This is a genomic window from Leptolyngbya boryana PCC 6306, assembly GCF_000353285.1.
GTDB classification, from domain to species: Bacteria; Cyanobacteriota; Cyanobacteriia; order Leptolyngbyales; family Leptolyngbyaceae; genus Leptolyngbya; species Leptolyngbya boryana.
On the sequence record NZ_KB731324.1, the window covers coordinates 1,841,256 to 2,062,670 of the forward strand.

At 47.1% G+C, this 221,415-nt stretch carries 251 protein-coding genes, 2 tRNA genes, 1 other RNA gene and 3 pseudogenes (2 of these 257 running past the window's edge); 156 read left to right on the plus strand and 101 right to left on the minus strand.

The window, feature by feature from the left end:
• Positions 1-717, minus strand: partial view of a mechanosensitive ion channel domain-containing protein gene (locus tag LEPBO_RS0109095; RefSeq protein WP_017287247.1) — the 5' portion only. It extends 741 nt beyond the left edge of the window; the window shows 717 of its 1,458 coding nt (coding positions 1-717); the start codon lies at positions 715-717; its stop codon lies off the left edge, out of view.
• Between the two features lie 377 nt (positions 718-1,094).
• Here LEPBO_RS0109095 and LEPBO_RS0109105 point away from each other — a divergent pair, with 377 nt between their 5' ends.
• From LEPBO_RS0109105 to LEPBO_RS0109115, 3 genes are all read left to right on the plus strand, one after another.
• The gene (locus LEPBO_RS0109105; protein ID WP_197693283.1) at positions 1,095-2,165 is read left to right on the plus strand and encodes an alpha/beta fold hydrolase; all 1,071 of its coding nucleotides are present in this window, start codon (positions 1,095-1,097) and stop codon (positions 2,163-2,165) included.
• Between the two features lie 39 nt (positions 2,166-2,204).
• Positions 2,205-2,636, plus strand: a complete 432-nt coding sequence (locus LEPBO_RS0109110) for an EamA family transporter (RefSeq protein ID WP_017287249.1) — start codon at positions 2,205-2,207, stop codon at positions 2,634-2,636.
• A 117-nt stretch (positions 2,637-2,753) separates the two neighbouring features.
• Entirely contained in the window at positions 2,754-3,209 is a 456-nt protein-coding gene (locus LEPBO_RS0109115) for a hypothetical protein (RefSeq protein ID WP_017287250.1), read from the plus strand.
• A 72-nt stretch (positions 3,210-3,281) separates the two neighbouring features.
• On the opposite strand, the gene LEPBO_RS45590 is transcribed toward LEPBO_RS0109115, so the two are convergent.
• Positions 3,282-4,027, minus strand: a protein-coding gene (locus LEPBO_RS45590) for an IS1 family transposase (RefSeq protein WP_455565126.1) whose coding sequence is annotated in 2 segments (ribosomal slippage) — positions 3,282-3,772 and positions 3,772-4,027 — 747 coding nt in all. Because the reading frame shifts where the segments join, the coding sequence is not laid out codon by codon here.
• A gap of 233 nt (positions 4,028-4,260) precedes the next feature.
• Between LEPBO_RS45590 and LEPBO_RS36590 the strand changes: the two genes are divergently transcribed.
• Positions 4,261-4,950, plus strand: a complete 690-nt coding sequence (locus LEPBO_RS36590; RefSeq protein WP_017287251.1) for a hypothetical protein — start codon at positions 4,261-4,263, stop codon at positions 4,948-4,950.
• A 349-nt stretch (positions 4,951-5,299) separates the two neighbouring features.
• On the opposite strand, the gene LEPBO_RS36595 is transcribed toward LEPBO_RS36590, so the two are convergent.
• From LEPBO_RS36595 to LEPBO_RS0109150, 4 genes are all read right to left on the minus strand, one after another.
• Positions 5,300-5,692: a hypothetical protein gene (locus LEPBO_RS36595; RefSeq protein ID WP_017287252.1), complete on the minus strand. Its 393-nt coding sequence runs from the start codon at positions 5,690-5,692 to the stop codon at positions 5,300-5,302.
• A gap of 78 nt (positions 5,693-5,770) precedes the next feature.
• On the minus strand, positions 5,771-6,142 hold the full coding sequence (locus tag LEPBO_RS0109140) for a hypothetical protein (RefSeq protein ID WP_017287253.1): 372 nt from the start codon (positions 6,140-6,142) through the stop codon (positions 5,771-5,773).
• 8 nt (positions 6,143-6,150) lie between these two features.
• Complete coding sequence (locus tag LEPBO_RS0109145; RefSeq protein WP_017287254.1) at positions 6,151-6,654, minus strand: hypothetical protein; 504 nt, start codon at positions 6,652-6,654, stop codon at positions 6,151-6,153.
• Between the two features lie 103 nt (positions 6,655-6,757).
• Positions 6,758-7,195: a hypothetical protein gene (locus LEPBO_RS0109150; RefSeq protein WP_017287255.1), complete on the minus strand. Its 438-nt coding sequence runs from the start codon at positions 7,193-7,195 to the stop codon at positions 6,758-6,760.
• Positions 7,196-7,336: 141 nt separating this feature from the next.
• Here LEPBO_RS0109150 and LEPBO_RS39925 point away from each other — a divergent pair, with 141 nt between their 5' ends.
• Positions 7,337-7,861 carry a hypothetical protein gene (locus tag LEPBO_RS39925; RefSeq protein ID WP_051077785.1) on the plus strand — a complete coding sequence of 175 codons (525 nt, stop codon included), beginning with the start codon at positions 7,337-7,339 and terminating at the stop codon, positions 7,859-7,861.
• 1,283 nt (positions 7,862-9,144) lie between these two features.
• Here the strand turns inward: LEPBO_RS39925 and LEPBO_RS0109170 are convergent.
• Complete coding sequence (locus LEPBO_RS0109170) at positions 9,145-10,422, minus strand: IS5 family transposase (protein ID WP_017285711.1); 1,278 nt, start codon at positions 10,420-10,422, stop codon at positions 9,145-9,147.
• 193 nt (positions 10,423-10,615) lie between these two features.
• Between LEPBO_RS0109170 and LEPBO_RS0109175 the strand changes: the two genes are divergently transcribed.
• Genes LEPBO_RS0109175 through LEPBO_RS36605 form a run of 3 tightly spaced genes read left to right on the plus strand, consistent with a single transcriptional unit; the run spans position 10,616 to position 13,035 of the window.
• Positions 10,616-11,260 (plus strand): hypothetical protein, encoded by a 645-nt coding sequence (locus LEPBO_RS0109175; protein ID WP_144056176.1) that lies wholly within the window; start codon positions 10,616-10,618, stop codon positions 11,258-11,260.
• A gap of 2 nt (positions 11,261-11,262) precedes the next feature.
• Positions 11,263-12,468 carry a lysozyme inhibitor LprI family protein gene (locus LEPBO_RS0109180; RefSeq protein ID WP_017287260.1) on the plus strand — a complete coding sequence of 402 codons (1,206 nt, stop codon included), beginning with the start codon at positions 11,263-11,265 and terminating at the stop codon, positions 12,466-12,468.
• Between the two features lie 12 nt (positions 12,469-12,480).
• Entirely contained in the window at positions 12,481-13,035 is a 555-nt protein-coding gene (locus LEPBO_RS36605) for a hypothetical protein (RefSeq protein ID WP_017287261.1), read from the plus strand.
• Here the strand turns inward: LEPBO_RS36605 and LEPBO_RS0109190 are convergent.
• Positions 13,013-13,426, minus strand: a complete 414-nt coding sequence (locus LEPBO_RS0109190) for a ribosomal maturation YjgA family protein (RefSeq protein WP_017287262.1) — start codon at positions 13,424-13,426, stop codon at positions 13,013-13,015. The genes LEPBO_RS36605 and LEPBO_RS0109190 overlap by 23 nt on opposite strands.
• A 136-nt stretch (positions 13,427-13,562) precedes the next feature.
• Here LEPBO_RS0109190 and LEPBO_RS0109195 point away from each other — a divergent pair, with 136 nt between their 5' ends.
• From LEPBO_RS0109195 to LEPBO_RS0109210, 4 genes are all read left to right on the plus strand, one after another.
• Positions 13,563-13,997, plus strand: coding sequence for a hypothetical protein (locus LEPBO_RS0109195; RefSeq protein WP_197693281.1), 435 nt, complete (start codon positions 13,563-13,565; stop codon positions 13,995-13,997).
• Between the two features lie 15 nt (positions 13,998-14,012).
• The gene (locus tag LEPBO_RS0109200; protein WP_017287264.1) at positions 14,013-15,431 is read left to right on the plus strand and encodes a hypothetical protein; all 1,419 of its coding nucleotides are present in this window, start codon (positions 14,013-14,015) and stop codon (positions 15,429-15,431) included.
• A 210-nt stretch (positions 15,432-15,641) separates the two neighbouring features.
• The gene (locus LEPBO_RS0109205) at positions 15,642-16,340 is read left to right on the plus strand and encodes a hypothetical protein (protein ID WP_017287265.1); all 699 of its coding nucleotides are present in this window, start codon (positions 15,642-15,644) and stop codon (positions 16,338-16,340) included.
• Between the two features lie 107 nt (positions 16,341-16,447).
• Positions 16,448-16,873 (plus strand): translocation/assembly module TamB domain-containing protein, encoded by a 426-nt coding sequence (locus tag LEPBO_RS0109210; RefSeq protein WP_017287266.1) that lies wholly within the window; start codon positions 16,448-16,450, stop codon positions 16,871-16,873.
• Between the two features lie 60 nt (positions 16,874-16,933).
• Here the strand turns inward: LEPBO_RS0109210 and LEPBO_RS0109215 are convergent, their stop codons facing one another.
• From LEPBO_RS0109215 to LEPBO_RS0109250, 8 genes are all read right to left on the minus strand, one after another.
• Positions 16,934-17,941, minus strand: coding sequence for a hypothetical protein (locus tag LEPBO_RS0109215; protein ID WP_017287267.1), 1,008 nt, complete (start codon positions 17,939-17,941; stop codon positions 16,934-16,936).
• A 389-nt stretch (positions 17,942-18,330) separates the two neighbouring features.
• Positions 18,331-18,624, minus strand: a complete 294-nt coding sequence (locus LEPBO_RS0109220; RefSeq protein ID WP_017287268.1) for a hypothetical protein — start codon at positions 18,622-18,624, stop codon at positions 18,331-18,333.
• A 387-nt stretch (positions 18,625-19,011) separates the two neighbouring features.
• Complete coding sequence (locus tag LEPBO_RS0109225) at positions 19,012-20,028, minus strand: hypothetical protein (RefSeq protein ID WP_017287269.1); 1,017 nt, start codon at positions 20,026-20,028, stop codon at positions 19,012-19,014.
• A gap of 394 nt (positions 20,029-20,422) precedes the next feature.
• Positions 20,423-21,925 (minus strand): mannitol dehydrogenase family protein, encoded by a 1,503-nt coding sequence (locus LEPBO_RS0109230; protein WP_017287270.1) that lies wholly within the window; start codon positions 21,923-21,925, stop codon positions 20,423-20,425.
• Positions 21,882-23,039 carry an ABC transporter ATP-binding protein gene (locus LEPBO_RS0109235; protein WP_017287271.1) on the minus strand — a complete coding sequence of 386 codons (1,158 nt, stop codon included), beginning with the start codon at positions 23,037-23,039 and terminating at the stop codon, positions 21,882-21,884. Before LEPBO_RS0109235 ends, LEPBO_RS0109230 begins: the two co-directional genes overlap by 44 nt.
• Positions 23,040-23,075: 36 nt before the next feature.
• Entirely contained in the window at positions 23,076-23,897 is an 822-nt protein-coding gene (locus LEPBO_RS0109240; RefSeq protein WP_017287272.1) for a carbohydrate ABC transporter permease, read from the minus strand.
• Between the two features lie 14 nt (positions 23,898-23,911).
• Positions 23,912-24,829 (minus strand): carbohydrate ABC transporter permease, encoded by a 918-nt coding sequence (locus tag LEPBO_RS0109245; RefSeq protein ID WP_017287273.1) that lies wholly within the window; start codon positions 24,827-24,829, stop codon positions 23,912-23,914.
• 106 nt (positions 24,830-24,935) lie between these two features.
• Positions 24,936-26,282 carry an ABC transporter substrate-binding protein gene (locus tag LEPBO_RS0109250; RefSeq protein WP_017287274.1) on the minus strand — a complete coding sequence of 449 codons (1,347 nt, stop codon included), beginning with the start codon at positions 26,280-26,282 and terminating at the stop codon, positions 24,936-24,938.
• Positions 26,283-26,439: 157 nt separating this feature from the next.
• Between LEPBO_RS0109250 and LEPBO_RS0109255 the strand changes: the two genes are divergently transcribed.
• Both LEPBO_RS0109255 and LEPBO_RS0109260 read left to right on the plus strand, forming a co-directional pair.
• Positions 26,440-27,243, plus strand: a complete 804-nt coding sequence (locus tag LEPBO_RS0109255; RefSeq protein ID WP_017287275.1) for an SDR family NAD(P)-dependent oxidoreductase — start codon at positions 26,440-26,442, stop codon at positions 27,241-27,243.
• A 134-nt stretch (positions 27,244-27,377) separates the two neighbouring features.
• Positions 27,378-28,340 carry a sugar-binding transcriptional regulator gene (locus LEPBO_RS0109260; protein ID WP_017287276.1) on the plus strand — a complete coding sequence of 321 codons (963 nt, stop codon included), beginning with the start codon at positions 27,378-27,380 and terminating at the stop codon, positions 28,338-28,340.
• Positions 28,341-28,439: 99 nt separating this feature from the next.
• Here LEPBO_RS0109260 and LEPBO_RS0109265 read toward each other — a convergent pair whose 3' ends face one another.
• Positions 28,440-28,745 (minus strand): hypothetical protein, encoded by a 306-nt coding sequence (locus tag LEPBO_RS0109265; RefSeq protein ID WP_017287277.1) that lies wholly within the window; start codon positions 28,743-28,745, stop codon positions 28,440-28,442.
• A gap of 105 nt (positions 28,746-28,850) precedes the next feature.
• Between LEPBO_RS0109265 and LEPBO_RS0109270 the strand changes: the two genes are divergently transcribed.
• Complete coding sequence (locus LEPBO_RS0109270; RefSeq protein ID WP_017287278.1) at positions 28,851-30,080, plus strand: ROK family transcriptional regulator; 1,230 nt, start codon at positions 28,851-28,853, stop codon at positions 30,078-30,080.
• A gap of 26 nt (positions 30,081-30,106) precedes the next feature.
• On the opposite strand, the gene xylB is transcribed toward LEPBO_RS0109270, so the two are convergent.
• The 8 genes from xylB to LEPBO_RS44360 form a co-directional block, all read right to left on the minus strand.
• A complete protein-coding gene (gene xylB, locus LEPBO_RS0109275; protein ID WP_017287279.1) occupies positions 30,107-31,573 on the minus strand; it encodes a xylulokinase in 1,467 nt (488 codons plus the stop codon).
• On the minus strand, positions 31,566-32,918 hold the full coding sequence (locus LEPBO_RS0109280) for an NAD(P)/FAD-dependent oxidoreductase (RefSeq protein WP_225885706.1): 1,353 nt from the start codon (positions 32,916-32,918) through the stop codon (positions 31,566-31,568). Before LEPBO_RS0109280 ends, xylB begins: the two co-directional genes overlap by 8 nt.
• Before the next feature lie 328 nt (positions 32,919-33,246).
• The gene (locus LEPBO_RS0109285; protein ID WP_017287281.1) at positions 33,247-33,591 is read right to left on the minus strand and encodes a hypothetical protein; all 345 of its coding nucleotides are present in this window, start codon (positions 33,589-33,591) and stop codon (positions 33,247-33,249) included.
• A gap of 323 nt (positions 33,592-33,914) precedes the next feature.
• A complete protein-coding gene (locus tag LEPBO_RS0109290) occupies positions 33,915-34,319 on the minus strand; it encodes a hypothetical protein (protein ID WP_017287282.1) in 405 nt (134 codons plus the stop codon).
• Positions 34,320-34,531: 212 nt separating this feature from the next.
• Positions 34,532-35,524, minus strand: coding sequence for an ABC transporter permease subunit (locus LEPBO_RS0109295; RefSeq protein ID WP_017287283.1), 993 nt, complete (start codon positions 35,522-35,524; stop codon positions 34,532-34,534).
• Positions 35,521-37,074, minus strand: a complete 1,554-nt coding sequence (locus LEPBO_RS0109300) for a sugar ABC transporter ATP-binding protein (RefSeq protein WP_017287284.1) — start codon at positions 37,072-37,074, stop codon at positions 35,521-35,523. The genes LEPBO_RS0109295 and LEPBO_RS0109300 overlap by 4 nt, the downstream gene beginning before the upstream one ends.
• Positions 37,074-38,153 (minus strand): ABC transporter substrate-binding protein, encoded by a 1,080-nt coding sequence (locus tag LEPBO_RS0109305; protein ID WP_017287285.1) that lies wholly within the window; start codon positions 38,151-38,153, stop codon positions 37,074-37,076. Before LEPBO_RS0109305 ends, LEPBO_RS0109300 begins: the two co-directional genes overlap by 1 nt.
• Positions 38,154-38,577: 424 nt before the next feature.
• Entirely contained in the window at positions 38,578-38,703 is a 126-nt protein-coding gene (locus LEPBO_RS44360; RefSeq protein WP_263970824.1) for a hypothetical protein, read from the minus strand.
• Between the two features lie 212 nt (positions 38,704-38,915).
• Here LEPBO_RS44360 and LEPBO_RS36610 point away from each other — a divergent pair, with 212 nt between their 5' ends.
• A complete protein-coding gene (locus LEPBO_RS36610; protein ID WP_036045594.1) occupies positions 38,916-39,332 on the plus strand; it encodes a DoxX family protein in 417 nt (138 codons plus the stop codon).
• A gap of 96 nt (positions 39,333-39,428) precedes the next feature.
• On the opposite strand, the gene LEPBO_RS0109320 is transcribed toward LEPBO_RS36610, so the two are convergent.
• The 3 genes from LEPBO_RS0109320 to LEPBO_RS0109330 all read right to left on the minus strand — a co-directional run bounded on the left by LEPBO_RS0109320 (position 39,429) and on the right by LEPBO_RS0109330 (position 41,999).
• Positions 39,429-40,484 (minus strand): NAD(P)-dependent alcohol dehydrogenase, encoded by a 1,056-nt coding sequence (locus tag LEPBO_RS0109320; RefSeq protein ID WP_017287288.1) that lies wholly within the window; start codon positions 40,482-40,484, stop codon positions 39,429-39,431.
• 243 nt (positions 40,485-40,727) lie between these two features.
• Positions 40,728-41,210 (minus strand): hypothetical protein, encoded by a 483-nt coding sequence (locus LEPBO_RS0109325; protein ID WP_017287289.1) that lies wholly within the window; start codon positions 41,208-41,210, stop codon positions 40,728-40,730.
• A 51-nt stretch (positions 41,211-41,261) separates the two neighbouring features.
• Positions 41,262-41,999, minus strand: coding sequence for a phycocyanobilin:ferredoxin oxidoreductase (locus LEPBO_RS0109330; RefSeq protein WP_017287290.1), 738 nt, complete (start codon positions 41,997-41,999; stop codon positions 41,262-41,264).
• 127 nt (positions 42,000-42,126) lie between these two features.
• On the opposite strand from LEPBO_RS0109330, the gene LEPBO_RS36615 reads away from it, so the two are divergent.
• Entirely contained in the window at positions 42,127-42,945 is an 819-nt protein-coding gene (locus tag LEPBO_RS36615; RefSeq protein ID WP_017287291.1) for a serine/threonine protein kinase, read from the plus strand.
• Between the two features lie 211 nt (positions 42,946-43,156).
• Here LEPBO_RS36615 and obgE read toward each other — a convergent pair whose 3' ends face one another.
• Positions 43,157-44,224, minus strand: a complete 1,068-nt coding sequence (gene obgE / locus LEPBO_RS0109340; protein WP_017287292.1) for a GTPase ObgE — start codon at positions 44,222-44,224, stop codon at positions 43,157-43,159.
• 123 nt (positions 44,225-44,347) lie between these two features.
• On the opposite strand from obgE, the gene LEPBO_RS0109345 reads away from it, so the two are divergent.
• Complete coding sequence (locus tag LEPBO_RS0109345) at positions 44,348-45,334, plus strand: cysteine synthase A (protein WP_017287293.1); 987 nt, start codon at positions 44,348-44,350, stop codon at positions 45,332-45,334.
• Positions 45,328-45,609, plus strand: a complete 282-nt coding sequence (locus LEPBO_RS0109350; RefSeq protein ID WP_017287294.1) for a (2Fe-2S) ferredoxin domain-containing protein — start codon at positions 45,328-45,330, stop codon at positions 45,607-45,609. Before LEPBO_RS0109345 ends, LEPBO_RS0109350 begins: the two co-directional genes overlap by 7 nt.
• Before the next feature lie 122 nt (positions 45,610-45,731).
• On the opposite strand, the gene LEPBO_RS0109355 is transcribed toward LEPBO_RS0109350, so the two are convergent.
• From LEPBO_RS0109355 to LEPBO_RS0109370, 4 genes are all read right to left on the minus strand, one after another.
• Complete coding sequence (locus tag LEPBO_RS0109355) at positions 45,732-45,980, minus strand: hypothetical protein (RefSeq protein ID WP_017287295.1); 249 nt, start codon at positions 45,978-45,980, stop codon at positions 45,732-45,734.
• A complete protein-coding gene (locus tag LEPBO_RS0109360) occupies positions 45,962-46,984 on the minus strand; it encodes a ParM/StbA family protein (RefSeq protein WP_017287296.1) in 1,023 nt (340 codons plus the stop codon). The genes LEPBO_RS0109355 and LEPBO_RS0109360 overlap by 19 nt, the downstream gene beginning before the upstream one ends.
• Before the next feature lie 209 nt (positions 46,985-47,193).
• Entirely contained in the window at positions 47,194-48,489 is a 1,296-nt protein-coding gene (locus LEPBO_RS0109365; RefSeq protein ID WP_197693279.1) for a D-alanyl-D-alanine carboxypeptidase, read from the minus strand.
• Positions 48,490-48,651: 162 nt separating this feature from the next.
• The gene (locus LEPBO_RS0109370; RefSeq protein WP_017287299.1) at positions 48,652-48,885 is read right to left on the minus strand and encodes a Nif11-like leader peptide family natural product precursor; all 234 of its coding nucleotides are present in this window, start codon (positions 48,883-48,885) and stop codon (positions 48,652-48,654) included.
• A gap of 171 nt (positions 48,886-49,056) precedes the next feature.
• Between LEPBO_RS0109370 and LEPBO_RS0109375 the strand changes: the two genes are divergently transcribed.
• The 6 genes from LEPBO_RS0109375 (at position 49,057) to LEPBO_RS36620 (ending at position 57,224) form a co-directional block, all read left to right on the plus strand.
• Positions 49,057-49,689 carry an HAD-IA family hydrolase gene (locus LEPBO_RS0109375; RefSeq protein WP_036044517.1) on the plus strand — a complete coding sequence of 211 codons (633 nt, stop codon included), beginning with the start codon at positions 49,057-49,059 and terminating at the stop codon, positions 49,687-49,689.
• Positions 49,690-49,872: 183 nt separating this feature from the next.
• The gene (fbp, locus tag LEPBO_RS0109380; protein ID WP_017287301.1) at positions 49,873-50,934 is read left to right on the plus strand and encodes a class 1 fructose-bisphosphatase; all 1,062 of its coding nucleotides are present in this window, start codon (positions 49,873-49,875) and stop codon (positions 50,932-50,934) included.
• A gap of 11 nt (positions 50,935-50,945) precedes the next feature.
• Positions 50,946-52,094 (plus strand): transaldolase, encoded by a 1,149-nt coding sequence (tal, locus tag LEPBO_RS0109385; RefSeq protein ID WP_017287302.1) that lies wholly within the window; start codon positions 50,946-50,948, stop codon positions 52,092-52,094.
• A 192-nt stretch (positions 52,095-52,286) separates the two neighbouring features.
• Entirely contained in the window at positions 52,287-53,816 is a 1,530-nt protein-coding gene (zwf, locus tag LEPBO_RS0109390) for a glucose-6-phosphate dehydrogenase (RefSeq protein ID WP_017287303.1), read from the plus strand.
• Positions 53,817-53,971: 155 nt separating this feature from the next.
• A complete protein-coding gene (gene opcA / locus LEPBO_RS0109395; protein WP_017287304.1) occupies positions 53,972-55,333 on the plus strand; it encodes a glucose-6-phosphate dehydrogenase assembly protein OpcA in 1,362 nt (453 codons plus the stop codon).
• A gap of 256 nt (positions 55,334-55,589) precedes the next feature.
• Complete coding sequence (locus tag LEPBO_RS36620; protein ID WP_051077786.1) at positions 55,590-57,224, plus strand: mechanosensitive ion channel family protein; 1,635 nt, start codon at positions 55,590-55,592, stop codon at positions 57,222-57,224.
• Positions 57,225-57,248: 24 nt separating this feature from the next.
• Here LEPBO_RS36620 and LEPBO_RS0109410 read toward each other — a convergent pair whose 3' ends face one another.
• From LEPBO_RS0109410 to LEPBO_RS0109430, 5 genes are all read right to left on the minus strand, one after another.
• On the minus strand, positions 57,249-58,157 hold the full coding sequence (locus tag LEPBO_RS0109410; RefSeq protein WP_017287306.1) for a succinate--CoA ligase subunit alpha: 909 nt from the start codon (positions 58,155-58,157) through the stop codon (positions 57,249-57,251).
• A 373-nt stretch (positions 58,158-58,530) separates the two neighbouring features.
• The gene (locus LEPBO_RS0109415) at positions 58,531-59,814 is read right to left on the minus strand and encodes a succinate--CoA ligase subunit beta (RefSeq protein WP_225885705.1); all 1,284 of its coding nucleotides are present in this window, start codon (positions 59,812-59,814) and stop codon (positions 58,531-58,533) included.
• On the minus strand, positions 59,724-60,632 hold the full coding sequence (locus LEPBO_RS0109420) for an SDR family NAD(P)-dependent oxidoreductase (RefSeq protein WP_017287308.1): 909 nt from the start codon (positions 60,630-60,632) through the stop codon (positions 59,724-59,726). Before LEPBO_RS0109420 ends, LEPBO_RS0109415 begins: the two co-directional genes overlap by 91 nt.
• A 75-nt stretch (positions 60,633-60,707) precedes the next feature.
• Positions 60,708-62,042, minus strand: coding sequence for a sensor histidine kinase (locus tag LEPBO_RS0109425; protein ID WP_017287309.1), 1,335 nt, complete (start codon positions 62,040-62,042; stop codon positions 60,708-60,710).
• A gap of 6 nt (positions 62,043-62,048) precedes the next feature.
• Positions 62,049-62,600, minus strand: a complete 552-nt coding sequence (locus LEPBO_RS0109430; protein WP_017287310.1) for a heme NO-binding domain-containing protein — start codon at positions 62,598-62,600, stop codon at positions 62,049-62,051.
• Between the two features lie 173 nt (positions 62,601-62,773).
• On the opposite strand from LEPBO_RS0109430, the gene LEPBO_RS0109435 reads away from it, so the two are divergent.
• The 3 genes from LEPBO_RS0109435 to LEPBO_RS36630 are packed head-to-tail and all read left to right on the plus strand — an operon-like array spanning position 62,774 to position 64,224.
• The gene (locus tag LEPBO_RS0109435; protein ID WP_225903959.1) at positions 62,774-63,388 is read left to right on the plus strand and encodes a sigma-70 family RNA polymerase sigma factor; all 615 of its coding nucleotides are present in this window, start codon (positions 62,774-62,776) and stop codon (positions 63,386-63,388) included.
• Positions 63,385-63,723, plus strand: coding sequence for a hypothetical protein (locus LEPBO_RS36625; RefSeq protein ID WP_017287312.1), 339 nt, complete (start codon positions 63,385-63,387; stop codon positions 63,721-63,723). Before LEPBO_RS0109435 ends, LEPBO_RS36625 begins: the two co-directional genes overlap by 4 nt.
• Before the next feature lie 12 nt (positions 63,724-63,735).
• Positions 63,736-64,224 (plus strand): Spy/CpxP family protein refolding chaperone, encoded by a 489-nt coding sequence (locus LEPBO_RS36630; RefSeq protein ID WP_017287313.1) that lies wholly within the window; start codon positions 63,736-63,738, stop codon positions 64,222-64,224.
• A gap of 49 nt (positions 64,225-64,273) precedes the next feature.
• Here the strand turns inward: LEPBO_RS36630 and LEPBO_RS0109450 are convergent, their stop codons facing one another.
• Complete coding sequence (locus tag LEPBO_RS0109450; RefSeq protein ID WP_017287314.1) at positions 64,274-64,642, minus strand: single-stranded DNA-binding protein; 369 nt, start codon at positions 64,640-64,642, stop codon at positions 64,274-64,276.
• Between the two features lie 186 nt (positions 64,643-64,828).
• On the opposite strand from LEPBO_RS0109450, the gene LEPBO_RS0109455 reads away from it, so the two are divergent.
• The 4 genes from LEPBO_RS0109455 (at position 64,829) to LEPBO_RS0109470 (ending at position 68,806) form a co-directional block, all read left to right on the plus strand.
• On the plus strand, positions 64,829-65,866 hold the full coding sequence (locus LEPBO_RS0109455; protein WP_071596150.1) for a rod shape-determining protein: 1,038 nt from the start codon (positions 64,829-64,831) through the stop codon (positions 65,864-65,866).
• Positions 65,867-65,964: 98 nt separating this feature from the next.
• Positions 65,965-66,846 carry a rod shape-determining protein MreC gene (mreC, locus tag LEPBO_RS0109460; protein WP_017287316.1) on the plus strand — a complete coding sequence of 294 codons (882 nt, stop codon included), beginning with the start codon at positions 65,965-65,967 and terminating at the stop codon, positions 66,844-66,846.
• Positions 66,843-67,403 (plus strand): rod shape-determining protein MreD, encoded by a 561-nt coding sequence (mreD, locus tag LEPBO_RS0109465; RefSeq protein WP_017287317.1) that lies wholly within the window; start codon positions 66,843-66,845, stop codon positions 67,401-67,403. Before mreC ends, mreD begins: the two co-directional genes overlap by 4 nt.
• A 311-nt stretch (positions 67,404-67,714) precedes the next feature.
• Complete coding sequence (locus tag LEPBO_RS0109470; RefSeq protein WP_017287318.1) at positions 67,715-68,806, plus strand: beta-galactosidase; 1,092 nt, start codon at positions 67,715-67,717, stop codon at positions 68,804-68,806.
• A gap of 117 nt (positions 68,807-68,923) precedes the next feature.
• Here LEPBO_RS0109470 and LEPBO_RS0109475 read toward each other — a convergent pair whose 3' ends face one another.
• From LEPBO_RS0109475 to era, 3 genes are all read right to left on the minus strand, one after another.
• On the minus strand, positions 68,924-69,259 hold the full coding sequence (locus LEPBO_RS0109475; RefSeq protein ID WP_017287319.1) for a XisI protein: 336 nt from the start codon (positions 69,257-69,259) through the stop codon (positions 68,924-68,926).
• Positions 69,247-69,663 (minus strand): XisH family protein, encoded by a 417-nt coding sequence (locus LEPBO_RS0109480; RefSeq protein ID WP_017287320.1) that lies wholly within the window; start codon positions 69,661-69,663, stop codon positions 69,247-69,249. The genes LEPBO_RS0109475 and LEPBO_RS0109480 overlap by 13 nt, the downstream gene beginning before the upstream one ends.
• Positions 69,664-69,817: 154 nt before the next feature.
• On the minus strand, positions 69,818-70,750 hold the full coding sequence (gene era / locus LEPBO_RS0109485) for a GTPase Era (protein ID WP_017287321.1): 933 nt from the start codon (positions 70,748-70,750) through the stop codon (positions 69,818-69,820).
• A gap of 80 nt (positions 70,751-70,830) precedes the next feature.
• Between era and LEPBO_RS0109490 the strand changes: the two genes are divergently transcribed.
• Genes LEPBO_RS0109490 through LEPBO_RS0109500 form a run of 3 tightly spaced genes read left to right on the plus strand, consistent with a single transcriptional unit; the run spans position 70,831 to position 72,984 of the window.
• Positions 70,831-71,910, plus strand: a complete 1,080-nt coding sequence (locus LEPBO_RS0109490; RefSeq protein ID WP_017287322.1) for an ATP-dependent 6-phosphofructokinase — start codon at positions 70,831-70,833, stop codon at positions 71,908-71,910.
• Complete coding sequence (surE, locus tag LEPBO_RS0109495) at positions 71,911-72,588, plus strand: 5'/3'-nucleotidase SurE (RefSeq protein ID WP_017287323.1); 678 nt, start codon at positions 71,911-71,913, stop codon at positions 72,586-72,588.
• A gap of 30 nt (positions 72,589-72,618) precedes the next feature.
• Positions 72,619-72,984 carry a VOC family protein gene (locus tag LEPBO_RS0109500; RefSeq protein ID WP_017287324.1) on the plus strand — a complete coding sequence of 122 codons (366 nt, stop codon included), beginning with the start codon at positions 72,619-72,621 and terminating at the stop codon, positions 72,982-72,984.
• 121 nt (positions 72,985-73,105) lie between these two features.
• On the opposite strand, the gene LEPBO_RS0109505 is transcribed toward LEPBO_RS0109500, so the two are convergent.
• Together LEPBO_RS0109505 and mfd are read right to left on the minus strand one after the other, a co-directional pair.
• Positions 73,106-73,798, minus strand: a complete 693-nt coding sequence (locus tag LEPBO_RS0109505; protein WP_017287325.1) for a hypothetical protein — start codon at positions 73,796-73,798, stop codon at positions 73,106-73,108.
• A 201-nt stretch (positions 73,799-73,999) separates the two neighbouring features.
• Positions 74,000-77,458, minus strand: a complete 3,459-nt coding sequence (mfd, locus tag LEPBO_RS0109510; protein WP_017287326.1) for a transcription-repair coupling factor — start codon at positions 77,456-77,458, stop codon at positions 74,000-74,002.
• A 142-nt stretch (positions 77,459-77,600) separates the two neighbouring features.
• Here mfd and LEPBO_RS0109520 point away from each other — a divergent pair, with 142 nt between their 5' ends.
• Complete coding sequence (locus tag LEPBO_RS0109520; protein WP_017287328.1) at positions 77,601-78,923, plus strand: hemolysin family protein; 1,323 nt, start codon at positions 77,601-77,603, stop codon at positions 78,921-78,923.
• Between the two features lie 50 nt (positions 78,924-78,973).
• Positions 78,974-79,192 (plus strand): addiction module protein, encoded by a 219-nt coding sequence (locus LEPBO_RS0109525; RefSeq protein WP_017287329.1) that lies wholly within the window; start codon positions 78,974-78,976, stop codon positions 79,190-79,192.
• An 87-nt stretch (positions 79,193-79,279) separates the two neighbouring features.
• Here LEPBO_RS0109525 and LEPBO_RS0109535 read toward each other — a convergent pair whose 3' ends face one another.
• Together LEPBO_RS0109535 and LEPBO_RS0109540 are read right to left on the minus strand one after the other, a co-directional pair.
• A complete protein-coding gene (locus tag LEPBO_RS0109535; RefSeq protein ID WP_017287331.1) occupies positions 79,280-80,536 on the minus strand; it encodes a glutamate-5-semialdehyde dehydrogenase in 1,257 nt (418 codons plus the stop codon).
• A gap of 5 nt (positions 80,537-80,541) precedes the next feature.
• Positions 80,542-80,976, minus strand: coding sequence for a hypothetical protein (locus LEPBO_RS0109540; protein WP_199323888.1), 435 nt, complete (start codon positions 80,974-80,976; stop codon positions 80,542-80,544).
• Positions 80,977-81,150: 174 nt separating this feature from the next.
• Here LEPBO_RS0109540 and LEPBO_RS0109545 point away from each other — a divergent pair, with 174 nt between their 5' ends.
• On the plus strand, positions 81,151-81,513 hold the full coding sequence (locus tag LEPBO_RS0109545; protein WP_017287333.1) for a translation initiation factor: 363 nt from the start codon (positions 81,151-81,153) through the stop codon (positions 81,511-81,513).
• A 1-nt stretch (position 81,514) separates the two neighbouring features.
• On the opposite strand, the gene LEPBO_RS0109550 is transcribed toward LEPBO_RS0109545, so the two are convergent.
• A complete protein-coding gene (locus LEPBO_RS0109550) occupies positions 81,515-81,874 on the minus strand; it encodes a tetratricopeptide repeat protein (RefSeq protein ID WP_144056177.1) in 360 nt (119 codons plus the stop codon).
• 26 nt (positions 81,875-81,900) lie between these two features.
• Between LEPBO_RS0109550 and LEPBO_RS36635 the strand changes: the two genes are divergently transcribed.
• Positions 81,901-82,626, plus strand: a complete 726-nt coding sequence (locus LEPBO_RS36635; protein ID WP_197693278.1) for a DUF4126 domain-containing protein — start codon at positions 81,901-81,903, stop codon at positions 82,624-82,626.
• Positions 82,627-82,844: 218 nt separating this feature from the next.
• On the plus strand, positions 82,845-83,897 hold the full coding sequence (locus LEPBO_RS0109560) for a hypothetical protein (protein WP_017287336.1): 1,053 nt from the start codon (positions 82,845-82,847) through the stop codon (positions 83,895-83,897).
• 92 nt (positions 83,898-83,989) lie between these two features.
• Here the strand turns inward: LEPBO_RS0109560 and LEPBO_RS0109565 are convergent, their stop codons facing one another.
• The gene (locus LEPBO_RS0109565) at positions 83,990-84,748 is read right to left on the minus strand and encodes a lipase family protein (RefSeq protein WP_197693277.1); all 759 of its coding nucleotides are present in this window, start codon (positions 84,746-84,748) and stop codon (positions 83,990-83,992) included.
• Between the two features lie 145 nt (positions 84,749-84,893).
• The gene (locus LEPBO_RS0109570; RefSeq protein WP_017287338.1) at positions 84,894-86,219 is read right to left on the minus strand and encodes an aromatic ring-hydroxylating dioxygenase subunit alpha; all 1,326 of its coding nucleotides are present in this window, start codon (positions 86,217-86,219) and stop codon (positions 84,894-84,896) included.
• A gap of 277 nt (positions 86,220-86,496) precedes the next feature.
• Between LEPBO_RS0109570 and LEPBO_RS36640 the strand changes: the two genes are divergently transcribed.
• The 5 genes from LEPBO_RS36640 to LEPBO_RS0109595 all read left to right on the plus strand — a co-directional run bounded on the left by LEPBO_RS36640 (position 86,497) and on the right by LEPBO_RS0109595 (position 90,969).
• Entirely contained in the window at positions 86,497-87,645 is a 1,149-nt protein-coding gene (locus LEPBO_RS36640) for a hypothetical protein (protein ID WP_017287339.1), read from the plus strand.
• Positions 87,646-87,859: 214 nt separating this feature from the next.
• Positions 87,860-88,234: a cupin domain-containing protein gene (locus tag LEPBO_RS0109580; protein WP_017287340.1), complete on the plus strand. Its 375-nt coding sequence runs from the start codon at positions 87,860-87,862 to the stop codon at positions 88,232-88,234.
• 22 nt (positions 88,235-88,256) lie between these two features.
• A complete protein-coding gene (gene chrA / locus LEPBO_RS0109585) occupies positions 88,257-89,453 on the plus strand; it encodes a chromate efflux transporter (RefSeq protein WP_017287341.1) in 1,197 nt (398 codons plus the stop codon).
• Between the two features lie 38 nt (positions 89,454-89,491).
• Positions 89,492-89,965 carry a peptide-methionine (S)-S-oxide reductase MsrA gene (msrA, locus tag LEPBO_RS0109590; protein ID WP_017287342.1) on the plus strand — a complete coding sequence of 158 codons (474 nt, stop codon included), beginning with the start codon at positions 89,492-89,494 and terminating at the stop codon, positions 89,963-89,965.
• Complete coding sequence (locus tag LEPBO_RS0109595; protein WP_017287343.1) at positions 89,962-90,969, plus strand: VOC family protein; 1,008 nt, start codon at positions 89,962-89,964, stop codon at positions 90,967-90,969. Before msrA ends, LEPBO_RS0109595 begins: the two co-directional genes overlap by 4 nt.
• 128 nt (positions 90,970-91,097) lie before the next feature.
• Here LEPBO_RS0109595 and LEPBO_RS0109600 read toward each other — a convergent pair whose 3' ends face one another.
• On the minus strand, positions 91,098-91,901 hold the full coding sequence (locus LEPBO_RS0109600) for a DUF1838 domain-containing protein (RefSeq protein ID WP_017287344.1): 804 nt from the start codon (positions 91,899-91,901) through the stop codon (positions 91,098-91,100).
• Here LEPBO_RS0109600 and LEPBO_RS42835 point away from each other — a divergent pair.
• The 7 genes from LEPBO_RS42835 to LEPBO_RS0109635 all read left to right on the plus strand — a co-directional run bounded on the left by LEPBO_RS42835 (position 91,900) and on the right by LEPBO_RS0109635 (position 97,845).
• Complete coding sequence (locus LEPBO_RS42835; RefSeq protein ID WP_017287345.1) at positions 91,900-92,037, plus strand: hypothetical protein; 138 nt, start codon at positions 91,900-91,902, stop codon at positions 92,035-92,037. The two genes, LEPBO_RS0109600 and LEPBO_RS42835, sit on opposite strands and share 2 nt — an antisense overlap.
• Positions 92,027-93,064, plus strand: a complete 1,038-nt coding sequence (locus LEPBO_RS0109610) for a nitrilase-related carbon-nitrogen hydrolase (protein WP_017287346.1) — start codon at positions 92,027-92,029, stop codon at positions 93,062-93,064. Before LEPBO_RS42835 ends, LEPBO_RS0109610 begins: the two co-directional genes overlap by 11 nt.
• Before the next feature lie 3 nt (positions 93,065-93,067).
• Complete coding sequence (locus LEPBO_RS0109615) at positions 93,068-94,465, plus strand: aldehyde dehydrogenase family protein (RefSeq protein WP_017287347.1); 1,398 nt, start codon at positions 93,068-93,070, stop codon at positions 94,463-94,465.
• A gap of 9 nt (positions 94,466-94,474) precedes the next feature.
• Positions 94,475-94,930 (plus strand): DUF3598 family protein, encoded by a 456-nt coding sequence (locus LEPBO_RS0109620; protein ID WP_017287348.1) that lies wholly within the window; start codon positions 94,475-94,477, stop codon positions 94,928-94,930.
• Positions 94,931-94,957: 27 nt separating this feature from the next.
• Positions 94,958-95,776 (plus strand): alpha/beta fold hydrolase, encoded by an 819-nt coding sequence (locus LEPBO_RS0109625; protein WP_017287349.1) that lies wholly within the window; start codon positions 94,958-94,960, stop codon positions 95,774-95,776.
• A 46-nt stretch (positions 95,777-95,822) separates the two neighbouring features.
• Positions 95,823-96,773, plus strand: coding sequence for a beta-keto acid cleavage family enzyme (locus LEPBO_RS0109630; RefSeq protein ID WP_017287350.1), 951 nt, complete (start codon positions 95,823-95,825; stop codon positions 96,771-96,773).
• Between the two features lie 64 nt (positions 96,774-96,837).
• Positions 96,838-97,845, plus strand: coding sequence for a zinc-binding dehydrogenase (locus tag LEPBO_RS0109635; protein ID WP_026148527.1), 1,008 nt, complete (start codon positions 96,838-96,840; stop codon positions 97,843-97,845).
• Here LEPBO_RS0109635 and LEPBO_RS0109640 read toward each other — a convergent pair.
• Positions 97,842-98,276 (minus strand): RidA family protein, encoded by a 435-nt coding sequence (locus tag LEPBO_RS0109640; RefSeq protein WP_017287352.1) that lies wholly within the window; start codon positions 98,274-98,276, stop codon positions 97,842-97,844. The two genes, LEPBO_RS0109635 and LEPBO_RS0109640, sit on opposite strands and share 4 nt — an antisense overlap.
• Before the next feature lie 36 nt (positions 98,277-98,312).
• Between LEPBO_RS0109640 and LEPBO_RS0109645 the strand changes: the two genes are divergently transcribed.
• The gene (locus tag LEPBO_RS0109645; RefSeq protein ID WP_017287353.1) at positions 98,313-98,708 is read left to right on the plus strand and encodes a nuclear transport factor 2 family protein; all 396 of its coding nucleotides are present in this window, start codon (positions 98,313-98,315) and stop codon (positions 98,706-98,708) included.
• Here the strand turns inward: LEPBO_RS0109645 and LEPBO_RS0109650 are convergent.
• The gene (locus LEPBO_RS0109650) at positions 98,705-99,505 is read right to left on the minus strand and encodes an aspartyl/asparaginyl beta-hydroxylase domain-containing protein (RefSeq protein ID WP_017287354.1); all 801 of its coding nucleotides are present in this window, start codon (positions 99,503-99,505) and stop codon (positions 98,705-98,707) included. The genes LEPBO_RS0109645 and LEPBO_RS0109650 overlap by 4 nt on opposite strands.
• Positions 99,506-99,559: 54 nt before the next feature.
• Between LEPBO_RS0109650 and LEPBO_RS0109655 the strand changes: the two genes are divergently transcribed.
• Both LEPBO_RS0109655 and LEPBO_RS0109660 read left to right on the plus strand, forming a co-directional pair.
• On the plus strand, positions 99,560-101,023 hold the full coding sequence (locus tag LEPBO_RS0109655; protein WP_017287355.1) for a dihydroorotase: 1,464 nt from the start codon (positions 99,560-99,562) through the stop codon (positions 101,021-101,023).
• 154 nt (positions 101,024-101,177) lie between these two features.
• Positions 101,178-101,960 carry a class II glutamine amidotransferase gene (locus tag LEPBO_RS0109660; protein ID WP_017287356.1) on the plus strand — a complete coding sequence of 261 codons (783 nt, stop codon included), beginning with the start codon at positions 101,178-101,180 and terminating at the stop codon, positions 101,958-101,960.
• Here the strand turns inward: LEPBO_RS0109660 and LEPBO_RS0109665 are convergent.
• The 4 genes from LEPBO_RS0109665 to LEPBO_RS45595 all read right to left on the minus strand — a co-directional run bounded on the left by LEPBO_RS0109665 (position 101,943) and on the right by LEPBO_RS45595 (position 105,889).
• Entirely contained in the window at positions 101,943-102,572 is a 630-nt protein-coding gene (locus LEPBO_RS0109665) for a nitroreductase family protein (RefSeq protein WP_017287357.1), read from the minus strand. The genes LEPBO_RS0109660 and LEPBO_RS0109665 overlap by 18 nt on opposite strands.
• Positions 102,573-102,650: 78 nt before the next feature.
• Positions 102,651-104,207, minus strand: a complete 1,557-nt coding sequence (locus LEPBO_RS0109670; RefSeq protein ID WP_017287358.1) for a bifunctional metallophosphatase/5'-nucleotidase — start codon at positions 104,205-104,207, stop codon at positions 102,651-102,653.
• 322 nt (positions 104,208-104,529) lie between these two features.
• Positions 104,530-104,952 (minus strand): hypothetical protein, encoded by a 423-nt coding sequence (locus LEPBO_RS0109675; RefSeq protein ID WP_017287359.1) that lies wholly within the window; start codon positions 104,950-104,952, stop codon positions 104,530-104,532.
• A gap of 191 nt (positions 104,953-105,143) precedes the next feature.
• Positions 105,144-105,889, minus strand: a protein-coding gene (locus LEPBO_RS45595) for an IS1 family transposase (RefSeq protein ID WP_455565126.1) whose coding sequence is annotated in 2 segments (ribosomal slippage) — positions 105,144-105,634 and positions 105,634-105,889 — 747 coding nt in all. Because the reading frame shifts where the segments join, the coding sequence is not laid out codon by codon here.
• A 93-nt stretch (positions 105,890-105,982) separates the two neighbouring features.
• Here LEPBO_RS45595 and LEPBO_RS0109690 point away from each other — a divergent pair.
• The 10 genes from LEPBO_RS0109690 (at position 105,983) to LEPBO_RS36645 (ending at position 116,454) form a co-directional block, all read left to right on the plus strand.
• Positions 105,983-107,041: a hypothetical protein gene (locus LEPBO_RS0109690; RefSeq protein ID WP_017287360.1), complete on the plus strand. Its 1,059-nt coding sequence runs from the start codon at positions 105,983-105,985 to the stop codon at positions 107,039-107,041.
• A 177-nt stretch (positions 107,042-107,218) separates the two neighbouring features.
• Positions 107,219-110,545, plus strand: coding sequence for a type I restriction-modification system endonuclease (gene hsdR / locus LEPBO_RS0109695; RefSeq protein WP_017287361.1), 3,327 nt, complete (start codon positions 107,219-107,221; stop codon positions 110,543-110,545).
• Positions 110,546-110,585: 40 nt separating this feature from the next.
• Complete coding sequence (locus LEPBO_RS0109700) at positions 110,586-111,722, plus strand: PDDEXK family nuclease (protein WP_017287362.1); 1,137 nt, start codon at positions 110,586-110,588, stop codon at positions 111,720-111,722.
• Positions 111,723-111,817: 95 nt separating this feature from the next.
• Positions 111,818-113,284 (plus strand): class I SAM-dependent DNA methyltransferase, encoded by a 1,467-nt coding sequence (locus LEPBO_RS0109705; protein WP_017287363.1) that lies wholly within the window; start codon positions 111,818-111,820, stop codon positions 113,282-113,284.
• Between the two features lie 27 nt (positions 113,285-113,311).
• Entirely contained in the window at positions 113,312-113,665 is a 354-nt protein-coding gene (locus LEPBO_RS0109710) for a nucleotidyltransferase family protein (RefSeq protein ID WP_017287364.1), read from the plus strand.
• Positions 113,652-114,002, plus strand: coding sequence for a HepT-like ribonuclease domain-containing protein (locus LEPBO_RS0109715; protein WP_017287365.1), 351 nt, complete (start codon positions 113,652-113,654; stop codon positions 114,000-114,002). The genes LEPBO_RS0109710 and LEPBO_RS0109715 overlap by 14 nt, the downstream gene beginning before the upstream one ends.
• 20 nt (positions 114,003-114,022) lie before the next feature.
• Complete coding sequence (locus tag LEPBO_RS0109720) at positions 114,023-114,316, plus strand: nucleotidyltransferase family protein (RefSeq protein WP_017287366.1); 294 nt, start codon at positions 114,023-114,025, stop codon at positions 114,314-114,316.
• Positions 114,313-114,657, plus strand: a complete 345-nt coding sequence (locus LEPBO_RS0109725) for a HepT-like ribonuclease domain-containing protein (protein WP_017287367.1) — start codon at positions 114,313-114,315, stop codon at positions 114,655-114,657. Before LEPBO_RS0109720 ends, LEPBO_RS0109725 begins: the two co-directional genes overlap by 4 nt.
• Positions 114,650-116,134, plus strand: a complete 1,485-nt coding sequence (locus tag LEPBO_RS0109730; RefSeq protein ID WP_017287368.1) for a restriction endonuclease subunit S — start codon at positions 114,650-114,652, stop codon at positions 116,132-116,134. The genes LEPBO_RS0109725 and LEPBO_RS0109730 overlap by 8 nt, the downstream gene beginning before the upstream one ends.
• Before the next feature lie 53 nt (positions 116,135-116,187).
• Entirely contained in the window at positions 116,188-116,454 is a 267-nt protein-coding gene (locus LEPBO_RS36645; protein WP_017287369.1) for a hypothetical protein, read from the plus strand.
• Positions 116,455-116,581: 127 nt separating this feature from the next.
• Here the strand turns inward: LEPBO_RS36645 and LEPBO_RS0109745 are convergent, their stop codons facing one another.
• The 3 genes from LEPBO_RS0109745 to LEPBO_RS0109755 form a co-directional block, all read right to left on the minus strand.
• Positions 116,582-116,860 (minus strand): hypothetical protein, encoded by a 279-nt coding sequence (locus tag LEPBO_RS0109745; protein ID WP_026148530.1) that lies wholly within the window; start codon positions 116,858-116,860, stop codon positions 116,582-116,584.
• A gap of 347 nt (positions 116,861-117,207) precedes the next feature.
• Positions 117,208-118,317: a tyrosine-type recombinase/integrase gene (locus LEPBO_RS0109750; protein ID WP_036045614.1), complete on the minus strand. Its 1,110-nt coding sequence runs from the start codon at positions 118,315-118,317 to the stop codon at positions 117,208-117,210.
• Positions 118,318-118,629: 312 nt separating this feature from the next.
• Positions 118,630-118,905 (minus strand): hypothetical protein, encoded by a 276-nt coding sequence (locus tag LEPBO_RS0109755; RefSeq protein ID WP_017287372.1) that lies wholly within the window; start codon positions 118,903-118,905, stop codon positions 118,630-118,632.
• A gap of 171 nt (positions 118,906-119,076) precedes the next feature.
• Here LEPBO_RS0109755 and LEPBO_RS39930 point away from each other — a divergent pair, with 171 nt between their 5' ends.
• The 4 genes from LEPBO_RS39930 (at position 119,077) to LEPBO_RS0109775 (ending at position 121,333) form a co-directional block, all read left to right on the plus strand.
• Positions 119,077-119,817: a sigma-70 family RNA polymerase sigma factor gene (locus LEPBO_RS39930; protein WP_017287373.1), complete on the plus strand. Its 741-nt coding sequence runs from the start codon at positions 119,077-119,079 to the stop codon at positions 119,815-119,817.
• Positions 119,792-120,574, plus strand: coding sequence for a DUF3102 domain-containing protein (locus LEPBO_RS39935; RefSeq protein ID WP_017287374.1), 783 nt, complete (start codon positions 119,792-119,794; stop codon positions 120,572-120,574). Before LEPBO_RS39930 ends, LEPBO_RS39935 begins: the two co-directional genes overlap by 26 nt.
• A 100-nt stretch (positions 120,575-120,674) precedes the next feature.
• Positions 120,675-121,013, plus strand: coding sequence for a hypothetical protein (locus LEPBO_RS0109770; RefSeq protein WP_017287375.1), 339 nt, complete (start codon positions 120,675-120,677; stop codon positions 121,011-121,013).
• Complete coding sequence (locus LEPBO_RS0109775; protein WP_017287376.1) at positions 121,010-121,333, plus strand: hypothetical protein; 324 nt, start codon at positions 121,010-121,012, stop codon at positions 121,331-121,333. The genes LEPBO_RS0109770 and LEPBO_RS0109775 overlap by 4 nt, the downstream gene beginning before the upstream one ends.
• A gap of 259 nt (positions 121,334-121,592) precedes the next feature.
• Here LEPBO_RS0109775 and LEPBO_RS0109780 read toward each other — a convergent pair whose 3' ends face one another.
• Complete coding sequence (locus tag LEPBO_RS0109780; RefSeq protein ID WP_017287377.1) at positions 121,593-122,396, minus strand: tyrosine-type recombinase/integrase; 804 nt, start codon at positions 122,394-122,396, stop codon at positions 121,593-121,595.
• A 224-nt stretch (positions 122,397-122,620) separates the two neighbouring features.
• On the opposite strand from LEPBO_RS0109780, the gene LEPBO_RS0109785 reads away from it, so the two are divergent.
• From LEPBO_RS0109785 to LEPBO_RS42840, 4 genes are read left to right on the plus strand one after another with little or no spacing between them, the layout of a single operon-like run.
• Complete coding sequence (locus LEPBO_RS0109785) at positions 122,621-123,094, plus strand: hypothetical protein (protein ID WP_017287378.1); 474 nt, start codon at positions 122,621-122,623, stop codon at positions 123,092-123,094.
• Positions 123,073-124,674, plus strand: coding sequence for a hypothetical protein (locus LEPBO_RS0109790; RefSeq protein WP_017287379.1), 1,602 nt, complete (start codon positions 123,073-123,075; stop codon positions 124,672-124,674). Before LEPBO_RS0109785 ends, LEPBO_RS0109790 begins: the two co-directional genes overlap by 22 nt.
• Positions 124,674-125,090, plus strand: coding sequence for a hypothetical protein (locus LEPBO_RS0109795; protein ID WP_017287380.1), 417 nt, complete (start codon positions 124,674-124,676; stop codon positions 125,088-125,090). Before LEPBO_RS0109790 ends, LEPBO_RS0109795 begins: the two co-directional genes overlap by 1 nt.
• On the plus strand, positions 125,091-125,255 hold the full coding sequence (locus LEPBO_RS42840) for a hypothetical protein (RefSeq protein ID WP_017287381.1): 165 nt from the start codon (positions 125,091-125,093) through the stop codon (positions 125,253-125,255).
• Between the two features lie 90 nt (positions 125,256-125,345).
• On the opposite strand, the gene LEPBO_RS0109805 is transcribed toward LEPBO_RS42840, so the two are convergent.
• Positions 125,346-125,825, minus strand: coding sequence for a hypothetical protein (locus LEPBO_RS0109805; protein ID WP_144056178.1), 480 nt, complete (start codon positions 125,823-125,825; stop codon positions 125,346-125,348).
• A gap of 271 nt (positions 125,826-126,096) precedes the next feature.
• Here LEPBO_RS0109805 and LEPBO_RS0109810 point away from each other — a divergent pair, with 271 nt between their 5' ends.
• Entirely contained in the window at positions 126,097-128,043 is a 1,947-nt protein-coding gene (locus LEPBO_RS0109810) for an anti-CBASS protein Acb1 family protein (RefSeq protein ID WP_017287383.1), read from the plus strand.
• A gap of 9 nt (positions 128,044-128,052) precedes the next feature.
• On the opposite strand, the gene LEPBO_RS42245 is transcribed toward LEPBO_RS0109810, so the two are convergent.
• A complete protein-coding gene (locus LEPBO_RS42245) occupies positions 128,053-128,379 on the minus strand; it encodes a hypothetical protein (protein WP_086371034.1) in 327 nt (108 codons plus the stop codon).
• A gap of 205 nt (positions 128,380-128,584) precedes the next feature.
• A complete protein-coding gene (locus tag LEPBO_RS40905; protein WP_071596152.1) occupies positions 128,585-128,941 on the minus strand; it encodes a PadR family transcriptional regulator in 357 nt (118 codons plus the stop codon).
• 308 nt (positions 128,942-129,249) lie between these two features.
• Between LEPBO_RS40905 and LEPBO_RS0109820 the strand changes: the two genes are divergently transcribed.
• The 4 genes from LEPBO_RS0109820 (at position 129,250) to LEPBO_RS44365 (ending at position 130,274) form a co-directional block, all read left to right on the plus strand.
• A complete protein-coding gene (locus tag LEPBO_RS0109820; RefSeq protein ID WP_017287385.1) occupies positions 129,250-129,495 on the plus strand; it encodes a hypothetical protein in 246 nt (81 codons plus the stop codon).
• On the plus strand, positions 129,476-129,748 hold the full coding sequence (locus LEPBO_RS0109825) for a hypothetical protein (protein ID WP_017287386.1): 273 nt from the start codon (positions 129,476-129,478) through the stop codon (positions 129,746-129,748). Before LEPBO_RS0109820 ends, LEPBO_RS0109825 begins: the two co-directional genes overlap by 20 nt.
• Before the next feature lie 71 nt (positions 129,749-129,819).
• On the plus strand, positions 129,820-130,137 hold the full coding sequence (locus LEPBO_RS0109830; protein ID WP_017287387.1) for a hypothetical protein: 318 nt from the start codon (positions 129,820-129,822) through the stop codon (positions 130,135-130,137).
• 5 nt (positions 130,138-130,142) lie between these two features.
• Complete coding sequence (locus tag LEPBO_RS44365) at positions 130,143-130,274, plus strand: hypothetical protein (RefSeq protein WP_017287388.1); 132 nt, start codon at positions 130,143-130,145, stop codon at positions 130,272-130,274.
• 21 nt (positions 130,275-130,295) lie between these two features.
• Here the strand turns inward: LEPBO_RS44365 and LEPBO_RS43965 are convergent, their stop codons facing one another.
• Together LEPBO_RS43965 and LEPBO_RS0109845 are read right to left on the minus strand one after the other, a co-directional pair.
• The gene (locus LEPBO_RS43965) at positions 130,296-130,442 is read right to left on the minus strand and encodes a hypothetical protein (protein WP_017287389.1); all 147 of its coding nucleotides are present in this window, start codon (positions 130,440-130,442) and stop codon (positions 130,296-130,298) included.
• Entirely contained in the window at positions 130,439-130,714 is a 276-nt protein-coding gene (locus LEPBO_RS0109845) for a hypothetical protein (RefSeq protein ID WP_071596153.1), read from the minus strand. The genes LEPBO_RS43965 and LEPBO_RS0109845 overlap by 4 nt, the downstream gene beginning before the upstream one ends.
• A gap of 45 nt (positions 130,715-130,759) precedes the next feature.
• Between LEPBO_RS0109845 and LEPBO_RS0109850 the strand changes: the two genes are divergently transcribed.
• The 8 genes from LEPBO_RS0109850 to LEPBO_RS0109890 all read left to right on the plus strand — a co-directional run bounded on the left by LEPBO_RS0109850 (position 130,760) and on the right by LEPBO_RS0109890 (position 136,055).
• The gene (locus LEPBO_RS0109850) at positions 130,760-131,980 is read left to right on the plus strand and encodes a DUF2213 domain-containing protein (RefSeq protein ID WP_071596154.1); all 1,221 of its coding nucleotides are present in this window, start codon (positions 130,760-130,762) and stop codon (positions 131,978-131,980) included.
• Positions 131,981-132,493: a structural cement protein Gp24 gene (locus LEPBO_RS0109855; protein WP_017287392.1), complete on the plus strand. Its 513-nt coding sequence runs from the start codon at positions 131,981-131,983 to the stop codon at positions 132,491-132,493.
• A gap of 7 nt (positions 132,494-132,500) precedes the next feature.
• Positions 132,501-133,424 (plus strand): major capsid family protein, encoded by a 924-nt coding sequence (locus LEPBO_RS0109860; RefSeq protein ID WP_017287393.1) that lies wholly within the window; start codon positions 132,501-132,503, stop codon positions 133,422-133,424.
• A 6-nt stretch (positions 133,425-133,430) separates the two neighbouring features.
• Positions 133,431-133,814, plus strand: a complete 384-nt coding sequence (locus LEPBO_RS0109865; protein ID WP_017287394.1) for a hypothetical protein — start codon at positions 133,431-133,433, stop codon at positions 133,812-133,814.
• Positions 133,815-133,911: 97 nt separating this feature from the next.
• Positions 133,912-134,679, plus strand: coding sequence for a hypothetical protein (locus LEPBO_RS0109875; protein WP_017287396.1), 768 nt, complete (start codon positions 133,912-133,914; stop codon positions 134,677-134,679).
• The gene (locus LEPBO_RS0109880) at positions 134,669-135,055 is read left to right on the plus strand and encodes a hypothetical protein (protein ID WP_017287397.1); all 387 of its coding nucleotides are present in this window, start codon (positions 134,669-134,671) and stop codon (positions 135,053-135,055) included. Before LEPBO_RS0109875 ends, LEPBO_RS0109880 begins: the two co-directional genes overlap by 11 nt.
• Complete coding sequence (locus LEPBO_RS0109885; protein ID WP_017287398.1) at positions 135,052-135,657, plus strand: hypothetical protein; 606 nt, start codon at positions 135,052-135,054, stop codon at positions 135,655-135,657. The genes LEPBO_RS0109880 and LEPBO_RS0109885 overlap by 4 nt, the downstream gene beginning before the upstream one ends.
• Positions 135,654-136,055, plus strand: a complete 402-nt coding sequence (locus LEPBO_RS0109890) for a hypothetical protein (protein ID WP_017287399.1) — start codon at positions 135,654-135,656, stop codon at positions 136,053-136,055. Before LEPBO_RS0109885 ends, LEPBO_RS0109890 begins: the two co-directional genes overlap by 4 nt.
• Here LEPBO_RS0109890 and LEPBO_RS0109895 read toward each other — a convergent pair.
• Both LEPBO_RS0109895 and LEPBO_RS0109900 read right to left on the minus strand, forming a co-directional pair.
• Positions 136,032-136,412 (minus strand): hypothetical protein, encoded by a 381-nt coding sequence (locus LEPBO_RS0109895; RefSeq protein ID WP_036044524.1) that lies wholly within the window; start codon positions 136,410-136,412, stop codon positions 136,032-136,034. The genes LEPBO_RS0109890 and LEPBO_RS0109895 overlap by 24 nt on opposite strands.
• A gap of 15 nt (positions 136,413-136,427) precedes the next feature.
• The gene (locus LEPBO_RS0109900) at positions 136,428-136,721 is read right to left on the minus strand and encodes a hypothetical protein (RefSeq protein WP_017287401.1); all 294 of its coding nucleotides are present in this window, start codon (positions 136,719-136,721) and stop codon (positions 136,428-136,430) included.
• A 92-nt stretch (positions 136,722-136,813) separates the two neighbouring features.
• Between LEPBO_RS0109900 and LEPBO_RS0109905 the strand changes: the two genes are divergently transcribed.
• The 29 genes and pseudogenes from LEPBO_RS0109905 to LEPBO_RS44375 all read left to right on the plus strand — a co-directional run bounded on the left by LEPBO_RS0109905 (position 136,814) and on the right by LEPBO_RS44375 (position 167,800).
• Positions 136,814-137,524, plus strand: coding sequence for a phage tail tube protein (locus LEPBO_RS0109905; protein WP_017287402.1), 711 nt, complete (start codon positions 136,814-136,816; stop codon positions 137,522-137,524).
• 300 nt (positions 137,525-137,824) lie between these two features.
• On the plus strand, positions 137,825-138,526 hold the full coding sequence (locus LEPBO_RS0109915) for a hypothetical protein (RefSeq protein WP_017287404.1): 702 nt from the start codon (positions 137,825-137,827) through the stop codon (positions 138,524-138,526).
• A gap of 35 nt (positions 138,527-138,561) precedes the next feature.
• A complete protein-coding gene (locus LEPBO_RS0109920; RefSeq protein ID WP_017287405.1) occupies positions 138,562-139,164 on the plus strand; it encodes a hypothetical protein in 603 nt (200 codons plus the stop codon).
• Positions 139,165-139,198: 34 nt separating this feature from the next.
• On the plus strand, positions 139,199-139,363 hold the full coding sequence (locus tag LEPBO_RS42845; protein WP_017287406.1) for a hypothetical protein: 165 nt from the start codon (positions 139,199-139,201) through the stop codon (positions 139,361-139,363).
• 50 nt (positions 139,364-139,413) lie between these two features.
• Positions 139,414-140,928: a glycosyltransferase gene (locus tag LEPBO_RS39940; protein WP_017287407.1), complete on the plus strand. Its 1,515-nt coding sequence runs from the start codon at positions 139,414-139,416 to the stop codon at positions 140,926-140,928.
• Positions 140,929-141,039: 111 nt separating this feature from the next.
• The gene (locus LEPBO_RS36665) at positions 141,040-141,258 is read left to right on the plus strand and encodes a hypothetical protein (RefSeq protein ID WP_017287408.1); all 219 of its coding nucleotides are present in this window, start codon (positions 141,040-141,042) and stop codon (positions 141,256-141,258) included.
• Positions 141,259-141,400: 142 nt separating this feature from the next.
• The gene (locus LEPBO_RS0109940) at positions 141,401-141,628 is read left to right on the plus strand and encodes a hypothetical protein (RefSeq protein WP_017287409.1); all 228 of its coding nucleotides are present in this window, start codon (positions 141,401-141,403) and stop codon (positions 141,626-141,628) included.
• Positions 141,629-141,901: 273 nt separating this feature from the next.
• Positions 141,902-151,897 carry a tape measure protein gene (locus LEPBO_RS0109945; RefSeq protein ID WP_017287410.1) on the plus strand — a complete coding sequence of 3,332 codons (9,996 nt, stop codon included), beginning with the start codon at positions 141,902-141,904 and terminating at the stop codon, positions 151,895-151,897.
• A gap of 169 nt (positions 151,898-152,066) precedes the next feature.
• Positions 152,067-152,546, plus strand: coding sequence for a hypothetical protein (locus LEPBO_RS39945; RefSeq protein WP_017287411.1), 480 nt, complete (start codon positions 152,067-152,069; stop codon positions 152,544-152,546).
• 4 nt (positions 152,547-152,550) lie between these two features.
• On the plus strand, positions 152,551-153,333 hold the full coding sequence (locus tag LEPBO_RS0109955; protein WP_017287412.1) for a DUF1828 domain-containing protein: 783 nt from the start codon (positions 152,551-152,553) through the stop codon (positions 153,331-153,333).
• 81 nt (positions 153,334-153,414) lie between these two features.
• Positions 153,415-153,894: a hypothetical protein gene (locus tag LEPBO_RS0109960; RefSeq protein WP_017287413.1), complete on the plus strand. Its 480-nt coding sequence runs from the start codon at positions 153,415-153,417 to the stop codon at positions 153,892-153,894.
• Positions 153,891-156,266: a hypothetical protein gene (locus tag LEPBO_RS0109965; RefSeq protein ID WP_017287414.1), complete on the plus strand. Its 2,376-nt coding sequence runs from the start codon at positions 153,891-153,893 to the stop codon at positions 156,264-156,266. Before LEPBO_RS0109960 ends, LEPBO_RS0109965 begins: the two co-directional genes overlap by 4 nt.
• 30 nt (positions 156,267-156,296) lie before the next feature.
• Positions 156,297-156,998, plus strand: a complete 702-nt coding sequence (locus LEPBO_RS0109970) for a hypothetical protein (RefSeq protein ID WP_017287415.1) — start codon at positions 156,297-156,299, stop codon at positions 156,996-156,998.
• Positions 156,995-157,693 (plus strand): hypothetical protein, encoded by a 699-nt coding sequence (locus LEPBO_RS0109975; protein ID WP_017287416.1) that lies wholly within the window; start codon positions 156,995-156,997, stop codon positions 157,691-157,693. The genes LEPBO_RS0109970 and LEPBO_RS0109975 overlap by 4 nt, the downstream gene beginning before the upstream one ends.
• Positions 157,693-158,355 carry a hypothetical protein gene (locus LEPBO_RS0109980; RefSeq protein WP_017287417.1) on the plus strand — a complete coding sequence of 221 codons (663 nt, stop codon included), beginning with the start codon at positions 157,693-157,695 and terminating at the stop codon, positions 158,353-158,355. The genes LEPBO_RS0109975 and LEPBO_RS0109980 overlap by 1 nt, the downstream gene beginning before the upstream one ends.
• A complete protein-coding gene (locus tag LEPBO_RS45600) occupies positions 158,352-159,614 on the plus strand; it encodes a hypothetical protein (protein WP_017287418.1) in 1,263 nt (420 codons plus the stop codon). The genes LEPBO_RS0109980 and LEPBO_RS45600 overlap by 4 nt, the downstream gene beginning before the upstream one ends.
• On the plus strand, positions 159,607-159,876 hold the full coding sequence (locus LEPBO_RS0109990) for a hypothetical protein (RefSeq protein WP_017287419.1): 270 nt from the start codon (positions 159,607-159,609) through the stop codon (positions 159,874-159,876). The genes LEPBO_RS45600 and LEPBO_RS0109990 overlap by 8 nt, the downstream gene beginning before the upstream one ends.
• 40 nt (positions 159,877-159,916) lie before the next feature.
• Entirely contained in the window at positions 159,917-160,429 is a 513-nt protein-coding gene (locus LEPBO_RS0109995) for a hypothetical protein (RefSeq protein WP_017287420.1), read from the plus strand.
• On the plus strand, positions 160,429-161,475 hold the full coding sequence (locus LEPBO_RS0110000) for a hypothetical protein (RefSeq protein ID WP_017287421.1): 1,047 nt from the start codon (positions 160,429-160,431) through the stop codon (positions 161,473-161,475). The genes LEPBO_RS0109995 and LEPBO_RS0110000 overlap by 1 nt, the downstream gene beginning before the upstream one ends.
• Before the next feature lie 17 nt (positions 161,476-161,492).
• Entirely contained in the window at positions 161,493-161,894 is a 402-nt protein-coding gene (locus tag LEPBO_RS0110005; RefSeq protein ID WP_017287422.1) for a hypothetical protein, read from the plus strand.
• A gap of 421 nt (positions 161,895-162,315) precedes the next feature.
• A complete protein-coding gene (locus LEPBO_RS42255) occupies positions 162,316-162,777 on the plus strand; it encodes a hypothetical protein (protein ID WP_144056180.1) in 462 nt (153 codons plus the stop codon).
• A complete protein-coding gene (locus LEPBO_RS39950) occupies positions 162,692-163,318 on the plus strand; it encodes a hypothetical protein (protein WP_144056181.1) in 627 nt (208 codons plus the stop codon). Before LEPBO_RS42255 ends, LEPBO_RS39950 begins: the two co-directional genes overlap by 86 nt.
• Before the next feature lie 541 nt (positions 163,319-163,859).
• The gene (locus tag LEPBO_RS0110025) at positions 163,860-164,420 is read left to right on the plus strand and encodes a YdeI/OmpD-associated family protein (RefSeq protein ID WP_017287427.1); all 561 of its coding nucleotides are present in this window, start codon (positions 163,860-163,862) and stop codon (positions 164,418-164,420) included.
• A gap of 165 nt (positions 164,421-164,585) precedes the next feature.
• Entirely contained in the window at positions 164,586-165,023 is a 438-nt protein-coding gene (locus tag LEPBO_RS0110030; protein WP_017287428.1) for a hypothetical protein, read from the plus strand.
• Positions 165,024-165,117: 94 nt separating this feature from the next.
• Positions 165,118-165,747, plus strand: a complete 630-nt coding sequence (locus tag LEPBO_RS0110035; RefSeq protein WP_017287429.1) for a DUF7003 family protein — start codon at positions 165,118-165,120, stop codon at positions 165,745-165,747.
• Between the two features lie 169 nt (positions 165,748-165,916).
• Positions 165,917-166,468, plus strand: coding sequence for a hypothetical protein (locus LEPBO_RS0110040; RefSeq protein ID WP_017287430.1), 552 nt, complete (start codon positions 165,917-165,919; stop codon positions 166,466-166,468).
• Between the two features lie 310 nt (positions 166,469-166,778).
• Positions 166,779-167,285 (plus strand): DinB family protein, encoded by a 507-nt coding sequence (locus tag LEPBO_RS0110045; protein ID WP_017287431.1) that lies wholly within the window; start codon positions 166,779-166,781, stop codon positions 167,283-167,285.
• A gap of 122 nt (positions 167,286-167,407) precedes the next feature.
• Positions 167,408-167,623 (plus strand): annotated as a pseudogene (locus LEPBO_RS45605) (GFA family protein); the annotation flags it as partial.
• Complete coding sequence (locus LEPBO_RS44375; protein ID WP_197693276.1) at positions 167,624-167,800, plus strand: hypothetical protein; 177 nt, start codon at positions 167,624-167,626, stop codon at positions 167,798-167,800.
• A 508-nt stretch (positions 167,801-168,308) separates the two neighbouring features.
• Here LEPBO_RS44375 and LEPBO_RS0110055 read toward each other — a convergent pair.
• On the minus strand, positions 168,309-169,019 hold the full coding sequence (locus LEPBO_RS0110055) for a hypothetical protein (protein ID WP_017287434.1): 711 nt from the start codon (positions 169,017-169,019) through the stop codon (positions 168,309-168,311).
• Between the two features lie 134 nt (positions 169,020-169,153).
• On the opposite strand from LEPBO_RS0110055, the gene LEPBO_RS0110060 reads away from it, so the two are divergent.
• Positions 169,154-169,459: a hypothetical protein gene (locus tag LEPBO_RS0110060; protein WP_017287435.1), complete on the plus strand. Its 306-nt coding sequence runs from the start codon at positions 169,154-169,156 to the stop codon at positions 169,457-169,459.
• A 31-nt stretch (positions 169,460-169,490) separates the two neighbouring features.
• Here the strand turns inward: LEPBO_RS0110060 and LEPBO_RS42260 are convergent, their stop codons facing one another.
• Positions 169,491-169,793 carry a hypothetical protein gene (locus LEPBO_RS42260; protein ID WP_144056182.1) on the minus strand — a complete coding sequence of 101 codons (303 nt, stop codon included), beginning with the start codon at positions 169,791-169,793 and terminating at the stop codon, positions 169,491-169,493.
• Positions 169,794-169,930: 137 nt separating this feature from the next.
• Here LEPBO_RS42260 and LEPBO_RS42850 point away from each other — a divergent pair, with 137 nt between their 5' ends.
• On the plus strand, positions 169,931-170,086 hold the full coding sequence (locus LEPBO_RS42850) for a hypothetical protein (protein ID WP_154660825.1): 156 nt from the start codon (positions 169,931-169,933) through the stop codon (positions 170,084-170,086).
• Between the two features lie 226 nt (positions 170,087-170,312).
• Here the strand turns inward: LEPBO_RS42850 and LEPBO_RS0110070 are convergent, their stop codons facing one another.
• From LEPBO_RS0110070 to LEPBO_RS0110095, 6 genes are all read right to left on the minus strand, one after another.
• Positions 170,313-172,805 carry a beta strand repeat-containing protein gene (locus LEPBO_RS0110070; RefSeq protein WP_017287438.1) on the minus strand — a complete coding sequence of 831 codons (2,493 nt, stop codon included), beginning with the start codon at positions 172,803-172,805 and terminating at the stop codon, positions 170,313-170,315.
• Between the two features lie 363 nt (positions 172,806-173,168).
• A complete protein-coding gene (locus LEPBO_RS0110075; protein WP_017287439.1) occupies positions 173,169-173,672 on the minus strand; it encodes a hypothetical protein in 504 nt (167 codons plus the stop codon).
• An 11-nt stretch (positions 173,673-173,683) separates the two neighbouring features.
• The gene (locus tag LEPBO_RS39955) at positions 173,684-174,121 is read right to left on the minus strand and encodes a hypothetical protein (protein WP_017287440.1); all 438 of its coding nucleotides are present in this window, start codon (positions 174,119-174,121) and stop codon (positions 173,684-173,686) included.
• Positions 174,122-174,244, minus strand: coding sequence for a hypothetical protein (locus LEPBO_RS44380; protein WP_017287441.1), 123 nt, complete (start codon positions 174,242-174,244; stop codon positions 174,122-174,124).
• Entirely contained in the window at positions 174,241-174,795 is a 555-nt protein-coding gene (locus LEPBO_RS0110090) for a hypothetical protein (protein WP_017287442.1), read from the minus strand. The genes LEPBO_RS44380 and LEPBO_RS0110090 overlap by 4 nt, the downstream gene beginning before the upstream one ends.
• A gap of 69 nt (positions 174,796-174,864) precedes the next feature.
• A complete protein-coding gene (locus tag LEPBO_RS0110095; protein ID WP_017287443.1) occupies positions 174,865-175,482 on the minus strand; it encodes a hypothetical protein in 618 nt (205 codons plus the stop codon).
• Between the two features lie 268 nt (positions 175,483-175,750).
• On the opposite strand from LEPBO_RS0110095, the gene LEPBO_RS0110105 reads away from it, so the two are divergent.
• From LEPBO_RS0110105 to LEPBO_RS0110140, 8 genes are all read left to right on the plus strand, one after another.
• Positions 175,751-176,035, plus strand: coding sequence for a hypothetical protein (locus LEPBO_RS0110105; protein WP_017287445.1), 285 nt, complete (start codon positions 175,751-175,753; stop codon positions 176,033-176,035).
• 279 nt (positions 176,036-176,314) lie between these two features.
• Positions 176,315-176,611 carry a DUF4160 domain-containing protein gene (locus tag LEPBO_RS0110110; RefSeq protein ID WP_017287446.1) on the plus strand — a complete coding sequence of 99 codons (297 nt, stop codon included), beginning with the start codon at positions 176,315-176,317 and terminating at the stop codon, positions 176,609-176,611.
• Positions 176,577-177,026, plus strand: a complete 450-nt coding sequence (locus tag LEPBO_RS0110115) for a DUF2442 domain-containing protein (RefSeq protein ID WP_017287447.1) — start codon at positions 176,577-176,579, stop codon at positions 177,024-177,026. Before LEPBO_RS0110110 ends, LEPBO_RS0110115 begins: the two co-directional genes overlap by 35 nt.
• Before the next feature lie 89 nt (positions 177,027-177,115).
• On the plus strand, positions 177,116-177,352 hold the full coding sequence (locus LEPBO_RS0110120; RefSeq protein ID WP_017287448.1) for a hypothetical protein: 237 nt from the start codon (positions 177,116-177,118) through the stop codon (positions 177,350-177,352).
• Between the two features lie 165 nt (positions 177,353-177,517).
• Positions 177,518-177,727, plus strand: a complete 210-nt coding sequence (locus tag LEPBO_RS0110125; RefSeq protein ID WP_017287449.1) for a ribbon-helix-helix protein, CopG family — start codon at positions 177,518-177,520, stop codon at positions 177,725-177,727.
• A 26-nt stretch (positions 177,728-177,753) separates the two neighbouring features.
• Positions 177,754-178,299, plus strand: coding sequence for a GNAT family N-acetyltransferase (locus LEPBO_RS0110130; protein WP_017287450.1), 546 nt, complete (start codon positions 177,754-177,756; stop codon positions 178,297-178,299).
• Positions 178,300-178,341: 42 nt separating this feature from the next.
• Positions 178,342-178,626, plus strand: coding sequence for a hypothetical protein (locus LEPBO_RS0110135; RefSeq protein WP_017287451.1), 285 nt, complete (start codon positions 178,342-178,344; stop codon positions 178,624-178,626).
• Positions 178,627-178,636: 10 nt separating this feature from the next.
• Complete coding sequence (locus tag LEPBO_RS0110140) at positions 178,637-179,152, plus strand: hypothetical protein (protein WP_017287452.1); 516 nt, start codon at positions 178,637-178,639, stop codon at positions 179,150-179,152.
• 211 nt (positions 179,153-179,363) lie between these two features.
• On the opposite strand, the gene LEPBO_RS0110145 is transcribed toward LEPBO_RS0110140, so the two are convergent.
• Positions 179,364-179,840 carry a MerR family transcriptional regulator gene (locus LEPBO_RS0110145; protein ID WP_017287453.1) on the minus strand — a complete coding sequence of 159 codons (477 nt, stop codon included), beginning with the start codon at positions 179,838-179,840 and terminating at the stop codon, positions 179,364-179,366.
• A gap of 159 nt (positions 179,841-179,999) precedes the next feature.
• On the opposite strand from LEPBO_RS0110145, the gene LEPBO_RS0110150 reads away from it, so the two are divergent.
• Complete coding sequence (locus tag LEPBO_RS0110150; protein ID WP_017287454.1) at positions 180,000-180,221, plus strand: hypothetical protein; 222 nt, start codon at positions 180,000-180,002, stop codon at positions 180,219-180,221.
• A gap of 344 nt (positions 180,222-180,565) precedes the next feature.
• Here LEPBO_RS0110150 and LEPBO_RS42265 read toward each other — a convergent pair whose 3' ends face one another.
• Together LEPBO_RS42265 and LEPBO_RS0110170 are read right to left on the minus strand one after the other, a co-directional pair.
• Positions 180,566-180,847 (minus strand): hypothetical protein, encoded by a 282-nt coding sequence (locus LEPBO_RS42265; protein WP_144056183.1) that lies wholly within the window; start codon positions 180,845-180,847, stop codon positions 180,566-180,568.
• Between the two features lie 84 nt (positions 180,848-180,931).
• Positions 180,932-181,387: a hypothetical protein gene (locus LEPBO_RS0110170; protein WP_017287458.1), complete on the minus strand. Its 456-nt coding sequence runs from the start codon at positions 181,385-181,387 to the stop codon at positions 180,932-180,934.
• A gap of 211 nt (positions 181,388-181,598) precedes the next feature.
• On the opposite strand from LEPBO_RS0110170, the gene LEPBO_RS45310 reads away from it, so the two are divergent.
• Positions 181,599-181,823, plus strand: a complete 225-nt coding sequence (locus LEPBO_RS45310; RefSeq protein WP_017287459.1) for a helix-turn-helix domain-containing protein — start codon at positions 181,599-181,601, stop codon at positions 181,821-181,823.
• A gap of 218 nt (positions 181,824-182,041) precedes the next feature.
• Here the strand turns inward: LEPBO_RS45310 and LEPBO_RS0110180 are convergent, their stop codons facing one another.
• Positions 182,042-182,569: a hypothetical protein gene (locus LEPBO_RS0110180; protein WP_017287460.1), complete on the minus strand. Its 528-nt coding sequence runs from the start codon at positions 182,567-182,569 to the stop codon at positions 182,042-182,044.
• A gap of 390 nt (positions 182,570-182,959) precedes the next feature.
• Here LEPBO_RS0110180 and LEPBO_RS0110185 point away from each other — a divergent pair, with 390 nt between their 5' ends.
• Positions 182,960-183,259, plus strand: a complete 300-nt coding sequence (locus LEPBO_RS0110185; protein WP_017287461.1) for a hypothetical protein — start codon at positions 182,960-182,962, stop codon at positions 183,257-183,259.
• A gap of 139 nt (positions 183,260-183,398) precedes the next feature.
• Here LEPBO_RS0110185 and LEPBO_RS0110190 read toward each other — a convergent pair whose 3' ends face one another.
• Together LEPBO_RS0110190 and LEPBO_RS0110195 are read right to left on the minus strand one after the other, a co-directional pair.
• Positions 183,399-183,617: a type II toxin-antitoxin system HicB family antitoxin gene (locus LEPBO_RS0110190; protein WP_017287462.1), complete on the minus strand. Its 219-nt coding sequence runs from the start codon at positions 183,615-183,617 to the stop codon at positions 183,399-183,401.
• 31 nt (positions 183,618-183,648) lie between these two features.
• Positions 183,649-183,885 carry a hypothetical protein gene (locus LEPBO_RS0110195; protein WP_086371032.1) on the minus strand — a complete coding sequence of 79 codons (237 nt, stop codon included), beginning with the start codon at positions 183,883-183,885 and terminating at the stop codon, positions 183,649-183,651.
• Between the two features lie 165 nt (positions 183,886-184,050).
• On the opposite strand from LEPBO_RS0110195, the gene LEPBO_RS0110200 reads away from it, so the two are divergent.
• Positions 184,051-184,317: a hypothetical protein gene (locus tag LEPBO_RS0110200; RefSeq protein WP_017287464.1), complete on the plus strand. Its 267-nt coding sequence runs from the start codon at positions 184,051-184,053 to the stop codon at positions 184,315-184,317.
• On the opposite strand, the gene LEPBO_RS0110205 is transcribed toward LEPBO_RS0110200, so the two are convergent.
• Positions 184,310-184,870, minus strand: a complete 561-nt coding sequence (locus LEPBO_RS0110205) for a hypothetical protein (protein WP_017287465.1) — start codon at positions 184,868-184,870, stop codon at positions 184,310-184,312. The genes LEPBO_RS0110200 and LEPBO_RS0110205 overlap by 8 nt on opposite strands.
• A 167-nt stretch (positions 184,871-185,037) precedes the next feature.
• On the opposite strand from LEPBO_RS0110205, the gene LEPBO_RS0110215 reads away from it, so the two are divergent.
• The 16 genes from LEPBO_RS0110215 (at position 185,038) to LEPBO_RS0110290 (ending at position 193,642) form a co-directional block, all read left to right on the plus strand.
• The gene (locus LEPBO_RS0110215; protein WP_017287466.1) at positions 185,038-185,292 is read left to right on the plus strand and encodes a helix-turn-helix domain-containing protein; all 255 of its coding nucleotides are present in this window, start codon (positions 185,038-185,040) and stop codon (positions 185,290-185,292) included.
• A 303-nt stretch (positions 185,293-185,595) separates the two neighbouring features.
• Positions 185,596-186,096, plus strand: a complete 501-nt coding sequence (locus LEPBO_RS0110220; protein WP_017287467.1) for a hypothetical protein — start codon at positions 185,596-185,598, stop codon at positions 186,094-186,096.
• A gap of 36 nt (positions 186,097-186,132) precedes the next feature.
• A complete protein-coding gene (locus LEPBO_RS0110225; protein WP_017287468.1) occupies positions 186,133-186,444 on the plus strand; it encodes a hypothetical protein in 312 nt (103 codons plus the stop codon).
• A 117-nt stretch (positions 186,445-186,561) separates the two neighbouring features.
• Positions 186,562-186,798: a hypothetical protein gene (locus LEPBO_RS0110230; protein ID WP_017287469.1), complete on the plus strand. Its 237-nt coding sequence runs from the start codon at positions 186,562-186,564 to the stop codon at positions 186,796-186,798.
• A gap of 176 nt (positions 186,799-186,974) precedes the next feature.
• A complete protein-coding gene (locus LEPBO_RS36685) occupies positions 186,975-189,122 on the plus strand; it encodes a DUF3987 domain-containing protein (RefSeq protein WP_081614730.1) in 2,148 nt (715 codons plus the stop codon).
• Positions 189,109-189,513 (plus strand): hypothetical protein, encoded by a 405-nt coding sequence (locus LEPBO_RS0110240; protein ID WP_017287471.1) that lies wholly within the window; start codon positions 189,109-189,111, stop codon positions 189,511-189,513. The genes LEPBO_RS36685 and LEPBO_RS0110240 overlap by 14 nt, the downstream gene beginning before the upstream one ends.
• Positions 189,510-189,899 (plus strand): hypothetical protein, encoded by a 390-nt coding sequence (locus LEPBO_RS0110245; protein WP_017287472.1) that lies wholly within the window; start codon positions 189,510-189,512, stop codon positions 189,897-189,899. The genes LEPBO_RS0110240 and LEPBO_RS0110245 overlap by 4 nt, the downstream gene beginning before the upstream one ends.
• Entirely contained in the window at positions 189,886-190,230 is a 345-nt protein-coding gene (locus LEPBO_RS0110250; RefSeq protein ID WP_026148537.1) for a hypothetical protein, read from the plus strand. The genes LEPBO_RS0110245 and LEPBO_RS0110250 overlap by 14 nt, the downstream gene beginning before the upstream one ends.
• Positions 190,227-190,688, plus strand: coding sequence for a hypothetical protein (locus LEPBO_RS39960; protein ID WP_017287474.1), 462 nt, complete (start codon positions 190,227-190,229; stop codon positions 190,686-190,688). The genes LEPBO_RS0110250 and LEPBO_RS39960 overlap by 4 nt, the downstream gene beginning before the upstream one ends.
• Positions 190,679-191,098 carry a hypothetical protein gene (locus LEPBO_RS0110260; RefSeq protein ID WP_017287475.1) on the plus strand — a complete coding sequence of 140 codons (420 nt, stop codon included), beginning with the start codon at positions 190,679-190,681 and terminating at the stop codon, positions 191,096-191,098. Before LEPBO_RS39960 ends, LEPBO_RS0110260 begins: the two co-directional genes overlap by 10 nt.
• A gap of 63 nt (positions 191,099-191,161) precedes the next feature.
• The gene (locus tag LEPBO_RS0110265; protein ID WP_017287476.1) at positions 191,162-192,475 is read left to right on the plus strand and encodes a hypothetical protein; all 1,314 of its coding nucleotides are present in this window, start codon (positions 191,162-191,164) and stop codon (positions 192,473-192,475) included.
• The gene (locus LEPBO_RS44385; RefSeq protein WP_017287477.1) at positions 192,460-192,591 is read left to right on the plus strand and encodes a hypothetical protein; all 132 of its coding nucleotides are present in this window, start codon (positions 192,460-192,462) and stop codon (positions 192,589-192,591) included. Before LEPBO_RS0110265 ends, LEPBO_RS44385 begins: the two co-directional genes overlap by 16 nt.
• Positions 192,588-192,731 (plus strand): hypothetical protein, encoded by a 144-nt coding sequence (locus LEPBO_RS42855; protein ID WP_017287478.1) that lies wholly within the window; start codon positions 192,588-192,590, stop codon positions 192,729-192,731. The genes LEPBO_RS44385 and LEPBO_RS42855 overlap by 4 nt, the downstream gene beginning before the upstream one ends.
• On the plus strand, positions 192,718-193,107 hold the full coding sequence (locus LEPBO_RS0110280) for a hypothetical protein (protein WP_017287479.1): 390 nt from the start codon (positions 192,718-192,720) through the stop codon (positions 193,105-193,107). Before LEPBO_RS42855 ends, LEPBO_RS0110280 begins: the two co-directional genes overlap by 14 nt.
• 5 nt (positions 193,108-193,112) lie before the next feature.
• Complete coding sequence (locus LEPBO_RS0110285; protein WP_017287480.1) at positions 193,113-193,376, plus strand: hypothetical protein; 264 nt, start codon at positions 193,113-193,115, stop codon at positions 193,374-193,376.
• Positions 193,373-193,642, plus strand: a complete 270-nt coding sequence (locus tag LEPBO_RS0110290; protein ID WP_017287481.1) for a hypothetical protein — start codon at positions 193,373-193,375, stop codon at positions 193,640-193,642. The genes LEPBO_RS0110285 and LEPBO_RS0110290 overlap by 4 nt, the downstream gene beginning before the upstream one ends.
• Here the strand turns inward: LEPBO_RS0110290 and LEPBO_RS36695 are convergent.
• Together LEPBO_RS36695 and LEPBO_RS0110300 are read right to left on the minus strand one after the other, a co-directional pair.
• Positions 193,639-194,766 carry a tyrosine-type recombinase/integrase gene (locus tag LEPBO_RS36695; protein ID WP_017287482.1) on the minus strand — a complete coding sequence of 376 codons (1,128 nt, stop codon included), beginning with the start codon at positions 194,764-194,766 and terminating at the stop codon, positions 193,639-193,641. The two genes, LEPBO_RS0110290 and LEPBO_RS36695, sit on opposite strands and share 4 nt — an antisense overlap.
• Positions 194,767-194,921: 155 nt before the next feature.
• Positions 194,922-194,995: transfer RNA gene (locus tag LEPBO_RS0110300), tRNA-Pro, on the minus strand.
• A gap of 1,071 nt (positions 194,996-196,066) precedes the next feature.
• On the opposite strand from LEPBO_RS0110300, the gene LEPBO_RS0110305 reads away from it, so the two are divergent.
• Complete coding sequence (locus LEPBO_RS0110305; protein WP_017287483.1) at positions 196,067-196,807, plus strand: hypothetical protein; 741 nt, start codon at positions 196,067-196,069, stop codon at positions 196,805-196,807.
• Positions 196,808-196,816: 9 nt separating this feature from the next.
• Positions 196,817-198,337, plus strand: coding sequence for a PAS domain-containing sensor histidine kinase (locus LEPBO_RS0110310; protein WP_017287484.1), 1,521 nt, complete (start codon positions 196,817-196,819; stop codon positions 198,335-198,337).
• Between the two features lie 143 nt (positions 198,338-198,480).
• On the opposite strand, the gene LEPBO_RS0110315 is transcribed toward LEPBO_RS0110310, so the two are convergent.
• The 3 genes from LEPBO_RS0110315 to LEPBO_RS0110325 form a co-directional block, all read right to left on the minus strand.
• A complete protein-coding gene (locus tag LEPBO_RS0110315) occupies positions 198,481-199,191 on the minus strand; it encodes a MarC family protein (RefSeq protein WP_017287485.1) in 711 nt (236 codons plus the stop codon).
• Positions 199,192-199,301: 110 nt separating this feature from the next.
• Positions 199,302-201,431 carry an MHYT domain-containing protein gene (locus tag LEPBO_RS39965; protein ID WP_017287486.1) on the minus strand — a complete coding sequence of 710 codons (2,130 nt, stop codon included), beginning with the start codon at positions 201,429-201,431 and terminating at the stop codon, positions 199,302-199,304.
• Between the two features lie 252 nt (positions 201,432-201,683).
• Complete coding sequence (locus tag LEPBO_RS0110325; protein WP_017287487.1) at positions 201,684-204,848, minus strand: GAF domain-containing sensor histidine kinase; 3,165 nt, start codon at positions 204,846-204,848, stop codon at positions 201,684-201,686.
• A 332-nt stretch (positions 204,849-205,180) separates the two neighbouring features.
• Here LEPBO_RS0110325 and LEPBO_RS0110330 point away from each other — a divergent pair, with 332 nt between their 5' ends.
• A complete protein-coding gene (locus tag LEPBO_RS0110330) occupies positions 205,181-205,705 on the plus strand; it encodes a hypothetical protein (RefSeq protein WP_017287488.1) in 525 nt (174 codons plus the stop codon).
• A gap of 254 nt (positions 205,706-205,959) precedes the next feature.
• Here LEPBO_RS0110330 and LEPBO_RS0110335 read toward each other — a convergent pair whose 3' ends face one another.
• A complete protein-coding gene (locus LEPBO_RS0110335; protein WP_017287489.1) occupies positions 205,960-206,316 on the minus strand; it encodes a hypothetical protein in 357 nt (118 codons plus the stop codon).
• Between the two features lie 773 nt (positions 206,317-207,089).
• Positions 207,090-207,584 (minus strand): GlcG/HbpS family heme-binding protein, encoded by a 495-nt coding sequence (locus tag LEPBO_RS0110340; RefSeq protein WP_017287490.1) that lies wholly within the window; start codon positions 207,582-207,584, stop codon positions 207,090-207,092.
• Between the two features lie 203 nt (positions 207,585-207,787).
• On the opposite strand from LEPBO_RS0110340, the gene LEPBO_RS0110345 reads away from it, so the two are divergent.
• From LEPBO_RS0110345 to LEPBO_RS0110360, 4 genes are all read left to right on the plus strand, one after another.
• On the plus strand, positions 207,788-208,276 hold the full coding sequence (locus LEPBO_RS0110345) for a nucleoside deaminase (RefSeq protein WP_017287491.1): 489 nt from the start codon (positions 207,788-207,790) through the stop codon (positions 208,274-208,276).
• Positions 208,277-208,479: 203 nt separating this feature from the next.
• Positions 208,480-209,712, plus strand: a complete 1,233-nt coding sequence (locus LEPBO_RS0110350) for an amidohydrolase family protein (protein ID WP_017287492.1) — start codon at positions 208,480-208,482, stop codon at positions 209,710-209,712.
• A 145-nt stretch (positions 209,713-209,857) separates the two neighbouring features.
• Entirely contained in the window at positions 209,858-211,021 is a 1,164-nt protein-coding gene (locus LEPBO_RS0110355; protein WP_225885703.1) for a BMP family ABC transporter substrate-binding protein, read from the plus strand.
• A 56-nt stretch (positions 211,022-211,077) separates the two neighbouring features.
• Positions 211,078-211,509 carry a GlcG/HbpS family heme-binding protein gene (locus LEPBO_RS0110360; protein WP_036045643.1) on the plus strand — a complete coding sequence of 144 codons (432 nt, stop codon included), beginning with the start codon at positions 211,078-211,080 and terminating at the stop codon, positions 211,507-211,509.
• A gap of 218 nt (positions 211,510-211,727) precedes the next feature.
• Here LEPBO_RS0110360 and LEPBO_RS45040 read toward each other — a convergent pair whose 3' ends face one another.
• From LEPBO_RS45040 to LEPBO_RS36715, 5 genes and pseudogenes are all read right to left on the minus strand, one after another.
• Positions 211,728-212,165 carry a squalene/phytoene synthase family protein gene (locus LEPBO_RS45040; protein ID WP_026148539.1) on the minus strand — a complete coding sequence of 146 codons (438 nt, stop codon included), beginning with the start codon at positions 212,163-212,165 and terminating at the stop codon, positions 211,728-211,730.
• Positions 212,166-212,233: 68 nt separating this feature from the next.
• Positions 212,234-212,392: a hypothetical protein gene (locus tag LEPBO_RS45045; protein WP_017287495.1), complete on the minus strand. Its 159-nt coding sequence runs from the start codon at positions 212,390-212,392 to the stop codon at positions 212,234-212,236.
• A 6-nt stretch (positions 212,393-212,398) separates the two neighbouring features.
• Positions 212,399-212,695: pseudogene (locus LEPBO_RS40915) on the minus strand (fasciclin domain-containing protein); the annotation flags it as partial.
• Between the two features lie 194 nt (positions 212,696-212,889).
• The gene (locus LEPBO_RS0110380) at positions 212,890-213,339 is read right to left on the minus strand and encodes a DUF2141 domain-containing protein (protein WP_017287497.1); all 450 of its coding nucleotides are present in this window, start codon (positions 213,337-213,339) and stop codon (positions 212,890-212,892) included.
• A gap of 55 nt (positions 213,340-213,394) precedes the next feature.
• Positions 213,395-213,883: pseudogene (locus LEPBO_RS36715) on the minus strand (ATP-binding cassette domain-containing protein); the annotation flags it as partial.
• Positions 213,884-213,997: 114 nt separating this feature from the next.
• Between LEPBO_RS36715 and LEPBO_RS36720 the strand changes: the two are divergent.
• Genes LEPBO_RS36720 through LEPBO_RS45315 form a run of 3 tightly spaced genes read left to right on the plus strand, consistent with a single transcriptional unit; the run spans position 213,998 to position 215,474 of the window.
• Positions 213,998-214,651 carry a sensor histidine kinase gene (locus LEPBO_RS36720; RefSeq protein WP_239741341.1) on the plus strand — a complete coding sequence of 218 codons (654 nt, stop codon included), beginning with the start codon at positions 213,998-214,000 and terminating at the stop codon, positions 214,649-214,651.
• The gene (locus LEPBO_RS0110395; protein WP_017287500.1) at positions 214,648-215,274 is read left to right on the plus strand and encodes a response regulator transcription factor; all 627 of its coding nucleotides are present in this window, start codon (positions 214,648-214,650) and stop codon (positions 215,272-215,274) included. The genes LEPBO_RS36720 and LEPBO_RS0110395 overlap by 4 nt, the downstream gene beginning before the upstream one ends.
• The gene (locus tag LEPBO_RS45315) at positions 215,250-215,474 is read left to right on the plus strand and encodes a metal-dependent hydrolase (RefSeq protein WP_026148540.1); all 225 of its coding nucleotides are present in this window, start codon (positions 215,250-215,252) and stop codon (positions 215,472-215,474) included. The genes LEPBO_RS0110395 and LEPBO_RS45315 overlap by 25 nt, the downstream gene beginning before the upstream one ends.
• A gap of 115 nt (positions 215,475-215,589) precedes the next feature.
• On the opposite strand, the gene LEPBO_RS0110405 is transcribed toward LEPBO_RS45315, so the two are convergent.
• Together LEPBO_RS0110405 and LEPBO_RS0110410 are read right to left on the minus strand one after the other, a co-directional pair.
• A tRNA-Ala gene (locus LEPBO_RS0110405) sits at positions 215,590-215,662 on the minus strand.
• A 26-nt stretch (positions 215,663-215,688) separates the two neighbouring features.
• On the minus strand, positions 215,689-216,174 hold the full coding sequence (locus LEPBO_RS0110410) for a hypothetical protein (protein ID WP_017287502.1): 486 nt from the start codon (positions 216,172-216,174) through the stop codon (positions 215,689-215,691).
• Between the two features lie 59 nt (positions 216,175-216,233).
• Here LEPBO_RS0110410 and fmt point away from each other — a divergent pair, with 59 nt between their 5' ends.
• Entirely contained in the window at positions 216,234-217,196 is a 963-nt protein-coding gene (gene fmt, locus LEPBO_RS0110415; RefSeq protein WP_017287503.1) for a methionyl-tRNA formyltransferase, read from the plus strand.
• A gap of 6 nt (positions 217,197-217,202) precedes the next feature.
• On the opposite strand, the gene LEPBO_RS0110420 is transcribed toward fmt, so the two are convergent.
• The 5 genes from LEPBO_RS0110420 to LEPBO_RS0110440 all read right to left on the minus strand — a co-directional run.
• The gene (locus LEPBO_RS0110420) at positions 217,203-218,486 is read right to left on the minus strand and encodes a M16 family metallopeptidase (protein ID WP_017287504.1); all 1,284 of its coding nucleotides are present in this window, start codon (positions 218,484-218,486) and stop codon (positions 217,203-217,205) included.
• A gap of 134 nt (positions 218,487-218,620) precedes the next feature.
• Complete coding sequence (locus LEPBO_RS0110430) at positions 218,621-219,928, minus strand: M16 family metallopeptidase (RefSeq protein WP_225885701.1); 1,308 nt, start codon at positions 219,926-219,928, stop codon at positions 218,621-218,623.
• Between the two features lie 352 nt (positions 219,929-220,280).
• Positions 220,281-220,465, minus strand: a non-coding RNA gene (gene ssrS, locus LEPBO_RS40920) — 6S RNA.
• A gap of 180 nt (positions 220,466-220,645) precedes the next feature.
• Positions 220,646-221,188: a GNAT family N-acetyltransferase gene (locus LEPBO_RS0110435; protein WP_017287507.1), complete on the minus strand. Its 543-nt coding sequence runs from the start codon at positions 221,186-221,188 to the stop codon at positions 220,646-220,648.
• Between the two features lie 65 nt (positions 221,189-221,253).
• Positions 221,254-221,415, minus strand: partial view of a 5-(carboxyamino)imidazole ribonucleotide synthase gene (locus LEPBO_RS0110440; protein WP_017287508.1) — the end only. The gene runs 951 nt beyond the window's last position; the window shows 162 of its 1,113 coding nt (coding positions 952-1,113); the start codon falls outside the window, past its right edge; the stop codon is at positions 221,254-221,256.

Consider the following 221,415-nt stretch of genomic DNA (forward strand, 5'->3'; position numbering starts at 1 on the left):
TAACCCCTTAAAGTACACTTCGGGTAGAGGCGAGCTTAAAACGCGCGATTCTTGACGCGATGCTGCAAGTAGAGCTTCCATAACTGCTAAAGAATCGCTTTCATCCACAACAGACACGGGCAGAACAATGCGACATTCTGAGCTGCGATAGCTCCAGTTCACGACGTTATTGTCCAAAAATCGGCTATTCGGCACAATCACATATACCCCATTGATTGTCCGAATCGTGGTGCTGCGAATCGAAATTTCTTCGACAATGCCAGCTAAGTGATCGACTTCAATGTAGTCGCCAACTTTAACAGGTTGCTCAAGCAGAAGGGTAATGCCACTGACAAAGTTACTTGTTAGGTTTTGCAAGCCGAGTCCGAACCCAACCCCGATCGCACCTGCAAACACCGTCAGTGAACTCAGATTAATGCCTGTCGTTTCAATAACAATAAAAAAACCAATAATCGTGATCACATAACTCACGATCGTAGACAGCGATTCTCGGGTTCCAATATTTAAGCCAAATCCCGGAAAGACTCGCTGTTTTAGAAGCTGTTTAATTAAATTAGAAATGACCAGCACCAGAATCACTTGGACAAGCAATTCGATAACTGATCCCATCGAGAACTGCTTTCCCCCAAAAGTAAATAAATGAGTTGAGAAAAAGCTAGAAAACTCCTCAGGCAAGCCTTGCATGACGATTCTGTTGAGAAGTTCCTGAAATTCCATAAAGATTAGAGGGCTGTAGTACTGTACTTCAAAGAGAATAAATCATCTCTGCAAATGAAATATTACCGTCTTGGGGATGAATTGTGGTCGGTTCATCTTTCTGAGAGTATTTAACGTGAATTCGGGATAAGAGTTTTTGCCCCTGTGTCGATGCGAATTCCATTCGCCAGCCACCCAAACGTTAACCCGAACTGAGGTTATTTACAGTCAGGATTGCATCATTATGTTATTCGGAAAAATTGTGTTCTAACTTCAGAGGGTTACGTCTATTTCAATTGTTCTTTAAGCTCAGCACTATCTGAATCTACTACTTTAAGTAGCCGAATCCTATTATGTTCATGCCCCTCGACTTTTTACTACGTTTTTTGTCTAATTTGGTGACAGTCGCGATTCTGGGAAGTGGCGCTTATATTTTTTACGAATGGTATCAGGGTGAATTGATTAGCGATCGCTGGTTGTATCTGAGTATTGGGCTATTCGCCTGGTCATTTCTCGGCTTGCTGCCCATTTTACTTCTTCGCCGTCCTGGACGAGATGAGCCTAGTCCACTCCGAAGTGAGCGAGTTCAACGGTTACAACGACCCGATGGCAGTGAAATCAATGTTGAGTTTTATGGGTCTGAACATGCGCCTCCACTGATTTTGACACATGGTTGGGGTCCCGATAGCACGGTTTGGTATTACGCGAAAAAGCAACTTGCTGAGCAGTTTCGAGTCATCGTCTGGGATCTGCCAGGGCTTGGTAAATCTAAGAAGCCCCAGAATCGAGACTACTCGTTAGAAAAGTATGCGCGTGACTTGGAAGCAGTATTAACGTTAGTTGGGGATCAGCCTGCTATCTTACTCGGGCATAGTATGGGGGCGATGATTCTGCTAACGTTTTGCCGCCTGTTTTCTGAACATCTAGAGCAGCGAGTCGCAGGCTTAATTCTAGTCGATGGCACTTATACAAATCCTCTCAAAACAGCTTTATTGAATCGGCTATTAGTAGCACTGCAAAAGCCTTTACTAGAACCTTTGCTTTACCTTACGATCGCACTATCTCCAGTTCTCTGGGTGATGAGTTGGTTAAGCTATCTGAACGGAACAACGCTACTCACAACTGAACTTTCTGGATTTACAGGCAGAGAAACACGGGGACAGCTTAATTTTTCTAGTTTGATCGGAATCAAAGCATCTCCGGGTGTATTGGCGCGAGGAGTGCTTGCGATGCTGAGATTTGATGAAACTAATACTTTATCGACGATCGCAGTACCGACGCTCGTTGTCGTTGGTAAATCTGATATTGCGACACGCCCTTTTGCCAGTGAGCGTATGAGTACAGCTATTCCTCAAGCACAACTCAGCGTACTGTCTCCCGGAGGACATATGGTACTCATGGAGCGCAACTTACAATTTTCAGACCTGATTCGGGCATTTAGCGCATCTTGTTTAAGATTAACCACATAAGTTAAATCATTCTCTGCTCGTGTCAGAGACTATTCAGCCATGCTCAATCATGAACTCGCCTGGTTGATTCCGGCGCTTCTATCAGCCCTGTTCGCGGCATTAACTGCGATCTTCTCGAAACTTGGCGTGGCTGAAGTCAACTCAAATCTGGCAACAGCAATTCGGACGGTGATTATTCTCGCGATCGCTTGGGGCATTGTCATTCGTGAAGGCAACTTGCAACAAGTCTTGCATATTCCTCAGAAAGCCTTAATTTTCTTAGTGGGTTCGGGTATCGCAACCGGATTATCCTGGATTTTCTACTTTCGGGCGCTTCAGCTTGGCACGACTGGATCGGTTGTGGCGATCGACAAATCCAGTTTGGTTTGGGTGATTCTCTTCGCACATTTTTTTCTCGGAGAACCCCTGACGCTCAAAATATTTCTAGGAGTGCTGCTGATTATCGTCGGCACATTAGTTGTAGTCTTGTAGTAAATCATCTTTGATTCCTACTGGTTCAAAGACTCTCTTGATGTTAGGATAACAGGTCGCATTGCCCTAGCACGCTCTGTCGCTACACCTTGAAAAAAATAAAACAATTTAAATCTTATGATCACGCAAACAAGGACAGCAATTCCGCATCCGGTGAAAATCATCATTCTCTGGCTTGTTTTCTTGCTCGGGCTGCTCTTTCATACTGATCTTGGATTGATGCCACTTTTCCATGACCTGAGTGTTGCTGAATCTCAGGCGAAAGATATCGCAGAGGTTACACCAATTTTTTGGGCAATGTTAGGCTTTTTTGTCTTGCCTATGTTCGCGATCGTTGCGACTCTGTTTCTGGATTCAAAACGCTATCGGAAACTCCATTTTGGCTTCACCATTCTCTACACGGTATCGAATTTCTTGCATTTACTCGCAGATTTACTCGTGTCGCCAATTCTCTGGTATCAGATCTTCCTCATGCTGATTTTATTTGTGCTGGGATTGTTGATCAATTTAGTATCGTTTCAATGGATGAAAGAGCAAAATCACAGCCAGCCTTGGGAAAATCGAGCCGCGTAAGTGTCGTTCTCCAAAAACTGAGAACATCACATTTCAGTCATTTGGTAGTGTTCTAGATGTGTGGGCATAACGTTATACTGCTCGCCCGAACTCATGACGATTGATGAATAATCCAATCACAGTATCATGCATCTTCTCAGTCTTGGAAAAACAGATCGTCTTTCTGGCAAGCCGCTTGATCCGAGTTCTCAAAGTTAGATGTTTCCGCTCAATGCGCTGTGTGTTGGCTTTGCCAACCGTATGGTGCTGCTCATCTAGCAATCGCAAGTAAGCTCCCCAACTATCGGTGTAAAACCGTTGAATCGAAAAAGGAGCTAACAGTTGCTGAAGTTGCTTAAGAGCTGAGTCTTCATGGGTGGCTAGCACATAGGCAAGGACTTTTCCAGTTTGATGGTCAATCGCGTGCCACAACCATCGTTGATGCTGCTTTGACTCGACAAAACTCCACATCTCGTCCATCTCCGCCGCCTCGACTCTGACGACCATGACTGCAGTGTTATCCGGTTGGTGCTGTTCGAGCAGACTTATGTTTACTTGTTCAAGTTGACTTGACTTTTTTTCAGCGTTTCAATCACAGTCGTTGGGCTAATCTTCAACACTCTGGCGGTATCACGAATACCACTGCCGTTGATTGCCATGTCGCTGATTTGCGCTTTGACTTCAGGCAGTCGTCCTCGATAGCTAAAGTTCAAGATAAATGATCGTCTCGAACACTCTAAGTTACGGCAACAATACCGTTGTTTTCCAGCAGCACTGCGACCATGCTTAACGACATCCACACTCTGGCAATCGGGACATTGAACAGGTTCTAGGACCATCTCGACTCAGCCCTCTAACACATCGTTTTCATTCTGCCATATATCCACATATCTAGAACACTACCGTTGAATTAAACAAAAAGCCTTGCAATTTCCAATGATTCGATCGTTTCAACATCGCCCCTAAATTGTTCGGTTCCGTATCGCCTTTTATTCGGAGATCCCACTAATCGTGCAGAAATCGCCGATAGCAGACAGGGGAATCTTCGATACATAGAGTTGAAGCATACGTAATGTGTAACGCATGGAATCATCCGCCAGACTGTAGTTGTGGTTGGGGCGGTGACACAGGTGGTGGTAGCGGTGGATTCTCTCGATCGAACACTTCTTTTAATCTATCATCACCGCTTCCGCAGTCATCAACCTACAAAGCCACGCTTCAAAGAACACTCAGCCCGGAATTGAGATCCGCAGAGACTAAACGTACTTCTTGTTGGTGGTGCGGTGCATTGGTTTACTATCACACAAATGGCTATGGTGATTCGGTTTTGTTTGATGATTTGGGGCATCCCTGGCAAGTTCATCATTGCTGGCTAGAGCATCGCAAGAAGCAAAAACAAAAGTCTAATAGTCTCGATGATCATACACGGTTGAAGCTTGCCATCTTGGTCGGAGTCATTCAGCGCATGACTTTCCTACCCGATGAATACTCGGTCGCTCATGAGATGCGAATTTCGGTGTCAGAACTCAGAAATGGTTATGGCGATTTCTACTACGTTGATCGACAAACGCAAGCGATGATTATCTCTTGTAAGTTCACTGGGGAAAGCAGCTATGCAGCACCAAAAACCCGGCCGAAGCTTGAAATTCTCGAAATTAGAAGACCGATAACAAGAACCAAACCCGCGCCACCGAAGAAGAAAGGTAAACCTGCGCCACTAAACAAGAAAAACAAGAAAGGTAAACCTAAGAAGTCCGATTGATATCAGGATTAAACGACGAATGAAATCGGCAGCACTAGAGTTTGCGCTACCAATTTCATTCGTCATGTTCTATTCCCTCTTCCTCCTATCACTTGCGGGTAGTACGATCGGTACAGAGATGTCTACATCAACATTCACATTCTTCTGCAAATGATAGTCAGTGTAATAACTGACCGTAAGTGACACAAGAGACGGGAGCAGAAAGTATTTAATTGTTGAGAGCATGAAGTTGCCCAAATTCACAGGGCTTTCCGTCTAACGCGCAGACAATCGGTAGGCTTTAGGGAGCGCCTACAACAGTAATGTACCCACGACAAACTATGTGCTACCAACTTGAATCAGAAATATCCTAGATCGGCTTAATAAAGCGGCGATTGGCGCGAACAAAGCAATCAATGATTTCATTGCCACCTTGATATGGAACTCTGACCCCTAACCACGGCTTACCCCGATCGTCGAACTGGATATGCTGAGTCGTTACGTTGCCGGTGATCGCCCATAGTTTTTCACCAGGAGGAAATTGGTGGATCACTTCCCAACTGCTGACGTTCGGCGTATAGTCTCGCGACATCAGTTCGTCGGGCGTGTTCATTGCATCCAAGGCAAAGCCCTGAAATTGCTTTGCCATTCGACAATTCAACCCTGCTGGATCGGGGTCAACCACTTGCCAATTGATATGCCCCTGTCCTTTTCTTGTATTGGTGTAATCACCATTCTGATTGGGCACTGGTAGAGCAATCACTATGGTCGCGTTTGTGACCGATAGTGCTGCTATAACGAATCCAATTGTTACTTTTCTCTTCATCACACTCAACGTCTGCTAGGGAGAGATTTTGACTGAATTACAGCCTGTTTCTAGTACAGCCTGAATTGCCTTCGATGCTGGTTTCATGTTTCGTGTCACCAGCTTTCCGTCAACCCAAATTTCTGCAAAAACGCCTTGCTTACAATTTGGGATCGCGGCAACCTGATCGCGTCCGATCGTGTAACTGATCATTGGATTCTGCCAACACTGATGGTCGCGGGGTAAATCGCCACACTGCGCTTTTGCCCCGATGTAATAGACAGGTTCTCCAGTTGATGCTTTTCCCATGTATACGGGCATTTGAGCAATTGCACCACTCGGAGCCAGGACAGCAGCAACCGCTCCTGTAACGAAACTTGTATAAATCCAAGATTTGCTTGATGTCATCGTGCTTGTTACCTCGCCGGCTTAAAGTTGCGGGTGAAATTCATCCAACGATCGATCTTGCCCCCAGTGATATTCAGAATCGGAATGCCTTCTGTGCGTGGCTCACCTTCTGCTTCTTCGCCTGCGAAGTGAAGGATTGTAGTGCGTTCGGGATTTCCAAGTCCATAAGCAATAGCAATGTCGCTTGCTAAGTCGCAACTGATGTAGAAATTGCCCATATTAATCGAACCATTGCCAGCAAGGTAGGTCCAATTTGCGCCAGGGGAGAGACGACCTGTTGTGCAAACTCGATATGTCACTTCAAACATTTTGGCGATGTGGACATCGTAAACGCGCAAACCTCCCCCGTATGCAGATCTAGTCGTATCATTGTCTGAAACCTTCATCGTGTAGTACCCTTCACTGGTGGAAAGGGTCATCGGCAGTGCGGTTGATGCTTGGAGCGGTTTAGTGATCGTACAGATTGCCGCAGCTGTAAAGCAAAACGCAAGGAGAGATTGCCACTTGTTCATGTGATGCCGTAGGTGAACGATAATTTCAAGAATTCCCTACTTAGATTCGAGATTACAGACTTTTCCAATAGCATACTGATATTTTATTGACATCCAAAACGTACTACCAGCCTCCACAAAGCACTTGTCCCCATGCAACAGGAGTGGACTCAGTGCAAGAAAACTTCTTCACGGTTTCGTTTGGCATTAAACCGAAGGTTATGCCGTAACTACTGCCTTTCAGGGCAAAGGTGACGGCACCAACATTTTTGCAGCTCTCCATAATCGTCCTAGCACGAGTTTGCATAAATGCAGGCGAATTGAGAATTGCGTCAGTGCTAGATCCTTGCATTAGAAGCACTTGCTCGATCGGCCGCCCACTGGGAGCATCATCGTACATTCGTGTAACATCACGACGACTGTAATCAATGGTTAAATTACGCCCATACGACATTCTTGAAGCTACAGCTTCAATCATTCCAGCACAGCTATCTTCACTGTCATTGGCTTGTGCATTGAAGCTAAAGACATGGGTATTAATTGCAATTAGACTAACTGCCATTGTAGTACGTACAAGCAGTTTTCCAGCGTCAAGCGACATAGATACATCCAAAATCATTAAAGCTAGATTGCCCAAATCTTCACCAAATGAATTGTGCTTTCAATGGGCACACTAATCACGCTCGTTCCAATCTGAAAAAATATGCGTTCCAAACTTTTGTCAGCAATTGCACTGCCAACCCTCATCCTTGCCCTTTCTCTGAGTATTTCAACACTCACAATTCGTCCTGCGTCTGCTAATGTCGGACTGCCTATGAATCAAGTTGTTCAAGCTTTGCGACGGGTTCGTATTCCACTTCTCATACCAGAGATATTGCCGTTTCGTGGTGAGGGCAATATCTATTGGCGAACAAGCGTTAAACCGAAGGGTTATTCGATCGAATTCATCGCCAGCCCTGATTGTGATGGAACTTACTGCTACATCGGCTCATTTAGTGCAGAACAAGGTGGAAATTTTGATCAAGGAAGCAGTGGAGACATTGTTGAAGGAGTCACACTTGCGAAGGGTAAGAAAGCACAGTACAGACTCTTTCGAGGAGCCTACTACAACGCCTTTCTATCCTGGAAAGAGAGGGGTGTATTGTACACAGTAGTTGTCAAGAATGGGGACAAGGAAAAAGTGATGCAAATCGCTAACTCTGCCATCAACGGTGGTTTCCGCAATTGATCCTATAAATGACTGCAACGACATTGAGTGGAAAACTTGGCAGTATCTACCTCTAAATCAATGATCGCAACTCCTGTGCTGTTCAGGGAGCTATGTCGTTGCAGACACCAACGATTTCGCCTGATACATTAGGTCAGACAGAAAATTTGCAAACTTGTTGGGCGGGCAAAGTCATCATTGCTATCCGCAACTCATCCGATCAAATCGAAAGGTGAGTCATCAGATTTATTAGAAACTTTGTCCAAGTGATCAGCTAAACACTCAGAATCGGTATTATATCGAGTTTTTCGTTCCAGAATTGAACTGCTGTAAGGTCAAAACCTATGTATCTAAGCATACACTAAACAGTCACTTGATGCTCCTGAACTAAAACGCCTGCTTCAGGTTCTCAATCGTCAAGCCTTTGTTTTCGAGTATTTGCCCTCTACAGGGAAATACAACGACGAAGACGATACGCATCATATACTGGTTGCTAGCGGCAAAGCCAGCATTTTCAAGAGCATTTTCATGGCCATAAAATATCTTGCTCTCACCTTCTTCAGTTACCCTTAGTTACCTTGTGCTTCAAAAAACGTAACTTCTAAAACTTAGTAAGAGCAAGAACTTCAGCTATAAGTTACCTAAGTTGCCTAAGTTACTTTAAAATAATGAATGAACAGGTAACTTAGATAATGGTTGACGACCTCTACTTCGTTTCAGTAAGAGTCGTTAGCTGCAACTCAATAGCTGGCATGATTTCTGGCATACCAGCTATTGAGAATGCTAAAATGCTTATGGAATAAGCATTTTTAGGATTTACTGTCTACCTTGGGGTAGTAGGGGTCGTGGGTTCAAATCCCGCCGCTCCGATTAGATGAAAGCCTTGCAAGGTAACACTTGCAAGGCTTTTCTCATGCACAGGAGGCTTCGGCACTGCGGTAGAGTTAGTACAGAATCTAGTACGACTTACCTCGATTGGGAGCGTTAATTGGCACTAGATTGGAACTCAAATTGCCTCGAAATTACCCCCTAGTCAGCGAGCGCCAATATGCCCTAATCAAAATCCCAAGCCGGAAAAGTTAAAGTTCTGGTTCAAAGCGATCTCCTTCGATTGCGCTGGTCATGGATCAAATCATCAGGCGGTGATGGCAGGCGTTATGTTCTGCCTTTAGGACTACCGACACTCTTGTGAATTGAAAAGTGGCTCAGACAAAAGCCCAAATCATTGAGCAGGATTTAGCCACCAATCACTTCAACGAAACTAGAAAGTCGTCCTTGAAAAACACTATGCGAAATCGTAGAACCTAAGCAGGTTCTACCTCTAGAACCATCACAGCGCGAAACAATTTGCGAAGATTGAACCCGCACCCTGCGAGTAAAGCATTGAGACTATCGCCAAGCTGCCCTTTGAGATAGTTGCGCCCTAAACAGTGGTCGCTTTTGCTATGTCCAATCACAGGCTCAATGGCACTCCGCCGTTTGAACAATCGTCGCGCCTTCCCGGTGCGTTTGCGGGTGTCACAGACGAGAACTTCGACATCCTGCGGGTGATGGTCTTTGCCCCGAAATCCCTGATCCACGGTGGCATGGTTGGGACGAATGTCTGTGAGTCGCTCGACTTGCTCAATGGCGGGAGTGAGAGTGGAGCCATCATACGGGTTGCCATGCTGGGCAGCAATGCCCACAATCCAATTGCTGGCGTTCGTGGTCGTCAGCACGACTTTGCAGCCAAACTCGTAGGGTTTGTGCGCTTTGCCTTTGGCGATGCACTCGACTTCTGGAGCGTGAATGCTGTAGCACTTGCCTTTGTCCTGCTTCTGCTGTTGATAGATTCGCTTGGCAGATTTGAGCAAGACCGCAACGGCTTCGGGCATCGGCTTCAGTTTGCGTTCTAAATCTCGAATCACTCGTCCCAAGTAGGTGCGTAAGATGCGGGTTTGCTTCTGAGCGCGTCGTCCTTGTCGAGCAGCGGCATAGCGACTTTGTTTGAGCAATACTTGTTTGCCCACCCGCACGTAAGTTTGTCGCAACTTCACCTGATGTTTTCGGGCCATCCGCACCAGCGTTCGTCTGGCTTTGTCGTACAACCGCGCATCGGTAGGAAACGCGATGGCTTTCTCTTGCACGGTCGTATCGACAATCACTTGCTTCACATCCTGGGGTGACAATGCCTCGCATTGCATGGCGGTCTTGATCACTTGTGACAGCAGTTTTTCCAGTCCATCGACTCCGACTCGTCGTCGCCAGTTCCCTAAACTCGATGGATGACAAGGCAACTGATGCTGAAAGGTCTCTTCTCCGCAAAAGTACTGCCAGTATGGGTTTTCCACCCATTTTGCCACGACTGATTCATCGCTCTCGTTGTACAACGCCTTCAGGTAATGCAGTCCCACCATCAACCGTACAGGCAATGGCGGTCGCCCTCCGTCGGTGGTCATCGTTGTGCCAAAGTCTTGCTCCAAACTCTCCCAGTCCAGCAGATTTGCCAGTTTGAACAACGCATGCTGCGCGTTCAGTTGGGCTTTCAGTTTTGGAGCTTCTGAGCTTGATTTTCCGGATGGTGTTTTCGAGAATCCGGTCATGGGTTTTGCAAGATTTTGAACAGTTTGAGTGATTTTCTTGCAATATTATCATTGTTGCTCATTGCTTAGAAGCCTCATCCCGATTACGCTTCTAGGTTTTTCAAGGACGACTAGAAAGACTTCTGTGGGTAGCTTGCCTAGACCTATAGGCAGAAGCTTGCGAACCTGAGTCAGGGAGATATTTACTGGAGTAATGATGTACTATTTTTGGATTGTACTGTTCTTAGGTGTGCAATTATTTTGCTTAGGATTGCTTTGGGTCAGTTGCTTTCCTGGAGCATTAACGGATGTTGAATGGAGCCTCATTTTGCCATTGTATTGGTTGCTGACAACTCCTCTCGGGATTCTCATCCTGCTGCTGGCGTTTGGGTTTGTGATTTGGTCGCGACGGCGTTGGAACAGTCAGATTCGCCCTCCAGCAGAATCATTACCCAAAAGACAACCCAGGCGATTTCTGAAGCAGCTTGTTGTTGTGACCTGTCTTGTTCTGTTTCTTACGTCTATTTTGATCCGGATCAATCTGCCCCAAACGATCGCATTTTCATTGTCTCGTCCTGCCTTTGATGCTTTTATTGCGGATGAAGCGAAGCTAGTCAAACTGTGTCGAGACCTTCTCAAGCCGCAATTAGGGATCTATCAAATCAAAGACTGTGATATCGATTCTCAGGGTGGAATCTATTTACAAACAGGTTGGCATGGATTTCTGTTTAATTCTGCCGCTTATGGATTTGTGCATCGACCCAATCCGCATGGAAGCGAGCGTTTTGGAAAAGATATTTATGAGTATCATCCAGTTGTAGAAGATTGGTATTGGTTTAGGGCATCTCAGGATTGGTAATCATGATGAAATTTAAAGTTGCGATCGCTGTGAGTGTCGTTTTAGTCGGGAGTCAGCTTGCGATGGAGCCTATCAAAGCGACTCCTGTACCCAATGCTAAATCTGCTCCTCCTCTACAGCCTCCAGCGGTGGTACTAGGATTTGCTGGAATCGCTCAACTCGATTGTGTTCAACAACTTGAGGCGGGTGAATATCGCTGTGCGAGGTATTGGGCAGAAGTAACCCATTTGCTCAAATCATCAGTTCATCGGGATGTTGAATCACAATTTCCTCCACACCTTCAGCGTCAACTTGCGATCGCAGATCAATCCTGGGCGAAGTTTCAAACTCAACACTGTCAGCAAATGACCCAACGTTTACGCAATCAGCCAGATTTCCCGCTGGCAATGTCTGTGTGTTTGGCGAAACTGAACAACGATCGCATTTTAGAATTGCAATGGGGAGGGCAGATCATCACCCGCCAATCTCGTGATCCTCGATTTGAATCCTTACTCGATCAACTCAAGCTGAGAAATTCATCAGTGCAACGCCAGTGGGAGGACTATCGAACTCAGCACTGCCAAGTAGAAAAAGCGATATTTCCATTCAATAATCTTAGATTGGCGGAATGTCATCAGCGTCTCAGACAGGCTCGATTGGAGCAACTTGAAGACTTTTTTGCAGCGCCTTCTCGCGGGTTGGATCTTTTTAGAGGTGATGCACTGCCTGGAATTCGGGAGCTAAATTGTGTGGATGGTACGCAGATAGGGTTGAATCGATGCGCAGTCTATTGGTCACAAATGACTCAGTCGCTGCGATCGCGCATTTTACAAGATTGGCTCAGAAGACTCTCTTGGCAGCATGGGCGAGCATTTAAGAATGCTGAAATGTTCTGGCAAGACTATCATAGGGCGCACTGTAATGAGTTGGTTGAACCCGTTAAAGAGGGTTCTATGGCACCGATGGTCTATCATCGCTGTCTTGCAAAGCTGAATAACGATCGCATTGCTGACTTGAAGGGAATCGCTACTTACGAGCCAGACGAGGATGTGCGATCGCAGCTTACACCTCAGCAAGATAAGATTCAACAGCTTTGGGATCGTTACCAGGCTGAGTATTGTAAATTTGAATCACAGTTTTTTGGCAATCAAATGAGAACGAAACAATGTCCAACTCGTTTGAGTAAAGCGCGTTTGCGTCATCTCAAGGAAATGATGAATGTTCGATAGGATAACTGAAGAATGCGGCTTCTATTGTTATTTGCCCTTTTTACTTGCAGCTTGACGCTCGTATTGAGCATCTATCCTGGATTGCTCAATGGATTTGTTGTCTTTGTTGCGATCGCACTTCTCTGGCTGATTCTAATTGGTTGGGTTGCGATATCGACGCTTCAAGCATGGCGCAATCAAAGTTCAATGCGCCCAGTGATTGCAATCGCTCTCATGCTTGCTATTTCCTATGGTCTGCTGAAGTTCTACGTGCCTCGACGGGTTGCTTTTGCATTCTCCCGACCTGCCTTTGAACAGTGGCTTGCGGCGCATCCTGAAAAGCCCCCAGAAGGACGAGAACTGAATTCTAAACTCGGAATCTATCAGGTTGAGGATTACTTTGCTGGTGATGGGGATGACCACTATTTCCGAACGTATCATCATGGAGATGGCTTAGGGCCAGACACGGTTTCCTACGGCTTTGCGTATCAACCCAATCTAAAACAAAGCCCGTTGGGTGCGGCTGGATATAAGCTCCATCCATTAGAAGGAAAATGGTCCTGGTTTATAGCTTCAAACGATTGGTAGTGAGAAGAACGATCGCAATTCCAAGAGTGTAAGCGATCAAATCTCGCCAATCGAAGGTAGATCCGATTGTGAGATGAGCGAGTTCGGAGTTGCGCCACCCGAGAATATCAATGAGATTCAGGAACTGAAGAAACTCGATTAGGTAAGCAAAAATGAGCGTCCCGATTGCAATTTTCCGAAGTGGAACCGCAACAAAAGCATGAACAAAGTAAGCAATCACCATGACGATCAGAACATCTCCTAGCAGCGGTCGAATCCATTCATCTCGAAAGAAGAGGGCAATCATCACAACTATTGCAAATAGGATTGCAAACAGGGTGAAAGAACTTTGATTGAATCTCAACCAATTGAGCTTGAGGGATAGTTTTGGCATCAATGGTTCACTGGGCATAATTTGCTGAAATCATAACATCGTTTGTTGAAGATGATCTCAAAGTAGACTGATAGCAATATGGACAAAACTCGGGATTTCAATGCTGAATGACGATCGCATAACTCCTCTCTCAATTGCACTTACCCTTTGGGATATGGGTATTGTTTCCGAGCAATGCCTGATTGCTTGGGCAGACGCTCAGATTTTGGCTCAAGAGAAACCTGCCTATGATTTGCTAGAGATTGCGACTAAAGGTGCGGCAGTATGCCTCAAACAAGGTGTGATTGAAACGGCTCAAATTTCGCTGAACGACTCAGAGGAATTTTTTATTCGAGCTTATTTGTTGGCTCTGGAGTGCGATCGCTCAGCAGAATCTTTCATCATCTGGGCTTCTAGCAACTGCTTCGGGAGTGCAGAAATTCCTGAAGGCTTACTAGCATATCATTTGGAACATCTCTACTATGATTGTGAGGATGTTGATGCTGCGATCGCATTACTGCGGATTGAACTTCCAAAGCTCATGCCTCGCTGTGAATCCTTCGCGGCTCCACTTCTAGAGCAAGTTTCAGGGTTAGAGCTGTGTGTTTAATTTTTAGAGATAAGCATGGGAAAAACGTTTGTTGTAATCGATGGATACACATTAGCGATCGCACAGAACGATTCTGATGTGTTGTTTTCTGGTCGCCATAGTCGCAGAGCCTTGACTCGATATGACGATTCAGCGCTGATTGAGTTTTTGGCGCATCATGCACAGAATGAATCGTTTTGGCAGTGCTTTCAGGCGCATGAAATTTATGAAAATGAGTGCGATTTTTCAGAACTTAGCGGAGCCAATCACTTCTTGATCAGAGATAGCCAGCAACTGATTCGCGATCACAGTTGGAAATTACCGCAAACTTATCAAAATTGGGCGATTTGGGAACTGATTGATCAGCTTCAAGGTCAGTCTTGCAATGAACCGATTTGTTTGTGGCATCCGGGGAGTTTCTATCGGATGTACTGTATTCCCTATCGCACTGCGTTCAAGATAATGCAGGTTGCTCGAAATTGGGCATGTCTTCCAGCGGTTGAGGGAATTGAAGTTCTGGACGAAATTCAATGGAATGTGCGCTTTGCATCCTCTGCTAGTTCCGATCAACCCTTGCTTATTCCTCAGATTTTAGATGAGCTTGAGGAAACAGCTAGCCTCTATCTCCTGCTCTTTGAAGATCAGGCTCGTTTGTATACGCCGAATCAGGTGGAAGGAATTCGATATGAATTGTTGAATCAAATGTCGATCGCGAATCTACTCGATCGCGAACTCTTTACGGAAATTCTCGATTGCCTCGCTACTTATCCAAACCTGCAACGCTGTGTAATTCAAGCTGAGAAGCTATGGCGTTATTTAGATTGTGCTTCGGTCAGACAGGACAAAGACAGTTTGAGTTTAGATTGGATGTTTTTTGATCCGCCTTACCCTGAACCAGGATTTCACAAGCTCTGTTTACAGCAGTTGAAACAAGCAAAATTGCAGTATCCCCATACGATTCCTTTTGAGGCGTATGGCAAGCAATATCGACTTGTGACGGGTCGTGTGTATCATCATGCGATGACTTTATTGACTGTTTTAGAAATTGAAACGCCAGCAGATGCGATCGCGTTATTTGCTAATGTCAATGAACCTACTTACCTGGAGTTAGTCGCTTGGGCTGCGCTTGAATCTTGTTCGTCCCCGATAGAAGCTTGGGAAATGGTTGTCGATTGGAGGAATCGGGAAGATGAGCTAGCAACTTTGGCAACCGATCCCTCTTTACCAAAAGCTGAGTTTTTTCTGAATTGTTTATCCTCCCATTTAGCACGACTCTGGCAGAATGGCGATCGTTCTGCATTGAGAAAAGGATTGCAGAGTTTGCACTATCATTTTTCTAAAGAAATCTGTTTTCTTTACTGTCGAGGTCAGATGCTCCTCTCTGGAACACTGCCATTTCACTATGCAGAATGGTTTGACGGGGGCTTTCTTCGGCTTTATCAATCAGAGCATTGAGCGAAATCTAAACATCAAGGAGGGAAACCTGAGTAGATAACTTACATGGACTGACTCACGATGAAAAATCAACTTTTATGGGCTGCGCTTGCGATAGTAGTTACAACATCAATCCCCTCGGCTTCCATCTCACCCGTCTATTCTGCGATACCTCCTCTATCGGAGCAAAACCTAAAATCGCTCTCGCACTACATCGTGATTGGAATTGTAATGTCAGATCAAAGCAAAGAAATTCCAGCTAATTACGGAACCATCCATGCTCATACTGCAACGATTCAGGTAGAAAGCATAGAGAAAACGAGATCGAGACAAACCCCACTTAAACCTGGACAAACGATCGAAGTTCGTTATGAAAGGCGCGGCAAAACCGGGGGACGAACGGGTTCTCAGCGACAGTCCAAGCCCTTAGAAATAGGAATGAAGGTCAAACTCTTTCTCGTCGAAGGGCAACAAGGTTTCTTTCTTTTAGAACCCAATGGCTGGCAACCCTATTTGCCACAAGCAAAAACACCCGCAACTCAATCTCGATTAGATGAGCAGTTGAAACGTGCAGGCTGGAACCCCGCAGTAACGAGAGCGTTTATCCATCAAATTCGGCTAGCAGCAGAGCAAGCAGATGCAAAAGCCTTCGCGAACCTAGTAAGATTTCCAGTGACAATATCGCAAAAGGTCTATCATGAACCGGAAAGTTTGATCCGTGACTTTCCACAAGTCTTTACAGAAGATGTTTTACAAGAACTCAAACAAGTCGATGACTCCATGATTTCTGTACAACAGAAGCATGTCATGATTGGAGGTGGAACGATTTGGTTCGATCAAGAAGAAGGCAGTCTCAAAATTGTCTCGATCGCGAATTGGATTTCGTTTCAGCGTATTCTGGAATACGAATTCACAAAATTAAGACGTTGATGTCTGACTATTTTGCCATGATGTGAAACTAGCTTTAACTATAGAAATTTTTCCGGGACTGCTAGCAACAATCTGTAGGTATTCTAAATTAGGATTCACTGGCTCAAATGTTCTCAAGACTAAGATCGCGATCGCTTCTCTCTATTTTCCCCTTACTAGCCAGCGGAATTTACATCCTGCGTCCTGCTCCGCCTGAGCCTTGTGAGAGCTTGCGAAAATTTGGTGCGATTGAGCAAGCAGGACGCTGCATCATTAACCGTAGCGTCACCCTAGAAGGCAATCTCAAACGACTGCCTGATCGACTCACTATCAAAGGCAATTTAACCATTAGCGGCACGTACATTGAAGACCTTCCCAGTGCAATGATCGTTGAAGGAACCCTTTTCTTGTACAAAACTAGTATTGCCAAGCTTCCCCCAGACTTGCAGGTTCAAGGAAGCTTCGATCAATATAGCGGATTTGGTTCTCCAGGCGTTAAATGTAGTGCAATCCCTAAAACTGCTTTCATCAAGGGACATCGGAACTGTCACTAACGCGCGATCGCAGTAGATGACCTTCATCTTGGATAAAAGCCGCATAAGCTAGGTGAGAGCTTATGGCGTTGCTGACCCTTTAGAAGGTGGTGTCGCTGGATATATCTGGGCAGCAGGTGGGAGCGAAAGGGATTGAAGATAGGGTGTTGTCGGATCGAAGTCAGAGATCGGAATCAAAATCAACCCATCATTTGTGATTGCGATGACTCGAAGCCGGTCGGCATCATATTCGATCTCATGAATAATCGATTGGGTTTGATATTCTGCAATGACTCGCCCATCCGTGACATTAATTTGAACGATCGCGAAACCTGCGCCGAATAGTAAGGTATCTGCATCGGGAAATGCTAAACAACTTCGCCACAAACCCTGACTCCGAGGATGCTGGATATAGGGAAAATTGATGCCCCACTGCTGATCGAGATAGGGATCACAAGATGAAAAACCATACTCGACTTCTGGCGCAGCAGGCAGTTGTTCAGCCTGGAATGTATGATACTTGATCCGGCAATGATAGCCCGTCCAAACGATCGCATTTGTCCTCGGATGCAACTGCAATTCGCCCCGATGGCAGTCACTTACCTCCATAAATTGCCCAATCAGAGTCAACCGATTCTGCTCTAGATCATCAATGCGATAAATGCTATAAGCGAGATCGATATCCGCAGCTTCAACAACCATTAAGCGGAGTGCGCGATCGAAGATGATTTTGTGGCGACAAACAAAGCTAATGGCTGTTAAATGTAACCATCTATGTTGGATTAAATGGTAGAGGCAAACTTGTCCACCTTCTCCAACAAGATACAGATAAGTCCCACAAGCAGTAACACTCAGATGGGTTATCTCAGGGTTCTGATCGTTCCTAGAAAGGAATTCATCCTCTAAATCTGGAGAAGAGAGCGGCGGAATTACGATCGACTCGATCAACCGGAAATCTTCCCAAGCGTAGATCTCCAAGTAATTTTGTTCAAGGTGGCATTGAACCACTGCAATTCGTTCTAAATCTGGTAAAAGAACAGCGGATGGGCTTGCAGTCCAATGCTTTGAGATCGAAGAACTGAGTTGCATCTCTCCTATGATTTTAGGCTGAGCAGTAATATCCCACTTCACCAATTGTTTGAGACTGATTTGGGTGATAACTTCCTGCCGCCTGGGATGATGTAATAGGCTTCTTGTGTATTGCACTGCCTTACCCTGGGATTATGACATAGAACTAATAGGAGTTGATTGTATATCGTACGCGCACTCACTATCCTACATGCAATGCTATTTACCCTTCGCGGATTTGATTGTACCAAGTCAACGACACCACTGAGTGCGAACAATCCCTGACTGCCAAACCGATTGTTGTTTCATGGATCGACCCTTGAACCCTTCAATTAATGATACTTGGTAGGATGCATAGACGAAAAAATCTCCTGCTAGTGGTGAGCAGGAGATCACTTTATCTCAGAAAATTACTGAATTTTGATACAGCCGTTCTTGATTTCAATCTTAGAATCGTCTTTGATTTCGACTTTGCCACAAGCAGTTTCAATCGTTGCTTCTCGACCGCTGCCTTGAATCGTGGCTGCCCCCGTTGTTCTTGCTTCAAATGTGACTTCTTTGTTTGAGCCATCCATGCGAACTTTCATCACATGCTTTTGGGAGTCTTGATTGGAGTACTTGATGTAAACAGTAGCCACTGACGGCATCGCAAAGGCAACAGTTGGCATGAGCGCAAGTGCTGCAAGAATGAACGTTTTTTTCATGGTTTTAGCAAGAATTTTGAATCAGAAGAGATTGGAACAGACAGAGTAATAGGTCTGTGTTTCACTACTCTTCTTGCTTGACTATGGCAAAGCTTTGCTCTGAATTCGGATGAGCAAAACACGGGAATCATAAGGCTTAGCGTGCAATGTATTCTGCTTTAATTCAGTACATTTCCTGAAATCGCTAAAATGCATCTGGAATTGCGAGTCACGAACTGTAGCTAGTTCAAATATAGCTAGAGTAAAAATTGCAAACAATCACCGCGATCTCGAATTCCAAAGACTTTTTTCATCTTCTATGCTGAACGTAACCTTGACATAGAACCCAAGCGATCGCACTCAGGATCAATAACCCGCCAATCCAAAATGAAATCCGAATGGCAACAATTACCCCAATTGCGCAAGTTCAGGAATTGAAGCAGCTTCTACAGGCTTGCTTTCAGGTGTCGGCTCGTCCTCTTCGATGATTTGCCAAATTCCTTCAATATGTGCCACCCATCGGCAGGGTTGAAATTCGCCGAAACTGACCAGAATTAAATCCTTGACCTTGGCTTGATCCGTTTCGCGAATATAGTAGCGCAAAGGCAAATCGTCTTCGCCCCGATACGTAGAAAGTTCATTTTGAGGATGGACATACCCTTGCGTTTCTACGATCGTCTGAAAATTTGCGTCTCCCAATTGCTCCCTGAGTTGCTTGAAATCTTGGCGATCGATTTCAGCTAGCGTAAAATCCCACCGCGAAATTCCCATCGGCACTTTGACAGGACAATTCCAATCCTCACCATCAGGACTGTCATCATAGGCATCCATTCGTCGGGTGAGATCAAAGGGTTTCACAGCGAACGTTGGGCGACGAGAGACTTGCGGTGGATGCGATCGCGCTCCCACTTCAACCCGACAAAGAACTAACCGCAGACCATCCTCATAACCTGTAACAAATTTGACTTGATAATTAAAAATGCGCGTAAACAGCATTCCCTCGCCCGCAGGAGCCGAGTCAGTCCAAATTCGCTCACACCGACTGAGGAAATCGAACTGATTCAATTCTTCAGGCACGATCGATGCAATGAACCAATCCATACAAATCGGGACATTGGTTCGACCCGGTTGGGTATCTGGGTTCCATTGCAAACGCTCAGGCGAACTAGAATATTCACGAATCTGGTAAAACGCCTGAAGCAGTATGACGAGATTGGGATAGCCTTGGGCTTGGATAGCTGCAATTTGTTCAGGCGTGATGCTATCTGGGGAAAGCCCTGCGACATCGAGTTCGACTAGAAAGAAGCGACGCTTGGCAGATAGAGTAGCTTGACTATCGGAGTCATGCTGTCGTGCCAATTGCACAATGTCGCCCGATCGCTTTTCGAGGCTATCTAATGTCGCTTGCTCAGGAATTGTCACCATGAGATGAAATCCGGGATAGTAATAGGTAATAAATCATACTTCTTCTCAGACCTGCCCAACCTGCCAAGCCAAAGTTAACGCCAGTGTCCCCAGAGCCAGCGTTTGTTTGCAAGCACTCTTGATTGCTGAGGCTACAAATCTTGAAACACAATGCTAGTTTTGAGCGATTGACAGCCATCCCAAAGCAACTCCGATTTGCGAATACGGATGCGAAGACTCTCAAAGATCTCCCAGTCTCAATAAAAACCTCATAATTGTTTTTAGAGAGCAGGCGAAGATAGTCACGCTCGACAAATCAGATAAATTTTGAGAATGTTCCTCAGAATGGATTTTGCCCAACACTAAGCACCTTATGATGACGGGAACGCTTCACGAGCGAGTAACTTCAATCTCTTCATTGATGAACCTGAAGCAGCCCGATTAAGGTCTCTTTTGCTCCGAGATCATATAGATTGCGGAGATGATGCGTCACTGCCTCAACGAAACGCGAGGACTGCGGGAGATCGCCAAAAAGTTCAGAAAGCCCGAAGAGACTACTGGGATCGGAACCGCCTGCTTGGGCACATTGAGTGAGAGCATCTGCCATTGGATCATCAATTGAAATCGGCTTCTTCTGGTCATCCAGTCCATTTAAGTAGCGGAACCAAGAAGCGATCATCAAACTCAGATAGTCAATGGATTCACCTTGCTGTAGTTTCTCCCGCAGTGGACTGAGCACCCACTTAGGTAGCTTAGCTGAACTATTGAAACACAAGCGTGGAAGCTGATCTCGGATTTTGGGATTCGCAAACCGCTCAATCAATGTCTTTTTATAGGTGTCCAAGTCAATTCCAGGAACAGGCTGAAGCGTAGAAGTTACTTCCTCCATCAACTGTTCAACGGCTTGTCGAATTAACTGATCAGCCATTGCTTCATGAACATAGGAATAGCCCATCAATGTGCCGAGATAGCCGATCAGCAGATGGCTAGCATTGAGCAGGCGAATCTTCATCATCTCGTAAGGATGAACATCATTTGTAAATTGAACGCCCACTGCTTCGAGTTCCGGTCTACCTGCACAGAAGTTATCTTCGATGACCCACTGAAGAAAAGGTTCAGCAACGACTGGAAAAGCATCTTCAATGCCAAACTGATTCCGAACCATTTCAATATCCGCTGCAGTGGTCGCGGGAGTAATGCGATCGACCATACAGTTTGGAAAAGCAACATGGTCAGCAATCCAACGCCCCAACTCTGGATCGTGCAGTTCTGCAAAAGCTGTTAGCATTTTTTTAACAATATTGCCGTTCCCCTGCAAGTTATCGCAAGACAGGACAGTAAAGGGTGCTACTCCCTGTTGACGACGTTGATCTAATGCAGCTGTCAAAAAGCCATAGACCCCGATCGGTTGATCTGGATGTTGTAAATCATGCTGAATTGTTGGGTGATTGACATCAAATTCACCGCTGCCCTCAATGTAGTAGTAGCCTCCTTCTGTAATCGTGAGTGTCACAATGCGACATTGGGGATGGGCTAAGGTATCAATTACAGCTTGCCGATTTTCTGGCGCGAATAGGTACTGTGTAATCGAACCAATGACTCTAGCATTATCGCTTTCGGGCGATCGCTCTACTAAGGTGTATAAGCAATCTTGTGACTTCAATGCATCTCGCATCCGCTGATCGAATTCCAGCAAGCCAACTCCGCAAATGCCCCAATCGCTGTTGGGATGCTGGTGAAGGTAATCGTCAAGATAAAGGGCTTGATGGGCACGATGAAATCCGCCTACCCCAATGTGGATAATTCCATTCTTGATTTGATGGCGATCGTATTGAGGAATGCGAACATCACTCGCTAAACGAGCAAGAGAGGCTTCATTCAGCTTGATGGCTGATTCGGTTTTGATATTGGGGTTCATGGGATTCATCCATTGTTAAGTGGTGACGACGAGCTTTGGGAACAGATTCACCGTTTTGATTAAACAGATGGCAAAGATCGCCATCTACATGAATAAATGCGCGATCGTGCATCCGGCTAGGATTGTCACCATCGGTTTGCACAACCAATGTGTCACCCCCCGCAATTCTGACGTAGAGAAATGTTTCTCCACCTAGTTGTTCTACGACAAGCACTTCACCTGTCAGAGTTGGATCATTGTGATCCAGTCTTAAGTGTTCTGGTCGAATTCCTAAGGTTGCGCCATCTCCAGTAGAGAGGCTTCCAGGTCTAACGGGAATGGTCACGCGAGCACCACCCGGAAGTTGAACTGTTGTCCCGGAGTCATTGACGGCGGATACCGTGACGGGGAGAAAGTTCATTTTCGGTGAACCGATGAATCCAGCCACGAATAGATTTCGAGGATGATGGTAGAGTTCCAGCGGTGATCCTACTTGTTCCACAATCCCGCCCTGCAAGACCACAATCTTATCGGCAAGTGTCATTGCTTCGACCTGATCGTGCGTGACATAAATCATCGTGGATTGCAGGCTATCGTGTAGGCTTGCAAGTTCTAGCCGCATCTGTACTCGCAAAGCTGCATCTAAGTTTGACAAAGGTTCATCAAACAAAAATACCTTGGGATTCCGAACGAGTGCCCGACCGATCGCGACCCGCTGACGTTGCCCCCCCGATAGCTCTTTCGGTTTCCGGTTTAAGAGGGGTTCTAACTGGAGGATACGAGCCACATCTCGCGCCCGTTCCATTCGTCGCGCTTTTGGCATACCAGAAAGCCGTAGACTGAATGCCATATTTTCTGCCACAGTCATGTGAGGATAGAGCGCATAGGTTTGGAACACCATGGCTAATCCCCGTTTGTCGGGCGGCACATCATTCACCCGTTCTCCATCAATCAACAGATCCCCCGAGGAAATGTCCTCAAGTCCAGCAATCATGCGAAGTAATGTTGATTTCCCACAGCCCGATGGACCCACAAACACCACAAACTCACGATCGTTAATATCCAGATCAATGCCTTTGATGATTTCAACGTCAGTGTACCGTTTATGGATATTTCTTAAAGTAACTGTAGACATGAACTGCTCCTATCGATGATTAAAAACAAGCAGATGCTATTTCACGGCGCCAAAGGTCAGACCTCGAACTAATTGTCGTTGGCTTAACCAACCAAAGATGAGAATGGGTGCGATCGCTAACGTTGATGCAGCAGAAAGCTTTGCCCAGAACAATCCCTGCGGACTGGAGAATGAAGCAATAAACGCAGTGAGTGGAGCTGCATCAGACGTGGTGAGATTCAAGCTCCAGAAGGCTTCGTTCCACGACAGAATGATAGATAGTAGCGCAGTAGAAGCAATTCCCGGCAGTGCTAATGGCAGTAACACGTGGCGAAGTTCTTGTTGAGTACTAGCACCATCCATTCGATCGGCTTCTAGAATTTCTTTGGGGACATCTTTGAAGAAGCTATAGATCATCCAAACGACGATCGGTAAATTGGTCAGCGTGTAAATGATAATCAAAGCGAGACGAGTATCTAGCAGCCCCGCATTCCGACACAGGATGTAGATGGGAACCAAAACGCCAACAGACGGTAGCATTTTGGTGGACAACATCCAGGTCAAGGTTCCCTTGGTGCGTTTGGTGGGGAAGAATGCCATCGCATAGGCAGCAGGAATAGCAAGCAGTAGTGCAAGAATCGTTGAGCCGAGGGAAACGGCTACGCTGTTAAACGCATAATTGAAGTAACTTGCCCGATCCTGGATAGTCACATAATTTTCCACGGTTGGCTGGAAGAACAACTGAGGTGGAGTCGCAACCGCAGCAACTTCAGTTTTGAAACTGGTAATAAACATCCAGAAGATTGGGAAGAACAGGAGTAAAGCAGTTAACCAGCCCAGCACTGCCCACAGCCATGTACGAGAATTTTTACGTGCCATTTTAAGTGCCCCAATTAGGTATCCAAATTACGAGCAACACTCCGCAACAAGAAGATTGCTACGATATTTGCCAAAATTACGGCAATCAAACCACCGGCTGAAGCACCACCGACATCAAATTCTAGTAGCGCTTTCAGGAAGATGTAATAGGCTAGGTTTGTTGTTGCTAAACCAGGCCCACCACCCGTCGTTACGAAGATTTCCGCAAAGATGGTGAGGAAGAAAATTGTTTCAATCATTGCGACAACGGCGATCGCACGGCTGAGGTGCGGCAGCATCACGAATCGGAATAGCGCGATCGCATTTGCGCCATCCATCCGAGCAGCTTCTAACTGCTCATGATCAAGCGACTGAATTGCGGTCAATAAGATCAGCAACGCAAAAGGAAGCCACTCCCATGACACAATGATGATGATTGCTAGTAATGGGAAATTGGCAAACCAATCGATCGCGCCTAATCCTAAGCCTCGTGTAATTTGAGCAAACAACCCATTGACCGGATGCATCAGCATATTCTTCCAAATCAATGCACTAACTGTAGGCATGACAAAGAAAGGAGAAATCGCTAGCACCCGCGCAATTCCCTGTCCGGGAAAGTCTTGATCAAACAAGATGGCGAGTAATGTCCCAAGTCCGATCGTAATTGCCAAAACGGCAGCAACTAGCACGATCGTAGTCCCAAGCGAAATCCAAAAACCTGAATCACCGAGGATAAAGGTGAAATTCTCAATCCCAATGAACTTTTGTGCATCTGGATTCAACAGGTTATACCGCTGAAAAGAAAACCAGATGGTCATCACCAGCGGCACAATCATCCATAGCAGCAGCGCAATGACGGAAGGCGCAACAAGCGGTAAGGTTGATGCCTGACGACGAGTTCGTCGTCTGGGTGGCGGTGTTTCGGGGTGACGTTCTACAACAATTGAAGACATAGTTTTAACGATCGCAAATTGAATGGTCTTTGAACCGCATTGGTCAGAAAGTAGGAACAGATCTCAAGCGATTGAGTAACCTTGAAAACTGCTGCTCAATCTGTCCCTACTGGATATAGCCTGTATGTCTCATGAAGCGCTCCGTTGTACGTTGAGATTGCTGCAATGCTTGATCAACAGAGGTACTACCAGTCAGTGCAGCCGCGATCGTTTGTCCAGTCGATGATCCAATCGCTTGGAATTCTGGAATATCCACATACTGAATGCCTTTATAAGGTGTGGGTTGAGCCGCAGGTCGGGTGACATCAGCAGATTGGATAGAACGCAGCACGATCGAGGCAAAAGGAGCGGCTTTTTGATAGTTAGGATTCTGATAGGTGGAAGTGCGAGTACCCGGTGGTACGGCAACCCAACCATTTTGTTCAGCAACTAGCTGGATATACTCTTTCGAGGTTGCCCAAGCAATAAACCGTTCCGCTGCTTCTGGTGCTTTCGAGGTTTTAGGAACTGCTAAAGCCCAAGCCCAGAGCCAATTTGAACCATTGGGATATTTCTCGATCGGCGCACGAGCAAAGCCTAGCTTGTCATACACCTTAGATTCTTTCGGGTTCGAGAGGAGTCCCGCCGCAACGGTTGCATCAACCCACATTCCGCACTTGCCTGTTGAGAACAAGGCTAAATTTTCATTGAATCCATTAGAGCTTGCTCCAGGTGGACCGTAGTTCCGCATGAGATCTACATAGTAGGTGATTGCTTCTTTCCAAGCGGGTGTATTAATGGTTGGATTCCAGTTCGTGTCAAACCATTGACCTCCATAGGTATTCACGAGCGTTGAAATGAACCCCATATTTTCACCCCAACCCGGTTTCCCCCGTAAGCACACGCCATAAACCCCATTTTTGGGATCATGGATTTTACTTGCCCACTCTTTAATTTGAGGATAGGTGGGCTGTTCAGGAACCGTAATTCCTGCTTTTTCAAATAAATCCTTGCGATAATAAAGCATCGAACTTTCGCCATAGAACGGCACCGCATAGAGTTTGCCGTCATTAGAAAGTCCTTCTCGAATCGGTTTTAACAGGTCGTTGACATCATAGCTAGCAGGCAAATTTAGTGGTCTGAGCCAATCGCGTCTTGCCCAGATCGGAGTCTCATAAGATCCGATCGTCAAAACATCAAATTGCCCACCTTGGCTGGCAACATCAGTCGTGACCCGCTGGCGCAATACATTTTCTTCCAACACGACCCATCTCAGTTGAATGTCGGGGTTCGCTTTCTCAAACTGGCTGGAAAGCTCTTGCATGATCACCATATCGCCGTTATTGACGGTGGCGATCGTGAGTCTTGTTTTTTCTGCCGCTTGCGAACCTGAAGAACAAGCATGTAACAGTTGCGTCAACATCATGCCAATCAGGAACACAACGATGATCTTGGCGAAGCGAGGTGTACGCATCGCTAGCTCCTTATATTAAAGATCGAGCAAGTAATATTGAGTTTATGCTCTACTTTTGGGCAAAAGCTCAATAATAGAAATCATACTGATCTCAGTTCTAAAACTAAATCGTTCATTCGGATTTGAAACAATTCTTGATTAACAAGGAGATAAGACCGTGACGGCAAACGCAACTTATTCGTTTGAGGGAAAAACGATCTTAATCACAGGTGGTGCTGGAGATATTGGAAAAGCAACGGCACAACGCTTTGCAGCCAATGGTGCTGGAGTAGTTTTGCTGGATTTGAATGAAACCAAAATGGCAGAAATGGTGCAGGAATTAGAGGAGTACAATGTCCCTCTTGGTGCATTTCAGTGTGATGTGACGCTTGCAGACAGTGTGGCAAATGCATTTTCGGGTGCGATGGCGCAGGTTGGACAGATTGACTACATCTTTAACAATGCTGGCTATCAAGGAGTCTTTGCCAAAACGGATGAGTATCCAGCGGATGATTTTCAAAAGGTCATAGATATCAATGTCATTGGCGTTTTTCATGTGCTAAAAGCTGCGGCTCAACATCTCCGGGATTCAGGGGGTGGCGCTATCGTCAATATGGCGAGCCATGCAGGAGTGGATGGCCCTCCAAACATGCTGGCTTATGCAGCTTCCAAGTTTGCCGTGATTGGCATGACTCAAACGGCTGCAAAAGATTTAGCAGCTTACGGAATTCGAGTGAATTCTCTCTCACCTTCGCTCATTGGACCGGGCGTAATGTGGACACGGCAAACTGAATTGCAGGCAGCCGTGGGTTCTCAGTATTTTGATCTCGATCCCAAAGTTGTAGAACAACAAATGATCAACTCTGTGCCAATGCGCCGTTTAGGAAGTTTAGAAGAGGTTGCCAACGGAGTTTCTTTTCTCATGAGTGATGAAGCGAGTTACATTACAGGATTTAACCTGGACATTACGGGGGGACAATAGCGATCGCAGAATTTGAGTAGATTTTTGTGAGAGAAATGTGATAAACCTGACAAAGAGATTTGAGCAAATGCTCTAGCTTTAGATATAGGCTCAAAAATCTCTTTGGGTAGATGCTTTTTTCTGGATGGTGAGATATGGGAGAACCTTTTATTGAGCGACGCGATCGTAAACTGGATCTTGCGGCTCATGCAGCTTGGCTCTATTACATTGGTGGCAACACTCAAGAAGAAGTTGCCAGTAAGCTCAATGTCTCCCGCCAGGCTGCTCAACGCCTAGTTGCGTTGGCGGTTAGCGAAAAACTGATCAAGTTTCGCCTTGATCATCCGTTAAAGGAGTGTATCGAGCTAGCTGAATCATTACGGGACAAATTCCAATTGTCTTTGTGTGAAGTAGTCCCCAGTGATACGAGCAAAAATGACGACCTCAGCGGGATTGGTGTGTGTGCTGCTGGTTATCTAGAAACTTACTTGCTCGCAAAAGCTCCAACGATTCTGGCATTCTCTTCTGGGCGGACATTGCGTGCAATGGTGGAACAGATTCCAGCAATGGATCAACCTCAACACAAAATTATCTCTATTATTGGCAACCTGTCCCACTATGGGCGTGCGGGTCGTTATGAAGTTGTTATGCATCTCGCCGATCGCGTCGGTTCTCAAGCCTATCCTGTTCCGACTCCGGTTGTTGCGACCAGCGTTGAAGAACGGCAGCTATTACAGACACAGCGATCGTTTATCACCGTAAAAACCTTAGCAGAGCAGGCGAAAGTAACATTTGTTGGGATTGGTCATATTGTTTGGAATGCTCCACTTCATCAGGACGGCTTTATTAACGATGAAGAAGTTGCGAAATTGATTGAGCTAGGAGCAGTTGGAGAGATTGCAGGTTGGGCATATAACTACGAGGGAGTTTTGCTACAAGAAGGTATCAATAGTCGCGTCGCCAGCGTTCCTTTGCAGCAACCCGCTCAGCGTTTGGTCATTGGTGTTGCAGGGAGTGAAAAAAAGGCAGAAGCCATTCTAGCTGCGATGCGGGGTAAGCTCATTACAGGACTCGTCACTGATAAAGCCGTTGCTGAAGCAATTCTTGCCAAAGTGTAAGTGCGGTAGAACATCAACCCAGAATTGATCAAGAACGACTGTGTGAATTGAAGCCTTATACAGTCTTCTTAATCACTCTCAAGGCTGGAAATTAGTAGCCTATCCATCGATGTTCCATAAATTTGCCCGTGAGCGCCGATAGATTTGTCTATCTAACCACTCCATGACTGCTTGCTCATCCTCGAAGCGGATAGTGAGATGATGCAGAGGATCATAAGCCTGCCAGTATAGAGTGCCAGAGCTATCCATTTTCTGTCGAACCTTGGGTTCGCTAGAAGGTAATTGCCAGAGATTCGACAAAACCTCCCAAATCCAGCGGAAGCTTGAGGCAGTTAATTGATCAAGTTGTGGCGGAAGTTGTTCAAGCCGTTCGTAGTTTCGTTGCTGTTGAAACGTTCGCATCATTAAGACTCCTTAACACTACAATCCCACCTTAGATTGTTTGAATCGTGAACAAACACCCTTATGATTGTTTGTCATCTCAACAAACCTGAAGTTGGATAGTTTCTTATGAAAGCAAACCTCAGTAAGAAACCCCTGGCGACGGATGCGAGCTTGCTGAAGCAAATTAACTTTACGCGAATTCTCAGCCTATTACGGTATTTGCCCCATCTGACCCGTGCTCAGATTGCCCATCGAACTGGCTTGACTCGTTCAACGGTTACTCTCATTACGGCTGAATTAATTGAGGCTGGACTGGTACGTGAGGGAAAATCAACGGCATCTGGAACTGAAGGCGGGCGACCTGGCATCGAGCTAGAACTCAATCCAGAAGGTGCTTTTTTTATTGGAGTTGCGATCGAAGATGAAATCTTGCGAGTTGTCGAACTGAATTTTGCAGCTCAAGTGACCCGACGAGTCGAAATCCCGATTACCGACACGGCTCCAGACATTATTGCTCAGCAGTTAATTGAGTTAATTCAACAGGTCTGGGAAGCAAACCCAGAGAGTAAAGCGCGATCGCGGGGAATTGGTATCACGATTCCAGGGAGTTTAGATCGGCAAGGAATTGTCCTTCGTGCTCCCAGACTAGGCTGGAAGAATATCGACTTACGAACTTATTTGGATCTATATCTGGATGTGCCGCTCTATATTGAAAACGATGCTAATGCAGGTGCTCTCGCTGAGATGTACTTGAGTGGATCGATGCCCAGTCATAGTTTGCTTTACTTATTTCTCAATGTTGGTATTGGCGCTGGCATGGTCTTAAACAATCGCCTAGTCCGTGGAGCGGGAGGCACTGCTAGTGAAGTATCTGAACTGATGATTGACCCGCACGATTCTGATACTCCAGCCGATGTGCGTCCTGGAACCTTTGAAGCTTTGTGCAGCAAGCGAGGTCTATTACACGCTTATTACCGCCGCACGGGAGAAATCATCAATCTCGAAACTCTGCTGTGCTGTTTAGAAGGGGGTGACGCGATCGCTCAAGCTGTCGTGAACGAGTGGGGAAAATATCTGAGTTGGGGAGTTCGGGGATTAGTCGGAGTCTTGAATCCAGAACAGATTGTTTTTGGAGGACAACTCGCAGGATTAATCCCCTATGTGCGAGATCAGTTTGATGAAATGTTGCAAGGTTGCTTGCCGGATGGGAGCGGCTATGGTTTTGATCAGGCTGCTCGTTTTCGGCTCAAGATTTCTAGATTTGGAAAGGATTCTACAGCGATCGGGGGTGCAGTCCTGGTTTATCAATCACTGTTTCAAATGCCTGATTTATTACTGCTGCATCATATCGTGTGAATGGCTATTGAATAGTCGTGAATGATTCAACGCACTGCTTTAAGAGCTTCATATAATTGCTGATATTTTTGAAAAGCAGACTCATAAATTAGATTTTTCTGTGGTTGTACAACGTTTTCAGCTTGGGGAAGGATCTGAAATGCAGCTTCTAAATTGGAATACACCCCAACTCCTACCATCGCTAGAATTGCAGCTCCATAGGCAGCACCTTCTTCAGCTTTAGGTGCAATCAATTCTGTCTGCAAAATATCTGCTAGAATCTTGAGCCAAACACTCGATCGTGCTCCTCCTCCGGTTGCCAAGAGTTGCTTCATTGGAGTGATGTTGTGAATTATATCCAAGGCTTCTCGTAGACTGAATGCAACGCCTTCCAGTACAGCCCGGATGAGATCAGCTTGCGAATGGGCTAAAGCTAGATTGACCCAGGCACCCCGAGTTTCTGGATCAAGGTGAGGGCTGCGTTCTCCCGCAAGGTGAGGCAGAAATAAAACACCCCGAGCACCCGGCTGTGAACGTTCCGCCAACTGCATCAGATCCGCGAAGGCAATTTGGGGAGCGATCGTGTCTCGATACCAGCGCAACGAGCCACCTGCTGCGAGCGTCACACCTAGCAAGTGATAGCCGCCATCCGCGTGACAAAACAAATGCACTCGCCCTTCTGGATCAGGGATAGGATGCTCCAGAGGCGCAAAAATCACGCCCGACGTACCGATACTCAGACTGCCTCGATTCAGATTGCTAGCTGAAATTCCCAACCCAATTGCGGCGGCGGCATTATCACCCCCTCCAGCAATGACGGGTAATCCGGCTGGTAGCCCCACGTGTGCTGCGATCTCTGGTTTCAAGCGCCCGGCGATCGCTGTAGACTCCACGACAGGTGGAAACCAGGCTGGATTCATCTTAAGCGCATTTAGAATATCGCTGTCCCACTGTCGATTCGCGAGATTCAGACAGCCTGTTCCTGAAGCATCGGAGGGTTCTGTAACCGCGACTCCAGTTAGGACATAGCCCAAATAATCCTTAGGCAGCAAGATTTGCCGAACTTGGGCATAGGCTTGTGGCTCTTCTGTTCGCAACCAGACGAGCTTTGGAAGCTGAAACCCTGTAATTGCAGGATTGCCAGTTCGTTGAATCAATTCTTGACGAGAAATTGTCGATTCGATCGCTTCTACCGCTTTTCCAGTACGCTGGTCATTCCACAAAATCGCGGGTCTGATCACATGACCTTCTGCATCGAGCGGAACCATCCCGTGCATTTGCCCCGATAAACCGAGAGCGATCGCACAATTTTCACCAAGCTGTTGAGCAATGTCTGATAAAGCTTCCAGGCTAGCTTCTACCCAATCTGCCGGATTTTGCTCTGTCCAACCCGGATGTGGCGTGAACAGGGGATAACTTTTTGTGGTCTGAGCCATGAGTTGTCCATGCAGATCAACCGCGATCGCTCGCACCCCGCCTGTTCCTAGATCTAGACCGATTACTAAGTCAGCCAAGCTTCCCTCCTAGTTCTGAATGGTTTAATGGGTTTTCTTCCTGTGTAATCAGGCGAGAACCTCCTTTACGGCTGAAGTAATTCCAGGCCCACTGGATCATCACCACCAGCTTGTTATCAAACTCAATTAAGTAATAAATATGAGCAAACACCCAAATCAGCCAAGCCAGGAACCCAGACAGCTTTAACCAGCCCAAGTTCACCACAGCTGCATTCTGTCCAATCACCGCTAAACTTCCGACATCTGAATAATGGAAGGATGGCAATTCTCGTCCTTGTAGACGATATCGAATTAATTTAGCGATATAAGCGCCTTCCTGCATCGCAACGGGAGCAACTCCTGGCAGTGGTTGATCACCTTGATGCTTGTAATGAGCGAGATCTCCAACAACAAAAATGTCTGGTTGTCCTGGCACGCTTAAGTCAGGATTGACAATCACTCGTCCTACGCGATCGAGTGTTGCATCTGTCCGCTCAGCTAGCACTTTTCCCATTCCTGAAGCGCGAACGCCTGCTGCCCAAAGCACCGTTTTAGTCTGAATGGTTTCAGTTTGTTCTTCGTGACGAACCGTAACTGTATCCTCCGTAATCCCTGTCACAAAAGACTGTGTGTGTACTGTAACGCCTAAATTTTCGAGAGATTTTGCAGCAGCAGTTGAAAGCTCAGGAGGATAAGGTGGTAAAACGCGATCGAGTCCTTCTAATAACAAAATCTGAGTTTCTCTTGTATCAATGTTGCGAAAATCATGTTTCAACGCATAGTGAGCTAATTCGCCTAAAGCACCAGCTAGCTCTACTCCCGTGGGGCCAGCACCCACAACCACAAACGTCAACCAAGCTCGACGCTTTTCTGGATCAGTTTCTTTTTCAGCAACTTCAAACGCCCGAAAAATTCGTCGTCGTATTCTGATCGCATCTTCAACAGTTTTGAGTCCGGGTGCTATCTCTGCCCATTGATTCTGACCAAAGTAATCGTGACTTACACCAGTTGCTACAACCAAGGTGTCGTAGGGGAGAACTCCAGTGTTTAGAATGACTTGATGTTGCTCAGGGACAACATCGATCGCTTCATCCATCAGCACTTTGACGTTGCGATAGTGGCTGAGGATTGAGCGTAAAGGTGAAGAAATATCTCCAGGAGAAAGCTTTCCGGTTGCAACTTGGTAGAGCAAGGGTTGAAACAGATGAAAGTTACGTTTGTCGATTAACGTAATTTCGATCTGTTTAGAACGTCCCAGGGCTTTAGCTGCATATAAGCCACCAAACCCACCACCCACAATCACAACTCGGTGAGGAACGGGATGACCATCTGTATTTGCGATCGCAAACTGTTCCATTTTAGACATCCATGAATAGAATCCATTGAAAATAGACTTAGTTACCGATCACAGTTCACTTTTTACGCTGTAGCGATCGCGAAACAGAATCCTCAGATCCATGAGCAAACTGATATCAAATACCCTCAATAACGGCACCGATACAAGTTTTCTCTGTATCAGAACAAAGTCTTGAATGAATCACGCTTGCCTTAAGTGTATTAGAACTTCCGCAAAGCGTTCATACTCTCAGAGAATGACCCTGAAACAAAAAAAGACCCGTCAAATCTGACGAGTCTAGGCGAGATGATTGACCTTAAGATTTTAAAGAATCGGCAATCAATAGCTCTAGCGAAACTTAATTCGTGAATTCTAGATCGGGTTCGCTGCAAAAGTCGAACTCAGCAGCTTCAGAGGGGCCATCTGCATAAACTCCCCGGACTTGCCAAACGCAGTTCGAGTCATCTGTAGCAGGTGCCCACTGCATGGTTGCAGTTTCACCAGGGTCGATCGAGCTGCCCTTAAATTCTCCCCAAGTCTCGCCATCCTCGGATGCTTCCACCTTGAGCAAAGGAGTGCTGCCACTATTGGTGACTTGAAACGTCCAGCCGGATGCTTGAGCAAATGGCATATTCAGCACAAAAACAGAAACAGCGCTGACAAGACCAATCAGAGGTTTGCGATAGCTATAGTTCAGGTTCATTGGATCATATTCCTATTAGGAGATAACCCTACAGTTCCCGGTTCTTAGATTAGAACAATAAGCTTATTGAAAATTTTACAGTTACGAAATTCTACTAGGATACCATTTTGGTTGCTGTTCAGGGATTTTCTCAGCACCCTGTAAACATACGGAAAGTCTTCAACCAGACTTCTTTGCGTATGGAATAGCTACTGCCGACTTTCACATTAGATCTCAATGAATCACGCCTGCCTTTAAGTGTCTTGGAACTTCTAGAAAGCGTTCATACTTTGTCAAATGAAAGCTTTTCGCGTGCGGATCACTAAAAATGCTTTTATAAAATGTTATGTTTCAACGCGATGCCAGCAAGGCTGCTCTAAATCCAGAAAATAGGCTTCAGTGTGATCCACGAGGGTGGGTTTGTCCTGCTGGATTGCCCAAATTTTGCCACCGCTAATGTGAATTTGACCATGGCTCAACACGGCACGATGCTTATGAATCCAGCCTAGAGCTTCTCCACAAGTTGTCACTTTCTCGATCGCAAACGTGGAGCAGTTCAGGCGATAGACTGGGGTTTCGCCGATAGTGCGATCGCCCAGATATCCCAAGTTACCGATGATGTAGATCCAACCCGCAACCCAAGTCGCAGTGTGGAAATTAGTCGGTGGAAAAACGGTTGTCGGATAGCCATAAATTTGGAAATTGCCTTGTCCATCGTAGACGACGACATCGTTGTAAAAGCGGCTCAAACACCTTTACTGCTATCTTGAGCCACTGACTGAATTTGCAGGAGCTTAAGATGGCAGTAAAGGTTTTAGAAGGTTAAGTTCAGTCTGAAACTGAGAAGGCAAATTACCTGTTGCTGATCCAAGTCAGGTTAGGCAAGACTTATTGCTCACAATTTTAGGTAGACCTTAAGTAAAAGTCTGCACACCTACGAAATTGAGAAATTAAATTCAGATTATCGTGTAGAACGACGGCGCAATCGATCGATCACGACAGCTACAATAATCACTAAACCTTTGACAACAAGCTGCCAGAAGTAAGACATATTGAGGAGCGTTAGCCCATTGTTCAGGACTGCAATAATCAATGCACCAAGCAGCGTTCCTGGAATTGTACCAATCCCACCTGTAAAGCTTGTCCCGCCTAAAATCACAGCCGCGATCGCATCTAACTCATATCCATTTCCGAGCAAACCAGTCGCACTATACAGCCGACTAGAACTCATAATGCCAGCCAGCCCAGCTAACAATCCGCTGACGCCATAAACAAACAGCAAAACACGATTTACCTTAATCCCGGTCAGTCGTGCTGCTCGCTGATTTCCCCCAACCGCATAGATTTGTACCCCTAACACCGTTCGACGCAAGACAAACCAACTCGCTAAAACAGTAAGCAGTGCAATCACAACGAGCCACGGAAAAGGCCCTAAATAACTATTGCCAACCCAGGCAAAGTTGAGATTACGATTCAAAACCGTAGTGCCATTGGCAACGAGATAAGCCGTCCCTCGTAGCGCAGTCAAACCGCCTAATGTCACGATAAAAGGCGGGAGATCTAGAAACGCAATCAATGCACCGTTGATTAATCCGATGGCTAATCCAGTCAACAAAGCGGCTGGAATGGCAAGCCAGCTCACCGCAGACAATGAGACTAATACACCAACCACCGCTGACACACCTAAAATCGATCCAACAGACAGATCAATTCCTCCGGTCAGAATGACAAAGGTGAGTCCTGTTGCTAAGACAATGTTGATAGATGCTTGACGAAAGATATTGACAACGTTTCCAGCGGTAGGAAAGTTCGGAGTGAGAATCGAGAAGAGAATACAGATGATGACCAAGATTGGCAAAATTCCAGCAATCTGAAGCCAGTTGCCCGTGGATTTTCGCCGATTCGGGGGGCGATCGCTGGGTTCTTTTAAAGGTCGTAGTTCGGTTTGACTCATAGTGCGGCGACCTCCGATGCGCCAGTAGCATAATGCATAATGTTTTCTTGGGTAATTTCTCGATGAGTTGAGCCACCAAGCTCACCCACAATTTGTCCTTGGCGCATCACTAGAACGCGATCGCTCAGTCCGATCACTTCGGGCAGTTCACTCGATACCATCAAGACTGCAACGCCTTGTTGTGCTAAATCGCTAATAATCCGATAGATTTCGCTTTTCGCACCAATATCAACGCCGCGAGTCGGTTCATCAAGTAAGAGGACGCGCGGTTTGATCGCTAGCCAGCGCGCCAGTAAAAGCTTCTGTTGGTTGCCACCTGACAGATCCATGGCGCGAATTTCTAGATTGGCTAATCGAATGTTGAAGCTCTCGACCGCAGCATTCGCAATTCCGCCTAGAGTCTTCCAGTTAATGACGCCAGCTTTCGCATCTTGCTTGAGCATATTCAGCGTAATGTTCTGACCGGAACTCATTTCTAGGAATAAACCTTGATCTTTACGGTCTTCTGGAACATAGCCGATACCTGCCGCGATCGCATCTCCAGGCGTATGAATATCTAGCTTTTTCCCATTGAGAAATACTTCTCCACTGGTCTTCGGATCTGCCCCAAAAATCAAGCGCGATAGTTCGGTTCGTCCTGCTCCAACTAATCCGGCTAATCCGACAATCTCTCCGGCTCGAAGCACTAAATCAGTCGGTTGAACTTTATGACCGTCACTAATTTGTCTGACTTCTAGCACCACGTTGCCTGGAGTCGTTTGTGGGTGGTGTTCGTAGAAGCCTTCCATCGATCGCCCGACCATCATTTGCACCAGTCGTTCTGGCGAAATTTCAGACCGCTCTAAACTGCCAATGTACTGACCATCTCGCAGGACACTGACTCGATTTGCCAACGCATAGACTTCTTCCATGCGGTGACTAATATAGACGATTGCAATTCCATCCTGTCTCAGTTTGTGAATCACCTCGAATAGGCGCTCTGTTTCTCGCTCAGAGAGTGCAGCCGTTGGCTCATCCATCACGAGAATGCGGCTCTTGTCTTTGAGCGCACGAGCAATTTCGACTTGCTGCTGTTCTGCGATCGACAGACTTGAGACCAGATCATCTGGTGCAAAACTTGCCCCTAGATCTTGGAGGACTTTTGTAGCTTCTCGCAACATGCCTTCTCGATCTAGCAGTTGCCCATGACTGAGTTCACTGCCCATGAACATGTTTTCGGCAACGGTCAAGTTCGGTGCAACGTTTAGCTCTTGATAGATCAGATTAATTCCAGCTCGTTTCGCAACTCCTGGATCAGTAATATGGAGCCGTTGACCATTCACCCAAATCTCGCCTTCATCAGCAATGTAAGCTCCGGCAAGAATCTTCATGAGTGTGCTTTTTCCGGCTCCGTTTTCGCCCATCAGAGCATGGACTTCACCTGGATACAGCGTAAGATTGACGTTTTGTAGGGCTGGAACACCGTTAAAGCGTTTCGTAATGCCCCGCATCTCTAGCACTGGAGCTACGGTCGGAGCATGATCTGGCATCGTTTCTGGATTGGTTGTCATTACTGCCACCCTTTGTATTGGCTCACGTTGTCTCGCGTAATCAGCTTGACGGGAATCTGAATGTTGGGATCCGCAGGTTTTTTACCGTTTAGAATGTCATTGCCGACTTGCACCGCTTTCTGAGTCATGCCTAATGGATCTTGCGCGGCGGTTGCTACAAACAAGCTGCTTTTATCTTCGATCGCGCTTTTTGCTTCTGGTGCGCCATCGACTCCCACAATAAAGAACTCATTGCGCTTGGCTTGTCGGGACGCTAATTCTGCACCAACTCCACACGGATCATTAATAGCAAAGACTGCATCAATTTTCGGGAACGAGGTCAGTAAGTCCGTCATGACGCGCAACCCACCATCACGGCTCCCTTCAGCATTTTGGTCTTTTGAAAGTAGTTTGATGCCAGGATATTTTGCAAAAACCTTCTCGCAGCCTTCAACGCGATCAAAAACGGATTGCACAGGAGGGCCATTGATAATCACAACATTGCCTTTCCCTTTTAAGCGATCGGCAATGTACTGACAACTGAGTTGTCCCGCTTGCAAGTTGTTCGAGGTAATCGTTGCATCGACTCCTCCATCTGCTCCTGTATCCACTGCAATCACTGCAATGCCAGCTTGTTTTGCTTTTTCAACCGCAGGGGCAATACCTTTACTATCTCCCGCATTCAGAATAATCAAGTTAGTATTTGCAGCAATAAAGTTTTCGATTTGATTGAACTGTTGATTCAAGTCATATCCACTTGAAACCACAGTTGTCCGAACTGTATCGCCTCCAATTTTTCTAGCTTCTTCTTCTGCTCCTCGACCCATCAGCACAAAGAAAGGATTGCTCAAATCTCCCACTGTAACGGCTACCGATTTCAGCTTTGAATCACTCTGATTAGTCTGCTGTGTAGAGGAACAAGCTAGTAAAAGCCCCCCGATCAGACCCAATACGCCGATCGTGCTTAAACTACGACGTAGCGCAACTTTATTCACGCCTGTTTCACTCCCAAAAAGTAATTGAAGAGAATCAACTGAATCTAACTCTGCGGATTGGATGTAGCTTGCAGCGCTAGATTCAGTTGATTCTCTATGTTTCATCGTGCGCTGAAGCTGAAATATTCCACATCTATCGAATAGTTTATGCCTCAAGATAGAGCACTTAAGATGAACTGCTCAAATTATCTCCCTGTAAGGCTTTTCAGAAGTGCGCTGTTGAGGTTCGGCGTGAAGAGTTCATAAAATGTAACCTAACATACAAATAATCGTATACATTCAGGGTTAGCGTGATGGCTCAATCCGATTTGTTTAACAAGGGCGGGAATCTATTGGAAACCATTGCAGCTTGAGTGCGATCGCGAACATTCAACTGGCTCAGAATGTGAATAATAGGTTCTTCTATAGTTCACTTTGAGATATATGGTGCAGCTGCGATTTCATCATTGCTTGCTTTGCACACTAACCTCAACCTCTATCCGATTCGTTCGGTCTAACTCTATCAGTTTTACAAATTTTTTACTATGAACTATAAATTCGCTGTCGGAGCGATCGCACCTTCGATCAGCTTTACTATTTTGCTGAGCACATCTGTCTCAGCAGCAGGCACCGAGCGAGCCGCAAGCGCAAACATTTCTAACGAGTCGTCAGTCAATCTGAGTCAAAGTCGCCTGGGTAGGGAGAATTGATAGGAGAGAGAAGTAATCTGCACTGCTTAGTTCTGCTTTCGTTTACTGAATTCGATAGATGAAGAAAATTGAGGAATCGCCTATGCTAATGCGATCATCAATTCCGTTTGTTTTTTATCAAATTTTCATCCCTCAAAAGGCACATAACTTATCTACACGGAGGAAAGAGATTACAACCATGCTGACTCGATACTCACCCTATATTTATGCAATCTTGCGAATCATTGTAGGATTGTCCTTTCTGCTGCATGGAACGCAGAAAATATTCGGGATTCCAAGTGGTAAAGCTCCGGTTCCGATCACATCATTAATTGGCATAGCCGGAGTACTCGAAGTTCTTTGCGGTCTACTCGTTGCCTTGGGACTCTGGGGAAGCTATGCTGCATTTCTTGCGAGTGGTGAGATGGCAGCCGCTTACTTTATCGCACATGCTTCCAAAGGATTTCTCCCGATCGTCAATGGTGGTGAGCTTGCAGTTCTCTACTGTTTCATTTTCCTCTACATGGCAGCTCATGGTTCAGGAATCTGGAGTGTGGACGCATTTCTCAATAAAACAGGCAACCAATTATCATCTCCCACTCAGTTAAGAAACTAAGAGGTTTGTGTGCTGTCAGCACAATAGCAATCCAGTCACTTGTTCAACGACTGCAATTTCAGCCGCCGTTAAACAAGTGACTGGCGGGTTAATAAATTATTCAGATTTGAGTGATGCCATATCGATCGAGAAACGATACTTGACATCGGACTTGAGCAGTCGATCGTAAGCTTCATTGACTTTTTGAATCGGGATAACTTCAACATCGGCTGTGATGTTGTGTTCGCCGCAAAAGTCGAGCATCTCTTGAGTTTCGGCAATCCCACCGATGTTGGAGCCAGAAAGATTGCGCCGACCCATGATCAGGCTGAATGCTGCGACCTCCAGAGGCTTCGGAGGCGCACCAACTAGGGTAATATTGCCATCGAGCCGAAGTAGATTGAGATAGGCGTTAATGTCGTGATTGGCGGCGACCGTATCGAGAATGAAGTCGAAACTGTTCACATGCTGCTGCATCTCGTCCAAGTTGCGGGAGACGACCACTTCATCAGCACCAAGCCGGAGCGCATCTTCCTTTTTGTCAGGTGAAGTTGTGAAGACGACGACGTGCGCTCCAAGTGCATGAGCAAACTTCACGCCCATGTGTCCTAGTCCGCCAAGACCAACCACTCCTACTTTTTTGCCTTTAGTCACGCCATGGTGGCGCAGGGGCGAATAGGTAGTGATACCAGCACAAAGCAGGGGCGCAACTCCAGCAAGATCGAGATTCGAGGGGACACGCAGCACGAAGCGTTGATCGACGACGATGCTATCCGAATAGCCGCCGTAGGTGACACCATCAAGGTGCTTGTCCGGAGAGTTATACGTAAGAGTCATGTTCGGGCAGAACTGCTCTAAACCTGCTTTGCATTGGGGACAAGTGCCATCCGAATCGACCATACAGCCCACTCCTGCAAGATCGCCAGGTTTAAATTTGGTGACTGCTGAGCCGACTTGAGTGATACGACCAACGATCTCATGACCCGGAACGATCGGATAAACCGTAGGCGCGACGCTCCACTCATTGCGCACCATGTGCAGGTCAGAATGACAAACGCCACAGAAAAGAATTTCGATTTGTACGTCCTGTTCGGTTAGATCGCGACGCTCGATCGTATCGGAAGCCAGGGGCGAGGTTGCACTGGCGGCGGAGTACGCTTTCGCGTTGGACATGAATGATTCTCCTAGATTACAAAATCTTTATCGATGCGGTTTCGATTGCCCCCAATCGTAGAGATTTGACCCTGATCATTTGCTCTATCCGTAGAGATAAGAGTTTTTGAAACAAGGTTAAGCTGTATGCCGTTTGGGTGATCGATCGACAAGCGTTTAGTTCAGGAGAAACTGAGTTGGGAGTGCAAGGTATTCTGTGAGAATATACGAACCTAGCACATGACCGAACCTTCTCGTAGATTCCTAATCATCGCCCTTCCACGCTTCAATGATGTCATCGACGGTCTTCCCTAAAATCCGAGACAGGGGAATCAATTGATGACTTTCAATCTCTTCTCCACTATAAATCTCGCGCAGTTCTGCTCGCGATAATCGATAAGAATCACAGAACTTGGCAAACTCATCATCTGTCAGATCCAAATCGATCTGACGTTCTTTTAGCAAGACCGCAATCAATGCACTGCCTTGGAGTGGGCGCTCTGCTTTTGCAAGATAGCGCTTTACCAACTCACCTACGCTTTCTGAAGACCCACCCGATCGCGCAACCAACTCATAACACGCTAATTGCAATGCCTTTTGAAGCACCTCCGCCTCATTGAGTGATTTGGCAATCTCAGTTGCACAATCTGGGCGACAAAATCCTACCACTTCTCCCTCAAAAGAAAGCGGTACATAAGCAGATTTGGTAGAGCATTCCCACGGTAGGGGAGGTTTTACTTTTGGCATAGTGACACCGCAACGAAAATCTCTGCTTAAGATTCCCGTTCGCTCGTGACATCACTCAGGCAAATCAAACAAAACTGTCGTAATGTAGCGATCTGCCCAAGCTTCCCCGAATGCCTTCTCCAAAACTCGCCGAGTCTTGTCATTCTTTTGCTGCTGAGAACAGTAATAGTGCTGACCTGCCAAAATTTCTGCCTTTCGCTCCGGAGTGGGCGCAGTCGCGATCGCTCTTTGACAATGAATCTTCAAATATGCCTTCACCTGATCGAGAAACGCATTCTCCTCTTCCGCACTGCCCGGACGCACCAATAAACAAAAATCCGAGAAAATATCCCCCCACTCTGGAACTGCCCGACGTTGCACAAATTTCGTTTCGGGAACTGCTTTCAACTCGGTCTGATATTCAAGTGGCAACTGGCGATCGTGACTCAATGCCGAGAGATCCGCGATCGCCAAACTCACCTGCCCGGTCTTTCCACCGACTAAATCCGCACCAAACATTGGCAGCACATACTCTGGGCGAGGAAACATGACACAGTGCAAGATATCGAGCGAAGAACCCAATTTCGCTAGCTCTAAATGCAACTTCCGAAATTGAGGAGTCTGAAAACACTTATTTTCAATTACCAATTTCTCCCCTTCCATACGTCCCTCTACATACCCCAAATCTTCAGGGAGGTGATAAGGCGAAAGGTCTAAATGCTCATGCCAAATTTGCTCGATCGCATCCGCTAAATTTCGGATTAGGGGATGTTGCTGTTGACGCAGCGAAGGATTTGAAATTGAAGACATATTAAATCAGAGATAAAGGATAGGGGCAGAGCGATGAACTTTTGCTCAAATTCCTAGCTATATAAGGATATCAGCTTGCGGTTGGTAAATTATCAAAGCTATAACGGCTCTAGAATTCGGTGAAATTATGGCAGGGCAAATCCTGGGCGATCGTTATCAAGTTGAACGAGAATTAGGGAAACATGCAGGACGCTGGACGTTACTTGCACACGATCTCCATGCCAAAGAACGGGTTGTGGTGAAATTATTGTGTTCGGATGAAGACTTGCGTCCGGATGACCTGAAACTGTTCGATCGAGAAGTCGAAACTTTAAAGTCTCTTTCTCATCCTTGTATTCCAAAGTATTTGGGCTACTTCCAACATCGCCTCCCTGGAGGTCGAGCACTGGCACTCGTTCAAACTTACGTAGCCGGTAAATCTTTGGCAGATTGTCTCAAACGAGGTCGCACCTTTACCGAAGCAGAAGCTAGACAGATTGCGAAGTCAGTGCTCTATATCTTGATCTATTTGCAAGGTCGTAATCCCTCGATCGTGCATCGGGATATCAAACCGAGCAACATTTTACTTGGCGATCGCCGAGTGCACCTTGTCGATTTTGGCTCGGTGAAAACGATTTTGAATCGGCAAGACGGGACTTCAGCATTCACTTTGGTGAATACACACGACTTCACACCGCCAGAGCAATATACAGGTCGATCGGTAACGGCTTCTGATCTATATAGTTTGGGTTTGACGATTATGACAGCCCTGACAGGACTTCAACCCTCACAGCTTCCGCGTAAAGGTAGTCGCTTTGATTTGGAAGCGGTGGTTGATGTCAGCCCAGTCTTTGTCGATTGGTTGCAATGGATGACGGAAACTACACTGGAACGACGGCTTCAGTCGGCAATAGTGGCATTGCAGGCGTTGGATGCAGGTCAGGTCAGGAATGCGGTCGCGTTGTAGGAGTTTACGACGTTAGTTTTGCAGAGTGGTGAGATAGGGAGGGGTGAAATAGGGAGCGGCAACTATAATTTCAGATTTTTCTCGGTTCTTCTATCTCCCCGATGCTCAACCCGTTAAGCTGAAAATTTTGGGCATTGCGGCTCCGCTCAACGCAGCTTGCCTATTTCAGGTGAACACTCCAAGGTTTTCCATTCGCCTTGGAGGTTTGAAATTAACTCTCGACGAGAGATGGAGTGGATTGGAGTTGTTCCAATGCTTGCAATTCCTCTTCTTCTTGGGACTTCAATTCATCTAGCTCTTGCCAAACTCGTTGCATCAAGGAATCTAATCCCATATGCGCTGCCGCTGAGATTCGATAAACCGATGTGCCGCTGAGTTGTTCAAGTTGAGACGCGATCGCTTGAACTTCCTCACTCTCTGGATCAACGGTGTCTAATTTGTTAATCGCAAGAATTTGCAGGCGATCGCTTAATCCGCGACCATAGGCATCTAACTCACCTTGAATGGTTTGATAATCTGCGATGGGATCTTCTGCAGTCACATCGACGAGATGCAACAGCAATCGAGTCCGCTCCACATGGCGCAGAAAATCATGCCCTAATCCGATTCCCATATGTGCCCCTTCGATCAGCCCTGGAATATCGGCAAAAACAGTTCCATCCCCACTGGGTTTACGAACCACGCCTAAGTTTGGAACGAGCGTTGTGAAAGGATAATTTGCAATTTTGGGACGTGCAGCAGAGAGCGCTGAGATCAACGTCGATTTACCTGCATTGGGTAAGCCGATAATGCCAACTTCTGCTAAAAGTTTGAGTTCGAGTCGTAGCGATCGCAGTTCTCCGGGTTGTCCTGGAAACGCATTCTCTGGCGCACGGTTGCGATTACTGAGAAAACAATGATTTCCGAGTCCACCTTTTCCGCCTTCGGCAACTTTCAGCGTTTGACCATGCGTGGTTAGATCCCCGATCAGTTCGTCTGTTTCGAGGTCATAAATCATCGTGCCACACGGAACTTCAATAATGCGATCGCGTCCTGAAGCGCCAGTGCAATTACTCGTTCCGCCTTTTTGCCCGTTATCGGCTTTGAACAATCGCATATAGCGAAAGTCTAAAAGCGTTTGTAAATTCTCATCGGCTTGTAACACGATCGAGCCACCGCGTCCGCCGTTGCCGCCGTTTGGGCCTCCAGCCGGGACGTACTTCTCACGACGAAAAGACACCATTCCATCGCCGCCATCGCCTGCCTGAACTTGAATTTCTGCTTGATCAATAAACTGCATGGGTGGGTTGCGTCTGAATGTGAGTGAGGCTTGATTATATCAATTTGATTGCAACTCCTGCGCACCAAACGATTCTATAATCCGTCAAAATGGCAATAGGGAACACATCGCGCAAAAACTGGCATGGATATCAAACACGGATTCGTAGATACGATCGGCAACACTCCCTTAATTCGGCTCAATAGCTTCAGTGATGAAACAGGCTGTGAAATTCTAGGAAAAGCGGAATTCCTCAATCCAGGCGGCTCTGTGAAAGATCGCGCTGCACTCTACATTATTGAAGATGCGGAAAGACAAGGACTTCTAAAGCCTGGCGGAACGGTTGTTGAAGGAACCGCAGGTAATACAGGGATTGGACTTGCCCATATTTGCAACGCGAAAGGCTATAAGTGTTTGATCATTATTCCAGAGACGCAATCTCAGGAGAAAATCGATTTATTGCGAACCTTGGGCGCAGAAGTCCGAACGGTTCCGGCTGTGCCTTATAAAGATCCGAATAACTATGTGCGCCTGTCTGGCAGAATTGCGTCAGAAATGGAGAATGCGGTCTGGGCGAATCAGTTTGATAACCTGGCAAATCGTCGCGCTCATTATGAAACCACTGCGGCTGAGATCTGGGCACAGACAGATGGAAAAGTTGATGTCTGGACGACTGCGACCGGAACGGGTGGAACTTATGCCGGGGTAGCGCTCTATCTCAAAGAAAAGAATCCTCAAATTAAATGTGTGCTGGCTGACCCAATGGGAAGTGCGCTCTATAGCTATGTCAAAACGGGTGAGACGGTTTCTGAAGGCAGCTCAGTCACAGAAGGGATTGGCAATAGTCGCGTGACGGCAAATATGCAGGGTGCGCCTGCGGATGATGCAATTCAAATCGACGATCGAGAAGCGCTGCGAGTGCTGTATCAACTGCTCGAAAAAGATGGTTTATTCCTCGGTGGGTCTGTGGGGATCAATGTTGGGGCGGCAGTCGCACTCGCAAAACAAATGGGTCCCGGACATACGATCGTGACGATTCTCTGTGATGGAGGCAGTCGATATCAATCTAAGTTGTTCAATCGGGAGTGGTTAGCAACTAAAGGGCTTTTACCCGATTCTGAGTCATGCTGACGGTGCGAATTTGTCAGCATCAGTCTTGCCGAAAAAAGGGCGCAGCGAAGGTGATTCAAGCCTTTCGATCGCTTGCGCCTGCTGAAGTAACAATCGAGCCTTCTAGCTGTCTCGGTCAGTGTGGGAATGGTGTGATGGTACTCGTTTTGCCCGATCAGATTTGGTACGATCGCGTTCGACCGGAAGAAGTGGGAGCGATCGTCGATCGACATTTAATTCGAGGCGAACCGATCCGAGCTATGCTTTATCGCAAATTTCACCCCACGCAAACTTGATCAGGATTAATGCTCATCCGCAGGCCTGGCTAGAAGCACAGAGGAGTAGACCGATTCTTTTCGTCATTTAGGCTTGACTCTACGCTTTGGACAAATTAAGAATCGATCTACAACAATCGAACTTACAATCCCAACAAATCATCCAATTCGTCGATCGCATCACATGCAACTGCCTGACTATCTCGATCGACGATCGGTTGGGGTGCATGAATCATCGTTGTACCTTGCAATCGTCCGTATAGATAATCATCTGCATACTTGCGAAATACAGCCTCGATCGCAGCGCGAGAATTTTTCAATCCCCATTCTTCTGCAATCAATTCTGCTTTTTCAATCACATCTTTGCTCAGTCTTACTTTGTTGTCATACATAGCTGCCATCCTTCTGCGATCGGAAACAATCCACGAACATTTGCGAACTGCGGATCCGGCATCACCGCAAACAATTTTCGTCCTGCAAGCCGTTCTGCAATCAAATGAGAACTGCCACCTGTGACTAAAAATCGAGTCACGCGCGGCATATAAGGGGTGTACTGTGCCTTAATCGTTTGGAAAATCCCTTTAAACCAGGGATCTAAATACTCTTCTAACCACAATGACCAAGAGAGTCCTGTGTCGGCATAGACATGCCCGGACTTGAAGCCATCCATGACGATCGCCGGATCAACGGTTGTACCCAAGCCATCAATCAATCGGCGATCGAAGCTAATTGATGTGGCGAGTTCATAAGAACCTCCGCGATCCATCACGTTTTCATCAATTACATCGCCTTCTGCATCGACGAGCCGTGTTAACCAGGTTCCGCCACCGATGTCTACGACGATCGTATAGCCGTTGTCAGGAATGAGTCCTAACTGTTGCGCATAACGATATGATCCGATTCCTTCTCGTTCTACTTCAACGTGTTCAACTGTAACTTTAAATGGAATTCCATTGCGCTTGAATTCATGCACTCCCATCAATTGAGCTTTGATCTCTGCTGCATTGCGGTTTGGATCAGGAGTAGACGCATAGACATGCAGTGGAAACTGGCTCAGTTGTTCATCGCGTTCCGGTTCTAGGCAAGCATACAGATGCAACCGCGACAAATCGACCTTGTTTTCTACAACAGTTTGTTGCTGGCGGCGATACTTATACGCTTGTGTGCCAAAATGATATCGCGTTCCATCGGGTAACTCGATCAAGGGAGAGTGATCCGAGAAACGAACGGGATCGCGTCCTTGAGGGAGTTGAAACCTCACAGAGCGAATCGCTCTTGGATGTCCTGCACCGTTCCAAAACTTGAGATCATAGTTTCCAGCATCTAGAGCGATCGTGCGATGTGAAACTCCAATGGTCTCTTTGGGAGGTCTGCTGCGTGTACCTAATCCGTTCATGGCGTTTTCCTCAACGAGATTTGGGTAATACAAATGTTTTTAGTACTTAGGTACTATAGTCAGTTTGAATCTCTGTGTCAACCTGGGGACGGAAAGTTTTTTCAGATCAAAGTTGAAACCCTAGCTTGATATGCGTTCAAGCTAGGGTTTCAATCAGTTCAATTTTTCAATCAAGCATCGATTTCAAAACGTTGCGTTACACGTTCCCATCAGTTTGCTTTTTCAATCAAGGATTTCAAACTTGCGCGATCGCGATTTGCTGCCAATTGGGCGGGAACTGCTGAAACTGCTCCCCACTGATTTGCAAAAGTATTCACTAGCGACTCTTGCCCTGCCCGGAACCCTTCTAAGTTTGCGCCTCCGCCATTCATCACGACAAACCAAACCACTCCTTTCTGGCTCGTCGGCAATGCTCCTGCGAGCGCACTAACTTCATTCAAACTTCCGGATTTTGTAACTAATCCTTTGGGCAGCTTTCGCTGATCCAAAATTCCAGCATCCTCACCCACGATCGCAAAAATATCTCCCACGGTCATTTGACTCGGTTTGAGATATTGCTCGATCGCGAGAAACATCGCACATACTGCACGCGGCGAAATCCGATTTTCTGGAGAGAGTCCTGAACCGTTGACGAGAATCACTTCTTGTTGAGGGACACCTGCTGCCTGTGCAGACTTCAAAGCAACCACTTTTGCTCCACCAACCGCAAGTGCGACCATCTCTGCCATCGCATTGTTGCTATAGCGATTCATCTTTTTCAGCAGTTCCGGCAAAGGTAGAGAACGATGTCGAATTAAGGTTTGAGCGATTGAGGGATTGGCTGCAACTTTCACATTGCCCGCGATCGCAATCTGGGGTTTTGGAGTTCCAGCAGGTAAGGTAGCATACTGTTCAGCAACTTCGCCTGTCCAAGTACTCGCATTCAGGGCTTGCTTAAATAACTCACCTGACGCGTCTAATTCTGGATTGAAGTTCATAAAGAAGCGACCCGACACAATCAGGTTGCCCGTAACTTTTTTGATGCCCAGTTGTGAAAGCGCATTGGCAACTGCGATCGCTTCTTCCCAGACAAAGAGAGGATTACCATTGCCCTGAAGAATCAGATCGCCCTTGAGAACGCCGTCTTTGATCGTGCCATTGGTTCCAATGACCGTTTCAAACCGATGATCAATTCCGAAAGTCTGAAGGGCTGCAAGAGAGGTGGCAACTTTCGTTAAAGAGGCAGCAGACAGAGGGATAGTTCCTTGATTCTGCGCTAATAACGTATTGCCGGATTGCATCCAGATGCCTTGAACCGTTTGCGGATAGCCTTGAGCAGAGATCTGGCTCAAATACTTTTGAACGATCGCGCTAGTGTTGGGATCGACTGGAGAAGTTGGAGAAACTGATAAAGGTGCAGTCGGGGGAGCAGGCGGAAATGTCAGCGTACGGCGGGCTTCTTCCGGTGTCGGATTTGGAGATGCAGTCGGAGAATCTGCGGTTTTCGGAGCTGTGCAACTCGTCACAAGCAGCAAACTAACGAAGCACACGAAAGAAGAGTAGCGCATGGAACATTTCGCCAAAATAGTCGGAATCAAGCTTAACGCAATCTTTCAACAATTTTGGAATGGTGTGACAGCAAAAATCGGGGATTTATCCAACCCCCGATAATTCACTCACTCTAGAGGCTATCGTGGAATTAACCGTTGCCGCCCCCCAACACCAGGATTAAAAATCGCAGCCAATTCGGATTCCGGGAATTGTTCCAATGCATTCTCTAGCTCAGTTTCTGTAAACTGATAGCCTCGATCGCTAGCAATTTTCACAAACGTCTGCGGATCGCTTGTTGCCTGCAATCGGGTTTTCAATGCCTGATCATTGCGAACCGATTTGAAGAACTCAGCAGCATGAAGTTGCGACATATGAAATTCCTCTCAGATTGAAGTGTGAAGAGACTGGAACGTAGCGCTAAGATCTCTAACTCTCAGAATAGAGGAACCTGAGAAAAGTAGGATTAAATTGATATCAAAGTTGATTACCCTGTAAATAAGTATTAATCTTGCTGTTGGCTTTATCGTTTCATACCTTCACCTGTGAAAGTTATCTTGTTCGATTTTGATGGCACGATCGTCGATAGTGTCGAAGTTGGAATTGCGATCACGAATCGATTAGCGGCTGAGTTTCGCTTTCCGCCGTTTGATGAAGAAACCTTAGAAGAACTCAAGCAACTCGGATCGCGAGAAGCCCTACGCCGATCCCGAATTCCGGTTTGGAAACTCCCATTTTTGATTCGACGTTTTACGCAAGAACTCAATCGAGAAATTTCCTCTTTACAGCTTTTCCCAGAAATGAGAGAAACGCTTTTACTCTTGAAAGAGCATGGACATTTATTAGGAATTGTTTCGACAAATTCAGTTAGAAATATTCAGGAATTTCTCAGAATCCAAGAATTAACTTCGACATTCGATTTTGTTTCGGCAAGCTATGCTTTGTTTGGCAAAAGTCGCCTGATTCTTAAGATTTTGCGCCAGCATCAATTCCATCCGTCTCAGGTCTATTACGTGGGGGATGAAACCCGTGATATCGAAGCGGCAAGAAAAAGTGGAGTGTGCGCGATCGCGGCAACTTGGGGATTGAATTCTACTGAGATTTTACAAGCGAATCATCCTGATTTTTTGATTCAGTCTCCTCAAGAATTAGTTCCTTTAATCGTTGACAGATTCTAATTCTGAGGCATTCAGCTTTGTCTCCGTATCATTGCTTACTTAAATGGATTGACATTCTTTAGCTCATCTTAAAGAACGCCCCGTTTCGAGAATGCCTTCTTAAGATAGAAGTATCCGCACAGTCGCCTTTACTAATTTAGAGACGTGTGAAATAAAAACCCTGATCTCAGGGAGGAAACTGGAATGGTCGATGCTCAACCTCTGCTCGATCGCGATTTGACCCTCGATCGAGACTGCACTACTCTCTCTCGTCATGTTCTGGAACAACTGCAAAGTTTTTCAGCCGATGCTCAGGATTTGAGTGCGATCATGTCGCGAATTGCGCTTGCTGGAAAACTCATCGCTCGTCGCCTCAGTCGCGCCGGGTTGATGGAAGGCGTTTTAGGATTTACGGGCAGTACAAATATTCAAGGCGAGTCTGTCAAGAAAATGGATCTCTATGCCAATGAGGTCTTTATCTCTGTGTTTAAGCAGAGTGGGCTAGTCTGTCGCCTGGCTTCAGAAGAGATGGACGAACCCTATTACATTCCAGAGAACTGCCCTTTGGGTCGATATACGTTGCTATATGACCCGATCGATGGCTCCTCGAATGTCGATATCAATATCAATGTTGGCTCTATTTTTGCGATTCGACAGCAAGAAGGAGACGACGCAGACGGAACAGCACAGGATTTATTGAGTCACGGTCGCAAACAGATCGCCGCAGGCTACATTCTGTACGGCCCGAGCACGATGCTGGTTTATTCGATCGGCAAAGGGGTGCATTCCTTCGTGCTTGACCCAAGTTTGGGAGAGTTTATCTTAGCGGATGAAAATATCCGAATTCCTGAACATGGCGCAATCTACAGCGTCAATGAAGGGAATTTCTGGCAGTGGGAAGAGTCCTACCGGGATTTTATTCGCTACGTGCATCGGCATGAAGGCTATACCGCACGCTATGGCGGCGCGTTGATTGGTGATTTTCACCGCATTTTGTATCAAGGTGGTGTATTCCTTTATCCCGGTACAGTCAAAAAGCCAGAAGGCAAGCTGCGATTGCTTTACGAAGCTTCGCCGTTAGCATTTTTGGCAGAACAAGCAGGTGGGCGGGCAAGCACTGGAACCCAGGAAATTCTAGATGTTGTTCCTGATAAGTTACACGACAGGGTTCCATTGATCATTGGAAGCACCGAAGATGTTGCGCTGGTTGAATCCTTTGTTCAAGAGCGCATCCGAGAAAAGACAATTTTAGGTTCGTACAAATAGGAGCAGACCCCATGGTAACGGTAAACCACATTCTCGAAATCAAAGATTACGGTCAAAGTATCTGGATGGATAACTTGGCGCGCGATCTGATTCAATCCGGCGAACTTAAGCGCATGATTGAAGAGCGTGGATTACGCGGACTAACCTCGAATCCAGCGATTTTCGAGAAAGCGATTAAAGGAAACAAAATTTACGATGCGGATATCGAAGCAGGGATTCGTGCGGGTAAGCCGTTGCTCGAACTCTATGAGTCGCTGATTTTTGATGACATTCGCAATGCCTGTGACATCTTTCTGCCTGTGTATGAAGAGTCCGGCGGTTTGGATGGCTATGTGAGTATCGAAGTTCCGCCCAATATTGCCAACGATACCGAGAAGACGATTCAAGAAGCGCGTCGATACTACAAAGAAATTGGTCGTCCCAATGTGATGATCAAGATTCCTGGTACGTCAGCCGGATTGCCTGCGGTGGAAGCGGTGATTGCAGATGGGATCAATGTCAACGTGACGCTATTGTTCTCGGTTCAAAGCTATGTCAACACGGCTTGGGCATACATTCGAGGCTTAGAAAAACGCGTTGAAAAAGGCGAAGACATCAGCAAAATTGGTTCAGTTGCTAGTTTCTTCTTAAGCCGGATTGATAGTAGTATCGATGCTCAAATCGACGAAAAATTAGCAAAAGGTGTAGATACTGCTGAACAAGAAGCGAAGCTACGTGCTGTGAAGGGAAAAATTGCGATCGCGAACGCCAAAATTGCTTACCAAGAGTACAAGACGATCATTAATGATCCCCGTTGGCTCGCCCTGAAAGAAAAAGGTGCGAATGTTCAACGCCTGCTCTGGGCAAGTACCGGAACGAAGAATCCAGAGTACAGCGATGTGATGTACGTCGATGAACTGGTTGGTCCGGATACCGTAAATACGTTGCCGCCAGCCACGATCGAAGCCTGTGCAGATCATTGTGACGTGGCTTCTCGTATCGATACTGGCGTTGAAGAAGCTTACAACTTGATTGAAAGCTTGAACGATCCCGATATCAATATCAATCTTGCCGGAGTGATGACGGAACTGCTAGAAGACGGCATTGCAAAGTTTGTGCAGCCGTTTGAATCGTTGATGGCTTCGCTGCAAGAAAAGGTCGATCGACTAGCTGCAGTCTAAGTTTAGTCTTGGATAACGCCCCCAATCCATAGAAATCGCGGCGGACAGACAAAACCGCACAGATGGTCTATCCCATCTCCATAACTGTAAGTGTTCTTATCTGTTCGTCGCGACTTCAACTAACAGGCTCTCAGCTACTCTCTTCATTAGCTCTGCACTCCGAAATTCACTCCCCTGATTTCCCCTCCCAATATGGTTACTCTCTTACAGAATCCTCTGCGCGTTGGACTTCAACAGCAACGAATGCCCGAACCGAACATCATTGTGTTCTTCGGGGCATCCGGCGATTTGACGAAACGCAAACTTGTTCCGGCTCTCTATCACCTCAAGCGAGAGCGGAGACTCCCTCCAGAATTAACGATCGTTGGTGTCGCCCGTCGTGAATGGAGCGATGATTACTTCCGCGAACAAATGCGAGAAGGCGTTGAAGAATTCTCCGATGGCGTTGGCTCCGATGCGCTGTGGCAAGACTTCGCGCAAGGACTGTTCTACTGTCCCGGTGACATTGATAACCCAGACAGCTATCAAAAACTCAAACAACGCCTAGAAGAAATCGACAAAATTCGAGGCACAAGAGGCAATCGAGTCTTTTACCTCTCGGTTGCACCGAAATTCTTCCCGGAAGCCATTCAGCAACTCGGTAAAGCTGGAATGCTCAAAGACGCGCAGAAAACACGCCTCGTGATTGAAAAACCCTTTGGGCGGGATCTCAGTTCGGCGCAAGCGCTCAACCGCGTGGTGAATGAAGTCTGTCAAGAACATCAGGTTTATCGGATCGATCACTATCTCGGCAAAGAAACGGTTCAAAACTTATTAGTCTTCAGATTTGGCAATGCGATCTTTGAGCCGTTGTGGAATCGCCAATTTATCGATCATGTTCAAATTACCGTTGCTGAAACTGTGGGCGTTGAAGATCGAGCGGGTTATTACGAATCTTCTGGCGCTCTGCGAGACATGGTGCAAAATCACTTGATGCAGCTATTTTGTCTGACAGCAATGGAGCCACCGAACTCACTCGATGCTGATAGCATTCGGACTGAGAAAGTGAAAGTGATTCAAGCGACTCACCTCGCGGATGTGGCTCGCTTAGAACACTCCGCCGTGCGGGGACAGTATTCTTCAGGCTGGATGAAAGGCAAGCAGGTGCCAGGATATCGAGAAGAACCGGGAGTCGATCCGAATTCGCTCGTTCCGACCTATGTGGCGATGAAATTTATGGTCGATAACTGGCGATGGCAAGGGGTTCCTTTCTATCTCCGCACTGGAAAACGCCTGCCGAAGAAAGTCAGCGAAATCGCCATTCAGTTCCGGGATGTTCCCTATTTGATCTTTCAGTCGGCAGCGAAGCAGGCAAATGCGAATGTTCTCGTCATGCGGCTGCAACCGAATGAAGGAATTGGCATGCGGTTTGAAGTCAAAATGCCGGGAGCGGATCTGAGAACGCGATCGGTGGAAATGGACTTCAGTTATGGGTCTTCGTTCGGCGTAACCGGAGGAGAAGCCTACGATCGCCTACTGCTCGACTGCATGATGGGCGACCAAACGCTGTTCACCCGTTCTGACGAAGTAGAAGCCGCGTGGCGTGTTGTCACCCCTGCTCTAACCGCTTGGGAAGCCCGCACTGATCCGAGCCTGATGCCTCAGTATGAAGCTGGAACCTGGGAACCTTCTGAAGCTGAGCAGTTGATTAACCGTGATGGTCGTCGTTGGCGAAGACTCTAGAGAAATTGGGGTTTAGAGATTGGATGAGCGATCGAACTGCCCAGACTCTAAACTCCAGATTCTTCAGAAGCTTGCCTGAGGTTGGATAGCTGATCGCTTGACTCAGCCTCCAAACTCTAAACTCCAAACTCCAAACTCTAAAACTCCGCAGTGTTATGGCTCCTAAATCTGCTCCACTCGTTTCACTCCAAGCTCCTAAGGATGTCTCGCTCAATGAGATCGAACAAGAGCTAAATCAAATTTGGCAAGGGTATCGAGAAGTTGGTGGTGATAATTCAGGTATGGTTGCCACCCGGGCTACAACGTTTACCTTAGTCGTTTATGAACCAGAAGAAACCCAGCGATTGTTGGCGATGATGGGCTTTTATACTGGTCCCGTGGACGGGATTGACGGTCCGAGAACCGAAGCTGCCATTCGGGTTGCACAGGCAGCTTATGGGCTGGAAGTGAACGGATATTCCAGTCCTGAACTGTTAGCGAAGCTGCGCGAGGACCTAGCCAAGCGAAAGGGAGAAATTCCGACTCAGAACTCAGAAGCCCCTCGCTATGTATCAGATGCAGCAGGCTCTGGAATTGCCGATGTCGTTGCGAGCCAAAATCCTTGTCGAATTATTTCGCTGTTTCCTTTTGCGGGAGAAGATGAAGGCGTTTCGGCTCAGGTTTCGGCTTACTGTCCAATCAATAAAGCCAATCAGGCGGCTCTCGTCTGTTGTGAGTATGTTTCGTTGAAAGGAACAGAAGCCGCTTTGAATCGAGCCAGTGACTTAGCAACTTCTTTACTGATTAGCGAATTGCCCCGGATTGTTTGGTGGAAGGGCGCACCGCATCTTGATCAACCGCTCTTTCAACGGTTGTCGAAGCTTTCCAATCAGATTATTTTTGATTCCAGTCGGTTTGCTGCGGATGCTGAAGCAGAACTCTTAAAGCTTGCGAACTTACGTGAAGAGGGTGTGTTTGTCACTGACCTCAATTGGCGACGGTTAGCTGCTTGGCAGGAACTTGCAGCAGAAGCATTTGATGCTCCGGAGCGGCGGGATGCAATTTGGGAAGTCGATCAAGTTGTCATTGATTACGAAAAAGGCAATTCTGCACAAGCATTGATGTATCTCGGTTGGTTAGCCAGTCGTTTGGAGTGGGAGCCGGTCTCGCGCGAAAAAGAAAATGACATTTATGATTTGCAGCGCGTCTTCTTTATGGCGGCGAACGGGCGCAAAATTGAGGCGGAACTTGCGGGGATTCCGACCGCAGACGTGGGAGAAGTGAAAGGCGATATGGTGAGCTTGAAACTGTCTTCGACGAATTTGCGCGCGGATTGCTGCACAGTGTTGTGTTCTCAGACGACTGGATGTATGCGAATGGAAGCAGGAGGGGGCGCCCAGGCGTGCCGGATCAATCAAGTGACCCCACTGAATGATCAGAAGGCTGAAACGTTGTTGAGTGAACAGCTTCAGCGGGTCGGGCAGGATGTGCTGTACGAGGAAAGTATGGCTGTGACTGCAAAAATCATTCAGTTGTAACCGTTCAGTTGTCACCAAAGTCGTCAACGAATGCCTGATCTTCGAGTTTTCGGAGATCTTTTTTTGTCAGAAGTTCTATCGCGGTGGAGAATCGATCGCGCACTCAGTTTGGTTATCTTGGTCGATCGAGACTAAATTTCAACTGGATCTAGTCAGGGGATCAAACTCTGTCAATCCAATGCTGTATTTAAAAATAGGAGGCTTAAGGTTGCGTCGTTTCGGCTTTCTTTTCGGTTTTGCTCTGAGCCTAATCCTAGTGCTTAGTCCAACGACTTTGGCACAAACCCCAATTCTGCCAACTCCTAAAATTGCCCTTCCCCAAATCAATAGCACCGATATTGTCACGACCGGGATTCAACTTGACGGACGGGAACTCTTCACGATCGCGCTGCCTGCGACGGCTCAGCCGAATCAACCGAACCAAAGAAGCGCGATCGCAGTTCGTCGTCAAAGTATTGAAGCCACCTTGCAACGATTCGCAAATCAACGGAACGCCCCTGACCTTCAAGTTAATTCCACACTAGACGCAAATAGCAACCTGCCGATCATTTCCATCAATCAACGGTATTTGATGACCGTGACAACATTGGATGCTCAACTTCAGGGACAAGAACCGACTCCTTATGCAGAAGAACTCACTCGGATCATTCGCACCGCTTTACTCGAAGCGGAACGGGAACGACAGCCTGAAGTGATCACGCAACAAACGGGAAAAGCGATCGCGACTCTGGGTGGCATGTTTGCACTCAGTTGGCTCGTTTCCCGCTTGCAAAAATATTTGCGCAAGCGACAAAGGCTGCTTGAAGACGAAACGCCGTCCCCTGCTGACATTTTGCCGAACACACCAGAAACAGCGAGTCCTCGCACTCAACTCACTGTCAAACAACAGATGAAAAGTAGGCGGGAGCGAACCTTGCAAGATATGCAACGGCGATCGCTGCAACTGATGCAGATCGGAATCTGGATGGCTGGCATCTATTTCATTTTGGGACTCTTTCCAGATTCGCGTCCCCTCCAACCGCTCGTCCTTTCAACACCATTAAAGGTTCTTGGAATTATTGTTGCGACTTATCTGGTGATTCGATTGAGTGATCTGATCGTCGATCGCATCTTCGGAGCACTTGATATTTCTGAATCAACGCCAGATGCCTCTCAACGGGTGGCACTGAGAGTTTCAACGTTTTCGGGCGTTGCAAAAGGTATCCTCAGCTTAATGTGGATTAGCATTGGCATTGTGATTATTCTATCGATTATCGGAATTCAAATCCTGCCATTGCTCGCGGGTGCAGGAATTATTGGGATTGGTATCTCTTTAGCGTCTCAGAATTTGATCAAAGATATGATCAATGGATTTCTCATTTTATTTGAAGATCAATATGCCGTAGGCGATATTATTCAAGTCGATGATGTCAGTGGATTAGTCGAATTTATTAGTCTCAGAATTACTCAGATTCGTAGTGCAGATGGACGATTAATCACGATTCCCAATAGTTCGATCGCGATCGTCGAAAATCTCTCGAAAGATTGGTCAAGAGTCGATTTGTCGATTGTCATTTCATACGATGCAGATGTCGATCGCGCAATTCAGCTGATCGAAAAAGTTGGCAGAGATCTCAGCGCAGATCCCGACTGGCACACCAAAATTCTCGAAGCCCCTCAAGTATTAGGCGTTGAGGATTTTAGCAATGCAGGGATTACCTTACGAACTTGGATTAAAACCCAACCTTTACAACCAGCCGTGGTCGGGCGAGAATTCCGGCGGCGAGTCAAACAAGCCTTGGACGCAGCGGGGATCTCGATCGGAATTCCCCAACAGGTATTCTCGGTTCGAGAAGCATTCCAAGATGATCCATTTGATTCCCCGAATCGATCCAACCCAGAAAAGCAATAGAAATGGGTCTGCGAAGTTCGGGCTTTAGATTGCTTTTTTCACAGAGGTTTTCAGAATCCGGTTGACCAACTCAGGAATTTCTGAAGGTCTTTCCGCCACTGGAATGCCTGCCCGCTTAAATGCCGCCACCTTACTTTCAGCCGTGCCTAAATCTGGTCCTAGATCTGCTGCCTGCGAATCAATAATCGCGCCAGCATGTCCCATCCGGCGATTGCGGGGTGCACTCCGACCCGCAACATAGGCAACGACAGGCTTATCGATCGCTTCTGCAATATAGTGCGCTGCCACTTCCTCACAATCTCCGCCAATTTCCCCAACCAGTACAATCACATCGGTCTGAGGATCTTCATCCAAAATCTGCAACCACTGCGGAAACGTCGAACCCATAATCGTATCGCCGCCAATACTCACCGCGATCGATTGCCCTAAGCCCGCTTGTGACAACACCCAAGCTACCTCATACGTTAGGGTTCCATTTCGACTCACCAATCCGACTGACCCAGGTCGATAAAAGTCTGGAGGATGAATCCCGAGGAGCATTTGCCCTGGAACAATCACACCTGGACTATTAGGTCCCACAATGAGCGTATCGGTTGCCTCAGCTTTACGGATCAGATGTACCATATCTAAAGGAGGAATCCCTTGGCTAATCAGAATAATCTGACGAATTCCAACTGCGATCGCTTCTAAGGCAGCGTCTAAGGCAGCATAGGGGGGCGAAAAAATTACCGTTGTATCGATCGATCCCAGTTTCGGGATCGCTTGCTCCAGCATGTCAAATACCGGAATTCCAGCCAGCGAACGACCTCCTTTGCCAGGGCTAACCCCTGCGACAATCTGAGTTCCGTACTTCTGCATCAAAGGAGTATAAATTTCTCCCAATGGTTCCAGAATGCCTTGCACAATCACTTTGCTGGCTGGCGTAAATATCATAAGAAATAGATGATCGCTGGTAGACTAAAAATCATTCCGCTGAATGGCGCGCGAAACTGTTCAAAATGAGCTTTTCGCTAGAACTATAGACGGTTGACTTTGGCGATACAATCCGTTTAGGTTCAGCATTCTATGACACAAGTATTCGTATTTCTAATATCACTACGGAATTGCAATCTGCTCGAAGCATTCTCGTAGATCCCGTTATGATAACGCTATTCCCAGGATCAAGTCATCCCTAGAATTATAGTTGTGTGAGTTAAGGCACAGTTGCCTAGATTTGCCAAACTCCAAAAAAGAAACGATTTGGTCAAGCAAAAAATCCGTAAAAACACTCGAATTATATTTTGGTTAAGACAAGGTTAATACCGTCTTAACCTTCGCGCCGCTTTGTGAAAGCAATCAGTTGCTCGATCGCGCTATCGAGATCGTCTAGAACCAAGGCGGGAGTGCTTGCTAGGATTTCTTTCGCTTCATTCATGTTGGTGCCCAACAGCCGAATCACCAGCTTAGGAACTGGCACGCCTCGGCTAATCCGGAGATTATCTTTATGTGCCCCAATCGCGATCGGAGGCGCAGGCGGACGCTGGAGAAATTTTGAGATCGTTGAAGCAATACGATCGCTCGGAACCGTTCCACCGACGAGGTTCACTAAAATGACTTTGACTTGCTTGTTCTGCGACAGCATTTTCAAGCCTTGGTCAACCCGGTCACAGAGCGTTTCAGGTTGCCAATCGTGATGGGTTTCGCTGCCAATGTTGAGATAGTGCAGGAGCTTGCCACCCGCTTGACTGACTAAATCCATCGTTGCCATGGTCAAAGCTGCCCCATTACAAAGAATGGCAATCTGTCCATCGGCATCGATCGTCGTGAGCGAATCCGGTAAGCGATCGAGCACAAATTTTTGGGGTCGGTTATCCAAAGCAGCAAGCGCTGGATGCCGTCCTAGGGCTGCATCATTCACGCTGACTTTTCCGTCGAGTGCCATGACTTCGCCTGCGGCATTCACGCCCAAGGGATTGATTTCGACTAAATCGAGATCTTTATCAATGAACAGGCGATACATTCGCTCCACCACATCACTGACCAAGTTGATCAAATCGCCACTTAGTCCCATTTTGATCGTTAATCGACGCGCATAGAATGAGGAAAATTCTTGATCGACGACCACATGCTGCATCTCGTCGATCGAGGTCTGAACATCGATCCCGCCTTTCTTCGATCCCAGTAAGACAGGACGACGAATCGAGCGATTTAACACAACCGCCAGATAAAATTCTTGCTGAGCATCGTATTTCGCTTCAGCCAAGAGAACTTTGGGGTATTCGCCGACGATCGATAAATTGAAAATCGAATGAGCGGCAGCAATGGCATCGATCGTATTACTGACAAAACGAATTCCGCCGACTCGTCCCCGCTCGCCCACGTAAACCTGCGATTTCAGCACCACGGGGTAAGGAATTTTCAGTGCTTTCAAATCAGTAGGACGCTCAATTCGTTGGGCTGGAAGCACTGGAATTCCAACTTCACGAAATAAGTCTTTGGCTTGGTATTCGAGTAAATTCATTACAGGGAGGGCTGACGTTGACGATTTTTCCACTCTTTGGCGACTCGATCGATGCCGTAAAACTTCTGCCAAAAGCGATCGACGATCCATGTCGGTAACACCTTAGTCATCATAAACAACAGGAATCCACCCGCCGTCGCTGCTACATATCGGGGTTGAGGATATTCTGCCATGATAGCTTTAACGATGACCGCTGCAACTTTGTCAGAACTCCAAGCCTGGCTTTTTGTGAGTTTATCTAGGTTATCTAGATTCTCAAAAGCTGCGCGATATGGTGTATCTTTCCCGTCCGGCATCGTGATATTCACTTCCCGCTCCACCACATCAAAGAATTCTGTACTGACGGGACCGGGTTCAATCACACTAACTCGAATATTAAACGGTTCTAATTCTCGCCGCAAACTATCACTGAGCGATTCTAGAGCGAATTTAGAAGCACTGTACATTCCACAAAATGGAAATGCAATCCGTCCTCCAAGCGAACTGACATTAATAATTTTGCCGCCCCCTTGATCTCGCATCACCGGAATCAGGGCTTGAATTAATGCGATCGCGCCAATCACATTGACTTGAAACTGGCGCTGAGCTGCCTCGATCGGCATCAGTTCGATCGGTCCCATTTGCCCATACCCCGCATTATTGACTAACACATCAACTCTGCCAAATTTCTCGATCGCGGTGTTTGCCAACGCTTTCACTTGATCCGGCTCAGCCATATCTGTTGCAACGGTGAGCACTTCGGCTCCTTTTTTTCGAGCACGATCGGCAACAAGATCAAGCTTGGCTAAGTTCCGCGCCGCTAAAATTAATCGAATGTTGGGAATGCGATCGGCGAGGGCTTGAGCAAGTGCGGCTCCAATTCCCGCAGATGCACCCGTGATCAGAACAACTTGAGGCGACGCAGACATAAGCAAAAAGAATGATTTCTCCTTCTCAATCCTATGCTAAGTCGATAAATTGTAGCGGATCAGTTATTGCGCGGCTTATGAAATCGGTAAAGTGATACAAAATTGAGTCCCTTGTCCGAGTTCTGAAATGCATTGGATCGTGCCTTTATGCCGCTCTGTAATCACCTGATAGCTAATTGAGAGTCCCAGTCCTGTTCCTTGACCTATAGGTTTAGTGGTAAAAAACGGGTCAAACAACTTCGCTTGAATTGAAGTTGGAATACCCGTACCATTATCGGCAATCACAATCGAAACGGAATGCTCAGACTGCATCTCTGAAGTGATCGTAATGGTAGCTGGATTAGCTTCACACTCTTGTTTTGAGCATTGGGATGCAGCTTCATCCAGGGCATCGATCGCATTCACGAGCAAGTTCATAAAAACCTGGTTCAATTGCCCCGGATAACATTTCAGAGGGGGCAGATTGCCATAATTTTTAATGATTCTAATTTCTGGGCGGTCTATTTTTGACTTGAGGCGGTTTTGCAGAATCAACAGAGTACTATCGATTCCCTCGTGGATATCGGCAATTTTCATGCCATCCTCATCCAAGCGGGAGAAATTCCTTAAGGATTTAACAATTTCTTGAATCCGAATCGTACCGATATCTATCGAAGCTAAAACTTTCGGTAAATCCACACGGAGAAATTCAAGATCAACCGCTTCGCTCAAATCGACGATCGTCGCGTCCGGATGCGGATACGATCGCTCGTAAGCTTGCAGCATATCCAATAAGTCCTGCATATACTTCTCAACGTAATGCAAATTTCCGTGAATAAAGTTGACGGGATTATTAATTTCATGAGCAACGCCTGCCACTAATTGTCCTAGGCTAGACATCTTCTCACTTTGCACCAATTGCATTTGGGTTTGCTGCAATTCCTGGATCGTTTGAGAGAGATCTTGGGTTAACTGGCGGGCTTCGTTGAGTGCTGCATTTTTGGCTTGCATTAAAAACAGAAAATCGATGATCGGATCGTGAATCGCAAAATCCTTAAATTTCAAACCCAATTGGGCTAATTGCTGGGTGTCATTGATCCGAGGGGAACCGAGAAAGAAGATGACATCTTGTTCTTCGACATACACCATTTGCCCTCGAATGTGTAGATCACTATGCAGGAGTTCCAGCAAAAATAGAGCCTGCGACTGTTTCTGAATTGCCTCAAACTCGAGTTGTATTCTTGGACGGCTGATTTTGAAGTGATCGAGGAGGGAACTGCCAACCAAGGGTTTTCGGCTCATACGTTGCAACACTTCCCCGGTTTGAATGATCGTTAAACTGCGATCGTAAACAAAGTGAAAGGGAAATGCGGTCGTAAAGAGATGCGGGGGTAGGCTCCAAGCTTCACGGGGCAACTCAGGTGAAGTCATAGGTGATTAGTCTTGATGGTATTGAATCACAAACTCATCATGGTCAGCCCCTTCTGCTTTGCTTTGTGTCTGGGTCACTTCTACCTCAGTCTCAAATCGGTTGCCTAAGCCCTTAACCAATCCAACAATCATGGGGGCGAGTCCTTCTCGATGCGTGTGGTATTCCAAAGTTATTGATGCTTCATCTGTCTCAGTGCACTCAAACGAAGGAGGCTGAAGTTTGGGAAAGGCAACGCCAACTCGTGCATGGAGGGTATCGAGATTCTGCAAGAATTCGGGTAAGTTCTCTCCACTCATTGCCATCAATTCTCCGTACCCTTCTTCTGCGGTATACTGCACCCAAAATTCACCAAATGCCTGCATGATTTCGGCAGAAGAGAGTCCCAAGACCTGGCTGGCTGCTTTCACTAACCGATGAGTCAAGTCATCAGGATATCCTTCCATCGTCAGAAAAACGTCGATCTCAATATCAGCTTTTTGTCGAATTTCGTGCCAAGTTGCCTCACCAAAATGAGCGCAAACCATGTCGCGAATTGCCTTATTCACTAAGCCATACATAAAATATCTTTCCTTAGATGGATGGAAAATTAGTGAGCCTAGTATTCCCAGGAGAATAATCGACCCAACAGAGCGAGATTGCGGTTCGGTGAAGTTGGGGTTGACCGATTGAACTCTTTTGAACTTAGTGCAGTCAAAAGAGTATCCTCAATAAATTGAAGGCACATCTTTCAGTGTTAGCGGTAGCAATTTCTTGGATAGGTTCTACATTTCCGGTGCAAGCAAATGATTCTTCCTCAAATTCTGCGGATCAGGGCGATCGCGAACTGATTTTAGCTGCGATCGAGGGAGATACTCAGAGCTTCCGTCATCTGTATCGTCGCTATCATCCGCGTGTGCGTGCTTTGCTCTACCAACTTTGTGATGTCTACGCCATTGATGATCTGGTTCAAGAAGTGTTTCTGCGAGTCTGGAAAGGATTGCCTAAATTTCGGCAGTCTTCGCAATTCTCGACGTGGCTCTATCGAATTGTTTGGAATGTTGCATCCGACTATCGGCAATCTGCGGCAAAAGGTCGATCGCGCTTAGAAGTTTTGACTCAACAAGCTTCCAAGCAGCAGGATGCACCGGATCTCATGCAATTACATTACGAAGATATTGTTAGGCGAGGATTACAAGACTTAAGTTTTGACCATCGAACGGTCTTGGTGATGCATGATTTAGAAGGAATGCAGCAAAAAGAAATTGCGGACATTCTACAAATTCCAGTAGGTACAGTTAAATCTCGATTGTTTCATGCGCGTGGTGCGATGCGTCAATTTCTCGATCGTCAAGGAGTCCAATTATGAAACCTTTTCCTGAAGATGACGAGGATCTGACTCAGTTTCTCCAACGTCATCGGTCGAATCCTCCCCCTCCTGCCCTCGGCTTAGAAGACCAGATTATTCAATCCCTGCCGCGCAGTTCTGCGCGATCGCGATCGCTGATTTTTCTAGTGACTGGAATTGCTGCCTGCCTTTTGGCAACGGTGATCACGCGACCTGGACAAACGCCTTATCCGGTGGCTGATGCCGATGAGATAGAAAGCTTTATGACCAGCAATTGGTCCAGTGTGGTGGAGGGAGCATCGATAAACGATATGCCCGATTATCTTGCCTTGGTTGAACCAAATTTGAATGAATAGGAGTTGAAATCTATGTTTCGTCGTGTCGCGATCGTGGCAGCTTCAACCGTGCTTGTTTTAGTGGGAAGCGCGGCGGTTTTGCGGGCGATCGATTTTGGAAATGAGAATTCACCTACGATCGCCCAGGCTCCTAACGAACGTCCTGGCAAGCGAGGACATGGATTGATGCGTGACTTAAATCTCTCTGCTGATCAGATGCGATCGATCCAGCAGATTCGATCGCGCTATCGAGATCAATTAGACAACGATCGCACGGCTGCCCGCCAAGCTCAACAAGAGTTACGCAAATTAATGGCTGGCTCGGCAAAAGACGATGAGATTCGCGATAAATTTCGCCAGGTTCAATCTCTCAGAGCAAAAGCCGCAGAAGCGCAATTCAACAGCATGTTAGAAATGCGCGGCGTTCTGACTCAAGAACAACGTCAGAAATTTTCGGAACACATGGAGAAACGGCGCGGAGAAATGCGAGAACGGTTTAGAGATAGAATGCCGGGGATTTGATGGGGGAATGGGGAATGGCGAATGATAAATTCCCCACTCTCCTACTTTTCTAAAAATCTTCCTCGTAACCTGCCGACTCTCCACCGCCGCCTTCATTGTCACGCTTCGAGCCGAGTAATTGCAGCCGATCGACTAGAATGACAGGAGACGATCGCGCCGCACCCGAATTTTTATCTGTCCAAGTATCGAGCTTCAGCGATCCCTTAACCCCGATTAAGCTACCTTTACGAACATAATTGGCAGCCACATCTGCTTGCTTGCCCCAAAGTTCTAAATTAAACCAATCTGGCTGATCGCTATTGCGTGTCTGACGATTCACTGCCAGCGTCAGCCGACACTTGACGCTGCCTGACTCAAAATACTTGACATCCGGATCTCCACCGACTCGCCCAACCAGCGTGACAACATTTAAGCTCATGGTTCTTTTGTACTAAATAATGCAGTTGCCTCCCATATTAAATGATTTTCTGGGTCATTGCTCTTAACTTGTGCTAACCCCTAGACTCAGGGGTGAAACTGTAATAAAATCCACTATCGATCAGCATCATTGCTTACCATTTCATTTGATCAGCGTACTCATTGCAGTTAAAGAGGCAAGAATCTAGTGGGTTTTTTCAATCGCTTCTCCCTCTCGCGGGACATGGGTATCGATCTCGGTACCGCTAACACCCTGGTCTACGTATCCGGAAAAGGTATTGTTCTCTCAGAACCTTCCGTCGTAGCGATCGACCAGTCTGACAGAGTCCCCTTGGCTGTCGGAGAAGACGCAAAGCGGATGCTAGGTCGAACCCCCGGAAACGTTGTGGCATTACGCCCACTTCGAGATGGCGTAATCGCCGATTTTGATACGGCTGAGTTAATGCTCAAACACTTCATTCAGCGCGTGCATGAAGGAAAAGCATTAGTTTCTCCGCGGATTGTGATTGGAATTCCTAGCGGTGTTACTGGCGTTGAACGCCGTGCGGTGATGGAAGCTGCGTCTCAGGCAGGTGCGCGTGAGGTTTATTTGATCGATGAACCAGTAGCCGCCGCGATCGGGGCAGGATTGCCGGTTGCTGAACCCACAGGGAACATGATCATTGATATTGGTGGTGGGACAACGGAAGTTGCTGTTCTCAGCTTGCAAGGAACCGTTTTGAGCGAGTCGGTTCGAGTTGCAGGGGACGAACTCAGTGACGCGATCGTGCAGTATATGAAAAAAGTCCACAACCTGGTGATTGGGGAACGGACGGCGGAAGAAATTAAAATTCAGATCGGCTCGGCATATCCGGGTGCAGTCGATGAAGAAATGATGGAAGTGCGCGGACTTCATTTGCTGTCTGGATTGCCACGAACTGTGACGATTAAGGGACCTGAAATTCGTGAAAGTATGTCAGAGCCTTTGTCTGTGATTGTCGATGCTGTGAAACGGACGTTGGAAAGAACTCCGCCAGAACTTGCCGCCGATATTATCGATCGAGGCATTATGTTGGCAGGTGGTGGAGCATTGCTCAAAGGCATTGATACCCTGATCAGTCATGAGACCGGAATCGTCGTACACGTTGCCGCTGATCCTCTCAGTTGTGTTGTGTTGGGAACCGGGCGCGTGTTAGAAAACTTTAAGCAATTAGAGCGGGTGTTTAGCACTCGTCCGCCTCGCTAAAGTTGTCCTGATGGGATGATTTTAAGTGTGAAAATTGTGTTCAATCTTGCCTCGGTAAGGTGTATTGTTAGGCTGCTCACTGATTGAGAACGCGCTGAATGTACGAATTGCGTCGCTGGTGGGATCGATTTGGGATCCCATTCACTCTTGCTACTCTTGGATTGGGAACTGCACTCTTGATACGTCAGAGTCAGGCCGGGTTTGTGATGGAAACTTACCAGTGGTTAACTCGCCCATTTCAGAGTAAGCCAGTGGCGATGGATCGGTTGATGAATGCTCAAACCCGTGAGTTACAGCAGCGCTTAATCGAGCTAGAGAGCAAGAATCAAAAGCTGGAAGAACTGCTGGGATTCGCCAAGTCGAAGAAGGCAGAAGGGATTCCAGCCTCAGTGATTGGGCGGAGTGCGGATCATTGGTGGCAGCATGTGACGTTGAGTCGTGGCTCGAACGATGGTGTGAAAGAAGGAGCCGTGGTCATGAGTCCGGGCGGACTGGTCGGACGGATCATTGATGTTAGCCCGAGTACGAGTCGAGTGCTGTTATTGAGCGATCCTTCTAGTCGGGTTGGGGTTGCGATTAGCCGTAGTCGATTTATGGGCTATCTGCGCGGGAAAACAGGAAATCGTGCGGTTATGGAATTTTTTGAGAAGGTTCCAGATGTCCGCAAAGATGATGTGGTGACGACTTCTTCGTTTAGTCAACTGTTTCCGGCGGGAATTCCGATCGGACGAGTTGAATCTGTTGATCTCACCAAAAGTCCGGCTCCTGAAGCCACGATCGAACTGACTGCCCCGATTAATTATTTAGAGTGGGCAATGATTTATCCGCATTCTCCTGCTCTCGCAGATCCTCAACCTGCAGCTAAACCAAATCTGGTTCCGTCTCCCTCTGCCTCGCCTGATCCCAGTGTTTCACCGAGTCCTGATGCTAGTTTGACTGTTTCGCCCACTCCTGAAGCTTTGCCGAGTTCTACGCCATGAGCCTGCGTGCGATCGAGAATTTTGTCGATACCTATCCGAGCGCTCGCCCGCTTGTGAATGGAGCCGTAACTGTCGCATCGGTATTTTTATGTTTGTTGATCTTGCCCCTGCGATTGCCAGGAATGGAACTGGCAGGGATTAGTCCAAATTGGCTCTTAATTTGGGTGGTCGCTTGGAGTGTCAAACGAGTGGTTTGGCAAGGTGCAATGGCAGGTTTAATCTTAGGACTGCTGCAAGATGGCATGACTGCACCCGAACCGACTCATGCGATCGGCTTGATGATTGTGGGAGCTTTGACTGCAAAATTACAAAAGCAACGGTACGTGCAAGAAGACTTTATTTCTGTTGCACTCATTGTCTTTCTCATGGCAGTGATTTCAGAAACGATCACTGCGCTACAGTTTAGTTTCTTAGGGGAACGATCGCTGTCTGACATTTGGACGTATCACCAATTTATTGCGCTGAGTTCTGCAATTTTAAGCAGTTTGTGGGCACCGGTCGTTTATTTTCCACTGAATCGGTGGTGGGAAATGATGGGCATTGACGAACAGAGCTAAATCGATTTTAGATTGGGATTTTTAGACTGGGGATGGCTCAGTCTGAATTTGCGATCGACATAAATTTTGAAGATCAAGCGTGAATGAGGGGGTTAAACTAACGACCTCAAGATTTCGCGCGCAACTTAGATTGAGTAGCATAATATACTCACCTAGACTGATTTTTTGCTGTGAAATTACTTGCATTATTTTCTGCGATCGTTCACCCGTAACCGCTAGCATTGCCTTTGTTGTTGAAAGTGAGCACGATTGCGAATGCAATGATTTGAAAAGTAGATCAGCGTGCTGAGTTCGTTATCTTACTTTGAGCCATGATATTTCATCGAGCTTCTCGCAACTTAACCCGCAGGCAGTTCACCGCACTTTCGACTTTTGGTTTTCTCAATTTGATGGCTGCTAGTGCAGGGGCAACGATCTCTCTGCCGGATCTTGTTACTCCACCTCGATCGATGAAATTAGGGACGACGTTTAGCCAGTTGCAATGTTGGTATTTGGGATTGGATTATCGTGAGACATTCCAAGCGATTTGCGATTTGGGATTTAAGCAGTTGCGGCTGTGTGCTTATTGGCATGAATTGCAGCCGCAGGCGAATCAGTTTGATTTCAGTAAGATTGATTGGCTCTTAGATGAGAGCCATCGACGCGGGATTCAGGTCGTATTAGCAGTCGGTATGAAAGCGCCTCGCTATCCTGAGTTTCATTTTCCAGATTGGATGCGAGCAAAGTACGATACGACGAGTGCGAGGGTTTTGGATCGAGATCCTGCGATCGCAGATTTGACGTTAAAGATGCTCGATCGCGTTGTCAGTCATGCAAAAACGGCTCCAGCGATTCGGTATTGGCAAGTTGAGAATGAGCCATTTACAACGTTAGAAATTACGCATGGGCGATCGTTAAGTGAGAAGTTTGTTCGACAAGAAGTGAAATTAGTACGATCGCGCGCGCAAGCAGGTCAGAAAATTTTGCTGACGAATGCAATTACCCTCCCAGATGGACAGGGACAAGAAGACGATCAAGCCTTTCGAGCCAGTCTTTGGTTAGCCGATGCGATTGGATTTAATGTGTATACGAAAGTGCCACAAGGGGCGAGTCAGGCATATCTTGAGGCGCAGCCTTCGTATTGGAAAAAGTTAAAAGATTGGCGATCGCAGTTGCGACGATGGGGCAAAGAGAGCTGGATTGCTGAAGCACAGGCGGAACCTTGGGAAGCGAATGAGTTGGTTCCGGTGTCGCGGCTTGAGTATCCAAGTTCATCCCCACTTCAGGCAACGAGTATTGTCGATCGAGTTCAAGAAATCGGCTTTGATCCGGTGATGTTGTGGGGCTGTGAATATTGGTATTGGCAGCGCAAGCAAGGGCGCGATCAGTGGTGGCTGGCAATGCAGCAATTGTTGAGTTTGTGATATCTCTTAATTGCTTCTGAGCGAGTCATTGACCGCAATAAATCTGATAGGGGGATAGGGTGAAGATCTGAAATCATGGTTTCTGCTCCTATCTCCCCAAGCGCACTTTTCCTCTCTTCAGGCGACACCATAGTCTGTATAGGGTCGTTTGTAAGGCGGCTGTAATCCTAAAACAATGTCTTCTCTAGGTACGCCCATCTTGATTAGCTCCTCAGCCGGATTCTGATCAGTTAGGTTCTGTTGAATCCAAATTTTTTCATTTTTGATATCAATGTGCATGACACAACGGTAGATCCGATTCAACCCTTGCCAACCAACATTCATCCACTGATAATGATCCCGTTCAGCATCAAGAATGAGTTGCACCTCAACTTGCTCATCTGAAATATCATCGCTGGCGTACTGGCTCAACAGCGTTTGAATATACTGGCGGTATTGAGTTAGTTTATCCATTGCATGATCACCTCATTGGCAGGATCGTACACAATTATTAGAACTTGATAGCGTTGTATCGCAATTTGGGTGAATTCGTACTGAAAAAAGGTTTGATAGGTATCGAACGGGACTGCAAGGTATAAGGTTCGATCAGGATGAATTGATTCTAGAGCAAGGCGATAGCTCAGAAATTGCCCTAATGCAGCGTAGAAATCTGTAATTGCTGATGGATTGAGAAAACTTTTGATTTCGACTGCGATTTTCTCGCCCGATCGCTCTGCGGCAAGCAGTTGTTCTGCTCCTAAATCAACTTGAAAGTTGACGTTGCCAAATTTGAACTTCAAAGGATCGTCTGTGATCGTCCATTGTTCTTTCTGCAATGCGTGTTTGACAGCATCATGAAAAAAATCTTTGGCAGACACAGATCGAATCTCATTACGGCAAACTTATGATACTTTGTGCGATCGCTGTATTTTTGATGCGATCGCACAAGTGCAAAGCGATTTGCTAATCGTTCAAAAACTAAATCTATCGCAGCGCTGCTCAAAGTCGCGATTAACAACTTTGAGCAGTTCACTACTCTTCCTCGACTCGATAGCCAAATTCTGCAAGCTTGACTCGCGATTGTCGCCATTTCGGCATGACTTTCACAAATAGCTCTAAGTGAATTTTGCCCTCGACTAGCTTTTGCATTTGCTCGCGGGCAGCAGTCCCGATCGCTTTAATCATTCCTCCACCTTTTCCGAGCAAAATTGCTTTTTGTGAAGGACGTTCAACATTGATTGCCGCAAAGACTCGCGTAATCTTTTCTTCTTCCACAACTTTCTCAATTTCAACTGCAACCGAATGTGGAACTTCTTCACGAGTCATCATCAAGATTTGTTCTCGAATCAACTCGCCCATAATGAAACGTTCGGGCTGATCGGTGACTAAATCCGGTGGATAGTAGTAAGGCCCTGGTTCAAGCTGTTCGATAATTGCCTGCTGCAATTCTTCCATGCCATCGCCTTGCAGGGCTGAAAATTTTGCGATCGTCCAGTTTCGATCCGCTGCCAAGGCTTGGTAAGTCTGATCGAAGTCCGCATCAGATTGTTGATCGGACTTGTTCAAGCCTAAAATGACGGGAGTTTCAGTCTGGGCTAAAAGTTCTGCAACATAGCGATCGCCTCCTCCTGCGACAACAGAGCAATCGACGACAAATAGAACGACATCCACTGAGTCGATCGCACTTTGAGCATTTTTGACTAAGACTCGTCCGAGTTGATGATGCGGTTTGTGAATCCCAGGGGTATCCACAAAGATAATTTGGGCTTCAGGCGTGGTTAAAATGCCCCGTAACCGATTTCGAGTTGTCTGGGCAACGGGAGAGGTGATCGCGATCTTTTGACCCACGAGAAAGTTCATAATCGTGGACTTGCCGACATTGGGGCGACCAATAATGCCAACAAAGCCCGATCGATAGTTCTCAGGCGGCGTGGGAATCGTGAAAATGTCTGGATGTTCTGACATTCCTAAATGAATTCTGTAATCTGGGACACTGTCTGACGTGGCGTATTAAACTCACACAGCCTATTCAGTGTAGGGGATTTATGGGTGAAGTCAAACGGATTGGAATTTTAACCAGTGGTGGAGACTGTGCTGGGTTGAATGCGATCATTCGCGCTGTGGTGTATCGAGCGACGGGCTATGGCTGGAAAGTGTTTGGAATTTCACGAGCGACAAACGGGCTGATGGCTCGCCCGCCAGAGTTTACGGCTTTGGAGATTGAAAAAGTCGATCGCATTTTGACCCAGGGTGGCACGATGCTAGGAACGACGAACAAAGGCAATCCCTTCGCTTTCCCGATGCCGGATGGGCAAATTCTCGATCGCTCTGAGGAGATTATCGAAGGCTATCGTATGCTCAACCTCGATGCCATCATTGGAATCGGGGGCGATGGCAGTATGGCAATTCTTCGCAAACTGGCGCAACAAGGCGGAATGAACCTCGTCACCATTCCGAAAACCATTGATAACGATGTCGATATTACAGAACAATCGATTGGATTTGATACGGCTGTGAATATCGCTACAGAAGCGCTCGATCGCTTACATTTCACAGCGGCAAGTCATTCGCGCGTGATGATTTTAGAAGTGATGGGACGAGATGCCGGACATATTGCCATTAGTGCGGGAATTGCCGGGGGAGCGGATGTGATTTTGATTCCTGAAATTCCCTATACGATTAGCAATTTGTGTCGCAAGCTCGATGAACGGCAAGCCCAAGGTAAAAATTATTCATTGATTATTGTTTCAGAAGCAGTCAAAACTGAGGCAGGTCAAGCCGTCAATTGTACTCATGCATTTGGAGAGATGCGCTATGGCGGAGTCGGACAGTATCTTGCCGATGTCATCCATGAATGTCATGGTGCAGAAACACGGGTGACTGTGCTAGGACATGCTCAGCGCGGCGGCACACCTTCACCGCTCGATCGCTTACTGGCTTCTGCCTTTGGAGTTGCCGCAGTGGATCTGATCGCGCAAGGTAAGTTTGATCGTATGGTCGCTTGGCGCGATCGCAATGTGATCGATGTACCGATTTTGGATGCCATTCAGCAGTACTGTGTGGTCGATCCAGATAGTACACTCGTCAGGACGGCACGAGGGTTAGGAATTTATTTGGGAGATTGAATGACGGTTATTTTGACAAATGATGATGGCATTGATGCCCCAGGCATTCGAGCTTTACTGAAAGCGGTGAATGGATCTGGAATTTTGGTTGCTCCAAGTGGTCATTATTCCGGCTGTGGGCATCAGGTCACGACGACTGCACCGATTCGAGTTGAGAAAAGAACCGATCAAGAATATGCGATCGCGGGCACTCCGGCGGATTGTAGTCGCATTGCGCTAAATTATCTTTTTCCTGATACTAAGCTAGTTCTGTCAGGTATTAACTCTGGTGGTAACATGGGCGTTGATGTTTATATTTCAGGAACGGTTGCAGCAATTCGAGAAGCAGCATTTCATCGTGTGCCTGGAATCGCCATCTCACAATATAAAAAAGGTAGAATTCCGGTGGATTGGGAACGCTCGGCACGATGGGCAGCCCGAGTTGTCGAGCATCTCGCAAATCGTCCCTATGAGCCGGGATTTTATTGGAATGTGAATCTTCCCTACGTTGAACCTGATGATCCTGAGCCTGAAATGGTGTTTTGTCATCCTTGCACTCAGCCCTTACCAACGGATTTTCGGATTGAGGGGGATGAGTTTTATTACTGCGGTCAATATGGGGCAAGAAAGCGCGATCGCGGTTCTGACGTTGAGATTTGTTTGTCTGGAAAGATTGCGATTACTTACCTCAGCATTTAGAATTAGTACAAAACAACTCAAGGCATACAAATGGCAAGGCTGAGAAGGATTTGCCCATTTATTCCAGCAGGTGACGATGTTGCAAAGACGATCGCATTCTATGAGCAGAAGCTAGGCTTCAAGCGTCAATGGCAAGATAGCGAAACACCTGAATTAGCTTTGATTGCGCGCGATGACATTGAGTTGTTTCTACAAAAGAACCCTGATCCAGAGTGTGCGGAATGGACAACCTTGAGAGTTGAAGTGCAGGACATTGCCGACCTGTATCGGGAAATTGTGGAATGCGATCGTACCCTGATTCATCCCAATGGCAGGTTAGAAAAGAAATCTTGGGGAAGTACTGACTTTACGATTCTCGATTGCAATGATGTTTGTATTACTTTTTATGAGTTCTAACGGGTTTTGGTAGTTCATTGCAGTGGTTTACATCAGTTCAAACAGCAAAGAAGCAAAACGACAAAGCCTTGGAACTAGGAGATTTAGATTCTAGTTCCAAAGCTTTCTCATGCGCTAATTGCTAAGCAAATCGTTTACGCAAACGATTGATTCCACACAGCAGACCAGAAACCGCTAACCCTGGAAGCGGCGTGAAGCCGAAAGGCACAGGCGTTGCCTCTCCGACTTGAAGACTGCTAATTCCTGCTGCTCTCAGATCCGCGTCACCTACAGCAATCTGGATTTGGTCGAATGTTACCCCTGTGAAGCCATAGTATTCTCCGGGAGGTCCATTAGTGACACTACTAGAGGTGAACGATTCTATCGGTGTGCCATTCAGCAGGGCTGTGAAGGTTACAGTAGGCGTACTACTGTAGATTTTGAAGGCTGCGCGTGTTTGGGGAGATGTGAACTGGATAGAGAAGGGGTTTACAGTTGTCATTCCATTGGAAAGACTAGTGATATTGAATGCAGATGCTGAATCTTTGTAAGGGAATTCGCCAAAACTTATAGTGTCAAAATCCGCAGACCCCACAAAATAAAGGTTAGAAAACGTGACTCCTGCGCTGGAATATTGATTAGTAAGCGCAGTGGTACCAACCGGTGCCTCGCCAGCGAGGTCACTAAAGTCGATCGTTTGAGCCGGATTTGTAAGTCCAGTTGGCGAGGTATCAATTGCTAACGCATGAGCCGGGGCAATATCAACACTCGATAGTGCGATCGCTATCGCTGCTCCAGCTTGAGCAACGAGCGTACACTTCAAAAATGAGTTCATCGTCTAACACCTGTTAGGAAACAAGACCATTTTGTTGATCTCTTAACCTGCGCCATCCACAGTTCTGCTTACATCTATTCTCTTGCATTTAGAGAAAATGTGAAGATATACTGACTTGTTTTTCCAATGCACCTCGCAATTCTCGCCATACTTTCGATGTCACCCCAATTATGCAAGGCAGTACAACGTTACGACGCACACTCACTTACTTGCTCCCGTCAACACAGGCTCAGGCAACGCTCCTTGCATTCGACCTAGCCAATCGATCAAATTGCTCAATTGTTGATCTGCACTTAGCGCACCTAAACCGCGCACAGTGACTTTTCCAGCCGTGAAGATAAAGCGCGATCGCAAATGATCGGGTAAGTTCTCTTTCAGCAGATTCCAAGCGGGTTCTTCCATTGGAGTCTCTAAAATCACATGCTGCTTGCCTTCTGGCTTGATGCGTGAGAAACCGAGCTTTTTCGCAATTTGCTTGAGTTCCATGACTCTTAGCAATTGCTGAGCAGCGAGTGGAATCTGTCCATACCAATCAATCCAATCGGCTGAAACTTGCATCAGTTCAGTTTTGGATTGAGCCGCAGCGACCGCACGGTAAGCGGACATTTTCTGATCGAGATCGGGAATGTAATCGGCGGGAATAAATGCCGTCAGGCTGAGATCAATCTGCGTGTCATCGACTTGCGGAATCTCTTGACCTCGAATCTCTTGAATCGCTTCTTGCAGCATTTCCATGTAGAGATCAAACCCGATCGCATCCATCTGTCCCGATTGTTCTGCACCGAGTAAATTACCAACTCCTCGAATTTCCATATCTCGAACAGCTAATTGATAGCCCGATCCAAGCTGTGTAAATTCTTGCAAGGCTCGAAGTCTTTGTCTGGCATTATCTGAGAGTTGATGTTGTTTTGGATAGAACAACCAGGCATGCGCTTGAATTCCTGCCCGTCCGACTCGACCTCGAAGCTGATAAAGCTGTGATAAGCCAAACTTCTGAGCATCTTCGATGAGAATCGTATTGACTCTGGGAATGTCTAACCCAGATTCGATAATCGTGGTGCAGAGTAAGACATCTGCTTCGCCTGCTCCAAACGTCAGCATCACTGATTCAAGTTCAGATTCGGGCATCTGACCATGCGCGATCGCAATTCTCACACCCGGAATCATTTCTCGAATGCGCGCTGAAATCTCTTCAATTCCTTCGACACGCGGCACAACATAAAAGATTTGTCCCCCACGATCGAGTTCTTGGCGAATTGCCGATCGCACCATTTCCCCATCGTAAGGAGAGAGATGCGTTTTAATCGGACGACGCGAAGGAGGTGGAGTCGTAATTAAACTCATTTCTCGCACCCCTGAAAGTGCCATATACAAGGTTCTCGGAATTGGAGTTGCACTGAGCGTCAGCACATCAACTTGCGTTTTCAGGGATTTGATCTTCTCTTTCTGATTCACTCCAAATCGTTGTTCTTCATCGACCACGAGTAAACCTAAATCTTTGAATGCAACGCCTTTTCCGAGAAGCTGATGGGTTCCGACAACAATGTCAAGTTCACCTGTGATCATTCGACGCTGAATATCTTTGCGTTCTTCGGCAGATCGAAATCGATTCAGCAATCCAACTTGAATCGGGTATGGGGCAAACCGTTCTTTGATCGTGTGATAGTGCTGCTGAGTCAGAATGGTCGTCGGTGCGAGTAACGCAACTTGCTTTCCAGCCGTTACTGCTTTGAAAATCGCTCGAATGGCAACTTCGGTTTTACCAAAGCCAACATCGCCGCAAACTAAGCGATCCATCGGTCGATCGCTTTCCATATCAAGCTTCACATCTTGAACTGCTTTTAACTGATCCGGTGTGGGCTGATAGGGAAAAGAATCTTCCATCTCTTGTTGCCAAGGCATATCAACCGGATAAGTAAATCCCTGCTGCTGAGCGCGTTGTGCATAGAGTTGAAGTAAATCGACTGCAACTTTTTTAACAGCTTTGCGAACCTTGCTTTTCGTTTTTTCCCAAGCTTTACTCGACATTTTGTTTAGCTCAGGCTTGGCATCGCCCATGCCTCGAAAACGTGAGAGTGAACCAAGCTGATCCGCTGCAACTCTGAGTAATCCGTCTGCATATTTCAGAACGAGATATTCGCGAGTTTCATTGTTAATCGTCAAGCTTTCGAGCTTGATAAACTGCCCGATACCATGACTCTTGTGAACGACAAAATCGCCTTGCTCTAGCTTGTTCGGATCGACTTGCTTTGATGCAGCTCGACGACGTTTGCGAACATAGGTTGGAGTTGCTAGCGTTTGCTGTCCGAAGAATTCTTTATCAGTAACGACGACTAAGCGAAACGTCGGCAGAATGAACCCTTCAAGTTCTGCTAAGCCAGAGTATTTGACTGCGACAGGAACGTGTTGAATTTGCAGTTTCTCGATCGCTAAATAATCTTTCGGATTCGGAACGAACTGTGCCGGACAGTCATGTTCTTGAAGCAATGCCACCGAGCGAGAAGGCTGTGCTGAAACGAGCCAAATTGCAAAATTACGATCGCGTTCCCCCCTCAATGTCTCGGCTAATCGCGCAAACTGATGCGGAATTGCTGGAACCGGACGACTTGCAAGGTTCAGACCATTGTTGACCTCTGCTAACTCAGTGAGATTAATCCGCTCGAACCTTGCCAATTCGACCAGCGAATCCTCGAACGATCGATGAATCTTGGGCACAGTCGGCTTAACTTCTTGCCAATGCTCTTCGACATGTTCCAGCCAGCGATCGCTGTGGGCTTGTGCCATGTCTGGCTCATCGAGTGCCACCAGCGTATTCTCAGGTAAATAGTCGAGCAAAGAAGCTGGCTGCTCAAATGCCAAGCCTAAAAAGCGGCGAATTCCTTCGATCGGTGTTCCTTCTACAAATCGCTCTTGGTCTTCAGGTGAGAGAAGATCGAGAACGTCTTCTCCGAGTGCAGATTGAATAATCGGGCTAAAGCTCGTCGGTGTGAAGGTAACTTGCGTGACGCGATCGAGCGATCGCTGCGTAGACGGATCAAACTCCCGAATCTGATCCAACTCGTCGCCAAATAGTTCTAAGCGCACAGGGAGTTCTGCGGCAACGGGAAACACATCAATAATGTCGCCTCTGCGGCTCCACTGCCCTTCGGTCTCGACCAAGTTCGATCGCTCATATCCCAACTTCGCCAACGTATCGCTTAACTGAGCGAGATTGAGGCTACTGCCTTTCTCTAACGTCAGAAAATAGGGCAAAAAAGCGGCAGGCGGTGGTAAATGGGGCTGGAGCGCGCGCTCGGTTGCCACGATCGCAATCTTCTCTCCCGCTTTTACTAGATCCGCGAGCGTCTGCAACTGTCCCCAAGTCATCTCCGCTTCCGGGTCAAACGGTTCATACGGCGAAGATTCCGATGTGGGATAAAAATGCACCGTATTCCAGCCCATCGCATCCATCTGGACACTCCATCGCCCGGCTTCTTCCAAAGTCGAAGTTACGACTAAAAGCGTGCGATCGCTTGCCTGTGCCAACGTCGAAGCGACAATTCCTTTCGCCAAACGAGAAAGACCACTCAAATTCAGTGTCGAATTTTGTTTCAGTTTGCTCAGGAGTTCTGCCGTGAGCAGCGATCGACCCAGTGCGCGAATAATCGAAGAAAAAGCCATGTCGGACAAGAGGAGCTGAAATGAGTCTTTACATTGTATCGAATCCCGTTTCTGCTGGTTGGCAGAAGATCTCTCGCCTCAATGAACTCACCATTCAGGGATACACTAATACGGTCGGATTTAAGCTTTTTCAAATTCCCCGATGAATTCGTTCACTACAGATTTACTGATTATTTTGTTACTGACGCTAGCAAATGGGCTATTTGTCATGTCCGAGTTAGCGATCGTCTCGGCTCGCAAAATCCGACTTCAGCAAAACGCCAATCAAGGTGATACCCGAGCTAGAGCCGCACTCCGCTTGGCTGAAGAACCGAACAATTTTTTAGCGATCGTTCAAGTCGGGATCACGTTGATTGGGATTGCATCGGGTGCATTTGGGGAACAGGCATTAACAAAACAATTAGAACCGTTTTTCAGTTCAATTCCATTTTTACGTGGGTATAGTCAGCCGCTTTCTTTCGGGATTGCAATTCTGACTTTGACGTATTTAACGCTGATTGTCGGGGAATTAGTTCCCAAACGCGTCGCGCTGAATTCACCGGAGCAGATTGCATCCTGGGCAGCCGTCCCCATGAGTCTGATGGCAAAAGCTGCGGCTCCGATCGTCTACCTGCTCAGTGCTTCAACGAATGTCGCAGTTCGATTTTTGGGAATTCGCCCCTCGGATGATCCGCCCGTCACTGAGGAAGAAATCCGCGTCATGATCGAGCAGGGAACTGAAGCCGGGATGTTCGAGCAGGCAGAGGAGGACATCATGAAACGGGTGTTTCGATTGGGCGATCGTCGAGTCAGTTCGCTGATGACACCTCGATTAGAAATCACCTGGATTGATTTAGAAGATTCCGAAGATGAAATTCGCCGCCAAATGATGGAAAGCGCTCATTCAAGATTTCCAGTCTGTCAGGGTGGACTCGACAATTTGCTGGGTATTGTCCAGACCTATGATCTGCTCGTTAAAACCATGTATGGTCAATCTCTGGATGTTCGCACTTCGCTGCAACCTCCCGTGTTTGTGCCAGAAAGTACTCGCGCACTGAAAGTGTTGGAATTATTTAAGCAAACCGGAACTCAAATCGCATTTGTAGTCGATGAGTATGGCGTGATTCAGGGCTTAGTGACGTTGACGGATGTTCTACAAGCGATCGTCGGTGACATTCCCACCGTTGAAGAGTTGGCAGAACCTCAAGCGATTCAGCGCGAGGATGGAACTTGGTTACTTGATGGCATGTTACCGATTTACCAATTTAAGGAAATTCTCCATATTGAAGATCAGGAATTGCCGGGAGAGCAACGGGGGAGCTATCAGACTTTAGGCGGATTTGTGGTGATGTATTTAGGAAAAATTCCCACTGCTGCTGATCATTTTGAGTGGGAAACCCTGCGCTTTGAAGTCATGGATATGGATGGAAATCGAGTAGATAAGGTGCTCGTTGGGGAAGTACATCCAGGAACTACGACATCTTGAGGTTTCGCAAGTTTTGCAGTACAACAAAGATATTGAATCGAGCGATCCCCATGATTAATACTGAACATGCAGACTTGCTCAAACTCAGTCCTTCTGAACGTCTCTTGTTAGTGCAAGATCTGTGGGACAGCATAGAAGCAGAAGATATTCCTCTCACAGATTGGCAGAAAGACGAACTGGATCGTAGAAAAGCAGCTTATCAAGCCGATCCTTCTACAGGTCGTTCGTGGGAGGACGTGAAACGGCGCATTATTGAGAAACATGGCTAAAAGGATTACGCTCACTCCTGAAGCGGAGGACGATATCGACCAAGGATATTTTTGGTACGAAAGTAGAAAGATTGGATTAGGCTTACACTAGCTTCCAACGCCTTGCACAATATGTTTCACGGTCGTTAAGGTTTCTAGTCCAATCAATCCGCGTCGATGTCCTTTCTGATTGGACATGCCGAGAAAGATTGCATCGCCTCGCTTCGGATTGCGATAAAACCGAGGCGACGTATTGATATAAGTTGAAGCACTATTTACCCCGAGGGCAAACTGCCGACTCTCCTGATAAGATTCGCTGACTAAACAATCGGCATGACCACTACTGTAGTGATTGATCAAATCGATCGCGCTAGTCAAGCCATCTACCATTCTAAAGCTGACAATACGATCGAGATAAGCCTGTCCCCATTCGACATCTTCTGTTAGTCGCAAGCCTGGAAATTGTTCGACTAAATTCACATCACCTCGAATCTCAAATCCTTTCTCGCGCAAGCTATCCCACAGCATCACGAGAGACGAAAAATTTTGCTGTCGATGAATTAAAACTTTCTCGATCGCATTGACCGGATCAGGCTCACTCAAATGGCTATCGACGATCATCGATCGCGCCAGATCCAAACTGCCCGACGGCGACCAATATAAATAACAATTGCCCATTGCCGATCGTAAAACTGGAGCCGTTGCCTGTCTTACGACTTGTTGCACTAAGCTCGGTCTTCCGTAAGGAATGATCAGATTGAGATAGCGATCTTGACTGATCAAATCCCGAATCGGCGTACTTTCGACCGGAAGCAGTTGCACACTCTCGATCGGGAGTCCTTCATCTTCTAAAGCCTGTGCCAGCGTTTCAGCAATTACACTATTCGAGTGACTCGCCTCATTTCCACCTCGCAGCACCAGACAATTTGCTGTTTTGATACACAATCCAGCCGCGATCGCACTGAGTTCTGGAAACGCTTCATAAATCAGGGCGACGACTCCAAGCGGCATCAACTGCGAATAAGTCTGAGCACGATCGACTTGAAAATTGGCAGGCATCACCCGCCCGATCGGATCTGGCAACTCACTCAGGCGATTGAGAATTTGCACTGTATTTTGAATCCGCTCCGGAGTTAATTTCAGCCATTCCAGCAGCAAGTCTGAAATCGCCATCTCTCGACTAATTTCGAGATCGAGCGTATTCGCCTCCAAAATATCCATTTGGCGACGACACAACGCTTGCGCCATTGCCTGCACTGCCCGACTCCGGTTCACACCACTTGTCGCCGCTAAAGCCAGCGAAGTTGTATGAGCCGATCGCAGCGTTGAAATCGGGTCAAATGCTCCCAGAGAATCCGTTGTCATTGGGCTTACCGCCGATAGGCTAACCAAACCATTAAGGCGGGCAGCACGGCTAACACCAGCGCTACGATCGCCCACAACATAATACTGGCTCCGGACGGCGAATGAAGCGCAACGGGTAGCCAAATACTCAACAGCACTAGGAGAATACCGAGTGCTAGGGGTAAATAACTGTCTCCAAGTCCAGGCTGGACAATATTCCACTGGTGACCTGTCCAACGCCACGATCGCTTGTAAGGATAGCTGGTCGCGAGCTGTTCGATCACGTAGCCGTTTTCTTCGAGGACGAAGATCTGCTGACAGCGATCACAGCCAAATGCGTCAGTTAGCGCGATCGGGACAAGGCGACCGCGACGGCGGCACGGACAGGGATAATCCGTACTGAGTTCGATCTTTTGGTGCTTCTGGGTCTGCACGAGTAATAGAAGTTTTTTTAAATTCAAGTTGATCGGTATCTTTGCGGCGGGATAATTTCCACTGCACCCAGTCACATCCTAAACTTGAGCAGTATACTCAACTTCTGAAGGTGACGATGATCGAAATTCTATCATTTTCACTCTAGAGACACAGACTCTTTAAGATTGACATTACGATTGCTCTGTAACATTTATTCATTTATGGCGAAGAAACCCACCGATCGCAACGGTTCCGGCACAGGCAAGCAGGATCGCATTGTTTACTCTGAGTTTGGCAATTCAGAGGAGGTGTTCGAGCGGGCGGTTCCCGATTTGCCTCCGAATCAGCAAAATCTTCGGGTGCAGGTGTCACGCAAAGGTCGTGGGGGGAAAACGGTGACAGTGATCTCTGGGTTCCAAAGCAAGCCGGAAACGCTGAGCGATTTGGCGAAGAAATTAAAAGCGCAGTGTGGAACTGGGGGATCAGTGAAAGAGAACACGATCGAGATTCAAGGGGATCATGCTCAGAAGTTAGTACAACTCTTAACAGGACTCGGATATAAGGCAAAAATTAGCGGCGGTTAGTTTACGTAAAGATCAGTTGCTGCTTGATGCCGATCGAGGCTCGCGCGTGGAGATAAACCGGATCGGGTTTGTGCTGAATGGCGCGATCGTAAGACGCGATCGCGTTGCCATAGGCTGCCATTTCAGTTAGCATGGCTCCCCGATTGAACCAGGCTGCATGATAGTCAGGCTTTAGAAAGACCGCTTGATCGTAATCTCTCAATGCCTCGGCATAGCGCTTTAATCCGGAGAGTGCATTCCCTCGATAGTTCCAAGCCGTCGCACAGGTTGGATCGGCTTGAATCGCTTGATCGAAATGGGCGATCGCTGTTAGAAATTCACCCTGCTGACAACATTCGCATCCTTGTTCTAGGCGGTTCATTTTTTTACTCCATAGGCTCACTTGAATTGTCGAAGCAAACTGCGTTGCTGTCCGGGTGGGATTTCTCACCAGAATTGAGCCGGATTTACGACTGCAATATTGACGAGTGCGATCTACATTTAAGAGTTAAAGCCCTTGAGGAAAATGCTGTGGATTTGACTCTTCATACGGTGATTGAATTGCTTCTGGGCATCAGTTTGAGTGCAGCGGCAGGATTTCGCGTCTTTGTGCCACTGCTAGCGCTGAGTGCGTTCTCGGTTTTGGGACACTACGATTTGCCGAGTAATTTTGATTGGATTGAGAATCAGCAGGCATTGACGTTATTCGCGATCGCAACCGTTCTCGAAATTATTGGCTACTCCATTCCTTGGTTTGACCATGCACTTGATGTTTTAGCTACTCCAGCCGCAATGATTGTCGGCACGATTGTGGCAGCATCGGTTTCGCCAGATATGAATCCGTTAATTCAATGGACGTTAGCGATCGTTGCTGGAGGCGGAACAGCAGGAATTACGAAGCTATTCACAAATCTGCTGCGCGGAACTTCAACAGCAGCTTCAGGAGGTTTGACGAATCCGATTTTTGCAGCGATTGAACTTGTGATTGCGACTGCATTGTCGGTTTTGGCTTTTACAGTTCCAGCGCTAGCAGGACTATTGGTGATTGGATTATTCGGATTTGGAATTTCTCGGATTACACAGCTTGTCATGCGCTGGCGGACTCGCGATCGAGGAGCAAGTCCAGCGAAATAGAGTCTCCCACTCCCCACTCCCCACTCCCCACCAAATTTCTAGTAGCCCAACCATTTACGGAACCTACTCTTCTGCTCGTGTGTCTTTACTTATGCAATCTCCATCAGTTTAGGAAAAATTGAGATTCCTGTTTTTAGAGGATGCCGTTTGTCAGTAAATGACCCTTGACAGTTCGACAACGCCATCTCGCTAAACTCTAACGCTACAGACACCCGAAAATGACAAACTTAAAATTGTTTTCTTTGGTTGGCACGGCTCTGACTTTAGTAAGTTGTGCCGTTATAAATTCTTCGCCGCGCGCAGTCTCTCAACCTTCGGCACAACCTGTGCAAGATAATCTCATTGGGCTTTTCATGCTCAAACGTAACAATCTCAATCAACAGTATCGAGGAGAAATTTATCCGATCGCACAATACAGGAACGGACGCTACACCGATGCTAGCCTCGACGTAACTCCAGAAGTTCGAGAAGATTCAAAAGAAGCAGAGATCGTTCAGCGCAATGCGGCAAACAGTGTGCTCAATACGAATCCGACTTTCACGATCGCGAATCCAGGTTATGCCCTGGGCAAATTCAGCGTCGATCGACTGGGAGTAGGTCAATTTGCTTGTTCTGCGGTTTTAGTTGGACGAGGAAAGCTTGCGGGACAGTCAGATCTCAACCTCGCATTTAATCAGCTTCCTCGCGCTAGCCAAAGAACCTCAAGTGGTGTCTTCAATGGTCAAGAATTTGATGAAACTTGGCGTTCCGCGATCGCTGCAAAAGTAACGACTCCGGCTACAACAGTTCGCCCAACTCGTGCCCAACTCGATCAATATCGCAAAGATTTAATTCGGATTGGGACAAACGAAATCGCCAAGAACCCACAGGCAAAATCAGTTCAAGGAACAGTCACACTCGTTGAACTCCGAGTGTTTGATCTCAATGGCGATGGGCAGCCAGAAGTGTTTGGAAAGTTAAGGAAAGCTCCGGCACGAGGGGTTCAACCCAACCGAGATCGACCAACTGTTAGCTCAATCTATGCCAATGTTTGGTTAGGCTATGGCGCGTCTCAACCGCAACTTCTTTCATCTCAGGCTGTTCCTTACTTTGTGCCTGCTATCGAGGCTGGACGAATCTATGAAATTGTCGGCACGATCGATGCAAATGGAGATGGTCAACAAGAAGTACTGATTCAGAACAATGGGTATGAAGCCATTACTTTCAGCCTTTACGAATTACAAGGAAACCAGTTGAAATCGGTGTTCACGGGCGGAGGCTATGGTTGCTAAACCCCGCTTTAGACTTGCATTGTAATCTCAACCTTCTTCATCGAACTGAATTGAAAAGCCAGCTTATCACTGGCTTTTGCTGTTTCATCTCTCTATTTCACCAACTGTTTGAGCACGTTGATGTAGCAGTCGATCGCGTGATCTTTGAACCGTTGGCTAATAAAGTTTAGACTGAAGCGTTTGCCAATCCGAATTTCCTTATCGACTGATTTATAACCTTGCCACCATCGCGGTAGCTCTGGCACGAGATCCATTCCATGAACAATTCGATAGGTATTCGGAACCCGCTCATTGTAGGAATCTCGAAATCCACCATTTCCCACTGCGGGTGAACCGTAAGTATAAGATTCGACCGTAATCTTTGCTGAAAAATTGTATTGCAGATCGACGGCACACAATGTTGCCAATGCTCCCCCTAAACTATGCCCAGTCGTAACCACATTCGTGACTTCACTCGTCCTAATGTAATCATGAATTTGATTGCGAACGGCAAAGTAAGCCGCTACAAACCCGCTATGCATCTGCGCGTTTGAACTATTCTTCGTTGCATAAGGATAGGTTTTCTCTTTAGGTTCGACAATTAACTCCTGAATCACATTTTGATCAAACTGGGCGCGCTCTAATCGTGTAGTAAAATCAGTTTCCCAATCCTGAGACGAATCACTACCTCGAAAGACGATCGTGGCAGATGTTCCTTCGGTGAGAATGGCGCACTGCGTATCTGTTTTCGCTTCGCTGATCAAGACTGGAGTGAGAGTGATGCCGTCAAAACGAACTGTGTCAAAGTTTTCGTAGACTTTTTTACAGAAGAGAGCACACTTTGCGGCTTTTGAGTAGTCGATCGACATCATGACCCCTGGAATTATGGATATTATTGGTCAATACTGACTACCATAAGCACTCAGCAATTTCCAAACGATCGACGTAAATCTATACGTCTTAATCTTTGACAATCCTCGATCTCTGATTGGAACTCAAGCCCAAAATCTTGCAAGCTCATTTCTGTGCATGAATATAATCTACAAAGTAAAACTTCGGACGAAGCCAAAACTTTAGTCCACCATAAATGCCTAGTCCCAAAACTGCGATCGCAATGCCGGGTAGACCGAGTTTCAATCGGAGCGCATCTGGCAAAAGTGCAACGATCGCGACTGTGAGCGCAAAGTAAATTAAGAGTGCTATCTGTAAGCGATCGATCGTTAAGAGTGCTTTACGACAGCTACTACAATGCTGTGTGTGTTGTTGATAGCGATCGAGAACCTGCTCACGATGATCATTCCAGCGCGGTTGTGCTTCGAGTCCAACTTCGCTCCACGGCAGGTGTCCTTGGCAATATTGATCGAACCAGTTGCGAAACTCAATGACTAAACGATCTGCGCTCGTCGGTAACTTATAGGCAGTTTTCCAACTTTCGGTGCGCGTTTTTTGATGCAAAAAATACTCTTGCTGCTGAAGTAAAATCATATCTCCATCTAGCACCTGATTGCGCGTCTGGATATGTTCCCACCAGCGCGGCGTAAATCGATGCAGGGCTTGTGCAAAGTTGCGCGGGAACTGAGCGACAATTCTCGATTTTCCTGGAGACACAGGAATGCAATAGGTCACGAGTCCCACTTGCTTGCCGCTATCCCCAAACTGAATGGCATACTCTAAACGGCAAGGAGGCTCAAACGTAATTGTTGCAGGAAATCGCCCTGAAGCAGTTGCTTCAATCCGTTCGGGTGTCGATTGCACAATTTTAATGGGCATTGGGGCGGCTTTATTGCGATCGCCTTGGACTCCGTGATGTGCAAAAGGCACATGACTCGGATCAGTGACATTTTCGACTAAGGTCTGCCAGTCGTATTCTAGATCGCGCACGAAAGAAGACCAGACAAAGCCTTTACTTGCATCGATCTGAGGCGATAAAGGCAACGGAGTTTGTGCAGCTTGCTCAGGAGATGCTGGATCGAGCCAAACCCAAAGTAACTCTTGCTGCTGTTGCACCGGAAACGCGATCGCGCATAAATTATCTTGATTTTTACTGACTAATTCTGGATTGTCCGCTTGGGGAATCTGAGTACAAACGCCTCGCGAGTCAAATTGCCAGCCGTGGTAGCTACACATCAAATTTCCCGTTTTTTCGTCAATTCGCCCTTCGCTGAGTGGAGCAAGACGGTGAGGACACTGATCTAAGAATACTTGAAACGTCTCAGCAGACTTCGGTTTCCAGATGACTAGCCGTAATCCTAGTACGGTGACTGCGGTAGGTTGATTGATCTCTAGATCTTCAATAGGAGTAAGCGGATACCAGTGCTGAAAGAAGTTAAATTGAGGTTTCATCTATTTTGATCTGAATCGTTGAACTGAAAGAGCGATGATGTCTCACAATGAGATCTCATTGTGAGACATCATCGCTTTTGGCAACTATCCTACCTCTAACTCTACCTCTGATGTTCTGTGTTGTGCTTTAATGGTGGCTTGAATTGGGTGCTGGATTGTGAAGGTAGTAGTTCCAGACAAACTTTTTTAGAAACGCTTGAGTTTTGAACAAGTGAGTTCATTCTCTTTGGTTCCAAGGGTGTGATCCAAGTCGGAATGTCATTGATTTTTAAGCAATATGAAAACATCCACGATTTTTTTAAGCTCGCGGCTAAGTATTGTGCTTGCCGCTGGACTTGTGCTTGGTTTATCTACAGTAGCTAGAGCGCAGAAACAGCCAGCGATCGACGAATCCTTTGCCCGTGCTGCTCTGATTGTGAAAGTGTTTGATCAGTTGTCTACTCAATGTGCAGCAGGGCGGAGTTTTAATGCTAGTGAATCCGCATCTATCGCTGCTTGGGAAAAGGGACAAAATGTGACTGCGCTTCGGACTCAAATTCAGGGGCTATCCGCGGATATGCAGCGCCAACTGGACAAAGGAGCTTCAATTTTGCTCACTGCTCTGACTCAGAAACAGCCCAATGCTGATCCCTGTAATCTTGCTGTATCGGTTACACGGCTTGCTTCACCCACAGTCGCAACCGCAGGTTCACCATCGACGAACAATACCAAGCCACAGCAGATCACAAATTCTGGGTCTAGAACGACGAATCGTTCAAGCAATCCAACAGCGATGTCGTCTAAATCTGACTCTGATGTTTCCAAGGTAGTTGCGACGATCGACTCTTTTGGTTTCAATATGCGAACCATTATGGGCGTTGGTGGATTCTTGACGCAGGATATCTATCCGGTTGTGCTGTTTCGGAATGGCGAAGCGCTCACCGATGTGAAAGGTTTGATGTATGCGGGTGGCCTGGATGCCTATCGACGCGCCCATCCTGAAGATTGGACGCAGTGGCAGCGCAGCGGCGGACGGGTGCAATTAAAAACTGCTAAAGGATGGAAGGCACTCCCTTTTCCCACGACTTATCAATCTTTACCGAGTCAGTTTCGCTTAAATGGAACCTATCGATCTCTTTCCGGGACGGGCAACGTCGCGATCGGTGGAAGTGCTTCTGTGGCAGCGTGGCGTGCTTACACGTTTTTTCCAGATGGTCGAATTGTACGAGGTAATGGTGCGGGTTCATCCGCATCAAGTGGGGGCAGTAGTGTGGTCACATCCTCGGTCGCACCGAACCAACGGGGACGGTACCAAATCGATGGGTTAGTCTTGCGGATTAACTATGACGATGGGACGACAGAAAACCGCATCATTATTACCGATCCCAAAGACCCCAAGAGTGCGATTTGGCTGAATGGCACGGGTTATGTTAGACGCGGTAAATAAGTCGTTCTCGTTTGCATCTCGCCCCGCATTGAAAATACGGGTCTAACTGTGCGAAGTAGGTTGAAACCCACTGAATTCGGGGCGAGATAGAACGGAGCGAGAGAACTTGCCGAACTGGTGTTGAATTATGCTCATCTACTTGGAGTGTCGATCGCGCAATCCACGTTTAGTTTAGATTAAGGAAACTAACGCTTGATTGAGAGGTGGGCAGATCATGTTGATCCGAAAATTGAATGAGTGTGAAGAATTTTTTGCAGGAGATCAAACGATCCTATGTGAGCTTTTACACCCCGATAAGCAACCGATCAATCTGCGCTACAGTCTCGCTCATGCAATTTTGCCTGTCGGTGCAACTTCACTTCCGCATTCACTCACGACTTCTGAGGTTTACTACATTCTGAGCGGCACAGGAGAAATGTCGATCGATAACGAATTGCAAATGATTGAGCCTGGAGATGCAGTCTATATTCCGCCGAATGCGGTTCAATTCCTTCGCAATACTGGAACCGAAGCGATCGTATTTATCTGTATCGTTGATCCGGCTTGGAGAAAAGAAGATGAAACTGTATTTTCAGAGACTATATCCTGAGTCTTATTACAGAATTTAGGTTATGTCTTCCTCATTACATTCTGCTCGACTGATCGAACTTGCGCACCTCTTTCTGAAACTTGGCACAATTGGCTTTGGTGGCCCAAATGCCCACATTGCCATGATGGAAGAGGAAGTCGTCGTGAAGCGACAATGGCTCAGGCGCGAAGAGTTCCTCGATCTGATTGGGGCGACTAACTTGATTCCAGGTCCCAATTCGACTGAGATTGCTATTCATGTTGGGTATCTCTATGCAGGTTGGTTAGGGCTGATCGTAGCAGGGGTGTGTTTTATTCTGCCTGCGGTGCTGATTACGCTCGGATTTGCCTGGGCTTATGTTGCGTTGGGTGCGCTGCCACAGCTTGCTTTTTTGCTCTATGGCATTAAGCCTGCGGTACTTGCGATCGTCGTTGATGCCCTGTGGCGATTGGGCAAGAAAGCAGTGAAGAATCGCATATTATTTGCGATCGCGCTGATCGTGATTTTGCTCGTCTGGTTCGCTCGTGTGAGTGAAATTGTCGCTTTGCTGCTCGGTGGTTTTCTAGGAATGCTCTGGCTGAAAACACCGCACGATCGATCAAACGAGCAGGCGAATTTATTGATCACAGGGTTGACGCTTACATCGGCTCTGAAAGCAACGGCAGCAGTCGGGCTGACTACCGTTCCATTCTCACTCTGGCAATTAGGCTGGACATTTCTGAAGATTGGAAGTGTGTTGTTTGGGGGTGGATATGTCTTAATTGCCTTTATTCAAGGATCGTTTGTTGACAATTTGGGTTGGTTAACTCAGCAGCAATTGTTTGATGCGATCGCAATTGGTCAATTTACACCAGGTCCAATTCTTTCGACAGCAACATTCATTGGCTATGTAATCGGAGGAATTCCTGGGGCGATTGTTTCGACGATCGGAATTTTCTTACCGTCGTTTGTGTTCGTGGTGCTGCTGAATCCTGTGATTCCGCTCTTACGTCGTTCTGAATGGGCTTCGGCATTCTTAGATGCAGTGAATGTCAGTGCGGTCGGATTAATGGTTGTCGTAACGGTGCAACTCGCGATCGCAACGCTTGGAAAATCGTCAGCTCCATTTATCGATGTTTTAGCAACTATGATCGCACTCATGAGTGCCTTGCTTGCGATTCGATTTCGAGTCAGTGCCGTCTGGTTGGTACTTGGTGGAGCCGCGATCGCTTGGGCTGCTTCTTGGTTAGGGTATCTATAGAATGCGATTCTAGATGTAGAGCGTTTCAGAGAGATGATATGGAAAAAGCAACGTTTGGAGCAGGATGTTTTTGGGGGGTAGAAGCCGCATTTCGTAAGATTTCGGGCGTGAAATCTACTTCTGTTGGGTATATGGGTGGACATTTCGAGAATCCTTGCTATCTGGATGTGCTCTCGCGAATTACTGGACATGCGGAAGTCTGCCAAGTTGAATATGATCCGGCACAGGTCAGTTATGAGGCTTTACTGGATGTGTTTTGGCGAATTCATGATCCAACGAGCTTAAATCGACAAGGTGCAGATCGAGGCGATCAGTATCGTTCTGTGATTTTTTATCACACCTCAGAACAAGCCGCGATCGCGCGCCAATCTAAGCTGGCTTTAGATCGTTCAAACCGCTATGACAAGCCAATTGTGACTGAAATTCAACCTGCTGCTGATTATTGGTTAGCGACAGAGGATCATCAACAGTATTTTGAGAAACAAGCCGCACAGAGAGAAGTAGCAACATGATTACAGGCATTTACGATGTGTGCATTGGAGTTTCTGATATCGATAGCGCGATCGCGTATTGGCAGCAGTTTGGCTACAGTGTGGATCAAACAGGTAGCCTTTCAGCCGAGAGCGCTCAACGGTTATATCAATCAAATTCTGCTTTGCATTCAGTGCGACTGACGCATCAAACGGCGGATCATGGTTTGATCCGACTCATGCAGTGGGAGCATCCCCGAAATGAAGGCTTAGGGCTGGCATCAATGCGAGTCAGAGGTAATCGTTGGGCAACGACGATGACAGCAGATGTGCTAACGATTCTCAATCAGGCAGAAGAAGCCGATCGCGCAGGATTTCCAATTCGTTACACAATGCCGTATTGGGAGATCATTTACAACAAAGATCGCAAGATGCGCCCGTTTCTAGACGATACGATCGGGGTTCGTGAAGCCCTACTATTGCAGCCTTTGACGCGACAGGTTTTATTTCAACGCTTTGGGTATAGTGTGCCAAACTATGGGCAGATCAATGAACAATCTGCATTCAAAGCCAGCCAAGTCACTCACATGGGCATGATTGTTCAGGATGATAGCAAGGAAACCATCCAGTTTTACGAAGATGTTTTGGGATTGTTGCGAGTGCGGGACGATGTAGAAACGTTCTATGAGTTTTCAGAGGCGGGGCGCGTGTTTTTTGATTTGCAACCCGGCGAGAAGTTTATTGTGACTGCATTTGATGATCCGCGATCGTCTGCGACAGATTGGCAAGCCGCGCGGTCTGGACGATTGTACATTGTGAGATTTCCAGAAGCATCTGTAGTCCCAGAGCAGTTTGAGAAGGCACAACCTGGATGTTTAGGAATGTCCTTATATACCTATCGAGTTGGGGAGGTTGAGGAATATCGCGATCGCATTCAGGCAAGTTCTGCTCGAAATGTGACTGAAATTTGTTTGGATGAATTTGGCGATCGTAGCTTTTCTTTTACTGCTCCTGATGGTTACTTCTGGACATTAATCGAGAGTTAAGAGGATGTTTGCAACGTATCGTTCATCGCCTTCACCCGCCCCCGGAATAGAACGGAGCGAGGAAATTCTTGATACGTTTCAAACACCCTCATGAAGACAAGAAAAGAACCCCTACTCCCCACTCCCCGCTAAGCCGCCGGAATCGGAAAAGTCTCCCCCGCCAGATAAGCATCAAAATGCTTCTCAAAGTAAAGCCAAGAAGTCATATCTTCCGTATCTAGCTGATCTGCTGGAGCATCTCGATACAGTGGCATTCGCGTATTAATCTCATCTTGAAGCAACTGAGGCAACTGCTCAAAGCCATCGACTTTCTTACCCGTAGCACTGTAGATTAAGTATCCAGCGCGATCGCCCATTTTCATCCAAGGTAACCAAGGCCCAATGCGATCCCAACTCAGCCAGAGCTTAGAAATCGAGAGGACTTGGTCATCAAATAGCTCATCTGTCGGAATCATAAACTTAAACAACTCCGCAGCTTGGTAATCGGGATTGGGGAAGTACTCGGCAAACTTTGGATCAGCAAGGGGACTGGGATAAGCCGGAAAGATATCAAACGATAGAGTTGTCGTTTCATCATCGACTTGGGCAGGAAACTGTCCTTTGAAAAGTCCTTGAATCGGATTGTTTGCAACATGCATGACGGGCAGAACTTCCTCAGTCCAGGGATTTTTCCAAGTTTCGAGCTTCTCACCTGTCTGTGGGTCTAAGTAGTACGTTAATTCTCTAGAGGTGAACTTCCAACTATTCTCCTCAGTGGGAAGACAACGACTCACGCTCATTCCGACCATTTTGAACAAGCGCTGTCGCTTTTCACCAGGGATAAACGAGTGAATCGAACCTGTCCAGATTAAGAAATTCGATTGCGTCGGGTCGAGCGACGATCGCACTTTTACCCAATGTTTGGCATCGAGAAGCTGAGTTGAAACTGACATGTCAGGATTCCCCCATGTTGCACTGCCTGAATTATATTGGCGTTTCTCTCAAGTTTTACAACGCAAGTCGGTGAGAATCGTTGTATCGATGCTAGAATTCACGCGCAATCCTCAGCAGCAGCACTATGATGATTGACCATGAGCTTGCTTATCAAGCATTAGCACTTCAGGTAACCTGTCATGCGATTAATCAAAGCCGCGATCGACAAGAAGCCCGATCGCGAATTCAAAGTGCGATCGCGCGGTTAGAACCTCAAATTGCTGCAAGCCTTGCATTTATTGGGTCGAGATGTCGCTTAATTGTTTTGCCAGAATATTTCCTCACTGGGTTTCCACTGGGCGAATCTCTGGAAGATTGGGCAGAAAAAGCTTGTTTGGAAATGGCAGGTGCAGAGTACGAAGCTTTAGGCAAAATCGCTCAAACTCATCGAATTTTCTTAGCCGGAAATGCTTACGAAGTCGATCCACATTTCCCAGGCTTATATTTTCAAACTTGCTTTGTGTTAGACCCGAGTGGCTCAGTTGTTTTGCGCTATCGCCGCTTGAATTCACTGTTTGCGCCTACTCCTCACGATGTGTGGGATCGTTATCTTGATCAGTATGGATTAGAGGGTGTGTTTCCCGTCGCTCAAACCGAAATTGGCAATCTTGCAGCAGTCGCATCAGATGAGATTTTGTTTCCAGAAGTGTCGCGCTGTTTGGCAATGCGTGGGGCGGAAGTGTTGCTCCATCCGACTTCTGAAATTTATGGTCAAGCCCGTGCGCCGAAAGAAGCAGCAAAGATTAGCCGCGCTGTAGAAAATATGATGTATGTAATTTCAGCAAATACTGCCGGAATTGCAGATAGTCCGATTCCCATTTCATCTGTCGATGGCGGGTCTAAAGTTGTCGATTATCGGGGCTTAGTACTCGCAGAAACCGGGGCGGGTGAGAGTATGGCAGCTTTTGCAGAAGTCGATTTAACTGCTTTGCGCCGCTATCGTCGGCAGCCTGGATTGGGAAATTTACTATCGCGTCAACGGTTTGATGCTTATGTGGAGAGCTATCAGAATGCAGAGTTCTATCCTAAGAATACAATGGCAAATGGCGCGATCGAGCGTAAGCATTTTATTCAAACTCAGTTAGCAACGATCGAACGTTTAGCGAAGCGGGGAGTGATTTGAACCATGTCAAGCATTCCGGTTCGTAATCCTCGCACAGGAGAGATCGATTACTGGATTACTCCTCCAAAGCTTTCTGAGGAGTGCGATCGCTTACGAATGGCTCAACCTGTTTGGGCTGAAAGCTTAGAACAGCGAATCAGTGCACTCCAGCAGTGGCAACAAGCGATTCAAACTCATCGCGAAGCTTTACTAACCGCATTAGTTGCAGATACAGGTCGATTCGGTGTTTCAGTGCTAGAGATTGATTCTGTACTATCGAGTCTCGATCGCTGGTGTAAGCTAGCTCCAGAACTGTTACAAGAAATCGAGAAACCTACTGCAATTCCATTCATTCATCTCAAACAAGATTCTGTTCCTTATCCACTGGTCGGTGTGATCAGTCCGTGGAATTTTCCATTTTTACTAGCAATGATTGATACGATTCCAGCCTTACTTGCTGGATGTGCTGTGATTGTAAAACCGAGTGAGATTGCACCTCGATTCATTCAACCCTTGTTAAAAACGTTGGATGAAGTTCCGAAACTGCGCGAGATATTTACTGTTATTGAAGGAGCGGGAGAAACGGGAGCGGCTTTAATCGAGCAGGTTGATTTAGTGTGCTTTACAGGGAGTGTGAAAACTGGGCGAATCGTTGCGGAGGCGGCAGCAAAGCAATTTATTCCTGCTTTTTTAGAATTGGGCGGAAAAGACCCTGCGATCGTTCTAAAATCCGCAGATTTAGATCTCGCAACTTCTGCAATTTTATGGGGTTCAGTGGTTAATACAGGACAGTCTTGTTTGTCGATCGAGCGAATTTATGTGGATCAATCGATCGCTGAACCTTTTACAGAACAGCTCGTTTCTAAAGCAAAACAACTCAAACTTGCCTATCCAACTGTGAATAGTGGCGAAATTGGGCCAATGATTGCCGAGCGCCAAGCCGCAATTATTTCAGATCAATTACAAGATGCGATCGACAAAGGTGCGATCGTTCAATGTGGCGGAAAAGTTGAAAATCTAGCAGGCGGATGGTGGTGCTATCCAACAGTGCTCACGAATGTAGATCACAGCATGAAAATCATGACTGAAGAAACATTCGGAGCAATCATGCCGATTATGCCTTTTACAACTGTAGAGGAAGCGGTGCAATTGGCAAACGATACTATCTATGGGCTAAGTGCAGCCGTATTTGCAGGGTCAGAAACAGAAGCATTATCTGTAGGCGATCGCATTCAAGCAGGTGCAATTAGCATTAACGACGCAGCCTTGACCGCTTTGATTCACGAAGGAGAGAAGAATGCGTTTAACTATTCTGGTATGGGCGGATCGCGCATGGGTTCTGCTGCTTTGAAGCGATTTATGCGCAAGAAAGCGTATTTGATCAAAACAAAACCTGTTACTGACCCTTGGTGGTTTCAATAGGAGGACACAATGGAAAATATTCGAGAAGAAATGCCTGTTTTAGCTCGACATGAAGGGGATTGGGTGGGAACCTATACCTTGATCGATTGCGACGGGAATGTGCTCGATCGTCATCGATCGCATTTGACTTGTTCATTTCCAACCGACGATCCGACGAAGTACTATCAAATCAATCGCTACACTTGGGACAATGGTAAGCAAGAAGAGCATCAGTTTCCAGGAGCTTACTGTGATAAAAAGCTCTGGTTTGATACTGAGCGCATTAAAGGTCATGCTTGGGAAGTAGACGATTCAACTGTGATTCTGTGGTTTGCTTACAAATCGGTTCCAGATTTCTACCTCTATGAAATGATTCAGATTAGTCCCTGTAACAATCATCGTGCGCGAACTTGGCATTGGTTCAAGCAGGACAAAATCTATCAACGGACTTTGATTCAAGAAGAACGGCTTAACTCAACTATTTAGCAACTATTTAGCGACTGTATCAGAATTATGGTTTCTCGAATTAAACGTGCTTTTCTCGATACTGAAGATGGTCAAATTCATTACCGCGTTGGTGGTGAAGGAAAGCCGCTGTTACTCCTCCATATGAATCCTCGTAGTAGTGATGAATATCGCGAATTAATGCCGATATTCGTTCAACAGGGAAGACAAGTCATCGCGATGGATTTGATGGGATTTGGTGATTCAGATAAGCCACCTCGGTTATATTCCGTGACGGACTATGCTAAAACTGCGATCGCACTGCTTGACGAACTTGGCATCGAGAAAACGGATGTTTTAGGCAATCACACAGGCGCATTTGTTTCTGGTGAAATTGCAGTAGCGTATCCTGATCGCGTGAACAAACTAATTTTGGGCAATGTTGCAGGTTTTGGTGAAGCCGGAAAAGCAGAGCTAATGCGGCGATTTGAAGAAGGCTTTGTGATCAAAGACGATGGTTCTCATCTCATGGAACGTTGGCTTGCTCGCAGTCGCTACGTGGGTTCAGCCCAGTTAAATCACCGTTGGGTCTTAGATGATCTCAAGTGTTTCGGCTATCCGTTGTATGCAGTTTGGGCAGTGGGTAACTATTGCATTGATGCCGCCGAACGATTTCGATCGATTCAGTGCCCAACAATGATTTTGTGGGGCATTGATGATGTGCAAGAATTTGAGCATTTAGGATTGGCGCTTGCAAAAGATCGTTACTTCGTATCTCAAGCGATTCCCCACGGCAAAGTCGTTGAGATTCAAGGCGGCACAATTTGCATGATGAATCAGATTCCAGAACAAATCTCTAAGGTTGTCATTGAGTTTCTAAATGAATAGCAATCTCAAACGATAGCGATTGTCTTGAAAAATCAGGAGGAAGACCATGAACGGCAAACTACCGCTTATCATCGAGTGTCGCAGCAACGATACGGACTACCGTAAGGAGAATCCCAACTGCCCACACAGCCCACAGGAAATCGTTCGGGAAGCTGTTCGTGCTTGGGAAGCGGGAGCCTCAATCTTTCATTGGCATGGGCGAGATCCAGTTAGTGGTGCGTGGATTAGTGATGTTGACATTTATCTTGAAGCGATTCAGGGAATTCGAGAAAAGACTGATCTGATTATCAATCCCACGTTGAACTACGTTACCAAACAAAGTCATGTCAGCGATCGCGTCAAGCACATCCTAGCAGCAAAAAATAATCCAGCGTTGGGAATTGATATGGTTCCTTTAGAGTTTGGCTCCCTGAATATAGACTTCTGGAACCCACAGACAAAGCAATTTCAAACATACGATCAAGTCCATATTAGTTCTCGTGCTTACATGCAAGAAGTTCTAAAAATACTAAAAGAAAACGATATCTTTGTGAGTACAGTCTGTTGGGATGTGGGACAAATTCGTACAGCGCTCTGCTTTCGAGAAATGGGACTTCTCCCAGAGAATACGTTTTGGGAATTTGTATTCACAGGGGAAATCATGCCAAGTGGCATTCTGCCAACACTCTCCAATTTACAAGCGGTAGTAGATTCTATTCCCGCAGGTGAGCCTTGGTTGGTGATGTGCTGGAATGGGGACGTGATGCACTTAGCAGCCTGGGCAATCACACAGGGAGGTCATGTCGGCATTGGATTAGGGGATCATCCTTACACCCGCTTTGGCACACCGCACAATGGCGAGTTAGTCGAGAAGGTTGCACAGATGGCACATATCCTGGGTCGAGAAGTTGCAACGCCAGCACAGGCTCGCGAGATTCTCAAGATGCCGCCGCGAGATTCTGCAAGCCATCCAGGGAAACGCTCCTCTCTGGAGGATGAGGTAATAGAGGTAAGGTAGCAGATGATCGAATTGGCAGTGAAGGTGAGCATCTGCTTTTACTGCCCATGAACTCAACAGTAGAATGATGTCAAAAACTTACAAAAAACTGATTGCAACCCGATTGAGTGATGATTTTAGAAGTGCGATCGACATTCAAGAACTCCCCATTCCTACTCCAAATTCTGGCGAAATCCTGATTCGCAACAAATTTGCTGGCATCAATGCTGGATTCGATACATTACTATGCAAAGGCAATGTTCCTTACGTGAATCTCACTCCTCCATTTGATCTCGGTGTTGAAGCAGTTGGCGAAGTTGTAGAAATCGGGGAAGAGGTGAACACGATTCAAATTGGAGATGCCGTCGCGACCACTGTGCGAGGTGGTGGTTATCGCGAATACCAAGTGATTTCTGCACACCAAGCAATCAAAATTCGCGAAGCTATTCCTGAAGTTCTCACACTGATGCCTACTGGAATGTCAGCACTCGTTGCCCTCGAAGAAGTTGGAGAGATGAAAAGCAGGGAAACTGTCTTAGTAACAGCCGCAGCCGGAGGTGTCGGACATATTGCGGTGCAGCTTGCTAAACTTGCTGGAAATCATGTGATTGGGGTTTGTGGCTCTGAAGTAAAAGCAAAATTGTTGGAAAGTTTGGGATGCGATCGCATCATCAATTATCGAAACGAAACACTAGATACTGTTCTCCAACAAGAATATCCCAACGGAATTAATTTAGCTTTTGATTGCGTTGGAAAACAAACTTTCGATACCTGTGTGGAGCATTTAGCAGTTCGAGGGCGATTGGTTGTTGTTGGTTTTATTTCTGAGTATGCGAATGATTTAGAATCTGTGACTCAACCGCGAATTTATCAAAAATTGTTTTGGAAATCTGCTTCAGTGAGAGGTTTTTTGATGCCGCACTTTTCTGAATATGCAGAGGAAGCCCGCGATCGCTTACTCGATCTGTTTTACACAGGTAAGCTCAAGGTTGCGGTTGATCCTAGAGAATTTCATGGCATTGAGGCGATACCGGATGCCGTCGAGTATCTCCTCAGTGGTCAGAACTGCGGCAAGGTCGTCGTAAAATTCTAGGGCATCAGAACGGCTGTACATTTAATTTCTACAATTAACCCAGGAGTCGAAAGCGTTGTCACTCCAACTCCTGTCCAAGTGGGATAGGGATTCGTAAAATAGCGATCTTTCACCTGCATGAACAACGCGAGATAAGGAATTGTAAAAGGTTGTTGCTCTGATGCAGCATACAATTCTGGACTCGTCACATGGTAAGTTACCATTTCAACAACATGATCAAACGTTGCACCCGCAGCATCTAAGACTCTTCTGACATTTTCAAAAGTTTGAACAAATTGTGCTTCCGGTTCCGTTACGACTTGCATATTTTCATCTCGACCAACTTGTCCAGCGATATACAAAGTGTTACCAATTTTAATACCAGGACAATAATGATAGCGTTCGTATAACATTTCCATCCCTTTTGGGACAATGACTTCACGAGTTGCCATGATCAACCTCTAGAACAACGTTAGAGCCATTTTAGTATGACCTCAGAATCTGCCAATACATTAGCTGTTGCTCAGCAAGCATTCACGCATTTTGAGCATGGACTTGCGACCGGAGACTGGCAAGCTTTTTTCGATATGCTGACCGATGATTTTTCGTTCTGGTTTCCGCTTGGGAAATTTTTGGGATTAAATGTCGGGAAGGAACGCGCGATCGAGTTTTTTAACTATGTGTCTGAAGTTTACGAGCAGGGCTTAACATTGACCCTCGATCGTGTCACTAGCAACGAAACGACAGTCGTATTCGAGTTCCGCGATCAAGGACTGATGCGGGGAACGCCGTACAAAAATCGCGTTGCAGTTTCTTTCGATGTACGCGGAGACAAAATTTGTGGCTATCGAGAGTATCTCGGCAGCGATGGCAAATCGAACTAAGCCCCCAATCCTTTGTCCCATTCCAACTGATGACTTAGACCATACAGAACAAAGTCTTCAGGCTTGGCTTTGTCATTCTTGCCAAAAACACCCAAGCTATAAGGATCTTCCTCCATGCGCTGCTTGACTAACTCTTGCTCAAATCGGGCAACGTCTTCTCTCGGCTGATCCGTTTTGAAGAAATCGACGACTAGCACCGTTCTTTCATAGTCTGTATAGTTATGCGGGCAGTGCGGATAGCTATGATCGAGCACCATAAACTCGCCCTCATGCCAGTACAGCTTGTCATGACAGATTTTCATCGCAATATCGCCTTCTGGCACAATCAAACCGAGATAGCCCCGATTCATATGGGGATTGTAGTTCACATGCAGCTTCACATCTAACCCCGGCAGAAACGTTCCAAAATAGACGTTTCTTAAAACATTCTCATGCAGGGCGTTCGTTTGCGCGATCGCGGTTGCTAGCTTCGGGAAATAGTGATTTCTTAACTCAAGTACTTTTTCCGAGACATTCTGTAACTCATACTGCGGATATGTAAGGTGATGTGCCTGAATATATTGTTCAATAAACATTCCTTGAAATAGCACACCAAACGCACTATATTTCGACTTACCTTTTGTTTTAATTGTTTTACTTTTTGGCCCCATCACATTGAAGGCAAGCTCTATTTCTTCGGGAGAAGCATTCTGCCTGAATGAAATAAATTCATCTCGAATCGCTTGCCAATTTTCCTGAAGAAGATTTAGGAAAGAAAACTGTTTGGGATCTAAATGATACTCGTTAAACTGTGCCATAGGTTTTGCTCCCAACCTAGAATCTCACTTCATTCTAAGAGCTTTGGAGGCGTTGTGAATCTGCTGGATAAACTGATCAAAAATGTGCGGGTTGTCCGCCCCAACCAATCTGAAGTTGAGTGCCTCGACTTAGGGATCAAAGACGGGAAATTCGTTCAAATTTCACCCGAAATCAGCGCTGACCAAGCCAAAGAAGTCCTCGATGCTCAAAATCTGCTTGGCTTTCCGGGTGTAGTCGATGCTCACATGCATATTGGAATTTATCGACCCCTTGAACAAGATGCGATCGCAGAAAGTAAAGCTGCTGCAATGGGAGGCGTAACGACGAGCCTCAATTACATGCGCACCGGACAGTATTACCTGAACAAAGGCGGCTCGTACAAAGATTTTTTTCCAGAGGTACTTTCTCTATCAGAAGGTAACTTTTTTGTTGACTATAGCTATCACATTGCACCGATCAGTGCTCAACATATTGATGAAATGCAATGGCTATTTGAGCAGCATGGCGTTGCTTCGTTCAAAATCTTTATGTTCTATGGAGGCTATGGCTTGCATGGTTTGTCTGATCAGCAAAATCTCTTCTTAATGATCAACAAAGAAGAGCGCTATGATTTTGCTCATTTTGAATTTATTATGCGAGGCTTGTCTAAACTCCGAGAGCGCTATCCCAATGAGGCAATTAGCCTCAGTCTCCATTGTGAAGTCGCTGATATTCTGAATGCTTACACCAAGATAGTTCAGCAAGATTCAAGTCTCACAGGACTCAGTGCCTATAGTGCTGCGCGTCCTCCACATTCCGAAGGCTTAGCAATTTGTATTGCATCTTATCTCGCTCATGAAACGAACTGTATCAATATCAATCTGCTGCATCTGAGTTCTCGTAAAGCGATCGAGGCAGCACTGATGATGCAAACGATCTTTCCTCATATCAATTTCAAGCGAGAAGTTACAGTAGGTCATCTTCTCTTAGATGTCGAAACGCCGACAGGCAAATGGGCAAAAGTCAATCCTCCGATTCGACCGCGATCGGATGTTGAAGCGCTTTGGAATGCGGTGATTCAAGGTCAGATCGATTGGATTGTCAGCGATCATGCTTGCTGTGCTGCGGAGAAGAAAGCTAGTCTTCAAGATCCAGACAACATTTGGCTTGCGAAAGCAGGTTTTGGCGGAACAGAATACTTACTGTCTGGAGTGGTCAGTGAAGGGAGCAAGCGGGGGCTGTCTTACAATCAAATCGCAAAGTTACTGTGCTGGAATCCGGCTCAACGATTTGGATTATCGCAAAAGGGAGATATTGCGATCGACTATGATGCTGACCTAGTGCTGGTTGATCCGAATGAAACCTTTGTAGTTCATGCTGCTGAATCTCTGTCACAACAAGGATATACACCGTTTGAAGGGATGGAGCTAACCGGACGAGTCAAGCAAACCTTCTTGCGAGGAAACCTAATTTACGATCGAGGACAAATCTTAGGAAACCCGCAAGGGCATTATTTACCGCGATCGCGCAACTTGTAGAAGAAACAGAACAAAAGAAGCGATTCCCTTGATCAATCATACAAAGTGGCAACAAAAACTCGCCCTAAAATCAGTCTCCCCCAAGCCAAAATGGTATAACTCGGGAACAAGTGATCGCACACTCAAATGTAGTGTGTGAGTTTAGGGAGTCATCATGTGTCAGTTATTGGGGATGAACTGTAATGTGCCCACCGATATTTGCTTCTCGTTTGAAGGATTTTGTGCGCGGGGTGGGAAAACAGACGATCATAAAGACGGTTGGGGGATTGCCTTTTTTGAAGGTTTAGGATGTCGGATCTTTCTCGATGACAATCCCTCAAGTTCTTCTCCGATCGCTGCCTTTATTCGCCAATATCCGATCAAATCAATGAATGTGATCGCGCATATTCGCAAAGCGACGATCGGGGCGGTTGGGTTAGAAAATAGCCATCCTTTTCGCCGAGAATTGTGGGGACGCTATTGGGTATTCGCTCATAATGGCGATTTACCATCGCTGCAATACGATCACAAAGGGTTTTATCGTCCGGTCGGACAAACCGACAGCGAGCAGGCATTTTGTCTGATGCTCAACTACATTCGGCAACAATTTCCTGATGGAAAACCTGCGATCGCAGAACTCTATGCTGCCTTGCAATCGATTACACAGAAGATTGCTCAACATGGCATCTTTAACTACTTACTATCCGACGGTGAACACTTCTTTGCCCATTGCTCAACCAAACTTTGCTACATTGTCCGCCAAGCTCCGTTTGCCGCAGCACACTTGATTGATGAAGACATTACCGTTGATTTTCAAGAGCTAACGACATCGAGCGACCGGGTTGCAGTCATTGCCACGACTGCATTGACAGATAATGAAACTTGGACAGTGATACAACCCGGTGAATTGCTCGTCTTTCAAGATGGTCAACCGCTGGAGCTATCTCAGCAGATTTGAAGATTGTTGCCAACGTCCTGTAAACACAAATGATTCTAGAGGTTTGCGCGATCGCGGAGCCGATAATCTCTGCTGCAATTTATCTGACAGGCTGTAAGGATCGCCGAGATAGCCTAATGCGACTGCATCGACAGGCTCATAACCTTGAGGAATACCATATAGTTCTCTTGCCTTTTCAACATCAAAGCCTGCCATTTGGTGAACATGCAGTCCTAACGCAGTCGCTTGAATCGCTAAATTTGCCTCGGCTGCTCCAACATCATGAAAGGCGTGACGGTTCTGAGTTCCATTCTTCTCAAAATTGAGCTTAGCAACCGAAATCATCAGCACAGGAGCACTCTGCGCCCATTCTTGATTGCCTTCTGCTAAACAGCTTAAGAGCCGATCGAATTCTGCTGGATTGTCTTTTGTCGCAACAATGAAATTCCACGGCTGCTCGTTGTAAGAAGAAGCTGCCCAGCGTGCGGCTTCTAGCACACTTCTCAGTTTTTCTGGCTCGACGAGACGATCCGAAAACGCAAGCGGACTCCAGCGATTTTGGATCACAGCTTCGATCGGATACTGCGTTTCGACAACTTTATCAACTAACGGATCAGAGACAGTTTGGCTCATAAAAAACTCCTAACGGGGCGATCGTTCAATCGTGGTCTAATTTACTTTTTGCAACCTCACTCTCTAGAGGGTTGCCTGTTACTTCATGGCTTGCATTTCCTGAATCACAGCAAATCGAATATCTCGTTTTTCTGCGATCCGCTTCACTCCGGGCGCTTGCAGCGACAAAAATCCAAGATTTTGTTCGTTGCCACTCATCAGAAACTCACTGATTGCAATTCTATAACTTCGGTTCGTCTGAAGCGATCGCTCTTGAATCAACCATCCTAACTTTTCGTCATATCGCACATTCGCCATTTGCAAATATCCACCTGCACCTCGGTTTGCGCGACCTTGATCTAAAACTCGTTTCAGCAATTCTCCGGGGATTTCCACCGAGAGTACTTTCCCACCAAATGGCAAAATCCGAATCACATCATACTGGGTAATTTTTCCGGGTGGAATGCGATCGTCAATCCGAATGCTCCCACTGTTAAAAATTGCAAGTTCTGCATCTCCAACTTCTCGAAGCATTGATTTTGCAATCAAATCAGTCAAATTCGTCGATCGATTGCGAACGCTTTCTTCTAGTCCATCTAAATATTCAGAGGTCGTCGCAATGGTTTGAGCCGGATCAAATCCACTATCGCGAAAGCCTTGGAACCCTTTCTGCTGCCACTCTTGCACAACCTTAGCTGTCGTCGGATCATCAGGAATCGCATCGGTAATCAGTTGCAGTCGAGAGTCGATCGTCAGACAGCGGCTCGTCGTGTCGTATCTGAGCGTATGAATATAAACGGTTCGAGCATTGGCATCTGCTTTGAAAATCGGAGTTCCTTGGTCAAAGCAGCGAGCCGATCGAGTTGGGCGCTGAACAAATCTCCATTGCTGAATGTTCTCATGTTCATGTCCACCCAGAATCAGATCAATTTCGGGCACAGCAACCGCAAGCTGCTGATCTTCTGCAAGACTGAGATGCGTCAGAGCCACAATTACATCTACTTTTCCACGCATTGCAGCAACTTGAGCTTTTGCAGTTTCAATCGGGTCACGATAGCGGACATATTGAGCGGGATTACTATCAATCGTTAGTCCAATTAATCCAATGCGAACTGTGTTACCGCGATCGCCTTGAGTAATGATGATCGGAGCGCGTTCTACATTCGGAAAAGGCTGCCCAAACTCATTATCGACATTGCTCGAAAACCATTTAAATTTTGATTCACTAAGACGTTGTAAAAATTCTTCTTTCGTAATGTCAAATTCATGATTTCCCAGAGTCGCGTAGTCGAAGCCAACTGCATTCATAGCAGCAACCATTTGCTGACCTGCGAGACGTTTACCATTAATTTTTGCAGTGCCTAACGCGGATGGACTCAGTGCATCACCTGCAAGCATAGTAAACGTTCGGGGATTCCTAGCAAGAAGCCGTTTTCGCAATGTTGCGATCCGTGCCATTCCGCCTCGTTTACCTCCTTCAATCGGGGTGATTTCATAAATATCATTGAGATGTAAAAGTGTAATATTCACAACTTCTGCAACCGAAGTGTGAGCAATGCTGAGCACAGCGCCAAAGCTGAGCATAAGACTTGTTGCAGTCAAAGAGATGCGTTGTTGTATCGAGCGTTTCGCGGCTCGCCGTTTCGAGAATTGCATACTAGGATGAACGATGTAAACTGAGTCGCCTAGAATACATCGGAATTCGAGTAAGTAGCGCGAGGTGTTTGGATTTCTTAAGAGTGGTCAGACTTCAACAGGTGCTAAATTCTGGTGACAAGCTAGACAAGTGCATAGGGCACTTGCCTAGGACTTCTTTTGATCAATGCCAGCGTGAATAGAGCAGCGAGCAGGGTTGAACATGCTGCCATCATGAAGAAATACCTTAGGGTAACTTACCCAATTGGGTTTCTCCTTTCATTTGGGTCGCATCTAGTGCAGGCTCAGAGATTCACGACGGCTTATGGCACACTTGCTACGCTTACAAGCGGCAGTCTTGGTTTTGCTGAGGATGCAATGTTGTCCCAAAAGTAGTAAAACATGTGTTCTGAGGGACTGTAGGGAAGCGGTGAAAAAAGACTCGTCTGGTCTCATTAAATAAGCCCGTGAAGAGAATGCCTTCAGTCCGAATATCGGTTGCATTGAAAGGCACTTTAAAGCTGACCGATCGGTTGATCACAACATCCCCTGTCTTATGAGTGAAGGATCTACCGTTAACCTTATAGCTCAATTCATAGCGAGCGACGTAGAGACCTTTATTGATGAACTGAAATAATCTGGGTGGGATCGTTTGGGCACTGCTGGGAGCGGGATTGATGGTCATGCTAGTCGCTGTCATGGTTGCAGTCGTCATTGCCATTAAACCGAGTGCTTGAATTGTTTTGAGAGAGGGACGAAAGTTCATGGTGCAATATCTCCTAATGGATGTAAGTGTTTTGTGGTTGTGATGAAATCCACGTTAGGAGTTTGCAGTTTATGCAGGCAGACCTGACAGATTAGGAGTGTCCCGGATAGGATGACTGAGGAAAGGCAAGCGAAACAAGAAACTGAACGGCTGGCAACTGACGGTAGTGTTCTAGATGTGTGGGCATAACGTTATACTGCTCGCCCGAACTCATGACGATTGATGAATAATCCAATCACAGTATCATGCATCTTCTCAGTCTTGGAAAAACAGATCGTCTTTCTGGCAAGCCGCTTGATCCGAGTTCTCAAAGTTAGATGTTTCCGCTCAATGCGCTGTGTGTTGGCTTTGCCAACCGTATGGTGCTGCTCATCTAGCAATCGCAAGTAAGCTCCCCAACTATCGGTGTAAAACCGTTGAATCGAAAAAGGAGCTAACAGTTGCTGAAGTTGCTTAAGAGCTGAGTCTTCATGGGTGGCTAGCACATAGGCAAGGACTTTTCCAGTTTGATGGTCAATCGCGTGCCACAACCATCGTTGATGCTGCTTTGACTCGACAAAACTCCACATCTCGTCCATCTCCGCCGCCTCGACTCTGACGACCATGACTGCAGTGTTATCCGGTTGGTGCTGTTCGAGCAGACTTATGTTTACTTGTTCAAGTTGACTTGACTTTTTTTCAGCGTTTCAATCACAGTCGTTGGGCTAATCTTCAACACTCTGGCGGTATCACGAATACCACTGCCGTTGATTGCCATGTCGCTGATTTGCGCTTTGACTTCAGGCAGTCGTCCTCGATAGCTAAAGTTCAAGATAAATGATCGTCTCGAACACTCTAAGTTACGGCAACAATACCGTTGTTTTCCAGCAGCACTGCGACCATGCTTAACGACATCCACACTCTGGCAATCGGGACATTGAACAGGTTCTAGGACCATCTCGACTCAGCCCTCTAACACATCGTTTTCATTCTGCCATATATCCACATATCTAGAACACTACCGAACGAATGAACAGATCTGGAGATTGGAATGGATTTTCTGCGCGAATCGAAGAAACTTTTGCAGGCTGCCCAGAGTGCTGCTCAGGAAACGGCTCAGAAAACAGGCGAGGCTATTGATGTTGCTAAAGAAGCGACTGCGGAGTTTCTGACTTCCAGTGCAGAAGAGATCGGACAGTGGGCAGAAGACTCATCTGCCCTTGCCAATCAAACCCTCCAACAAGTGACTTATACGGCAGCAAGTTTAGGGACAACAGGTGCTCATTTTGCAGTAGCGCTCGCCGCGTTGCCTCAGACGGTTGAAGAATTAGCAAGAGAAATGCCAAAAATTGCTCAGCGGTTGAAATATGGCGCGGGAGTTCGCACGATAGATTTGCCCAGAACAGATGCGGACGTGATGGCATTATTCAACAAAATTCCAGCAACCTCAAAACTGGGTCGTGATCCTCAAACTGCAATTAGCCAATTTCTTGCAGATAAACACGGTAGCCATATTACACCTCGTTCCCAGGGTGGCTCAAACGCAGCAAATAATATCGTGTGGGAGATGGGCATCGATAATATTCGTCGTGGAGCACAAGCCATGACAGGTGGGGAACAGGTTTACATTCGGATTTACAATGCTGTCGATTCAATCGTGCGGAACTCAGGCGCACTCGCCCGGATGGGTGTTACCGTTACCCTAACAGCGACATTGACTCAAGTTGTTGTAGTGGCGATCGCCTATTCTTTGGATCTTTACCGTGGGGACATCACTGTTGAGGAATACAAGCAGCTTCTTCTGGACACACTTAAAAGCGTCGGTTTAAGTACGCCAATTTTCTTCTTAATATTTGTTGCGGTGCTCGCATTGTTTCCTGAATTTGCAGTGCTGCTCTCTGCACCTGTAGTGGTTGCAGGATTCAATGCATTACTCGGTTTGAGTATTGCCACTCCGATTATTCAGTCTCTGCAACGACACATTGAGGCTGGCGGATTTGGAGAAGAGGCCAGTCACCAATACAATTCATTGAAAAGTAGCATTCAAGACCAGATTAATACGTGGATTCAGAGCAATACTGATTCAGCAAAATCCTTGAATGAAGCTTAATTTACTCAAAGTTCAAATCGAAAAGCTGGGAAATTTATTGGATAGTTTTTATACTCGTATTAACTTTTCTACTAAAGTCTGGTACTCCATCTAACCAGAGCAATGCAAATTAGAAAGGTGTCCTAACCTCGCCTGCTGTCCTACGGGTTCGGCATAGGCTGCTACACACTTGCTGCGATGCCAACTTCGTACAACTTTGAATTTCTAGCGGTTCACGATCGTCAACTGGTTCGGCTCGGTGCGTTAGCCGAGCAGTATTTTCCGACTGACCCAAACACTTGTCTGATCAAGCTCCGGCAGTTTGGCGAATTACTGGCAGAGCTCGTCGCAGCGAAAGCGGGTTTATACGAGCCAGAGTTGCGGCAAGTTGATTTACTCAGGCGGTTGCGCGATCAGGGCATTTTGCGTGGAGATGTTGATCGCTTATTTCACGAATTGCGAATTGAGGGAAACAAGGCGACTCATGGTTTAGAGGGCAATGAGCGCACAGCATTAAGCTGCTTGAGATATGCGCGTTGGCTTGGAACCTGGTTTCATCGCACGTTCACGAAAAATCCGGCTTTTGATCCTGGCCCATTTTTACCGCCGCCCAATCCAGTTCGAGAAACCGAAGCTCTCAAAACGGAGTTAGAACGGCTGCGTCAAGAGATTCAGCAGGGTGAAGCTGCGATCGCTGCCGCGCAATTGGCAGCACAAACGGAAACGGAACGACGGATTGCGGCGGAAACATTAGCCACGGAAATTGAGGCACAGCGTCAAGCTGTGGAAGCGCATCTAAAAAAGATTCAGGAAGATGCGAAGCAGCAATCTCAGCAAGTGCTTCAACAAACCGTTGAACAGGCACAGAGCGCCGAAGTGACGATCGTGCTCGATGAGAGAGAAACCCGACGATTGATCGATCAGCAGTTACGGCGTGCGGGATGGGAGGTCGATTCAGAAGAATTAACCTATGCAAAGGGGACGCGGCCGCAGAAAGGACAGCACATCGCGATCTCTGAGTATCCTACCCGTGGGGGACGAGCCGACTATGCGTTGTTTGTCGGGCTGCAAATTGTGGCAGTTGTGGAAGCGAAGCGGCAAAGCACTGATGTTGCGGAAGGGGCACTGAACCAAGCCAAGCGATATAGTCGGGGGTTTGAAGCAAGAGATGGAATTCTTTCGAGCGGAACGTGGGGTGAGTATCATGTCCCATTTGTGTTCGCTACGAACGGACGACCGTTTTTGCAGCAGATTCAGACGAAGAGCGGGATTTGGTTTTGTGACTTGCGCCGCCCAAGTAATCTACGATGTCCATTACAAACTTGGTACTCGCCTCAAGGCTTAATCGATGCACTGGCTCAAGATGTGGATGAAGCTCATATCAAACTCAGTCAAGAAGGCTTCAACTATGGTTTAGAGCTGCGAGACTATCAAATCCGAGCCATCCACTCGGTCGAGGCAGCTTTAGCCACAGGAGCGCGAAAATTGCTCGTGGCAATGGCAACCGGGACCGGAAAAACTAAGACTTGTATTGCGCTGGTTTATCGCCTGCTCAAAGCAAAGCGATTTCGTCGGATTTTGTTTTTGGTGGATCGGACTGCACTTGGAGAACAGACTGAGAATGCGTTCAAAGAGTCTCGAATGGAGAATTTGCAGACCTTCACGGATATTTTTGACCTTAAAACGCTCAAAGATACTGAACCGGATCGAGATACTAAGGTTCACGTCGCCACGGTACAAAGTTTAGTCAAACGTATTCTTTATCCGACGGATGAAAGTGCTGTCCCAACCGCAGATCAATACGATTGCATCGTGGTCGATGAGTGTCATCGCGGATATTTGCTCGATCGTGAATTGAGCGACGAAGAAATCGAGTTTCGGGATTTCGACGATTATGTCTCGAAATATCGTCGAGTTTTAGAGCAGTTTGATGCCGTTAAGATTGGGCTAACTGCAACTCCTGCATTACATACAACGCAAATTTTTGGTGATCCGGTCTATACCTATAGCTATCGAGAAGCGGTGATCGATGGCTGGCTGATTGATCATGAACCTCCGTTTCGGATTCGGACGGCGTTGTCGGAAGATGGCATGGTCTGGAAACCCGGCGATCGTATGGAATTTTTTAATCCTCAAACGGGTGAACTTGATTTGGTTCATGCTCCCGATGAGGTGAGGCTGGAGATTGAGCAGTTTAATAAACAGGTTGTGACTGAGGAATTTAATCGGGTGGTGTGTGAGGCGATCGCGCCCTATCTTGATCCGGCACTGCCTGAAAAGACGTTGATTTTCTGTGTCACGGATGATCATGCCGATATCGTTGTGCGGCAACTCCGTAAAGCCCTCGCTGACCAGTATGGTAGCGTCGATGACGAGGCAGTGCAAAAAATTACCGGGAAAGCAGATAAGCCATCGCAATGGATTCGGCGCTTTCGCAATGAGGTTTACCCAAAAGTGGCAGTCACAGTCGATTTATTGACAACCGGGATTGATGTGCCTTCGATCTGTAATTTGGTGTTTATTCGGCGGGTGAACTCACGAATTCTGTATGAGCAGATGTTAGGACGAGCAACCCGTCTTTGTGACGGTAAAGAGGTGTTTCGGATTTTCGACGCGGTAGATTTGTACACGGCGATTGCGCCTGTTTCGTCGATGAAACCGATAGCAGTTGATCCTAAGCTTTCCTTCACGCAATTGGTCAATGAAATCGGTACAGTTCAATCAATTGCTGCTGTTGAAAGCATCCTAGATCAACTGCTTGCCAAACTTCAGCGTAAGCGGCGACATCTCAGTGAAACGCAGCTATCGCAGTTGGAAGCGATTGCAGGTGTTCCTGTTGCAGATTTGGTGGGCTATCTCAAACAGCAAAAGCCGGATGAATTAAGAGCTTGGTTTGAGCAGCGTCAAAGCATTGGAGAAATTCTCGATCGTAAAGATGGCGGAGTTAAGCCAATTCTGATTTCTTATCACGCGGATGAGCTGCGGGGAATCGAGCGAGGTTATGGTACGGCAGAACGTCCCCAAGACTATCTAGAAAGTTTTCGCGCTTTCTTGTTGGACAATCTCAACAAGGTTCCAGCCTTGATTGTGGTGACGCAACGTCCACGGGATTTGACGCGATCGCAACTCAAAGAGATTCGATTCTTACTGGATTCTGAAGGCTACACGGAGAAAAACTTACAAGTTGCATGGCAAGAGACGACGAATGAAGATATTGCAGCTTCGATTATTGGCTTTATTCGTCAGGCAGCTTTAGGAGATGCGCTAATTCCTTACAGTGAGCGAGTCGATCGCGCCATGCGGAAGATTCTTGCCAGTCGGAGTTGGACACCGCCCCAGCGTCGGTGGCTGGAGCGGATTGGGAAGCAACTTAAGGTTGAAGTGATTGTCGATCGCGAGAGTTTCGATCAAGGCGCATTTAAAGCCGATGGCGGTGGGTTTGAGCGATTGAATAAGATGTTTAACGGACAGCTAGATGAGATTGTCGTCGAGATTCGCGAGCAGCTTTGGGAAGACGTGAGTTAGGGCTGACTTGCAGTAGGTTTCAGAATGTGTGGGGGTTACGATGAGCGCAGGAATATTTGTGATTCAAGAGAACGGGCAACTGGTTGAGATGGCAGAACGAGCGTATGACTCAGAGGCATTGCTCCAGGAACTGCTTGAGAAATATCCAAACCTGCTGGCCGGGGATCAAATTAACAGTGGTGAGCCGAGACGCTGGCTTTTGATCTCTCGCGAAATGGGAGTTCCATTTGAAGAAGCGGGTGCAGGGCGTTGGTTTGTGGATCACTTATTTCTTGATCAAGATGGAATTCTCACCCTGGTCGAGGTGAAGCGGAGCAGCGATACCCGAATTCGGCGTGAAGTGGTTGGACAGATGCTGGATTATGCCGCGAATGGCGTTGTTCATTGGACGGCTGAGAGAATCCGTGCCAGCTTTGAGGCGAACTGCCAAACCCAAGCCCAAGAACCAGAGGAAGTTTTAGCAGAATTTCTCGATGGTGATGCTGATACAGAGAAGTTTTGGCAACAGGTTGCAACTAATCTCCAAATCGGCAAAATCAGAATGCTATTCGTCGCAGATCAAATTCCACTAGAGCTTCAGCGTGTAGTGGAATTTTTGAACGTGCAAATGAATCCGGCAGAAGTTCTCGCTGTTGAAATCAAGCAGTTTGTGGGAGAAGGGCTGAAAACGTTGGTGCCTAGAGTAATTGGACAGACGGTGGAAGCTCAAAAGAATAAGACTTTAACGAGTTCTGCAAGCCGACAGTGGGATGAAGCCTCTTTTCGTCAAGCACTGGAATCGAGGCAAGGAGGAACAGAACTGGCTGAAATTGCTGATAAACTCCTGGACTGGGCGCGACGAAAAGAACTCTATCTGTGGCGAGGCAAAGGGTCGAAATATGGTTCAGTGATGCCGATTTTGAGCCATCGCGGGGTAGATTATCAGCTTTTTTCAATTTGGACGACAGGATCGATCGAGATCGGGTTTCAGTATCTCCAAAATAAGCATCCGTTTGATGTCGAGAGTAAGCGTGTAGAGCTTTTAACTCGACTGAATGAGATCGAAGGAATTTCTCTGCCTGAATCGGTGATTACGAAACGTCCTTCGCTGCCATTAGCAGTGCTCAAGCCCGAAGCGAGTTTGCAACAGTTCTTGGCAGTATTTGATTGGGTGATCGATCAGGTTAAGTTAGATTAAATCGGATGTACTAATTTGATTGACGCTTGACTCAAGCTGGTTTTGGCGTACTCTGGATAGGTTCGATATTTCACCGAGATCGTTCGTGATTTCTCATGACTGCAACCACTGATATTGGTCAAAAGCTTTGGACTCTCTGTGACTCTCTACGAGACGATGGCATCACGTATTTGCAGTACGTCACGGAATTGACCTACCTGCTGTTTCTCAAGATGATGCAGGAGACGGAGAACGATCATCAGTTGCCTGAAGGGTATCGGTGGGCGGATTTGGTCGGCAAAAATGGCGTGGAGCAATTGGAGTTTTATCGATCGCTCCTGCTTCATCTCGGTTCAAAAGATTCCTCAAAGCGAGTGCAATCCATTTTCGCGAATGCTCAAACTGCTCTGAAACAACCTCGAATTCTCAAGAAGCTTGTTCAGAGTATGGATGAAATTGACTGGTATTCTGCAAAGCGGGAAGGATTAGGCGATTTGTATGAGAACTTACTCGAAAAGAACGCCAGTGAGAAAAAGTCAGGAGCGGGACAGTATTTTACGCCGAGACCGTTGATCGATTCGATGGTGGCGCTGATTCAGCCGCAAGTGGGAGAACTGGTGCAAGATCCGGCGGCGGGGACGGGTGGGTTTTTGATTGCTGCGGATCGCTTCGTTAAAGAACAGACGGACGAGCTTTACGATCTGCCTCAAGAACTGCAAGATTTTCAGCGGCAGCAGGCGTTTTACGGCATTGAGTTGGTGCAGGATGCTCATCGGTTGTTGCTGATGAATTTGATGCTGCATGGAATTGAAGGGGATGTGGCGTTGGGCGATACGCTTTCTTCAGATGGGCAGAGATTGAAACGGGCAAATGTGATTTTGACGAATCCGCCGTTTGGGACGAAGAAGGGAGGCGGGCTGCCGTCACGGGATGACTTTACCTATGCAACTTCCAACAAGCAGTTGGCATTTTTGCAGCATATTTATCGATCGCTGAAGCCCGGAGGACGTGCCGCAGTGGTGTTGCCGGATAACGTGCTATTTGAAGATAAGCAAGGTCGATCGATTCGAGCGGATTTGATGGATAAGTGCAATTTGCATACGATTTTGCGCTTGCCGACGGGGATTTTTTACGCGCAGGGTGTGAAGACAAATGTGCTGTTTTTCCAGCGTGGGACGACTGAGAAGGGCAACACGCAGTCAGTCTGGATCTATGACATGCGGACGAATATGCCGAGCTTTGGGAAGCGGATTCCGTTGACGCGGGATCATTTTCAGGAGTTTGAGCAGTGTTACGGAACTGACCCGAATGGTCAGAGTGAGCGGATTGATCAAGGCGAGACGGGGCGGTTTCGCTGCTTTACGCGAGAGGCGATCGCGAAACGGGGCGATAACTTAGATATTTCTTGGCTGCGGGATGAGAGTTTGCAGTCGGATGAGTTGCAAGAGCCAGAAGTGATTGCGGCGGAGATTTTGGAGCGGTTACAGGTGGCAACGAAGGAGATGGAAGCGCTGATGGTGTTGCTGGAAGGGGAGGAAGCGGCAGAGGCGGTGACGGCTTCGGTTGGGTTGCCGCTGCTTTAAGATCAAGTTAGGCAAGCAGGAGGATTCATGAGCGTTGAGCAGACGATCGATTTAAATCGGATTTTGCACGATCGCTTAAAGGTGTCGCAGGATGCGATCGCCCAGTTTTGTCGGCGCTGGAAAGTTACTGAGTTTGCATTGTTTGGGTCGGTGCTGCGGGATGATTTTCGGGTAGAGGGCGAAGATCGCAGCGACATTGATGTTTTAGTGGTATTTGACCAAAATTCGGGGTGGAATCTGTTCGATGTGATGAATATGCAGCGAGAGCTAGAAGGATTGCTCGATCGAAAAGTGGATTTGCTTGAGAAACAACAGTTAAAAAACCCTTATCGGCGAAATAATATTTTGAAGTCGCATCGGGTAGTTTATGCAGGCGAATGAACGGGATATTGCAGATCTGTGGGACATGGCGCAGACGATTCGACGAATTCAAGAATTTAGCGCGGGCAGCACATTGGGGGACTACTTGAATAGTGCTTTACTACAAAGCGCGATCAAGCGTCAGTTTGAGGTTTTAGGAGAGGCAGCACGACGAATTTCACCGGATTTTCAGCAGGCGCACCCGGAGATTGATTGGAGAAATATTATTGGTCTAAGAAATGTGATTGCTCATCGGTATGAACAGGTGATCCAGGAGAGACTTTGGAATAATATTGAAGCGATTTTGCCAGATTTGTTAGTACAGGTTGAATCGTTGTTGCCGCCATTGGAGGAGTAGGGATGTGAGGGGAAAATGTTATGAAGTCAATTGAGGAAATTCGACAAGTTCTGAGGGAAAGTAAGCCGCTCTTGCGGGATCAGTATCGAGTGACTGAGGTGGGGATTTTTGGATCTTATGCGCGGGGTGAGCAGACTGAGACGAGTGATGTGGATGTGCTGATCGATTATGAGGAAGCTCCAACGCTGTTTAAGTTGGTTGAATTGCGGGGCTTTTTGAGTGAGTTGATGGGTGTGAAGGTCGATGTGGTGACGAAGCATGGGATGAAACCACGGATTCGAGAACGAGTGTTGTCAGAAGTGATTTTTGTATGACGGGTCGATCTCTGTCTGAGTTTTTGCAGGATATTTTGGACACGATCTCAGAGATCGAGAACTTTACAGCAGGGGTTGAGTTTGAAGCGTTTCAAGCAAACCGAGAAAAGATTTTAGCGGTTGTGAAGTTGATCGAGATTTTGGGCGAAGCGGTGAAGAAGATCCCGGATGAGGTTCGGAATCGGTATCCTGAGATTCCTTGGAAATCGATCGCGGGAATGCGCGATATTTTGGTGCATGAATATTGGGGGATTGATGTTAACGTGATTTGGGCAACGGTTCAGGAAGGTTTGCCACCGTTGAAAGTTGTGATTATTGAGATTGTTAGTAGCGATGAGTGATGAATTAATCGAATTACCTGAAGGTTGGCAGTGGGTGGAAATAAGAGATATTTTATCGATTACTTCGGGTGAAGCATTCAAGAAGAAAGATTATTCCTCATTCGGTACAAAATTACTTCAAATAGCTAATGTTTCTTTTGGCAAAATTACTTGGGAGCAGCAGAACTTTTTACCACAAGACATTGCACTGCAATATCCAGAGATTTTTTTGAAGCAGAATGACATAGTAATGGCACTAAATAGACCAATCCTCGACGGTCTATTAAAAATAGCTTGTCTTAAGGAAGAAGATTTACCTGCAATACTTTATCAGCGAGTAGCCTGCTTCAGACTTTTCGTAGAGGAGATGAAAGAATATTTCTTTCACTATTCCATGTCTCCCTCATTTATTCAGATGATTTGCGATAACTTACAAGGATCAGATCAACCATATATCAATACCAGTGTCTTGCCGGGCTTAAAAGTTCCGCTTGCTCCGATCGCTGAACAAAAACGCATCGTTGCCAAAATTGAGGAGCTTCGATCGAAGACCCAAAAAGCGCGAGAAGCACTGGAAGCGGTACCGCAGATGTGCGATCGCTTCCGTCAATCCGTCCTAGCTGCTGCCTTCCGAGGGGACTTGACCGCCGATTGGCGCGAAGAAAATCCTGATGTTGAACCTGCACAGGCTTTATTAGAGAAGACTAGAGTACAGTGTAAACAACAAATTAAAAAATTTGCAAAAGATTCTACTCCGCTCACTGTAGAAGAGTTACCAACCATTCCCGCTTCATGGCAATGGATTCGTTTCAAAGAAATAATGACTGCGTTTCGCTCTGGCTCTACAGAAGTACCTCAAGATAATTTCACAAAGTATCCAATCTTAAGATCGAGTAGTGTTAGACCAGGAAAAGTTGACCTTCAAGACATACGTTTTCTAACTCAGCAGCAGAGTACAAATGCTGATAATTACCTCTGTGAAGGTGATCTATTGTTCACTCGGCTGAGCGGAAGCTTAGACTATGTGGCTAATTGTGCAGTAGTACGCAACTTAAGTGGAGCAGAAATTCAATATCCAGATCGTCTTTTTTGTGCAAAGTTAGTTGATCAGGCATATGTTGATTACAGCGAACTCTGTTTTGTTAATCCGGTTGTTCGAGAAGTTATTACTAGACGGGCTAAATCATCTGCTGGGCATCAGCGTGTTTCAATGAGTGACATCGCCGAAGCTCCTATTCCATTCGCCCCCTTAGAAGAACAGAAAGAAATAGTAAAGCAAATTCATTCGCTATTTGGAGTTATCGATCGTATTCAACAACAATACGAAGATGCAAAAGCGCGGCTTGAGAAGCTCGATCGAGCCATTCTTGCCAAAGCCTTTCGCGGTGAACTTGTGCCGCAAGATCCCGATGATGAGCCTGCGTCGGTATTGCTTGATCGGATTCGGCAAGAGCGGGCGAAAGTGAGCGATCGTAAATCAACCAAACGCAAACGGTAAAATTAGGAAAGAGATCGTTGTGCTGTATGGATTTTTAGACTGGAGAACGCATCATGAGTACCGAAGAGCAACTCCTAGAATATTGGCGCAAACTCCCGTCTGATGCTCAGCATCAAGTTTTGGAATTTACGCGATCGCTTCAGACTGAAGACAATTCACCAGACTTAGGCGCGCCTGAGCATCTCACCATTCGATCGCGTGAGCATCTCGATCAACTCCTTCAAGAAGGACTCGAAAGCGGCGACTCGATCGAAGTCACCGACGACTGGTGGGCGCAAAAACGCGATCTCCTCTTTAGAAATACATCCGCAACCTGCTGATACCGTGCTTGAAATGATTCGTGTCCTTCATGCAGCACAGGCTCTCGATCGTCTTTTGGAAGATCTTGATTGAGAGGAGCGATCGTAAATCAGCCAAACAGAGACGGTGAAGCCGATTTTAAGCGAATTAGGAGAGTTTAAGGTTCAACTGACTCGAAATCGAGACGACAATCCCCTTCTTCCGTAACTCTCCCAAAGCTTTGTAAAGATCACCCTCATCCAGATCCCAGCGATCGCAAAAGGCAATGACATCGATGGCAGGATTCAGCTTGCTAGGATAATCAATCTGCAACGCAAAAAAGACATAATCGCGATCGCTCGTGAGGAGCTTTAAGTCGCGAATTCGTAATAGCTCATCTCGGTCAAGCATGTAAGCGAAATCGGACACAGGTTCGTGATCAGCCATAAAAATATAGTACAAACGTATGATTACGCTACACGAAGCGCCTGCTGATGGCAAGAGGTTACTTTAAAGTGGCTCTCTATGTCATCTCTTTCAGCTTTTGGTGAATATGAAACACCTACTGGCTACTATCTAGGAAGACTGAAGAGTACATACAGTCTCAGAAGTTACTAAGTTACTTCGGAAAGACAACTTCCATAGGTAACTGGGTATTTCTCTTACTGTATAAGGGTTTCAGAAGCTCTCCAACCTAAAAAACGAATATAGCAGGTAACTCCGGAGTTACCTGCTATATAAGGGTTTCAATCAAAAGTTACCACGTTTCCCTAAGTTACTTCGGGAAACAGACTCTATGAAATTTCAGGTAGTCTTACGTTAGTTTTGATTACACCTGCATAATGTTCATAAATCATTTTCACGCTGGTTCGAGTCAGTTTCGCCACGACTGTAGGGTCTTCCCCTTGAGAAAGCCAGTAACTAATGAGAGTTGGTCGAGTGCCGTAGGGTTTTCGATAGGGGATATCTAGCTTTTCCAATACTTTTGTCCATGCGCGCTGCCTAAAATCGCGATCGCTCAGATAGCCCCCACTGGAACGGGGAAATACAAGATTATCAGGACTGACTCCGACTGCCTTCCTTCGCTGCAACAACTGTTGCAAAGACTTGCTCAAGGGAATATGCCCTGATGCGCCTGTCTTAGTTGTCTTCAGAATGCCACGGTAATAAGCTTCTCCAATCCAAACTGAGGAGCAGTCCTCGTTCACATGCTTCCAACGCAGCGCGATCGCCTCCCCAGGTCTACACCCAGTGCCGAACATAAACTCGACGTAATCGGCGTAGAACGAGTAATAACGATCGGCTCGGAACCCTGCGATAATTGCCTTCACTTCATCCACAGTGAATGGGTTAGGCGGAGGAGTCTTCCCTGGCTTGATGCCCTTACAAATTTTCTTCCAAGGGTTCTTGTCTAGCAGGTTCTCTTCGATCGCCCAATCCCAGCAAGCCGACACCAAAGTAACCCTCTCCTTCAGTGTATTTGCACTCATTGGGCGCTTCGTATTGGGCAAAATGCGCTCTGATAACCATTGCCGAAACTGATCGGCTTTCTCCGCAGTCACCGTTTTCGCCTGCTGTTCTCGAAAGAATTGCTGCAAATATCCCAATGTGGCACGGTATTTGATCAGGCTCTGCGAACAGATTTCTCTTGATTTTGCCTTGATAAATTTTTCAAAGAGGTCAACCACCTTGAGCAAATGTCGTGCTTCAAGCGACGGCTTGTATTTGACCAGAGTAGGGTCGAACTGCCCATAAGCGATGTCGCGGTCAATCTCATCGGCTTTCATCTGCGCGATCAAACGATTCCGGGAACTATCTGCTAATCCAAGCGTGAGGCAATAACGCTTAGCCTGATACGACCAACGAAGGCGCAGATTCCCTTTAAAGCTTTCAATTTTGGGCATTGGTATATGTTCTTTATGTAGAACAAGAAACGAGTGGTATCGCATACCAGTTTCATACCAATGTCTGAGTTTTCCCTAGCGGAAGTGACATTCTATGAAGCCCTTATTGAGAATTGAGCAATTCTTGAGAGCTATGCCCTGAAACAACAAAAGCCAGTCATAGACTGGCTTTCATCTAATCGGAGCGGCGGGATTTGAACCCACGACCCCTACTACCCCAAACTTGTTACCTTGAAGTGTGTGGCAATTGATACAGGCTTTTCAGAATTATGTCTTTTTGAGATCTCAGTTTTGATCTCAGTTCTAGCTCGCTCAAGTCAGCTTTGATCGCATCTGCCTGCGCTTGCGCCTGATATGAGCAGATCCGTTACGTAGTGATTTTCGACTCTTCCAGTGCTCGTACCAATGCGCTGAAACCCCTTGCATCAAGAAAACTCCACCTGTGCGAAAGTAAACCCTGATATCTAGGCGCAGAATCCCATCGTCGTAAACGCGATCGACGATCATTTTCTCATCTCGCCACTGCGCTGTGGTTGAGAGTGGACGGACTCGATCTCCCACCTCAAACTCGATCAAGTTGATATCCATAGCTGTGGGAATCCTATCGGATTTTGTGATTTCTAAGTGATTTTCAGGTTCTAAAAATATTTAATCAGAGAAGTCAAAGCCTAGCTATTTCAAAGGATAGAAAGATTCAATCTTGATAGCAACTTCATAGTATTTTCTGTCGATAAATAACTGTAAAGAATTTTGTAAACTATGAATAAGCAGCGGTTTCACGAACTATTTGAAGCTTATGCGCGACTGCGATCGACGAATCCGAACGGAAAAGCAGCGATCCATCTGCGAAATCAACTTGTGATCCGGAATCGATCGCTAGCACGCGAAATCGCGCACCGCTTTAAGGATCAGTGCCCAGAGCCGTATGAGGATTTGGAGCAAATCGCCACGATCGGACTAATTAAGGCTGTTGAAAAATACGATCCGAACCGAGGGGCAGCATTTAGCTCGTTTGCTGTGCCGTACATTCAGGGCGAAATTCAGCACGCCCTACGCGATGATTACGGCGCTGGCCCCAAAAAACCACGGCGAGAGATTGAACTCTCTTCCAGAGCAAAGCGGTTAGTCAAAATACTGGAAGTTGAGCTAGACGAGACGGTGCTGGCGAGAGGATTAAAAGTTTCTGCTCAGAAGCTGCGGAATGCGATCGAGGCTCGAAATCTTGCCCCTGTTAAATCACTGGATGAAGTCATTCATGAGCCTGCGGAGGAGATCCCAATCGAGCGGGATTATTCCTGGATTAAGCAGCATCTAGCAATTCTGCCAGAACCAATTCAGTCAGTCGTGATTGAACATTGCCTAAGAGGTAAATCAGTCGCGCAGATTGCTCGTAAGCGCAAAGTATCATTAGTTGATGTTCAGGAGTGGCTAGACCAGGGCTTACTGAAGCTAAAGCAGCGCTGCGAACTAACAGATGGAAACACGAATTCTAGCCCCTGAATTTCGGTACGATTTACTAGACACAGAAACGCGAATCATTGTGCAACAACGCACGTCTGAGATTCGTAGCATTATGAAGCGCACAGTTCATGATGCGATCGAGATTGGGGTGAAATTACTTGAAGTCAAAACCCGCTTAGGTCATGGGCACTTCGGCGAATGGCTCTCGCGTGAGTTCCAATGGAGCCATCAGACCGCAAATAACTACATGCTCGTTGCAGATAAATTCCAAACGGTTGGGAATTTGGACGCGATCGCGCCATCTGCGCTGTATCTACTGGCATCAGATTCAACGCCTAGTGAAGTACGGCAAGAATTCATTGATCGCGCTCAATCTGGTAAAAAAATCACCAAAGAAGCTGTCAAATCTGCTATTCAAACCGCAAAATTGCAGCCGGGAGATGAACGGATTGTAGTTGAGCCAACAAACCCCTTGCACGGGCAGAAAGTGACAGTTCAGAAAACAGATGGCGACGTGGTTTACTGCGAAACCCCTCAAGGGACGAAACCGATCGCAGTCGGCTGGCTGGGAACCGAAGCCGATTTATCTCCCAAAGTCCAAGCGAGCGATAAAGCCAAGTCTTCTAACCCAACTCTTTCAGAACTCCTAGAGACGGCAGAATTGGCTTTAGAAGTTTCGCGATCGCGGGTTGAGCTTCTACAAGACTGGGGTAAGCGCGTCTGTGAACAAGTTGACCTGCCGATGTCATTGCTTTCAGAAGCATTTGAATTGGGTATCATCTCATCAACGCTATAAGAAGTGTCAATCCGGGTAAACAGGATGCTACTAACCGCTCTCGCTTGCTGGGCGGTTTTTTGTCGGGAATTTCTAAGGCAGAAGTATTCTGGATCAACCCGTGAGAAGCGAAGTCGCCCAAACATCACCTCAAATTGTTGAACCTGCTGTCCCGGTCGCTGCACCGATCCATTCGCAGGCAGGATGGGGAATTTTTGGAGCGGTCGCAACTGTTTTAATTCAGCGCGGTTTTGCCTGGGTTGGACAAAAAGATCGAAATGAAGCCGCGATCGTCGATCGATTACTGACTACCCTGATTGATAGCTTGAACAACAAGCTAGACAAGGTGACACACGCAGTTGAGTCGCTAAGTGACAACCTATCGAAAGTTGTCGAAGCTCAAAACGCCAGGATTGATTCCTTAGAAGATCGAGTCGAAAATTTGGAGCGCAAGAAGTGAGATTAGAGCAATTTCCCGAACAAATCGCCCAGGCACAAGAAGAACTGCTCGTCTCAGAGCAAGCGTTTCGAGATTGGAATTTGCACTATCAAGCTTTGATTAATCGCATCGATTACGAAGTCGCGTTTGACCCAGAACTGAAGAATGAGCAACAGCGCAAAGCTGTGAAGGGTGAGAAGCTTCAGCAACCGGAATTTTTAGCCGCACTTGATACGCTGCATCATTTGCAGGAGAAACGCGATCGAGCTGCAATTCAGCTGGAATTGCTCAGAAATCAGTTCAAGGTTGCATTGCTTCTGGAACAGCAATCGAGCTTATAATGCAATCGATAAGATTTGGTACACACAGTTACGCGCTCTGAGTCTGGGGCGCGTTTTGCTTTTAAAGATCGAGATAAGTGCTAGAACTCTCTTCTGGAAATGATTCGAGATACCAATTACTGACACTAATATTACTATGGCGAAGCGTGTCGCGAATAATGTGTAGTGGAGCACCTGCTTCGATCTCATAACGGCTTATAATGCAATCGGTAAATTTGATACATAGTCGCGCGCTCTGAGTCTAGGGCGCGTTTTGCCTTTAAAGATCGAGATAACTGCTAGAACTCTCTTCTGGAAAAGATTCTAGATACCAGTTCGTCACACTGATGTTGCTATGGCGTAGTGTGTCTCTAACAACGTGGATCGGTGCACCTGCTGTCAGAGTGTGCCGAGCATGTGCGTGCCGAAGCCAATGAGCTGATATCTTGGGGTTGAGTCCTGCTGCCTTGACGGCACGTTTAATCACATCATGAGCACTGCGAGGACTAATCGGAAAGACCAGCTCGCCTTCTCCGCGCAAAACTTGCAACCTTTCCCAAACGACTCGAGGTACTAAGACCGGGGCAACCTTCCCGCCTTTGCCGTGAATTGTGACCTGAATCGTTCCATTCGGTTGAACTGTAAAATCTTCCCACTTGATTGAGCAGGTTTCAGAGATGCGAGTGGCGATCGCGTAGCTCATCAGCATGAAGAGTTGATCTCGCTCTGTCACCCCTGCATTAATCAACTGTTGCACTTCTTCTTTAGTCAGAATTTTTCCTGCTAAATTCGAGGCAACTTTCGGCGGTTTGATTGCGGCGGCAACATTAAACGAAATATGCGCCTGCTCTGCTGCAAAGGTGAATAGCGATTTGACCGCGTTGATTTTGCGCGTAATACTAGCGGGTTTGAGTTCGCGCTGATTCAAGTCGGTTGCAAATAATTGCAGGTCAGAAAGTTCGATTTCAGGCAGTGGCTTCTGTACAAACTGAGTAAACTGCTCAACATCGCGTTCATAATCTTTGATGGTGCGTTTGGCTTTGCCGTGCAGCCACATTTGAATAATTTCGCGATCGCTCTTCACAATTTCGTCTCAAAAAAACATCATTGCGAGTGTTCCTAAAGGTGATTGCGCCTAAGTGTAGTTAGCGGTGGTACTAGCGCGACAACACCGCTAGACCTCCCGCTCCGTCGCTCTTTTAGCCTCCGCAATCGAGTTCACGACAACCGACAATCTTTTTACGTCTTCAAAACGTAGAAATCTCACACAGTAGGAATTACAGGGTTGTCGGATGGTTGTCGAACCTCATGCCAGCGCCCACAGATCCAAACCTCAAAGCCGCGATCGAGCAGGCTTATATCAACAGCAAGCTTTCACCCAAAGAATTGTCAGAAAAATTCGATGGGGCAGTCAGCGATCGCACAATTGAGCGATGGGCGAAAGATGGCGGTTGGGAGGCGAAGCGTACCGCAGCGAAAGTTATTAATCTCGACACTAATCGCACCCCACGCGAGAATCCGCGATCGATTCGTCGCGCGCATCCCGAAAACACACTGGAAATTCTGAACGATGCGATTGCCACCCTATACGCTGATTTGGGAAGCTCGGTCGGCAAAGATGCAGCTGCGATCGCGAACTCACTGAAAGGATTGCTGGAATATCGCGAGAAATTACAGCCCCCCAGCGCGTCTGATCTTGTGAAACGCGCAATCGAACTTGGCTACACGCCGGACACATTTATGCAGGCACTGCGAGATGAATGGCAACGGCAAAAAGCATAAAAGAACAATGGGAAAGCGCGATCGCGCAAATTAATGAGGAACGTAGTGTTAACGCTCTCATCTGGAATGCGATCGCGGATTGCGAAATCCTGCAAACCGATTGCATCGAACGACGCAAGCAATTACTGAAGCAAACCGAAGCAGATCCCGCACAAGTTCAAATCATTCTGGCTCAATGCGCCCGTGACCCTGCTCAATGGGTGCGTGATTGGGTATGGACGTATGATCCGCGTCGTTCCCCGGCAGTTATTCCAATGGATTTGTTTTCCAAGCAGGCTGAATACTTGCACTGGCGACTAGAACGCCGACGCAACAAGGAACATGGACTGATTGAAAAGTCCCGTGACATGGGTTTGACCTGGCTCAACTGTTGCGCTCAGCTTCACTCATGGCTGTTTGAAACTGGCTTCAAAGGAACGGTTGGATCTCGTAAAGAAATGCTTGTCGATCGTATTGGCGACCCTGACTCGATTTTCGAGAAAATTCGCTTCATTATTCGCTACCTACCTGACTGGATGCGACCGCAAGACTATAGCGATGGCAGTTTGAAGCTGATAAATCGGGATCGTCGATCGTCGATTACCGGAGAAGCAGGCGACAATATGGGTCGGGGTGGTCGATCCAGTGTCTATGACGTAGATGAAGCGGCATTTATTGAGCGTGCCGAGCGGGTTGATGCGGCAATTTCTCAAAACACTGAGGTTGTGTTCTATACTTCTACTCCGAATGGGCCAGGTAATCCATTCGCCCAGAAGCGGTTGAGCGGAAAAATTGAGGTGTTCACCTTTCATTGGCGCGATGATCCTCGCAAGGATGACCAGTGGTATCAGAAGCAGCTTGCCACGCTTGATCCGGTGATTGTTGCCCAAGAAATTGATATTGACTACAACGCATCTATCGAGGGTGTAACGATTCCGCATAAGTGGGTGTTAGCTGCGATCGGACTTGATTTGCCGACCAATGGCGAAAAGGCAGCGGGATTAGATATTGCCGATGAAGGCAAGGACTCTAATGTGCTGATTGCGCGGCATGGCCCGGTCGTGACTGATATCGACTCATGGGGAGAAGGCAACACGACTCAGACGGCATTCAAAGCGATCGAGTTAGGTCAGAAATTGGGAATCACTCATCTCAATTACGACGCGATCGGTGTGGGCGCAGGTGTAGGTGGGACATTATCCAGTAGCGATCGCTTGCCCTTCACAATTCAAGCCATCAATGGCGGTGCATCGGTTAGCGACACGGTTTGGGCGGAATTTGACAATCGCAAGAGTGAAGAAATTTTCCGAAACCTCAGAGCAGAGATTTGGTGGTTATTGCGACGGCGGTTTGAGAAAACCTATGAGCATGTGAATGGGCTGGCAACCTATCCACTAGATGAATTGATTTCGATACCGAATCACCCTGCTTTGATTGCTCAGTTGAGCCAACCTCTGAGGAAATATAACAGCGCGGGTAAGATTCTGATTGAGAGCAAGGAAGATATGGCAAAGCGCGGAATCAAGTCGCCTGACTATGCCGATGCTCTAGTCTATGCCTTTGCGCCGTTCCAAAGTGCTGCATGGTGGGGAGCAATTTAATGCCTTCGATTTACACGGATTTAACTCAGGCGCTGGCATTCGTGAAAGAACTTACGAGCATTAGCGATCGCGATGCGATCCTGACGCAGAAGCTCAAAATTTCCGCTGGCAAATTGAAAGCCGAAACCGAGATCGAAGGTGATGTGTTACCTGCTGGAACAGTGATTTATCGCAGCTACTACGTATCAGCTAAAGCCTTACAGCAGAACCGGAAAGATGTTTCTGTAAAGCAAGCAGATGGCGTGACCTTTAGTAATTTGGTTGGGATGATCGATTCGTTGATGGATGAACAATTAGCGATCGATACTTCGCTTGACTTGGAGGTTCCGCCCGGATTTGTTGCAACGACTGATTTAGATGGCTCAATGAATACAGCAGGCGGATCAATCCCTGTGATGTCGATTTTGGTGGGTTAAGTGCTCAAGAACCTTGAAGAATTTCTTTTAGATTCAGTAACGACTGCTAGAAATGTCGCAGCGATCTCACTCGTGATCCCGATCGTCGAAGCCTTGCCGTACCAAGACATTGACAACATCACCCTGACTGCTGTGGCAATATGGCTAGGATGGTGGCTTTTCTGATAACAGACTCGGGAAAAAATTAGTTGTAGCCAACGAGTTAAATAACTCTGCAATGAATCTCATCAAGTTTCATCACAGAGCCAAGATGCTTTATGGACGACAGATTAACGTCCCAGCAACCGGAGTAAGTGCCCTGACCGTGTCGGTATTAGGACCGCCGCCGCCTGTCACAACAAAATTTTCAGAGCCTCTTTCATTCATGTATTGAACGGTCACCTCTGTCCCAAAGGTCAAGTAAGTTGAAGAACCCCTTACCGATAGTGCTTGAGTGACAGCATTTGTTCTGACATCCTGTGATGACCGACAATCGATCGTGTAAAGCGACAAACTTGTCTGTGGGTACTGTGGCGGTTCCAGAGCACCAATATCTTCCAAGGTTTCTCTGATGATAGACGGTTGTCTGACTTGATCCAAGATCCGTTCGATGTCGGTACGGCTTTGGGGGGGATGCCCAATGACGGTGATCGTTGGGAGTGTTGTTTCAGCCTCGGCGGGGTGTGGAGCCAGAGCAATGCCACAAGACGCGACTAAGGATAGTCCGAGCAGTGCTTTGCAAGAGTTAATATTCATGATTTTCAGAAAGTAAACAGTTTGTTTGAATGTGTTGAGCATCGAGCGCGGTTAAACATCCCAATGCTCATCATGCTTGACTGTGTAATCTAAGATGCTCTTAGGAGTTTTAGAGAGTTCATTGAACGCCTTGTATCGGTGTAGAGTTCACTTCTAGAGAGGTTATGCAGTAACTCTAGATTTGTAGGTCAGTAGAGTTCTAGGCGAACTTGTTGCAGTAGTCGAGATATAGCTCATAGGAATTCTCACCCAGATGTAATGGCTTCTGGTAATGAGCGAAGAAACGGCGATCGAGCTTTGGCACAATGACGGCGCACTGATGAATGCGTTCGGCTCCCTGATTGGCAATCGCTCGACAGGTTTGGGTCAGCATGGGCGAGACAAATATCTCGATAATGCGATTAGCTCGTTTGTTGCAACCCTCGATCGCACTGAAATTCATTCCCTGTATCGCCAGAATAAAATCTGCGAAAAAGTTGTCAATCTCTTGCCTGTTGCCGCTACATCAAAGAACTGGCTAGAAATTACACTCGGCAAGGGCAGAAAGACTATTCCCTCGAAGCTGATCAAGCTTTCAGAAGAATTAAATTTTCGCGATCACGTCCGAGAGTCCGCGATCGCAGGTCGGCTCGACGGCGACGGATTTATCATTCTCGGCATTGATGACGGGCAAGCACCGGATCAGCCTGTGAATGAAGCGCGGATTCGGCAAATTTCCTGGATTCAGTCGGTCGATCGCTATTGTCTGACCCCACTTACAAATTCGGGAATGCCCGGAAATCCTGACTATTATCAACTCTCACTACCGCACAACATAATGCGTGAGGGCTTGAGCTATGGTCGGATTCATCGAACTCGAGTTCTCAGATTCTCTGGTAAGCGTCTCTACGGGCGACTGATTGAGGAGAACGGACATTACAACGACTCAGTTTTACTGGCGTTCTATGCATCATTCATGCGCTATTTGCTAGCGCTCGAATACAGCGTCCGCATGGTGCAAGATTACGACACATTTATCTACAAGCTGAAGGGCTTGGGGCAGCTAATTTTACAAGGGAAGGAAGAGGACATCCTCAAGCGATTTAGAGCGATTCTGCTCTCTAAATCGGCATTGGGGGGCATTGCGATGGATGGTGATGGCGAAGATGGCTCGTATGTAGGGAGAAACTTTTCTGGGTTGGACTCGTTAATCGATCGCTTAAAAGATGATACGGCTGCGGCTGCCGACATGCCTCCGACGAAACTATGGGGAAGCTCTCAGAAAACCGCATTATCCAATTCTGCTGAAGGCGACAAATTTGCCTGGGCTGATGCAGTAGAAGACTATCAATCAGAAAATTTAGACGAGCCAGTGACGGAATTTTTCCGACTGCTGATGCTAGCTCAAAATAGCCCGACAGGTGGCAGAGTCCCCGATGATTGGGCAGTCAAATATAAATCTGTTCTCAGGCTCAACCTCAAAGAACAAGTCGAACTCAGAGGCAAGCAAACGAAAGAGGTCGATTTACCCTCGATCGCTGCTGGTACGCTCTCCCAAGAAGAAGTGCGGCAAGGGGCATGGGGCGGCTCGGAATACTCGATCGAGCGAGTTCTGCTCTCAAACGAACTGCCCGTCACACCCCGCGAGAAGCAGCAGCAGCAGGCGAAACAGTCTCAACCCGCTGAGCCAAATCCGCAACAGAAACAGGATGCGTTGCGGATTGATGATGCAACTCCTGCAAAGCGAATCATTGATTTCCAGGGCTTCAAATTAGGGCTGCAATATTTGCCCTTCGATCAGCGGCACGGTCGATTGCTCCCAGTCGCGTATGGTCATGTCCGAGGCACAAAAGGCGCGGATGGTATGGCAGTCGATTGCTATGTGGGATCGAATTTGCTGAGTGAGAAAGTTTATGCGATCGCTCAACATATCAATGGGCAATTCGATGAAGAAAAGCTGATGTTAGGCTTTGACTCATCAGAGCAGGCAGAGCAAATTTACAAGCAAGTGATGCCTCCGGAGTTCTTCGGTGGGATTCGAGAAATGAAAGTTTCGGAGATTGCCCAATATCGCAAAGATGCGGCAGAAGTGTTCCAGGTTGAAGGAGAAGTGTTGAGCGATCGAGAATTTGAAGAGTTAGCAAATGTCGATCGCTCTGACATCAATGCCGCACTAAACGAATGGCGGTCTAATGCGCCTGAAAAGTTCTCAACCCTGCTGGATGGAGAGATGAAGTAGGGTTGAGAATTATTTAATTCTGCCTCGGAACGCTGAAGAGACAAGATCAGACACCTTGATGCTGAGTGCGGAGACAACTAAGACAACGGTTCTCCCAACATTAATCAAATTAATTAACCACCGTGGATATCTTTGATTCAGTAATTGCAGATTTCCTTCGTACAAGTCACCTAGCCATTCTTCACGCCGATCGCTTGGGAAGAGATAAGCGATCGGCATTGCAATCCATCGAGTCGCCCAAACTTGGGCAACCGTTGGTTTCTTGTATCGCCAGAAACGTTTTTGCAATCGCCAAGCTCTTTCTAGAACATCTAGTTCTTTCTCTTTCTCCTCCAAGTATTGCTCAACTTCAGAAGGTTTTTTTGTGGAGTTCTCTAGTAGCGAGATGCGGATAGTCAGAAAGTTGTTTATTAGAGTGTAACGAAAAAGGATATAAGAATATTGCAGCCTGGATAAAAAATTTTGATTCGCCTTAAAAGCTGCTTTTTTCTGGTTGTTAGGGGAGCTTGTCTCTTGGTCTTCACGCATATCTTCTTCTCCGTCACACAGGTTGCCAAGCAATAAGATTTTCACGGAAAGATTGGATTGCTTCCAGTGTTGCAACACCAGAGCCTGTAAGTTTGTAGTAGCGCCGTCTCGCACCTCCGCGCTCATCTCGTCCTTCATCGCCCCATCGTGACTCGATGAGTCCCTTTTTCTCAAGAGAATGAAGTGTAGGGTAAAGCGAACCAATTTGGAATTTTCGCTTACCTCCGCTTGCTTCTGACATTGCTTGTGGGATTTGTAGCCCGTAAAGCTCTTTAGAGTAGAGAGCCAATAGGACAAGCTCTTCTCTAGGCGAAACTTCGACATCTAGTGGTTCTCCACGATTTCTTTGAGTGGTATTTGGTCTTGGCATAGAACATCCTTGTTGGTTGACTTCTACCCCTGAGAGCGTTGGTCGGCTCACAAGATAGATGAGTGGATCCAGATACTATTTCGAGCCTGCCAGCTCGAAATAGTATCTGGATCTAAACAGTATCTGGATCTAAACAGTATTCAGACTCTAATACTGTTTAGATCTCATATATCTAATATATCTTATAAATTTGATATTGCGTAGAATTTGATTAATTAGTCTATTAGGAATTCTGAAACGGTCTAAATCTCGGCAATTCGCTGTAGACCTAACGCAAGGCAAGATGACGCGCGCAATTTGAGGCGCGATTGAATCTCTATGCCAATAGCTCAAACCTGAGTTTTGCGGCATCTGAGCAGCAAGGCAAAATTGAAGCGGGATTTCGCTATATGCGGCGCAAGTTCCACGCTTCGGAATCTTGCCCAGACTGTATCGAGTATGCAGCGAGAGGGATTGTAGCGATCGATTCTCTGCCATTGCCGAAGCAAAATTGTCAATGTGGTGCAAACTGTCGGTGTAGCGTTGAGTATCTGAATGCAGTGGAAGCTAATTGACGATCGCAGACTAATCGCCGAAATTCCCGACGAATTGATTGTGACGTTGAAATATACCAACGAAGCGGTTCCGACATTGGTGATCGGAGATGAAATCGAAGTGCCGATCGTTGGAACACGAGTGATTGCTGAAGTTTTGGTCACGATGAGTGCGACGCTAGCTGGCTCCGTTGCTTCATACACGCTGCTGCTAGTGCCGAGAGAAGTGTTTGAGGCACGGAAGACTCAGGTAGTGAAGCTGTTGAAACAATAAGCGAGGCTGTTAGGCGCGATCGTCAATCGGGATTGTCATGTTAAATTTAGAGACACTTTACACAGCGAATCATGGCAAACGAAACTAGAACAATTGAGATTCATGGGACGAGTTATACAATTCATCCCAACGATCGCGAACCTGGTAGTGTTGTCGAAATTCATGGAACAACCTACGACATTTTCGAGAATGCGGGTAAGTTTCTCTTCTTCCGAGTTGATGACGATGGACTTGCTCACTTCAATATCGGAGATTTTGACTCGGAAGAATCAGCGATTGAGTTTGCTGAATTATGCGAACGAATGATTCTGTTTGGCAGTAAAAAAGGTTCTTTGACCATGATCGAGGAATGTCTTCAAGAGGTGAAGGCAACTTACTTTAGAAAATAATTTAGGTGCGATCTCTGATCACTTCTTGCTGCCAACAAGGCTCAGTCAGTCTTGGGGTATCCGCAAGTCCATCGACAGCGAATGCTTACGAAGCCGAAGCTGCCCAAATTTTAGAACCGATCGAGCATCAATCGTAACCTTAAAATGGAATCCCTCAATCAAGTTCCGCCGTGCGGATAGTACCAACTACCATCTTGATTGATTGCAGGCACTTCATTCAATAGCGAAATCGCCAAGTGTGCATTTGAATGCCATTTAAGAAGTACTTCATCTGTGATGTTGCCATCGTCTTCTGGATAAATCATTTTTTCTCATCCCTACCAAAGCCTCTTGTTCGTTGTTCCTTAGTGCGTTGCTCAATTCGCTTCCCAGGAAGTTGACCCAGTTGGGTTTCTAATTCACGAGCAATGCTGTCCTCAGTTTCTCCGTACAGGATGAAGATATCAGTATCGTAGAGTCCCAACATATCAAGCGACTGAATGATCGGTTGATCATCTTTTAAACGCTCAACGTTTAACTTGCTTAAGCCAATACCGATAAATTTTCGCCCATTTCGCTCACCTGAAAATCTCAGCATAGTCTCTAGTAGGAATTCCAGAGCTAAGTTTAGCACTGGCTCACAATGGTATTCCACGTTGATCGCGGACACATCTTTCAACACGAACGCACCCCAGAAGGTTTCTTGCGCGTCCACATGCGAATCGCTCGTGTGGGCGAATTGAAGTATCGCAATGCTGATGGAACGGAACGAATCGAAGTTGTTTCGCCTGAAGTTTTATTCGCTAAGGACAGCACCGATAGCTTCAAAATGAAGCCAATTACTCTCGGTCATCCCCCAGAGCGGGTTACGGCAGAAAATGCGCGGCAATATGAGCGCGGCATGACCGGGCACGCCATCACGATCGATAACGATTTTCTTGGCATCGTCGGCACTGTCACGGACAAAGAAACAATTGACGCGATCGAGCGTGGTGATGCGAGTGAAGTCAGTTGTGGCTATGACGCTGAAATTAAGCTTAGAAGCGATGGCAAATACGATCAAGTGAATCGCTACGGCAATCATGTGGCAGCGGTCTATCGTGGTCGTGCCGGGTCAGAAGTTCGGTTTGGCGTGGATTCAGCCGATGAGCCTGTGGAGGTTTGGGTACAGGATGCAGGCGAGGGAACTTCTACACCAACTGATCAAGTTGATTTACCCCTTATCGATCGTAAGGATTCGCCAAAAATGACAATTGTTACCCTTGGCAATCGCAACTACAACATTGATGGAGACGATGCTCCAAAGTTGGCAGATGCGATCGCTGAAACTTTAACCAAACACGACGCAGATTTAAGCTCTGCCAAATCCGCAACAGTTGCGGAAATCAAGCGTGCCGATGCTGCTGAAGCCAAGCTAGAAGTTGTGAGTGCTGAGAAAACGCAACTGACTCAAAAGCTTGATGCTGCTGAACAAACTCGGATGGACGCAGATCAAATTTCTACCGAAGTTGAGGCACGCCTGGGCACTTGGCAGATTGTATTGCCCTTGCTTCGTCAAGATGCTGCTGACTTCCAGCCGGATTACAAATTGAGCGTTTCTGAGATTCAGAAACTAGCGATCGCCAAGAAATTCCCCGAAATCAAGCTCGACGGCAAATCCGATGATGCGATCTCTGCAATGTGGGAGTTGACCGAGCCAGCGCTTAAGCAAGTCGAGACGCGCACCGATAGTTCTCAAGACTTGTTTGAGTTAGTGACGGTTGCTCAGAGCAACACAGAGTATCGCGTTGATGCTCTCGACTCAGCTCGCAAGAAAGCTGCACAAGCTTACGCAGACGCTTGGAAACAAGGGGAGAAAGAATAAATGCCGATTACGAATTATGGTGATTTAGCCCGTGGCTACGAAGGGCAAATCGCACGGTCTGAAGAATGGGTGGCCCGCACTGGCTACAACTCGACGAACGCAATCATCCCGTTTGGACGTGCAGTGGTTCGCGGTTCAGGATCGAGCGGGACAGATGTTGCGATCGCGCTTCCTTCTGCTACGGGTCAACAATTCATGGGCATCGCTGTGAAAACCGATGTCTATGAAAAGAATGAGCGCACCCTGACCACGCAAGGCGATTTAGGTTACGAGCCTAAAGTGCCAATGGCATACCTGGCAGAAGGCTTGTTCTATGGCTATGTCGAAGAAGCGGTAACACCGACTGATACCGTGTTTTTCCGTCATACCCTCAACAGCACTCCTGGCGCACATGAACGGATCGGACGTTTTCGCAACGATGCTGATACAGCCAAGTGTGATTCCACAACTCGCCTCCGATTCCTCGAAGCGGCGGGTCCCGGTTTAGTCCTTATGCAAGTGATCAAGGGGTAATTGAACGATGGTTTTACGGCACGATAGCGCGGGTGTTCATTTAAAGCGCTTTCTAGAGCAACGCCTTCCAGCAGTTCTAGAGAAGCGTTACCGCAATCTCAATTTTGAAAATGGTTCGATTATCCCCACGATTCCTGACTTGCAAGCGGGTGCTGCTACCCTCGTTCAAGAACAAATGGAAGTCGTCGGTGAAGCAGCGATCGGGGCGGATGAAGCCTTTGATATTCCGCTCTCGGATATTGGCGCTGAAGAAGTCAGCTACAAGATCATCGCGGTCTTTAGTGGCTTTCACTTCACGTTTCGCCAAATGCAGGCGGCTGATCGTTCTGGTGTTCCGCTGTCTGACAAGAAAGCGTTTGCAGCACGTCGCGCGATCGCTGAAAAGATGAATCAGATCGCCGCATTCGGCACGAGCAAATACGACCTTACAGGATTCTTGAACAATGTCGATGTGCCTGTGAATAACAGCAGTTTCAACCCGTACACTGCTACAGGTGATGAGTTGGCTGAGTGGATTATTGACGAGTGCATCGCGATCGAAGATTCGACCGAGCTGACTGAAACGCCGAATACGCTGTTGGTCACACCATTGCTCCATGGCGAAATGATCAAAAAGCGAATGAGCGACAGTGATGCGACTGTTGAAGAATTCGTACTGAAATCAACCGGACTCAGCAGCATTCGCAAACTCACCGAACTCAAGAGCGCAACCTTGGAAGCGAATGGTGTTCAAGCGACTAGCACCAATAAAGACCGCATGGTGCTGTATCCATTGGATTCTGAAATTCTGGAACGTCACATCGAACCGACCGCGCCGATGCCTCAAGAGTATCGCGGTGGCAAATACATCACTCCGATGTATGCCTGCACTTCGCCTGTAATCTGGAACTTCCCGAAAGCAGGGCGCTATATCGATTATCCGAAGGCATAGGGGACAATGAACAAACTCGTTTTATTCCGTCCTGAAAAGCTGAATCCTCCTCGCAAGGGAGAGCAGTACTACGATCGCTTGCAGCTCAAGCCTGGTACGAATCATTTGTCTGAAGTTGAGTTAGCAAAACTGCTGGCTCATCCAGACTATGAACAGCATCGGATTTGGGGCGCGATCGAACCAGTTGAACCCAAAGCCAAGATCGAAAACAAAGTTCCAACCGAAGGCGAAACCGGACTCGATAAGCTCTCTGACGTTGCAGCTCAGAAAGTGATCGAGCAGACCTTTGATGTTGCGGTTCTTGAGACTTGGCTGAAGTCAGAAAAGCGCAAGGTATTGATCAATGCGATCAATCGTCGCGTCACTGAACTCAAGAAAGGTGAGGCGTGACGATCGCGCTCGTGTTCTTGATTGTTCCAGGCGCGATTTTAGCGATCGCGCTTTTCGGTAGCCTCTGGCTAATGTACCAACTTCTCAAACACTCCCGATGAGCAGCGTTTTTCCAATTAACGCGAATCTCACCTTCCATCTCCCCACAGGACAAATCGTGACTGACCCCGAAACGGGCAACGTCACCCCCGTCCTTGGGGATTTGGTTGTTGAGGCGTATTTAAAGCCTGATGGGGTGCAAGCGAATCGGGCGGTGCAGGACACATCACCCGGAGTGCAAACACCGATCGAGGTTATGTCGGGACGAATGATCAATCCGATGTTCGTTCCGCCCTCAATTCCCGATTTGGCTGAAGCTGACGCGATTATTGGCGGTCGAACAGGAAAGTTTCTGATTCGGGTGCCGACTCAGAGCGTTTGGGGCGATCGCGAAATTCTGGGCGATAAAATCTATGGCACGTTCACTCTGATTAAAGGAACAAGCAGCAGTACGCCAGAAATTCCAGCGATCGAGAGTGGTTTGATTGCTGGTGTGAATTTGTCGGCTCTACGAGTCGTTGCCGTTGTTGATGGGCAGTTGGTGTATGCGGATCATCGGATTGAGGCTCACGCCTATACGATCGCGGGATTGACGCGAGCAGCCGCAGCGGTCGGGCAGTCGCCCGTGTTGCTAGGTGAAGGAGTGGTGACTGATGCATCGTGGCAGTGGACGGTGGGAGCACCAATTTTCTTGGGGCGAGATGGCTATCTGACGCAGGACGCAAGCTTGATTGATTCTGGCTTCTTAGTGAGCCTGGGACGGGTACTCAAACCGACTCAAATCTACTTCGACATTGATGAGGAGGTCACTTTCTTTGAAGATTGATTTGAGCAAGGTCAACAGAGCGATTGAGGGCGCATTCAAGGCAACCGTTGAGCAATACGCTGAAAATTGTACAGAAGCGATCGATGCTGAGATTTGGCGGTGGGATGGAATCACCTTGCGAAAGTCAGGGGAAGTTGCCACATCTCCAAGAACGATTCGGGATACAGATGAGCTGCGGGATTCGCAAGAAGTGAGCTTTCCAGATGCAAATACTGCGATCGTTGAATACACCGCTGAACATGCAGCAAATGTTCACGAGGGAATAGACAGCAACGGTAATCCTACGCCTGCTAGACCGTGGCTAGAGCACGCCGCAGCTAACACCGATTTTCAAGGCATAATGACAACTGAGTTGAGAAAACGATTGAAGTCATGACCCAGTTCTGGCGAGTTGAAACATATCGATACAACAATGACCCCACGGAACTGTTCGCAACAGTTAGCGACTCAGCCGGATCGCATCGAATACGAATCCATGAATTTAGTTTTTCGCTTCGCACACTCACCTTGCGGTTCCATCCAAGTGCGGGAGAGCTTGTGTTCAGAGATGGATCGGTTTTCCTCGGTGGACTTCGACTTGAGAAAGTAAACGGATATCAAGTCAATTGCCCAGTAGATGTCATTATTACAGCTCGGCTTGATATCGCGATCGCGAATATCGAACAAGAAATTCAGCCTGCTCAATACTTTCAAGGCATTCCTGTAAAAGCAGAAACGCATCGCTTTGATTTTCTGGTTTCAGAAGTGAGCAGGATTGGTGTTCCTAGCACCAATGAACTTGAAGCAGAGTATTTAAGATTTTCCTGTATGAATGGTGGGATTGGGATAGTCTTTCCAACTCCACATCAACATCCTCTCCAATGCAAGAATTGCCGAAACTTTCACGGGAAAAGCTATGGTGGCACTTTTCTTGTGTGCGGAATTCATCCCTACGGCAATGGGGAAGACTGTTCAGATTTTGAGGGGCAAGAGTCTTGAAGGTATTAGAACTACGATCGCAGATTCAAGAGCTACTTACAGACGAAATCGGGAGCTATACTCTGCCCGGTGGTGTTGAAACACCTGCGATCGCGGTTCTCGATAGTGGCGAAACAATTAGCGATCGCACTGTCACTGGGTTGGAAATCATTATTCGTCGCGTGCCGATTCGTAATGACGGCAAAGCGATGTTTGACTGTGTAAGAGCAGATCGACTGTGGCAAATCTTCTTAGTTCAGTGGCAAGGTGATCACACGATTCAAGATGCACTGGACAAATTGACACAAAAGTTCCCGAACACCAAAGCCATTCCAGTTAGGTTTGAAAAAGGCAGTGGGATTCGGGAACAATTCTCGGTGAGAATTTCAGACGAGTTAGACGCTCTCGACTGGATCTGAGTCTTCAGCTTCCTCTTCTAGGTCGATTTCGTCCTCTGTGGTTTCCGTCTCCGGTTGAGTGGGGTTGCTCAATCCAGCGATCGCATTATGCAACTGCTCGATCATGTCCCCAATTTCTTGTAAGCGCTTCGTTTCAGTTGCTTCAAATCCAGTTTTCAGAGCTGCATTCTCAGCTTCTAGCTCAGCAATTCGGGCATCGCGCAGAGCAACAATCGATTCGAGTTCGCCTGCCATTTGCAAGGCTTCTTCTTTATCTGCGCGTTCGCTTTCGACCAAGTTCTGAAAGCCATCAATACTGCGGTTCATGGATTGCAGCAAGTTGGCGTAAAAATCGAGGTTTAGGTTTGACTTTGACATTTGTTGTGATAGCTATCAACGTTTGAGAGTTCCTATCCAGCTTTTCAATTTGCCGATCGCGCTTGGCTCTGTCAGGACTTGTATTTTTAACTCAGCTTTGAATAACTCATTTTTGAGCTGTGTATTTTCTGCGAGAGCTTCTTCAAGTTTGTACTGCAATCGCCCAATCTCATTCTGTGCCGCGAGAATTTGCCGTCTTTGAGTATCACGGACTTGAGAAAGGAAGGTTAGGCAGCCTGTAGCATTCTCGATCACTTTTTGCTGCTCATCAAACGTGTCTTGAAGGAATTCAAAGTTGTAAGTTTTCATCTGTTGCCTCGCTCAGCTACTGCCCTCCTAGAGTCCCCTAAACAGTAGGAATCCTCCCTCTGATCAATCCAGATCTGGAGACAAGGATTTAGATGAGTAAGAAGTTTCTCACCGGGGCAGGCAACAAGATCAAGCTGTATGTTGCATTGCTCCCTTTGGGTTCTCGTGAAGAGCCGGAAAATATTAACGGAATTGCTACCACTAGCTCAGGTATTGCAGCAAACGCAACAGCTGTTAACTTAGGTGCTGCGGTCGGTGGAAACGGAATTGGTGCGGGTACTCCGCTTGAATTCGCAAACTCATCGGGTGTGAAGCGCAAGGTTTACTTGACCGAAGATGCGATGCCTGACGATACAACTTTAGCGATCGAGCCGATGACGGGTGGTGCAATCTCTGGAATTTGTACTGCGACCTACACAGCTAAATTGCGACTGCAAGGTGGTACTCAATCGGGTTCTGAGATCAGCGCTGAACGTCAACAGACTCAGGTATTTGAAGATCCGCAAGGCTTCCAGGATGGCGTTGTCACATCTCAGGCGTGGAGCATCCCGATCACAGCCAATCTGTTGCCTGATGATGACTCTTATCGTCGCCTCTACTATGCAGCAACGAATGCTGTAAGCGGTCGTGAAGTGTTTGTATGGTCGGAAGGTCCTGCGCCTGCTGGCTTTACCACTGGCGATGGTCTGAAAGGTGCGTGCATCGTCGAAGGGTTCAGCACTGAATACCCTGCCGATGGCATCTTGTCTTACAACACCACGCTGCAAGGTCAAGGAAGCCCAATCATTACTCGGTACGCATAGAAAAGTTAGCCAGGTCGAGCGAGGATGACTGGCTAACACTGATGAGGTTCCTACAATGGAAGATTCTGTATCGTTCGTTTTGTTGTTGTTGTTTCTTGTCACGATCGTAATCGGTCAGTGGGTTGTATTATTTGCGTCAATTTGGTTTTTGTTTCATTTTCAATTTTCAACGGGATTAGCATTGCTAGTAATCTCGCTGATCATGAGTTGGTTGCATAACGAATACAAGAAAGACCAAAAACACGGTCGCTAGACGGGCGGAGGGAACTATTGAAAGTAAATTGAGCGAGGATCGTTTGTATGTTGCCTTATGTTGTTGAACCCACCAAGGCTTACGAAGAAGTATTAGTTGGAAGTGAAGAAATCGGGGTTCTCAAATTCCCCAAGTACAAAGGGATCACTCCCGTTGAACACGACTTCATTAAAGAGCAAGATTTATTTAGCTATACAAAGGCTCTAGCTGCATTAGCGAAACAAGTGTCTAGAGAGCATGGCGCAAAATTCTCTTATGTCAACGATCGCATTAATGCGTATGTTTTTGGTGGCGTGATTGAAGACGACACGGTGAAAGTTTCCAGCAACGCAAAGCACCTCAAGGCTGTCAATGGCAAAGAAGGCAAAGTAACGGCAGTTAAATACGACGAGAAATTCGCGATCGTATCTTTCACGGCAGTCATTGACGAAAAAGAAATCGAACTCACTTTGGAACAAATTGAGCTAGTTAATCCTGAGTGGCACGCTCCGACCTATCAGGACATTCAAGAGCTTACAGACGAGTTTCTCGAATCGCTCAAAAGGAAAAACATTGTCTACGCGACCGCAGTGATTCGCTTCCGACTCGCTCCCGAATGGACGATCGAGCACACGATCGATCCAAACGTGATCAAGCCTGACCTTGTGACAAAAATTGCTGAGTTTGCCTACAAAGAGCAGGACGGCTGGGAAGAAGCTAAACCCGAAGCGCCGAAGCCATCGACTGAGGAAGAATTGGGAAAATCCTAGCTGGCGAGTATGACATAGAGCCTGACTGGACAGGAATGTTTTGGAAAATTCAGCGGTATTGGGGATTTGATCCGCGCTTTAGTGCTGAGAATTTCGGATTCCAACCTCTCTGGCTCATTTTGCAGGCTTACGAGTATGCGGAAAAGCTAGAACGGGAACGTCTACACAAAGAAGAGAAGGGCATTGCTCAGCTTGCAATGCTCTATCTCAACTCCAAGATTGATCCGAAGAAAACAGACCCATTTACACCAGAGCAGTTCTGTCACTGGCTTCCACCCACTGAGCAGGATAAATCGATTTCATCATCTGCCTGCGATGCGTTCTTTAGCTTGATTCAAGATAGTCTCATGCCTGCTTGGGCGGTTTCATCTGCACCGATCGCGAAACTGAAAGCGAACCAGGCGAATGCAACGGTATCGCGTCCGAGAGCATGGGTAGGTGAAGGCGTGCTGCTGCTGATGCCTCGGATTGTTGGCAGAGTAGTGACGGCTGAGTTTGCGCTGATCGAAGGTGCATCAGGAATTGTCGATATCAAAGATGTCGATTCTGGGCGATGGTATGCGATCGACATTCCAGCAGAGGATTGCTATGTGATCGATGCTGAGTTCCCGTTGGTTGAATCGCGGCTGATTTTGTAGGAACTCCAGAGCGCGACTATCTTGGGAGCTTTCTATGACAACTGACTTGAAAACGAACATTGCGGGCGCTGTTGGTGGTGCTGCAATGCTGCTGGGTGCGTTCGGTGTGCATCTCCCTGCTGAATTACAGACGGGGATTGTAGCGATCGCGTTTTTCTTTGTGAGTTGGTATATCGGTAAGCCATCGGCGACTCGCTAGTAGGCTGGGCGGTAGGAACTCAAGGGGCGATGAGTTGAGCGAAAATCTCAATGCCCGCTCCCTACCTGCCTACCGTCCCCACCGACGAAGAAAAGTTTGCTTTTATAGAACCGCGCGGGAGTTGGCTAGGATTGGTCGGATTGATCAGCCTAGCCACTTTTTGTTTGATTACGGTTCGCTCGTTTCATCCAAATTTACTCTTTGCCCTCTATGCCTGTTTTGCCGCACTCTATTTTGTGAGAGTTGCGTTTTGGGCATTTGGTGCATTCTTTGCCAAGTCGTTTGACTACGATCGACATCAGAAATACAGATCAGTCTTTGATCAAACGCCATCTGTTGATATCTTCTTGCCGAACTGCGGTGAAGATATCGCAGTAATCGTGAATCAATTGAAGGCTGTTCGTGACATTGACTATCCGAACTATCGGGTTTACGTCCTGGACGATAAAGGGCGCGATGATGTTTGGTTTGCCACAGAAGCATTGAGATTCCATTACATCTCTCGTGAGGATAAAGGCTACTTGAAGAAGGCAGGCAATTTGCGCCACGCTTTCGCCCAGACTTCAGGAGAGCTAATTTTAGTCTTAGATGCTGATTTCGTTCCACGTCCTGACATTCTGACCGAGACAGTGTTTCGGTTCCAAATGAACCAGGAATTAGCGATTCTGCAAACTCCGCAATATTTCAACAATGCCACTTCCCAGAAAAATCAGACCCCAGCCCAACTCGGCTTAGGTTTCTTCCAGGAAGCGTTCTACAGATTAGTGCAGAATTTCCGCGATCGCGCAGGAGCTGCAATCTGTTGCGGCTCATGTGCAATCTATCGACGTACAGCGTTAGAACCGCATGGCGGTGGTGCTCCGGTCGAACGAAGCGAAGATGTGCATACGGGTTGGATGCTGTTATCCGATGGCTGGACTGTTGAATATTTGCCTTTGAATCTTTCAGCAGGACTATCCCCAGAGGGCATCAAATCGCTGTTCAATCAGCATTATCGCTGGTGTAGCGGTTCGTATTCCTTGACCTGCTCGGAGGGCTTTTGGGGTAAGCCGAATATTCCATTGCGCGTCAAATGGATTTACTACAGCGCGTTTCACTATTACACAACGAGCGGATTAGGAGTATTGCTTCACGCGATTCCGATTTTCTTGGGACTGTGGATTGCTGCGGATATTCCAAACCCGTTTGTTGCTCGAATTGGTTCTTCGTCGATCGTGTTAGTTCTTGTTGCCTCGGCATTATGGGCGAAATCCCGATGGGGGCTGTTTGTCCCCGTAATGGGCATGGCTGTGAGCTACACGCATCTAGTCGCTTTGCTGGATGTAATCTTTGGTGAGATTGCGCCGTGGGTTCCGTCAGGCGTGAAAAGTGCCTCGAATGGACGGTTTGAACGATTTATCTGGCTGATTGCGACAGTTCCCGCATTGCTATTTGGGATTGCTTTGTCGATCGCGCTTTATCGCCATGTTGAATTTCAGCGCGCAGTGTTTCCGGTCGGCTGGATGGGATTGCAGATGGTTGTTTCGTGGCTTGTCCTAGCGGAATTACGACACGAAACGAAATAGCTCGGCTACAATGCAAGCAATTGCAACAAAGTAAATTGTTCACGCACCATCGCGAGAGTGGTGCGTTTTTTGTGAATAGGAATCCTAGCCCGGAAATTAGCGAGGTAGGATATGGTTGTAAAGCACGTGATTCTAACGGTTGATCCAGATGCGAAATACGACTGGGACAAACTCAACCTACGCGATCCAATCACACATGAGCGTCCTGATCTGGCTACCATTCTGGGCGAAAATCTTGAACCAGGTCAGTACTTGCTTGAGTTGCATTTGCATGTGAAACCACTCGATCAGAAGCCTTTGAAAGTTGAGAAAGTAGATCTGCAAGAGTAGAATATCGATGTCCATTTCCAGAGATCGATGGCTCTGGGAAAGCGACGCTAGTATGTACGTCTAATCAAGCGCCACGCGAGTATGGCGCATTTTTCTTGGTTATACTAAACGCACGATCGCATTTAACCAATCACAACAAAAGATGCAAAACTTCCCTAAACCCGGATCGGTTTGGTTCAACAACCGACAACAGAAAAACTATATCGTTCTTGGTGTTGTTTCTCCCTGTGCTGAAATCGATGATTGGGAAGTGCTATATCGAGATGAAGATTGGGCAGAAGGACAGTACAGACGTAGACCGCTTGACGAATGGCATGGAACAAATCGAGACGGGCTGCCTAGATTTGTTACCGTGACGCAGGCGCAATGATGTAGGGATACGCGATCGCGTGTCAGAATAACTCTGGCGGTCGCGCAGCTTTGAGAGGTTGTCGTTCTTCAAATATTTGGAGGCTGGCGCGTTTTTTGATCTGTGCTAAAACCTCTACCGCCATCAAAAGCAATGAAGTCCCTACTCCCCACCTAAACTAAAATATTTCTGGTAGATGCACCCTAACGGGTAGCTAGCCCCTGAAGCTTTCGGGGGCTTTTTTCGCGTCTCAGGCTGATAGGAATCCTAGCCCGATGCTATGCGGGTTGAGAGATGTCTGAGATCGTCGGTTCTTTGGGGATGGAACTCGAATTAAAGCGCGATCGCTTTGATCGCGAGGTGCAGTCCCTTCGCAATCTCAAAGATGGGCAAATCCGATTCGCTGCAAGTCTCGACACAAGGGCACTTCGCAGGCAAGTCGAAAATCTTAGCAAGCTCAACCCGAAGATTTCCGCAACTGTTGCGGTTTCTAATCTCAATGCCGTCGAAGGACAGTTAAGGACGCTTACCCGCGATCGACAAATCAATGTCGGCATTCGGTTAGACGATCGCGCAGTTTCTCAGCAACTCCAAGCCCTCACTCAGTCGAGAGTCATTCGACTACAGGCAGCATTAATTAATTCAACTGCGATCGAGAATCAAATCGCTTCGCTCACCCGCGATCGCATAATCAAAATCGGTTTTGAATTTGATGACAAGGGAGTTTTTCAGAAGCTCTCGAAGTACTCAGACAAGACATTCAAGGTCACGGCTCAAGTTGATGATTCGAGGCTCACAGCACTCAACAAGCATTTAGACCTGAAGCAGAAGCACTTTGGTCAAGTCAATAACTACTTCAAATCCTCCCCATTAACCCCAAGAACAGATCTCACCCATCTAGACGTATTAGAGAAGCGGCTGGATGCGTTCAAGAATTCGTCGATCGAGATTGGGGTGAATGTTGCGAATGTTCGGAGCCAGATTGCGGATCTAAAAGCGCAACTGGCGAGCATCGAAATTCCTGTCAATATTCGCAATGCCAGTGCCAGCGCAACGCAGTCTGTGACTCAGAAAGTCACGGCAGACACAAGCGCGATCGAGAAGAATGTCACCCAAGCATTAAACAATTCATTCCAAGGGCTTGAGAAAACCGTTACGAATGCCTTTAGCAAGATTGGCAAAGGCAATGTTCTGGGTGGAATTGGAGACGTTCTCACAGCTCCGCTCAAATTAGCGGCAAATGCGGCAAGCGGCATCCTGTCTGGCGTTGGTCTGGGTATTGGGCAAGAAATTAGTAAAGACCTTGGGAAGGGCATCTCTGAGGGGATTGATGCTGAACTCGCTCCATTGATCGGAAGTTTTCGACTTGTCGGAAAGCAAGCGGCTTCTGCTCTAACAGGCGAATTAATCGCGTCTCTAGGGCAAGATGGGCAACTGGTTCAGAAAATTCTTGAGGACTTAGTTGGCAAAGACAACATTCTGATTGAGTCAGGAGCAACCCGATCAAAGCAGCGGAAACGCCAGCAACAGAGAACAGTCGAAGCAACACGTTTCTTTCAGACCGAAGCTCAGAGCACAGATCGCGGCGCAATTCGAGCCGAGGCAACCAAGCTATCTCAGCAACAGGCAGATGTTGAGAAAATCAGGGCAAACATTGCCGAGAAAACCGCAAGCGTCGCAGATCGCATGGGTGGATCGCGGATTAAGGATCGGATTAGCAAAGTCTCAGCCGATCTTCAAAGCGCGATCGACAATCAAAACACCCGTCTCGTCGAGCAGCTTTCAACCGAACTCACTCAGCTAGGTGAATCACTCGCTGAAATCAATCGTAGTGCTGCAACATTCTTTCAGGCTGAGATTGATCAGGTCAATTCGATTCAAGACAAGCTGGCAACAGCACGCCAGCGCCTAGAACGGAAGCTGCAACCTTTTGAAGCGATCGAAACACTCGGCACGATTCAGGCTCCCGCTGAAGTCAATCAGTCGATTCAAAGTAGGCGGAAATCAATTGCAGGATTGCAGGATAAGCAAGCTCGACTAAAGACCGGATCAGTCCGTGATGCTGAATCTTTGAAGTCGGCTCGGCAACTTAGAGATCAGCAGCTTGCAAACCCAGAGCGAGACGAAGCAGCGCTGGCAAAAATTAATCAGTTAATAGAAAGCTTGCAGTCAAGACAGGCTCAACGTGTCAAGCTTTATCAGTCGGTGAGTGAGCAACTTGCGAAAGAAGAATCACAGCTACAATCGCTGATTGCCCAGTCTCAACAGCCTCTTGCAGTTCAGGCTCAGACTGATGAGCTATCCAGTACACTCGCTGGACTATTCCAGCAGCTTGCCAAGGTCGAAGAACTTGCCCAGAAAGCAACGAATGAGCAGACTAAGGCGTTTGTCGATCGACAAAGAGAGCAAATTCAATCTGCGATTTCAACAACGCAGCAGCAACTTGCACTGTTAGGAGCGAATCCTGGAAAGGCTAAAGCACCTCAACCCGTTGCACCGAAATCACCTGTTCAGCAGTCTGCTGCACCGAAGCCAACACAGCCTGCTTCACAAGTCACGTCACAACCTACTTCACAGTCTGTACCCGAATCCGAGGCGCGACCGTTACCCCCAACGATTCGGAAAATCTTAGGCGAAGTTGCTGCAATTTCAGGCGTAGAAGTCCCTGAAAATCTTGTTCCGAAGTTCAACGTCTCAGATCAAATCAAGGGCACGGGTCAATATGATCCGGGCACAAACACGCTCAATATCAGTGCTGAAATTGCGAAGCAGCTTGCTACAAGCGGGTTCAGTGAAGAAATCACAGCGGTCATCGTGCATGAGCTTCGCCATGCGATTCAGTCGGGTTTTGGTCAGGTCGATTCATTTAAGAATCCAGCGATCGGGTTAATTCGACCGACCGAATCAGAGCTAGAAAATGCTCCGGTTGTCCGTGGCAGGACATTACAGCAGCGCATTGATGGATCGACTCAGCTTGCACAGCAGCGCAATCCAGGCAAAGAAGCTCTGGTTCGCAAAGTGGTCGAGCCACTCGAAGCGGATGCCTACGCCTTCGAGAATCGCTACGCAAGCCAGGTTTATCGCAATGTATTTAATCCTCCTGATGCGATTCCTGATCCTTGGGCAGACAGCGCACCGATTCAGAAAGTTGAGCCTGTTCAGCAGCAGACCAAGCAACGCAAAGGTTTAGATATCACGGTCGATATGGATCGACTGGGCGACATCGCCTATCAAGCAGGTGCAACGATTCAAGCAGTCAGCAACACTGGCAAAAAGGTGGCGAGTGTTTTCCGAGTGATGGCGAATTCGGAAGCAGGACAAGCCTTCATTGGTGGAGTTGGCAACGCAACGCGATCGTTTGTCGCGATCGCGAAAACGGGCTACAAAGTTGCGTCTGCAATGGAATCGCTCGCCCTCGATATGGTTCCGATGGGCAGGACAACCAAAGGCATATTGCAGCAGACCGCAGTACCTGCACTGGCGTTTGGTGCGGCAACACAGTTCCTTCCAGGTGGGCAAATTGCAGCCGAGGGATTGAATCAGCTTGTGGGAGGCGCGATCGCTCCCTTCGCTCAATCGGCAACCGGAGCAGCAACCGGAGCAGCGACGAATTTTATTCAGTCTGTCGTTCCGAATTTCATGGGAATGCAGGGCGCTGTAGGCAATGCTGTGACGGGCATGATTCAGTCTGGCTCTGCCACTGTCACAGAAATGATTGTGCAAGCAGGCACAGTGATTCTAGGCGGCAAAGTACTTACAGGAGTTGCAGGCAACGCAATGAAATCTGCGCTGCCACCGTCTCAACAGAATGCACTGCCACCGAGCCAGACGAGAGCCTTACCGCAAGCGACAATCGAGACTCAGCCCGTCGAAACGATCGCAGCATTACCTCCCGCACCCACACCAAAGGTCACACCTCAAGCTGAGATTGTCCAGAATCCATTTGAGGGTTTAACCCGTCCTCAAATGCTCGCAGCTTCTCGAAAGCTGGGGATTCAGGGAGTCAATTCTAAAACGACGAAAGGGGATTTAGAAGCTCGACTCAAGAGTTACCGGGATCAAGGCGAAGTCGATCGCGTTCTTGAACAAGTTCGCGCTGAGATTGGCAAAGATGGCAAGCCGATTGCTGGTGTAGATAAAAAAGCTGAATCTGCGGCAATTAAGAAATTAGCGGCGGCTGAGAAGTCGATTAACAAGAAGATTTCAGCGCTTGCCACCGCGACTGGAAAGAAACGCGAAACGCTGATTAATGAGATTCTTGCGGGAACTCAGAGCGCGATCGCAGAAATTGATCAACTGAAAGGACAGAATCTTTCAGGCGAAACGATTCGCTCTCTGTCAGGGATTCAAGGCAGATTAGAAAACAGCTATCGCAACAATCCGACGCTGAATGACGCTCGCAACGAGCGAATTCAGACGGCTCGCAGTGCAGCGATTCAAAGTGCGAATCAGCGCAACATTACAGGACTGGCGCGGGTCACGGCTCCGGCTGAGGCTGAGACAGCTACGTTAGGTCGAACGCTGAAAGAGGGAGTACGCAAGCTCACAAACTTTACCGCGAAACAGTTCGATGTCATTCCACAGCCGACGATCAAGGGGACATTAGGCGCGATCGCCAAGTCTCCCAGAGCGAAAGACTTAGCGACTGATTTAGCTGTCAATACCGCCGGATTTGCTGCTTCAAAATTGGGCGAACAATACGGCATTGTGCCCGGTCTGGCAGGTGATTTGATGGGTGCGCTGGCAATGCGGCAAGTCATTGCGCGGGGTCGCCCATCTGGAAAAGATTTAACTGGGGACTTAGCTGGATTCGCGATCGGGAATGGATTTGCCTCTGCTGCAAATGCTGGATTAGATGCGCTCTCCGGTGTTGTGCCCGGCGCTGGATTATTAAAATCGATTCCGCTGAAGGGTGCGATCGCTGCAATGGCGACGGTTCCCAAAGTGCAGCAAGCGACCGAGAAGTTTCAGCAACCGCAAGGACTGGCACGGGTTAGCAGTGGCGGACTGATTGAGAAATTCAAATCTTTACTCCCTAGCAATCAGAAGAAATCTGATCAACTCAAGGCAAATTACGAAGCAATTTATCGAGAGATTGCCAAACTCTCAGGCGCTGCATTTGATCCGAAAAATCTCCCCAAACTCTCGATCGATGCAAATCGTCTCAAGGCAATGGGCGCAGAAGCGTTCTATGACCTTGAGAAAAATACGATCGTCATTGACGAATCACTCGCACGCATCCTCTCAGGACGTGCGGGGATGCTTCGCCGGAATGCAGACAAGATTGCAGGCTTGGTGCATGAGGGACGGCATAGCGTCCAGCTTGATCAGGGTCGATTGAGTCTAGAGCAAGCGGCATCGGGTCAGGGTGTGAGCTTGATGGACGGTCGCAACTTAACGCGATCGCAGCGTCAGCAAGTTGAAGCATCAGTCGGTGTTGCGCGCGCATCCGGTGCAAGTGCGGGTCAACTCAATGCAGCGAAAGCACTCGAAACCGATGCCTATGCGTTTGAGGCAAATACGGGGCAAATTCTTGCCAGAGTGACAGGAGAGCGCAGATCGCTCTTACAGCGTCTCACCCAGGCATTTAGCCGACTCACGGGGCAAGTTTCTCCGGAAATCACAGCACGGCTTGAACAGCTTGATCGGTCTGTTTCTACTGCGGTTGATCAGCGCGTTCAAAGTCAAATTAAAGAAATTGAATCGCAAATTGAACTCGGTGCAATTCAGCCAGAAGGACGCACTCCCCGCGCTGCTCAGCGAGTCAAACGGGAGCGTCGCAAAGTCGGGTTAACGCCTGCACAACAACGAGATTTAGACAATCTCGAAACTCAAGTCAATGTGCAGTCATTTGACAATGATTTGCCCGTTGAAAGCTTGCGATCTGCGGCAAGGTTTGATGCAGCGGCGGAACGGATTCGAGTCAGGAGCGATCGCACATTTGAACGCGCTCGTACGGGAGAGCGCCCAGGTGTTCGAGAAAGAGCAAGAAATCTGCGACAAGATCTTGCGCCGGAAGCGGCTGAGTATTTCAAAGCCGCACAGAGAGGATTGCAGCAGCTTGGGATCGCACCTGATAAGGCATCTGAGGCGTTTGGTCGAGTCAAGGAAGCGTTGCCCGGTCTGAATAACGGACTGAAGTTCCTGATCGGCAACGCAGGTCTAGCAGTTAAGGGCTTCCTGGGCTTCACGGTTCTGTCGAATATCCTTCCTCAGATTCAGAACTTTGCAGCAGAATCCCTCAAAGCAGCGATCGCATTAGACAAAGTTCGGACTGCTCTGAATTTCTCCACAGGCGGAAAAGCAGCAGATGCACTGAAAACGGTCGGAACTGAAGCCGAACGACTCGGCATTCCGTTGCAGTCGGCACAGGCGGGATATTCTAAGCTACTGGCTTCGACTCGTGGCACGGCAGTCCAGGGCAGAGCTTCAGAGGATTTATTCAAGGGTTTAAACTCAGCCGCAACGGTACTGGGTCTGGGCGATGAAGAATATAGTGGTTCGATTCTGGCATTGAGCCAAATTGCCTCGAAAGGCAAAGTTCAGGCTGAAGAATTGCGGGGTCAGCTTGGTGAACGTGTCCCAGGCGCGTTTGGGATTGCAGCCCGATCGCTGAATATTTCCGAAGGAGAGCTAAACAAGCGATTAGAGCAAGGCAGTGTCACGGCTGAAGAATTCTTGCCGAAGTTTGCTCGTCAGTTGCAAGTTGAGTTTGGTGGAGCCGCAGAATCGGCATCCGGAGGCACTCAAGCATCGCTGAACAAGCTACAAAACTCAGTTCTCAAAACTCAGCAATCATTAGGAGCATTGTTTACGCCTGCGGTATCAGCGGGTGCGAATGCGTTATCGGGCATTATCGAATTGCTTGCCAATAATCTCGATAAAGTTGCGATCGCGGCATTGGCTCTCACGGTGCGAATGACTGGGATCGGAGCACTTAATCTTTCAGGCGCAATTCAGCAGGTGCTTGGGTTAGGGAATACGATTTCAGTTGCTTCGGTAAAAGCAGCAGCGTTCCAGGCGTTGAAATTTGCAGGAACGATCGCACTCATTGCTGCGGCTGTTGAGTCCGTTCGCTCGATCGGGGAAGTGTTTGCACTGGATGAAGCGGGCAAACAATTCGAGCAGTTTGGCAATGCAGGCGAAGCTTCTCTTAAACGAATCGAAGAAGCGGCTAAACGTGCCCGTGGCGAGATTTCTAATGTTTCACCCAAACCTAAGACCGAATCAAAAGGTTTTGACCTGACTCTGGGCGCGGGTAAAGCTCTGGGATTAGGGACAGTTACCACTGATGACTATCTAAAATTTGCGCGTGAGCTTCCAGGATTCAAGCAGATTCGAGAAGGCGTAAGCAGCGCAACGGGCGGACGATTCACACCTGGCACGACAGTCGGAGAACTACAACAGCAACGCCGTTCTGAGGAGTTCCAAAGCTTCGTCGGCACGGGTAACGAACTGCTAGGACAAGCATTCAATACGGGCAATGCTCGCGATATTCTCAGCCGAACTTCACAGTTTGATAATCAAATCACGGCACAACAGAATGAGCGCAATCGACTCGCGGCACAACCTAAGACAGATCGAAACGCGATCGCGCAAGCAGATGCCGAAATCAAGCGACTGAGTGAGGAGCGCTCCAAGATTACCGCTCCACTTACTGAACTGCAATCTGGATTGCAGCAGCAGCTCAGCAATGCTCGTACCGCCCTAGAACGAACTGATCTCACCGGAGAAGAGAGACAGTCATTACAGGCTCAAATCGCCAATATTGAGAAGGCGCAAGGGGCGCTTGGCAAGCTTCAGAATCAATTCTCCACATCCGCAGATCGCGTTCGCGAATTGTCGATCGCGCTGGCTGAAATGGGTATGGAACTTGAAGCAGTTCAGCGCAATGCCGAAATCAAATTCAACATCAACAGCAGAGACGAACTCAAAGCCAGAATCGCGAATTTTGGCAGAGACGAGAATGCGTCGCTGAATGCAGGCGTGAGTACTGCCCAGTTGCAAGCGAAGCGCTCTCAAGAGCAACTAGTCGGGACTCAGCGAGTTCTGGACAACATCAAACCGAAACTTGAAACGCCAGAAGCAAAGCAAGTTCTCGAGTCGATTGTTAATCCCACAACCGGAAAAGCTCTCAGTACCGATTCATCGATCGAAGAAATCCAGCGCGCTAAAGCAGGTCTGAGTGATTCTGACCCACGCAAGAAGCAGCTCGACGATTTGATCGAATACAAGAAAGCTCTGGCAGAGTTGCCCAATCAAGAGCGACAAGTCGAAGCAGATCGATTAGCAGTACTCGAAGCCAATCAGCAGAAACGACTCGGACTGGTTGAGAAGGAGGCAGCTAAGCGTGACCTATCGAACCGCAAATCACTCAACGCTGAGCAAATTGCGCTCGTTAGGAAACAGCAGAATAAATCGATCAGTGAAGAAGATGCCGCGATCGAGTCGGCTAAGCTTGCCAGCAAACAAACTGACGCAGATCTCAGCAACACTCAGACTCAGCTACAGGAACTCAATGCAGCCTTTAACGAAGGCACGATCAGCGCTGAACAATTCGCCCAGAAGCGGATTGAGTTAGAGGGCAAAGTAAGCGATTTAACACTCAAGAAAGCTCAAGATGAATTGAGCATTCGTGAAGCCATCAACCGCAAAGTTCTCGAAGGGTTTGAGCGTCGCAATAAGATCGCTGCTGCTCGGATTGATGCAAGTTCGAGTGATGCGATCGCGAATATCAGAACCACTCAGCTCAATGGCGGTCTGGTGGGCGAAGGTGGTCAGACCGAGATTGCCAAGGTCGAACTATCCACCACACAGCAGCGAATTGGACTGAAACAGCAGGAACTCGCAGAAGTGAAGAAGTTGCGAGATCAGCGAGTGCTATCTGAGAAAGAAGCAGCGGATCGGACGTTAGCAATTGAAGCTGAATTACGCGATGCGCGATCGCGAATTATTGACCTGCAAACTCAGGAAGTTTTGCGTGGCATTCAGAAGGAAGTAGATGCCCAGAAACGCGCTTCTGATGCCAAGATTGCTGCATTAGACCGTGAGAAAGTTGCGATCGAAAGCACGATTTCATTGTTGGATGCCAAGCTCAAACGAAATGAGCTTGATCAGCAACTCTCACAAGCAACTTCTGGATTGCGGCAAACTTCACTCAAGGGTGGATTAGACAGAGCTTCCGAGGCTTCCAGTCTGCAACAGCAATTGTCGGGTGCTGGTCAAAATGAGAAGGCGGTAATTCAGAATCAACTTTCTGAATTGGGCTACAACGGCTCGAATCAGGTTCAAATCCTGCAACAGCGCCAAGCCATTCAAGCTGAGATGGATCAAGAGCGAATCAACGCGCTTCGGACTCAGCAAGAGCTTGAGAAACAATCCCTTGCACTCAGTTTCCAGAAGGAGAAACAGCAGGCAAAAATCAACCTATTAGAAAGACGAAGTGCGGTTTTCAAAGCTGAGCAGAATGTTTTGATCGCCCAAGGTGATTTGCGGAAAGCGCAGAAGACCGGGGATGTGAACGACATTCAGAATGCGGCTGCGATCGTTGATGTCAACCAAAAAATTCTAGAGGGTAGTCGCCAACAGCTTGCAAGTCAGGCTGAGCTTAACGGCTTCCTAGATGAGGAGTTTAGAAAGCGTCAGCAAATCTCCGATTTACAGCAGCAGACAGCGCTTGATGCAGCACAGCAAGAAGCGGATGCGAATCGCCGTAAAGGTCAGCTAGAGGTTGCAAAGGCAAAGGATCAGTTTGGGGGCGGTGTAGGCGGATCGATGCTTAACACTGGAACGCTTTCTGGTGGCATGAGTGGAGGGGGAGGCTCATCGGGGATCGGGGGCGGTGGTCGCAGTATAAGCCTGTTCGGTGAAGATATTGCGGCAAGTCGTCGAGGAAGTGGAGATGTCGAATACGCAATCAAAAATGCTTTTGGCGGTCGAAAAGGGCAAGAAGAAGCAGTATTAAGGGCGATTCAAGGCTTGTCTGGCAAGGATAGAGATTTTGCAGTGATGGCAGCGCAAGATCGCGGATTTGGCGACATTGTGAATATGGTCAACAAAATCGACAATGCTCAATCCAGCGCGTCACCCAACGCGGCAAGCAGTCTCAATTCTGCGGTGATCGATGCCCGCATGAGTGGGGATGTAGTTGGGGCGATTAAGAGTTTGGGCGATCGTATCGATAATCTCGCGAAGCGTCCAAGCAATGTTTCGATTTCAACACCTGATCCGATTTCGGATTACGCAAAATATCGAAATGAGGAGGCGGGTAGGACGCTTGGAAGTTTCTAGATATCCTTTCTACAGCGGTAACTTCGACTCTCCAGTTTCTACCGATGTCAACCGATTACTGAAAAGTTAAGATTAATCTTAAAGTAGTACGCAAAAACTATAGCCAAGGGGATGATAAAAATAGCAATATTAAACTAGGTGTTTATTGAAGGGGATTTCAGAGCGTCGCGTGGCTAAATACACAGACCAAAAAATAGCTGAGTTAATCAGCGAGAGAAAACCCCTTCCAGAAGACTGGCAGTTAAAGATGAGACCTAAATTAGGCAGGGGTATCAAGCAGGGGGAGTGTGAAGTACAGGGCGACAATGGCACAAAATTTAAAGTGATTGTGAAGCAAAATAACTTCTGCAAGGACAACTTTTCAGCCATTTTAGGGTGTACGCCAAAAGGTTCAAATAAACTCTTCAGGCTTAGAAGATATGACGGAAATCATTCTCATACAAACAAACTGGAAAAGGAAACATTTCATAATGCCTACCACATACACATAGCCACAGAAAGATATCAGGAGCATGGAGTGGATGAAGATGGATATGCCGAAACAACTGAAAGGTACTCTAATCTTAATGAGGCTTTCCAGTGCATGCTCGAGGACTGCAATCTCATACTGCCAGATAAACAACAACTTCCTCTACTAGGCTGGATTTAATGTTATGAACACAAACATCCTAGAGGCAAATTTCCAACAAAGATTTAGCGAAAAAGTTAAGCTCTTCGAGGACGGAGAGAACAGATTCAAAGTGTTTACACCCTTTCTGTTTGATGATGGAGATCATCTATCAATAGTTCTCAAGAAAGAGAGAGATAGGTGGTTACTGTCTGACGAAGGAAGCACATATATGCATTTGACTCTCACAATAGATGAGAGCGATCTGTTTGAGGGGACAAGAGAGAAAATTATTACAAGAACCCTATCATCAATGAATGTGCTTGATAGAGAAGGAGAGCTCATTGCTGAGGTTAACGAAGAAGAATACGGTGAAGCTCTCTATAGTTTCATTCAAGCACTACTAAAGATTGCAGATATAAGCTACTTATCTAGAGAAAGAGTTCAATCAACATTTCTTGAAGATTTCGAGGAAATGATACTAGAGGTGGTTCCTGAACACAGAGTAGAGTTCAAATGGTATGACAGACAACAAGATGAAAAAAGGCTGTATCAGGTTGATTGTCATGTAAATCATATGCAACGCCCTCTTTTTATCTATGCCTTATCAAATGATGACAGGGTCACAAACGCGACTATTGCAATCTACAAATTTAGAGAGTGGGGACTAGATTTCAGACCAGTTGGAATCTTTGATAATCAAGAAATAATTAGTAGAAAGGTTTTATCGCGATTTACAGAGGTTTGCGATAGGCAGTACGTAGATATCGCAAACAACAAGCAGAGAATTCAGGAAAACCTGAAAGAAATGATAGAGGCTGGAAGATAAATTAAGCCGTCACCGCGACCTATCCCTCATAATTCAAGGAAATCAGCGGTAGGAATTTTGGGACAGAGTTCGCTTTGCCTCATGCCTCTTTCCCTCACATTGTCGATCGAAGAATTCAATCTCTCCCTGACAAAGTTCGCTGAAAATGGTTACGAGCGGATGACAGCCGCACTGGGCGATGTGGAATACTCGCTGAACGGCAGCGCGATCGAGACTGGCAGCCTGCACGAACCGAAATTTATTTGGGTAATCAGCGCATTCGTGACGGTTCAGCAGTTTCGGCAATTGCAAGCCATTTATTTACACAGCGATCGCAAACGAGCAGCGCAACTCCCACACGCAATCACGATCGACGATGAGATCGAACCCTACGTCGAACCGGGCAACCGAACCAGAGCGATCGTTCCAGGCGGCACAACAACGATCGAGGGCGGACTGATTTCTTATCCAGCGCGATTTGGTGCGCGGATGTTTGAACCCAAAGCCGAGAAACTGAAAAACTCGCAATATCCCTATTTGGCGCGATTCACCCTGAAAGAATTGGATCGAGTTGCGCCATGACGATCAATCTTTCGATTCGCGACTATCAAATTACGATCGCTGGTCTTGACTGCACGCCTGCACTCGTCTCCTTCCAGGGCAGTGACTCAAAACTGGATGAAGGCGGACTTGTGATTTTCACGGGCACGATCGTGCTCGGTCGCCCGGATGGATTCGAGTCATTGGACGATAGACGTAATACCCGATGGAGCCGAGGCAATCCGATTCTGATCAAGATTGCTGACAAATCCGCAACGCTGCGGAATTCACCGCGCTGCTCACATTTGCATATTCTGAGTTCGAGTTTTGATCTCAAGACTCGCAAGCTCACGCTACAAGTAGGCGACATTTTTGCGCTGCTCAACTTCAAAGAGGGCAAAGGCGATAAGTCTGGGATCTGTCTCGGTACGTCAGCTACAAAATCCGAAGTTGTTTCAAGATTGCTTGCCGCAGCCGGTGCGCCTGCTCTAAGTGGATCGATTCCAGGCAATTTGCAAAGCCCGACTCCGAGACTTTTAGAAGGCTCGTATATTCAGCAAGCAGGGGCGATCGCTGCAAGTTCTGGATGTTTTCTCTACGTGCATGAAGGAATCCCCACGGTCGGGATTTTGGGGCAAGGTGGAGCGCCCAGAGTGTCGATCGACTTAATGACGAGTGCAGTTGAGTATCAGCGACTCGAAGGCGAACAGGCTCCCACGCGCATCACGGTTAGAGCCTCGGCAAAAATCGTTCGACAAACCGAGGATGAAACCGAGACATTAGCTGAGGAGTTTGGACCTGCTTTAGCGGTTGGTAGAAATTCGACGAATGAAATACTACTGAGACGAATTCGCACGATCGATAAGTTCGATCGACAAACAAAAATTCGCACCATTATTACGAGAACCGAGCAAGCAGCAGGACTTGCTGATCCGGTTGAGCGCAGGGGAAGCATCACGCTGATTGATGCTGAACTCAAACGTGAGTATTACCATTACGAAACGAATTCGCCTGTTCAAGATGGCGAGACGCAATGCGAAAAAGGCAATAAGGGGCGATTGCTGCGGCATGAGATTGAAATCTTTCGCCCAGTCGCGATCTCGTTTCGTCCAATTTTCGAGACGTATCCAAATGGCGTGATTCCAGGTACTCGCACCCCGACATTCCCGATCAATCTGGAGTACTCTTTCAGAGATGATTATTCGCTCGTCTTAGTCGAGTTTCAGGAGATCATCTATCAGTACGAAGGTAATTTGGTGTCAAGACAAGGTGGGGGCGGATCTGTTCCTGACGATCCTGAAGAGACAAACCTTGAGGAACTCGAGAAACTCGGAGTCGGTCCAAAAATCATTACGACGACATCGAAAGCGATCGGCACTGTCCTACCCGAAGAATTTGCCTTTGATCCGAGTGCGAGACATCAATTACTCAGATCGTTTGGGGGACTTGTTCCAGTGGAGCGACAAACGAACTACTGGGAGGAATTGAAGCGTGGGGAGTGGGAGAAAACTGAAACCACTGAGAAAGGCTTGGTTCTGGCTTATCCCGACATTCGAGACGAGTTAAACGAGCAGCTCAAGCGTGAATCATTAGCTTACGATCCGGCATCAATGCTGGTCCTCACGACGGCAGAGCGCACCGTAACTCGATCGAACTCTGGACAGGCTCAACCTCCGGCAGCCGATACGTACAATCCTACGTATTCAGTTCAAGATGCCACGGTAAAAGGTCGCGCTGTTCTTCCGGTCGATACTGCATTTCAATATCGGCAGCGAGAGAGAGAATTGAGCTTTGAGTATCTTTCGGCTCAAGGCGACAATCCCAGACAAGCACTCTCAAATGCACGTGAGCAAGCAAATCGACTGGCACGGGTTTGGGGACAAATTCTTTGGGGGCGCTATAAAGGCGTTTCGGTAATTAGTGACCTTGCCGATGGCTGGTTCAACTATCGCCCACTCGATCGCGTGAATGTCACAGAGCCAGATGGCGTGGCAGTCTATTGGGCGGATGGATTCAGTATTGCAATGGCTGAGGCAAGATGCGCGATCGGATTCGATGGCATGTTGCTCGGTTGGACAACGATTGATCAGCCTGAAAGTTTCACTCCGATTTATCAGCAGCGCAGAGAATCAGAAGCAATGCTGGCATGGAGTGCTAGAAGCCGATTCAGAAAGTATTCGCTTGAGCCTGTTCGGATTGCCTCGCAAGCCAATCTTGCCTGGATGTCGAAGCCTCTCCCGAATGCTTCTGGTAAGGCGAATTTTACTTGGATGGCGAAAAGTAGAACGAATCTGAAGCAAAGCAAGGCGAGACTTGTGCTGATGGCATCCGTTTCAGGCTCTCGCTATTGGGATGAACTAACAGAAGAGCAGTGGAATGAAATGACAGCGGCGCAATGGCGCAACCTCTTGTAGGAATTTTCGATCGACAAAACGGAGCGAGCTATGACATTTTTGTTTTCAAATCAGTGGTTAGAATACGTGGCGGAAACGATGTTTTTAGAAGGCACTCCGCCTGCATCGGATCAGTTTTACTTTGCCTTTGCTGACACGAATGCACTGAGTCGAACCTCAACCCCTACCGACGTTGCGATCGCTGAATTGAAAACCGTCAACGGCTACGCTCGAACAGCAGCAACCTTTGAGCAAGGGCTGATCAGTGTTTCAAATCGTCGCTATGACTTCCCAACCGAAACAGGAAGCCTTGAAGCAAGCGGTGCAACATTGCAGTTTCAGACCGTGATTTTGATGGCGAATGCCAATAGTAGAGCCAATACTCTGTTTAATGCAGCAACCGATGTGGATGCGACTGCGAACACGATTACGATCGCGAATCACGGCTTGAGTAATGGTGAGGATATTCTGCTCACAACCGAGCCTGCTAGCTCATTACCGAGTGGACTAGCCGCAAATACGACCTATAAAGCACTAAACATTACAACGAATACATTTCAAGTTTCTTCCGATGGGTTGAACCCGATCGACATCACAGCAATCGGATCGGGACAACTTCGCCTGCGCTATGTGCCGAAAATCATCGTCGGACTAGAAGAATTTGACGAGCCGCAACTGATTCAGGTTGGACGCGAATTCTTCTACGATTTGTCGATCGCGACTTCTAATGCAGCGTATGGAGTGGGACTATGAGGGAAGGTTACAGTCTCAATTCTTTAGCTGATCTGCGCGCCATTCCGCCCGAGCAGCGCACAGCCAAATCAGCGCGGCGTGTTGCTTCTAAGAATGCTTGGTATGGCTTCAATCCACTGTCCACAGCAGAGGATGATAATGATTTAGCTGTTGCTCCAGACGATATTGCAGACGACGAACCAGGACGATGGGAGATGATGATCTCTGCTACCAGGGGTGATGGGGGTGGCGGGGGTGGAGATGGGGATTTAAGCGATTTACTCGATCGTGTTGTTGCCCTTGAAAATCAGACCTCATACCTTTCGGATGAAATCTTCAACTTAACCAATACAGGTTCTCGACTGGATGATCTTGTAAACGGCTTGCCGGGTGCAATTGCACAAATCCTTGCCGCATTACTCTTTGAAGAAGGGGTGCTGTTCGATGCGAGCTATGATTCCGGCACAAATGAGACGACAGCTTACACGAACTATCTAGACTCAGATCGATGGGTTGTTGTAGAGGTTCGCGATGGTAACGTGACGCGCCCATTTGAAGTTGTCTACGAATCCAGTGGTTCATGGATACGTGCCAAGGTTGTGCTGTCTGGAGACTATAGCAGCGCTACTTTACGAGCATTCATTGTCCGTGTCCCCTACGAATATGAGATTGCAGCGATCGCTGAAGATGCAATCCAAGATATTGGAGGTAGCTGATGAGCGTCGATTTTGTTTTTCCGGTCTATGACGATCAGGAGCTAGTACTGAGGCTGATTGCTGATCTTCGACAGTTGTATCCTGATGCAAATTTGATTTGTGTCAGTGATGGAGCGATCGAGAATCCAGAATTTGTTGAGCAATGCGATCGCGCTTCGGTGAATTTGATTCAAACCTCGCAACGGCTAAAGCTACCGGAATTTGGAGGACTGTGGCTAGAGCGACTGTTAAGCTGTGCGCTGGAACACTCCCAAGCTGAAACGATTATTCGGACAGAGGGTGATACGAGGTTTTGGAGAACGTTTAGCAATATTCCTGACGCTGATATCGCTGGCAATTTGGGTTTTCGATACGGATTTCGATTTGCGCGCGGTGGTTGTGTCGCTCTGAAAAGAAGCGCGATCGCGCAAATTCTAAACTCTGAGTTACTCAGGGATTCGGAATATTGCAACAATCCAAAATACAGCTATCAGCGCTATGGCAAGTTTCGCTATCCAGATGAGGAGTACGATCAGGCTCCACTTCTTCTAGGAGATTTGGTTTTAGGTCATGTGGCGTATCAGTTAGAACTGTCGATCGAGCAATGGAATGAAGTGAATATTCGATTTCGTGGCGCTCTAGCACCGATTCACAACTACGCAGCAACGCACCCCCACCGATGAACGCGATCGATATTCTTCGCAAGCAGCAAGCCCAGAACAGATCGAACTTTGCAGAACGAAAAGTAGAAGTTTCGCCTGCATTGTATCGATCGATTGGCTTTGATGCTGAAACTGGAATGTCGATCGTCAGCAATGGCTCTGACACGGTTAGCGCAAGTCGCAATACTAACGGAGCCATCAAACCAAATCAGCCTGTCAAAACAACACAAGCAGGAAGCAGAGCAGTAGTAGATTCGATGCCGTCTCCTAAGACCCGGAAATCGACTACGGCTCCACAGTCAGGCAAAATCAAAGCACTGTTCATCACCTATCAAGGTGGGCTAGAAAGCGCAGATGGAACCATGTCGCTCTGGGTCGGAGGCTGGAAAACCAATGCTGTCAAGATTGCGGAATATCCTCACAATTCATCGCGATTCACTCGGATTGAGAATGCTTCGCTCAACAATCTCGGAGGGGATAAATGGATCGCAAGTTGGCAGTTTATCACGCGCAACGGACAGCAGAGATTCGAGCAGAATTGGGTGACTCGATCGAATAGCGGCACATGGAGATTTTCTGATGCTGAGCTAGGGAAAGAGTTGCGACTGGATGAGTTAACAATCGAGCATCATGGCTTCGGATTCTGGAGCTTTAGAATGCTCGATCGCGAAATTGAAATCGGTCTAGGATCTTCTCAGATTGGCATTACGGGCTACTGGCTCAAAGATGAAGTTGAAACAAAGCCCTGGTCACGGCAAGTCAATGCAACACTTGAAGACGTTTCTACAAATATCGAAGAAAGCATTGCACTCTATCCAGGTCGATTCGAGTCGTTTCGCAGCTTCAGCCAAGAAAATCAGACAAGCTCGTCAGGAAGAGTCGAGCAAGGCAAAATCTTCTTGATTAACGATCAATACAATCAAAGTTTTGGGGCGCAATTTAAGGTGTCCGTCAATTCGTCCGTTAGCTTTTTTGATCCGGATTGCGGTTACTGGCTGTTTTCAGAGGCAGATCAGCAACTCAAATTCAGCACTGAGGATGATCTGTTTCCTCCAGCGCAACTCGCTCCAAATCAGCATCACAACTGGATTGGAAATCGGCTCTATCGAGTTGAACCCCCTGCACAATCAATTTATCGTTCTGGGGGCGATGTCCGGGTGTTTGTGAATGAGTTTGATAGCGAGGATGAATCGCTGATTCGACAAGTGCGATCGCTCAAATCGTATTTGCACCCTCTCAAGCCCAATGCCGACGTTCGAGCGCTTTCCTACTATGCCTAATCCAATTCAACTTTTACGTGAAACTCAAGCTGACAATCGATTTCGATTTGCTGAAAAGGTACGATCGACAATTCAACGCACTGAAGAAAATATGTCAGGTCGCGTACTTGGCAAAGATGCCACAACCGGACAAATGATGATTCAACTCGATCGCGGTGGCGTGATTCCTGCAACGGGCATCACGAACGGGAATTTGGACGGCAAGAACGCGATCGTCTCTCTCAATGGTGGAACGGCGTGGGTTGACGGAATGCCAATCTAAGCCGAGGGAATTCCAGAGTGCAATCGACTGGATGCCCTGAATGTCTACGAACAAGTTTTTAACCATTATTGGTGGCGCACGGAAGCTGGTGAGTGCAATTTTTCAGTCAGCAGGCAGTGCGGATGCTAATAAAATCATTTCGACAAATTCCGCAGGCAAATTAGACGCATCGTTTCTGCCTTCAGGGGTTGCGATTCAGACTGAAGCGATCGCGGCTTCAGAAGCGTTAGCAGCAGGCGATTTTGTTAATATTTTTGATGATGAAGGCACTCGCAAAGTCCGCAAAGCAGATGCCTCAAATAGTCGGCTGGCAAATGGCTACGTCTTAGAAGTCGTAGTGAGTGGACAGAACGCAACAGTCTACAAGACTGGTTCAAATTCGGCGCTGTCAGGACTCACACCAGGGCAAATTCGATATCTTTCCGCCACAACAGCGGGACGGTCAACCGCGACGGCTCCTAGCGCTTCAGGGCAAATCATTCAATGCCTCGGATATGCCGAGTCAACTACTTCAGTTTTGTTTGAGTTTGATGAGCCAACCACGATCGAGTAATGAGCAAGTTTCTCACCTTTATTAATGGAGCGAGGCGGCTTGCTACTGCAATTACGCTAAGCCTTGGCTCAGTTGATGGCAACAAGATTGTCGCCACCAAATCGAATGGCAAATTAGACAACTCTTTTGTTGATTGGGCAAACCCAAGCGCGATCGGCACGGACACACCGAGTACAGGCAGGTTTACTACCCTCACCCTCACAGGAGGCAACGCATCAACAAGCACAACAACCGGGGATATTGTCGGGGCTGGCGGGGCGGGTTTTGGCGGTAATATCTATGGGGGTGGCTCACTGAATCTGCCGGGGTTGATGATTAACTCAAACGGCGCGATTCAAACTACGGGAGTTGGGGCGGGATCTGTTGTTGGGAATGCGCGAGGGTCGGCAGCGGTTGACCTGCAAACAATTCGATTCTCAGCCGCTAGGGTTGCATCAGGAACTCAGTCTGTCGTAGTTGGAGGATCTGACAACCAGGCGAGTAGTACGTGGTCGATTGTGATTGGTGGAGTTGGCAACCAAGCAACAGGCTTTGCGTCAACCATCTGCGGCGGAGAGAACAACCAAGCCACAGCGCAATATGGCGTTATTATTTCAGGGACTTGGGGGCTTGCGAACAAATTTGGGCAACAAGCTCAAGCCCCAGGAAGATTTTCAACTCAGGGAGACGCACAAAAATCCTCGCTAGTCGCATATGGAGCAACCGCCAACGCAACCCCCGCTAATATACTTTTAGATAACAATATTTCCCGCTGCACGTTAGCTAACAATCAGGCTTGGCGGTTTACGATCGAGGTTATTGCAAAACAAGTATCCTCAACGAATCACGCTTCTTTTCAGATTGAAGGTACGATCGTGCGTGGTGCTAATGCAGCTTCGACAACGTTAGGAACAACAAATAAAACAACGATACTAAACGGGCAATCCTGGGACTTTAACGTGAGCGCCGACACAACCAATGGTGCTCTCACATTAACGGCAACAGGCGCGGCAGCGACTACAATCCGATGGGTAGCCGCGATTAGTTTAGTTGAAGTTATTGGGTAATTTTTTGGAGGTTGGAGATGGCAATCGAGCTTGGCACAAAACAAATTGAGGTTAAAGAGTCGTTTCGGATTTGGCGGACTCAGATTGAATCTCGTAGGGGACAAATCCCCATTGTCGAAGTGTTTCACGAGCGAGTTGCCGAACCTTCGGAGGGAGAAATAACAACTTATCCCAACTTTACACCCGCACAAATTGCAGCCGACAAGCTGCATGAACTCGCTCCATTCTGCGTGATTCCAGATGAGTTAAAGCAGATTATGCCGAATCAACAGGCGATCGTGCAATATCTGAAACTCTTACCTGCATTAGTGGCGATCGCTGGAGACGCTGCCAAACTCAAAGCAGATCAAGAAGCAGCCGCGAGAATCGCCCAGGAACAGGCGGCAAGCCCAATCGAAGGGAATTCGTCGCAAGCCTGATTTGCGCCATTTTCAGCCGCAATCTCGTTTGACGGGTCATGTAGAATTTTTCAAAACTCAAATTAACGATTTCACTGAGTTTTCGATATTATCTTGCGAGAGTTATTACTCGCGATTTTTTGTCTCAACTTGAGATTTGTTGTCTCAAAAATTAGCTGGACTAGCAATGGACTGATTCTCAATAAAGCAGTCTCTGAAGCTCAGTAAAATCGTGAGACTGAAAGCTGTAATTTAGTCCTTTCAAAAGTCGCTGGAACGATTGCAGCAAAAGGCATTAAGACGTTATTCAGAGCTTAGAACTTCTGCGGACACCGCAGCTAATCTTGAAGATTTGAACTAGGCGATCGACATCACCGATAGATCCGGATAGACTCGTACTAACCGTACTAAATTCGTCGTATCTTTTAGAGGGTTGCTATTCGTGGCGCGACCGATATCCGAGAAATGCCGACAGTGCAGCAAGTTGAGCGCGAATGACGCGAAACAGAAAGAATGTTGGGACAGTGCTCTTTGTCCCGATCGTCGCTACAACTATCGCAGACGGGATGCAAGGAATGCTCAGAAAAAAGCGGCTCGCAAGATGGTTGCAATGCCAGAATTGCCTTCGCTTTACCCAAACGTAATCTACTATCGAGAAACGAAAGAGTCTCCAGTTCACGCGATCGCTGCTGAGCTACGAGAAAACGGCAAACAGGTTTTAATGACTGAAGTTTTTCACTGCAAAGGTGCGACCGAAGGAGACATTCACGACTGGCTTAGATTAGCTCTCAGAAATTTTTCAACTCAATATGGAAGAAATGTCGGCAAATTTGTTAGAGGCGGAACCGAGTTTCATCCCTCACTCTGCCCTCTGTGCAACAGATCTGGATCGAGTTGCGACTGAGGTTGTGAGAGATGCGATCGCGCTTTTCGAGAAAGCCCGGTCGATACGCTTGGAGTGGGATCAGAAATACAACCCCACAGAACCAATTCTGAGCAACCTGGAAGATTGCGTGGAGCTATTCATCCAGTCGCAGCAGATTCGATTCCCGTCTGATTTGTTTGAAGAGTCAGATGAGCATTACTATCCCGAAAACAGAGAATCCGCAACGCGAGGCTCGAACGCAGAGCGAGGTGGAACCCTCGTTGCGGAAGTCGAGTCGGGAAAGTTGGCAGATGCTATTGCTGAACTTCCAGAAGCCCAGGTGCTAGAGCAAGCGATTTCCCTGGCTCACTCGGAAGATATCGATACGTGGATTGAAATTGTTGCGACTGCCCTAACTCAGCCAATGGGATTGAGTGAGTTAGTTGAGAAGCTAGACTTATCAGTTGTTCAGGTTTGGATTGCCCTCATGTTTGGAGAGTTCCATTTAGAGCGCACGGGCGATTTCTATGAAGGCTCGATCGTCGTTTCTCCATCAAAAGATCCGCCCCAAGCTCTCTAGGGCGGATATGGCGTTTTAAAGGAGGGAGAAACTTACTCGGCTTCACTTGCGCTACTCTTAGCAGCAGGCTTCTTAGTCGCAGTCGATATTCTTTGCAGCTACTTTCTTTGCTAGAGACTTTGCCACAGTCCTTGGAAGCGGAGCTAGTCGGGTCGCTTCTTCGTACAGCGCACTTGATCCAATAGCTTCTTGGGTGATTGTATCCTCTCGTTCAACGGTCATCGGGTAAATGTGGTTGAACGGGATCTTAGGCAGAATAGTACAAGCTTGCTTTGAGAAGAAATACGGAAATTTTCGGTCTAATTCCCCTGTCGATGGGTAATATGCGGAACGTGAGTCGATCTAACATTCCAAATCCCGGTATTAGGCAGAAAAAGCCGGTCTAATCCTTTAATTTGGGATGTTATGCCGACTTTCATCAGCCTAACTCGCCCTGACGGGATGTTATGCCGACCAGATTCGGTCTAACGTCCGCATCTGGATGATTAGGCGGAAAGAGTCAGACTAATAAATAGTTATATGGAAAGGTAATAGAGGGTAAATGGAGATCACCACAACCTATAAAGCAACTGATAGAACTGCATGGCGTTCTTGGCTTGAGCAACATTACGCTATAACCAATGAGATTTGGTTGTTGTTCGATGATGGTTCTGAGTCTTTAACTATCTCCTATCTAGATGCAGTTGAGGAGGCTATCTGTTTTGGTTGGATCGACAGTGTACAAAAACGATTTTCAACCTATGAGCGTGTTCAACGATTTACGCCTCGGAAAAAGCGAAGCAACTGGACAGAATTAAATAAGGAACGTGCGCGCCGCCTAATTCGACTAGGAATGATGACTGATGCTGGATTTGCAACACTCCCTGACCTAACCACCAAGTTTGAAGTTCCCAAAGATATTGTTGAGGCACTTAAGGCAGAACCTGATGCTTGGTCTAATTTCCTTACATTCCCAGATCTGTATCGGCGAGTACGCATCGGATATATTGAGGAAATGCGAAAAAATCAAAGTGAATTCGGGCGGCGGCTTCGGAATTTTGTGAACAAAACTGCCCGCAATCAAATGTTTGGTAACTGGAATGATGAAGGAAGACTCATCTGAAGTAGACACAGGATCTCAATCCACATAACAACCGGGGTGCAGCGGGACTGTCTCAAGCTGCTGATGCTGAGTTCAAAAATGCTGACAGCTGCTGGCCACAAACGTTATGCTGTTCACACTATATTTTGTTTTAGCTCATTCTCATTTAACAATTGCAGGCGATTCATGGGCATGACGCTTTGGATTCACACCCTCGAAGGTCGTGATATGTCAACAGACAGTGAAGATCACACCTTGATGTATAGGTACTCTGACGACCTCGATTCGCTGTGTGACAAACTTGGGGTGGCTAAGATTTCGTCCTTCTTTGATAGTACTGATCTTGAAATATGTATGCGAGGAGACGATGATGAGACCGGCGAAGATCCTGAGATTGATTCTGAAACTGAGAATTCCTATGGAATTGATGACATGGTATGGTTTGATGCCGCTGCTGGGCTAGCTACTTTTCAGACTCTTAGAGCATCAATTGCAGAAAATGAATTACCGAATTTAAACGAGGAAAATAAAACCTGGCTGCTGGAAGAGCTTGACGATTGCATTACAAAGCTGAAAGGCCCATCTGAACGGGGTGGCCAATTCAATCTTCCTATAATTATGTAGGACTTATGGCATGGTTCCGCATTTGTGCTCGGCATCCCTTCCGTTCAGCCCCTGCGGAAATGCCTAATTGTAGTTAAAAAGGCAAGCGACTTCCATGTTCAACAGAGACTCCATTTTGAGCTTTCTCGATAACGCTTTTCAGCGCATTGACATGCCCTGTTTTGGCAACATGAATATTGACTATGTGTCATCGCGTTTATCGACCTATCGCAGTTCAGATCAATGGTTGTTGCTTTTTAATTCAGTGGTTTGGTGGCCCGCTGGTCAGGGACTTACAGCCACGGTTGAAGTTGTGGGTACAGGTGTAGTCGGCAGGCAGGGGTTTGATAATGATCGATTCCTTGTGCCAGGATGTATCCAATTGGATGATGATCAGAACATTCTAAGCATCGTCATTCGAGGAGAAGACACCAATCCGACTAGCTTGGTCATCCAGCCAAACTATGATGTTCAGCCAGAATACGGCTTCTGGGTCTCTGTTGCTCTAGCTGAAACATACAAGGAGAGCCTGTTAGCCTCGCAAGCTGAAATTCAGCAATTCATCCCCCCAGGCTTTCAGCACTTGCTCACCATTGACGAGTGGGATCATCCGACATGGGATATGCCGCCGAGTCGGACAGTTGCTTTCCCCCGGATTGCCAATGTTTTAGTTACATCAGATCCATCACTTTGGATCCCCGTGGAAGCGCCCAATACGCACTGGTCACATTGGCTTCCAAAATAATCGGTCAAGCCTAACGATAAAGTTGAACGATCGTAACCTTACAGTCCTTGTGAAGCGCTGTAGAGAATGGATAAAAATTAGATCCTGCTGTTCTGAAATGGGTGGTGACGAGATTGTCCTTGTGGTATGAAAGGTACGATGGTCTACTGGGTCTGTCAGGATGTAGTATATGGTGTTGCTCAAACTTCTAGGTTACGCGATCGGCAGTGTTGTGATGTACTGGGGCTTGCTATTCGTACTCGTTGCACCCTGGGTGTTGGCAGTACTGTTAGTTGTGCTGATCAACGGAGCTTGGAATCACATCACTGGCAAGACTGACGAATGGAAATGGTTTATTAATTGGACTGAATCCGTTGCACAAACAGTTCATCGATTTCAGTTTGAGTGGATTGGTTGGATTCCTGGCATTTTGATTCAGACGTGGTATGCCGGATATGCCGCGAATTTAGTGCACACCTCAGCTTTAGGAAAGACAACAACTGATGTGCTCATCCTTCAGTTAATGGGGGTCATTGGCATCATTGCAGCCGCAGTGATTTTTTACTGGCTTTATCGCTTGGTGGTGCAAGTTAAACTGAGTCAATGGATTTACATACTGGTGGGTGGCATTTCTTTAGTTGCCTATTTCGTATTTTTGCAACATCCCCAAGTGGCTCAGATATTGAGCGAAAGCTGGCAACACATCTTTACAGCCCTACTTTCCGCCATGATGTCGCAATGATGAAGTGTTCTATGCAATCGCTACTCACAGGTTGATAACACAAGCTAACGCTGCCTATGCACACCAGCCGCTGAGAGTTTATCGGCTATGATGCGAAGGCGATCTGCGGCAGGTGATGGGCAGTATTAGACTGCAAGAGAAGCCACGAGCAACTATCGTTATTGACTTGGGCAAGTGAATGCTGGATTTTACATTGAAGATAGAAGAACGTACCGAATATTGCAAAGATAAATCAATGTGAGTGACAGTCCAGAGGATGACTCATAAGATTCATAAGGGAAGGTGATCAAATTCCTGATTCGGAGTAGCGATGTCTGAGTACAAGCATTTTCAGCTATTAGCTGAATATAACCAGTGGATGAATATCAAGCTCTATGATGTGTGTTCGAGATTGTCCGAAGAGGAGCTTCGGCTGAATCGAAAGGCGTTTTTTGATTCCATTTATATGACGCTTAATCACATCATGTACGGGGATTTGGCATTTTTATCTCGGTTCACAGGAAATCCAGTGCAGGTTCCTGAGTTAGGACAAGAGTTGACTGCTTCATTTATGGCTCTTAGAGCTGAGAGAGAGGCGTTGGATCTTCGGATCATAGATTGGGTTTCGGCACTAGATCCCATTTGGCTGGACGAAGCGCAAACGTATCAAAGCAAGGTTGACGGAAAAATTCGCACAGTCCCCCGTTGGGTTTTGGTAACACACATGTTCAATCATCAAACACACCATAGGGGTCAAGTAACGACTCTGTTGTCGCAAATGGAGTTAGATATTGGAAGCACAGACATTCCATTCATGCCTCAGTTTGTTGCGACCTGATAATCGTTGAACGACACAACGTCAATCATTGCTATCGAGCTAAAAGCTGTTGCGCTCAATTTGATCGAGCTAGAAGCTTGATCAAATTGAGTACTGAACAATTAACGAAAGGAGTTCCCAAGATGCAAGGGATCTGCCACTGTGGACGCGTCACTTGGACGCTTGATACGTCACCCAAATCCGTCACAGCATGTAACTGCACGATCTGCCGTCGCTATGGTGCCCTCTGGGCCTACGGCTACATTGGCAATGACATCTGCATATCCGGCGAAACGACCAGTTATCGTCGGGCCGATGGTGGAGCAATCGATTTCCACTTCTGCAAAACTTGTGGTTGTGTGACACACTATGTGGCAACCGTTCCAGAAGAGGACGGACGGCACTGGACAGCCGTCAATCTGCGTCTGACCGAGCCAGCTCCCATTGCTGATCTACCGATCGACCACTTCGATGGTCTTAACAGCTTCGACGACTTGCCCCGCGATGACCGTCGCGTTTCGGACATGTGGTTCTGAAACATCGCGTGTTTCTTTATTAGTCCGTCAACAATTGTCATTTCTAGCCCCAAGCAGACAAAAGTGACGGAAGCGGAATGCCGTCCAAACTCCTAGGCAGCAGACGGTATCAAAAGTTCGGCCGTGATATGAAGCTAATCTGCCGCTGCTGACCAGAACCGTTTTAGGCAACACAGATGAACGATCGCATTCCGCCACCAAATGCTGCGAATGCTGGACTGCTGGCCTATCTTCGTGTTGGTGAAGAATCTTCGCGTGCAATCCAAACCGTCGCGGCGGTCGCGGATCCTTACATGCGCTGCGGCTGCCCTAACTCAGCCAATGGGATTGAGCGAGTGAGTTGAGAAGCTGAACTTATCAGTTGTTCAGGTTTGGATTGCTCTCATGTTTAGAGAGTTCCACTTAGAGCGCACGGGCGATTTCTATGAAGGCTCGATCGTCGTTTCTCCATCAAAAATCCGCCCCACGTTCTAGGGCGGATAGTGTAGTTCTTTAAGGAGGGAGAAACTTATTCGGCTTCAGTTGCACTGCTCTTAGCAGCGGTCTTCTTAGCAGTCGATTTCCTTGCTGCAACCTTCTTCGCTGGAGACTTTGCCACAGTCTTCGGAATCGGAGATGGGCGAGTCGCTTCTTCGTACAGCGTTGCTTGAATGTCCCCCGAGACAGCTTCTGCCCAGCGATTTAGGATGGTCGGAATGGTTCTTGCTGAAATCAGAACTTGTCCACCCATCTTGAATTTTGGGAAACGTAACAGCTCGATCGTTTTCTGAATGGATTCAGAATCCATCCCAGTCCTAGCGGAGACGTGGGAAATTAGCTTATCGACCGGATAGAGCTGCTCTGGCTCAGGTTGAACATCAGCGATCGGGAGTGAAACTTGTACAGGAGTGTTTTCGACAGGCTTTTCCAGTGTGGCGACCATAGCGGAGACTTCTTCGACAACAGGCTTTGAGTGTAGCGTAATTTCCCTTTGAAGGACACATTTATCCCCAAAATATACATAGAGCCGAGTGCGACCGGTCAGATAGTAGCTCGTTTCGAGTAGTTGTGATGCGATCGCTCCTAGCTCTTCAACCTGGAATAGCTGATCACACTCGATCGATATAGCTTCGTCTAGCAGAATGAAATCGATCGATTCTAGGATCGGGAACCGCTCCACCAGTGTCCTGTGTCTCTCGATTTCAAGCAATATTGCAAACTCGTTAGGAAAATTATCCATAAAGATTTTATGAAGCGTTTACAGGGAAAGATGGAGCTTGAAATAATAAATCAGCCCCCTTGCTGTATAGATTTCCCGATTTACGCTTACTTAAAAAATTCTTGTGGAGTTCCGATCGACGATGAGTAGTAGAGATGCCCGAAACTGTTTCGCTCCTGGCTGTCACACCGGGAGATTTTTCTGATGATGTCTTGGTTGAAATTATTAAAGCAGTCGCGCTGTGTGGAGAGCAGCCAATTGCACAATTAGCAGCGTTCATCCGCAATTTTCGGAGACTGGAAGTACCGCTAGAAACAGAGATTTCACGAATTTGGAGGGACTCTTATGTTGAGTCACTTTGCAATTCACTGTATCTAGCACTGATGCAGGAAGAGTTGCTTGATTTTTTGGGGCGGCTGGATTTGGATAAGCTCAGGGCTTGGGCACAGCGATCGCGCTAATCGATCTGCTCAAGTTTTCTATCAAGACAGATTACTGAGTTTGGAGCAAAGACACGGAAAAACTCCGTTTCAGGTCTTCATTGAAAACTTGCTGCCACTCACCATGAAAACCAACACCCACTATGTAGCGATTTTTCATACAGCAAATTATTACAGTCAGTCCTCGCTCTAGCCAATCTGAAGCAACTGCGTAAGCATGGTCACGGTGTTGAGACTGAAAACAGGCGGCTTGATAGAATAGGTGTGCATCATAAGTAATGCCATCACAAAGGCGATCCTGAAACCAAAATCTGAAGAAGTGGCAGTCGCTTTGATTGGCAAGAAGCAAGGTCATAAGAGCAGCTAAATTTACACATGGATCAAAAAAGTTCTTCTTATGGTGCAATCTTTCCCAGACTGCTATTGACTTTGCGTTCTTTATGAAAACTTCTTTAGAAGACACGTAAACTTTAAAGAAACGGCATAATCGATGTGATGTTAGCAATCGCGTTAAAGCAACACAGAAATTCCAAACAGAAGCACGATCGCGCAAATAACCGCCCACTTCAGCAGCAACATGCTGCCACGAAGCATGAGCAATTCGTGGCAGCATGTTGGGATAGAGTTGCTGCTGTGATGGGCGTTTGAAGCCACTAAGAATCCTATGGATGACCTAATCGTGAGCAAATTTGGATAGCAGCACAACGTCGAGCCAAATTTGCTCACGCCCCAAATTGCGATAGTGCATATGGCGCATGTTGCACAAATAGTGCTTGCCTCATTTGCCCTCAAACTTTGGAGTGCCAGACGTAGGGTGCCTGTTCAACAACATCATTGCGATGTCAGAAGAAGACTACTTCTGGAAAGCGGAGAGTTAGATATGGCTTTGAGTTAAGTTCAGCTTGCTAGCACAAGTGGCAGATGGAGTGCTGGAAGTAGGATGTGCTGCAACTAATTCGACTTTTCCAGTTTGGGGATTACGAGACCAAGCCGTCGCTTCTACGAGCGTGGCAGTCTGAGTTGAAGCTGGCGCGATCGCAGGTTTGTGAAAAGCCGAGAGATCACGCATATCATTCCAGGAACGATCGTGTCTCACGTTCTGACTCGGATTTTGTGGTACTCCGCCTCGTCCTGTGACCACAAAACTACTGCCTTGAGTACCGGAACAGCCCGCCGCAACTTTTTGATTTGAATCAATCAGTGTGGTGGATAACTCGACTAAGCCAGAGTTCGGGTCAACTCCCACATTGTTGACCTCAACGGTGCCATTCACACCGAATTCAGAACTAGCCGTAATGTCGTTTTCTGGGGTTAAGCGATCGCGATACTGCAACCCAATAATGCCCTGAGTGGCGATTTGAATGTTTCCACCTCGTCCCTTCTCAGCATTGGCGACAATATCACTATTTTCTAGGCCAACAGCGATCGGAGCATTCAGAATGATATTACCGCCATTTCCAAATTGGCTAGCTCTGGCACTAATCAGGCTTTGGTGGCGCATGAGTAGTAGATCGCGCGTTGTGATCTCCAAGTTACCCCCATTACCAACCGCAGTGGCAGTTCTAATTTGACCTTGATTGTCTAACTCAATCGAGTTGGCTTGAATTTGCAAGCGTCCAGCATCTCCACTGCCTACATTCTCAGCCGCAATGTATCCTTGATTCCTGACCCGAATGTTGGGTGAAGTAATCGCTAAGTTTCCACCATTGCCAGTTGGTAACGCTGGTAATCCGTAAATTCGTCTAAACGTGGGAGGTAAGAGTTGTCCTGAAGCTGTAATCCGGCTTCGCTGGCTTACAACTGAGCCAGACCCATCGATATCAATGAATTCACTGGCATGAATAGTGAGGCTACCCGCATTGCCAGCTCCAGACGTACTCGCAGAAATGAGTCCTGAAGCTCCTAGAAGTAGCTGTTTTGTGTCGATCAAAATTGAGCCAGCATCTCCACCAAACAGTGTCGTTGAGACAATGTTGGAGCCTCCAGCAGTACCGGAATTTTCACCAAACAGGGAGATTGTATCGGCGCTGACCTGCACATTTCCGCCCCGAGCACCGCCCAACACAAGCGATGTAATTCCAGCTCCTTCTCTCACCGATAAATTAGAGGTCGTTACCGTTGTGTTTCCACTGCGACCGCCGCCGATGTAGGTTCGCGTCAGAACTCCGCCTGCACGGGATGGATCAAAGGCAGCGAATCCAGAAGCCAGGATAGAGTCGGTTGCATTCACGACAATATTGCCACCGCTGCCTCCATTTTTGTAAGTCGTCGAGAAAATGGCGCTGCCCTCTCGGGTTACAACTTGTCTTGCCGACACATCAATATCTGCTCCGTGGCTACTGCCGATATTTTCTGACAGAATCAAACTTTGATCTTTCTTCGGCAAGGCTCCGTTGATTTCTAATACGTCTGCATCGACTTTAATCCGACCCGCAGCTTGTTGTCCCTGGTGCTGAATAAATACGGCAGAACTTTCTTGAATCCGAATGCCTTTCCCTTGTAAATGAATTGATCCACTCGGGTTGCCACTTGCATCAATCAGTGCAGCACGAGTGAGAGCAATGTCTGAAAAACTAGGAACAGCATTATAGTTGAATTCCCAGTTGGGAGTTGCGGTGTTGAACTTGATCGTACCTGTGCTTACACTTCCTAATTCCAACTGTCCACTTTCAGCAATGAGAACTCCTCCATCCAAAAATACTCCATTGCCGAGCAGGACTAATTTTTGTCCTGGTGGAACCTTTAGTCCTGCAAGATTTGGATCACGCGTGACAGAGCTTGTGAATGTGGGTGGATGCAGAAGATTGTGCCCTTGTCCTTGGACCCGAATACTGCTTGAGGTTGCGCCGAACTGTACACCAATTGGCGCACTCATCGTCAACAAGGGCAGACTACTGAGATTGACTGCACTAAACTCAGTCCCATCAGCAAACTGAATGCTGTTGGCAGTCGTTCCAACAAATGATCCGCCAATATTCAACTGTGCATTGACTCCGAACAGAATGCCGTTGGGATTAAGCAGAAACAGACTCGCAGTGCCATTGGCTTTGAGGAGTCCATCAATATTGGAAGCGCCGCCTCCGGTAACGCGGGCAAAGATAGTCTGAACCTCTGTAGCGTTGTTGAAGAGAGCGGAGCCACCTGTAGGAACGGAGAGTTGGCTGAAGCTATGAAAGAGATTGTTACCGGAGCGAGTGCCGCCATTGATGGTGAAGTCGAGATTGTTAGGCGTTGTGACTGTAGTGGGCAAGGTACCGTCAGGAATGACTTGTGCCTGAACGCGATCGACCCCGACAACAGCTTCACCATGCGCCAGTGAGAGGGTACTTATTCCAATCCACATCAATCCAACGACAGCCTGTCTCATCACGTTCAACCTCGAATACTGGAGCTTCAAACGTAGAGTGCCCGTGTGTCAAAAAATCATTTCGGCTGTAAAAAAGGATCTTGTCGTAAAGCGGAGACTTAGAGAGAGCTTGCAGTTGAGTTAATTGTGCTGGCACAAGTCACAGATGGATTGAAGGTAGGGTGTGCCGCAATTAATTCGACTTTGCTGGTTTAGGGATTGTGATACCAAGTCGTCGCTTCTACAAGCGAGGGCGATACCTTAGCGAGGCTGAGCGATCGCGTTAATTGATCAAGTCGAACGATTCAGAGGTGATTTGCACACACAAAAAACTCCGCAGCAGCATGTCTCGGAGTTTTGCTAATCTTTGTTACTGACAGATAGCTATGCCGCGATCGCAAATCTCTCAGCTTTACACCAAGCAATGTAGATTGCTTTGTAGAAGGACTGAGTTTGGGGCAAGAACTCATCGAACGAATCAATTACCCAATCCGTTGCAACAGGCTGCATCCAAGTTGGATGCTCGGTTGCTTCATAGTTCATCAGTCGATCTCCCACAACGGGAGCTTGACCTAACATATTGAAACCGAACTCAAGCTCTGGCTTGCCGACTTCATCTAGAGCAATTTGAATTGTGGTGTCCGATTCAGATGCAGAATCCCACTCTGAACGAGATGGAATCTCAAGCGCATCAGGATGAACGTAGACGATCCGTGGGCAAATATCTTGTGAGGCTTCGTACTGAACCTGCTCCACAACTTTCCAAGTCTTTCCTGCGCCCATTGAAACGAGTTCATTCCTATCAGGTGTTCCCCAACGCACAACGACACCCGTTTCATCCGGATGGCAAAACTGTTCTTGACAGGCCAAGTAAATTGATAAGTCCATAGTCTCTCTCACTAGCGACGATACCGATCGTAATATCCATACTGTGCATCTTCTCCTTCAAATACACAAATGTATCGAAGGACTGCACCCCGATTTGAGGAACGAATCACACGGGCAAGACGTACCCTTCGTCCCTGTTGTTGAAACTTGTGCTCCATTTCCTTGCAAGCAGAGCGTTGAGTTACGCCATGCGTTTCTTGCTTTCCTGGAACATTTCCAGGGTCAGTGCCTTGAGAATAAACAGGCTGGTGATATCTGTCTCCGGTCTGGCTATTCTGCCAAACGTAATAGGACAGACCGCCGATCACAGCAACGCCAACAAAGACGCAACCAACCCCGGTGGAACAGAGAGCAGGCGCAGCAACCATTGCCGGATTGGAGTGGGCAGGACGCGCAGTCGTCGCAAGGATTAATCCAGCCAGTGCAGCACTGATTATTTTTCGATTCATTTATTCCTCCGGTGTTTGTTCAATTGCGTCTCGAACTTGATCAGCCGTTGCAGTTTCGCCTTCGGCTTCGAGTTCTGCGATCGCAGTTTCAATTCGTTCTGACCAGCTTGGGTGTTGTGTCATTGCACAAAGCCCACCCATTCAACCGTGTCATCTAGTAGCCGTGGCTTGGGATTGAAGTTAATCTGAATCGTCCCGTCTGCCGTTGCATAAGTTGCAGTCGTTCCAGAGTAGTTGCCCATATCTCCAAGCTTGCTAGCGATCGCTTTGCGAGTTGTGCCAGGTGCAACATTGAGCAAGACCTTTGCCTCATAGCTTTGAGGAGAAGCATTCTTATCCCAATACGAGCCAGTAGGACGACGGGCAACAGGCGCAGAAGTCGTATCAGTAGCTCTGAGTTGATATCGAGGTTGAGTTACCTGCGGTGGGGGAAAGCATGGACTTCCCGATTGAGATTCTTCATACCGTCCCACAGGAGCAGGGGCAGGAACGGGAAGAGTCTCAGGGTTTGCACTCTGAGCAATCTTGTTGATGAGAGTGCCTGGACTAACATCGTCCATCGTGAGTGAGTCAACGGGACGACTCGCCAAAAGATAGGCGAGCAGGGGACTCGATACGATCATGCTCAACGACATCCACACGGGGACTTTGCTGAGATTGGGCAAAAGTTTCATAGTCATTCACCAATTGATAAACAATCCCAAATGAAAGGGCAGGGATGAGAAACCGTGCCCAAGGTAAGGTCATGCGCCGGGAAGTTCTAATACTTCCGAAACTTCTGGAAGTTCTGTGCGGGAATAGGTCACGTCAATCACTTCGTTGATGCCACTTAACTGACGGCGCTTTTTCAGGCGTTCGCTCAAACTTCCCATCATTCGCAACGGTGTGCGCTCAATATGGTCTGCCAACTCATCCATCTTGGTGTCGGCATAGGCATCAATCTTGGACTTTGCCCGCTCCACTTCTTGGTCAATGCCGCGTGTAATCGCTGCCAATTCTGCAACTGCCTGATCCTCTTCCACCTCCGCCTGAGTCGGTCGTAAATTCTGGAATTGTTGAAACTCTGCGAAGTGTCCCTCTTGCCGCATTCCCCGAATCTTCTTGATGAATTCGTGAGACTTCAATCGACGGGTTTCGCCTGTCTCTGCAAAGTAGAAGCTGGACTTGATGCTGATGTGTTTGGCTGTAATTTCCAGAAGTCTCACACCCCATTCTGGATACGGTCCAGCGCTAGGCAGCAATACATCGAAGGCTTGGTACACAAACTCAACCCAGTTCTTAACTTGTTTCTCACTCACGCCCCAAGCGTTTGCAATATCCGCGATCGGGGTTAGGGTTACACGTTCTTTCGAGGCAACCATGTCATTTCTCCTTTGGAAGTTCTAGAAGTTTTGGAAGTTAGATCAAGTCCAGAAGCAACTTGATAAAGGTTAAGAATTCATCCTTGTGCATTCGCTCTCGTAGATCGCGGGCAAATGCTTTCAGGTCTTTCATTTCTTTCTGTGTCATTGGAAGTTCCAGAAGTTTTGGAAGTTCTAGAAATGACAGTAACAAGATTCTAAGAAGAATGCAAGAAGAATCTATAAAACTAATAATGTTGAGAGGTATCTATCAAAACGACCTAAAATCATGACTAAAACAAGCCTGCAAGAAGAATCCATGCCCCCTAGACAGAACGAGCCAAAGCGACAATTCACGCTAAGAATTGAAGAATCAGATGCGCAGAGGCTTGAGGCGTATGCTCAGCGTAAGGGAATTGATATGACAGAAGCTCTGAGGCGGGCAGTCGTAGATGGAATTCCAGAACTTCTAAGAAAGGAGTCGATCGAGATGGAATTTGAAAATCGGCTGCTGGTGAATAAAAAACTGAAACTGAGTATTGAGCGCCTGGAGAATGGGGAGGCTCCGGATTAACAAGAAAGAGCGATCTACATCGACAACTATCGCCCAATACAACAAAAGCGCGATCGACAAACCATCGATCGCGCTTTTTTGATATTTTCTCCCAAGCGTCGAACCCAATGAGAGTTTTGGCGGATTTCTCCCAATCGTCACGCCGCCACTTCAGCGCAGCATAACCTAACGCTTGCAAAAAACCCAAGCGTTAGGTTATGCTATATGATAATCAAGCAAAAAATGAGGATTTTTCGATGCTGTTAATTGAAATCAACCGATATTTTCAGGACTTTTTCGATGGGCAAAATTCTCGAAGATTCGACAAACAACCTGTTCGTTTACATTTACTCCGATGATCATCTTCCGCCGCACGTTCACGTGTTCGTAGGTAGGAAGAAAAGTCGGGGAGATAAGAATATAAAAATCAGTATTGGTGACGATAGCAATCCACCAAAACTACTGCAAGCGCACCCAGATCTTAAAAGCGCTGATATCCGCAAAGCGTGGCAGCTCGTGGCGGATAACCAAGACAAATTATTAATTGAATGGAAGAAGATCCATGACAGAGAAGAAATGGAGGAACGAAATCAGTGAAGCCGAATTAGAGAGCCAAATTACCCAGGCGAAGGCGGCTTGGGTTCAAGCTGCCTCGACAGAACCGCGTGCTGAATCTGTGAAGTTCTATCCGCGCAAATTGCAATATACGATCGAGCTAACTAATCGTGCTCAGTTCTCGTTTCCCGTACCCTTGATTCGAGAACTTGCAGATGCCTCAAAAGAAGCGCTTGCTGATGTGCATCTTTCAGGAGATGGCAGCAGTATTCATTGGGAAACACTGGATGTTGATTTCAGTGTTCCTGGGCTGATTTATCGAATATTGGGCACTAAGCCTTCAATGTCTGAACTAGGACGGCAAGGTGGTAAGAAGCGATCGACTGCGAAGTCAGAAGCATCTCGGCAAAACGGGAAAAAGGGCGGACGACCTCGGAAGAAAGCGGTTACAGTCTAGCGATCGATAGCTTGATAGAGCATCACAAGAGCGATCGATGATTTATCGATCGCGAGTACAGAAATGGATTCAGTTGTCGGAGAAACACAGTGTCGCAGAAAGCAAAAGTAGCGGACGGTCTTCCTCCCGATCCTGACAACCCCGGTTGGGTAAAAGGGTGGGGAGTAGTCAGAAACAATCCTTGGCATCTGTATGCAGTTTGTATGACCGAGGGTGAGGCTCATCAAGCGTTGAGAGAAGCAGGAAGCGAGTACGAAGTCACCTATGGCTCACACGAGCTTGGGTATGACAGTTTTATGTCTGAGAGTTTTTCTGTCGAACCATAAGCAACAGCGATCAATAAAACCGCAACAACCTTGATCGACAAATCATCGATCAAGGTTGTTAACGTAATGAATTTGATAAAAACACTTGTAATCCATACATTTGTTCTATATACTTTTTATATATAACGTATATAATTTCAAATATTGCAGGAGGAGAAATGAATTTTGAGCAAAAAAACCCTGATCTCACTCAACCTTACGGAAAGCGAACTAGAGCTTCTAAACGATTTGAGTGAAAAGAAAGAGATGAGCAAATCTGCCGTTCTCCGACAGGCTCTCAGGATGATGGGGGTGCTGGAGCATCGAATTGCTCAGGGTGAGAAGCTCTATTTTGAAACCCTGGACAAAGACAAATCAGAACTTCTACTCCTGTAAGTTCTGACGGAAATGGAGAATAGACGTTGCAGAAAGCAATCAGACTTCTTCGCGTTGCAGACGATCAGCCTGTTGATGCGGTTTTGACTAGTCTCACTCAAGAGCATTTAGACTCTTTTGAAACGTTATGGAAGCCCCGGCTTCAAATAGCAACCGAAGAAGATAGGCATTGGGACTGGATTAAAAAGAATAGACTCACAGCTTCGTGTCTCAGCTATGAGAAGTACGTAATTGAGTATGAGCGAATTAACCAAGGAATGATGATGATTGAAATTGATGGGCATCGATCATTGCTTGAGCCAGGCAAAAATATTGTCTATGTAGATCTCCTGGCAACAGCTCCTTGGAATCGCCAACCTATTCAAAATCCACCGCAATTTCGAGGTGTGGGAAGGGTTCTGCTTGAATTTGCCAGGTTAAGGAGTCTTGAACTGGAGTATGGAGGGAGAGTTGCTCTTCACTCACTGCCCAGAGCTGAGTCCTTTTACACAAAGAACGGGATGAAAAATTTGGGGTCAGACCCTGATAAACAAAATCTGGCTTACTTCGAGTGGGGACGTGTTGAGATATAGAGTAAAGAGACTGCGAAAAACACCAAGCAGGAGGCAACAGGAATGAACTCTAACTTAGATATTTTCGGTGACGAATGGCTGAGAGAAGCTGCTCGTATTGAAGAGGAAGCAGGTGGAGATATTGGGGCAGGATTTGACTGGGGTACAGGGTTAGGCGCTTATGTCGCTAGCTCTAAAAGCTTTATAGATCGCGACAAAGTGATGACCGTTTTGCAGGAGACATTGACTTGGCTGGATCAAGAAGAGTTGGAGGCAATGATCAATAGCCTAGAAGATCAAGCACGGAATCATTGGATTGAAAAGTTTCAGGCTGCTCAATCAGCTTAAGGAGTAACTGATGCCCCAAGAGGATGCACCCAAGCCTATTCCCATTTCTCAAGCTCGATCAAAACGAGAAGCTAGCCCCAAGATTGAGACAACTACAGATGAAATGCGGCAAGTAATTGCTGAAGTTTTAGAGCAAGGACTTGCCGCAAAAATCACAAGGCTAGAGGTGAGCATCAATCGAATGATGGATCACATTGAAGGCGTGAAAAATGGTACTGCGGAAGATGCTGCTTTGCGAGTGACTACTGACTCCAGCGCAACCGATCTCGCTCTTGCTAAAGTTACATTAGCTTCTGAAGAGTATTACATTTACACGTCTGCTGAGCTAGCGGAAAAGTTAAATGTGCGACTACATGATGTGCAACAAATGGGTCGGGTGCTTGGTCTTAAGAACGACAACCAGTATCACAAAGCTGTGAAGACTGGGAAAAAGACAGAAGTTCAAAAATATTCTGAGGCGGCGCTACTACGAATGAAGGAGGCACTGGCATCAAGGGAATACGTGGCTGTCTTTAAAGAGTGGTGAAGAGTAGGGGTTCGTTAACCGATGCGTGTCATCAAAAAGCTCGATCGACAAACCATGTGATCGAGCTTTTTGATACTTTCTCCCAGTCGTCGTATCAAGTGGGAACTTCGGCGGATTTCTACCGATAGCCACGCCGTAGCTGTAAAGACTTAATCTGGGATAAGACCGCGTATCGCATCTTATCTCTCATAATTCAGCTCAATCGTATTCTCTAAACAGCTAAAGGTGTTCCCTGAATTCGCTTCTCAAAATCCAAGACTTGATGTTTCTCAGCTTCTCGCTTTAGTTCTGAGATGACCTCTCCAATCCTGCCAACCTCGTGGATAACAACCTGTCCTTTGTTTTTCCCTGAAGCTGTGAGAACTATCGTTCCAAACTGCTCCCAGTTTTCGATGAGATATAGCTGTTCATCAACAAATATAAGCTTGCAGTCAAACAAGGACTGCTCATAGTTTCGTTTCTTCAGAAACTCGAGCACTTTCCGAATTTCCTGGAGAGACAGCTTCTCTCTTAATCTGCTAATGACCTTTAACTCAATAATCTGCTCTACGGAGTAAATTACCTTCGGACGTTTGGGATTACCAAACTTCTGTGGGGAAACCAGTTCTGTCTCATCTAGGTAGGTCAATCGCCCTGCGGTTATTCCAGTTATTGAAAGAGCCTCCTGTCTCGTGAATCCACTAATCATAATGAGTTCCTTATTGGGTGACTCAATCTTACATTTGTTGGCACAAATATGTCATCAGTATTAAGATTTATTGATAACGTCAGAAATACTCCAGAAATTTGATCTTTTTTCTAACGATCGTCAGAGTAATAAGGTATATTTAAAGCAGAAGTCCCACTAATGCTACAAACATTAGTGGGACTGGATCAAGAAAAAACCGAGTCCACAAACTCGGTGTCGTTTAATTTGATTACTTCCATTATGACCACAATTCTCACTTTTGCTCAAGCGAGCAAGGCTGGACGGGAGCTAAGAAGCTCCTCCTCTAATGCCCCGGTTAAGTCCAATGCTGGATACATTCTAGCAACTTGGCGGTGGCAGCAACTGGCTAACGCAATGTAGCTAGTCAACTCGTCGATACCGATATCGGCTAACAAACCGCGATCGATGATTTATCGATCGCGGTTTTTTAATTTCCTTGTGTATGTTCTGGGCATGTGCACAAGAAAAGTCAATTCCTTGTGCACATGCTTGTGGTTCACTTGTTAACAACAAATCGGTTTGTCGCGCAAAAATCGCAAAAAGTGAGCGAATCAGAGCGATCGACAAATCCGAAGATCTATCGATCGCTCTGATTCGCTATTCTTCGTTCTCTTCTAAATCGGCTGAACTGAGTCCGATGCTTTCGAGAGCAACTGCTGAAAGCTCGCTAATTCGAGGCTGAAACATGGCTCAATTCCTCGTGATTAACGATTTGAATTGAGGTTGCCACGATATGACCCCATTGGCTTGAAAAGCACTAGAGGGCGCGCCGGGGGCTGCTGACGGCGGATAACCGAGCGTTTTCCTTTGCGATTAATACGAGTAGTCGATTTCAGTTGCCCATTACTATCGAATTTGGGACAGAGTGCATCACCGTTAAGCCGACCAACGAAGCAGCGCACATCGGAAGAAGCGATCGCAGAAGGAACGGAACCAGCGAGCATTAAAGCAACAGAAGCAGCGATCGAGAAAATTTTAGAATTCATGTGACAAGTCCTGAGTGTAGAGAAGGAAAGGCAGATTCGGGATCTGCCTGTACGCAGCGATGAATTTCCGCAACGGTTGCGGATTTAGAACTGAAGAACGCGATCGACGAGTGACTGACTTGCACAGAGCCAATATTCTCTGAAGTCGGTCATGAAGGTGAGTTCGACGACTTCTCCGTCTTGAGCGCGGGTTGCCCAGTCGTTTTGTTGAGCGATCGCATTATCGATGTCAGTCAATTGCAGAACGACGACTAAACCTCGATCGAGGATTTGCTTTTTCTTGTAGTCGGAATAGCCAAGCTTCCAGCCTTCGTCGTAAAACGGGTTATCGCAGAAGGATTGAGAATTGACACCGCGAAATCCGTCTTGATAGCCTTTGTTGCGGAGTTCGTCGGGTGAGGGATTGCGGGGAAAGGTGCGGTTCTTTTGGGGACAGTTGGAGCCGTAGAGAATATTCTCAAGCTCTTCAGTGCTGAAACGCAGATCGACTTCGAGATGTTTGATCTCGGAATAGTCGATCGGTTTTAGAAGTTGTGTCATGATTATTTTAGAAATGTAAGGTTTCTCGGAAGGAGCGGTGATTGCTGTCCAGGCGTGCCGCTCTTTCTTGTATTTAGTATTACCTACTGAGAGTAGGTTATGCAATAGTTAGATATATGAAAGTAGGTTATCTAACAGTTATCTAGGCATAAGGCATATCAATAGTTAGACTACTGGGGTTCCGTTATACTCTCGGTAGGTATTTGAGGATATGCCAGTGGAGGTAAGACTTAAGCAATTAAGAGAGGCTAAAGGGTTGTCCCAAAATGCGCTCGCAAGAGAGCTAGAAATGTCTCTCGCCAATATTCAGAAGATTGAATACGGTAAAGCCAAATCAATCCCTCTAGACACACTAGAGCGGCTTTGCCTTGTTCTTGATTGTGAAATTGGCGACTTGCTAGTCCTCATCAAACCAGCGCAGTTAATCTCTGCGTAAACATGGAAAAACGAAGCGACCGCGCCTCCTTCCACAGAATCGCGATCGCTCCCGTACTCCACCTACCGTTTAGAGTAAAGGTGAAGCCTAATGACATTATTTCAGGGGAGGGCAAGCGAATCATGACAATTTCGCTCAACTCCATCAATTCAATAAGCAACAAAAAACGATCGCATTTCTACGATCGCTCAAAGAGATTATCAATTCGGCTTAGTCCGCTACTGTCCTTCGTAAGCCACGATGCAGTAAGGACGAGAAGAATACTGCTCTCTGTTTGGAACAATGGGTTTTGGAGCCTCCACAGGCTCTTTTCCAGCTGCCTTCAGTACTTCATTCGCCTGCTGCATAACGCGCTGTCCGTCTCGATTGGACTTGTCAAACATCCGTTTGTTGCGCTCAAACAGTTCGGTTGAATTCCAGACCTTGAAAATCCAGGTGCGATCGACAACCATTCCGCCCAAGCTTTTCTCCTGAATCTTCGCCCGTACCAAGCTGTACTTGCTGTCTGGGTCATCGGATTCAGTCTTTATCTCTTTGTCAAGAATCTCCCATTTCTGGATTTCTAGAAGCGGTTGCTTGGCTTTTACGCCTTCACTTGCAAAGCAGGCGGCTTCCTTCTGTTGTTGAGGTTGCTGATTCTGCAACCCTCCCAGATAAAGACTGACTACATTTTCTGGGCTTGAAGCGCTTTGACAGCCAAGCAATGGCAAAAGCGCGATCGCAGGAATCGCAAAAATTCTTTTCATGTTTGATTACCGGGAAGGGTTTTCCCCAGAGTGCCCGATCGACCAATAAGAGCAATCAGCCGAACTTCCCGGTACTGCTGACTACTCTTATTTCTCACCCTTTCTGGTGAGGCAAATCTATTGTCCCCTCAAAATCTATGAACATTCAAATTTCAGCTAGAGATCCACCCCTGCATCCGTGAGGAACGCGATCGAACTTACTGCCAGTCGGATAAGTAGCGACAAGCATTTAGTGACGCTCTTACCCCCAGTGAGATTCTGATGCCCTCGTAAGGCTTAAAACTGCCTCCCCTTATTTCGTTTCGATTATTTCGGCTAGATACGAAAAAACCCGTAACCCCCGATTAGCCTCTGCTGATCGGGTTTTTCTATGCTCATCAGGAGAAAACCATGATCGACACCGAACAACCCGAAGAATTCGAGCAACAGCTCCAAGCCTTCCTTGCCGACCCCACACCCGAACCCAAGTATTCGCTCTGGCAAATCGCAAGATTTTGCCAGTCCAAGCAAGAATCCAAGCAGGGGCGAATCTGCGGCATGTATTTCACTAGAGTCGCGATTGCCTACGAGACTGGAACCTGTCCCGGCTGGTACTACTTTGTTGAAGTCGATTTCGAGCATGTGATCATTCACGAAGGCGACATTATCGATGCCAACATCCAACAGAATCCACTAAGCTTAGTGGCATAGAAAAACGCGATCGCATTTCTACGATCGCGTTGCTTTTTAGTTAGAATTCTCGTTTCCCAGAAACGAGAACTACTCTCATTATCGATGCCAACACTTACCAGCATTCATTAAGCTTAGTGACATAGAAAAATGAGATCGCTTAAGCCGCTTCTACCACACGCTGAGGCTGAGGCAAAGGCTTTCCGCTTGCCTGATAATCCTCAACCAACATTTCGATTACCTCTTGCCCTCGCTTAGCGGCTTCCTCGTAGGTTTCGCCATGCGTCACGAATTGTTGAGAGGGGAACTCAGGCAGATGTACCAGATAGAGACTGTCTTCTTCTGACCACTGAATCACCATGCTGTACTGAGGTTTCATTCTTCTGAGTCCTCCAACGATTCCAAACGTTTTAACACAACGACTTATTGAGTTCTACCAGTTTCTTCTTAAGAGACGCATTTTCTTCTTTGAGATTAAGGTTTTCCTCCCTGATCTCTAACAGCGACTCTTTCACATCCAGGAGCTGCTCTCTAAGCTCAAGAATCCTCTCCTGCAATTCGACGCTCTGGGTCTGAATCGCTAAGTCTCTTAGCTTCGTCAGAAGTGCCCAATGCTCCAAATTCTGTGGGTCGAAGTAGGTGTCCATAGATTCGATCGAGAAACTTTCAGCATCGTGCCCAAACGATTGAAAAATCTCGCGATCGTACAATTTGTTATCGAAATATTCCAATTCACTCAGTAATGTGATTCTTTTTTCAGCACGTTTGTACTAAATTACAGACATCCTGAACGGCTCTATTGCTTTCAATGAATGAATGACTTACACACCGGAACCGCATTCACAGCCTGGTTTGTGGATCAAGCTCCAATCCTTATCAACAGCACTCTTTTAATCATGAAAACAGAACTACAAATCGACTGCATGAAAGAAGCCGAAGTTACCAAAATTGCTAAATCGATCGACCAAATTGCGATTCTGGCAGAGCAACTCGGCATCAAAACAATTCGGATTTTACACCGAGGTATCTCTTGTTATGTTCTACCCGTCCGACTAGCGCTGATATATCCAATCAAATAGGCTTACGCGGTTTTAACTTATCGATCGGTGCATTCAGGTCAATCCCCAGTAGCTTCGCGAGTGGGGCGGGGTCTTGATCTTCAAACATGTAGGCTCCAAGCTGCATCAACTCAAACAGCGTTGGAAATCGCCCCTGAAGCAACTCACGAAATTTTCGCACTGGGATTTTGGATTCACGGGCAAAAGCTAACTCGTCTTTCCCATGCAACTGCATCCAGCGCTTAATTTCAGCCACAAACGGTGCATCTGCCTCAACGTAGAGCGCAGGATCAAGTACAACCTGCCCACGGGCAATCCTCAAGAATTCTTCCGACTCAAACGGCTTTCCCGATCTCGGATCAATCAGTAGTGGGGCAAGTGCTAGCAGAATATCAGGATCAGGTTTGTAATGAACTTCGTCGATATTGGTGCGATTGCGGCGAATCCCCTTAATCGTGTTCCCAGCAACGCCAACCAACTCAGCTAAAGAATTCTGACTGTAAAGTTTTTTGGCGATCGTATCGTCGATCAGAAGCGCGATCGTTCTCAGTCCTTCAGGGGTATAGAAACTCATTCAAACTGCAAAACCTACTGCCCGTGCATCATGCAACACTGCTGCTGATTTTTCTAGCTTCACACAATTTGCAGTTTGCAGCAAAGTTACCAGTGCAAATAATTTAGATCTTATTTATTGAAGAAGAGTGTATGATCCTTGGGTAAGAAGTTAACTGCAAGGTAAACATGTCGTCAATTGAAGATTTTGTCGAAACACCTTGTGCCGACCTTGTTCGACGAACAGGGATAAGCCATGCACAACTTTGTCGATACGACAACGGACAAGCCCTTAAAGAAACGACTTTGATTCGGATTGGGAAAATTCTTGGGTTAGAGCCTTGGGATGTTCTGCGGCTTTATCATTTGCGCCGCCAACGGCATGGGGTAACCGAACTGAAGAAACGCAAGCAAATGAAAAAGCGTTTACCAGAAGCCTCCTAGAAAAATTCACAACAAAAAAGCTGCTCTCTCGGTTTGGCGACGCGCGAAGCAACTTTTTTGAATTATTTAATCTAAACCACCAACCGCATCACCGACCGCTCGTTTTTTTTTGAATCACAAAACAAAGCTAACCGCTCGTTTCATAATCCTGCACAAGTCAGGGGGGGGCGAAATAGTGAATCTACGGAATAACCCGCGATTCCCTCCAGATTAGCGAAATCTTAACAAAGTCGCAAGACTCAACAGCCCGAAATCCCTCAAAAGTCTCAGTCCGCACAACTTTACACGAATGCCAATCGACCTATGACGACCAGCCCCCAAACCTCAACCACCCCACTGCTGAAACGACTCGACGCTGTTTTCTATCAGATGCGAGCCGACCGCCAGCCGTTGACGATCGAGGAAGTTTGCAAAAAAGCGGACTGCTACCCGACCGAAGTATTTCGTCCTGCAGCAATCATTCACTATCGCATCGCCATGCAATACGTCGGTGGATGGGAGATTTATCGGTCTGAAATCCTGGCTCGAGTTCAGATGGTTTTGGGGAGGATGTCAGCAAAAGACATCACGACAGGCGCGATCGCATCGCAGGTCGGACTTAAGACCAGGCAACTCAAAGAAGACGTGCCGGAAGCGATCGGCTTAATCGAAGAAGCGGCGAAACGTACCGCTCAAAGAATTCAGACATCAGGCACGGCGAAATGCTCGCGATGTGGGCAACGTCGCTCAATCCACAAAACAATCCCTGGCGAAATGTGGGGAAAGCCTGTTCTGCTCTGTGTCTGTGAAAGTTGCTCTCCCTAGATACTCAGATTCGCATCCACTTACCCACCAAACATCATGCTTTACGAAATTACTGGCACTCATAACGACTGGATGATGGTTCACGCTGCATCGCCCGAAGAAGCGATCTCAGAATTTGAAGAGCACTCACCCGAGTCGATGTTTTTGAGCATTCAAGAAGTGAGATCGACCTTTGAAGCGGTTTCGATCTCTGGCGAGCGAGTCAAAGTAATCGATCGAAAATATTTAACTTGCTGGAATCGCAAGCAAACCAAGAAGCGGATTGTCCTGCACTACAAAACGAGCAGTGAGCTAGGTTGCTGGGTTCCGGCTGATGAATTTGTAAGAGCGGAGGTGGTCGCCGCATGAACAAGCCACAGTTACCAAAATTTCTAATTCGCAGATCAATCCCGACCGAGCTTTATTTACTCAGATTGCAGCTTCGACAGTCGAATGTTATCCCGTTTCAGCGTAAGGAGAACCGTCATGCGAAAGGCTGAATACAGAAAAGATTTGAAGGTCAGACAGAGAGCGCAACCCCTGCACTTCTCTGGGCAGAATCCATATCCACGCAAAGAGGGCATTACGGTTTCAGACGAATTGGTGGTTTTCCGGGTCGGGAAACCTGAGTACGCGCTTGTCCTTTGGGACGGGAGCAAAAAGGCAGAGCATGTGCATTTTGCAGTGATCGATATTGTTCAGGAGGTAGCAGATGCTAGCTGAACTAGTTGCATTGCTCAAAGCCTACATCAGCTATCTGGAGAGTCAAAAGTCATGAATAAGCAAAAAGCGCGTGGGGACGCGCTCTCAAAAAACTTTGAATGTGACTCAAGTTTACTGAGCAAATTCAGCAATTACAACTGTGACCCCAAAGTATTTTTAGAGACAGGGAGCGAACAATGAGCAAGAAAAATAGCAGTAAGATAACACAGCTTGCTCCCGTCCCATGCTCCCCTGAAGATCCGTGCAAAGTCTGTGGAGGGGTGCATCACCCCTGCTACACACGCGGAGAAGAACTTTGGTGCGCTTATATCGAAAGCGAAGAGGATGTCCAGCGATTCACCCCAGAAGGGTATGAGTTTTTTGGGACAGTTCCTGGCAGCGGACAAGCTGTCTTTGTTCCCATTAAAATCGCAGACCAAAGGAAGCAGCAGATCGAGCACACCCCAGGCGAGAAAATTGAACCTTCAACCCTAAAAGAAACGATCGAGGAATTAGTTCAGGCAAGCTTGCCGAAGTCAGAGCTAGAAATCAAGATTCCGCTTGTTGCAAAGCGATTTCAGTATTTTACAAACGATGTCTGGAGACTCTATCACACCAAAGAACAAGAGATCGAAGAAGCTGAAACTAGAAGCGATCGCGTTACCGAAATCAATCAACTTCTAAAGATTGGCAACTACGAGCTAAAACTCTCGAAATATCTCCGACCAAGCCTCGCAACTCCGCTTGAAAAGATTGCCACCTATCTTGGCAGCAACACAGCCGCGATGCTAACAACTTTACTTCCTGTTGCAGGCAGCTTGCTTAAAACCGGAACACAGCTTGAACTCATTCGAGCTACCGAGTTCTATGCTCTACCCATTCTCTATACGGGCATTGTTGCAGAATCAGGTAGTAGCAAATCTCCCACACAAAAAACAATCCTTAAACCGCTGTTCCGAATGCAGGCGCAAGCTGAAGAGGATCACGCCTATGCACTGCAAGACTGGGAGGCAGAAAACAAGCGGGCGCGAAACAGTGATGAGACACCACCGGAAAAACCTGCGGTGCATGAATACTACACAACCGACGCTACACGAGAAGCGATCGTACTGATTCAATCTCAACAACCCGATCGCGGATTCCTGGGTTGGTTTGATGAGCTATCCGCTCTCATTGGGGGACAGAACCAATATCGCAATGGCAAAGGAGCGGACAAAGAGGCGATCCTGTCTGGGCGAGATGGCACAGGCATCAAAATGAATCGCGCCAGCGGTAAGCGAGCATTTGTTCAGTCAAGCGCGTTCAGTATTACCGGATCGACTCAGCCTGACACGCTCCGAAAAATGATCGGGGACTTCTCTGACCCGACTGGGCAATGGGCGCGTTTTCTGTGGACGGTTTTACCAATCAAGCCCGCAAGATTTCCGGAAGATGAGACGAGCTACGACATTTCGGATTTTCTGCACGGGGTCTATGTCCGACTCGAATCATTTGAGCCAAAAACTTACCGAATGTCTACAGAAGCCAGATCGCTTTACGCGAGATGGTACAACGAACTGGACGACTTACGACTAACACAACCCCAGCAAGGCCTGCGGGCTGTATACGCCAAAATGAAGGGCGACACGGGCACTCTAGCGCTTTTGCTGCACTGCATCAACTCGGCTGTAGACAGCGGTAGACAACCGAGTGAAGAGATTTCACTCGAAACAATGAAGGCAGCGATCAGTCTTGCGAAGTTCTATATCGGACAAGTGAAACTGATTCACGCTGAAGGTGGCAACGAGTCGGGAGAACTAGAGCAAAGCTATACCAAACTGATTCGACTGTCAGAGCGCAAGGGATGGATTAAAGCCCGTGACGCACAGAACTTATGCCGAGAGTTCAGAAAGTTGTCACCGGATACTGTGCGATCTCATTTCCGTGAACTCGAAGCAATGGGATTGGGTTCAACACGCGGAACTGGTAGACAACTGGAATGGCAAGCGTCTACATACGCTTCAGAAGAGTTTCCTGATATCGATTCAACACTGCCTACAGCGTCGCGAAATGGACCGGATTTACGACAATATACGCCAGATGTTGTCACCTCTGTAGACGGTCAAAGTATTGAAAATTCTGAATTTGCGCCAAATAGACAAAATGGACACTCCTCAAACGGATTGACCAGTAATGGACACCTGAACGGAAATGGAAAGAAGAGTGAGACAACAACGACAACTTTAAAGCCACAAATAAATGGAAAGCCACTGCTAGCAGCAGATACAGACCGATTAGACCTGTCTACAGAAGCGGATACATTTAGCCAACAAGCCTGGGAGAATGGCGACAATGGGAGAGGCTAAACGGCGCAAACAACTTGATCCAGATTTCGGCAACCCCCCAATCAGACTGAAAATCTTTGAAGTCGGATCGATTGAGTACGAAACTGCGATGACACAGGCACGAGAGCGCTTAGGCGGAACCGCATTTCAGAATCTGACGGGTGTTTTGTTCTACCTGTTTTCAGCAACCGATAATTCAGGCTCATCGTTTCTGGGATATGCGCACCCAACGGTAAATAATCGAAAAATTTATGTCGATTTACTTCTGTTGCTTGAAAACAAAGACAGCAAGAAACAAGTGCAGCCATGGTGGAGAAAAGTAGAGGCGATCGCAGCAGAAAAGATTGCAGAACGTGTAAAAGCCGATATAGACGATGCTGAAATTGTTCTGGTTAAGGAGGGCAACCCATGACTACTAAACCCTCCTGGCTCACCCGAAACGCGATCGCACTTCACAAGGACACGGCATTTATCCCCGTGCAACTCAAGACCGACGGCAAGCATAAATTCGCGATCGACGGATTGAGCAACCTTCATCCGATTGACGAGCTGCAACCCGCGACACCTGACAGCTTCAAAACCCCTCGCCAGTTCATCCTCAAAGATGGGGCGGTGGTCACAGTCGAACGAACTGCGAACGGACTCAGCATCAACGGAATTGAGCGGGTGCAGATTCCTGATGAAGTTGACCTTGCTTGTCGGAGGCTGGCTCAGATGTTTGATGGCGCGATTGTCAAGGATGTGAATCTCGCTCAGTTCGGCATTGTGGAGGAGGTAGCAGACGATGATGACTGGTAAAACCGCCACGATTATCCGCGTCGGAAAACCATTGTCTCAGTCACTTGTGGGACAGCGAGTGGAAATCGTGCGATTGTTGCTCGACAAGTTCCCGGTGGTGCGAACTACCGACGGACAAGAATTCACGCTCGAAGCATCAAACCTCGAAATTCACCCTTATTGCCCTCCGGCATTTCGAGTTTGGCTCGAAGCAAGAATGCGACACTTTGAGCGGATGATCCCAAAGCTCGCAAAGAACCCGAATCACTATCGACTTGTGCAGGGACTGCAAGCGGAATACGAACAAGTTTTAGCAATGCTTGGAATCAACGATGAGGAGGTGGAATTTTGATTCACTGGCTTCAACCTTATTTACTTCGCATCGATCGCACTAAAGCCGAATCTGATGGTGCGACACTGCTCATTAGCGACTTGCTCACTTCACGCAAGATCGAGCATGAAATCAACTATGGGATTTGTCATCGGCACATGCCGTCAGGTAATCCCAAAACAACGTTGCCGCACTTCTGGATTAACCTGCCGAATTTCGAGCGGATTGATATCCGAGCGCGATCGCACTTCGGAAGTGAGCCAGAAGTACCACATGGTGTGTTTCTGCCTGCGGACTATCCATCGATCGAGTACCAGGTGCGCGGCTCTCTGAAGCCAAGAGAATTGCTTTCGAGTGAAGTGCGATCGTTGATGTCTGGAAGTCGAACCACAGAGCATCACAGATGGTTTGAGGCGCTGAGAAAAGGGCTGCTTCAAGAATGGTTGAAAGCGAGGGAGGTGGAGCCGTCATGCCGATGAATCGCGATCTCTACCCTTCCAACTGGAAAGATATTGCTCTTGCTGTGAAGCAGGGTGTGAAGTGGCGATGCGAACACTGCGATCGACCATGCCGACGACCCAAAGAAGATTGGGCAGCATTCCGCGATCGCTTGCTGAATGAAGAGGACTACAACTGGTATGCCGAAACCGCAGACGAGGTTTCTGATGATTCGGGATTAGCAACACTTGTAGAGCGACCACAAAGATTCACGCTCACAGTCGCGCATCTTGACCACGATCCAAGTAACTGCGATCGCTCCAACCTCAAAGCGCTGTGCTCCGGCTGTCACCTCGCCTACGATGCGGAGCATCATCGAAAAAATGCAACTGCAACCCGCTATCGAAGGCGAGAGGAGCGAGGGCAGTTAAGTTTTTTAGCCCCCCCCTGAACTAGCAGGGCACGGAAAAGATCCAACGAGAATCCAACTTCGACTACTAAAGGACTCATAAAAATGGCTGTGAAAGAGAAAGTAATCGCAAAAGATATCGACGGCAATGAGTTACAGGAAGGCGATCGAGTTCAGATTGTGGAGCTTGGAGGTATGTCGTCAATCTGGCTGAACAAAGCAGTCACGATCGCGGAGTTTTCGAGCAAGCCGAACGGAATTCACTGCAAAGTTTTTTCAGAATGTGCTCCCGACACCAAGTTTTCATGGAGGGCAGATCATTTAAGAAAAATATCGAGCGCAATGATTGAGCAATCTGAACTTGGTGCTCTCGCGGCTGAAATCATGCGGCTTCATGAGGAGTGTGAGAAGGCACTGAATGTTGCCCGTGTAGCGAGAGAGGCGGCTAGAGAAGCGTCGCGATCTGCACTCGAACACGCCAAGCTTTGCGGAGAGAGCCTCGTTATAGCAAAGCGACGAGTTGGGCATGGAGCGTGGGAAGCGTGGCGTGGTGAAATGCTCAGAATTCCGTCGTCAACCGGGACGCTCTATCAACGTGTTTTCGAGCGATGGCATGAACTAGAGTCCATGACAAATATTGAGGAACTAAGTCTAAGAAAAGCCGCTGAGCTGCTCAAAAAACCTCGAAAACCTGCCACGCTGAAAAGTATTAGTCCTTCACACAACGAAGCGGATTTGCCAGCGACGCAATCTATCGAGCATTTGAGTGATAGCTCCGAGCATTTGAATGATAGCTCCGAGCATTTGAATGATAGCTCCGAGCGTTACGAAACAACCCCTGACTATGGCGAAGCGGTGAGCGAGGAAATTGCTGAGTCATTAATGAATTTGGGTGTGATGCCATGCAAGCCCTCAATCAGTCCAGAAGAGTTCAATCGAGAGATGGCGAAGTCCGGACTCATTACTCAGGACGTTAAAATCATCAATCCCAGGCTGAAGCGATGCGAATTCCTCTGCAATGGAGTGCTGAAGAATGGCGTAATTTCTGGGGTCTTATTCGATTGGAAGCGGATGACCGTTGCGGCGGTGCTGATCGATTATGACGACGGCAAGCAAATTCAAGTCCCATCTTCAAACGCATGGCTGATTGATGAAAGCAATAGTGAATCAAACGATCAGCCGATTAATCGATTTGCAGCGATCGAAGAAATCGAAGCAAAGGGTTGGTACTGGGATGTGCGGCGATCGTTCTGTAAGCACCCAGGGGACTACTGTTATTCAGCGCACCTGACTACGCCAGACGTTAAGAAGACGTTCTCCGCTACGAAGTACGAATGCCTGGAAGATGCACTAGAAAATTGCATCGAACAAGCGAAAACAGCAGGGCTGTGGGAGGTAGAGGAATGCCAGAAACAGTAATTATCCCGATCGAGCTTTATCAGCAACTACTGGACTATCTCAAGGATCGAACAATCCTAAGCAATCAGGCAAAAGAGCTAGTTAAACAATTAGAGCAATCCAGGGAGGCGAAATGAGCTTGATTATTACCTTTCTAATTGCGATCGCGCTGGCTCTGATTCTGCGATGGATTTATCGGAGCTTGCTCGGGTTAATGCAATCGTTCAGCGATGAGTTAGAGAAAGACGATGAGAGGAAAAAAGATGGCAGAGATTGAATTGCAACAGAACTTAAGAGCAGGAATTGCTCAGAAGATGATCGACTCAAACGAAGTTGCGAAGCTTCGACTCAGAACACTCAAATCTGTTCTTCCAGTAGAAATCAAAAGCTGGCTAGAAGGAGTCGCAATCTATGCTGATTTCTGGGGAGATAAAAGCGCGAATCCGCCCGTACTCTATCCCGTGATTGCGTTTAATCATGGCAGTCGTAGATCGGCGTTCTTGGAGCCAGAGAACCTGGTCTGGCTAGAGGCACTGACGTATCGAACTTACCAGTACACAGGAATCGCTCACATTCTGATTCAGGACGGAAAACAAGTCCAAGTTTCAAGCTATTGCCCATCCACGCATAAATACACGTTGTGGAGCGTTTGACATCGATGAGCGAAATGAAGGAAACAGATTTATGTCACAAAGCAGAAGCAGCAAAGATCCTTCAGTGCCACCCTGACACCCTGAAACGATGGAGAGGAAAGAAGTTGATTGAAAACATTCACTATGTTCAACGATCGCCTAGATCGATTCGCTACGTTCGCCCACTGATTGAGGATTTGGCAATCAATTGGAACAATGAAGCAGGGCATCAAAGAGCGATCGAGAACTATCGAGCAGGACTACTGAGTAACAGGAAAAAGAAGCGATGAAAAAAAACTTACCGAAGTCAGCTTGTCCAAGCTGTGGCTACGTTGTGGATGCCGCGACAGGAGTGGGTCACAACGAACAGCCAAAACCAGGTAGTTATGGAATTTGTTTGCGCTGTAGCACATCACTCATATACACAGAATCGCTAACCGTCAGAGCAGCAACGTTTATAGAACTAGAGCGACTTAAGCAAGGTAACCTAAGCAGTTACCAAGCGATGCAATATACGATCGCAAAAATTCGAGAAGAGGCAGCAAATCGCAATTAACCTCGATACAGTGACCGAGCCTTGGGAAAACCCACAAACCGGGCATAATACTCGAACATTGTTTTGGGATCATGGCCCGTCATCGCACAAACCTCTAGCGGATTCTGACCATCCATTAATGACAGCGAAACAAAGGTGCATCTCGTTTTACTCGGAGGCAATTGCTGAACATCCAATGTACTCACCACTGCCCACCATGCGTCATTGAACGTGCGATAGCCAATCATCCCACCAGTGCGACGCGACGGAAATACTAAATTCTCTGGGCTGTAATTCGGAGGACGACGGGCGAGTAAAATAGCACTCAACTCGGGCGGAACCTCGAAATAGCGAACCTTATGGTTCTTAGTCGATTTGCGCTCCTTAGAGCGATTCACTGCTTCAGAAATGGTGATTTTGGAGCAATCCCGCGAAAGTGCGCCCCATCGCAATGCAGCCGCTTCCCCAAACCTGGTTCCGATGGAGAACTGGAAAATCACTAAGTCGAGATAAAAGCTGTAATCCGGACTCTCTCGAAATGCAGCAATGATCTTTAACGCCTCGTCCGCTTCAAACGGCTGCGGCACACTCTGAGACGGAACCTGCATCGAATCCGCAACAACCTTGCAGGGATTCTCTGAGATGAGTTTTTGAGCGATTCCCCAATCAAACGCAGCCGACAGCAACACAAGCCGTTCATAAGCGGTAGAAGGTTGCTGTCTTTCTAGTAGCCAGTCTCGAAAGTTGAAGCAGTCTTTCGAGCTAGTTTCTGATGCAAGTTTTAGTCCGAAGAACTGTTCTATGTGTTTTTTGAGAACTGAATATTTTTCAAGAGAAGTAGAGCCTATAGATATTTTTTTAAATTCAATAAATTGAATAAATAAATTTAAAAGATCTATATCCCCATTCTTTTTAGAATCCGGCTGATATTTGCTCAAGGTCGGATCAAAGTGACCTGTTTCCATGTCGCGCTGGATGACAGCAGCTTTGTTTTGCGCGATCGTCTGATTCACTGCGTCGTCATACAGTCCCAGTGAGAGCCAGTAACGCTTACCGTCTCCACCAAGCGTTTTTGTCCAAGTCCACTGAAGCCGTAAGCGATCATTCACAGTCTGAACGACAACATTTCCTTTCCTTTGGGTCATGCGTTCTCCCTCAAAACTGAGATCTTACGATCTCACTTGATGCCCCAAACCGCCCTGATTCGTCCCAATTTGCCCCTATCTTTTAAGAATTGGGTGATTTAATTTTCGTGGTTCCAAAAATCAAAAACCCGCTCTTAGAGCGGGTTCTGATTCAATCGGAGCGGCGGGATTTGAACCCACGACCCCTACTACCCCAAAGTAGTGCGCTACCAAGCTGCGCTACGCCCCGATATAAGGTTTCAGCGATCGAATCATCATTTAAGGATAATCCAACAGCAGAAAGTATCGGATATTTTTTATGAGTTATCGCTTGACCTTTTTTAGGATATCACAAATGTCCGCATAGGCAACATTCGTTTTCCGCCAAATTGGCACCGAGGTGCTGCGAGACTATTCAACCCAGTTGGGGCCTCGTTGGAGACATCTCGAAGAACGTTTATATTGATCAGCGTAATGGTTATACGTCTGCGACTGCAACCTGCTCCCTTTTTCCCGGCTCAATCGATCTTGAGATCGGGTTATGATCAGTTACGACGTAGAGTATCAGCTAGATAGACTGCGTTCATTGTGCTTCCAATTAGGGAGATTCTACTGTTTTTGGGAATGGTGTAAATGTTTGGATCAAGCTCACTGATTGCGGCGGATTGTCCTCTTTCACCGCGATAGTAGATGACGATCGCGGTTCTTTGGCGATCGAGGATGTGTTCGAGATAGGTGACTCGTTTCTAAGAACACAATATTCGGTTTCTTTCTGAGCCAGTCTGATCATCAATGACGGTTGAGCTTCTCTTTTGAAAAGTGAGATCGCGGCAACACTGAAAACAAAGTGTAATATGGCTCGTTTACTGGGTACTCAGTTTAGAGTTTGTAACTTAAGCCATATACTTGCTCCTCAATAAAAAATCTTTTTACTTTAGTAAAAAATGAAATACAGATTTTTTCGTTGAGCGATCGTAATCTCAAAAGATTGAGTTGGACGCTAGTTTCATTCAATCCTCAAGATACATGCACGTAGTAAACCAATATTATCCAGCAGCAAAAAAGCTTGATGCACGGCTTAGCAGTTTGAACAGCATATAAAGTATCGCGAAATGCTCAACTGAGAGCAGCATCCGCACCATCAGAAGAATGAGTGAGCAAAGCACATTGTTAGACAGCGAACGTCAGCGGGAATCTTATAGACATCGCAAGATTGACTGTCTGAGTAGGAGTTACGTTTCATGCACTGAGAGACTTTCCGTGCTTTTGTAAAGACTTCCTGCTTGAGTGCACAAAGAAACTAACTACAGTGCCTGTAACTATGTATAGCCTAACCAAGTTTACCCTAGGAGATATGACTGAGTGTGGTGCGGCTCTGCGCAAGCTAGGCACCGGAGCAGACAGCATGGAAGAAGTTGCAAACCGGACGGCACGCTATTTCTACGAGCACTTTCTAGACCCAGAAACAGGTCAAAATGCTTTCGCGCTAGTTCGATTCTTTAAAACTCATGCCTATCATGATCTAGATCCAGAACTTCGACACTTCGCTGATCGGATGCTGAGCAATTCACCAGCACAGCCAGAGATGAAGTGTCTAACTCTATTAGCAACAGCAGGGGATCAACTCGAATGGAACGATCGCGCTGCTTCAAGGGGGCATCAAGCCATTCCATTACCCAGTGAACAAATCGTTGCTCAAGCTCCAATGATTTCCCAATTGATCTCCCAACTTGGGCTAACCATTAACAACGTACTGTCTCCTGATCCCGATCTGCTAGTCAACTTACAAGAGCGCACCTACAACGTTTTTCATATTCCAGAAGCCAAAGGCTCGATTCATATTCCGGCTCAAGAAGACTTTATTCACCCGTTCCAAATCAAATCAGTCCTTGGTTTTGGAGGCATGTTGCCTTCTGGAAACCTAATCGCAGTTATTTTATTCTCCAAAATAGCAATTCAGCGGGACATTGCTGAGCTTTTTAAGCCTTTAACCCTCAACATCAAAATGGCAGTCTTACCATTCGACCAGCAGTCCGTTTTTCGTTGTGTAGTCCGTGCTTAAGTAATTGTCGTGGAACCAAAAAACAAAGTCGTCGAAACCGATCGATCAGCAGAAATTGAACAACTCAAGGCACAGATTGTAACCCTAGAACAATTGCTGGAAGTCTATGAACAAGAAACTTCTAGCAAATCGACGAAGCTAGAACAAGCGCTCGCACAACTTCAAGAACATACACAACAGCTGAGTCATGCAGAAACAACCCTAAAAGCCCTGCGGTCTATGTTAGACAGTATTGGTGATCCAGTTGTTGTGACTGATCAGCATGGTCAGTTTGTGTTTCTGAATCCTGCCGCTGAAACAATTTTAGGGATTCGCGCAAGTTCATCTTTAACGAATTGGGCAAGAACCTGGAGAGACACCCAAGGTCTGTTTTTACCCGACCAAACCACACCTTATCCAATCGAAGAATTTCCTCTCATGCAAGCACTTCGAGGTGAGTCGGTCGATGCAACCGAAGTTTTTGCCCGCACTGCTGAGCCACTGGTGGAAAATTGGTTGAGTGTCACTGCACGATCTCTGCCAGATGAGACTGGCAAGATCCAAGGTGGAGTTGCAGTTTTTCACAATGTTACAAGTCTCAAGCAAACGGAAGTTGCATTACGTCGATCAGAAGCCCATTCGCGAGAACAAGCCCAACAGCTTCACCATGCCCTCCAAGATTTGCAAAAAGCTCAAACGCAGCTTATACAGACAGAAAAAATGTCAGGAATCGGGCAGCTTGTCGCGGGTGTAGCACATGAGATTAATAATCCGATCAGCTTTGTTTACGGCAATATCACACCTGCGAATGAGTACTTCCAGAGTTTGCTGCGATTACTGCGTCTCTATCAAAAACATTATCCAAATCCTGATCTAGAGATTCAGGCAGAACTCGACGAGATCGGTCTCGATTTTCTTGAGGAAGACCTGCAAAAACTGTTGAAGTCGATCCGGTCAGGTGCTGAGCGCGTCCGCCAAATTGTGCTGGCATTACGAAATTTCTCGCGGTTGGATGAGACAGGGATGAAGCCTGTTGACCTTCACCAAGGACTAGATAATACTCTATTAATTCTGCAAAATCGTCTGCAATCCAAGAAAGGATTGCCTGCAATTCAGGTATTTCATCAGTATGGTGAGTTGCCGCTAGTGAACTGTGATGCTAGCCAACTGAATCAAGTCTTTATCAACATCTTGTCCAATGCGATCGACGCGATCGAGACAAGATTGCAAGTATCTACAACGTTCGTTCCGACCATTACGATTACAACAAAACAGCAGGGGGGTGCTATTGTCATTTACATTCAAGACAATGGAGTTGGCATGATGCCTGAGGTCATGCAACGCCTATTTGAGCCTTTTTTCACGACGAAACCTGTGGGTCAAGGGACAGGTTTGGGGCTTTCTGTTAGCTACCAGATTATTGAGAAACATGGCGGAACTATTCGAGTTACATCCGAGCTAGGTCAAGGAAGCCAATTTGCAATCATATTACCGATCAAGGAGCCATCAGATTCACAAAAGCAAAACCTTGCTATTAGAAGCGAAAACTAGCTGCTCAAGGATTCTATGCCTGCAACATGTTGGGTGAGTTCTGAAACAACACGCTCCAGTTTAGAGAGTCGATCGAGGGGTGAAGATGCAACATCATCTTTGACCCGATTTCAGAATGAGTTTGACATCCTAATGTCCGCTCACTAGACCGGATGCTGCTGCAAAAAGTGGATCACACCCGCTTGTAACAAAGCAATTGTGCCATCTGCAATGTATTGCACTGCTAGTGCTGCCAGCAACACTCCTAAAATTCGAGTCACCACATTCACCCCTGTCTGTCCCAACCATTGGGCTAAATACTTTGCCAGCATTAACAATCCGTAAGCAATCAACAGTACGATCGCGGCATCCGTTAAGACGATCACTTCTCCCAACACATGACTTTCAGCTTCCTGAATCAGAATCAGCATACTGGCGAGTGTACCAGGACCTGCAATTAAGGGAATTGCTAACGGAAAAATACTCACATCCTGACGCATGTGTGCTTCTTGTTCTTCTTCTTTGGTTTCTCGCTCACGATGGGCAAACACCATATCAATGCCAATCTTGAAGAGTAAGATTCCTGCGGTCACCTGAAATGCCTCAATGCTGATGTCAAGATAGCGGAGAACAAAGGCTCCAGAGAGAGCAAATGTCGAAAGAATTGCGGCGGAGACGAAAATAGCGCGTCGGGCAATCCGCGCTTGTTCCTCTAGCGATCGACCCTCAACCAGCGAGATAAACAGGGGAACTAACCCGATCGGATCGATGATGACAAACAGCGTTAAAAAGGCTTTGGCGATGAAAGCAAGGGGAAGATGTTGCGTGAAAGCGTGCCAGTCGGCAGGGAGCGACACAAATTGAGCATCAAACATGATGGCTTTGAGTGATCGTTAAAACTATCTCCATAGCTTGCAGGATTTTTATCTATCCCGAATCGGCATAGATAAGTAGATCACATCCCGAGTGCGACTACTTTTGATCGTCAAACGACAGCTTCATGCTTGTTTAGTTGGCAAATTGGAATCTTGATTCTAAATTCTGTTCCCTGACCTGGCAGAGAGCAGCATTCGAGTTTGCCACCGTGTTGGTCGGTGACGATCTGGTAGCTAATCGACATTCCGATACCTGTCCCTTTACCAATCGGTTTTGTGGTAAAAAACGGGTCGAAAATCCGGTGCTTCACCGCTGCGGGTATCCCTATTCCATTATCAGAGATGGCAATCTGCACCCATTGCGTTTCAATGACGGAAGTCCGAATGTGGATTTGGCTGAGTTGGCTCTCTAGATATCGTAATTTGGCATCTCGCTCATCTAACGCATCGATCGCATTCACCAAAATATGCATAAACACCTGATTGAGTTGTCCAGCATAGCATTCGACAAGCGGCAAGTTGCCATACTCCTTCTTGACTTGAATTGCTGAACGTTCCGGAGTCGCTTTCAAGCGATGTTGCAACATGAGTAGCGTGTTGTCGATCCCCTCGTGCAGATTGACTGCTTTGAATTCCGATTCGTCGAGACGTGAGAAATTGCGGAGTGACAGCACAATTTGACGAATTCGTTCTGTCCCGCTTCGCATCGAACTGAGAATTTTGGGCAAATCCTGCTGAACAAATTCCAAGTCCAATTCCTCTACTTGAATTTCAGCTATAGAGGGAGGACAGGACTTCTGGTAGAGACGCACACAATTGAGCAGAGTTTGGCTGTACTGATCCACATACTCTAAGTTGGCATGAATGAAATTCACGGGATTATTGATTTCGTGAGCAACGCCCGCCACTAATTGCCCCAGACTCGACATTTTTTCAGCCTGCACCATTTGCATTTGCGTATTCTGCAACTCGATGAGCGTTTGCTCTAGATCCTGAGTTTTTTGCAAAATTTCTGCTTCTGCTCGTTTGCGCTCTGTGATGTCTCGGAAATACCAAATTCGTCCCCAATTTTCTCCATTCTCTGCATTCACCGGAACTGACGTTCGCTCTAAAGTTCTGCCGTCTTTGAGCAGTAATTCACAATGATCAGATTCATGAATCTGATCATAGAAATAGATGACTTTCTCGAAAAATGCTTGGGGATCTAGCATTTGTTCAGCGACATACGCCAACATTCGATGGTCATCGCGGGTCGTTCTCAGATCGATCGGGACATGCCAGAGGTCTAGAAATCTTTGGTTATGGGCATCAATCTTGCGATCGCAATCGACGACCAAGATCCCATCTAACGAAGACTCCCGCTGGGCTTGTAAAAAAGCACGACTGCGATCGAGTTCCGCCATTTTCAGTTCCAAGCTGTGGCTATATTCTTGGAGTTGCTCAGATTGTAACTGCAACTGGCTTTGCGTCTGTTGTAATTTATGTAGAGTTTGCGCAAGACGTTGGGCTTGAGTGCGATCTAGAAAGGCGCTCAGGAGAACCAGACTCAGAATCAGTCCTACACCTAGACCAATATCGATCGCTAAGATTCCAGCATTAAAGTTCGATTGGATGGGGAGGGCTGAATCGATCACACGGAAGGAAACGGCTGCCATGCCTGTGTAGTGCATCGTTGGAATGGCAAGCCCCATCAGCGTACTACTGGCAAGTCGTCTCAGTGCCCAATTTAACGAGTTTTGCTCTCTCAGCCGAAATGCAAGATACAGTGCGGCACCTGAAACTGCGATCGCGATTCCAACCGATGCCGCAACCAGTTTGAGGTCATAAACAATTGTGGCAGAAATCTGCATTGCTGCCATTCCGCTGTAATGCATCACGGCAATGCCCAATCCCATACAAATGCTGCCTAGAGCCATTTGGGTGAGGTGAATCTGGGGCTGACTCACAATAAACAATGCCACTCCAGAAGCGCCAATGGCGGGCAGAATCGACAAGCCAACCATAGACCAGTTGTAACTGACGGGTATGGGAATACACGAAGCTAACATACCGATAAAGTGCATTGCCCAAATTCCGATGCCCATCGACACCGCACCGCCGAATAGCCAAGCAAATCGGGTTTTGCCCTGGGTCGCTGTGACTCGCCCTGCTAGATCTAGAGCGCTGTATGAGGCAAGAATGGCAATGACGATTGACAAGCCAACCAAGCCAAAATCATAGTGATGGATCGCGACGTGCATGAGCAACTAACTCCAGACTTGTCCATAAGACATACTGGAGTGAGGATTCCCAAGAAATCGCAATTGTATAAGAGCAAGGTAAGACTCAGAGAAAAATCTGAGTGTATGTCTGTACGATATCTGGCTAGAGAATTGCAATCGCTCGAGTCCTGAATCTACAGCGCGTTTCACACAAATCTGGAGTGCAAAATCATTCAACTGTCGTTCAATTCAGGACTCTTGGGCGAGCGAACCGACGTTCTACCTGCTCACTTACCTCACACCTGCCTGGCGAATCGGTAGCTCAACGACAAATTCAGCGCCCTGACCAGAGGTTGAGTGGCAGTAGAGTTTGCCATGGTGCTTTTCCGTCACAATTTGGTAGCTAATCGACAGCCCCAAGCCTGTTCCTTTCCCAATCGTTTTCGTAGTGAAGAAGGGGTCAAATAGCCGAGACAATGCTGCTTCATCGATTCCCAATCCATTGTCCGAAATCCGAATCGAGATAGAATCTTGATCGATCATCGCGGTGGAAATACGAATTTTGCCTGGGGATGTTGCAAGGCTGTCTGGTGATCGTTCAACATTTCGTTCTTCGATCGCATCGATGGCATTTGACAGCAAGTTCATGAACACCTGATTCAGTTGACCGGGATAACATTCCACCATAGGGAGTGCATCGTAGTCTTTGACCACCTGAATCATCGGGCTATCGATCGACGGTTTCAAGCGATGCTGCAAAATCATCAATGTACTATCGATACCATCGTGGATATCTACGGTCTTAAACTCGGCTTCATCCAAGCGTGAGAAGTTCCGCAAAGATGTGACAATATCGCGAATTCGCTCTGTGCCCACCTTCATCGATTCCAACATTTTCGGTAGGTCTTCGACTGTAAACTCTAGATCCGCATTCTGCCAATGCGCTTGAATCTGGGGAATTGAATCAGGGCAATGCTCTCGATAGAGCATCGTACAGTGCAGTAACTCTTGGATGTACTGTTCAGCGTGTTCTAGGTTGCCGTGAATGAAATTAATCGGATTGTTAATCTCGTGGGCAATACCTGCAACCAATTGTCCCAAACTCGCCATTTTTTCGGCATGAATGATTTGAAGTTGAGCCGCACGCAGTTCTCTAAGGGCTTGGGCAAGTTGATCTGCTTCTTCTCGCGTTTGTCCGAGTAGACTCGATTGCTGAAAGAGATTAGCTTGGCGCAATGCAACGCTGATTTGCGCTGCGACTTGGGTGACAAATTCTAGTTCAGTCTCTTCCCACTGGCGAGTCCGACCACATTGATGAATACATAGCAGCCCCCAAAGGGTATCGCCTTCCATGAGAGGAACTGTAATTTGTGCCTTCACCTGGAACCACTCAATCACATCGAAATAGGGCAGCTTCGCCTCAAGTTTGGTCGTATCGGAAATAACTTGGGCAGTTCCTTGAGAAAATTGGTCGAGGTGCTGATCGCCATAACGATCGTGCACCTTGACATTGAGGGCAGAGTCCAAGTTCGGCAGCACATCTTCGGCAATAAATTCTCCACTGCAATATCCAGAATCTGGATCGAACCGGAGAATTCCGACGCGATCAGCGTTGAGTACTCGCCGCACTTCTGGCAGTGCTGCTCTAACGAGCGTTTCCCAGTTTAGTGACTCCCGCATCTTGACGACGATATCAAACAAGATCCGGCGTTGTTCAGCAGCTTGTTGTAGTTCATTGGCGCGAATTTGAGTTTGCGTCAACAAGTTGGAACTTTGCATTGCCACACCCAGTTGGCTCGCAACTTGTCCCAAAAACTCAACTTCGACTTCACCCCACTGGCGTGTTTCAGAATGTTGATAGGCAGCAAGCAGCCCCCAAAGATTGCGTCCGACAAAAATCGGGGTTAGCGCATACGCTCGAATCTTAAATTGCTCTAGAATTTCGAGATGGCAGCGCGAATGCCCAGCTTGGTAGATATCATTGACGGCAAAATGCTCATTGTTGCGATAGCGTCCGCCCTTAGTGTCTTGCAAATGAGTATCTTGCCAAACCAAGTTTTGTCCAAAAGGATTGATGCTGTCCCATTGAGGTTCGACCATGCCAAAGTTGCTGATAAATTCCCCACTCCAATCCTCATTGAAGCGATAGACAGCAACGCGCTCAACCCGCAAGAGTTTGCAAACCTCCTGGCAAGTCATTTTCAAGATCAAGTGAATGTCGAGCGAGGAGCGAATTTTGCCAACGACTTCGGTGAGGGCACGTTGACGGGCGATCGCATCTTGCAGCGCGATCGCCCGTTGTTTCGATTGCTCTAAATTCTCGGCTTGTTGGATGGCGACGCCTAATTGGGCACCCACCTGTTCTAGAAACTCAATCTCAAAGGGTTGCCACTGGCGAGGGCTAGAGTGCTGATAAGCGGCGATGAGTCCCCAGAGTTTGGTTCCGGTAAAAATGGGAGCCAGGACATAAGCGCGAATTTTGAACTGCTCCAAAATATCCAGGTGACAGCGCGAGTGTCCGGCTTGATAAATGTCCGCAATCGCAAAACTTTCATTGTTGCGGTAGCGTCCGCCTTGAGTTTCTTGGAGGTGTGTATCTTCCCAAACCAAATTTTTACCAAAGGGATTCGTCTGCTCCCAAAACGGTTCGACAATCCCGAATTGGCTGACAAATTCACCGCTCCAGTCCTCATTGAAGCGATAAACCGCAGCTCGCTCTAGCTTGAGCAGTTTACAGAGTTCTTGGCAAGCTGTATCCAGAATGATGTGAGTATCTACAGAGGAGCGAATCTTTCCCACAACTTGAGTGAGGGCACGTTGGCGCGCGATCGCGTCTTGCAATTCGGTGTGACGTTGTTCTGCTTGCTTCAGAATCTCTGCCTGCTGCATAGCGATTCCCAAATGCGCACCCGCTTGGGCAAGAAAGCTCACTTCATGGGGATACCACTCGCGAGGGGCGGAATGTTGATAGGCAGCGATTAACCCCCAGAGCTTTGCGCCGACAAAAATCGGTGCGATCGCATACGCTCGGATCTGGAATTGCTCCAGTACTTCGATATGACAACAGGAGTGCCCTGCCTCATAGATATCTGCGACTGCAAACGGTTCGTTTTTGAGATAGCGTCCCCCTTCGGTTTGCTGAAGGTGCGAGTCTTGCCAGACCAAATCTTGTCCGAAAGCGGTTAAGGTATCCCACGGCGATTCAGCAAATCCCAATTGATTCATGAAACTGCCGCTCCAATCGCTGTTAAAGCGATAAATGGCAACGCGCTCGATTTTCAGTTGGCGACAAATGTCTTGACAAGAGGTAGAACAAAGCGATGCTAGGGGAACCGATGAACGAATCCTGGACAGAATTCTTATGAGAATTTTTTGATATTGAACAGAGAGATAAAGTTGATGCTGACATTCCTCAGATCTGGCAGGAAGAGGAGCATGAGAGCCATGAATTGTCATAGAAGGCATAAAGATAATAGAAGTATCTATAACAATTCCCTTTTTCAGCTCTGATATTTTATGTCAACATTAGCGCCTATCTGTACTGAACGGAGGGTTGACGGTGAATACATCACCAGTTGAACGCGATGTTGAAATGTCCCCTTGTCCAGTCGTGTTCTAGACATGTGGAGCAACATGATTGAATGGCTCTTCTGACGAAAATCTCTAGAAAGCTCGCCCTAGGTCTCAGCATTTGATCTCTGCTGCATTTTGCTCCATGGTTTTGATCGTGGTGCAATTTTTTTCGATTTAGAGCACGCTAAGAGTAGGTCGTCTTGAGGAAGAACACGATGAATCCGCTTACTCCAACTGGAATTTCTGAAAGGATGCAGCAAATTGAAGGCACTCTTTCAGGTGTGGGAGAAAAAATGAAAGAAACGGCGACTCTTCCTCTTCTCGAAGCTAGAAGTTTAAGCGATGCGATTACCGCGAATGTCCAAAATTCTGTGCACGCTTGGATCGATGCACATCCCATTTTTGCGTGGATTCTGTTGCATCCGCTTTGGAGCATTGGCATTGCGATTTTTGTCCTTTGGCTCGCATTCAGTTTGTTAACCGCGCTCGTGGATGCAGTGGTGCAATTAATTTCATCGATTCTAAAATTACCGTTGACTGGCTTCAAACGGCTTCTTTTGCCGCGTCGATTCGCTAAGTCTGATTCTTCTCAACGATTGATAGAAGTGCTCGATCGATTAGAAGCTTTACGACAAGAACAAGACGACTTACTGAAACAAGTGAAAACAATGTTAGCGTCGGAGCGCAATGTTAAAGAGAGAGCTGTGTCATCTGATCAAACCTTGTCAGCAAAACGCTAATCAAGTTTTTGCAAGTTTAAGTCTAGACAAGCCGTTGCGTACAGACAATACTTGAACGGATGCAACGCGAAACAATGCTTGACGGTTGAAGCGGATGCTCAACTGAAACGGCGGGCGTTTTGGAATCAACGGAATCTAGTGATGCCGTGGAATTTCCGCAAATCAAGCTAGCGGGCTTTGTCTCAACCCGCTCCAAAACCAGTCTGAAGGAAAGCGATACTTTCAATGAGGATGCTTTCTAGGTTTATCTTTTCCTAGACCGTACCTTCCTCCTCTCCAATCGGCTCTTTCTCACTCGTGGTCAGAGAGCCGTATCCTGAAGTGGTAGCGCCATTGCTACGGTTTACATTGATGTAAAGTTGAAGCGGTTTCTCTTGCCGTACTGTCGCCATAACTGCCTCAAAGCGACTCATCGGCATGTGAAGCACGATGTACTCTCCTATTGGGGCAGGATGCCAGAGATAGTCCTGAGTCAAGGCTGTTCCATCCGGGTAAAAATCAATTCGCCCGACGAATGAGTTGCCGCTGTAGCACATGAGCAATCCGACACGACCTTCAGCTCCGCCGGAAAGGGTGACCGTGTATTGGTCAAAAGATTTTGTTGTCGCCATAAACTACCTCCGATTTGTTTCTGTTTCAGAACTTTGAATGGTCGAGAACATACACGGGCAAGATCGGTAAGTTATGCAAATCCTTCTACGATCGCGCATCAATCAGATCAAGGATTTCGGGCGGGATGATTGACAAGTATTTAGCAGAGTTGCAGAGGCTCGTTTGAAACGGAGACTGTCACTGTTCACAGATTATGGAGCTAAGAGGATTCGAACCTCTGACCCCTTCAGTGCCATTGAGTATAGTCTGTTTCTCATAAGCTAGATATAGGTTGCATTCCAGGATTTGCAATAACCGCAATACCAATGTCGAACCAATCAGATTACACCCAAAATAAAAAATGTTTTATAAGAAATAGGTGGTAACGGTGGTAACAGTAACCCAAAATGCCCACAGATTAACGCTTTCGGCTGTTGCCACCTTAATTTACAAGATAGTCACAGGTAGTAACAGGTGCAATCATGATAAGTCACCAGTACTGACTGAAAGTCAACAATTGCGAGTTTTTCAGCGCTGTTACCACTTCAAAATAAGGTGTTACCACTCCGATCAACGAACTCTCTCCCTGGGAAACCTAACTCGTCCCCTCTCCCAATAGCCATGAAAGAGATCGCAGCATAGCTGATCCTGGCGTTAATGCTTGGGTTAGTGGCTCGGGGGTTTTGGTCAGAGCGACAGGATTGACGATCAATTGCAGGGCGCGCTCGCTAATTTTTTCTATTGGGCAAAAAGTCTGTGAACTGTCAGGACTTGTTACAACTATTTTCTACTCTTACAATCGACTCTGAATTTTCCGAATTCCTGTTTGGGCACACCCTTCGTCTCGTTCTCCAGCCGGTGCACCACCAATGCCGATCGAGCCGATCACCTCGTTGCCCGATCTTATTGGCAAGCCGCCTGCCAACGCGATCACTCCCTCAAAACTTGCCAAAGCTGGAGTCGTAGCGACCCGTTTCGCAAACTCGGCGCTCGGTACGCGAAAGGTCAAGGCTGTGTAAGCTTTGCGCCGTGCGCTATCTAGAGTATGCAAGCCTGCGCTGTCGTCGGTCATCGCTATTTTAGTATTTCCGCCTCGATCAAGAACCACAGCGCTCACGCGAAAGCCTTGCTCCCGACATTGCGCGATCGCCGACATTGCCGCTTCGCTTGCGAGTTCTAGCGAAATTTGCTTTTCATTTCGCACGGATTGACCGAAAGCGTGAGTCCCATTGACCGCTAAAAGCGAAAAGACAACTGTACTCACAACTGCCCTCGTACGTTTTTGCATCTGAACTCTCCTCACAATATTGAACCATTGAACTTCAGAAGCGCGATCGACAACCTAGCGCAAATTCAGCGATCGAGTTTTAATAAAAGTGCCTTGCTCTTTCATTCGGCTGCCCGAATGGAAACCAGTATAAGCATAATGGGCGAATCTCATCTTATTCTGGGCACTTCGATAGAAACTCTAGTGAATTGTTACTTAAGCGAATGATGAACGATACCGAATTGCAACATTTACGTCGCTGTGTAGAACTGGCAGCCGAGGCACTAGAGCTAGGCAATCATCCGTTTGGCTCTGTCCTTGTCGCTGCCGATGGAACCGTTCTTGCCGAGGATTACAACCGCGTGGCATCTGGCGACCAAACCCGCCACCCTGAGTTCGCGTTAGCACGATGGGCAGCGACAAACATGACTCCTGAAGAGCGAGCTACGGCAACTGTCTTTACTTCCGGTGAACACTGCCCAATGTGTTCGGCGGCACATGGCTGGGTGGGTCTGGGTCGCATTGTATATGCAAGCTCCTCGGAGCAACTGGCAACCTGGCTTGCTGAGCTAGGGGTTCCTCCCCTTCCCGTACGCCCCCTGCCGATCCAGGAAGTCATCCCGGATGTGGTCGTGGAGGGTCCGGTTGCCGAACTTGCAGTGCAAGTACACAATTTGCACCGCCGCTTCTATCGCTCATCCCCAACGGAGTGACGTTGTGTGATAGCTACAGTGTCAATGGCTTCACTGAACGCTAAAAGTTAGAAGAGATAGGCTTTATAGTCTTAATGACACTCATGCGTCACCATGACAAATAAAAAATTACTGTACATTTGGCTAAAGCGGCAATTCATGGGCTAGAAGTGGCGCTCAGTGATACGGAAAAGGCAATCCGGTAATTAACAGGAACAGAACCAATGGTCGATTTGCGAATCGTGAATGCTTGTTTGCCAGAGCAAGAAGGACTTTGGGAGATCGCAATTACAGATGGAATCATTACCGGGATCGATCGCACAGTCCAGGGAAACACCATTCTAGATGCCCAAAAGCAATTGGTGATTCCAGGCTTAGTCGATGCTCATATCCACCTCGATAAAGTCTTTTTGCTCGATCGCACTCCTGCTGTAGAAGGTACCTTTCACGAGGCAATGCGAGAAACCCTAAAAGCAAAGCAGGCTTTTACCGTTGCAGACATTCAAGCCAGAGCGCGACGGGCACTCTGGCAAGCGATTTCCTGGGGAATAACCCTGATGCGATCGCATGTCGAAGTAGATCAAGTCATTGGATTGACCGGAATGGAAGCTCTGCTACCCTTGCGACAGGAATTTGCTTGGGGAATTACACTCCAACTGGCTGTGTTTGCTCAAGAAGGAATCACGAATCAACCGCATCTTCCGAAACTTTTGCGTGAGGTAGTCGCTTTAGGAGCAGATGTGATTGGCTCTGCTCCTTACGTCGATCCAGACCCAGAGCAGAATGTGCGGATCGTGTTTGACATTGCTCAGGAGTTTGATTGTGATGTCGATTTTCACCTTGATTTTCTCGATGATGACTTACCGTTGATGCTGCCTTTTGTGATTGCAGAAACTCAACGGCGAGGATGGCAAGGACGAGTGTGTTTGGGGCATATGACCAAGCTCGCGAACTTGCCCCCTGAAGAACTCTTGGAGCTTGCTCGATCGATGCGTTTAGCGGGAATTTCGCTGCTCGCTTTGCCTGCATCTGACTTGTATATGATGGCGCGAAAAGATACGCATCGAGTCCGGCGCGGCGTGGCTCCGATTCACACCTTGGCCACCTCCGGCGCGACGGTTGGTGTGGCAACGAACAATGTGCAAAATCTCTTTACCCCCTTCGGAGATGGAGATGTACTAAAGATTTGTACATTGCTGGCGCAGGTGCTGCATTTAGGGACTGCAAGCCAGCAGGCACAATGTTTAGCGATGGCGACGACTGAGGCTGCCGCAGCGATCGGAGAACTCAATCACAGCATTACACCGGGTCATCTTGCCGATCTGGTGATCTTGAATGCTCATTCTGTCACTGAAGCGATCGCGGCTGCTCCGCTTGAACGAACGGTGATTAAGCGTGGGCGTATTGTCGCTCAGCGCAAATGTGAATCCCAGTTTTGGACTTCCAAATCTGTCTGATTGCTTATCTAGTGAAAATGGCAGCGTCTCTATCTTCTTTTAAGAAGATGAAATAGAAACCGACGATACAGCATTCCACATTGTTTAGAGGTAAGAGATTAATCATCTAAAAAACAATTACATGAGCAATCGATCTTACCGAATTATGAATCGCCGCACAGTCATTCGCGGTCTGCTAGCTGCTGGAGCATTTGGTGCAAGTTCTCGCTTATGGATAGGATGCACACCCACCTCGAATATAGCTACGAATCCGAATCCTACACCCAGTTCTAAACCCCTTGAGATCGGATTCATTTATGTCGGACCCAAAGATGATTATGGCTATAACCAGTCCCATGCTGAGGGCAAAGCAACTGTCGATAAACTGAGTGGAGTCAAAATTGTTGAGGAAGCGAGCGTTCCTGAGACGACGGCAGCCGAAGAAACGATGACAAACATGATTAAGCAGGATGGGGCGACGGTTTTATTTCCAACCTCATATGGATACTTCAATCCTCACAGCTTAAAGATTGCTCGTGAGTTCCCAGAAGTTCAACTTTTTCATCCAAACCAACCTTACAAGGATGAATATCCTAAGAATGTCGGTTTCTACTTCAGCGACTTAGTTGAACCTGCTTATCTGGCAGGGATTGTAGCAGCATTGACTTCTAAGACTGGCAAGCTTGGCTTCATCATTCCAAAACCTATTCCTGTCGTTTTACGGGAGGCGAATAGCTTCGCACTAGGAGCGCAAAGTGTTAAACCGAATATTGTGGTTCAGGCAATTGTGACAGGCGACTGGTCATTGCCTGTCAAAGAAGCTGAAGCTGCAAATAGCCTGCTCGATCAGGGGGCAGACGTACTGACCGGTCGAGTTGATAACATGAAAGTCATCATTACTACTGCTGAAAAACGAGGTGCGTTTTCCTCTGGCTACCATATCAATCAGGCAAGTTTAGCACCCAAAGGGTATTTAACAGGCGTGGAGTGGAATTGGGGCAAGATTTATAGCACTTATGTTGAGATGGTTAAAGCTGGCAAAACCTTGATGAATGGCGGGATTCCTCATGTTGTTGCAGGCGGACTGAAAGAGGACTTCTGTAAGCTCTCCCCGTTTGGTGCATCTGTGAGTGCTGAAACTAAAAAAGCAGTGGAAGCTGCCAAAGCAAAGCTTCTTGATGGAAGTTTGGCGATTTTTAAGGGGGAACTGAAAGACAATAAAGGAAATGTTGTGATCCCATCTGGAAAGACGTATAGCTTGCAAGATCCTCAGTTGCAGAAAATGGATTGGTTAGTGGAAGGCATATTAGGAGATGCAGGGACAAAATAGGTGTTGATTGAGGCTATTCTAGACAAGTTCTCTTCATGCCTTATGGGAGTTTTGGAATGTATGTAAATCGAGTTTTGGACTTGTCTGTGCAGGGGGCAAAGGTGCTGTTGCAAGCAGCGATCGCAAAAGCTGAAGCGATGGGTGTGCCTCAATGTATTGCCATTGTCGATCGAGGGGGCAATTTAATGGTGTTTGAGCGGATGGAGGGGGCTAAACTTCATAGCCAATTTTCTGCGATTCAAAAGGCTTATACGGCAGTTTCGGCAAAGGTTTCTACAGGGCAATTACCAACTGACTTAGCAGTGGGAATTGCCTTGGCATCGGGAAATCGGTTTGCCACAATTGCAGGAGGTTTACCGATCGAGATTCATGGCGAGGTGATTGGTGGTATTGGCATTGGTTCTGGCACAGATGAGCAGGATATTGAAGTTGCTGAAGCAGCAATTGAGGCTTTGAAAGCAGCGATCTCATCTGAAGCAGGTAGTTAAAAAGAATTGAGCAACGATAAATTTACGAATCGTCTAGTTTTTAGCCACAAACTTCTTAACCATTCTCTAAGAACTGAGTAAGCACTGGAAGTTTTTTGTGGATGAAACTCAGATATAGTTCGATATCTCTATTTCAGTAGTCAACACTCTACATTAACTATAGGGCACCTCGAAAAATTAGATTAAGCCCAGAGCCAACTAGGAAAAAGGATGTCAGGCTAGAAGCAGGGATACTGGGAAGATAGTACTGATGAGACAGGGGTTCGGGAAAGACAAAATCGAACAGCGTTAGGCGAAGTTGGAACAGAAGAAAGACTTGCTGGTGCGTTTAGGGGAAGAGATTGAATGGGAGAGCTTTCGGGCGAGTTTGGAAACAGTGCATGAGAAGCCGCGAAAAAGCAAGGCGTATTGAATAGAGTTGGTTGCGTCCCGATGACTGCAAGCGACATCAACCCCACTGTCCCCGCAACTCGGCAGCAAGAGTCATACAAGCTGGCAAAGGTTTCATAACGATTCTGACGGAGATCCATTCGCTGACCTTCGATCGGTTCGCGAAAGGGATGGATGTCGATCTCAAATCGTTCGATGCTATCTGTTAAGGCTGCATCGTAATCGTCCTGTGGCTGACCCGCAACGCTTCGAGCCGTCTTTCCCATCTGTCTAATGTCAGCAAGGTGGTAGCAGCAGATACAACCCCATCCACTAGTTCATCCGTGCGCCGACACTAAGCGTAGATTGCCCAGATTGCTTGGCGTTTAAATTGCGGCAGCAGTTGGCTACTGAGATAAAACGTGGTCGAATTCACGCAAGTGAGTTGACGACAGCGATCGTAAGCATCAGCAATATCAGACGGTGCGTTTTCGGCAAAAGTAAGTTGCAGCATAGAAGATTAGAGATCAGGGGGCAGAATCACACGATCGATGACATGAATGACACCGTTACTTGCTTTCACATCCGTAGAAATGACCGTTGCATCGTTGACCCTAACCTGATTATTTGCCACTTGAACATTCACCGGACTCCCTTCCACTGATTTCACCTGACCAGAGCGCAGGTTCTTTGACTCTAATGCTCCTGGAACCACATGATAGGTCAGTACTTTTCTCAGTGCTGCACGATTTTCGGGCTTCAACAACTGTTCGAGCGTTCCTAGAGGCAATGCAGCAAAGGCTTCGTTAGTCGGAGCAAAAACTGTTAACTAAGTCTGCTCAGACAGCGTTTTAACCAGTCCTGCGGCTTTGACTGCCTCAACCAGCGTACTGAAGTTTGGATTCGAGGCGGCAATATCAACGATCGTTTGGGGCTGACGAGCGGAAGCTTGAACGGATGTAGACGCAGTTCATAACACAGTAAATCCTTGTAGATAACAGCGAAAGATTTTTACAGCAAATATCTCAGAGCGATCTGAATCTTGGTGCTTTCTCCAGCGACGAGAAAGGCAGTGTCTCTGAAACTCGGCGCACGGGTTCCAATTCTCGGATTGCGCGAAAAGCCAAACCCTTCTCTGGGAATGCCGAGAAAACCAGTGTTGAGCTTGCCATCGTCGTTAGAGTCATGAATAACAGCAACGGCATATCGTCCCGGTGGCAGTTGATCAAAGGTAGCTGTCGCTTCTTTAGCTTCAATACAGCGAGAGGCAATGGCGCGATCGCTTTGATTTGGAAAGCCTTGTTCACTCGAAAACAAACTCAGACACAGCGTTCCATTCTGGTTTCTCAATCCGCTAACCTCAACAGTAAGACGGCTATTAGAAACGGCATCCACAGGTAACGTCATCATCTGTACTCCTAAGATTGATACGATCGCTAAACTGATCGATTGTCCGTTCATGTCTTTCTCCTGGTAGAATCTCCGTGAACTTGCTTCAGAAACTATTTCGGCATCCTTAGTCTTTTTGAATTAAGTAACCGTCTTCCATCTCGATAATTCGGTCAGCAATATCAAGAATGCGATTGTCGTGTGTAACAAGCAAAATTGTGCAGCCTTGCTCTTGAGCAAGCCGTTGCATCAGTTCGACCACATCGCGTCCTGATTTCTTATCGAGTGCAGCCGTGGGTTCATCTGCGAGAATAATCTTAGGATTCGCTACGAGCGCGCGGGCAATGGCGACCCGCTGCTTCTGCCCGCCAGAGAGACTATCTAGATAGTAAGTGGTGCGCTCTCTTAGTCCAACCGTCTCCAGCATTTGTTGTGCTTTCTGCTGGCGATCGCGCCAAGGAATCTGGGGATGCAACTCCAGCGTCATCTCTACATTCTCTTGAGCCGTTAAGCTATTGAGTAGATTGTATGCTTGAAAAATGTAGCCAATTTGCCGTCTTGCCTGAACTAACTGCGATCGTGTTGCTCCACACAGTTCTTGATCCATCGCCTTCAGCAATCAATTCCGCTTGATCCACTCGGTCTGAATCTCAGCAACCCCATTCGATTTATCATCTTTACGCTTGCCATCTACACGGCTGCCAGTTTCTTCACGGTCATGCTCAGCCAGATGATTGTGGTGCAACAGAAAAGCGATCAGAAGATCGAAGAACTGACCGAACAAGTTGAATCTTTAGCCGCTACCCTAGAGCGAACCCGGATTGCACGAGAAATTCATGACTCGCTCGGACATACCTTAACCGATTTAGATACCCAGCTTGCGGTTGCTCAAACCCTACGATCGCACAATCTCGATCAATCGTTTCAAGCTGTCGATACCGCAAAACGATTAGCGCGACAGTGCATCGAGGATGTGAGTCAAGCTCTCGATCGAATGCGTCAATCTGACTTCGATCTGAATCACGCCTTGGTTGCGCTCCTCGAACAACTCAGACAAACTTCAACAGTTCAAGTGCAATGGAAAGTAAACTTGCCGCATCTCCCTGTTTATCAGAGCTATCAAGTGTACTGCATTGTAAAAGAAGGATTGATGAATGTTCAGAAACATGCCCAAGCAACTCACGTTTACTTTTCTGCCGATCAAACACCAACAGGTCTAATGCTCAATCTCAAAGATGATGGAATTGGATTTGATGCAACAACACTCAAGCCAGGATTTGGACTTCAGGGTATGATCGAGCGAGTTCAACTGTTGCGCGGACAGTTCGAGTTACAAACCGCACCTACTCAAGGGACTCAAATCTCGATCATACTGCCGCTATGATTCGTCTATTGCTTGTCGATGACCAGGAAATTTTCCGGCAAGGACTCGCGACCATGCTTTCAGTCGAAGCAGATCTGGAAATTGCGGGTCATGCAGCCAATGGACAAGAAGCGATCGAGGCAGCAAAGCATTTACAACCCGATGTGATTCTGATGGATGTGCGAATGCCCGTTTGTGATGGCGTACAAGCTACCCAAGAAATTCATCAGTACTATCCGTGGATTCGGATTTTAGTCCTCACCACCTTCGATGACGATGAGTACATTCTGCGATCGCTTCAAGTCGGGGCACTCGGATATCTCTTGAAGCGGACTCCTGCCCCTGAAATTGCGACTGCAATCCGATCGGTCGCTCAAGGATATAGCCAACTTGGACCGACGATTGCACCCAAAGCTTTTTCTCAACTGAAACCACTGTCCTCGAACTACCATCTCGACGAATTAAGCAAACGTGAAATTGAAGTATTGAAACGAGTAGGTGAGGGGAAGAACAATCAAGAGATTGCACAGGAGCTTTTCCTCAGCGAAGGAACCGTCAAAAATCATGTGACTCAAATTTTGAGCAAGTTAGGAATGCGCGATCGAGTAGCAGCAGCACTGTGGGCGCAGCGGAATTTGATCTAAGGATATCGGAAGTTTCTCTACATCACAAAATTTTGGCAGAAGACGATCCACGGATGAAAGCGTTGTGGGAATGGCATGCCGCTAAAGAACTCGAATACAAAAGCGTTGCCTTCGAGCTGTTCCAACCCGTCAGATTTAGAATATTGCCCGAATTGCAAAGGCTGCTAAAAACTAAAAAAGGTATTCATAGCTTTTTATAGGAGCTACTGCCTTTAAAGGCTGTGAATACGCCCTTAATATTGCACTCCCGCTATTCATTACAAACAGCTTTAGAGATGATTTAGGGACGCTCCCAAGCTTGATCGCTGAAAGGTATGGAGCTAAGGGGATTCGAACCCCTGACCCCTTCAATGCCATTGAAGTGCGCTACCAACTGCGCTATAGCCCCCCAAGCTATTATTTATCCTACTGCATTTACTCCGGTAGAGTTGCAAAAACTTGTTCAACAATTTGTTTCGTTTTCTCTTCTAACTGATTCCAATCGACATCGCCTGTTTCATCAATCAAATGGGTATCGATATCAACGGGATGCTCATCCAGCATGGGAGAGCGAAAACAAATTCGGTAGCATAATTCCCACAGATCGACTTTGATTTGGCGATCGTCTTTCTCTAAATGCAACTCATATCCAGGATATGGTGAAGGCATCTGAGACAATTCGGCTTCAATCTCTGCGGTCTGCTCTGGTGAAGCCGTCTCAAGCTGTTGTCGAAGCTGCAAAACTCTGGCTTTCGTCTCATCTGAAATGTCATCTGCCCAGATTTGCACATCCTGATATGTTCCTCGCCAGGTAGAACTGTCTAACTGCTTGCGAAGATTATCAATCAGGCGGATAAAAGCAGGCTGCATTAGAAGTTCTGCCTGCTGCCAGGTTTCGATCGTTGCAAATTTAGGCTTCATGAGTTCAAAATATCAGCTTGAATTAGTGTAAGCGTCTGTCGGGAGCGAGACTCAAATTGATGAAAATTGTATTCTTTGGAACGCCTCAATTCGCAGTGCCCACGTTGGAAGCATTGCTGAAATCCAACTCGTTTGAGGTCGCGGCTGTCGTGACTCAGCCTGATAAACGGCGGGGGCGGGGAAATGAACTGTCGCCTTCGCCGATTAAAGCGATCGCGCTTTCACACGAAATTCCCGTCTTGCAGCCGAAGAGTATTAAAAAAGATGTAGAGGGATTAGAGTATTTGCGATCGCTCAACGCAGATGCCTTTGTCGTCGTTGCATACGGGCAAATTCTGTCGCAGGAAATTCTAGATATGCCGCGATTGGGCTGTGTGAACGTTCATGGCTCGATTTTGCCGAAATATCGCGGAGCTGCTCCGATTCAATGGTGTTTGTATCACGGAGAGGCAGAAACCGGAATTACAACGATGCTGATGGATGCGGGCATGGATACAGGGGCAATGTTATTGATTGCGAAAACAGCGATCGCGCCGTTTGATAGCGCGCATGATTTGGCAGTTCGTCTCAGTACAATTGGCGCTGATTTGCTAGTGGAAACCTTGTTGAAATTTCCGGAAATTACACCGATTCCACAAGACAACGAACAAGCCACTTATGCGCCCTTGATTAAAAAGCCGGATTACGAATTGGACTGGTCAAGAAGTGCGATCGAGCTTCACAATCAGATTCGAGGGTTTTACCCAAATTGCAACACTCAGTTTCGAGGAACTGGGCTGAAAGTAATGCAGACAATTCCGCTTGAAGGAGAGTTTTTGAATGAATTTGAGGAATTGCGCGCGTTAAACTTGCCGACTGGAACACCCGGCGAAGTGGTCGAAATTGTCAAAAATTGGGGAGCCGTGATTCAGACTGGAGCAGGGGCATTACTGCTCAAAGAAGTGCAGCTAGCCGGGAAACGCGCCCAGTCTGGATGGGAGTTTGCGAATGGAATGCGGATTACCATCGGTGAAAAACTCTAAGCAACGCTAGAGCGACTCGATCGCGTCCGCAGGCCCTAATAATGAAATGTAAGGTTCACCAAAATACCGACCAGCAATTTCTTGGGCGGCCTCTGCGGAAACCTTCGCGATCGCGTCTTGAAACTGACTGTCGAATTCCACCCCTAAACCTAGCGTTTCATACCAGCCAAAAATTTGCGCCAGTTGCGAATTAGTTTGTTTGCCAAGCGCGTATTGTCCGAGTAATTTGTTTTTGGCGACTTGGATTTCTTCCGCGCTCAGCGGTGCATCACACAGTCGATCGACTTCTGTCTTTAAACCAGACAGCGCGATCGCAGTATTGGTGGGTGCAGTGCCCATGTAGGTGACAAAGTACGACGTATCTAATCGAGTCGGATAGAAGGCTGAGACTTCGTAAGCTAAGCCTCTTTTTTCTCGCAGTTCCACGAATAGCCGACTGGATAATCCATTGCCCAGATAGGTATTCAGCAATTTCAACGCAGCATAGTCTTCCATCGTTTCGGGCGTAACAGAAGGTGCAAGATAGCCCAGAATGACGATCGATTGCTGTGTATCCTGTGGAACAGCGTTGCGAGTCGGATTAGAAGCGACGATCGGTAAATTCAGATTCGGCAAGGGAACTAAGGGCGCACGCCAACTGCCGAGAATGTCTTCAACTTGTGAGACTGCTTCTTCGGGTGTAATTCGTCCTGCAATGCTAATTGTCAGATTATCCGGACGAAAATGGGTTTGATAGTAGTGCTGTAAATCTTCGCGCTTTAGATTGGCAACGGTTTCGGCTGAGCCTAAGCCTGAGAGTGCGTAAGGATGATCCCCATACATGGCATGGCGTAAGCGATCGAGTGCCACTGTAAAAGGTTGTTCTTGTTGAGAGCGAATTGCCTGTAACGCTAAGCGACGTTCGAGTTCAACTTCTGATTCTGGAAAAGTTGCCGATCGCAGTAGTTCTCCTGCTAATTTCAACATTTCGGGAAAATCAGCAGAAACCGTTTTGATGCTGAGCAAAAAGTAATCTGAAGCCGCATCCGTACTCAGGCTCGCTCCGATCGATTCAACGCGTTCGGCAATTTCTAGAGACGAATGGTTTTCGGTGCCCTTCGTCATCACAGCGGCAACGAGGTGGGAGAGTCCAGCTTGCTCGATCGACTCCCAACGGCTACCCGCTTTGAAGAAAAGCCGCGCTGCAATGATGTCAGCAGACGGATTTTCAGTGACCAGCACGGTGATGCCATTGTCTAAAACCGTGCGATGAATGATGCGATTATGGGGCAAAGCAATAGTTGAAGTCACGATCGTTCTTAAAATTGACGTGTGTTGATTTTAGCAATCGGTCGGGAATCTGCCTTCTCGAATCGATTCGCGGCGACTCAAATCAAGTCTGTCTTGATAGACTCGAAGCGCGAATTCGATGAGCAATGCGATCATCAGTCGCCCGGTGTGACAACGATCGCCGCATAGTGATAAGGCGAAAGATATTGGCTGGCTAAATCGCGCAAGTCTTCAACCGTAAAGGACTGAATCAGATGCGGATAAGCCGCAGCAGCAGTAATTTCTGCCAGCGAATGGTAGTAACCATAGAGTCCGGCAAGTTGTCCAGGCGTTTCGATCGAGAACGCATAATCGTTACACAAAAGCCGCTTGGCGCGATCGAGTTCGGCTTGAGAAATGGGAACCGTCATCAATTGCGATAAGCGATCGCAGATCAAGGCTTCTACCCGTTGGAGATCATCGGCATCTAGCCAAGCCGCGATCGTAAACAAACTGGAATCGCGTTGAAGTGAGAAACTACAGTCAATTCCTTGAACTAAATGTCGCTCTTCTCGAAGCTCTTGTACCAACCGCGAGGTGCGTCCTGCTCCTAAAACGGCTGAGATCAAGTCGAGTCCACATGCTGCTCTGAGCGGATCTTGCTGATTTGCTTGTTCAAAGCGTTTCCAGGGGAGCGTTTCGTCAACTTGCCCTACCGGAGCTTCCACGCCTGGAGCCATCCAAGCCATTAATAATCTTGCCTGTTCTAAGCGAGGCAACTGAATTTCTTCACGGCGAATCGTTGTAATCGGGGGTTCTGCCTCGGCGATGTGAATTCGACATGCGTCTGCCTCTGGGAAGGTGTGAAAGGCTTGCTCGACTTGCTGTTTCACATGGTCTAGTCGAATGTCGCCTGTGACAACGACCGTCATATTTTCAGGCTGATAATGGGTGCGATGGAACGATCGCATTTCTGCCGCGGAGCGTCTCATCAGGCTTTCTTCTGTACCCAAAATCGATCGCCCATACGGATGCCGTTGATAAACTAATTCCGCGAGAAATTGAAATGCGATCGCGTCTGGATTGTCATAAGTCTGCAAAATTTCTTCTAAAACGACTTCCCGTTCTCGCTCAAATTCGTCTTCGGGGATCGCGGCATTTAAGAGAAGTTCGCCCAGATATGGCAGGGTGTCGGCAAAGTCTTGTGCCGCAGTCGTCATGTAGAAATGCGCGTAATCATAGCTCGTTGCAGCATTCGTCATGCCGCCCCGTTTCTCGATCGCTTGATCAAATTCGCCCGGTGCAATTTTCTCGGTTCCTTTGAAAATCATATGTTCGAGAAAATGCGCCATGCCTGACCATTCATCCGGTTCTACAATCGAGCCTGCATTCACCCAGACATCGATCGCAGCAATCCCGGTCGTCGGCAAGTCATGATGAATCAGCGTTAAACCATTGTCGAAGCGATGAACAGTCGCAGGCACGAAAAGAGCGTTTTGGGGCGATCGATAAATGTTCAAGGGCTTAATTGAAGAACGAAGGTTTGGGGATCGATTTCTTAAGAAAGCAGATTGTGATCTAGAAAACTGACAAGCCTGCTTCAAATATGAAAAGCTTAAGAATCATGCAACATCTTTGAATAATTCAGGATGAATTTCTTGCGTCAAAGTGCAGAAGATAAATCGTTCAAAAGATAGATCTCAATTAGATCATTCATTGCACAAAACCCATTGCAAAACACAGTTCAGAATATATTTTTGATAAAACGTAACCTTCGGGATACAGACGTTTAAAAATAAAAACTCCCCTACTAGATTCTAGTAAGGGATCAAGAAGTAGGATACCGCAACGCCGTCTTACCTCAGTTTTTGACCTGGTTAAAACCAGGTGGGTGTCGAAGTGGCGGATATAAAGTTTCCGGGTACAAGCCCGGTCTACTGCCATCAGCCTTTGTAGACTCCCAGATTCAAAAAACATAGATCATAAAACATTGTTGGCAGTCACCAACGCCGCAGCAAATCCTTCACTTATTCTAGCGGGTCAATCCGAAGTTGGGAAGCAGGGAGATTTTGGATAAAGAGAGGAAATCAGTTTTGGCAGCGATCGCCCATCTAGAGGGATGGAATGTCTTTGCGAGGTTGCAACTTTAGCCCTCTAACCGAGATTAGCCGTTCGCCGATTTGTCAGAGCTTCAAATCGCACTACCAATCCTCTCGCAGAATTGACCAGAGTTTCACATCTTCAAAGACTTGCCCTTTACGCACTCTTTGACGGAGCACGCCTTCTTGCACAAATCCATTATCTTGAAAGAGTTTTCCAGAAGCCGGATTTCTCACCAGATGATAGGCATCAATTCGATTCAGGTTTAAGTTTTCAAATCCAAAGCGAAGTATAGCTTGTAAGGCTTCGCTCATATATCCTTGTTCCCCAAGCGCAACTGCCAGCCAAAACCGCAGTTCTGCCCGAGCATGTTCGAGTTCGATCGAGCCAATTTCGATCACACCACATAATCCTGGTTCAGCTTTACGCTCAATCGCAAAGGCAAAGGATCGTCCTGCCTCAGCCGCCGCAATTTGTGCTTGGATGTATCGTTCTGCCTCGCCTTCAGGATACGGATGCGGCAGCGAAATCATCATATCGGCAACTTCACGATCGCTTGCCGCAGTCTGGAGCGACGGCGCATCTGCTAGAGATAGAAAGCGAAGACTTAATCGAGGTGTTTCTACGGGAGCGTGAGTTAGCATGAAACGCTTTCAGTTCGATCAACTGCTATGGGCAAATCCTACCACTGAAAAAGCCGAGTGCTCCTTTAATGCCGATACCAAATCTCTTCGATCGTGCTAGCAATCTCTAACGCTTGTTGCCTCAGATCAGTCACATCGTCTAGTAAAACCGTGACATGTCCTAATTTTCGACCTGGGCGTGATTCAGATTTGCCATACCAATGCACAAACGTGTTGGGCAATTGAGC

Excerpts from the sequence above, each read along its gene's own strand:
- LEPBO_RS0109490 (WP_017287322.1), top strand. The coding sequence starts at position 70,831 with ATGGGTGAAGTCAAACGGATTGGAATTTTAACCAGTGGTGGAGACTGT.
- LEPBO_RS0110035 (WP_017287429.1), top strand. The coding sequence starts at position 165,118 with ATGTTCAACAGAGACTCCATTTTGAGCTTTCTCGATAACGCTTTTCAG.
- LEPBO_RS0110240 (WP_017287471.1), top strand. The coding sequence starts at position 189,109 with ATGGGAGAGGCTAAACGGCGCAAACAACTTGATCCAGATTTCGGCAAC.
- LEPBO_RS0109885 (WP_017287398.1), top strand. The coding sequence starts at position 135,052 with ATGACCCAGTTCTGGCGAGTTGAAACATATCGATACAACAATGACCCC.
- LEPBO_RS0110410 (WP_017287502.1), bottom strand. The coding sequence starts at position 216,174 with ATGAAGCCTAAATTTGCAACGATCGAAACCTGGCAGCAGGCAGAACTT.
- LEPBO_RS0110190 (WP_017287462.1), bottom strand. The coding sequence starts at position 183,617 with ATGAAACCTCAGTACAGCATGGTGATTCAGTGGTCAGAAGAAGACAGT.
- LEPBO_RS0109810 (WP_017287383.1), top strand. The coding sequence starts at position 126,097 with ATGAGCGAAGAAACGGCGATCGAGCTTTGGCACAATGACGGCGCACTG.
- LEPBO_RS0109995 (WP_017287420.1), top strand. The coding sequence starts at position 159,917 with ATGTCTACGAACAAGTTTTTAACCATTATTGGTGGCGCACGGAAGCTG.
- LEPBO_RS0110180 (WP_017287460.1), bottom strand. The coding sequence starts at position 182,569 with ATGAAAAGAATTTTTGCGATTCCTGCGATCGCGCTTTTGCCATTGCTT.
- LEPBO_RS36610 (WP_036045594.1), top strand. The coding sequence starts at position 38,916 with ATGCTGACTCGATACTCACCCTATATTTATGCAATCTTGCGAATCATT.
- LEPBO_RS0109955 (WP_017287412.1), top strand. The coding sequence starts at position 152,551 with ATGAACACAAACATCCTAGAGGCAAATTTCCAACAAAGATTTAGCGAA.
- LEPBO_RS42855 (WP_017287478.1), top strand. The coding sequence starts at position 192,588 with ATGAGCTTGATTATTACCTTTCTAATTGCGATCGCGCTGGCTCTGATT.
- LEPBO_RS0109785 (WP_017287378.1), top strand. The coding sequence starts at position 122,621 with ATGCCAGCGCCCACAGATCCAAACCTCAAAGCCGCGATCGAGCAGGCT.
- LEPBO_RS0110435 (WP_017287507.1), bottom strand. The coding sequence starts at position 221,188 with ATGCTAACTCACGCTCCCGTAGAAACACCTCGATTAAGTCTTCGCTTT.
- LEPBO_RS0110070 (WP_017287438.1), bottom strand. The coding sequence starts at position 172,805 with ATGAGACAGGCTGTCGTTGGATTGATGTGGATTGGAATAAGTACCCTC.
- LEPBO_RS42265 (WP_144056183.1), bottom strand. The coding sequence starts at position 180,847 with ATGAATTCTAAAATTTTCTCGATCGCTGCTTCTGTTGCTTTAATGCTC.
- LEPBO_RS0109500 (WP_017287324.1), top strand. The coding sequence starts at position 72,619 with ATGGCAAGGCTGAGAAGGATTTGCCCATTTATTCCAGCAGGTGACGAT.
- LEPBO_RS36645 (WP_017287369.1), top strand. The coding sequence starts at position 116,188 with ATGAGTACCGAAGAGCAACTCCTAGAATATTGGCGCAAACTCCCGTCT.
- LEPBO_RS42835 (WP_017287345.1), top strand. The coding sequence starts at position 91,900 with ATGTCAGGATTCCCCCATGTTGCACTGCCTGAATTATATTGGCGTTTC.
- LEPBO_RS0110360 (WP_036045643.1), top strand. The coding sequence starts at position 211,078 with ATGTATGTAAATCGAGTTTTGGACTTGTCTGTGCAGGGGGCAAAGGTG.
- LEPBO_RS0109180 (WP_017287260.1), top strand. The coding sequence starts at position 11,263 with ATGATGAAATTTAAAGTTGCGATCGCTGTGAGTGTCGTTTTAGTCGGG.
- LEPBO_RS0109535 (WP_017287331.1), bottom strand. The coding sequence starts at position 80,536 with ATGACAACGGATTCTCTGGGAGCATTTGACCCGATTTCAACGCTGCGA.
- LEPBO_RS0109635 (WP_026148527.1), top strand. The coding sequence starts at position 96,838 with ATGATGTCAAAAACTTACAAAAAACTGATTGCAACCCGATTGAGTGAT.
- LEPBO_RS0109210 (WP_017287266.1), top strand. The coding sequence starts at position 16,448 with ATGTTCTCAAGACTAAGATCGCGATCGCTTCTCTCTATTTTCCCCTTA.
- LEPBO_RS0109170 (WP_017285711.1), bottom strand. The coding sequence starts at position 10,422 with ATGACCGGATTCTCGAAAACACCATCCGGAAAATCAAGCTCAGAAGCT.
- LEPBO_RS45310 (WP_017287459.1), top strand. The coding sequence starts at position 181,599 with ATGCCAGTGGAGGTAAGACTTAAGCAATTAAGAGAGGCTAAAGGGTTG.
- LEPBO_RS0110195 (WP_086371032.1), bottom strand. The coding sequence starts at position 183,885 with ATGGACACCTACTTCGACCCACAGAATTTGGAGCATTGGGCACTTCTG.
- LEPBO_RS0109600 (WP_017287344.1), bottom strand. The coding sequence starts at position 91,901 with ATGTCAGTTTCAACTCAGCTTCTCGATGCCAAACATTGGGTAAAAGTG.
- zwf (WP_017287303.1), top strand. The coding sequence starts at position 52,287 with ATGGTTACTCTCTTACAGAATCCTCTGCGCGTTGGACTTCAACAGCAA.
- LEPBO_RS36630 (WP_017287313.1), top strand. The coding sequence starts at position 63,736 with ATGTTTCGTCGTGTCGCGATCGTGGCAGCTTCAACCGTGCTTGTTTTA.
- LEPBO_RS0109285 (WP_017287281.1), bottom strand. The coding sequence starts at position 33,591 with ATGAACCTGAACTATAGCTATCGCAAACCTCTGATTGGTCTTGTCAGC.
- LEPBO_RS0109790 (WP_017287379.1), top strand. The coding sequence starts at position 123,073 with ATGGCAACGGCAAAAAGCATAAAAGAACAATGGGAAAGCGCGATCGCG.
- LEPBO_RS0109230 (WP_017287270.1), bottom strand. The coding sequence starts at position 21,925 with ATGAACCCCAATATCAAAACCGAATCAGCCATCAAGCTGAATGAAGCC.
- LEPBO_RS40905 (WP_071596152.1), bottom strand. The coding sequence starts at position 128,941 with ATGCCAAGACCAAATACCACTCAAAGAAATCGTGGAGAACCACTAGAT.
- LEPBO_RS0110170 (WP_017287458.1), bottom strand. The coding sequence starts at position 181,387 with ATGACACAACTTCTAAAACCGATCGACTATTCCGAGATCAAACATCTC.
- tal (WP_017287302.1), top strand. The coding sequence starts at position 50,946 with ATGGTAACGGTAAACCACATTCTCGAAATCAAAGATTACGGTCAAAGT.
- LEPBO_RS42845 (WP_017287406.1), top strand. The coding sequence starts at position 139,199 with ATGACAACTGACTTGAAAACGAACATTGCGGGCGCTGTTGGTGGTGCT.
- LEPBO_RS36605 (WP_017287261.1), top strand. The coding sequence starts at position 12,481 with ATGCGGCTTCTATTGTTATTTGCCCTTTTTACTTGCAGCTTGACGCTC.
- LEPBO_RS0110205 (WP_017287465.1), bottom strand. The coding sequence starts at position 184,870 with ATGAGTTTCTATACCCCTGAAGGACTGAGAACGATCGCGCTTCTGATC.
- LEPBO_RS0109175 (WP_144056176.1), top strand. The coding sequence starts at position 10,616 with ATGATGTACTATTTTTGGATTGTACTGTTCTTAGGTGTGCAATTATTT.
- LEPBO_RS0109420 (WP_017287308.1), bottom strand. The coding sequence starts at position 60,632 with ATGTCTGCGTCGCCTCAAGTTGTTCTGATCACGGGTGCATCTGCGGGA.
- LEPBO_RS45040 (WP_026148539.1), bottom strand. The coding sequence starts at position 212,165 with ATGGGAAAGACGGCTCGAAGCGTTGCGGGTCAGCCACAGGACGATTAC.
- LEPBO_RS0109425 (WP_017287309.1), bottom strand. The coding sequence starts at position 62,042 with ATGACTTCACCTGAGTTGCCCCGTGAAGCTTGGAGCCTACCCCCGCAT.
- LEPBO_RS0109660 (WP_017287356.1), top strand. The coding sequence starts at position 101,178 with ATGTGTCAGTTATTGGGGATGAACTGTAATGTGCCCACCGATATTTGC.
- LEPBO_RS0109665 (WP_017287357.1), bottom strand. The coding sequence starts at position 102,572 with ATGAGCCAAACTGTCTCTGATCCGTTAGTTGATAAAGTTGTCGAAACG.
- LEPBO_RS0109470 (WP_017287318.1), top strand. The coding sequence starts at position 67,715 with ATGATATTTCATCGAGCTTCTCGCAACTTAACCCGCAGGCAGTTCACC.
- LEPBO_RS0110260 (WP_017287475.1), top strand. The coding sequence starts at position 190,679 with ATGCCGATGAATCGCGATCTCTACCCTTCCAACTGGAAAGATATTGCT.
- LEPBO_RS0109200 (WP_017287264.1), top strand. The coding sequence starts at position 14,013 with ATGGGAAAAACGTTTGTTGTAATCGATGGATACACATTAGCGATCGCA.
- LEPBO_RS0109750 (WP_036045614.1), bottom strand. The coding sequence starts at position 118,317 with ATGCCCAAAATTGAAAGCTTTAAAGGGAATCTGCGCCTTCGTTGGTCG.
- LEPBO_RS0109710 (WP_017287364.1), top strand. The coding sequence starts at position 113,312 with ATGAGCGTTGAGCAGACGATCGATTTAAATCGGATTTTGCACGATCGC.
- LEPBO_RS36640 (WP_017287339.1), top strand. The coding sequence starts at position 86,497 with ATGAAAACATCCACGATTTTTTTAAGCTCGCGGCTAAGTATTGTGCTT.
- LEPBO_RS0110150 (WP_017287454.1), top strand. The coding sequence starts at position 180,000 with ATGCTACAAACATTAGTGGGACTGGATCAAGAAAAAACCGAGTCCACA.
- opcA (WP_017287304.1), top strand. The coding sequence starts at position 53,972 with ATGGCTCCTAAATCTGCTCCACTCGTTTCACTCCAAGCTCCTAAGGAT.
- LEPBO_RS0109670 (WP_017287358.1), bottom strand. The coding sequence starts at position 104,207 with ATGCAATTCTCGAAACGGCGAGCCGCGAAACGCTCGATACAACAACGC.
- LEPBO_RS0110000 (WP_017287421.1), top strand. The coding sequence starts at position 160,429 with ATGAGCAAGTTTCTCACCTTTATTAATGGAGCGAGGCGGCTTGCTACT.
- LEPBO_RS0109970 (WP_017287415.1), top strand. The coding sequence starts at position 156,297 with ATGACATTTTTGTTTTCAAATCAGTGGTTAGAATACGTGGCGGAAACG.
- LEPBO_RS0109370 (WP_017287299.1), bottom strand. The coding sequence starts at position 48,885 with ATGTCGCAACTTCATGCTGCTGAGTTCTTCAAATCGGTTCGCAATGAT.
- LEPBO_RS0109525 (WP_017287329.1), top strand. The coding sequence starts at position 78,974 with ATGATTAATACTGAACATGCAGACTTGCTCAAACTCAGTCCTTCTGAA.
- mfd (WP_017287326.1), bottom strand. The coding sequence starts at position 77,458 with ATGGCTTTTTCTTCGATTATTCGCGCACTGGGTCGATCGCTGCTCACG.
- LEPBO_RS0110095 (WP_017287443.1), bottom strand. The coding sequence starts at position 175,482 with ATGGTTGCCTCGAAAGAACGTGTAACCCTAACCCCGATCGCGGATATT.
- LEPBO_RS0109860 (WP_017287393.1), top strand. The coding sequence starts at position 132,501 with ATGGTTTTACGGCACGATAGCGCGGGTGTTCATTTAAAGCGCTTTCTA.
- chrA (WP_017287341.1), top strand. The coding sequence starts at position 88,257 with ATGTCTTCCTCATTACATTCTGCTCGACTGATCGAACTTGCGCACCTC.
- LEPBO_RS0110335 (WP_017287489.1), bottom strand. The coding sequence starts at position 206,316 with ATGGCGACAACAAAATCTTTTGACCAATACACGGTCACCCTTTCCGGC.
- LEPBO_RS36665 (WP_017287408.1), top strand. The coding sequence starts at position 141,040 with ATGGTTGTAAAGCACGTGATTCTAACGGTTGATCCAGATGCGAAATAC.
- LEPBO_RS36590 (WP_017287251.1), top strand. The coding sequence starts at position 4,261 with ATGTGTAACGCATGGAATCATCCGCCAGACTGTAGTTGTGGTTGGGGC.
- LEPBO_RS44385 (WP_017287477.1), top strand. The coding sequence starts at position 192,460 with ATGCCAGAAACAGTAATTATCCCGATCGAGCTTTATCAGCAACTACTG.
- LEPBO_RS0109215 (WP_017287267.1), bottom strand. The coding sequence starts at position 17,941 with ATGCAACTCAGTTCTTCGATCTCAAAGCATTGGACTGCAAGCCCATCC.
- LEPBO_RS0109610 (WP_017287346.1), top strand. The coding sequence starts at position 92,027 with ATGATGATTGACCATGAGCTTGCTTATCAAGCATTAGCACTTCAGGTA.
- LEPBO_RS0109865 (WP_017287394.1), top strand. The coding sequence starts at position 133,431 with ATGAACAAACTCGTTTTATTCCGTCCTGAAAAGCTGAATCCTCCTCGC.
- LEPBO_RS0110030 (WP_017287428.1), top strand. The coding sequence starts at position 164,586 with ATGGGCATGACGCTTTGGATTCACACCCTCGAAGGTCGTGATATGTCA.
- LEPBO_RS0109830 (WP_017287387.1), top strand. The coding sequence starts at position 129,820 with ATGGCAAACGAAACTAGAACAATTGAGATTCATGGGACGAGTTATACA.
- LEPBO_RS0109805 (WP_144056178.1), bottom strand. The coding sequence starts at position 125,825 with ATGAATATTAACTCTTGCAAAGCACTGCTCGGACTATCCTTAGTCGCG.
- LEPBO_RS0109450 (WP_017287314.1), bottom strand. The coding sequence starts at position 64,642 with ATGAGCTTAAATGTTGTCACGCTGGTTGGGCGAGTCGGTGGAGATCCG.
- LEPBO_RS0109110 (WP_017287249.1), top strand. The coding sequence starts at position 2,205 with ATGCTCAATCATGAACTCGCCTGGTTGATTCCGGCGCTTCTATCAGCC.
- LEPBO_RS0110185 (WP_017287461.1), top strand. The coding sequence starts at position 182,960 with ATGATCGACACCGAACAACCCGAAGAATTCGAGCAACAGCTCCAAGCC.
- LEPBO_RS0110005 (WP_017287422.1), top strand. The coding sequence starts at position 161,493 with ATGGCAATCGAGCTTGGCACAAAACAAATTGAGGTTAAAGAGTCGTTT.
- LEPBO_RS0109545 (WP_017287333.1), top strand. The coding sequence starts at position 81,151 with ATGGCGAAGAAACCCACCGATCGCAACGGTTCCGGCACAGGCAAGCAG.
- LEPBO_RS0110350 (WP_017287492.1), top strand. The coding sequence starts at position 208,480 with ATGGTCGATTTGCGAATCGTGAATGCTTGTTTGCCAGAGCAAGAAGGA.
- fbp (WP_017287301.1), top strand. The coding sequence starts at position 49,873 with ATGGTCGATGCTCAACCTCTGCTCGATCGCGATTTGACCCTCGATCGA.
- LEPBO_RS0109945 (WP_017287410.1), top strand. The coding sequence starts at position 141,902 with ATGTCTGAGATCGTCGGTTCTTTGGGGATGGAACTCGAATTAAAGCGC.
- LEPBO_RS0109115 (WP_017287250.1), top strand. The coding sequence starts at position 2,754 with ATGATCACGCAAACAAGGACAGCAATTCCGCATCCGGTGAAAATCATC.
- LEPBO_RS0109520 (WP_017287328.1), top strand. The coding sequence starts at position 77,601 with ATGAATTCGTTCACTACAGATTTACTGATTATTTTGTTACTGACGCTA.
- LEPBO_RS0109220 (WP_017287268.1), bottom strand. The coding sequence starts at position 18,624 with ATGAAAAAAACGTTCATTCTTGCAGCACTTGCGCTCATGCCAACTGTT.
- LEPBO_RS0110305 (WP_017287483.1), top strand. The coding sequence starts at position 196,067 with ATGTATAGCCTAACCAAGTTTACCCTAGGAGATATGACTGAGTGTGGT.
- LEPBO_RS0109595 (WP_017287343.1), top strand. The coding sequence starts at position 89,962 with ATGATTACAGGCATTTACGATGTGTGCATTGGAGTTTCTGATATCGAT.
- LEPBO_RS0109640 (WP_017287352.1), bottom strand. The coding sequence starts at position 98,276 with ATGGCAACTCGTGAAGTCATTGTCCCAAAAGGGATGGAAATGTTATAC.
- LEPBO_RS0110355 (WP_225885703.1), top strand. The coding sequence starts at position 209,858 with ATGAATCGCCGCACAGTCATTCGCGGTCTGCTAGCTGCTGGAGCATTT.
- LEPBO_RS39935 (WP_017287374.1), top strand. The coding sequence starts at position 119,792 with ATGGAAACACGAATTCTAGCCCCTGAATTTCGGTACGATTTACTAGAC.
- LEPBO_RS0109580 (WP_017287340.1), top strand. The coding sequence starts at position 87,860 with ATGTTGATCCGAAAATTGAATGAGTGTGAAGAATTTTTTGCAGGAGAT.
- LEPBO_RS36720 (WP_239741341.1), top strand. The coding sequence starts at position 213,998 with ATGATTGTGGTGCAACAGAAAAGCGATCAGAAGATCGAAGAACTGACC.
- LEPBO_RS0109875 (WP_017287396.1), top strand. The coding sequence starts at position 133,912 with ATGAGCAGCGTTTTTCCAATTAACGCGAATCTCACCTTCCATCTCCCC.
- LEPBO_RS0110075 (WP_017287439.1), bottom strand. The coding sequence starts at position 173,672 with ATGGACTTATCAATTTACTTGGCCTGTCAAGAACAGTTTTGCCATCCG.
- LEPBO_RS0110325 (WP_017287487.1), bottom strand. The coding sequence starts at position 204,848 with ATGACAATTCATGGCTCTCATGCTCCTCTTCCTGCCAGATCTGAGGAA.
- LEPBO_RS0109920 (WP_017287405.1), top strand. The coding sequence starts at position 138,562 with ATGTTTTGGAAAATTCAGCGGTATTGGGGATTTGATCCGCGCTTTAGT.
- LEPBO_RS0110215 (WP_017287466.1), top strand. The coding sequence starts at position 185,038 with ATGTCGTCAATTGAAGATTTTGTCGAAACACCTTGTGCCGACCTTGTT.
- LEPBO_RS39955 (WP_017287440.1), bottom strand. The coding sequence starts at position 174,121 with ATGAATCGAAAAATAATCAGTGCTGCACTGGCTGGATTAATCCTTGCG.
- LEPBO_RS0109630 (WP_017287350.1), top strand. The coding sequence starts at position 95,823 with ATGAACGGCAAACTACCGCTTATCATCGAGTGTCGCAGCAACGATACG.
- LEPBO_RS36615 (WP_017287291.1), top strand. The coding sequence starts at position 42,127 with ATGGCAGGGCAAATCCTGGGCGATCGTTATCAAGTTGAACGAGAATTA.
- LEPBO_RS0109690 (WP_017287360.1), top strand. The coding sequence starts at position 105,983 with ATGGATTTTCTGCGCGAATCGAAGAAACTTTTGCAGGCTGCCCAGAGT.
- LEPBO_RS0109900 (WP_017287401.1), bottom strand. The coding sequence starts at position 136,721 with ATGAAAACTTACAACTTTGAATTCCTTCAAGACACGTTTGATGAGCAG.
- LEPBO_RS44380 (WP_017287441.1), bottom strand. The coding sequence starts at position 174,244 with ATGACACAACACCCAAGCTGGTCAGAACGAATTGAAACTGCGATCGCA.
- hsdR (WP_017287361.1), top strand. The coding sequence starts at position 107,219 with ATGCCAACTTCGTACAACTTTGAATTTCTAGCGGTTCACGATCGTCAA.
- LEPBO_RS0109410 (WP_017287306.1), bottom strand. The coding sequence starts at position 58,157 with ATGATATTTACGCCAGCCAGCAAAGTGATTGTGCAAGGCATTCTGGAA.
- LEPBO_RS0109305 (WP_017287285.1), bottom strand. The coding sequence starts at position 38,153 with ATGAAACATAGAGAATCAACTGAATCTAGCGCTGCAAGCTACATCCAA.
- LEPBO_RS0109140 (WP_017287253.1), bottom strand. The coding sequence starts at position 6,142 with ATGACATCAAGCAAATCTTGGATTTATACAAGTTTCGTTACAGGAGCG.
- LEPBO_RS0110395 (WP_017287500.1), top strand. The coding sequence starts at position 214,648 with ATGATTCGTCTATTGCTTGTCGATGACCAGGAAATTTTCCGGCAAGGA.
- LEPBO_RS0110265 (WP_017287476.1), top strand. The coding sequence starts at position 191,162 with ATGGCTGTGAAAGAGAAAGTAATCGCAAAAGATATCGACGGCAATGAG.
- LEPBO_RS0110230 (WP_017287469.1), top strand. The coding sequence starts at position 186,562 with ATGCGAAAGGCTGAATACAGAAAAGATTTGAAGGTCAGACAGAGAGCG.
- LEPBO_RS0109360 (WP_017287296.1), bottom strand. The coding sequence starts at position 46,984 with ATGAACGGATTAGGTACACGCAGCAGACCTCCCAAAGAGACCATTGGA.
- LEPBO_RS0109235 (WP_017287271.1), bottom strand. The coding sequence starts at position 23,039 with ATGTCTACAGTTACTTTAAGAAATATCCATAAACGGTACACTGACGTT.
- LEPBO_RS43965 (WP_017287389.1), bottom strand. The coding sequence starts at position 130,442 with ATGATTTATCCAGAAGACGATGGCAACATCACAGATGAAGTACTTCTT.
- LEPBO_RS0109965 (WP_017287414.1), top strand. The coding sequence starts at position 153,891 with ATGACGATCAATCTTTCGATTCGCGACTATCAAATTACGATCGCTGGT.
- LEPBO_RS0110200 (WP_017287464.1), top strand. The coding sequence starts at position 184,051 with ATGAATGACTTACACACCGGAACCGCATTCACAGCCTGGTTTGTGGAT.
- LEPBO_RS0110090 (WP_017287442.1), bottom strand. The coding sequence starts at position 174,795 with ATGAAACTTTTGCCCAATCTCAGCAAAGTCCCCGTGTGGATGTCGTTG.
- LEPBO_RS0109475 (WP_017287319.1), bottom strand. The coding sequence starts at position 69,259 with ATGGATAAACTAACTCAATACCGCCAGTATATTCAAACGCTGTTGAGC.
- LEPBO_RS0109330 (WP_017287290.1), bottom strand. The coding sequence starts at position 41,999 with ATGTCTTCAATTTCAAATCCTTCGCTGCGTCAACAGCAACATCCCCTA.
- LEPBO_RS0109505 (WP_017287325.1), bottom strand. The coding sequence starts at position 73,798 with ATGAACTCATTTTTGAAGTGTACGCTCGTTGCTCAAGCTGGAGCAGCG.
- LEPBO_RS0109730 (WP_017287368.1), top strand. The coding sequence starts at position 114,650 with ATGAGTGATGAATTAATCGAATTACCTGAAGGTTGGCAGTGGGTGGAA.
- LEPBO_RS0109915 (WP_017287404.1), top strand. The coding sequence starts at position 137,825 with ATGTTGCCTTATGTTGTTGAACCCACCAAGGCTTACGAAGAAGTATTA.
- LEPBO_RS0109265 (WP_017287277.1), bottom strand. The coding sequence starts at position 28,745 with ATGATGCGAACGTTTCAACAGCAACGAAACTACGAACGGCTTGAACAA.
- LEPBO_RS0110245 (WP_017287472.1), top strand. The coding sequence starts at position 189,510 with ATGACTACTAAACCCTCCTGGCTCACCCGAAACGCGATCGCACTTCAC.
- LEPBO_RS45600 (WP_017287418.1), top strand. The coding sequence starts at position 158,352 with ATGAACGCGATCGATATTCTTCGCAAGCAGCAAGCCCAGAACAGATCG.
- LEPBO_RS0109150 (WP_017287255.1), bottom strand. The coding sequence starts at position 7,195 with ATGGCAGTTAGTCTAATTGCAATTAATACCCATGTCTTTAGCTTCAAT.
- LEPBO_RS0110040 (WP_017287430.1), top strand. The coding sequence starts at position 165,917 with ATGGTGTTGCTCAAACTTCTAGGTTACGCGATCGGCAGTGTTGTGATG.
- LEPBO_RS0109245 (WP_017287273.1), bottom strand. The coding sequence starts at position 24,829 with ATGTCTTCAATTGTTGTAGAACGTCACCCCGAAACACCGCCACCCAGA.
- LEPBO_RS0109825 (WP_017287386.1), top strand. The coding sequence starts at position 129,476 with ATGCAGTGGAAGCTAATTGACGATCGCAGACTAATCGCCGAAATTCCC.
- LEPBO_RS0109205 (WP_017287265.1), top strand. The coding sequence starts at position 15,642 with ATGTCAGATCAAAGCAAAGAAATTCCAGCTAATTACGGAACCATCCAT.
- LEPBO_RS0109325 (WP_017287289.1), bottom strand. The coding sequence starts at position 41,210 with ATGCCAAAAGTAAAACCTCCCCTACCGTGGGAATGCTCTACCAAATCT.
- LEPBO_RS0109850 (WP_071596154.1), top strand. The coding sequence starts at position 130,760 with ATGGTATTCCACGTTGATCGCGGACACATCTTTCAACACGAACGCACC.
- LEPBO_RS0110055 (WP_017287434.1), bottom strand. The coding sequence starts at position 169,019 with ATGGATAATTTTCCTAACGAGTTTGCAATATTGCTTGAAATCGAGAGA.
- LEPBO_RS0110025 (WP_017287427.1), top strand. The coding sequence starts at position 163,860 with ATGGAGATCACCACAACCTATAAAGCAACTGATAGAACTGCATGGCGT.
- obgE (WP_017287292.1), bottom strand. The coding sequence starts at position 44,224 with ATGCAGTTTATTGATCAAGCAGAAATTCAAGTTCAGGCAGGCGATGGC.
- LEPBO_RS0110290 (WP_017287481.1), top strand. The coding sequence starts at position 193,373 with ATGAAAAAAAACTTACCGAAGTCAGCTTGTCCAAGCTGTGGCTACGTT.
- LEPBO_RS0109975 (WP_017287416.1), top strand. The coding sequence starts at position 156,995 with ATGAGGGAAGGTTACAGTCTCAATTCTTTAGCTGATCTGCGCGCCATT.
- LEPBO_RS0109350 (WP_017287294.1), top strand. The coding sequence starts at position 45,328 with ATGCTGACGGTGCGAATTTGTCAGCATCAGTCTTGCCGAAAAAAGGGC.
- LEPBO_RS36685 (WP_081614730.1), top strand. The coding sequence starts at position 186,975 with ATGAGCAAGAAAAATAGCAGTAAGATAACACAGCTTGCTCCCGTCCCA.
- LEPBO_RS0109675 (WP_017287359.1), bottom strand. The coding sequence starts at position 104,952 with ATGAACTTTCGTCCCTCTCTCAAAACAATTCAAGCACTCGGTTTAATG.
- LEPBO_RS0109190 (WP_017287262.1), bottom strand. The coding sequence starts at position 13,426 with ATGCCCAGTGAACCATTGATGCCAAAACTATCCCTCAAGCTCAATTGG.
- LEPBO_RS0110340 (WP_017287490.1), bottom strand. The coding sequence starts at position 207,584 with ATGCAAAAACGTACGAGGGCAGTTGTGAGTACAGTTGTCTTTTCGCTT.
- LEPBO_RS0110105 (WP_017287445.1), top strand. The coding sequence starts at position 175,751 with ATGACTAAAACAAGCCTGCAAGAAGAATCCATGCCCCCTAGACAGAAC.
- LEPBO_RS0109650 (WP_017287354.1), bottom strand. The coding sequence starts at position 99,505 with ATGGCACAGTTTAACGAGTATCATTTAGATCCCAAACAGTTTTCTTTC.
- LEPBO_RS0109845 (WP_071596153.1), bottom strand. The coding sequence starts at position 130,714 with ATGCTGAGATTTTCAGGTGAGCGAAATGGGCGAAAATTTATCGGTATT.
- LEPBO_RS0110115 (WP_017287447.1), top strand. The coding sequence starts at position 176,577 with ATGACAGAGAAGAAATGGAGGAACGAAATCAGTGAAGCCGAATTAGAG.
- LEPBO_RS0110315 (WP_017287485.1), bottom strand. The coding sequence starts at position 199,191 with ATGTTTGATGCTCAATTTGTGTCGCTCCCTGCCGACTGGCACGCTTTC.
- LEPBO_RS0109225 (WP_017287269.1), bottom strand. The coding sequence starts at position 20,028 with ATGGTGACAATTCCTGAGCAAGCGACATTAGATAGCCTCGAAAAGCGA.
- LEPBO_RS0109145 (WP_017287254.1), bottom strand. The coding sequence starts at position 6,654 with ATGAACAAGTGGCAATCTCTCCTTGCGTTTTGCTTTACAGCTGCGGCA.
- LEPBO_RS0109625 (WP_017287349.1), top strand. The coding sequence starts at position 94,958 with ATGGTTTCTCGAATTAAACGTGCTTTTCTCGATACTGAAGATGGTCAA.
- LEPBO_RS0109855 (WP_017287392.1), top strand. The coding sequence starts at position 131,981 with ATGCCGATTACGAATTATGGTGATTTAGCCCGTGGCTACGAAGGGCAA.
- LEPBO_RS0109240 (WP_017287272.1), bottom strand. The coding sequence starts at position 23,897 with ATGGCACGTAAAAATTCTCGTACATGGCTGTGGGCAGTGCTGGGCTGG.
- LEPBO_RS0109565 (WP_197693277.1), bottom strand. The coding sequence starts at position 84,748 with ATGATGTCGATCGACTACTCAAAAGCCGCAAAGTGTGCTCTCTTCTGT.
- fmt (WP_017287503.1), top strand. The coding sequence starts at position 216,234 with ATGAAAATTGTATTCTTTGGAACGCCTCAATTCGCAGTGCCCACGTTG.
- LEPBO_RS0109745 (WP_026148530.1), bottom strand. The coding sequence starts at position 116,860 with ATGGCTGATCACGAACCTGTGTCCGATTTCGCTTACATGCTTGACCGA.
- LEPBO_RS0109700 (WP_017287362.1), top strand. The coding sequence starts at position 110,586 with ATGAGCGCAGGAATATTTGTGATTCAAGAGAACGGGCAACTGGTTGAG.
- LEPBO_RS0109940 (WP_017287409.1), top strand. The coding sequence starts at position 141,401 with ATGCAAAACTTCCCTAAACCCGGATCGGTTTGGTTCAACAACCGACAA.
- msrA (WP_017287342.1), top strand. The coding sequence starts at position 89,492 with ATGGAAAAAGCAACGTTTGGAGCAGGATGTTTTTGGGGGGTAGAAGCC.
- LEPBO_RS0110135 (WP_017287451.1), top strand. The coding sequence starts at position 178,342 with ATGAACTCTAACTTAGATATTTTCGGTGACGAATGGCTGAGAGAAGCT.
- LEPBO_RS36625 (WP_017287312.1), top strand. The coding sequence starts at position 63,385 with ATGAAACCTTTTCCTGAAGATGACGAGGATCTGACTCAGTTTCTCCAA.
- LEPBO_RS0109430 (WP_017287310.1), bottom strand. The coding sequence starts at position 62,600 with ATGTATGGCTTAGTGAATAAGGCAATTCGCGACATGGTTTGCGCTCAT.
- LEPBO_RS0110345 (WP_017287491.1), top strand. The coding sequence starts at position 207,788 with ATGATGAACGATACCGAATTGCAACATTTACGTCGCTGTGTAGAACTG.
- LEPBO_RS0109980 (WP_017287417.1), top strand. The coding sequence starts at position 157,693 with ATGAGCGTCGATTTTGTTTTTCCGGTCTATGACGATCAGGAGCTAGTA.
- LEPBO_RS39950 (WP_144056181.1), top strand. The coding sequence starts at position 162,692 with ATGTCGGCAAATTTGTTAGAGGCGGAACCGAGTTTCATCCCTCACTCT.
- LEPBO_RS0109280 (WP_225885706.1), bottom strand. The coding sequence starts at position 32,918 with ATGTCTAAAATGGAACAGTTTGCGATCGCAAATACAGATGGTCATCCC.
- surE (WP_017287323.1), top strand. The coding sequence starts at position 71,911 with ATGACGGTTATTTTGACAAATGATGATGGCATTGATGCCCCAGGCATT.
- LEPBO_RS0109725 (WP_017287367.1), top strand. The coding sequence starts at position 114,313 with ATGACGGGTCGATCTCTGTCTGAGTTTTTGCAGGATATTTTGGACACG.
- LEPBO_RS0109905 (WP_017287402.1), top strand. The coding sequence starts at position 136,814 with ATGAGTAAGAAGTTTCTCACCGGGGCAGGCAACAAGATCAAGCTGTAT.
- LEPBO_RS0109550 (WP_144056177.1), bottom strand. The coding sequence starts at position 81,874 with ATGAACCGCCTAGAACAAGGATGCGAATGTTGTCAGCAGGGTGAATTT.
- LEPBO_RS0109990 (WP_017287419.1), top strand. The coding sequence starts at position 159,607 with ATGCCTAATCCAATTCAACTTTTACGTGAAACTCAAGCTGACAATCGA.
- LEPBO_RS0109705 (WP_017287363.1), top strand. The coding sequence starts at position 111,818 with ATGACTGCAACCACTGATATTGGTCAAAAGCTTTGGACTCTCTGTGAC.
- mreC (WP_017287316.1), top strand. The coding sequence starts at position 65,965 with ATGTACGAATTGCGTCGCTGGTGGGATCGATTTGGGATCCCATTCACT.
- LEPBO_RS0110250 (WP_026148537.1), top strand. The coding sequence starts at position 189,886 with ATGATGACTGGTAAAACCGCCACGATTATCCGCGTCGGAAAACCATTG.
- LEPBO_RS0110225 (WP_017287468.1), top strand. The coding sequence starts at position 186,133 with ATGCTTTACGAAATTACTGGCACTCATAACGACTGGATGATGGTTCAC.
- LEPBO_RS0110110 (WP_017287446.1), top strand. The coding sequence starts at position 176,315 with ATGGGCAAAATTCTCGAAGATTCGACAAACAACCTGTTCGTTTACATT.
- LEPBO_RS36695 (WP_017287482.1), bottom strand. The coding sequence starts at position 194,766 with ATGACCCAAAGGAAAGGAAATGTTGTCGTTCAGACTGTGAATGATCGC.
- LEPBO_RS0110140 (WP_017287452.1), top strand. The coding sequence starts at position 178,637 with ATGCCCCAAGAGGATGCACCCAAGCCTATTCCCATTTCTCAAGCTCGA.
- LEPBO_RS0109320 (WP_017287288.1), bottom strand. The coding sequence starts at position 40,484 with ATGTCCAACGCGAAAGCGTACTCCGCCGCCAGTGCAACCTCGCCCCTG.
- LEPBO_RS0110380 (WP_017287497.1), bottom strand. The coding sequence starts at position 213,339 with ATGAACGGACAATCGATCAGTTTAGCGATCGTATCAATCTTAGGAGTA.
- LEPBO_RS0110060 (WP_017287435.1), top strand. The coding sequence starts at position 169,154 with ATGCCCGAAACTGTTTCGCTCCTGGCTGTCACACCGGGAGATTTTTCT.
- LEPBO_RS0109295 (WP_017287283.1), bottom strand. The coding sequence starts at position 35,524 with ATGAGTCAAACCGAACTACGACCTTTAAAAGAACCCAGCGATCGCCCC.
- LEPBO_RS0109895 (WP_036044524.1), bottom strand. The coding sequence starts at position 136,412 with ATGTCAAAGTCAAACCTAAACCTCGATTTTTACGCCAACTTGCTGCAA.
- LEPBO_RS0109615 (WP_017287347.1), top strand. The coding sequence starts at position 93,068 with ATGTCAAGCATTCCGGTTCGTAATCCTCGCACAGGAGAGATCGATTAC.
- mreD (WP_017287317.1), top strand. The coding sequence starts at position 66,843 with ATGAGCCTGCGTGCGATCGAGAATTTTGTCGATACCTATCCGAGCGCT.
- LEPBO_RS0109250 (WP_017287274.1), bottom strand. The coding sequence starts at position 26,282 with ATGCGTACACCTCGCTTCGCCAAGATCATCGTTGTGTTCCTGATTGGC.
- LEPBO_RS0110220 (WP_017287467.1), top strand. The coding sequence starts at position 185,596 with ATGACGACCAGCCCCCAAACCTCAACCACCCCACTGCTGAAACGACTC.
- LEPBO_RS45045 (WP_017287495.1), bottom strand. The coding sequence starts at position 212,392 with ATGCTGCAACTTACTTTTGCCGAAAACGCACCGTCTGATATTGCTGAT.
- LEPBO_RS39965 (WP_017287486.1), bottom strand. The coding sequence starts at position 201,431 with ATGCACGTCGCGATCCATCACTATGATTTTGGCTTGGTTGGCTTGTCA.
- LEPBO_RS0109960 (WP_017287413.1), top strand. The coding sequence starts at position 153,415 with ATGCCTCTTTCCCTCACATTGTCGATCGAAGAATTCAATCTCTCCCTG.
- LEPBO_RS0110145 (WP_017287453.1), bottom strand. The coding sequence starts at position 179,840 with ATGATTAGTGGATTCACGAGACAGGAGGCTCTTTCAATAACTGGAATA.
- LEPBO_RS0109560 (WP_017287336.1), top strand. The coding sequence starts at position 82,845 with ATGACAAACTTAAAATTGTTTTCTTTGGTTGGCACGGCTCTGACTTTA.
- LEPBO_RS0109345 (WP_017287293.1), top strand. The coding sequence starts at position 44,348 with ATGGATATCAAACACGGATTCGTAGATACGATCGGCAACACTCCCTTA.
- LEPBO_RS0109620 (WP_017287348.1), top strand. The coding sequence starts at position 94,475 with ATGGAAAATATTCGAGAAGAAATGCCTGTTTTAGCTCGACATGAAGGG.
- LEPBO_RS0109260 (WP_017287276.1), top strand. The coding sequence starts at position 27,378 with ATGGGAGAACCTTTTATTGAGCGACGCGATCGTAAACTGGATCTTGCG.
- LEPBO_RS39930 (WP_017287373.1), top strand. The coding sequence starts at position 119,077 with ATGAATAAGCAGCGGTTTCACGAACTATTTGAAGCTTATGCGCGACTG.
- LEPBO_RS0109415 (WP_225885705.1), bottom strand. The coding sequence starts at position 59,814 with ATGGATCGTCGATCGCTTTTGGCAGAAGTTTTACGGCATCGATCGAGT.
- LEPBO_RS0109570 (WP_017287338.1), bottom strand. The coding sequence starts at position 86,219 with ATGAAACCTCAATTTAACTTCTTTCAGCACTGGTATCCGCTTACTCCT.
- era (WP_017287321.1), bottom strand. The coding sequence starts at position 70,750 with ATGTCAGAACATCCAGACATTTTCACGATTCCCACGCCGCCTGAGAAC.
- LEPBO_RS0110045 (WP_017287431.1), top strand. The coding sequence starts at position 166,779 with ATGTCTGAGTACAAGCATTTTCAGCTATTAGCTGAATATAACCAGTGG.
- LEPBO_RS0109355 (WP_017287295.1), bottom strand. The coding sequence starts at position 45,980 with ATGTATGACAACAAAGTAAGACTGAGCAAAGATGTGATTGAAAAAGCA.
- LEPBO_RS0109300 (WP_017287284.1), bottom strand. The coding sequence starts at position 37,074 with ATGACAACCAATCCAGAAACGATGCCAGATCATGCTCCGACCGTAGCT.
- LEPBO_RS0110330 (WP_017287488.1), top strand. The coding sequence starts at position 205,181 with ATGAATCCGCTTACTCCAACTGGAATTTCTGAAAGGATGCAGCAAATT.
- LEPBO_RS0109645 (WP_017287353.1), top strand. The coding sequence starts at position 98,313 with ATGACCTCAGAATCTGCCAATACATTAGCTGTTGCTCAGCAAGCATTC.
- LEPBO_RS0109795 (WP_017287380.1), top strand. The coding sequence starts at position 124,674 with ATGCCTTCGATTTACACGGATTTAACTCAGGCGCTGGCATTCGTGAAA.
- LEPBO_RS0109720 (WP_017287366.1), top strand. The coding sequence starts at position 114,023 with ATGAAGTCAATTGAGGAAATTCGACAAGTTCTGAGGGAAAGTAAGCCG.
- LEPBO_RS0109270 (WP_017287278.1), top strand. The coding sequence starts at position 28,851 with ATGAAAGCAAACCTCAGTAAGAAACCCCTGGCGACGGATGCGAGCTTG.
- LEPBO_RS42260 (WP_144056182.1), bottom strand. The coding sequence starts at position 169,793 with ATGACCTTGCTTCTTGCCAATCAAAGCGACTGCCACTTCTTCAGATTT.
- LEPBO_RS0109755 (WP_017287372.1), bottom strand. The coding sequence starts at position 118,905 with ATGGATATCAACTTGATCGAGTTTGAGGTGGGAGATCGAGTCCGTCCA.
- LEPBO_RS0109195 (WP_197693281.1), top strand. The coding sequence starts at position 13,563 with ATGGGTATTGTTTCCGAGCAATGCCTGATTGCTTGGGCAGACGCTCAG.
- LEPBO_RS0110285 (WP_017287480.1), top strand. The coding sequence starts at position 193,113 with ATGAGCGAAATGAAGGAAACAGATTTATGTCACAAAGCAGAAGCAGCA.
- LEPBO_RS39940 (WP_017287407.1), top strand. The coding sequence starts at position 139,414 with ATGCCCGCTCCCTACCTGCCTACCGTCCCCACCGACGAAGAAAAGTTT.
- LEPBO_RS0110280 (WP_017287479.1), top strand. The coding sequence starts at position 192,718 with ATGGCAGAGATTGAATTGCAACAGAACTTAAGAGCAGGAATTGCTCAG.
- LEPBO_RS0109715 (WP_017287365.1), top strand. The coding sequence starts at position 113,652 with ATGCAGGCGAATGAACGGGATATTGCAGATCTGTGGGACATGGCGCAG.
- LEPBO_RS39925 (WP_051077785.1), top strand. The coding sequence starts at position 7,337 with ATGCGTTCCAAACTTTTGTCAGCAATTGCACTGCCAACCCTCATCCTT.